Source organism: Rhizobium sp. BK399 (assembly GCF_014194695.1).
GTDB lineage: Bacteria > Pseudomonadota > Alphaproteobacteria > Rhizobiales > Rhizobiaceae > Rhizobium.
Genome location: NZ_JACIAH010000002.1, coordinates 55,911 through 285,336, shown reverse-complemented (window position 1 = coordinate 285,336; position 229,426 = coordinate 55,911). Strand labels below are relative to the sequence as shown.

Genomic DNA, 229,426 nt, shown 5'->3' with positions numbered 1-229,426 from the left:
AAGCCAGGGTCACGTCCGACGATGTAGTCGGGCATGCACGCGACGCCCATGCCGAGCAGGCAGGCGCGCTTGATCGAGGTTTGGCTATTGATCTGCAGATGCGGGATTCGCTTGTTGTCCGACGAGCGCCCGGCGACTTCAAGCCAGTTGACGTCGAGCAGGTAGCTCGGTGCCGGCTCGCCGAATGTGATGATGCGATGGTTGTCGAGGTCTTCGACGGTCTGCGGCTCGCCATGGCGGTTAATATAGGAAGGCGCCGCGTAGACGTGCATGTGAACGGTGAACAGTTTACGCTGGATGAGGTCGGACTGCACCGGCTGACGCAGGCGGATGGCGCAATCCGCGTAGCGCATGTTGACGTCCACCTCCTCGTTGTCGAGGATCAGCTGGATCTGGACGTCGGGATAGAGCTGCATGAACTCCTGAATCTTGTCCGTCAGCCAGCCCTGTCCGAGGCCGACGGTCGTGGTGACGCGCAGCTTGCCTGTCGGCGTTTCCGTCGTTTCGGTCAGCTGCATCTTCACGGTTTCGAGCTTCAGCAGCACGTCGTGGGCCGTGCGATACAGCAGTTCGCCCTGTTCCGTCAGGATCAGGCCGCGCGCATGGCGGTGGAAGAGCTTGGTACCGACATCCTGCTCAAGCGCGCTTACCTGACGACTGATCGCGGACTGGGACAGATGCAGTTTATCCGCCGCATGCGTGAACGAACCCGCTTCGGCAGCTGCGTGAAAGATACGCAGCTTGTCCCAATCCAATGGCATTCCCCCACCCCTCATAGCCGATCCTACTCCGCGGCCACGGCAACGGGCATGTGGCCCGTCAGATATCGTTCGGCTTCAAGAGCAGCCATGCATCCCAGGCCCGCGGCTGTGATCGCCTGGCGGAAGGTGTCGTCGGTCACGTCACCGGCGGCATAAACGCCTTCCAGGCTGGTCGCGGTCGAATCCGGGGCGGTCCACAGATAGCCATTGTCCTTCAGCTTCAGCTTGCCCTTGAAGAGTTCGGTCGCCGGGGCATGGCCGATCGCCACAAAGACGCCGTCGACTGCAACCTCGGTGATCGCACCCGTGCGCGTGTCGCGCAGGCGAGCGCCCGTAACCGACGGCGGCATCGGCGGCTTGGCCGGCGTGCCGGTGATCTCGGCGACCTCGGTGTTCCAGAGCACCTTGATGTTTTCCTTCGAGAACAGGCGTTCCTGCAGGATTTTCTCCGAACGGAAGCTGTCGCGGCGGTGAACGACCGTCACGGACTTCGCGATGTTGGAGAGGTACAGCGCTTCCTCGACAGCACTGTTGCCGCCGCCGACAACAATCACGTTCTTGTTGCGGTAGAAGAAGCCGTCGCAGGTCGCGCAGGCGGAAACGCCGAAGCCCTGGAAATGCTGTTCGCTTTCGATGCCGAGCCACTTTGCCTTGGCGCCGGTTGCGATGATCAGCGTATCAGCCGTCCAGACCTGACCACTATCGGTGCGCGCCACGAACGGGCGCTGGTTCAGCTCGACTTCGGTGACGATGTCATTGACGATCTCGGCGCCGACATGCTTTGCCTGCTGCAGCATCTGATCCATCAGCCACGGTCCCTGGATCGGATCGGCAAAGCCCGGATAATTTTCCACGTCGGTGGTGATCATCAGCTGTCCGCCTTGATCGAGGCCGGCGATCAGAACGGGCTTCAGCATTGCACGGGCTGCATAGACGGCAGCCGTGTAGCCGGCAGGGCCGGAGCCGATAATGAGCACCTTGGTGTGGCGGGCGGACATGGGTATTTCCTTTCGACTGTCAGGAGGGCGGCGGCTAAGTGGCGAATGCGGCCGTTTCGCGATCCATTCGCCATTTATGAACGTCCAGTGCTTTTATTCAAGGGCAGCCCTGCGTTACCAACAAGGCTTTCTCGGCTGCCGGTGCAACAATCCGTCGCCGAGCTGAAACTTTCTTGCGAATTCCGCCGCTTTATATAGAAGCTGGCAATCATGAATTAAAGGAAGGGCAGGATTGTGCTTCGCGCCGAACTTGATGCCATCGATATAAAGATACTGCGGGAGTTGCAGGCAGACGGGCGGATGACCAATGTCGATCTCGCCGACCGTGTCGGCATTTCGGCGCCGCCTTGCCTGCGGCGCGTGCGAAAGCTTGAAGAGACCGGCGTCATCGAAGGCTATCACGCGATGCTGAACAGCCCGAAGCTGGGCTTCGATCTTGTCGCCTTCTGCATGGTAGGGCTCAAGCATCAGTCCGAAGCCAACCTGAAGGCGTTTGCGGCAGCGACGGCGCAATGGCCGCTGGTGCGTCAGGCCTGGATGGTTTCGGGCGACAGCGACTTCCTGTTGCATTGCGTTGCCGAGAACCTGACGCGTTTCCAGGACTTCGTTATCGAGGTGCTGACGGCAAACGAGCACGTGGACACGGTGCGAACGATGCTGACGATCCGACAGGTGAAGCGGGTGGGCCTAGTCGAAGTCTGAGCGCAGCTAAGCTCTATGAATTGAGCGGCTTATGCCTTATTGAAGGCGCTTTGTGAGCCGTTTGCTGCGGAAGAAGACACGAAGATCGTTCAATGACCAAGTTGCCTATTTCCGCGTTCATCATTTGCTTGAACGAAGAAGCGTATCTCGGCAATTGCATCGAGAGCTTGGACAAGTGCGCGGAGATTGTGGTCGTTGACTCCGGCTCGACGGATGGCACCGTTGCCTTGCTGCAATCCTATATCGACAAGGGATGGCCGATCCGGTTGTTTCACGAGGCGTGGCGCGGCTACGCCGGGCAGAAGCAATTTGCGCTCGATCAGTGCACGCAGCCCTGGCGCTTGAATATTGATTCCGATGAACGGCTCGATGCGCCACTGAGAAGGCTTTTGCCGGAACTGATCGCCGCGCCAGACGATGTTGTTGGCTGGCGTGTTGCGCGTCGCCCCTATCTGATCGGCTACGGCTACACGCCTGAGCATGTCCACGAGCGGAAGAATCTGCGGCTTGTTCGCAAAGGCAGAGGCGCTTATGACCTCACGCAAACCGTGCACGAAGGTATCGTGCCGACCGGCCGGGTTCAGGATGCCTCGTCCGGGAGTCTGCTTCACTACCGGCCACTCGTCATCGATGAACAGATCCTCAAAGAGAACAAGTACTCGACGTTGAAGGCCGATCAACACTTCGCCTTGGGCGAGGGCACAACCTTCGCCAGACTGATTTTCAGCCCGCTGCTGTATTTCTGGCGTCTCTATTTTCACAACGGTTTGTGGCGCTGCGGACAGTCGGGCTTTGTCGAGGCGATGACCGGTGCAGTCTACGCATTTCTCACGCAGGCAAAGTTGTATCAGCGCAAGGCTGCCGAGAAGCATCCGAGCTTTGACGACGCAGGAAAGCACTAAGGTCCAATCGCGATGAAGGTGATGCATATCCATTTCGGCAAGGAGGGCGGAGCTGAACGTTTCTTTGTCAACCTCGTCAATGCGCTCCACGATCGTGGCGTGGAGCAACGCGCGCTCATTCGTCCCGATCGCAGCTGGCGCAAGGACATTGAAAAATGTGGTGAGGTTTATGAGGGGACGTTCCGGCGCATTTCGCTCTCGCGCTTCATCTTGTCGGCGCGCATGCGCGCTATCCTGAACGATTTTCAGCCTGACGTGATCATGTCGTGGCAATTGCGCGCAAGCCGCTTCATGCCGCGGTACAAGAACGCTCGACGCATTTCGCGGCTCGGTGATTATCCAGAGCACCTCGGCTACTATCGCAATTCCGAAACGCTCGTCTGTATCACACCCGATATAGGCAAGCGCGTGCGCGAACTCGGCTGGACGCGCGGCGTGGAAGTCATTGCAAACTTTACCCGCTCGACCCCAAGCGAGCCGATTGCCCGGGAAGCACTGCAAACACCCGCCGAAGCTTTCGTCGTCATCGGCATGGGTCGCTTCGTTAAGCGGAAGGGCTTCGATGTGCTGATCAAGGCCATCGCAAAGACGCAAGGCGCATTTCTGTGGCTGCTGGGGGATGGGCCGGAGCGCGAAAACCTTGAAAAGCTAACCGACGAACTCGGCCTGCGGGAGCGTGTCCGCTTTGCGGGATGGCAGACCAATGCCTACGCCTACCTTGCGTCCGCCGATGTATTCACCGTGACGTCGCTGCACGAGCCACTCGGCAATGTATGCCTTGAAGGGTGGGGCGCTGGCAAGCCGACGATTGGTTCTCGCGCCGAAGGCCCGAGCTGGGTGATGACAGACGGCAAGGATGCCCTGATGGTTGATTGCGGCGATGTCGACGGTCTCGCGAACGCGATCGCACGCGTTCGTGATGAGCCCGACCTGCGCACCGCATTGATCGATGGCGGTCAGGAGACGCTTAAGAACCGGTTTTCCGAAGAAGCGATCACGCAGGCCTACATCCGTTTGTTCGAGACGGGGACAAGTGCGCCGTGAAGGTGATGCATTTCCACTTTGGCAAGGATGGCGGGGCCGAGCGGTTCTTCGTGCACCTCGTCAACGCCCTGGCTCGGCGCGGTGTCGAGCAGAGCGCAGTCATTCGACCGAACCGGATCTGGCGCAAGGACATGCCGGCTTCGGTCGCGATCGTGGAAAGCAATTTTCGGAATGTGTCGCTGGATCGGATCCTGTTGCCGCTGAAAGTCGCCTTTGGTGCGCGACGGCTTCGGCCGGATGCAATCATGGCCTGGGCGCCACGCGCGAGCGAATTGATGCCGAACTACAAGGGATGCATCAAGATCTCCAGGTTGGGAGATTATCCGACCGATCTGAAGTATTTCAAGAACTCCGACATTCTCGTCTGCAACACACCCGGCATTGCCGACCATGTGCGCGAAATCGGTTGGACGCGTAGAGTTGAGGTGATCTCGAACTTCACGAGAACCGAGCAAGTGGCCCCGGTCGATCGTGCCGCGTTCGACACGCCACGAGACGCGCCCGTCGTCATGTCCATGGGGCGTTTCGTGCCGCGGAAAGAGTTCGCGTTGTTGACGGCAGCGGTGGCGAAGCTGCCGGGCGTCTATCTCTGGCTCGCCGGCGAGGGCGAGGAACTGGAAAACGTCAAAAAAGTCGCATCAGATCTCGGTGTAACGGACCGGGTGCGGTTTCTCGGATGGCAGAAAGACACGCGGCCGTTTGTGGCGGCTGCCGACATCTTCGTCATGCCCTCGAACCATGAGCCGCTTGGCAACGTCATTCTGGAGGCTTGGGCGCAGGGCAAACCCGTCGTTTCCAGCCGTTCAGAGGGGCCGTCGTGGTTCATGAGGGACGGCGAGAACGGGCTTCTTGTTGAGATCGGCGACACCGACGGTTTTTCGAAGGCCATTGAGCGTTTGATCAATGATCCCTTGCTGGCGGCAAAGGTGACCGCCGGTGGGCGGGACACGTTGATGGGGCAGTTTTCTGAAGGCGCTGTTGCCGACGCCTATCTTGAACTCTTCAAGCGCAAGCCTTGACGGCCCCCGGTCATAGGGCCGTGTAGACCGCGCCAAGTCGCCGGGCCTCGCCTTCAATGCTGAAGGCGCTTATCGCGTGGTTCCTCGCGCGGAGTGAAGCCTCTTGGCGACGGGCGTCGTCATCCATGAAATGGGCAGCGGCCAGTACCATCTCATCGAGATCGTCACGCGGGATGATTATCCCGGTTTCCTGGTCACCGGTGAGCAGCAGTTCCGGAAAGGCTCCGACGTCCGTCGCGACAACGGGAACGGCGGTCGCCATCGCTTCGAGCGGCGTCAGGCCGAAGCCTTCCCAGCGTTGTGGCGCGACAAACATATCGAGTGCACGATACCAGTCGTTGATGTTGGTGTGCTCGCCTACGAATAGTAGGCGATCGGACAGGCCGGCAGAGGCAACCCGCGCCTTCAGTTCGTTTTCAAACTCGACGTGTTGTGCCGTGGCGCGTCCGGCAACGATTGCGACCCAGTCGGGCCGGGACGGGAGCAGACGGATCATGCTGTCGACGAAAAGGTCGGTGCCCTTCTGATGGCGAACGCGACCGAAGCAGCCGGCGATCTTCTTCGTCTCGTCGAGACCAAGCAGCCGTTTGGCCGCTACCCTATCATCTGCCGGCGAAAAGCGGGTTGTGTCTATCCCGTGGAGAACGACGGTGCTCGGCACTTCGAGATAATTCGCCGTCTTGCCGCTGGTTGCTATCACCGCGTCCATCTTCGAAATCAGCCATTTCGTCCAGCCGGAGTGGCGGCGCTGGGACGCCGAGGTGAAGACGATCTTCAGCGGCATGCGCAAGACATCGCGCATCAGGATGGCCGGCAGCATTTCGATGTTGCGACGGGCGTGCCATATGCGAAACCGCTTGCCGCGCGGCGCCCGCCATAGCTTCAGCAAGTCACGAAAACGGATGTGCGGCAAGGATGCCGGAAGACCCGGTCCAAGGGCTGCAATCTTCTCGCCGAGTGCGCGCTGGACCGGGATCAACTGGATGATGGTGGACGTGACGCCGGAGAGCCGCTTCTTGAAGTTAGGCGCAATAATCTCGACGTCACTGACCTTGGCGATAGCCGGCTGCCCTCGACCGTCCACGGATCAATCAGCCCCAGGAAATGGAAAGGACTTCGTAGGCCTTGGAGCCACCGGGCGCATTGACTTCGATGGAGTCGCCGACTTCCTTGCCAATCAGCGCACGCGCGATTGGGGAGGAGATGGAGATACGTCCCGCCTTAACGTCGGCTTCCTGATCGCCGACGATCTGATAGGTCTTTTCTTCTTCGGTATCCTCGTCGACGAGCTTCACCTTCGCGCCGAACTTGATCTTGTCGCCGGACATCTTCGACAGGTCGATGACCTCGGCACGCGCGGTCAGGTCCTCGAGCTCGCTGATACGGCCTTCGTTGTGGCTCTGAGCTTCCTTCGCAGCATGGTATTCGGCGTTTTCCGAGAGGTCACCATGCGCACGGGCTTCGGCGATTGCCTCGATGATCCGGGGACGCTCCTCCTGCTGACGCCAGCGCAGTTCTTCCTGCAGCTTGACGAAACCACCCTGCGTCATCGGTACCTTATCAACCATTTTTTTGTCCTTCACTCCCTGTATCCACATAGCCGCGGACACAAAAGAAAACAGGTCCCGAGGGGGAACCTCGGAACCGTGCAACAATCCTAACTTTTGCGGTTATAGCAGATCGCCACCGCTGATTTCCATAAAATTCGTATCGCTGGCCGGAGGCCGGTCGGAGTGGCTGGAAACCAACCTCGATTGACTTTTTGAGCAAGAACATATAGTGAACATGAAGATGAGGAAGTCTCTAAAAGAACGATTGGCAATTCTCTCGGATGCAGCAAAATATGACGCATCCTGCGCTTCCAGCGGAACACAAAAGCGCGATTCGGCGAAAAGTGGCGGCCTTGGCTCCACCGAGGGTTCCGGCATCTGCCACGCCTATGCGCCTGATGGACGCTGCATATCGCTATTGAAAGTCCTCCTGACGAACTTCTGCATTTACGATTGTGCGTATTGCATCAATCGGTCCTCCAGCAATGTAGAACGGGCGCGCTTCACACCGGAGGAAGTGGTTTGGCTGACGTTGGAATTCTATCGCCGCAACTATATCGAGGGGTTGTTTCTCTCGTCGGGCATCATCCGCTCCCCGGATCATACGATGGAGCAAATGGTCCGTGTCGTTCACGAACTACGCGTCTCCCATGACTTCCGCGGTTATATACACCTCAAGTCGATTCCGGAGGCATCGGCCCATCTCATTGAAGAGGCAGGGCTTTACGCGGATCGTCTGTCGTTGAACATCGAGCTTCCGACGGACAGCGGCATTGCGCGCCTTGCGCCGGAAAAAAGGCCCTCACACATCCGCCGTTCGATGGGGGACCTGCGATTGAAGATAGAGGCGGCCGACGAGCCGACGCTCCAATCGAAGACGCGCAAGCGTTTTGTTCCAGCCGGTCAGAGCACGCAAATGATTGTTGGTGCCGATGGGGCAAACGATGCGACGATCCTTGGGACGAGTGCGCAGCTCTATGGCAGCTATAGCCTGAAGCGGGTCTACTATTCCGCCTTCAGTCCCATTCCGGACTCCTCGAAGAACCTGCCTCTGATCAAGCCGCCACTGATGCGTGAACACCGACTTTACCAAGCAGACTGGCTGTATCGCTTCTACGGTTTCGGGATCGAGGAGATCACCGCGACGCGGCCCGGCGGAATGCTGGATCTCAATCTCGATCCCAAGCTTGCATGGGCGCTCGGCCATCGGGCCGACTTTCCAGTCGACGTCAACAAGGCGGAGCGAGAACGGCTGCTTCGCGTGCCGGGGCTCGGAACCAAAACGGTGAAGGCGATCCTTTCGGCCCGTCGCTTCCGGAGGCTGCGTTTGGACGACCTCTCCAGACTCGGTGTCTCGATCAAGAAAGTGCAGGCTTTTGTGACGGCAGAGGGCTGGACGCCACGTCAATTGGCGGATCGAGCGGATTTGCGGACGATGTTCGAGCCGCCGCCCGAGCAATTGACGCTGCTCTGATGCGCCGCGTGGTTCTGAAGGGCAGGGGCGAATTCGACGAATGGCGCAATGCCGCCCGCGCTCTGGCCTGTGCCGGCATTGCACCGGAGGACATAGAATGGCGTGAAGAAGGCGGTGAGAAGCAGCTCTTCTGGGAGCGCGACGTATTGCCTCCGCAACCCGTGTCCGGCAGTCGGTCGATGACAGTGCCTCCGGCGTTTATTGATCTTGCTTCAGCGGTGATTTGCCATTCCGATCCCGTCCGCTTCTTTCTTCTCTATCGGCTGCTGTGGCGGCTTCAGTCCGACAAGTCGCTTCTATCGGTGGCGTCCGACGAAGACGTTTCGGTTGCGCGGTTGATGGAAAAAAGCGTTCGCCGCGATGCCCACAAGATGACGGCTTTCCTTCGCTTCAAGGAAGTGGGATCCGGCATTTCCGTGAATGGCAGGCGGAAGTTTCTCGCCTGGTTCGAGCCGGATCATCACATCGTCACGCGCAAGGCGCCGTTCTTTCAGCGCCGGTTCAACGACATGGACTGGATGATCCTGACGCCAAAGGGTTCGGCGAGCTGGGATGGCGTGAGGTTATCACTCAGCGATGAGCCCTGCACCAAACCTGACCTTACCGATCCTGCCGATGAACTTTGGAAGACCTATTTTGCCAATATTTTCAATCCTGCGCGCCTGAAGGTGAAGGCGATGCAGGCGGAGATGCCGAAGAAATACTGGAAGAATATGCCCGAGGCGGAGTTGATTCCCGACCTCATCGCGAATGCCGAGCAGCGGGTGCTGGCGATGGCCAGGCGTGAGGCGACGATGCCTCCTGCCTTCCACGACAAGCTTCAGGCGGCATCCCGGAACCTGCCGACTGCGCCATCTGCTGCTGAAGGGACATGGGAGGCGCTTCGCGAACAGGCGGCGGCCTGCAGCCGCTGCCCATTGCATGCCAAGGCGACACAGGCGGTCTTCGGGGAGGGACCGCAGGACGCGGAAATCATGTTTGTTGGCGAGCAGCCTGGGGACCAGGAGGATCTTGCCGGGCGTCCGTTTGTCGGTCCGGCGGGGAGGGTTTTCGACGAGGCCTTGTTGGCAGCGGGCATGAATCGCGCGGAGCTTTATGTCACCAACGCAGTCAAGCACTTCAAATATGAACCGCGCGGCAAGCGGCGCATCCATCAAAAGCCGAACCGGGGAGAGGTAGAGCATTGCCGCTGGTGGCTCGACCGGGAATTGGAGCTGGTCAAGCCGAAGCTGGTGGTCGCAATGGGGGCGACGGCACTCTTTGCGCTCACGGGTTGGCAACAGAAGCTTGAGGATGCGCGAGGCGAGTTCATACCGCTTGAGGGCGGTCGGCAGTTGTTCGTCACCGTCCATCCCTCCTTTCTGCTGCGATTTCCGGATGAAGGCCTGCGGCAACAGGAAGTCGAACGGTTCCGTAGCGATATTGCCCGCATCGGTTCAGAATTGGCGTCTTCGAGTTGAATCTGTAAGCTGATATGATCGCCTAAGGCGATATGGGCTGGTTGGCGCAGGAGGGGAAGATGAGCGACAACTATATCATCAGTGCCAGAAAGCGTGCAGGCGATGCATTGATTGCCGAACCTGGACCGATAAAGTTTCTGAAGGTGCCTTCCACGCTCGACAGCTACGATGCGCGTCAGGCGGTATCGAGTGCCAAGGATTGGGTCGCGGAGGTGCAGGGGCTCGCGGATGGCGACGAGAACCCGAATTCGATCGGCCCGCGGGGCGATGTGCTGATCTTCGTGCATGGCTATAACAACGACATCCCGACTGTCTTGAAGCGCATCCGGCAGCTTCGCGCCGATCTGCGCGCGGAAGGCTGGCATGGCGAGATCGTGGCCTTCGACTGGCCGAGCGACAACCAGACACTCAACTATCTGGAAGACCGATCGGATGCCGCGGCTGTCGCGAGTGAGCTCGTGACGAAGGGCATCCGGCTCCTGAAGCAGAGCCAGCAGTCCGGCTGTGAAACCAATGTGCATCTGCTGGGTCATTCAACCGGCTGTTACGTGATCATGGATGCCTTTGCACAGTCGGACAAGCATGGCGATCTCTTCAAGGCGGACTGGCGCATCGGTCAGGTGGCCTTCATCGGCGGCGATGTCTCCACAAGCAGCCTGTCGCTTGCCAGCGACTGGAACCAGCCGATGTTCCGTCGGATCATGCGGCTCACCAACTACTCGAACCCATTCGATTCGGTCCTTGCCGTCTCAAACGCGAAAAGACTTGGCGTTGCCCCACGTGTCGGTCGCGTTGGGCTTCCTGCGGACGTCAATACCAAAGCGGTGGACGTCAACTGCGGTGAATATTTCAAGACGATTGACCCCGCCTCGCAGCCGCAGATCGGTTCTTGGACCCACTCGTGGCACATCGGCAATCGGGTCTTTGCCCGCGACCTTGCCATGACGCTGGAGGGTGCGATCGATCGCCTTGCCATTCCGACGCGCCGTGAAGAAGGAGGAAAGCTGATTTTGCAGGATCGGCCGCGACCGGCATTTCAGGATGCCTGGAACGTCAAGGCGGACGCACAGGATGCGCGAGCGCGAATCTAGCGGTTCTGGTTGTCCGAAAAAAGAAAGGCCGGCGCGATGGCCGGCCCTCCCTATCAGAAGTAGCTTTGCAGGGGGCGAACTTCGAGGTTGCCGGCCCGCAGCGCCTTGATGGCTTGGGCGGCTGCCTCGGCGCCGGCCATCGTGGTGTAGTAAGGGACCTTCTGCATCAGCGTCGCGCGACGAAGCGACTTGGAGTCCGAGATCGCCTTGTTGCCGTCGGTCGTGTTGATCACGAGCTGAACCTGGCGGTTACGGATCGCGTCCTCGATATGCGGACGACCTTCCAGGACCTTATTGATCTTCGTTGCCGTGATACCGTTTTCGGCGAGGAAGCGCTGCGTGCCGCCGGTTGCCAAAACCTTGAAGCCTTCGCCGACGAGAACGCGGATGGCCGGCAGGACGCGCGGTTTGTCGGCATCACGGACCGAAACGAAGACCGTTCCGTCTCGCGGCAGTTCGACACCGGCACCGAGCTGCGACTTGGCGAAGGCCAGCGCGAAGTCGGTGTCGAGGCCGATGACTTCGCCGGTCGAGCGCATTTCCGGGCCGAGCAGCGTGTCGACGCCGGGGAAGCGGGCGAACGGGAAGACGGCTTCCTTGACGGCGATGTGCTTCAGGTTGCGCGGATCGGGCTTCTCACCATAGGCGGCGAAGAGCGGATCGAGCTTCTCGCCGGCCATGGCGCGGGCGGCGATCTTGGCGATCGGGGCGCCGATGGTCTTGGCGACGAAGGGAACGGTACGCGAGGCGCGCGGGTTCACTTCCAGTACGTAGACGGTGCCGTCCTTGATGGCGAACTGGACGTTCATCAGCCCGACGACGTTGAGCGCCTTGGCCATCGACTTCGCCTGGCGCTCGAGTTCGTCGATCATTTCGGACGAGAGCGTGCGCGGAGGCAGCGAGCAGGCACTATCACCGGAGTGAATGCCGGCTTCCTCGATGTGCTCCATGATGCCAGCAATGAAGGCGTCGTTGCCGTCGGAGAGGCAGTCGACGTCGACTTCGATGGCGTTCGACAGGTAGCTGTCGAAGAGCAGCGGGTTCTTGCCGAGCAGGGTGTTGATCTGGCCGGTCTTGTCGTTCGGGTAGCGCTGCTTGATGTCCTCAGGCACCAGTTCCGGAACGGTGTCGAGCAGGTAGGTCTGCAGCTGGCTCTCGGCGTGGATGATCTGCATGGCGCGGCCGCCGAGGACGTAGGACGGACGCACGACCAACGGGAAGCCGATTTCGGTGGCGACCAGGCGGGCCTGCTCGACGGAGTAGGCGATGCCGTTGTTCGGCTGCGTCAGGTCGAGCTTGATCAGAAGCTTCTGGAAGCGGTCGCGGTCTTCGGCAAGGTCGATCATATCAGGCGCAGTGCCGAGGATCGGGATGCCGTTCTTCTCGAGCGCTTCGGCGAGCTTCAGCGGGGTCTGGCCGCCGAACTGCACGATGACGCCGACGACTTCGCCCTTTTCCTGCTCCGCGCGCAGGATTTCGATCACGTCTTCGGCCGTCAGCGGCTCAAAGTAGAGGCGATCTGACGTGTCGTAGTCCGTCGAGACCGTTTCCGGGTTGCAGTTGATCATGATCGCTTCATAGCCGGCGTCGCGGAGAGCGAAAGCGGCATGGCAGCAGCAATAGTCGAACTCGATGCCCTGGCCGATACGGTTCGGGCCACCGCCGAGGATGACGACCTTCTTGGCGGCGGAGACTTCGGCTTCAGAGCGAAGCTCCCCGACGAAAGGCGTTTCGTAGGTCGAGTACATGTAGGCAGTCGGCGAGGCGAACTCGGCAGCGCAGGTATCGATGCGCTTGAAGACCGGGCGGACGTTCAGGCTGTTGCGCAGTTCGGCGACTTCCTTCGGGCGCTTGCCCGTCAGCGTGGCGAGGCGGGCGTCGGAGAAGCCCATGGCCTTCAGCGTGCGCAGGTTCGTGGCATCTGCAGGCAGGCCATGCTCGCGGATGCGGGCTTCCATGTCGACGATCGCCTTGAACTGGGCGATGAACCACGGGTCGATCTTGCAGCCTTCGTGGACTTCTTCCGGGCTCATGCCCTGACGCAGCGCCTGGGCAACCATGCGCAGGCGATCCGGGGTCGGCGTGCCGATTGCAGCGCGGATGGCGTTCTGGCTGGATTCGCCTTCCTCGACACCGGGGATTTCGATTTCGTCGAGGCCGGTGAGGCCGGTTTCGAGGCCACGCAGCGCCTTCTGCAGCGATTCCGCGAAGGTGCGGCCGATCGCCATGACTTCACCGACCGACTTCATGGCGGTGGTCAGGACCGGCGAGGCGCCCGGGAACTTCTCGAATGCGAAGCGCGGGATCTTGGTGACGACGTAGTCGATCGACGGTTCGAACGAAGCAGGCGTTGCGCCGCCGGTGATGTCGTTGTCGAGTTCGTCGAGCGTGTAACCGACGGCGAGCTTGGCGGCGACCTTGGCGATCGGGAAGCCGGTGGCCTTCGATGCCAGCGCCGACGAGCGCGAGACGCGCGGGTTCATCTCGATGACGACGAGGCGGCCGTCCTTCGGGTTGACGGCGAACTGAACGTTCGAGCCGCCGGTCTCGACGCCGATCTCGCGCAGAACCGCGATCGAGGCGTTACGCATCATCTGGTATTCCTTGTCGGTCAGCGTCAGTGCCGGCGCGACAGTGATGGAATCGCCCGTGTGGACGCCCATCGGATCGATGTTTTCGATCGAGCAGATGATGATGCAGTTGTCCGCCTTGTCGCGGACGACTTCCATTTCATATTCCTTCCAGCCGAGAACCGATTCCTCGATCAGGACTTCGGTCGTCGGCGAGGCGTCGAGGCCGCCGCCGATGATCTCGAAGAACTCCGAGCGGTTATAGGCAATGCCGCCGCCGGTGCCGCCCATGGTGAAGGAGGGGCGGATGATGGCGGGCAGGCCGACGACGTCGATCGCCTGGGCGGCAATCGCCATGGCGTGGCTGATATAGCGCTGCTTGCGGTCGGTCTCGCCGAGGTTCCACTGGTTTTCCAGTTCGTCGAGCGCCTTGTCGAGCTCCTTTGCCTGATCTGGGCCGGAGAGGCTTTCCTTCAGCTTGTTGCGCTCGGCTTCATGCGTCTTGCGGTCGGCATCCTTGATGTCGGTGGCGTTGGCGAGCATCGAGCGCGGGGTTTCGAGGCCGATCTTTTCCATCGCCTCGCGGAAGAGGGCGCGGTCCTCGGCCTTGTCGATGGCGGCGGGCTTGGCGCCGATCATCTCGACATTGTAGCGATCGAGCACACCCATGCGCTTCAGGGAGAGCGCGGTGTTCAGTGCCGTCTGACCGCCCATGGTCGGCAGCAGCGCGTCGGGGCGTTCCTTGGCGATGATCTTGGCGACGACTTCGGGGGTGATCGGCTCGACGTAGGTCGCGTCGGCCAGACCCGGGTCGGTCATGATCGTGGCCGGGTTGGAGTTGACGAGGATGACGCGGTAGCCTTCCTCCTTCAGCGCCTTGCAGGCCTGGGTGCCGGAGTAGTCGAATTCGCAAGCCTGGCCAATGACGATCGGTCCTGCGCCGATGATGAGGATCGATTTGAGGTCTTGGCGCTTCGGCATGGGCGTTTTCCGTTTCCTAGCTGCGCAGAAAGCCGGCCAGGGTGGGAGGCACCGGCCGGGTCGCGCATATGATGGTCTTTTCAGGCTAGAAGCGGCTTATAGGCAAATGTATTTGTAAACGGAACCCCATAAATTACGGAATCGACAGGAATTGGCGGCTCTTGCCGGAGCCTAGCGGATGCCCGGCACCACGAGCGCCCTGATCTCGCCTTTTCGAGCAGGGTTGGAGATGACTTCGACGGCCTCCTCGAGGCCGATTTGACGGGAGATCAGCGGTTCGACCTTGATGGTGCCTGACGCAATGAGATCGGCGGCCCGCCGGTGCGTGAAGGGATTGATAAACGAGCTTGTGAGCTTGATCTCGCGAAAGAGGAGATCGAACGGCTCGATCGCGACCTTCACACCCTGCGGCATGACGCCGAGGATCACAACCGTGCCGCCGCGACGTGCGAGGCTTGCTGCCTGCTCGATCGTCTCGGCAACGCCGGCGCATTCGATCACGACGTCTGCGCCGCCGGGCAGCACGCCGTCCGTCGCCGTCAGGTGCGCGACGACCTCACGCGTCGAAGGGTCTACGCTGGCGGTCGCTCCAAGCTCCTCGGCGAGCCGACGCTTCTCCTCGCTGCGGGCCACGAGGACGACATTGGTTGCTCCCGCCAGCCGGGCCAACTGAACGACCAGCAATCCGATCACACCGCCGCCAAGCACGACGACGGAAGAGCCGGTGCGGATTTCGGCGAGGTCGACTCCGTGGATGCAGCATGCAAGCGGCTCGCAAAAGGCGCCGTGGAGGGGAGGCAGTGCATCGGGCAACTCGAAGGCCTGCTGCTGCGGTATGCAAACATACTCCGCAAAACCGCCGTCGCGATGGATGCCGATCGCCTGCAATTTGCGGCACAGATTGACGCGGCCGCGCTGGCATTCGGGGCAGCGGCCGCAGGCAATGTTGGGATCGCCGGTGACGCGCATGCCTTCGCGAAAGCCGCTGACACTGCCGCCTATTTTTTCGATGATCCCGGTGAACTCGTGGCCGAGCGTGACTGGTGGATTGGAAGGAAACTCTCCCTTGAACAGATGGCGATCGGTCCCGCAGATGCCGCAGGCCTCCACGCGGACAAGCAATTCGCCTTGAGCCGGTTCTGGCAGGTCCATCTCGCACAGAACCAGCTTCCCGGGCGCTTCGAGCCGCACCGCCTTCATCGCCTGTCTCCTCCTCAGCCTTCGTTGTGCAAGGAGGCCCGATTGTCGGTGTGTCGTCAAGGAGCGATGTCCTGGAAGTGCTCCTTGGCTTCCATGCAAAAATGTTCGTCCGGTCGACGTTTTTAATAGTACTGGTTCGTGAAAATTAATACTTAGTGTGCTTTCTATTTGGCATTGCAGACCAAAAGGCGGTTTGCTTGCGGGCATCCAGAATCACAATGGCTGATCGTGACAAAGCACTTGCAAATCTGAGAGCTTGGACCTTCGAGTTGCTGCCGCATGTCCGCCACCGACTAATGGCGGACGGTTGGCTCTATCTGGTGGTTCTGTTCTACTTCGTACTTGGTGTCCTGTTGCTGGTCGCTTACGGTCACGTCGAGATGATGTCCTTCGGGCTGTATTTCGACCAATGGACCTACCTGTTTCTGTTTTTAATGCCGCTCATAGCCGGCATTTTTGACTACGCACGGATCTTGCTTCGCTTTGGGGCGAAAAGATCGCTGGCGACACGAAGAGTGTTCTCACCCCATCGGTTAGCTCATCTTCTTTCAGGCATGGCGTTGCTGATGGCGCTGATGGTCTTTCAGGGCACGTTCACAACAATCAAGAATTTGTTGCCGGTTATTCGAGGCGGCTTTCTCTACGACCAATGGCTTGCAAAGACGGATGCACTGCTATCCTTTGGCCCAGACCCCTGGAAGATCCTACTGTCGATTGCCGGGCACGATGCGATCGTCAAACTCGTGGATTGGAATTACAGCGTATTGTGGTTCGCGGTTTGCTTCGGAACGCTGTTCTACGTAGCAACCTCGCCGCGAGCGGCTCCGGTACGCGTCCGCTATATTGGCATGTTCATGCTGGTCTGGGTGGTCTGCGGAAACATTCTCGCGGGTCTTTTCATGTCCGCCGGGCCAGTGTTCTACGGGGCAGTGACCGGCGACACCCAGCGCTTTGCGGAACTATTGAGCTTCCTGGCATCGCCTGACGGCCCCACGACCACCAGCATGGTTCAAAGCTACCTTTGGTCTCTTCATACGCACCATACACCGGGGCTCGGCTCCGGCATCTCAGCGTTTCCCAGCGTGCACGTGGGATTGGTTGCGCTGAATGCATTTTTCGCGGCGGAGATTTCGCGCCGTCTGGGTATCATCGCCTTCTGTTACACCGCGTTCGTCATGGCCAGCTCCGTCTATCTGGGCTGGCACTACGCGGTGGATGGCTATGCGTCACTACTCGTCGTGGGCACCAGCCACTTTGCGCTTAAACGGATGTTGGAACGCGACCGCGGACCAGTCGCGGACGCCCCTGAGGCAGCGGTCGCAATCGCCTGACTACGCGCAGACACAAAATCTAGCAAACGATTGACCTGCCGTTTTCGGCAAGGCTGCCGCCCCGAGATAGCTGGAATTTCCTGATCGCCGAGATATATAGATAACGACCGAAGGTTTAGTCCGGGAGAACCATTATGGAATGGAAAGGCCGGCGCCAGTCCGACAATATCGAAGATCGCCGTGGCGATCCTTCCATGGGCGGATTGGGCAGAGGAGGGGGCTTCAGTTTTCCGTCGGGCGGCGGCATGGGCCGGCGCGGCGGCGGCTTGAGCATCGGCACCATCATATTCCTGGTCGTCATCTATCTTGTCCTGAAGGCCATGGGTATCGACCTGCTACAGATCATGGACGGCGGCACGACGACGGGCGGCCCAGGCTATGAGCAGAGCGAGTCCGGCGGTCAGACGCCCGCCAACGATGAAATGACCGCCTTCGTTCGCACCGTCCTTGCCGAGACCGAGGACACTTGGAACGGGATCTTCCAGTCTCAGGGCCGTCAGTACGAGGAGCCTCGGCTCGTCCTCTTTTCCGGGCAGACGCAGTCAGCGTGCGGTTTTGCCTCGGCAGCGACCGGGCCGTTCTATTGCCCGAGCGATCACAAGGTCTATCTCGACACTGCCTTCTTCAACCAACTGAGCCGCCAATTCGGCGCCTCCGGCGATTTTGCAGAGGCCTACGTGGTTGCCCACGAGGTCGGCCATCATGTTCAGAATCTGCTCGGCATCCTGCCTAAGTTCAATGAGGCACGCCAGCGGATGAGCGAGACGGAAGCGAACAAGTTGTCGGTCCGTGTAGAGCTGCAGGCAGATTGCTTCGCTGGCATATGGGGCAAGTTCACCGAGCAGAAGGGTATCCTCGAAGCCGGCGACCTCGAGGAGGCGTTGAACGCCGCGCAGAAGATCGGCGACGACACGCTGCAGAAGCGCAGCCAGGGCTACGTGGTGCCGGAGAGTTTCAACCACGGCACGTCCGAGCAGCGGGCGCGGTGGTTCAAACGCGGCTTCGACAGTGGGCAGTTGTCCGCCTGCGATACGTTCTCAGGGCCCGTATGAGGTTCGGCAGCCTCTCCCGCGGGGCGAGGCTGGACCAGATCACTTTTCACTGTCCATGTGCTTGAGTTGGGCTTCGGGATAGCGGGCGCCGGCTGCAGCATCCTTGGGGACGGCTCGTTCGATGGTAGCCATGTCTTCTGCGGACAATTGCACAGCGCGTGAGCCGAGTGCCTCCGTCAGCCGGTCGCGTCGCCGTGCACCTATCAGAGCCACGATGTCCTGCCCTTGAGCGGACACCCAGGCGATGGCGATCTGCGCCACCGATACCTGCTTCGCCTGCGCGATCTTGCGCAACTCCTCCACGAGCGCGAGGTTCTGATCGATATTGCCGTCCTGGAAGCGCGGGCTCATGCCGCGGAAATCGCCGGTGCCGCTTCCCTGTCCCTTCTGCCAATGGCCGCTGATCAGGCCGCGTGAGAGAACGCCGTAGGATGGCAATGCCGAGTTCGCGGCAGGTCGGCAGTATTTGGTCCTCTATGCCGCGTGAGATCAACGAATACTCGATCTGCAGGTCGCAGATCGAATGGGTGCTCGCCGCCCGGCGAATGCTGTCCGCGCCGACTTCGGACAGGCCGACATGCCTTATATAACCAGCCTTGATCATGTCGCCGATCGTGCCGACCGTCTCCTCGATCGGAACATTGGGATCCAGGCGCGCAGGGCGGTAAACATCGATGTAGTCGACGCCGAGGCGTTTCAGCGTATAGGCAAGGAAGTTCTTGATCGCCGCCGGGCGGGAGTCGTAACCGCTCCAGTTGCCGACCGGATCGCGTAGCGCTCCGAATTTGACGCTGATGACGACCTCATCCCGCTTACGGTCGTTCAGCGCTTCGCCTATCAACATTTCGTTATGGCCCATGCCATAGAAATCGCCGGTATCAAGCAGATTGATGCCGACGTCGAGAGCCGCGTGGATCGTTGCGATGCTTTCGCTGCGGTCGGATGGCCCGTACATGCCGGACATGCCCATGCAGCCGAGTCCGATCGCCGACACCATGGGACCGGTTTTTCCCAATCGATGCATCTCCATTTCTGTCTCCATGCATGTGTTGATGTTCGGACGAGTTTTAGCGCGCCGGCCTTCGTGCGATAATCCATGCAAATGTGAACGGGCTGTACGGGAAAATGCACGATGGAAGACCTTCCCCTCAATGATGTGGATGCCTTCACAGCCATTGCAAGGGAGCGCAGCTTTCGCGCGGCGGCGCGCAAGCGTGGCGTTTCGGCTTCGTCGCTCAGCGACTCGCTGCGCCGCCTCGAGGAGCGCGTCGGCGTTCGCCTGCTCAATCGAACGACGCGCAGTGTCACACCGACGGAGGCGGGAGAACGGTTGCTCGAGCGGCTTGCACCCGCTCTAGGGGAAGTTTCCCAGGCACTCCAGCAGCTCGACACATTTCGCGACAACCCGAGCGGGACGTTGCGGCTCAACGTGCCGATGATCGCCGTACGGCTGTTTCTGCCCGATCTCGCCAATCGCTTTTTGAGGCGTTATCCGCAGATCTCGCTTGAGATCGTCGGCGAAGACTCTTTCGTCGATGTGCTTGCCGCCGGCTATGACGCCGGCATTCGCTATGACGAGCGTCTCGAGCGGGACATGATTGCTGTGCCAATTGGGCCGCGCAGGCAGAGATATGTCACGGCCGCCGCGCCGGATTATCTGGCGCGGCGTGGTGTACCCAAGCACCCGCGCGATCTGCTTGAGCACGATTGCGTCCGGCACCGCTTCCTCAGCGGAACCGCTTTGCCATGGGAGTTCGAGCGCGGCGAAGAAACCTTGATGATTACGCCGAAGGGGCCGATTGTCGCCAATGCAATCGATATGGAAGTTTCTGCCGCCGTTGCGGGGCTTGGGATCATACGCACATTCGAGGAGGTCGTCTCCCCGGCCGTCGAAACGGGTGCGCTCGTGCCTGTTCTCGAAGAATGGGTGAGTGAATTTTCCGGGCCATTTCTCTACTATGCCGGTCGTAAGCATTTGCCACCCTCGCTTCGCGCTTTTGTCGACTTCGTCAAAGGCGAACGGGTCAAAGGCGGCTAGAATCTGCCTTTGTTCCGCTTCTCCATCAACAGAAGTCGTGCGCCTATCAAAAGATTTGAAATGTTCACGGATTGTTTCGCTAATATGCGTGAGCTATGTAACATGATCGGCGACGAGTTCGTCTTTCCAGAAAACAACCTACTGTAGAGATCTCTGATGCTCGATCCGAAATTCGTTCGTCGTGGCCTCTTCCTCGTCTTCATGATCCTGTTTCTCGACGTGATCGGGATCGCGATCATCATGCCGGTACTGCCGGCGTATTTGGAGCAATTGACGGGTGGCTCGGTAAGCGACGCAGCCCTCGACGGCGGGTGGCTGCTCGTCGTTTATGCGGGCATGCAATTCCTGTTTGCGCCATTTCTCGGCAATCTCAGCGATCGTTTCGGGCGACGTCCGATCCTGCTGCTGTCGGTGCTGACTTTTGCTATCGACAATTTCATCTGTGCGGTGGCAACCAGCTTCTGGATGCTGTTCGTGGGCCGGGCGCTGGCCGGCCTTAGCGGCGGCAGTTTTGCGACCTGTTCCGCCTACATTGCCGATATCAGCAACGATGAAAATCGCGCCAAGAATTTCGGGCTGATCGGTATTGCCTTCGGCGTCGGTTTCACGATCGGACCGGTCATTGGCGGCGTCCTCGGCGAATTCGGACCCCGGGTGCCGTTCCTCGGAGCCGCGGCGCTCTCATTCGCAAATTTCGTTGCGGCCTACTTCCTGTTGCCCGAGACCTTGGACGCTAGGCACCGTCGGGCCTTCGAATGGAAACGCGCCAATCCACTCGGCACGCTGAAGCAGATGCGGAGCTATCCGGGCATCGGCCCGATCTGTGCCGTCATGTTCCTCTTCTGGCTGGCGCATGCCGTCTATCCGGCCGTCTGGTCCTTCGTATCGACCTATCGCTACGGTTGGAGCGAGGGGCAGATCGGCCTATCACTCGGCATCTATGGGATCGGTGCGGCCTTCGTCATGGCTGTCATTTTGCCGAGGATTGTGCCGGTACTTGGCGAGTGGAAGACGGCTGTGCTTGGCTTATCCTTTTCCGTTGTCGGCCTGACCGGCTACGCCTTCGCGTGGGAGGGCTGGATGGTCTATACTGTTATCGTGCTGACCGTGATGGAGAACGTCGCCGATCCGCCGCTCAGAAGTATTGCTGCAGCCAAGGTGCCGCCGTCGGCTCAGGGAGAGTTGCAGGGGGCGCTGACCAGCCTCAGCAGCATCACGACAATTGTCGGGCCACTGATCTTTACCCAGCTGTTCGGCTACTTCACGCGGCCAGAGGCCCCGGTGCGCTTCGCCGGAGCTCCATATCTGCTCGCGGCCGTCATCATCCTGATTGCAGCCCTCGTGTTTCTAGCGAGGGTGCGCACGATCAAAGCCGCCGAGGTCGTGGAACAGCCAGCGGAGTGAGCCATCAGAATTCGTGATGCGATGATGAATTTTTCATCATTTGCACAGTTTTGCGTAGTTCTTTGCCGGGCTTTGAACTAAGCCCTGTTGATTACTTTGCCGCAAGTTGCGGCCATCACCAATTCAATCACAGGAACAGTGTCATGGACACGCCGATCGACGCGCGCAAGCTTGCGCCGAAAACCGATAACCATTGGGCTGCGCATTTCCGCGCGACGCTGGCGCTCGGCATCCCGCTGATCGGCGCGCAGCTTGCCCAGCTTGGCATCAACACGACCGATGTGATGATCGTCGGCCGTCTCGGTGCGGAGAATCTGGCTGCGATGGTATTGTCGGCACAGTTCCTTTTCACGATCCTCGTCTTTGGGTCGGGCTTTGCCATTGCTGTCATACCGATGGTCGCACAAGCCTACGGCAAGGGCGACGTCGTCAGCGTGCGCCGCTCGCTGCGCATGGGTCTATGGGTCGTGCTGGCCTATTGGGTGATCATGCTGCCGGCATTCTTCAACTCTGAGCGGATATTGCTCGCCGCCGGGCAGAAGCCGGACGTGGCGGCACTGGCGCATGGCTACATCCTGATCGGCCAGTTCGGCGTGCTGCCTGGCCTGCTCTATAACGTCATGCGGGCGCTGGTGAGCGCGATCGGGCGTGCGGCCGTCATTCTGAACGTGACGATCGCAATGCTCGTGCTGAACGCCTTCTTTGCCTATGCGCTGGTGCTCGGCCATTTCGGCTTTCCGGCGATGGGCCTGGAGGGCGCGGCGATCGTGTCAGTGGTCGTGCAGATTGCCGGCTTCCTGTTCATCGTTGGCTATGTCCAGAGCAGGGCGGAGACGCGACGCTACGAAATTTTCGTGCGCTTCTGGCGTCCGGACTGGAAGGCATTCTGGGAGGTTGTCCGTCTCGGTCTGCCGATCAGCGTGACGATCCTGGCCGAGGTGAGCCTCTTTACCGTGGCGTCGCTGCTGATGGGGCATATCGGAACGATCGAGCTTGCCGCTCACGGCATCGCGCTGCAATGGGCCTCGATCGCCTTCATGATCCCGCTCGGCTTGTCGCAGGCGGCAACCGTTCGGGTTGGTGTAGCGCATGGGCAGGGTGATTACACTGCAGTCGTGCGGGCCTCGATCGCTGTCGTCGTCATCGCCTGTGTGATTGCTGTCGCCGGTAGCATTGTGTTTGCTGCCGTTCCTGAATTCCTGGGAAGCTGGTTCCTCGATACCAAATTACCGGAGGCGCCGCAGGTGCTTGCCTATGCCGGGCCGCTGATCGTCGTGGCGGGTCTGTTTCAGTTGGTCGATGGCCTGCAGGCAATCGCCAATGGATTGTTGCGTGGTCTGAAGGATGCGCGCGTGCCGATGATTCTGGCGCTGATTGCCTATTGGCCGATCGGGTTCTTCCTCGCCTGGGCCTTTGCGTTCCCGCTTGGCTTTGGTGGTATCGGCATCTGGTTCGGCTTCCTGGTCGGGCTTGCGGCGGCAGCCGTGATGCTTTGCGGACGCTTCTACCTGCTTCTCCGTCGCGAGAAGGATATGGCCGGCGTCTAGCCGGCCAATTCGGAATCAAGCCGCCACCGGCTTGTAGTTGGCAATGTCGGCGCGAATGCCGAGCCGCTGAAACAGCGCCTGCGGATCGAAGTTTCGGGCGCGATGGGCGGCTTGCACCGCAGCCTTCACCCGTTCGATCACCTCGGCGCTTTCCCATTGGGCAATCGTCACGAAATTGAATTCGCCCGGGCCGGAAACCTGTTCCAGCACCTGATGGCTGATAAAACCGTCCTGCGCCCGCAAAACCTCGTGCGTCTTCAGCACGTTCATCAGAAACTCCTCGCGCGCAGCCTCCGGAACCGCAAACTTGTCGATCCGGTAAAACTCTCCATTCATCCTCATCTCCTTTGCTTTGGATGTCACCAACGCGGGTGTAATTCCTCAAGTTAAGTTGAGGTCAATAGGCCGAAACAACAATGTCCACTGGCGAGCATGGGCGAATGGACGACATCGGGGCTGACGCTGCGGTTAGGCGGTGAACCCGTAAGCCCGAAATGATCATGGGCGGTCGTGAGGACCCGATCCGCTTGTGCGTGCAGGCCGGAGAGCGGTGCCTTCGGAGTGATCTGGTCAACGAAGCGGCATCGGATTGTAGCCAACCTCATTTCTGCGTAGCATCGGCCAAGCCGTATTTCAGCAACTTGGGGGAGAGCTGCAGCATGGCGAAGCTCGTATTTGCTTTGAACCAGTCCCTTGATGGTTACGTCGACCATACGGAATTTTCGCCTGATCCCGCGCTCTTTCGTCATTTCATTGATGACGTTCGCGGCCTTGCCGGCAGTGTGTACGGTCGTCGCATGTATGAGGTGATGCGGTACTGGGACGACGACCGTTCCGAGTGGGACGACGCGAAGCGCGACTATGCAGCGGCATGGCGGCGCCAACCGAAATGGGTCGTGTCGCGCTCGTTGCAATCAGTAGGGCCGAACGCCACCGTTGTCGTGGATAACGTCGAGACGACGATACGCGGGCTGAAAACGCGACTGGATGGGGACATTGAAGTTTCCGGGCCTGAGTTGGCGCGAAGTCTGACCGATCTCGGTCTGGTCGATGAGTATCGGCTGTACCTCCATCCCGTCGTGCTTGGTCGCGGCAAACCGCTTTTTGCAGGCCCGCGGCCGCCGCTGCGCCTGGTCGCGAGCGATCGAATCGGCGCAGACGTGATCAGGTTGACATATGTTCCAGCATAGGCGCGCCACCAACCCGACGGCCTGCTCGCCTCGAGCCCCCAGTGGCCTACAGCCTAGTAGTTATACATCGACATCGGATCATTGACGCAGGCGTAGTCCAGCAGACACTGTTTCCCGCTGCCGTCACGCAAACTTGCCGTACTCAGCTTGTCGCCAGGCCCACACTGCGCCGGCGGATAGCGAAAGTTGCGGCCGCCGAAGCCGAGACGGACATAGACCTTTTTGGACTGGCGTATGATCTGCGCGAGCTGCGCGCAGCTGTAATCTTTTGCATCGACCTTCACAGGCCCGGCGGCAAGAGATACCGTCGGGAGCAAGCACGCAACTGCTAGTATCAAGCACCTCATGGCTGCCTCCCTCACTGAAATGCAGTAAATCAGCAGTTGCGGCACCTTTCAAACGGATATCGCGTGGCTGCGGTCGCAGCTGCGCGTAATAGCTGCAAAAAATAAAAAAGCCCGCCGGAGCGGGCTTTAGAATTGCAGGAATGCGTCTCAGCGCTCTGCGAGGGCTTCCTCGCCCTTCTTCGCGCGCACCAGATTGATAAAGCGACGGAAGAGGTAGTGGCTGTCCTGCGGGCCGGGGGAAGCCTCCGGGTGGTGCTGAACCGAGAAGATCGCCTTGCCGGCGACGCGCAGGCCGCAGTTGGTGCCGTCGAAGAGGGAAACGTGAGTCTCTTCAACGCCATCGGGCAGAGACTTCGTGTCGACCGCGAAGCCGTGGTTCATCGAGACGATCTCGACCTTGCCCGTGGTGTGGTCCTTGACCGGATGGTTGGCGCCGTGGTGGCCCTGGTGCATCTTTTCGGTCTTGGCGCCGAGCGCGAGTCCCAGCATCTGATGGCCGAGGCAGATGCCGAAAACCGGAATGTCGGTCTTGATCAGTTTCTGGATGACGGGAACGGCGTATTCGCCCGTTGCGGCCGGGTCGCCCGGGCCGTTCGACAGGAAGATGCCGTCGGGCTGCATGGCGAGAACTTCCTCGGCGCTCGTAGTCGCCGGCATGACGGTGACCTTGCAGTCAAGGCCGGCAAAGAGGCGCAGGATGTTGCGCTTTACGCCGTAGTCGAGGCAGACGACGTGGTACTTGGCGTCTTCGGCCCTCAGCTCTCCGTAGCCTTCGTTCCAGATCCACGGGGTCTGCGCCCACTGCGACGACTGGCCCGACGAAGCGATCTTGGCGAGGTCGAGGCCTTCGAGGCCGCTCCAGGCCTTGGCTTCCGCCTTCAGCGTCTCGACGTCGAAGACGCCGTTCGGATCATGGGCGATGACCGCGTTCGGGGAACCATTTTCACGGATCCAGGCGGTCAGCGCACGCGTGTCGATGCCGCAGAGGCCGATGATGCCGCGAGCCTTCAACCAGGCGTCGAGGTGCTTGACGGCGCGGTAGTTGGACGGATCGGTGATGTCGGCCTTGAAGATGACGCCGACCGCGCCGTGGCGTGCCGCCGGCGTCAGGTCTTCGATGTCTTCGTCGTTGGTGCCGATGTTGCCGATGTGCGGGAAGGTGAAGGTGACAATCTGGCCGAGATAGGAAGGGTCGGTCAGGATCTCCTCGTAGCCGGTCAGCGCCGTGTTGAAGACCACCTCGGCCTGGACCTTGCCGGTCGCGCCGATGCCCTTGCCTTCAATGACGGTTCCGTCTGCGAGAACGAGCAGGGCGGTCGGCTTTTCGGTTGTCCAGGGTGCTGTCGCGGTCATCTTCATCCCGTTTCCGGCGGCCACACGTCCTTGGGCAACGTTGGCCGGCCATTTGGTTCGCAAGCATACGCACGCGGCAAGGCGCGCGCTCTCAGGCCTGATCACGAATTTTGGTGCAGGTGGCGGTAAATAGCCACGCTATTGCGCGAGGTCAATCTTTGTACCGCACATTCTGCCGGTTTTCTCGCGCTTTCTGCCGTCGTTTTCCGCAATTTATTTGATCCCATGCATTCGCGTGGTTTATGAAGCGGCAACCAAACAGGAGTGATTATGATGTTGCGCGATCAACTCGCCGCCGCCCTCAAGGATGCCATGAAGTCCAAGAACGCCGAGCGTCTCTCGACGGTTCGCCTGATTCAGGCCGGGATCAAGGACCGTGACATCGCCAATCGCGGCGCAGGCAAGGAAGAGGCCAGCGACGACGAGATTCTGCAGATCCTTGCCAAGATGGTGAAGCAGCGCGACGAATCGGCGAAGATCTACGAAGAGAACGCCCGGCCGGAGCTGGCTGCCAAGGAGCGCGCCGAGATCACCGTGCTGCAGGACTTCCTGCCGAAACAGCTCTCCGACGCGGAAGTCCGCAGCAATATTGCGGCGATCATCGCCGAGACCGGTGCTGCCGGGCCGAAGGACATGGGCAAGGTGATGGCGGTGCTCAAGGAGCGCTATGCCGGCCAGATGGATTTCTCCAAGGCCTCCGGCGCGGTCAAGGAGCAGCTGAACTGATCAGCGCAGGCTCGCCGTCTTCCCGGCGGCGGGCCCAAGCACCGCCTCCGCGGCAGCGTCGACAACGGCGAACTTGGCTGCTTGGTAGCTCCAATATTCCATGACAAAACCCTGCGAGAGCCAGGTATCGCCTTTGTAGGGCGGCTGAGTCCAGCCGACGCTTCCCATTTCCGAGGCCTGCGTCAGCAGGCGCTTCAGATGCGTGTTGGAGATCATGAACTGGTCACGGATGTCCTTTAGCGACAATCGCCCGATGTCGACCCGATCCGACCTGCGATCGAAGGTGTCGATGCGGCTCATGAGGTAGTCCATGATCAGGCCACCGGAATTGGCCCAGTTGAACAAATTGTATGTTGCGCCGGGATCGCGCACGGCGTCGCTATCGATGATCGCCTTGGAAATCAGCGGCTGCATCTTGGCGAAGGCAGACGGATCGGCGTTGATCCGGTCCAGCCGATTGCCGCCGTCCAGACTATCAAGAATGAAAAGGTGGGTGGCGAGCCATCGGAAGAAGTGTTCGTGGGCGGTCTCGGTCGGCTCCAACAGGCGCGTGCGCTTGTCGCTTGCGCTCTCGACAGGGCGAAGAAACCGGTAGGCGAGCATTTCCTGGATGAAAGCAGCGGCGGTATTGCGGCTTGCAATCCTGTTCGCCACAACGAAGGCGATGAAACGGCCCGAATAGAGGCCTAGCTTCGGTTCGCCGGGATAGCCGAAATGAAGGGCGAAACCGGCATGGGCCATCAGCCAGCGCTGTTGAGCGGCGAAGATCGAAGCGATACGCGGGCTTTCGCGATAGATCGCCAGCATTTCGCGGGCGCAATGCAATACGGCCACAAAGAAGGCATCGCTTTCTAAAAAATCTTCAACTCTATGTGGCATTCGACCATCCCGCTATCTCGCTTCATTGGGCATCGTGCGATAACTGTCAATGCCTTCTGCGGCCGCTGGTGGCGACGAAAATATCAAAAAATGAAACCTAGGGGCGAAATTAAAGAAGGCAGGAGCTGGGGGTGCTCCTGCCTTCTTGCTCTTTGCTTCCGGTGGCGACGCAGGACCGAGATCCAAGCCAGCGGGTACTCGCAAAGGCACCCTCGCGAGGCGGCGCCGGGGGTAGGGATGGTGCCTCGCTTGGGGATCGCTTTGTTGACCCTGAGGTTATTGCGGCGCGGCAAGTGATTCAAATTACAAAAAAATAATGATTGGCGCCGGAGCCTGCCTCAGGTGTGGCATTTGCGCTAAGGATTGTGACTTCGGTGCAGGAAAACACCGTTCACAGCGGTCCAGAAGCCGTTGTTCTGCCATCGATTTTTGACGATCGGCAAGAAATTCGTCGCTCCCGATGCTGACGTTGCATACACGTAAAAGGCGGGCTCGGCCTGTCAGTGTCGCACCCCATGTCGCAGGGGTGGTAACGCATTTTTGAACGCGCTGATGGGACAATTTCCGATGGCGCGACGATCCTGTGAATAGCGCGTCGTTTGGGCAAATGCCGTGGCATGTGCTGACGAACCTGCTTATATGGACCCCAATCAAGAGGTTCCAATGCGCTTTTCCAACTCCTTTCTCGACGAGATACGCGATCGCGTGCCGATTTCGGACGTGATCGGTCGTCGCGTGAGCTGGGACAAACGCAAGACCAATGTCTCTCGCGGGGACTATTGGGCCTGCTGCCCGTTTCACGGGGAGAAGTCACCGAGCTTTCACTGCGAGGACCGCAAGGGACGCTACCACTGCTTCGGCTGTGGCGTCACCGGCGACCACTTCCGCTTCCTGACCGACCTTGAGGGATTGAGTTTTCCGGAAGCCGTGCAGCAGATCGCTGACATGGCGGGCGTTGCCATGCCGATTGCCGATCCGGTCATGGAGAAGCGCGAGAAGGAGCGTACCTCGCTTCTCGACGTGATGGAACTAGCGACCACGTTCTTCCAGGATCAGTTGCAGACGGCGAATGGCGCGCGGGCGCGCGCCTACCTCCGTGATCGCGGGCTGACGGGACGGACGATCGAGACCTTCCGGCTTGGCTTCGCGCCTGATAGCCGCAATGCCCTGAAGGAGTTTCTGGCAGGAAAGGGTGTTGGCAAGGAGCAGATCGAGGCGTGCGGTCTGGTTGTCCATGGTCCCGATATTCCGGTTTCCTATGATCGCTTCCGCGACCGCATCATGTTTCCGATCCTGTCATCCCGCGAGAAGGTCATCGCCTTCGGCGGACGTGCGATGTCACCGGATGCTCCCGCGAAGTACCTCAATTCCAATGAGACTGAGCTCTTCCACAAGGGCAATGTGCTTTACAATTTCGCGCGCGCCCGCCGTGCGACGCAGGGTGCAAGCGGTGAGGGCACGATCATCGCCGTCGAAGGCTATATGGACGTGATCGCGCTGCATCAGGCCGGTGTGGAGAATGCCGTGGCGCCGCTCGGCACGGCTCTGACCGAGAACCAGCTCGAACTCCTCTGGAAGATGACGCCACAGCCGGTACTTTGCTTCGACGGAGACGGCGCCGGCATTCGCGCCGCCAATCGTGCCGCCGATCTTGCGCTCCCGCACATCAAGCCGGGGCGTACCGTGCGCTTTGCTCTCCTCCCCGACGGCAAGGATCCGGACGATCTCGTCCGCGACGAGGGCCGCGCACCTTTCGATAAGGTCATGAGCCAAGCGAAGCCTCTGGCAGAAATGATCTGGAGCCGTGAGATCAATACCGGGCAGTTCGAGACGCCCGAAGGGAAAGCGGAGCTCGAAGCGCGGTTGAAGCAGCTGGTTGCCGTCATTGCCGATGAAAATGTGCGCCGGCACTACCAACAGGATATGCGCGACCGCCTGAACAGCTTCTTTCAGCCGCAATTCCAGAATCGCGGCAATGAGCGGCGAAGCTTTGATCGCGGCTCCGGCCAATCGCGTGGCCGAGGCAACGAAGGCCCACGTGGTCCGCGGCTTTCCGGAGGCGGCATTTCAGATCGGCTGGCGCGCTCGGGACTGGTGAAGGGCCATCAGGAAACACCGGCGTTGCGCGAGAGCGTGTTGGCTCTGACCGTCATCAATCATCCTGCCTTGATGCAGGACGAATATGATGAGATCGCTTCCATCGATTACGACAACCGCGAACTGCAGCGGCTTTGGTCGGTGATGCTCGGCGCTGCCGCTGCCGTCGCCGGGCCGCACCTGACGCGCGAATACCTGCTGGAGCGTATGGAGGAGCAGGGGTTTGGCGCGCTGCTGCAGGGTCTTGAGCAGCAAATCCGCAACGCCCGGCTTTGGATCGCCACGTCAGAGGCGGCGATGGAGGATGCACGCGAAGGCTACCGGCAGGCGCTCGCCTTCCACAAACGCGCCAAGGCTTTGCGCTTCCAGAAGATCGAACTTGAGCGTGAGATCGCCGCAGCGACCGAGGCCGGCAACGGGGACGTGATCGACCAGCTGATGCGCGCGCTCCAGGAGGTCCATTTCGAAGGGCTTCGCCTCGAGAATCAGGAAGCAATCATTGACGGCTTCGGCGTGCTCTCCGGTCGCGTCAAGGGAGCGGCGAGCCATTGAGGGATCCGAAGGACCGAGAATTTTCCGCTGGCGATGCGTTGTTCGGCGCCGAGCGGTCGCCACTTGCGATTCTCAACCGCGTCTACGGCTATCCCGCCTTTCGTGGCAAGCAGCAGCAAGTGGTCGATCATGTCGTCTCGGGGGGAGATGCCGTCGTTCTTTTCCCGACCGGGGCGGGCAAGTCGCTCTGCTTCCAGATTCCGGCGCTCTGCCGCGAGGGTCTCGGCATTGTCGTTTCGCCGCTAATTGCGCTGATGCGCGATCAAGTGGAAGCGATGAAGCAGATCGGCATCAGGGCGGCGGCGCTGAATTCCACGCTGTCGCGCGAGGAGTTCATCGACGTTCGCCGCGCGATTTCCACGGGCAAGCTCGATCTCCTCTACGTCACACCCGAGCGCATTCTTCTGGATGGATTTCGCGATACGATTGGTAATGCGAGAATTTCGCTTTTCGCTATCGACGAGGCGCACTGTGTTTCCCAATGGGGACATGATTTCCGCCCCGAATATCGCGAGCTCGGCAAGCTTGCGGAACAGTTCCCGGGTGTGCCGCGCATCGCGTTGACGGCCACGGCAGACCCGCATACCCGCGAGGATATCATCGAGCGCCTGGCGCTGAACAATGCCAAGGTCTTCACGACCAGCTTTGACCGGCCGAACATTTCCTATGAGATCGTCGAGCGGGACCAGCCGCGCCAGCAGTTGCTGCGGTTTCTCGCCGGCCACAAGGGCAACAGCGGCATCGTCTATTGCCTGTCGCGCGCCAAGGTCGAGGATACGGCCGAGTGGTTGAACGGCCACGGCATCCGAGCGCTGCCCTACCACGCCGGCATGGACCGGGCACTTCGGGACGCCAACCAGGACGCCTTTCTGAAAGAGGAAGAGCTTTGTCTCGTTGCAACTGTCGCCTTCGGCATGGGGATCGATAAGCCGAACGTTCGCTACGTCGCGCATCTCGACCTGCCGGGCTCGGTCGAGGCCTATTATCAGGAGACCGGTCGCGCCGGGCGTGACGGTCTGCCGTCCGAGGTCTGGATGGCGTACGGCATGGCCGATGTCATCCAGCGGCGGCGGATGATCGACGAGGGTGGAGCGGCCGACGATATCAAACGTGTAGAGCGTTCCAAGCTCAATGCGCTGCTGGCAATTTGCGAGACTGCTTCGTGTCGGCGTCAGGCGATCCTCGCGCATTTCGGCGAGGCGTATGCCGGCAAGTGCAGCGGCTGCGATACCTGCCTGAAGCCGGTTGAAACCTGGGACGGTACCGAGGCCGCGATCAAGGCGCTCGCGGCGATCTATCGCACAGGCGAGCGCTTCGGCACCGGGCATGTGGTCGATGTCCTGCTCGGCAACGTCAACGAGAAGACGGAGCGCTTCGGCCACACGACGATGCCGGTCTTCGGCGCGGGCAACGATCTGCCGGCGCGCACCTGGCAATCGGTCTTCCGGCAATTGCTCGCCATGGGGTTGGTCAGGGTCGATCAGCAGGCCTTCGGGGCCTTGAAGCTGGAGCCGGAGGCCCGCGCCGTGTTCAAGCATGAACGGGTGGTCTTTTTCCGCAAGGATCGCCCGGTTGCCGAACGCCGCTCGAAGCGCGTGGCGCAGGCCGAGCGTCGGTCGGTGCTGGCCGGTGACGACAACGTGCTTTTCGAAGCGCTGCGTGCCGAGCGGACAGCCATTGCCCGTTCGCTCGGCGTTCCGCCTTATGTCGTCTTCCCGGATACGACGCTGATCGCCTTCGCGACGGAGCGACCGCGCACGCATAAGGAAATGCTCAGTGTTTCCGGCGTCGGCCAGTCGAAGCTTGAGCGCTACGGAGACGCGTTTCTGGACGTGATCCTCAGCCACGACAGCTAGGCATTTGACCTCGTGGCGCAACGGTGCCATCTTTCGCAACGGAAATAATGGGATAGCCGCCCAGTTAGTGTGCTCGGTGCGGCTGTTCGGCTTACGTGAACTGACCTCCCAGCATTGCAGAGAACAGCCCACAGTACCCCGACTGACAAAACGGAGAGTGTTGGATGCCAGGCCCGTCGCCATCGCAGCAGCGTTCAGCGCTAGGATCTTTGGTGTTAATTGCTGCCGTGGTCGCCTTTGGCGCCGGCGCTTTTGCGTACACAGCCGGGTGGCTTTCCCCGGGTCGCCTTACCTCCACAAAGCTTGTCAGTGCCTTGGCGCCTCCCGGCGGACCCGCTCTTGGCCATCGGCGAAATCACGCGAAGGGTGTCTGCTTCACTGGCGTATTCGAAGCGAACGGCAATGGTGTCGCGCTGTCGCGGGCGACCGTATTCGCGGCGGGACAATATCCGGTCGTGGGGCGCTTCAACCTGGCGACACCCGACCCGAACGCGGCCGATCCCACCGTTAGGGTGCGCGGGCTCGGCGTGCAGATTTCGACACCAGACGGGGAGGTCTGGCGGATGGCGATGATCGATCCGCCGGTCTTTGCCGTGTCCACGCCGCAGGGATTCTATGAGCTGCTGCAGGCGGCCGGGAGCAAGGATCCCGCGGCAATGAAAACGTTCGTGGGGGCTCATCCGGAGTTCGCCGCGTTCGGCGAATGGGCAACGAAGGCTCCCTGGACTGCCAGCTACGCGGAAGTAACCTTCAACGGCCTCAATGCATTCATTTTCACGGATGGCGCGGGCAATGAGCACGCCGTTCGCTGGTCATTGCGGGCAGACGCGCAAGCGATGCCGATCACGAGCGAGGATTTTGCCAAGCTCGGTCCCAATCACTTGGAGGACGAGATTGCCGAACGCGTCGCGACGTCGCCGCAACGCTGGACGCTCGTGCTGACGGTCGCCGAGCCATCCGATCCGACGTCCGATCCGACAAAGGCCTGGCCGCCGGAGCGACGGACCGTTGAACCCGGTACGCTGGTCGTGCAGAAAATCGAGCCGGAGGCCGACGGCCCATGTCGAGACATCAATTTCGATCCGACCATTCTGCCTGATGGCATCAAGGTTTCCGACGATCCGTTCCCGGCAGCCCGCTCCGCTGCCTATGCCAAATCCTTCGATCTGCGCACCTCGGAAGCAAGCCATTATCCCCGAACAGCAGCGAGCGTAAAGCCATGACGGGCACGAACACGCACTTCAGCACCCTCCAGCGTCTGTTGCATTGGGTGATGGCGATCGGCATCCTGACAATGCTCTTCATCGGTGTCGGGATGGTGTCCACCATCGGGCGGCAATACGTGCCGTTGCTGGTGACACACAAGACGCTGGGCATTGCCATTCTCGTTCTTGCGTTGGTTCGCCTTGTGGTTCGCTTCATATCGGGGGCTCCGGCTTTGCCTGCCGATCTACCGGAGCCGATGAAGCTTGCGGCGTATCTATCTCATGTCGCGTTGTATGCGCTGATGATCGGTATGCCTTTGATCGGCTGGGCCATGATGTCGGCGGCCGGCTACCCCATCGTGCTGTACGGCGGGTTGCGGCTTCCGGCGATCGTGCCGCAGAGCGACAGCCTTCATGCGCTTCTTTGGGGCGCGCATTTCTATCTGGCCTTTGCCTTCTTCGCTCTCGTCTTGATGCACCTTGCGGCGGCGCTCTTTCACGGGCTCGTGCGTCGCGATGGCGTCCTTCAGACGATGCTGCCGGGCAAATAACGGCGGCGTGCGCCAGGAGTCGCCGCGATGTGAGGCTATCAATGAAACATTGAGATCGGGCGAGGTGTGTCTATATGGGCGGGCTGAAAGGATACGGCCATGGCCCAAAATATGTACGACAAGCCTGAATTCTTTGAAGGATACAGCCAGCTTTCGCGCTCGCTCCACGGGCTCGATGGCGCGGCGGAGTGGGAGTCCATCCAGACGGTGCTGCCGGCTTTGTCAGGCAAGCGCGTCGTCGATCTCGGTTGCGGCTTCGGCTGGTTTGCCCGCTACGCTGCGGGGCAGGGTGCAAGAAGCGTCCTCGGCTTTGACATCTCGGAGCGAATGATCGATCGGGCCAAACGGGAGACCGTCGACTCCACCGTTCGTTACGAGATCGCCGACCTCGAAACGCTCGAATTGCCACCGGCATCATTCGATCTCGCTTACAGTTCCTTGGCATTTCACTACATCGAGGATTTCAGCCGCTTGGCCGCCACCATCCACAGCGCGCTTGTGTCGGGTGGCGATTTCGTCTTCACGATCGAGCATCCGATCTATATGGCGCCGGCCAATCCCGGCTGGACGGCGGATCGCGAGGGGCGGCGGATCTGGCCGCTTGATGGCTATTCACGCGAAGGCAAGCGCACAACGGACTGGCTCGCAAAGGGCGTCGTGAAGTATCACCGTACGCTTGGAACCACCCTCAACACCCTGATCGCAAATGGCTTTTCGATCCGCCACGTCGAGGAATGGCGGCCGGGCGACGAGCAGCTTCGCGATCATCCCGAGTGGGCTGAAGAGATGGATAGGCCGATGTTCCTGCTGATCGCTGTGCAACGTTGAGGACGGCAAGACAGGCGCTTGGCTATGTGCTAGTGCAGGGCATCGGGAAACATCACAAGAAGGGCATTCAATGACCTCGCAATTCCTCTCCCACCTCCGCACCGAACTCGCCGCACTGAAGGATGCCGGGCTTTACAAGTCCGAGCGTGTCATCACGTCAAAGCAGGCGGGCGAGATCGCCGTTGCGTCCGGCGAGCGGGTGCTGAACTTCTGCGCCAACAACTATCTCGGGCTCGCCGACAACGAGGAACTTGCCGACGCCGGGAAGAAGGCGCTCGACCGCTATGGCTATGGCATGGCCTCGGTACGCTTCATCTGCGGTACGCAGGAGGAGCACAAGCAGCTCGAGGCGCGTATTTCCTCCTTCCTCGGCATGGAGGACACGATCCTCTATTCCTCCTGTTTCGACGCCAATGGCGGTCTCTTCGAGACACTGCTCGGCGAGGAGGATGCGATCATCTCCGACGCGTTGAACCACGCCTCGATCATCGATGGCGTGCGACTCTCCAAAGCCAAGCGCTTCCGTTATGCCAACAATGACATGAAGGCGTTGGAAGAAGAGCTGAAGAAGGCCGAGGGCAGTCGCTTCAAGCTGATTGCCACCGATGGCGTCTTCTCGATGGACGGCATCATCGCCAACCTGCAGGGCGTCTGCGACCTCGCCGAGAAGTATGGCGCGATGGTCATGGTCGATGATAGCCACGCCGTTGGCTTCGTCGGCAAGCATGGACGTGGCTCTCCAGAGCATTGCGGTGTCGAGGGGCGGATCGACATCATCACCGGCACGCTCGGGAAGGCGCTTGGGGGGGCTTCCGGCGGCTATACCTCGGCAAAGGCCGAAACCATCGACTGGTTGAGGCAGCGGTCGCGACCCTATCTGTTCTCGAACACGCTGGCGCCGGTCATTGCTGCTGCGTCACTGAAGGTCTTCGATCTCATCGAGAACGGCGATGCGCTGCGCGAAAGGTTGGCGGCCAATGCGGCACTGTTCCGCTCCGAAATGACGAAGCTTGGCTTTACGCTGGCTGGTGAGGGGCATCCGATCATTCCTGTCATGCTTGGCGACGCCAAGCTGGCTCAGGATATGGCGGCACTGATGTTGAAGAAGGGCGTCTATGTGATCGGCTTCTCCTTCCCTGTCGTGCCGAAGGGACAGGCGCGCATCCGCACGCAGATGTCGGCCGCACATTCACGCGCGGATGTCGAGCGGACGATCGCGGCATTTGCCGAGGCCGGTCGTGAACTTGGAGTCATTTGAAGGGTTTCGGAGAGTAAGATCATGTCGAATATGATGAAGGCGCTGGTGAAGGCGAAGCCGGAGGTCGGGCTTTGGATGGAGCATGTCCCGGTTCCCGAAGTCGGGCCGAACGACGTGCTGATCAAGGTGAAAAAGTCAGCGATCTGCGGCACGGATGTCCATATCTGGAACTGGGATCAGTGGGCGCAGAAGACCATTCCGGTGCCGATGGTCGTCGGCCACGAATTCTGCGGCGAGATCGCTCAGATCGGCTCTGCGGTAACGAAATATCGTGTGGGCGAGCGCGTCTCCGGCGAGGGACATATCGTCTGCGGCAAGTGCCGCAACTGCCGCGCAGGCAGGGGACATCTCTGCCGCAACACCCTCGGAGTCGGCGTCAACCGTCCCGGTTCCTTCGGAGAGTTCGTCTGTATTCCGGAAGCGAACGTCGTGCCGATCCCGGACGACATTCCGGATGAGATCGCCGCGATCTTCGATCCGTTCGGGAATGCCGTCCACACGGCCCTTTCCTTCGACCTCGTCGGTGAGGATGTCCTGGTTACCGGGGCGGGGCCGATCGGCATCATGGGCGCGCTGGTCGCCAAGCGTTCGGGCGCCCGCAAGGTGGTCATTACAGACATCAATCCGCATCGGCTGGATCTCGCCCGCAAGCTCGGCATCGACTATGTCGTCGACGCATCAAAGGAGAACCTCACCGACGTGATGAAGTCGATCGGAATGACCGAGGGCTTCGATGTCGGCTTGGAGATGTCGGGAGCCGCACCGGCCTTCCGCGACATGATCGACAAGATGAACAATGGTGGCAAGATCGCCATCCTCGGCATTGCGCCCGCCGGCTTCGAGATCGACTGGAACAAAGTCATCTTCAAGATGCTTAACCTGAAGGGCATCTACGGCCGCGAGATGTTCGAGACCTGGTACAAGATGATCGCTTTCGTGCAGGGCGGGCTGGATTTGTCGCCCGTCATCACGCACCGGATCGGAATTGATGACTTCCGGGAGGGGTTCGAGGCGATGCGCTCCGGCAACTCCGGCAAGGTGGTTATGGATTGGAATTGAGGAGGTTCGATGCTCTACGAAGGAAGCTGCCATTGCGGTAAGATCGAATTTGAAGTGGAGGGGGAGTTGACCTCCGCCCTCGACTGCAATTGTTCGCTTTGCCGACGGCGTGGGGGACTGTTGGCCTTCGTGCCGCGCGACAAGTTCACGCTGAAAACGCCGCGCGAGGACCTGTCGACCTATACGTTCAACACGCATACGATCCAACACCGCTTCTGCGGCACGTGCGGCATCGCTCCCTTCGCGGAAGCGCAAATGCCGAATGGCGCCGAGATGGCCTGCATCAACGTCCGCTGCATTCCCGTGGTCGATCTGGCAAGTCTTGAGATTCAACATTGGGATGGGCAGTCTCACTAAGCTTTGGCGTGGCGCAAACAACTAGCGGCGGGCATGACGAATCTTGGGGCAACTTTGCCGTTCAAGAAGAATGTTGGCTGCTCTTGTCTTCTTGCGGTGACATCCTATCTATGCTTGGCAATCGCTTGAGCGGTTCCGGGCCTGTGGATAAGGCTTTTTCCGGGTTTTCTGAGGCTTTTTTTCTGGAAAAGCTTGACGAGAACAAAAAATATGGGAATCACCGTTCGACTTGGAAAGCGGTGAACTGGGTCAAGGGCGGATCGCACAACCATGGCCGGACATTCGATGACTTTTAAGCTCTGTCGTCCGGCGCCGGCAATCGTGGTTAATCAGGCATTAAATCTCATCCCGTTAGGTGAGAGTTGGTGATTCGAGACGGTCGTTTGCGGCGTATCGGCTGCGTGCGGCCGTTCACTGCGGCGAGTTTGAATAGCGTCAGGAAGGCGACGACATAAATGGCAACCAAGGTCAAAGAGAACGAAGAAGCGGAAGTCGAACGCGACGGCGGCACCGACGGCCCTCTTCTTGATCTTTCCGATGACGCGGTCAAGAAGATGATCAAGGCCGCGAAGAAGCGCGGCTATGTGACGATGGACGAGCTTAACGCCGTCCTGCCGTCCGAAGAGGTAACCTCCGAGCAGATCGAAGACACGATGTCGATGCTGTCGGATATGGGCATCAACGTCATTGAGGACGAAGAAGCCGAGGAAGCCACTGCCAGCAGCGACGACGATGATTCCGGCTCCGACGATGAGAGCGAAGGCGGCGAACTCGCGCCTTCCGGCGGCACCGCCCTTGCTACCGCCAAGAAGAAGGAACCGACCGATCGCACCGACGATCCGGTTCGTATGTATCTGCGCGAAATGGGCTCGGTGGAGCTTCTGTCGCGTGAAGGCGAAATTGCGATCGCCAAGCGTATCGAGGCCGGCCGCGAAACGATGATCGGTGGTCTCTGTGAGAGCCCGCTAACATTCCAGGCGCTGATCATCTGGCGCGACGAACTCAACGAAGGCACGACGCTGCTTCGCGAGATCATCGACCTCGAAACGACCTATTCCGGTCCGGAAGCGAAGGCTGCACCGCAGTTCCAGAGCCCCGAGAAGATTGAGGCCGACCGCAAGGCGGCCGAAGAGAAGGAAAAGACGCGCCGCGTCCGTTCCGGCGACGACGACATCACCAATGTCGGCGGCGAGGGCCTGCCTCCGGAAGAGGAAGAAGAAGACGAAGACGAGTCCAACCTGTCGCTGGCCGCCATGGAAGCGGAACTGCGCCCGCAGGTCATGGAAACGCTCGACATCATCGCCGAGACTTACAAGAAGCTGCGCAAGCTTCAGGACCAGCAGGTCGAGCAGCGGCTTGCCGCCACCGGCACGCTGTCTTCCGCCCAGGAGCGTCGCTACAAGGAGCTCAAGGATGAGCTCATCAAGGCCGTCAAGTCTCTGTCGCTGAACCAGAACCGCATCGACGCGCTCGTCGAGCAGCTCTACGACATCAACAAGCGCCTCGTTCAGAACGAAGGTCGCCTGCTGCGTCTGGCTGAATCCTACGGCGTCAAGCGCGACTCGTTCCTCGAACAGTACCAGGGCGCCGAGCTCGATCCGAACTGGATGAAGTCGATCGGCAATCTGGCGGCGCGCGGCTGGAAGGAATTCGCCAAGGGCGAAAACACCACGATCCGCGACATCCGCCAGGAGATCCAGAACCTCGCAACGGAAACCGGTATCTCGATTTCGGAATTCCGCCGCATCGTGCACATGGTGCAGAAGGGCGAGCGCGAGGCGCGCATCGCCAAGAAGGAAATGGTCGAGGCGAACCTTCGTCTCGTTATCTCCATTGCCAAGAAGTACACGAACCGCGGTCTGCAGTTCCTCGACCTCATTCAGGAAGGCAACATCGGCCTGATGAAGGCGGTCGACAAGTTCGAATACCGTCGCGGCTACAAGTTCTCGACCTACGCGACGTGGTGGATTCGTCAGGCGATTACCCGCTCGATCGCCGACCAGGCCCGCACTATCCGTATTCCGGTGCACATGATCGAAACGATCAACAAGATCGTCCGTACATCGCGCCAGATGCTGCACGAGATCGGTCGCGAGCCGACCCCGGAAGAGCTGGCTGAAAAGCTTGCCATGCCGCTCGAAAAGGTCCGCAAGGTCCTGAAGATCGCCAAGGAGCCGATCTCGCTCGAAACGCCTGTCGGTGACGAAGAAGATTCGCACCTCGGCGATTTCATCGAGGACAAGAACGCGCTGCTGCCGATCGACGCCGCCATCCAGGCGAACCTGCGCGAGACGACCACCCGAGTTCTGGCATCGCTGACGCCGCGCGAAGAACGCGTCCTGCGCATGCGCTTCGGCATCGGCATGAATACCGACCATACGCTTGAGGAAGTCGGCCAGCAGTTCTCGGTGACCCGCGAACGCATCCGTCAGATCGAGGCGAAGGCGCTGCGCAAGCTGAAGCATCCGAGCCGCTCCAGAAAGCTCCGCAGCTTCCTGGACAGCTAAGCTTCCACCTTCGATAAGAAACATCCGAGAGCCGGGCCTTGTGCCCGGCTTTTGCTTTTCGCTGGCTGCGGTGTTCCTTGTTGTCGAATGGGGACAGGAGTAAGGTATCGGCCACGGGGGAAGGGACCGACCACAGCGCATGAGCGAGGGTCGCCATAGCCTGTTGCGAGACCAAGACCCTCCGTCGGGAGGTGCGCAATGACCACTTACATCGTGCTTATCAACTGGACGGATCAAGGCATTCGCAATGTTCGCGACTCGGCAAAGCGCCTGGACGCGGCCAAGAGGCTGCTCGGTGATATGGGTGGCTCGTTCCAGCAGTTCTTCCTGACCTTGGGCGATCACGACATGGTTGCCGTCTGCGATGCGCCTGACGATGCCGTGATGGCGCGCTTCGGTCTGTCGCTCGGGATGGCGGGCAATGTGCGCACCAAGACGTTGAAGGCATTTCCGGAGGCTGCCTATCGCGAGATCATAGGCTCGCTCGGATAGTTCTGCGGTTCCTCTTGGAGAGGGCGATTGCTGGCAATCATGTGGACGATGTGCCGTGCGCGCACGGTTGTGCTCGTGTACGTGAGGCTTTTTTGTTTTACGGCTTGATGATGCCTTCTTAAAAGGTCACATCGGTAGCGTGGCGCAGGGCATCGTTCGCAGGCATGCAGCAGGTTTCGACAAAGAAATGGGGAGCATTCGGCTGGGGCATTTTCGCCTCGGTGCTTTTGCACGTTGCCGTCGTCGCCTTCTTCCTCGTGAAGTTGCCTTTGCCTGCTCCTCAGCCGGAAGAAGAAACAGTCAGCGTCGACCTCGTGCCTCCACCGGAGGAAAAGAAACCCGAGGAGAAACCTCCCGAACTGAAGGTACCGGAACAGCCAAAGCCCGAGGAGAAAAAGCCGGAGGAGAAAAAGGCAGAGGAAAAACCGACCGAGAAGCCCGCGGAACCGCCGAAGGAAGAAAAGGCCGAACAACCGCCTCCGCCACCACCACCGCCGCCTCCGCCTGAACAGGCAAAGGCGCCGGAAAAGAAGCCGCCGGAAGAGAAACCGCCCGAAGCAGCTGCAAAGGATGCCGAGTCCGAGGAACCGGCCGGCAAGGGGCAGCCTATGCCGGTGCTGCGCCCGGTAACGGAATTTGGCGACAAGGATACCGGACCGAAAAAATCGACCGAGGGAGACGCATCCGTCACGGGTCTGAAATCGGATACGGCGAAGCTTTCACCGGAGCCCAAACCGGCACCCCCGGAGGATCAGGCGAGGCCGGAGGAAACGGCAGATGCGGCCAAGGCCCCCGAAAGCAAGGAGCCTCCTGCCACTCCGGTTCCGCAGGATGTCGAACTGCCCCAGATCGACTTGGCGGATAGTCATGCCGAGAAGAACGGCCCTGCATCAGGAGCCGAGAACGAAGCCAAAACGAGTTTCGAGCTTGCAAAGCCGCCCAAGGCAACAAAGCCCGATGCGACCGCAACCGCCCAGGCGGACAAGCCCGTCGAATTGACGGAGGCGAAGACGCTGTTTTCGCAGAGTATGACGAACGATCCGGTGGCAAGAACCGCCATGGGAGATATGCCACGCGGTGCCCGCGTGGCGGAACTGTGCAGCACGGAGCTTAAGCAGCAGTTGATACACGGATCTCCAGCATATCGACCGGAAATCCTGCCATCCTACAGTCTTAAGAAGGGTACGATCCTTCAAGCCAGCAATGCGTTTCGGGCATCTGGTCGGTGGTATGATGTCAGCTTCCGTTGCGAGGTGGACGACGGGGCGACAAAGGTTAAATCCTTCAGCTTTGCTGTGGGAAATCCCGTTCCGAAGAGCGAGTGGAAGAGTCGTGGGCTTCCAAGCTTCTAGCTGCCGGAAAGGCCGCTACAGAACTGGCACCAGTTCGGCACAAGACAACCGGAATAGCCTCGTCTCATCGCCACATGTCGGTGGCGCGGGAAAGGACAATGAGATGTCGAACGAAATCGAGCGCTTCTTTGAACTGCAGGACGAGGCGACGAAGGCCGCCTTTGTCGAGAACCGTGGCGACGAGCTCACCGACATCCTGGTCGCAGCGCTTGAGGATGTATTTGTGATTCTCGGCGGCGGCGATTCTCTCGACACAATCCATTGATCCGCCAAGCCGATCAATCGCTGCCGTAACACCCTGAACCCAGCGAATTTTCTTTGCATTGTTTTGAGCAACCTGGGCTGGCATTATGCGGCATCACGTCCGGAGCGAATGCATGGCCCGCAGTCAGTTTCGCATGTTCAAGTCAGCAATTTCCGGTGTCGAGGCCGTGGCTGCTGATAGCAGCCAGAGTTTTGCACGGCACACGCACGAGCAGTTTGGCATCGGGCTGGTCTCGTCGGGCGCACAGAAATCTCTGAGCGGACGGGGGATGGTCGAGGCGGGTGCCGGCGATATCATCACCGTCAATCCGAACGAAGTGCATGATGGCATGCCGATCGGCGAGGGGAGATCCTGGCGAATCCTCTACTTCGATCCTGAGATAGTCGCGACCAACGTGTCCGATATCACGGAGGGACGGCGATCTGCTGTCGAGATAGAACACCCTGTACTGCACGACAAAACGATCGCCGCGCAGTTCGAGGCGGCGTTTGCACTCGTGGTAAGTACAGGCGAGCATCGGCTACAGCGGGAGGAAGCTCTTCTCGTACTCATCGCACATGTGATGTCGGAGGCCGTCGCAAATGATGCGCAGGCGGCGCCGCGGGCCATCCGGATCGCGCAGGAGATAATTGACTGCGATCCGACTGCGGCTATCTCTCTGTCCGACTTGGCCCGCGCCAGCCAGCTCAGCCGGTTCCAGGTGCTGCGTGGTTTTGCCAAGGCGACCGGCATGACGCCACATGCCTATCTCGTCCAGCGCCGCATCCATCTTGCCCGGCGTCTGATCGCCGGCGGTGTAGCGTTGGCGGAGGCGGCCCTTGCCAGTGGCTTTGCCGACCAAAGCCACATGACTCGCGTTTTCGTCCGGAAGTACGGGGTCTCTCCGCGCACCTATGCCAACGCCGTCGCCTGACTGCACTGCAATTTCATACAAGATCGCCCGGCGGTTTTCGTCTTTCCTCTGCGCAAACAGGAGAGGGCGATGCAGCGACACTTGCAGGGTTATGTCTATCTGACGTTGGCGATGATGACGGTTGGCAGCACCGTCGTTGCAAGCCGCGTCATTGCGTCAGGCATGCCGCCGTTCACAGCGACGGCCCTTCGCTTCGCCGTTGCTTTCCCGTTCTTTTTGCTGTTGATGCGCCTGACCGGAATGCGCCTCCCAAGCCTACCGTCTCGCGATTGGATCATCCTCCTCGTTCAGGCTGGTGCGGGCAGCGTTGGCTACACGACCCTGCTGATTTCGGGCCTGAGGTTGACTGCTGCCGCCGACGCCGGCGTCATCATCGGAACGCTGCCTGTGGTCGCCGGGGCGCTTTCCATTGTCGTCCTGCGTGAGAGGCCACATTCGTCGATGGTGCTGGCGATTGCGTTGGCGACGGCAGGAGTTCTCTTTATCGCCATTTCGCCCGATGCTGGAGAGGGATCGCTGTTTGGCAATATGTTGGTATTCGGTGCCGTCATCTGCGAAAGCCTATTCATTCTCCTCAACAAGAAGCTCAGCACAAAGGTTCCGGCGCTGACACAGTCGGCGGTGATGACGGGACTTGGATTTATTGTGGCGATGGTCGCGGCCTTGGTGACGGAGGGCGTTCCGGGCGAATTTCCCGCGGGCGCAATGTGGGCGGTGATCTATTACGCGCTTGTGCCGACCGTTGCCGGCTTTGTTCTCTGGTACGCGGGAGCGGAGCGTGTCAGCGGAATTGAAGCTTCGCTTTTCACGGCAGTCGCACCGGTCTCCGCGCTCTTGATGGCATTCGTCCTGCTCGGTGAGCCTTTGCATTTCCGTCAGATCGCCGGCGTTGTCTGCGTGCTCGCGGCAGTCCTGGGCCTTGGCTTGTTTCGGCGGCGCGAGATGAAGGCAGAATAGCAATGCGGTGCTACGGCATTATCAATGCTGGAAGAGAGCGCGATAATCCCGTGGGGTCATGCCTTTCAGCGCTCGGAACTGCCTGTTGAAGTTCGCGAGCGAGCCATAGCCGGCCGCGTCGGCGACAACAGCGATGGGCTGCGTCGTGCCCGACAGGCGAGCGCAAGCATCGCCAATCCTGATATGGATGAGGTAGTCGGAAATCGTCTTGCCCGTGTGTTTGAGGAAGAGCCGATGGAGCCCGGAAAGGCTGAGGGCCGCGATATCGGCGAGTTCGGCAAGAGCGATGGGCCTGCCATAATTCATGTGAATGTGGTTCAGCAGCCGATCGATCCGCTCGCGATTCTCGCCGGCTGTTTCGCGCGGCGGCGATGTCGTTGCCAACGGCTGCGATGATGTATCCCCGGATAGTTGGTGCAGAATAGCGAGCAGGGTGAAGAGGCGTTCGGTCGGCGCAGCAACGAACAGGCTTTCGTACAGCGGACGAATCGCGATTGCGGCGCCGTGGCTGAACTGGAGCCCCCGATCGGCGCGGGCAAGCATGGCCTCGATGGCGCGGAGCTCGACAGAGGTCTGCGCCAGCCGTTGCGTCCAATCGGGATGAAACCACGTAACCAGTGCTACATGCGGCGCGGATGGAGCGATCTTCTCCCGCGAGGACCATGTGTGTGGCAGGTTCGGACCAACCAGCACGAGGTCACCATCGTCATACTCCCCGACATGATCGCCAATGAAGCGCTGGCCTCGCGAGTTCAGCGTCAGGGTCAATTCGAACTCGGGATGATGATGCCACTGGAAGGGAATGGAATCGTCCAGACGCCTATTCAGGCGGCTAAGAGAGCTCTCCGGTTCTTGTATCAGTTTTTCGAGATATGGCCTCATCCGGCGCCCGCATTTTTCATGACGCCAGAATAGTATCAGTATTTGCCAAGCCGCGACAACATCCGACTATCTGGCTTGGTATTCTTCGTCATCACCTGTGGAACAGGGATTGGCTCGATGGAGGATAAATATGCAGCAGTCACTCAAGCGGGACGCGCACCCGACAACGTCAACGACGACGACGCAACTCAAGGATATCAAGAAGATGTTGCCGCTTCGCGTGCTATCGGAGGCGGACTGGCAACATTGGATTACGAAAGGTTATGTCATCGTTCGCCAGGCCGTCCCTGCGGCGAATGTCGAGCGGCTTGTCGAAGTGCTCTGGCGTTTTGACGAGAAGGACCCGAACGACGCATCCACCTGGTATGCGCCGCAGCGCCGTGAGCACAAGATGAAAGAGCTCAACAACACCGGCATGCTGGAAATCTATAATCACCAGGCGCTGTGGGATAACCGTATGGAGCCGCGCGTCTACGGCGCCTTCGTCGATATCTGGGACCGGGAAGATCTGTGGGTGACCATCGATCGCGCCAATCTCAATCCGCCAAAGCAAGTCAAAGGCAATCCGAACGGCTTCATTCATTGGGACGTCGACACCTCGATCCGGCCGTTGCCGATCGGCGTGCAGGGCGTGCTCAGCCTGAAGAAGCAGGATGGCGATGTCGGTGGGTTCCAGTGTGTTCCAGAGCTCTTTCAGCATTTCGAGGAATGGGAGAAGACGCAGCCGGCAGACCGCGACCCCATGCACCCTGATATGACCGGACTGTCGATCGTCAATATCGACATGGAGCCGGGAGATTTGATGATCTTCAATTCGCTGCTCGCGCATGGCGTGCGACCGAACCACTCGGCCGATCGAGTCCGGATGGCCCAATATATCTCAATGCATCCCGCAGAGCACGACGACGTCGGCGAGCGGGACGAGCGCATCCGCCTGTGGCGCGAACGTGACCACCCTAAGCGTGACGCCTTTCCCGGTGATCCGCGCGAATGGGAGAGATACAATACGGCGACGGCAGAGCTTTCGCCGCTTGGACGCAAGCTGCTTGGGCTAGAACGCTGGTAGTTCCGAAATACGCGGAAGCTGAGCACGGCTCCTGCAATCTGATACAGCGGCTCCTATATCTGGTTTCTGGCCGAAAGGAGCTGCTGATGTCCGCACACCCCATGAAAGTCCCAGGTCCCGATCACCCGATTACCGTCAGGCCTAATCCAGCCCGCGTCGTCGTGAAGCTGCGTGGGCAGGTTATTGCCGATAGCCGCAAAGCCTTAACACTGAAGGAAGCCTCTTATCCTGCCGTGCTGTACGTACCGCGTGCCGATGTCGACATGGCGCTTCTCACTCGAAGTGATCACCACACCTATTGCCCCTACAAGGGGGAAGCATCGTATTTCAACATCATGATGGGTGAAGAAGATTTCGCGAATGCGATCTGGACCTATGAAAGTCCGTACGCGGCGGTCAGCGAGATCAAGGATCATCTCGCCTTCTATCCCGATCGGGTCGATTCAATCGAGGAGTTGCCGGGCTGATGCCGCGGAAGTGCGGTGGCATGCTTGGGAGGAGAAAAACAAGGACGGTCCGGCAGGGAAACCGGACCAGTCCCCGTAACTGATCGGAGGTCAATCGGATCAGAAAACGCGATACACACGGCGCCCAAGGTTGATCCAGGGCGCCGGGATTTTTTGGATTAGAACGCGCGCTGCAGGCGGAAGAAGCCCTTCGTCACTTCGTCAGCGTCATCCGGGTCGGTATAGTCGACAGTCGCCTTGGCATAGAGGTTGTCTACGATCTGGTAGTCGACGGTGATGCCGACCTTCCATGCGTCGCCCAGGCCGTCGAACGAGTGCGGGATAGCGCCGTTATCCGTGTCCGTAGCGTAGTTGCCGAAGTACTGAGCCATCGGGGTAACCGTCCACTTGTCGGTTGCCTTTATCGCGTATTCTGCAGCAACGGTCCATTCCGACTGAGCGTAGTAAGAGTTCGGACCAGACGCGTAGACAGCCGCCAAGCCGAGCGTGCCGGGGCCGATATCAGCGAAGATCATGCCGCGGACAGCACCTTCTTCGTTGTCAGTGTCATAGCCGCCAATAACCTGGTAGCTGACGACGCCAGCCTTGCCGCCGATGCCGAACGCAACGCCGACGTTGTTCGGGTTCTCACCGTCCTTGTAGTAGCCGTCCTCCAGCTCGTCTACGCTGATGCCGGCGTAGAAGTCGCCGTTTTCATACTGGTAGCGGATGGAGTTGTGCAGGGTTTCGAAGCTCGACAGAACGTCAGGCTCGCCCGAAAGATCGTCATCCCACCAGCTGTAGAACAGACCAGCGCGGAAGCCGGCGATGTCGATGTAGGCCGAGTCCAGGGTCGAGTTGGTCGACGTGTTGTCGCCGTTGTTGCGGAGAACGATTACGCCGGTGAGCGGACCGTATTCCGTGTCGCTCTTGGCGGTGAACTGAACCTGAGCGCGCGTACGGGCGTTCCAGTCCGAGGTACCCTTCTGATCCGGGCCGCCGTAAACTTCAAAACGCAGGTAACCGCTGACCTTGAGGCAGGTTTCGGTGCCCGGGATGTAGAAGTAACCTGTGCCGTACGCGTCGCAGACGCGGACGTATTCAACCGGCTCGGGTTCAGCTGCGACGATTGCATCAGCAGCGAAGACCGGCGTGGACCCAGCAGCAAACGCTGCGGCGGAGGTCAACAAAGCCATCCGTATGTTCATTTGAAATCCATTTCCTTTTCGACTGAACAGCCGCCATGGGAGATGGGGCCGTTCCGATAGTTTGCCTTTCGGCTGGCGGATCAGCGAACCGCTGAAGCCTTAATTTCATCCTTGATTAAATCTATCAATTCTCCCGGTATCAAAATGCCTCCTTGTGACGGTTCTTTGGTATTCTTTGTGGTTTTTATGTAACAATATCAAATACATAGGCGAAAAATCACACTGCACCGCAGTGCTGCGGGCATTGGGACGGCTAAGACTGTTTTCGGAGGCTCATAAGGAGCGCGTCTGGCGCCACCATTGCAATGGCGCCAAAGAAAATCTCCCCGCAGATAATCCCGCCATTCTCCCAATTGAAGGGCAGGGATTGGAACGCAGTGTTCCAAATTTGGAACGAAAACTTCTGTAGGGCGGTTGGCATTACCCGCCGCGAGCGGTAATCGGTAGCGATCGCAGGCCTATCGCTTTATGGAAAGAGGTTCCCCGATGCTCAACGCAGAGGGTGTTTTTCAGGATCTGAACGATTTCGTCTATTTTGCCGCAGTTGTTCGCCACAACGGTTTCTCCGCCGCGGGGCGGGTACTCAGCATGCCGAAATCCAAGCTCAGCCGGCACATCACTGCGCTCGAGACGCGGCTTGGAGTCAGGCTGCTGGAGCGGACTGTCAATCGGTTCCGGGTGACGGAAGTCGGGCGTGCTTTTTACAATCACTGTGAAAATATGCTGCGTGAAGCGGATCGAGCGGCGAAGGCGATCAACGATGCCACGGGAGAGCCGCAGGGACAGATCCGCATAAGTGTGCCACACGGATTGCTGGATGGTTCGCTTGGCACCATGATCCCGGAGTTTCTCAATCGATACCCCAAAGTTCAGCTGCAGATATTCACAACGGATCGACGGGTCGATATCATTGACGAGCGCCTCGACCTTGCTGTTCGCGCACAATTGACCGAGGAGACCGATTCTGAGCTGACGATGCGTGTGCTTAGCAAGGTGGATCTGATCCTTGTTGCTAACCAGAAGGTTGCAAGCTCGCTGCCGTCGATCGAAGGCATCGACTGTCTCGTCGATGCGCCAACGGTATCGTTTGCCGGACCGCTCACGGAATGGCAGGACTTGGATATATGGGAATTCACTGGACCCGACGGCACCCGGTACCGGCACCAGCACAAACCGCGCATGAGCTGCCGCAGCGTCTCCGCAGTGCTTGAGGCTATCTATGCCGGCGTAGGGGTCGGGCTCTTGCCAGACCACATTTGCGCCGAAGGAATACGCGACGGCCGGCTGGTTCGCCTTCTGCCAGATCATCAGATGTCCCAGGCGACGATCTATCTCGTCTTCACTGCATCGCGAGGACTGCCGACGGCTGTTCGGGCGCTCGTGGACTTTCTCGTGGAACAATTTCGCACGCTGCGCGTCACCACGCAGTGCCAGGAAGCCGAGATGCAAGCGCAATTGAAGGATCGGATACCGCTTTTCGCGCTTTCCGGAGGTCAGCCCGCATAGGCCTCGTCGAGCGTCGCGACATCGATCTTCACCATCTGCATCATCGCGGCCTGCACGCGCATGGCTTTTTCGCTGTCCGCATCGTTGAGATAGCGCATCAGCGCATCGGGGATGATCTGCCAGGAGAGGCCGAAGCGGTCCTTCAGCCAGCCGCACTGCTGCGGCTTGCCGCCATCGAGGAGCCTTTCCCAGTAATAGTCGACCTCGGCTTGGTCCTTGCAGCGGACGAAGAATGAGATGGCTTCGGTGAACTTGAACTGAGGGCCGCCGTTCAGTCCCATGAACTGCTGGCCCTCCAGGTCGAACGTGGCGGCGAATGCCCTACCGTCCGGGCCTCGCTTCACCTGCGGATCCACGGTGCTCTTGAATACCGCGCTATAGAAGCTGATGGCTTCATCGAGCTGGTTGTCGAACCAAAGGAAAGGCGTGATCTTCTGCATCGGTTGTCCTCCTGGGCGTTTAATCTGTGGCAAGGACGCCAAAAGAGGAGAGTTGCCGACAATCGAAGGCGAATTATTCCCGATGGGAAGTTGGCCGCACATCCTTGCCTGTCGTCGATCCCGCCTAGTTTTCTTTCGAAGAGGGATGTCGGTCCAAGCCAACTCCGTTCGTCCTTGGACGTGCAACAACGCAAAGGGAGTAAAACATGTCCTATGTCGATGGGTTCGTCGTGGCCGTGCCGCAGAAGAACATCGAGGCCTACAAAGCCTTTTCAGCCACAACCGGCGCTGTCTGGAAGGCCCATGGTGCCAAGGAATATGTGGAATGCATCGCCGACGATGTCCCCTACGGTGAACTGACCTCGTTTCCCCGGGCGGTTCAGGCGGCCGACGATGAGGTCGTGGTCTTTTCCTGGATCGTTTACGGCTCACGCCAGGAGCGAGATGAAATCATGACGAAGGTGATGGCAGACCCCCGTCTGCAAGGCGACGAGTGGAAGTCGATCTTCGACGGCAAGCGCATGATCTTCGGCGGGTTTGTTCCCTTCCTGCAGCTTTGAGCGGCGCGGGAAACCTGCATTGACATGAGGGCAGCGCGACGCCACGTCTCATAAGAGAGACGCAAGCGGAATCGTGGCTATGGCTCAGAAGATCATCAGCATTTCCACCAGAGGCCAGGGCCTTTACGAGTTTACTGCGGAAGCGGCGTCCTTCGTTCGCGCTAACGGCGCGGCCGAAGGGCTGCTGACCGTTTTCGTGCGCCACACGTCTTGCTCTTTGCTCATCCAGGAAAATGCGGATCCAGATGTTCGGACAGACCTCGATGCGTTCTTCCGCCGATTGGTGCCGCCGAGCAGCGACCCGTCGATGCGTTGGATCGTTCATACGACCGAGGGACCCGACGATATGCCCGCGCATATCAAGGCCGCCTTGACGCAGGTTTCCATCGGTATTCCCATGATCGGCGGTCGGTTGGCACTCGGCACCTGGCAGGGGATTTACCTGTTCGAACATCGCGACAGACCGCACCGACGCGAGATCGTGCTGCATCTGAGCGCCTGAACCGGAACTGAACGGAAGGTTCGAAGATCATTCATTTTCAGATAGTTATGGTCTGCACAATCCCAAACGGGAGATGCAAAAAAGAGCGTTTAGAGAGTAGTATGATGACCCATTTTCTCGCCAAGGCTTCGTTTGCGGCCCTTATCGCATTGGCTTCAATTCCTTTCACGGCACCGAACGCCTCGGCTTCCGAATGGGGACGTCCGCCGGTCGCCAGTGTCCAATATCGTCCCGTCTACGCCTGCTCGTCCGTGCAGGCCGTTCAGAAGGCGCGCTGGGCAGGGGTGCGCTATGCGCGCGTCACCAATGTCACTCCGCGCCGGGTTGTCGTCTCCGGCCGGAATTACCGGGGCTGGGACCAGATGGTGTTCGCCAACGTTCGTGGTTGCCCGCTGATCCGCCGCTAAATCGCTTCGTCCACAATGGTGGCCCCCGCTTGCCTTGGCGACGCCATTTTCAGCCTGCTTTGTGCGAATCGCATATGACTGCGAAAATCCGGAAAGGTTGGACCTGAGCTTTTCCGGCAAGAGTGTATCGAATGGGACGGTCGTTTCCGTGCCCTGATGGAGAATTTTCGATGATGCAATTTCTGGCCAAGGCCGGCCTCGCGACTCTGCTCGCTGCCGGCACGGTTGCCGGAGCGGTTGCGCCGGCTTCCGCCCAGGTAGATGTCTACATTGGCAGCGGTCGTCCGCCACCGCCTCCCGGCTACTACCGCCCGCCACCGCCTGACTACAATCGCCCGCCGCCACGTCCGCGCGGCTGCGACCCGCGGCTTGCTGAAGATATCGCACGCGACTACGGCTTCCGCCGTGCCCGTGTGGTCGACGTGACGCCACGCCGTGTGATCGTGACAGGCTGGACGCGTCGCGGTGCTGACGAAATCAGCTTCGGCAACGTCCGTGGCTGCCCGGTCCTGCGTTAACGGTTGCCGTCGCCAAACTCTGACGAAATAGAACCGCCTTTGCCAACGGTCTTTCCGACCTAGGCAAGGGCGGTTTTTTTAGGCGTGGGAGACCGCGTGGGAGCCGCTCTGTGCCGGCCGTTCTGCGTGGTCAGTCTCTTCCGCCGAGGTTGCAAGCGGCGCCTGGCTGTCAGCCGAAACGACGGCCCGTGGCAGCGGAGTGCCGCGCTTCTTTTCACGTGCCAGCGTCAACAAGCCGGAACAGACGATGAGAACGATACCGGCAGCCATCGGCAGGTCGATGCTGTCGTCGAAGATCAGATATCCGAACGCGATTGCCCACAGCATCTGACTGTACTGAGGTGGGGCAACGAGGTTGGCCGGCGCCAGCCGGGCGGCGGTCATCAGCATCACGTTGCCAGCCGCGCCGAGAAGGCCGTAGCTTGCAATGAACAGCCATTGGCGTGGTGTCGGCACGACCATCTCGGACAGCATCAGGATGCCGCTGACGGCGATCGTACCGAGCAGTGCCGCACCGTATAGCGACAGGCGCTTTTCGGCTGGCCCCATCTTACGCATCACGACAATCGAGATTGCAGCAACGAGACCGCCGATCGCCGCGGCCAGGTGACCGGCGGACAGTTCGCGGAAGCCCGGTCGCAGCACGACCAGAACGCCGAAGAAGCCGACGATGACAGCAGCCCAGCGCTGCCAGCGGACATCTTCCCTGAGGAAGATTACCGACAGGATGGTCACGAACGACGGCAGGAGAAACAGCAAGCAGAAGGCCTCGGCCATCGGCAGCTTCGTAAACGTGATGATCGACGCGATCGCACCTATCGCGCCGCAGGCGAACCTCAGTAGCCATAGAGGGCGGTTCGTGCTTCTGACAATATCGAACCAGGAGTCGCCCCTTCCTTTGATAAACGGCAGGGCAGCACCGCCGAAGAGCGCGCCGATAAAAGCGATCTGGTAAGCTGGCACGCCGCCATGCAGGAGCTTGATCGATGCATCGCTGAAGGCAAACACGGCATATGCACCAAACGCGACGAGAACACCGCGCAGTGCAGAGGAGGGGGCTGTCATGAGTCAGATTCGTCCGGAAGAGGGTCTTGCAATCTTTACGGATTGCTGACGGCAAAGCGACAGCCGATTGCGAATAGCTGCCATGCACAATCGCTGGCCAGCGTTCGCCGGACCTTAGGTTACATATATCTCTAATGGGCTCTGCGATCGCCTCCGGAGGAAATCCGCGAGCAGCGGCTGTTGGCCTTTCAGAATCTTTCGCTCGGCATCCGACAATGTGAACCATTCGGCCCGGTCGACTTCCGGAAACTCCGCCATCACCCCAGAGCGCGGCGGCCACTCCATCCGAAAGTTATTGCTGGCCACCGCTTCCAGGTCGATGTCGGCCTCAACGGCCCAGGCAGCAACAATCTTGCCACCGGGTTGCTTGTAGTCACCGAGATGATGAAAGCTGCCTTCGACTTCAATCCCGAGTTCTTCGCGGGCTTCACGCCTTGCTGCGTCCAGTTCATCTTCGTCTTCGTTGACGAGGCCCTTGGGGATCGACCAGGCGCCTATATCCTTCTTGGCCCAATAGGGTCCCCCCGGGTGGACCAGGAGGACCTCGTAGTCATCATCATGGAGGCGGTAGATCAACAGACCTGCACTTCGCTTCGCCATATCGACTGCATCCTTCGCTTATCGGGAGGAGCGCTGGGCGGGGAGCCCAGCGCGCTGTCTCAATTCGGAGTCTGGCGAAGCGCCGCGCCGTAGTCGCGGTAAACGCTCAGGCAATCGGTATAGCTAAGCGAGCCGTTGTCGCCGTAAATGACATGGGCGCTGGATGCGCTGGTCGCCGCTTCTTCCGATACGAAGAGGATCGCCTCGCCAAGCGATTTTCCCATGATCGGCTCCTCGGTGCCGTCTTCCTGCATGATGCCTTCAATAATTGCGGCGATCTGGCGGTGGCTAAAGACCGCCCGTCTGTCTTCCGGTGTCATCGTTCTTACCTCTGCGTGAAATCAATGCATCTATCTGCCCAGCCGAAGCGGTTCATGACTTCCTGCGCAGCCGTGGTCGAGTTGGCTGCTCCGCTTGTCGGAATGCCCTAACAATGAGGGGCGGCAGGCGCTTTACCTAACCGTCCGTATCGCCGTGCGCGCAAACCGCAGCTGCCGGCCGACTTAAGTCGCGATCCGCAATAGGTCGCGATAGGAACTAGATAGAGTCTTATTGTCGACCGGCAAGATGGCCGCTGACAACTATCACCATCTGGTGACGTGACGGTTCATGTCGCCCTTCACGATTGCGTTTGGCAAGTGGGATGCGTGCGACTATATCGTCGCTGATGAGACAAACAGGGCGATAACGGACATGTTTCAAGCCGCGACGATAAATTCTGCCAACAAGGCCGATTTCTACAAAGAGCTTTGCCAGCAATTGCAGGGGCTTCTGCATGGCGAGAGCGATGCGATCGCCAATGCTGCGAATACCTCGGCGCTCATGTTCGAAATGATGCCGGATCTGAACTGGGCGGGCTTCTATTTCCTCAAGTCGGATAGCGAGCTGGTTCTCGGACCATTCCAGGGCAGACCGGCCTGTGTCCGCATCGCGGTTGGCCGCGGGGTCTGCGGAACCGCTGTCGAAAAAGGGGCATCGATCCTCGTCGAGGACGTGCATGCGTTTCCGGGACACATCGCCTGTGACGCAGCTTCGCGTTCGGAACTCGTCGTGCCGCTTCATCACGACGGCAAGATCCTCGGCGTTATCGATCTCGACAGCCCGACGGCGGCGAGATTCGACACCGAGGACCAAGCTGGCGTTGAGGCGCTGGCTCGGATCTTCGTCGCCGCAAGCTACTGAAGTCTGCCAGGGTTAAGGAATACGGCAGCGGAAGCGCTGCTATCCCGCTAAAGAAAAGGGACGGTCCCTCGAAGGACCGTCCCTTTGTCGTTCTCAAATCGAGGCCGGAGCGCGTTACTGCTTTCGCTTCTTCGCCTCGTCATCCATCAGTTCGTACCACATCGCGTTGAGGACTGCGAAGGCGGCGGCCAAGGGCAGGCCAAGTATCCATGCGAAATACCACATTGTTGTTCTCCTTCAGTAGGCGTGGCCGCTCTTGTCGGTGACCGTCTTCTCGTCGACCTTTCCCCAGAGCACTTTGTAGACCCAGGCGGTGTAGGCGAAGATGATCGGCAGGAAGATCACCGAGACGACGAGCATGGTGAACAGGGTGGAATGGCTCGACGATGCATCCCATACCGTCAGGCTCGAGTTGGGCTCTAGCGACGAGGGCAGGATGAACGGGAACATCGAAAGGCCGACGGTGGAAATGATGCCAAAGATCGACAGCTTGCTGAAGAGCAGAGCCGCGACCTCCCACCTTGCCCGCAGCGCGAGGAAGGCAGCGGCGGCCCCCGCGAAGCCGAGGATCGGGGCGATCAGCATCCACGGATGAGTGCCGTAGTTGGCGAGCCACGAGCCGTCATGAGTGGCCGTCTTGAAGAGCGGGTTCGACGGGCCGCCAGGGTTGATCTCACTGGTAATGCTATAGCCGTTCACCCCAATCGCCAGGAAGATTCCGCCAAGCGCAAAGAGAACGATCACGGCGAGCGAGGCAAGGCTGCCATAGGTTCTTGCCCGCTCGGCAACCGGGCCTGTGGTTTTAAGGACCAGCCAGGAGGCTCCGTGCAAGACCAACATGGAGACCGAGAGCAGTCCGCAAAGCAGGGCGTAGGGGTTCAACAGTCCAAAGAACGAACCCTCATAGAAGATCCTCATATCAGCTGGATCGAAGCGGAACGGCACGCCTTGCAGCACATTACCGACCGCGACGCCGAAGATCAGTGACGGGACGAAGCCGCCAATGAACAGCGCCCAATCCCAGTTGCTGCGCCAACGCGCGCTCTCTCGCTTCGAGCGGTATTTAAACCCAACCGGACGCAGGATGAGCGCCAGCAGAATCGCGAACATCGCGAGATAAAAGCCTGAGAACGACACTGCATAAAGCGGCGGCCAAGCCGCGAAGATGGCGCCGCCGCCGAGGATCAGCCACACCTGGTTTCCTTCCCAGACCGGGCCGATCGTGTTGATGGCGACGCGCCTCTCCGTGTCCGTCTTTGCGACGAAGGGAAGCAGCGTGCCGACGCCAAGGTCGAAGCCGTCCGTGGCGGCGAAGGCGATCAGCAGCACCCCGAGGAGCAGCCACCAGATCATGCGCAGGATTTCGTAGTCTATGAGTTCGTGCAGGATCATGATGGATCACTCCGCTGCGGGGACGAGAGTTTCGGAGATGAGTTCGGCTTCCGGCTCGTTGTCAGGGTCCGGTCCCTTCTGGATGGCCCGGATCATGAGCGTCATCTCGACGACGATGAGGGCGGTATAGAGGGCAGCAAAGCCACAGATCGTCAGCAGAACCGTGCTTGCGCCGAGGCTCGACACGGCCATTGCCGTCGGCAGCACGCCTTCGATGACCCAGGGCTGGCGTCCGATCTCTGCGACGATCCAGCCGGCTTCGATGGCAATCCAGGGAAGCGGGATGGCGAAGACGGCGATCTTCAGCAGCAATGGGTACTTGTCCAAGTGACGTCGCGCCGACAGCCAGAAGAAGGTTGCCGTCAGGACGATGAAGAACATGCCGAGCCCGACCATGATGCGGAACGACCAGAAGAGCGTCGGCACATGCGGAACGGTATCGCGTGCGGCCTGGGTGATCTGCGCGTCGGTCGCCTGGCGTGGATCATCGACATAGCGCTTCAGAAGGAGAGCATAGCCAAGCTCGTGCCCGATTTCCTCGAAGGAACTGCGCAGCTGAGGTGCGATCGCATCCGGCGTTGCGGCCGCGCGGATCTGCATCAGCGCGTCGTAAGCCTTGATACCGTCGCGGATACGAGCCTCAGCCTTCTGTTCCAGTTGGTCGATGCCGGGGATTTCCGTTGTCAGGGAGCGGGTACCGATCAGGCCCATTACCCAGGGAATATGAACGGCGAAATGCGTTTCGCGAGCTTCCTGATCCGGGAAGCCGAAGGCGGTGAAGGCAGCCGGTGCCGGTTCCGTCTTCCACATGGCCTCGATGGCGGCAAGCTTCATCTTCTGGTTTTCAGTTGCGAGGTAGCCGCTTTCATCGCCGAGGACGACGACCGAAAGCGCCGATGCCAGGCCGAAAGATGCGGCAACCGTCATCGAGCGCTTGGCCATTTGCAGATGGCGACCCTTCAGCATGTACCAGGCAGAAACGCCGAGCACGAAGATCGAGGCGCAGACGTAACCAGCCGAGACGGTGTGGACAAATTTCGCCTGGGCGACGGGGTTGAAGACCACGTCGAAGAAGCTGGTGACCTCCATCCGCATCGTTTGCGGATTGAGCGCCGAACCGACCGGGTTCTGCATCCAGCCGTTGGCGATGAGAATCCAGAGCGCCGAGAAGTTGGAGCCAAGCGCCACGCACCATGTCGCCACCAGGTGACCCACCTTTGACAGCTTGTCCCATCCGAAGAAGAACAGGCCGACGAAGGTCGCCTCGAGGAAGAAGGCCATCAGCCCCTCGATCGCGAGCGGAGCGCCGAAGATATCGCCGACATAGTAGCTGTAGTAGCTCCAATTCATGCCGAACTGGAATTCCATGACGATGCCGGTGGCGACACCGATCGCAAAGTTGATACCGAAGAGTATGCCCCAGAACTTCGTCATCTGCCGCCAGATCTGGCGGCCGGTCATGACGTAGACCGTCTCCATGATAGCGAGCAATACGGAGAGCCCTAGCGTCAAAGGTACGAATAAAAAGTGGTAAAGCGCAGTCAGCGCAAATTGGAAGCGCGATAGCGCAACTATGTCCAGTTCCATTGTCTTTCTCCCACGGTCCCACGGGATATGAAGAGTCTCCGCCAAGCCGGATTGCCGGGCGGCCATGCGGTGTGGCTCAGTCCGGTCTCAGCCGGTTCAAAGCCTTTTCGAACGCCGCCTCTCCGCGACGTGAAACTTCTGTGATGCGCCCATCCTCCATGACGGCGATGACATCCGCGATTGCTGCTTCGCGACGGATATGCGTGGCGATGACAAGCGAGCGCCCCACGGCTTGCTCGGCCAGACGTTGCATGACGTCCCGCGCGGTTGCGCCGTCGAGGCCCTCCGTTGGTTCGTCCAGCAGCCAGAGTGGCGTGTCGCGGAGGAACAGGCGGGCAAGAGCAAGGCGGCGCGACTGACCACCCGAGAGCCCCATGCCGCCTTCGCCAAGTTGAGTGTCGAGGCCACGCGGTAGGGCTGCGACATCCTGCAGGAGGCCTGCAGCGATAAGTGCGTCGCGCAACGCGGCATCCGCTGCGTCGGGGCTCGCGAGTTGGAGATTGCCGCGAACGCTATCTTGGAAGAGCTCCGTCCGTTGCGTCAGAAGCGTGGCGTCGAGTCCTTCGGCGGCTCCTTCGGTTGGGAACATTTCGGCTGCGAGGAGCGACAGAAGTGTCGACTTACCTGCACCGCTGGCGCCGACCAGCGCCAGCTTCGCGCCTGCCGGTAGGTCGAGGTCGACCTCGTGAAGCACAGGCGTTTCCGCGTCGTATCCTGCGCTGACGCGATCCAGGCGAAACGCAAATCCGGGACGCGGAGTCGCGTTGCTGTGCGGGTCTTCGTTTGCCGACAGGCGAGGCGCGATGCGGCGGGCAGAAAGAAGCGTGCGGCCAAGTTCCATCGCTCCGCGACGCAGCGCACCGAAGGGTTCGACCGCGGCGAATGCGATCAGGATACCCAGCGTGGCAACCGCTGGGCTGATTGCTTGCGCTCCGGCCAATGCCGCAACGGCAAGTAGCGAACCGGCCAGAAGAGCGGTCGTCGCTAAGCCGAAACCGAAGGTAACGCCGGTTTCGATGCGGTTCAGGCGATCATCGGCAGAGGCTGCGTAGCGGTCAGCGTCGGCAATCGCAGCCCGTTGGGCGTCGAGGCGTCCGGCCATCAACAAGTCGGTTTGCCCAGCGACGAGATCGATGGTGCGGGCGCGAATGGCTTCGATGCCGTAGGTGCGGCGGCGGGCATGCTTTGTTGCCCGGCGTCCGGCCAATAGTGGAATGCCGAGCCCCGTGCCGAGGAGGGTGGCACCGACGGCCAGCCCGAAGAGCGGGTTCATTGGACCGAGGGCGATGCTTGCGGAAAGTGCCGCAATGATTGCCACGCCGGTCGGAACCAGCACACGTAGATAAAGGGAATCCAGCGCGTCGATGTCGCCGGTCAGACGGAAAAGCAGCCGGGCGGGCCGGCGTGCGAGTTCGCGTGCGGCGCCGGGTGCCGCCCATCCACGAAATAGGCGCTCGCGCAGGGCGGCGAGTACGCTCAGCGTTGCGTCGTGAGTGGTTAGCCGCTCGCCGTAACGCGAGGCGGTCCGGCCGAGTGCAAGCAGGCGGATGCCGGCCGACGGCATGAACACGTCGAACGTAGCGACCGCCGCTGCGGAAAGTCCGGCAATGCCGGTGGCAGTGATGAACCACCCGGAGAGACCAAGCAGGGCAATTCCTGCCGATACCGTGGTCGCCGAAAGCGCAGCTCCGAGGAGCAGGCCGCGGCGGCGTTCGGCAAGGAAAAGCTTGGCGATCGGCCTGAGGGTGGAAAGCGATGCGCTCATTCGGCGGCCTCCCGTACAGTTTCGCGATCGAGGAGGATCGTCTGCTCCATGCGGGCAGCAAGCTGCGGATCGTGAGTCGCGACAACGAGCGTGCGTCCCTTGGCAAGGGCAAGGAGGCTCTCGGTGATCTCGCTTGCGGTTTCGGCATCAAGGTGCGCGGTCGGCTCGTCCGCAAGTACGATACACGCTTCCGCATTGCAGGCGGCACGGGCGATGGCGAGGCGCAACGCTTCGCCGCCTGATACTCCCACACCACCATCGCCAAGCGGACGGCGAGCGTGGCTGCGGGCGAAACGGTTGAGCTTTGCGAGATTGAGTGCTTCTGCCACAGATTGCATGGAAACGTTCGGTCGGCCGAGCGAAATGTTGCCCGCGATGGTGCCGGCAAATATGTGCGGCTTCTGGCCGACCCAGGCGATCTTATCATGAAGGGCGGGGCTGACCGGCTGTCCGTCGATCGTGACGCTGCCGGTGTCGCCGGTCACGTGACCAGCGATCAGCGCGAGCAGGGTCGATTTACCAGAGCCGCTGGGGCCGAGAAGCGCAACATGCTCGCCAGCACGGACGCTCAAATCAAATCCATCGATGGCGGCGTTGCTGTCCTTGCCGTAACGGAAGCCGACATTGGCCAGGCGGATGGCGCCGGCCGGTGCCACGGCGGGTGCGTCGGTTGCGGTGGGCAGTTGAAGGCCTTCCACATTTAAAGCATCGATTGCCTTCATGGCGGCCTCGCCGGCGGCGCGATCATGCCAGACGGCAGAGAGCTCCCGCAGCGGCTCAAAGAACGCAGGTGCAAGCAGCAGCACGAAGAGGCCGCTCGTCAGATCGAGGCCTCCGGCCCAGGCGCCGAAACGGATTTCGCCGAGCAGCGAGAAGCCGACGTAGACGGCGACCAGAGCGACGCCCAGCGCTGCGAAAAGCTCCAGAACAGCCGACGACAGGAAGGCGATCTTCAGGACGGCCATCGTTCGGGTTTTCAGCGACTCAGAGTCTGCCCTGAGTCTTGTTGCGGTAACATCGACGGCACCCAGCGAACGGATCGTCGCCATGCCACGCAGGCGATCGAGGAGGAAGCCGTTGAGGCCTCCGGTCGCGGCCAGCTGCTTCTCGCTGGCCGCCTGCGCACGCCAGCCGATCAGCGCCATGAAGACCGGGATCAGTGGCATGGCAAACAGGAGAATGAGGGCGGCAATCCACGAAATCGGGACAACGCAGGCTAGGATGACCGATGGTACGGCACTCGCCTTGAAACGGGCCGGCTGAAAGCGCGAGAGATAGGGAACGATCATTTCGGCCTGCTCGCCGATGACGCTTGCGGCTTCGCCGGAACTCGGTCTTGTGCTGTCGATCGGCGAGCGTCTGGCGAGGGCTGCTGTGGCAAGTTCGCGCCGGGCCGTCAGTTCGGTTCGGGCGGCACGAAATGCCATGCGACCGCCCGCCGCTTCGAGACAGCTTTTCGTTATCCCAAGCAGGGCGATATAAACGGCGAGCCCGAAGACCTCGTTGAAGCCGCCGCCATCTGCGATCCTGCCGACTGCGGTGGCGAGAATGGCCGCCTGCGGTATCCAGATCAGCGATGCGAGCGTCTGGACGGCTGCTGCCATTCGAAGCCCGCGATGTCTGGGCACAGGTTTTTCCGGCTTGCCGAAAGCCTGCTTTCCACTTGCGTCTAAGTAAGCACTCCCCATAGCGCTAACTCTTGTTCGCAGGATTGGGCCGGCGGCTGCGGCCGAGCGAAACAACTCGATCCTTGGCCTCCAACAGCTTCGTCACTTTCGCACCTAAAGAGAGTAGCGTTGCAAGGCGCTCGGTTTCAAGTTGTTTTACGTCTTCATACCAATGCGTTAGCTGCTCGATCAGCGCGTGCATCTCGCTCATGCGCTCTTGCGCATGGCGCTCGGCTTCACTTGCCGGCCGCTGCATCAGGATTTCGCGAAGGACCGAGAGCGTCGGGTCTACCTCTCGCTTCTTGCGCTCTTCGGCCAGAGTGCGCAGAATCTGCCAGACATCGTCGGGCGTGGTGAAGAAGTCGCGCCGGTCATCCGGCTTGTGCTTCAGCAGCACCAGGTTCCAGGTCTGAAGTTCGCGCAGGCTCATCGAGACATTCGAGCGCGAGATGCTGAGGGCATCGGCGATTTCCTCGGCGCATAGCGGCGAAGGAGACACGTAGAGCAGCGCATAGATCTGGCCGACCGTGCGGTTGATGCCCCAGCGCGAGCCCATTTCACCGAAGTGGAGAACGAAGGATTGAACAAGCGGCGGAAGGTTCATCGGGGTTTCCGTTATGTCTGTGATTTCAGAAATTTCTGAAATTACTATAACTGGCTTGGCTCTATGGGCAATCGGGGAACAAAGGCTGCGGCAATTTGGTGTCGCGGCGAGTCATAGGAAGATTCGCCGCGACAGAACTTGATCTGGATCAAACGGCGATCGAATGTTTCGCCCGCCCCTGATCGAGATAACGATCGAATTTCGCAGCGATCGCCCGCACGAAGGGCCGGCCTTTCGGTGTGATCGCGAAGGTGTTGCCGTCGAATGTCGTCAGTTCATCCTCGTTGAATAGATGCGCCCGCATCGCATCGGTGACGACAGCGTCGGCGGCGCGTCCAAAGCGTGATCGGAGATCGGAGACAGAGAAGGCGTAGCTGCACATCAGATCCTCGATGGCGGACGCAGCTGCGCGGTCGCCGTCAGAGAGGGAAAAGCCGCGAGCAACAGGTAGACGACCGTCCAGGATTGCCCGGCAGTATTGCCCCGTCGCCGTGATGTTCTGGACATAGCCCTGCGGCAGCCGCCCGATCGAGGACGCGCCGAAACCGATCAATGCGTCCGCCTCGTCGGTGGTGTAGCCTTGGAAATTGCGTCGAAGCGTGCCGTGGGAAAGCTTCTGTGCCATGCAGTCACCTGGCTTTGCAAAATGATCGATCCCGACAGCCACATATTCGGCGGCAAGAATGGCCTCGGCACCGGCAGCCACCATCTCGAAGCGTTCCACCGGACCGGCCAACGTCGCTGCATCAATCTGCGACTGATGCTTCTTCATCCAGGGGACATGGGCATAGCCGAACATGGCGATCCGATCGGGCGCCATGGAGAGACATTGTTCGATCGTTCTCAACAGCATCGTTTTGTTTTGGTGCGGCAGGCCATAGACGATATCGAGATTGATCGAGGAGACACCGAGATCTCTTAGCGTGGTCACGACGTCAGCCGTCTCCTCGAAGCTTTGTGGGCGGTTGATCGCGGTCTGTACGATCGGCTCGAAATCCTGCACGCCGACACTTGCCCGCGTTATGCCCAGGGATCTCCATGCCTGCAGGCGCTCGGCGTCGACATGAGTCGGGTCGATCTCGACGCTGATCTCGGCGTTCGATGCAATATCGAAATGCCGATCCAGTGTGTCGCGCAATCTCTGCAGGTCTATTGGGTTCACGATCGTCGGCGAACCGCCGCCGAAATGGATCGCACTGACCTTGCGCCGCTCGGGCAGGCACCCGGCAACAAGCTCGATCTCCCTGTTGAGAACATCGAGATAGGCGGCGATCGGGTCGTAGCGGCGCACCTGCTTGGTATGGCAGCCGCAATAGGAGCAGAGCCGATCGCAAAACGGGATATGCAGATATAGCGACAGCGATCCATCCGCCTCCTGGCCGAGCCATTCCCGATAGACCGCTTCGTCGACGCCGTCATGGAAGTGCGGAGCCGTTGGGTAGCTGGTGTAGCGTGGCACGCGAGCGGCGTAGCGGGCGATGAGTTCGGCGTTCATGGCGTGTCCTTTTGGGGAAGCCATAACCGGCCCCGAACGGCGACACTTTGATCTCGATCAAGAAAACGCTGTTCTCCCGCTGCAGCTGTAGTCTATGCTTTTGCGCGGAGCTGATTTGATGCGCAAAGACATACATAATTCAAACATACCAGTGCGTTGCATGAGCTGCGAGGTTCGCCACAAGGGCATTTGCGGTGCGCTCAGCGCCGATGAATTGCTGGCGCTTTCCGCGCATACGCGCCTGGTCAACCACGAATCCGGCGATGAGCTTGCCGGCGAGAAGATGCCGGCCGAGTCCTACGCGACCGTCATCCGCGGCGTCGTGAAGCTCACCAAGACGCTGGAGGACGGACGCCAGCAGATTGTCGGCCTGCAGTTCGCGCCCGATCTTCTCGGCAGGCTGAACGCGAATGAGAATGCAGTGTCGGTGGAGGCGGCTTCCGACGTCAACCTCTGTCGCATTCCGAAGGCGGCGCTGGAGCGCATGGTCAAAAGCAATCCTGCGCTTGCCGAACGCCTGATGTCGCAGACGCTGCGCGAGCTCGACGAAGCCCGCGACTGGATGGTGACGCTTGGGCGCAAGACGGCGGCGGAGAAGGTTGCGAGCTTCCTGCTTTTGATCGCAACGCATCTCGATCCCGAGGCCGTCGGCGAAAAGCGCAAGTTCGATCTGCCGCTATCGCGGGCTGACATTGCTGACTTCCTTGGGCTGACGATCGAGACGGTCTCTCGCCAGATGTCGAAGCTGAAGGCCGATGGGGTGATCTCGATCGTTGCCAACAGGCATATCGAGGTGCCGAAGCTCTCGAAGCTCAAGGCCTGCTGCGGCTCCTGACGATCTCTGTGCGACACCCTTCAATGCCGGTTGCCGAGGAAGCTCATTCCGTGCAGGAGTGACAGTTCACCTCGTTTGAGAAGAGAGCTGCATGTCTGCCTTCGCCAATCCGCTTGTCTCCCGTCTGTCTCCGCCTCCCATTCCCTCGGTGCTCGCCTGGGCTCGCGAATACAAGGGCGACAAGGGGCCGTTGGTCGATCTTTCGCAGGCGGTGCCCGGCTATCCGGCCCATCCTGAAATGCTGCGGCTGCTTGGCGAAGCGGCATCGTCGCCGAAGACGACGGGCTATGGTCCGATCGAGGGCGAGGGCGTGCTGAGAGAGGCTTATGCCGGGCATATGTCCAAGGTCTATGGGGCGTCCGTTTCGGCAGCCAACATCCATATCACCGCGGGCTGCAACCAGGCCTTCATGTCGGCGGCAATCGCGCTTGCCGGTTCCGGCGATACGGTGGGACTGACCAATCCGTTCTACTTCAATCAGGAGACGACTTTGTCGATGCTCGGCATCAAGCGCGTTCTGGTCGAGTGCGACCCCGAGAACGGCTTTTTGCCGGAGATTCACTCGGCGGAGAAGGCCCTGGCTGATGGCGCCAAGGTACTGGCGGTCGTGACACCGAACAATCCGACAGGCGCGATCTATCCGCCTGAGTTGCTGCTGGAGCTGTTCAACCTCTGCCGCAAGCATGGGGCGTGGCTGATCGTCGACGAGACCTACCGCGACTTCCTTCCCGACGGCTACGGCGCTCCGCATCCGCTGCTTGCGATCCCCGGTTGGGAAGACACGCTGATCCTGCTCTACAGCTTCTCGAAGTCCTTCTGCATTCCCGGCCATCGCCTCGGGGCGATCACGGCAGGCGTCGACGTCGTTGCCGAGATCGCCAAGGTCATGGACAATATGCAGATCTGCGCGCCACGCGCGGCCCAGGTTGCGGTTGCCGCGGCGATGCCGATCCTTGCCGACTGGCAGGCAGAAAACCGCCTGGAGATCGCACGTCGCGCTGATGCGTTGCGGGCCGTGATATCAGGGTTGCCCGGCTGGGAGATCGGGGCGCTTGGCGCCTATTTCGCGTTCATCCGCCATCCGTTCGCGGAGCTCAGCTCAGCCGCTGTCGCGGAGCGCCTGGCGAAGGAGGCCGGTGTCGTCTGCCTGCCGGGAAGCTATTTCGGGGAAGGTCAGGAGCACTATCTCAGGCTTGCCTTCGCCAATGCCGACGCTGCTTCGATCAGCCTGCTCGCGGATCGTCTGCGGTAGTTTGAAATGATAAAGGCCCGCATCGGCGGGCCTTTATTCCTCTTGGCGAATTCTCGTATCAGACGACGACCGTTAGCGGCGGTATCCGCTTGTTTGCCGGGTTAGCCTGCTCGGAGGCCTCCAGCAGATTGAGCTCCCGCCGCTCCTTCTCCGACACGATCGCAAGGTCGAGGACCTTCTGCAGGTTTGCGGCGTGGCGGAAGGTCGGGTCGTCCTGCTTTCCGGTTCTGACGGCTTCGGCAAAGCGTTGGTAGTTCGTCAGAACGGCGGGCACTTCGATGTCGCGCCAGGTGGCGGTCTCGATGTCCTCGCCGAAGCAGCCGCGCAGTTCGGAACCATCCGGGCGATGGATGACCTCGAGGCTGCCCTTTTCGCCATAGATGCGAAGCTTCAGCTCGTTGAGGTGGCCGGTTGCCCAACGGGTCGCATGGATGACGCCAAGCGCACCGTTGGTGAAATCGACCGACATCGTGAAGCTGTCGTTGGCATCCAGCAGATATTCGCCGATCTGGCCGCCGGGAGCCTTGTTGAAGGTCTTCAGGCGGGCAAAGACGTGGTCGATATCGGTCGCTGCGCCATAGGCGGCGAAGTCGAGGATGTGGATGCCGACATCGCCAAGCACGCCGTTCGAGCCGTGGCCGGTCGACAGGCGCCACAGCCAGCGCGATTCCGTGCGCCAGTCACCCCAGGCGCGCGAGACCAGCCAGCTTTGCAGGTAGGAGGCCTCAACGTGTCTGATTGTGCCGAGCTCACCAGCCAGCACCATTTCGCGGGCGCGCTGCAGGGGCGCGACGTTGCGATAGGTGAGGTTGACCATGTTGATGACGCCGGCAGCTTCAGCGGCTTCCGTCATCTCGAGTGCATCGGCATAGTGCTCCGCCAGCGGCTTTTCGCAGAATACATGCTTGCCTGCTGCGATCAGCGCCAGGCTGGTCGCATGGTGGATGCGATCCGGCGTGACGTTGGTCGCCGCGTCGAATTCACCCCATGCGATCGCTTCTTCGAGGGAGAGGAAGCGATTCTGGATATGGAAGTGATCGGCAAATTCGGCAAGGCGTGCCGGATCGGTATCGACGGCGCCGACAACCTCCACGCCATCGATGGCGAGGAAGTTGGCAACCTGGTTTCTGGCCATCGAGCCGGTACCAAGAACGAGTAGACGCATATGTGTGCTCCTCAGCGGTAACCGGCTTCGCCGGCCTGATGCAGACGCGGGCCGCGCTCGACGATCGGCTCAAGAGCCCTTTCGACGGGGACATTCGGGGCATCGGTGATGCTCTTCAGATCGCCTTGCGGGTTATAGGCCCATTTCACGCCGTTGATGAGTACCTTCTGGACGTTGGCATCATGATAGGTCGGATAGGTTTCATGGCCAGGGCGGAAGTAGAAGATGTTGCCGGCGCCGCGGCGCCAGGTGAGGCCCGAACGGAAGACTTCGCCACCCTGGAACCAGGAGATGAAGACCGTCTCCAGCGGCTCCGGCACGGAGAACTGCTCGCCGTACATTTCCTCGTTTTCGAGGACGAAGTTTTCATCGAGGCCAGCGGCGATCGGGTGGCGCGGGTTGATCGTCCACAGACGCTCGCGCTCGCCGGCTTCGCGCCACTTCAGCGCGCAGGGGGTGCCCATCAGGCGCTTGAAGATCTTCGAGAAGTGGCCGGAGTGCAGGACCAGCAGGCCCATGCCTTCCCAGACGCGCTTGGCAACGCGCTCGACGACGACGTCGGAGACCGCGCCGTGATCCTTGTGACCCCACCAGGTGAGGACATCGGTTTCGGCAAGGCGGGCTTCCGTCAGGCCGTGCTCGGGCTCCTGCAGCGTGGCCGTCGTCGCCTGGATCGCCGGATCGGTGTTCAGGGCATTGGCGATGGTGGTGTGCATGCCTTCGGGATAGATGCCCCGAACGATGGCATTGGTGGTTTCGTGGATGTTTTCACCCCAGACAATGGTGCGAATAGCCAAGTGATTGCTCCTTCATGCGGATGGTCGATCGACCTCGATGGGAAGCGAGGCGGATCCTGTGGTTTCGGGTAGGTGTCAGGCCGCGCCCTTGAGGGGTACTCTTTCGAGCGCGCGTCCGGATTGGTCGAAGCGGTGAACACGGCCAGCCATCGGGGAAACCCCGAGTTTCTGGCCGGGCTGGTGGCCGGAGACGCCCGTCTCGCGCACGACCAGCGGCTCCGATGTGCCGATGTCGAGATAGACGAAGCTGTCCGAGCCGAGAATTTCGGAATGAATGACGGTGCCGCTCCAGGCGGCGTCCTGCTGAACGATCTCCATATGCTCGGCGCGAACACCGATGGTGTGGGCACTGTAGGGTGCCGCGAATTCACCGGTCAGGAAGTTCATTTTCGGCGAACCGATGAAGCCGGCGACGAAGACGGAATTCGGTGTCTCGTAGAGTTCGAGCGGCGTGCCGACCTGCTCGACGACGCCATCCCGCAGGACGCAGATGCGGTCGGCCAGCGTCATCGCCTCGACCTGGTCGTGGGTGACGTAGATCATCGTCGTGCCGTGCATGCTGCGGTGAAGCTTGGCGATCTCCAGACGCGTTGCGACGCGCAGCGCCGCATCGAGGTTCGACAGCGGCTCGTCGAACAGGAACACCTTGGGATCGCGGACGATGGCGCGGCCGATCGCGACACGCTGGCGCTGGCCGCCGGAGAGTTGGCGGGGCAGGCGTTCGAGATAAGGCGAGAGCTGCAGCATGCCGGCGGCCTGCTCGACGCGGGCCCTGCATTCTTCCCTGGTGCGTCCTGACAGTTTCATCCCGAAGGCCATGTTCTCGAATACGGTCATATGCGGATAGAGCGCATAGGATTGGAAGACCATGGCGATGCCGCGCTTCGACGGTGCGTAGCGGTTGACGGCCTCGCCATCGAAGGAAAGCGTACCCGAGCTGATGTCTTCCAGTCCGGAGATCAGCCGCAGCAGCGTGGACTTGCCGCAGCCGGACGGGCCGACGAAGACCATGAACTCGCCTTTGCGGATATCGAGCGAGACGCCCTTGATGACTTCAAGCGCACCGAAGCTCTTACGGATATTGTCGAGTCGAATCTGTGCCATATCGTGCTTTCTTCAACCTTTGACGCCACCGGCAGTCAGGCCGGAAATGATGCGCCGCTGGAATATCAGGACCAGGACAACGACAGGGACCGTGACGATGACGGATGCTGCCATGATGTTGCCCCACGGGATTTCGAACTGGCTGCCGCCTGAAAGCAGGGCGATGGCAACCGGCACCGTTCGCTGAGCGTCCGATGAAGTGAATGTTAGGGCGAAGAGGAATTCGTTCCAGGCCGTAATGAAGGCAAGCAGGCCGGTCGTGACCAGAGCAGGCCACATCAGCGGCATGAAAACCTGGGTGATGATCACCCACGGCGAGGCGCCATCGACGATCGCCGCTTCCTCGATTTCAATCGGCAGATCGCGCATGAAGGTGGTCAGAACCCAGACCGTGAAGGGCAGGGTGAAGATCATGTAGGAGAAGATCAGCGCGAAAGGCGTGTTGAAGATGCCGATCCACCGGATGAGCTCGAACAGGCCGGCGAGCACGGCGATCTGTGGGAACATCGACACCGACAGGATCGTCAGCATCAGCAGCGCGCGACCGCGGAAATTGACGCGGGCAAGCGCGTAAGATGCGGTGACGGCGAGCAACAGCGAAGCCGCGACAACCAGGATGGCGACAAGCAGCGAGTTACCGAGGCTGCGGATGAAGCTGCCCGTGGTCAGGACCGTCGTGTAGTTGGTGAGCGAGATCGAGGTCGGCCAGTAATTGACCTCGAAGAGGGCCGTGCCGGCTTTGAAGCTCGTCAGGATCGCATAGTAGAACGGGAATACCGCGATGACGACGATGACGGCGACGAGCAGGTAGAAGAGGGTGTTCTTGGTAGCGGTCAGCAGCATCAGCGTTCGCTCCCGCCGAGTTTGACGCGACCGAGCCACATGTAGAGCACGGTGATCGTCGCGATGATCAGGAAGAGTACCGTCGAGGCGGTTGCGCCATAGGCGAACTTGTCGAAGTCGAAGAGGTTTTCGCGGGCCATAACCGACATGGTCTTGGTCTGAGCATTGTTCGGCGTCAGCACGTAGATCAGGTCGAAGATGCGCAAGGCGTCGAGCATGCGGAAGATCACGGCGACCATGATGGCTGGGCGGACCAGCGGCAGGGTCAGGCGCCAGAAGACCTTGATCGGGTTGATGCCATCGATCTTGGCGGCTTCGTAGATATCGGCGGGAACCATCTGCAGGCCGGCGAGGATGAGCAGCGCCATGAAGGGCGTTGTCTTCCAGACGTCGACGATCAGAACGGCAATCATGGCCGTGTCGGGATTTGCGGTCCAGGCAATCTTCTGGGTGATCAGGCCCATGCCGAGGAGGATGTCGTTCAGGATGCCGAACTGGTCGTTGAGCATCCAGGCCCACATCTTGGCGGAAACGATTGTCGGGATTGCCCAGGGAACGAGGATGGCGGCGCGCACGATGCCGCGGCCGGGGAAATTGGCGTTCAACACCAGGGCGACGACGAGGCCGAGAATGGTTTCGATGGTTACCGACAGGAACGCGAACTTCATCGTGTTCCAGACGGCGCGCCACCAGTTCGGGTCCGCAAGCAGGCCGCTATAGACGGTGCGCCCGCTCTTAAGCGTGATCCATGAGAGATAATTTTTGAAGCCGACGAACTGGGCGTCACCGAGGCTCGTGAGGGATGCGTTCGTGAAGCTGAAATAGATCGTTCTGAAAAGCGGCCATCCGGCAACAACGGCCAGAATGAACAGGGTGGGGGCCAGGAATATCCAGGCGGAACGGATGCGCTCGGAGCGCAGGTCCGACGAGGTATTGACGGCGCGCGCTCGCGATCCGACGCTTGAGGAAACTGCGGCTTCAGTCATGAGGTACCCGCTTCTTGAGGCGATTTGACGATGGCGGCTTCGGGGAAGGGCAGCGGCGGACGCCCGCCGCTGCCGATGCCGTCGGTTACCAGTTCTCGCCCTTCAGCGTCGTCAGGTCGGCCTCGAGAAGCTCGAGGTTTTCTGCGGAGGTGCCGTTACCCGAAAGCGAGTTATGAACGGCGGTCCAGAACTTCGAGGAGACCTCGTTGTACTTGACCTTGGCGGATGCCGATGGACGCGGAACGGCGTTCTGGAAGATCGGCTTCCAGTTCGGCATGAACGGTGCTGCGGCCGCGATGTCCTTGTCGTCGTAGAGCGCAGACAGTGTCGGCAGGTTGGAGAGCTCGATGGCGCGCTGCTTCTGGCGTTCCTTGGAGGTCAGGAACTTGACGAGCGCAATTGCGACGTCCGGGTTCTCAGAGTACTTGGAGACGGCGAGGTTCCAGCCGCCGAGCGTCGAGGATGGCGTGTCGCCTTCCTTGGCAACCGGAAGTGTCGTTACGTCGAACTTGCCCTTGACGGCGCTGTCCCCGCCATTGCCGAGAGCGTAGGCATAGGGCCAGTTGCGCATGAAAACGGCATTGCCGGTCTGCCAGACGCCGCGGGACTCTTCTTCCTGGTAGGCGAGCACGCCGCCTGGCGAAATCGTTCCGACCCAACCCTTGGCGCGGTCGATCGCCGCTGCTGCCTTCTCGTTGTTGATGGAGATGGTGCCGTCCGGCTCGATGATCTGGCCGCCGCCTGAGGACTTGACCCACTCCAGCGCATTGCAGGTCAGGCCTTCATAAGCGTTGCCCTGGAACACATAGCCCCAGAGATCCTTCTGGCCGGCTGCGCGTTCCTTGTCCTGGATTTCCTTGGCGGTCGCCGCCATTTCGTCCCAGGTCTTCGGCGGCTGTTTGCCGTACTTGTCGAGCAGGTCCTTGCGGTAGAAGAGCGCCGGCGCATCGGTGTAGAGCGGCATGGCGACGAGGCGACCGTTCACGGTCTGCGAGGCGATGATCGACGGGAAGAAATCGCCGACGACATCCTTTGCGGCATCCTTGAGGTCGACGAACTGGTCGGCGAGCTGCGGCGCCCAGATGACGTCGGTCTGATAAACGTCGACGTCCTTGTTGCCGGCGGCGAGCCACAGGCGATACTGCGAGAACTGCTCCGTCGAAGACGACGGCATGGTCACGATGCTGACCTTGTTGCCGGTTGCCTTCTCGAACTCGTCGAGCTGCTTGCGGAACAGGTCGAGGTTCTTGCCGGTCGAGCTTGCGGAAATACTGATGTTGGCGGCGAACGAGGGCTGTGCGACACCGAGCAGCGCGGCCGCGATGGCGACCGCTGTGAAATGAAATTTCATATCTTCCTCCCAAAAGAACCAAACATTGGAAAAATTGAAAACGGTTTGGCTGGAAAAAATTGTCAGAAGGTCGATATTGAGTCAAGCGGGCACACGTGTCAAAGTCGCACAACCGCGATCACATATTGATAACAAAGAAAAATCATAGGGATGGCGGTAGTTTCGGTTGTGGGAAAAAGAGACAAACCTCACTCGAAGGAATATCTAAAATTGAAAACGGTTTGGTTATTTGCGAACTGATACGCTTAGGCCATAAGGGAGACAGCACCTGCTGGCGTCCAGCCAGCCAGGTCAGGACGAAAGACGCACTGTCGGATGAAGCTTAAAGAGTTCGCGAAGCAGGTAGGATTGTCCCCGACCACGGTCAGTCGGGCGCTGAGCGGCTACCCCGAGGTGAGCGAGACCACGCGCGCCCGTGTGGCGGAAGCTGCTGCGCGGCTGGGCTATAGCCCGAACGTCAATGCCGTGCGGCTGAAAACCGGTCGAGCAGGGGCTATCGGCGTGGTAATGGGGCGCGCCGGCGAATTTCACTTCGCGGAGTTCATGGCCGGCATGGCGGAGCGGCTGGTGGCGGAGGAGACCGACATTCTCGTCATCCCGATGGCGGATCCCAACCATGAGGATGAGATGCAGCTCTACCGTCGACTCGTGGAGAGCCGGCGTGTCGACGCGATCATCGTGCACTCGCCCAAACCCAATGACGAGCGCATTGCGCTGCTCCACGAACTCGGCATGCCGTTCCTCGTGCACGGGCGGTCGGCCATCGATGTGCCGCATGCCTGGCTCGACATCGACAACGAAGCTGCGATCAAGCGCGCCACGTCGCACCTGATCGATCTTGGCCACCGGCGCATTGCAATGATCAATGGTCGGTCGGGCGCGACCTACGCTCTTCACCGGGACAGTGGCTTCCGCAAGGCACTTCAAAGTCACGGCATCGAGCCTGATCCGCAGCTGATGGCGAGCGGCAACTTCACGGACGAGCTCGGTTTTCGGTTTGCGCGGTCCTTCCTGGAGCAACCGAACCCACCAACAGCCTTTGTGGCGGGATCCATGATGACGGCGCTCGGTGTCTATCGCGCGGTCCGATCGCTTGGGATGCAGATCGGGCGCGACGTCTCGGTCATCGCCCATGACGACGTCTTTCCGTATCTCACCGCCGACAACATGGTGCCGTCGCTGTCGGCGACGCGGTCCTCGATGCGGGCGGCCGGAACGCGATGTGCGGATCTTGTCCTGCAACTGCTGTCGGGTCGGTCTCCATTGGAAATCCACGAGCTCTGGCCCGTCGAACTCATTCTGCGCGAATCGACGGGGCCGGCGAGACCGTCCAGGTCCTAGTCTTCCTCGTCCGGCGCGCCGCGAGCGAGCCGTTTCAGGGCTGCCTGCGAGTAGAATATCGCGCGGTTCCCCTGGAATCTGGAAAGTTGATTGCCTCAAGCAAAGGATTTCGGTGCCTCGTTGATTGAGCCGGCGGCGCCAACGCGGCATATTGCCGGCAGTTGCTGACGCATGTCGGCCATCCTCCCGGTCGATGAAGCAACTGTTCCCTCTGGAGGTTCTTGACCTCACACCTTAGCCACCGCGGGAGCGGTGGCTTTTCTTTTTGTGCGCCGCTCCCTTTCCAGCAACTTGGAACCTTCGGTTGTCGCTTCCGTTCCTTCAAAGAAGAGATGTTTAAGGAGAGCGTCATGCAGGTCGTCGGTACGCAGGTCATTCCCGAAATGGGCGGCAAACGGGGCTTTACCATCGAATTCGTTGGCGATGGTGGAGAGGTGGTTTCCGTGCTGCTACGGAACGACGAGGCGCAATCGGTCAACCCAAGAAACGCGGTCGAACGCGCCAAGGCGCTGATGCTGGAGATCGCCGCCGCGACCGACGAGGGTACTTCCGATCCCGTGACAGCGCGGCCCAGCGCTCGTGCGTCGGGTGATCAAAGTACAATGGAAGAACAGCTCGACGAGGGACTGGAAGGCACATTCCCGGCGAGCGACCCGGTTTCGGCAACCGGCTCCACGGTCCCGAGGGGGCCGGCAAAACATTGAGCGGAGCAAGGAGAAGATCGGTTTTTCCGTTCGCCGGGTGACTTTTAGCAAAAAAAGCGAGCGGAGGGCCCGGATTCCCGGAACTTTTTCGCCTTTGATCTGTTGAATCCCTTCGTTGCAAACGCGGGCGGGTGACACGGTGCCTCACATCCCAAAAATCGATCGCAAGAACGGTCGGGTGGATGCGCGAGACAGGCTGATTATCGCGCTGTACGCGCAGCTCAAAGCCGAGCGCCAGACACGCGAAACCCTTGAATGGGTGATCCGCAACGGCGGACTGTCGACCGACGTGCTTGAAGCGATCGCCGCAGATCCCGTTCCTGTCGTGACGAGCGACGACGTCGCGGCCGTCGAGAAGATCGTAGCATTGGACGAAAGACGGCGGCGCAAACTGCAAAACGACAACTGAGGGAACGTCATGGCGGCTCGGGCAAGCTGGAAGGGTCATCTGAAAGTCGGGGATCTCGTTTGCGCGGTCGGATTGTACACCGCCGTCTCCACCTCGGATCGCATTTCGTTCAACATCATCAGTCGAAAGACCGGCCATCGCGTCGAGCGGCAGTTCGTCGACAGCGAGACTGGCAAGGCCGTCGAACGTGATGATCAGGTCAAGGGATACCAACTGGACAACGGCGAATACATTGTGATCGAAGGCGACGAGATTGCGGGCGTCATGCCTGAGAGCGACAAGGTGCTGAACGTCCAGAACTTCGTGCCCTACAACGAAATCAACAAGCTCTATTTCGACAAGCCGTACTACTTGGCGCCCGTCAGCGGGGATGACGGGGAGGCGCTCGGGCTGATCGCTCGTGCGATGCGCGATCAGAAGGTGGCGGCGATTGCCGAGGCGGTGCTGTTCCGCCGTAACCGCACAGTTCTGATCCGGCCGCAGGACGACTATATCGTCGCCACCACGCTGAGCTTCGACTACGAGGTCCGCAAGCCCGATACGGTCTTCAAGGACATTCCGGAGATGAAGTTCGACGAGGAAATGCTTGAGTTGGCCGGCCACATCATCGGTACCAAAAAGGGTACGTTCAATCCGCAGGAATATGAGGATCGATACGAGACGGCGCTCTCGGAGCTTGTAAAGGCGAAGATCGAGGGCCGGGAGCTGCCCAAAGCAAAACCAAAGCCGCAGGGCAAGGTCATCGACCTCATGGATGCCCTTCGCCAGAGTGCCAAGCTGAGCGCCAAGCCACGGGCGGCGAAGCGCGCCTCTAGCGAAACGAAAGCGAGCTGAGCATGGCTTTGGAGGCCTATCAGGCGAAGCGCAATTTCAAGGTGACGCCGGAGCCAAGAGGAAGCCGGCGTTCCACCAAATCCACATCACCATCACCAGCCACGCTCAGTTTCGTGATTCAGAAACACGACGCGTCACGCCTTCACTATGACTTCCGCTTGGAACTCGATGGTGTGCTGAAGAGCTGGGCCGTCACCCGCGGGCCGAGCCTCAATCCCGATGAAAAGCGGCTTGCAGTGCATGTCGAGGATCATCCGCTAGACTACGGAGACTTCGAAGGCACCATCCCGAAGGGTCAATATGGCGGCGGCACAGTGCTTCTCTGGGATCGTGGAACGTGGACGCCGAATGGTGATCCGCACAAGGGTTACAAGAAGGGTCACCTGGAATTTGACCTCGAGGGCGAGAAACTCAGCGGTCGGTGGCACCTGGTTCGCATGCATGGCAAGCCGGGCGAAAAGCAGGAGAACTGGCTGCTGATCAAGGCGGAGGACGAGGATGCGCGCCGCAAAGGCGATATCCTGAAACAGCGGCCGGAGTCGGTGAAAAGCGGCCGCAAGATTGAAGAGGTGACAAAGCACCCCGACGCCACCTGGGACTCCCGTCGCAAGGGTGCATCGAAGCCCGCTGCAAGGGCTGTGGCGACTCGAGCGAAGCCGCAACGCCACGATTGGCCGAAGGGCGCCGAAAAGGCAGCGATGCCTGACTTCGTCGAGCCTGAGCTTGCCAAGCTGAAGGCGAAAGCACCATCAGGCAAAGGCTGGATTCACGAGATCAAGTTCGACGGATACCGGCTTCAGGTTCGGCTTGAAAATGGCAAGGCAGTGCTGCTGACGCGCAGCGGGCTCGACTGGACCGAGAAGTTCGGCCGGGAGATTGCCGATGCGTTCGCCGCGCTGCCGGCGAGGTCGGCGATCCTTGATGGAGAAATCGTCGTCGAGCGGGAAAACGGAGCCTCGGATTTTTCGGCGCTGCAAAGCGATCTCAGCGAAAGGCGGCATGATCGGTTCGTCTTTTATGCGTTCGACCTCTTGTATCTCGACGGCTATGATTTGCGGCAGGCAAAGGTGACTGAGCGGAAGCGGCTGCTGGAGGCGCTACTCGCGGGCGACTCCGGAATGATCCGCTACAGCCAGCATTTTACCGAAAGCGGCACAGTGGTTCTGGAGCATGCCCGTCAGCTTGGTCTTGAAGGCATTGTGTCGAAATTGGCTGACAGCGAATACGTTTCGGGACGTACCGGCGACTGGGTGAAATCGAAATGCCTGGAGAGACAGGAATTTGTTATCGGCGGCTATGTGCCCTCGACCGCGATGAAGAATGCAATCGGCTCGCTGGCCATGGGCGTTTACCGCAAGGGCAAGCTCGCGCATGTCGGCAGGGTAGGGACGGGCTTCAGCGTTAATGTTGCCCAAGGACTCTATGAGACGCTGTCGACAATGGAGCAAAAAGACAACTCCTTCGACGATGATCTCACCACCGAAGAGCGCCGTGGGCTGGTCTATGTCACGCCAAAGCTCGTCGCCGAGGTTGAATTTCAGGCATGGTCGGCTGACGGCAACTTGCGGCATGCTGCATTTCGTGGACTGAGGGAAGACAAGGCGCCAGAGGACGTGATGCCGGAACTAAGAAACGCACCCGCTCGAGAACTGCCTCAGTCCAGCGTGACGCTCACGCATCCAGATCGCATCTATTGGCCCGAGGAGGGCGTCACCAAAGAGGGGCTGGCCAGCTACTATGCACGGGTATGGCGCTTTATCGAACCCTATGTGACGAAGCGGCCACTTGCTCTGTTGCGCTGCCCCGATGGCATCGCCGGCCACCAGCGGTTTTTCCAGAAGCACGCTTGGAAAGGCATGAATCCAAACATCGAACAGATCACCGATCCGAAGGACAAGGGCGGCGAGAAATTGCTGCGCATCATGGACTTCGACGGGATGGTGGCGCTCGTCCAGTCCGCCGTGCTGGAAATCCACCCCTGGGGTGCCACGACTGACAGCTGGGAGAAACCGGACATGATCACCATGGATCTTGATCCGGCCGATGGCGTCAGCTGGTCGGATATCATCGCTGCCGCCAACGAGTTGAAGGAGCGTCTCGAAGCGGCGGGTTTGGCGGCCTTCGTCAAGACCTCCGGCGGCAAGGGGCTGCATGTCGTCACACCCCTAAAACCGAAGGCCAGCTGGATACAGGTCAAGGCCTTCGCCAAAGCGCTCGCCGATGGGATGTCAAAAGATCAGCCGGATAAGTATCTTGCGACCGCTACGAAAGCGAAACGGACCGGCAAGATCTTCATCGACTATCTGCGCAATGGGCGTGGCAACACGGCCGTCGCCGCCTACTCCACCCGCGCCCGGCCAGGTGCGGCTGTCTCCATGCCGCTTGAGTGGACCGAGCTGACCGAGGAAATCGGTCCGGCCTATTTCACCGTCGACAACGCTCCGGCGCGTCTCGATGGCCTGCGGAGCGATCCGTGGGCGGACTTCTTTGCCGCCGCCGTTCCGCTGGAGAAGCGAAAGTAAGGGACGGTCGCTTGCGATCTGTCAGTGGGATTTCGGACGTCCCGTTTCCTTGGCGAGGCTTTTCTTCAGGGCGTCCATGATGTTGACGACGTTGCCTGTCGGTTTTGTCGTCGGCCGCTTGGAGGATGGCGGTGTGGCTTTGACCAGGCTCTTTTGCTTCGCGCGGATCATCGCTTTCAGGCGTTTCTGGATAGGATCCTGCACCATGGTCGGTTGCCATTCCTCGGTCCGGTCCTTAACGAGTTTCGTCATCAAGGAAAGCACGGTGGCATCGACCTTACCATCGCCGTCGAGCGTGGCTGCCGGCGGACGAACTTCGTCGCCGAAATGCAGCGTCCAAAGGATGATACCCTTGCCCTGAGGCTCCAGCAGGACGGCGCGCTCGCGCCGGTAAAGGACGAGCCGGGCGATGCCGACCACATCGTTTGCCTTCATCGATTCGCGGATCACACAGAATGCCTCCGTACCGACCTTGTCCTCCGGTGTAAGGAAGTGTGGTTTGTCGTACCAGATCCAGTCGATCGAGCCGCGTGGCACGAATGTATCGATGTCGATGGTCTTGGTGCTCTCCAGTCCGACCTCTTCGAGCTCCTTGTCCTCGAGAATGACATAGTCGTCTTCGCCGCGGGGATATCCCCGGGCTTGATCCTTGTCGGCAATCGGCTTGTGGGTGACGCTGTCGACGTAGCGGCTTTCGACGCGGTTCTTTGTCTTTCGGTTCAAGACGTGAAATCGAAGTTGGTTGCTGTCCGTGGTAGCCGGGGTGAGCGACACCGCGGCGGTGACGAGTGACAGCTTGAGATAGCCCTTCCAATAGGTCTGACGTGCCATTTGCGCCCTGGCGCCCTGGCGCCATCTCCCGTGGCCGCATTCGCGGCGATTTCCCATAACGGCCTGGGGCGTGGTTTGGTTCCATCGCGATCGTAGCTAAGCGGCGGATGTATGAAACGGCTGCCCTTAGCGCCCGTTCAGGCCTTTCAGCCAGCGCAGCACAGCGATTTCACCCTGGTCCATCCAGCGCAGTAATCTGGCGCTTCGGCTCGGCCGGCCGGCAGCGAGCTTGGCAAGCTCACCTGCTTCGAAGCTCTCGAATACCTTCGGATGGATGTAGGACGACCTGCAGACGGCGCGCGTGTTGACCAAGCGTGCGGCAATTGCATCGACGACCTCGTTCATTTGTCGCGCTCGCCCGCGCTGGCTTTGCTCCGGCTCAAGCGCGGCGAGCGCGATTGCTGCAATTTGTGTTGCGCCCCATGTGCGGAATTGCCGGGACGTGAAGTCGGTTCCGGACGCCTCCCGTATGTAGGCGTTGACGTCCTGCGACTGGATCGGATGAGAGGCGCCGCTGTCATCGATATACCGGAACAGCTGTTGGCCGGGCAATTCCTGGAGCATGCGCACGGCGCGGGTGATGCGACGGTCGCTGTGGCTGAGGCGCCATTCCTTCCCGGACTTGCCCTTGAAGCGGAAGTGGATGCTCGAGCCTGAGATTTTCACATGCCGGTTTCGCAGCGTTGTCAGGCCGTAGGAGGCGTTGTCTGCGGCGTAACTCGCATTACCGACGCGGATATAGAGATTGTCCAGAAGCCAGACGATGGTCGCCAGCGCCTTGTCAATATTGGGCGTCCGGCGCCGCAGGTCGGAGTCTACTTTCTTGCGGATCGCAGGAAGCGCCGAGCCGAAATCGGCTAGCCGCTCGAACTTGCTTTTTTCTCGTTCAGCCGTCCATTTGGAGTGGTAGCGGTACTGCTTGCGGCCGCGCGCATCACGGCCGGTAGCCTGCAGATGAGAATTCGGGTCGGCGGAGATGAGAACCTCCGTGTAGGCGGGCGGAATGGCCAGCGCCGAGATTCGCTCGAGCTCCGCCTGGTCGGCGATGCGTGTGCCCTGGGCGTCGTGGTAGACAAATCCGTTCTTGACGGCTCGCCTTGTTATGCCCGTCACCAGGTTCGCAATAAAGACGATACCGCCGGCCGCCGGTGGCTCGGTGAGCGCAGCCGCCAGTTTCTCGTCAAGTTGCTGTTTATAGGTCGCTCTCTGGTCCACAGTGAGCATGAAACGCCGTTACCGTCGGTAGGTTCCGATTCAGCCCGGCAGCCTACCAACAGCCACTCAAAAGCTCCGCAATCCTGCTATTCGATGACCACCTGAACGTAGGTAGCGCCGGTCTTGGCGTAGTAGAGCGATCCACACCGGTAGTAGTAGCCCCCGTAGTACGGCCCGTAGACGCAGCCTGCCGGCAGCGTGTTCACGTAGACGGTCGTTCTGCGCACGACGCGGCGTGTCGTTCGACGTGCGGCGCCCGCATAGGACAGCGGTGTCAGGGGGCGGCCGATTTCGGCTTGTGCCGGGGTGGATGCGCTGATGGTTACCGTGGCTAGGTCGTTCCCCTCCATGCTGACGTCGAGGGAGGCGAACGCAACCGCGAGCGCAATAGCGAAAATCCGTACGGAGGTTTTCATTGTGCATCTCCCATCTCTGTCGGCGCCGGCAGTTCATCGATCTGACCAAGTTCGCTGAGATCAACCTTCTTGGCATCGCCGGGTATTTCGATGGCAAAGTTTGCCACCTTCACATCTTCTCCTGTGCGGAAGTTCCGGACCTCGAGCATGTATTCCGGCGCCTGCACCACGTGCTTGCTGGTCACCACATAGCGCTTCGGAACAGGCTTCGCCCCCGCTTCTATCCATATCTGCCAGTCGACATCATTCTTCCGGAATGTCAGGTATTCGCATTCCACACCGTCGACGACAGCGCTTGAAATGTGCTTGGACTCCGTGACGCCGTCCATCAGCGTAGCGAAGCTGTTCGAGAGCAACAGATCGGAGCCCGGGATTTCTGCACCGGCGTTCTGAAGCCGGTCGAAAAGCTCGTCGAGGCTGCCCTTTGCGTCGATCTGGGCGTAGGCGTCGAGGTTCTTTCCGTGAACCGTGAACTTCGTGCCGTCAAAGCTGACGTCAAGGTCGGCAAAACCTCCGGTGCGCGTCACCCGGATTTTGTCCGGCCGGCCGACCGTTGCTGTGCCGGAGCTGACGAATTGCAGCTTCTCGAAGGTCGGAGTCACAGCTTCCACGGAAGAGACATAGTCGAAGGAGAATGTCTTTTGAGCCGCCATATAGTCGGACATTGCCTTCAGCAATTCCTTCGAGTCGTCCGCCCACGCCGGGCAGTTCGAGCCTGCGGTTATTGCGCACAAGGTCACCAATACCTTGAAGCGTGTCGCCAACATTAATTTCGCCATGTCACGGCCCTCACTTTCGCAACGGTTGATTGGGTACGCGTCGAATGCTGGGTACGTTAAGGTCGCCGGCGGCATTGCCAGCAAGGCCACGCTTTCGAGTGCCTTCGGGGCATCAAAAACCGCGGAGACCGTCGGATTGGACGGAAGCCCGGCTACTGTACGTTTCTTTTTCTTGCGGCCGAAATGTAACTGCAAGTTCATCTTTTGTCACATGTTTCATCCCGTACCGCCAACTATTTATCGCGCGTGCCTCTATTGCTTTTCGCGGAAATGCGGAAATATTGGTTCATACTATACTCTGCCCAGGCGCATGGACTGTTGGGATACGCCAGGGGCGCACATGAAATCCGAAGCTCGTGCATGCATCGGGGCAGAAAAATGCGCGAAAGTTCGTATCGAGGGCTGCATCTTATCGGTATTTTGACGGTGGTCGCTGCGTTATCGGCATGCGACAGCGGGAACAATGCGTATGTGCCGCCGCCGCCGCCGAAGGTGAACGTGGCGCAGCCATTGCAGCAGCCGGTGGTTGAATATTTTGAGCTGACCGGCAACACGGATGCGATAAACGCGGTCGACATCGAGGCCCGCGTGCAAGGCTTTCTTGAAACGATAGACTACAAAGACGGTACCCCGGTAAAGAAGGGCGACAAGCTCTTCAGCATCCAGCGCGACACCTATAAGGCACAGGTTGACCAAGCCCAGGCGCAACTGGCTTCGCAGCAGGCGTCGCAAGTCGGCGCGAAGCAGGAATACGACCGGCAGCTCAATCTGATGAAGCAGGAAGTGACGACACAGACAGCCGTCGACAGCGCCAAGGCGACACTGGATGAAGCAAACGCCTCCATCCTGAACGCGCAGGCGAGCCTCGATCTTGCAAACATCAACCTCGGATATACGGAGGTGGTCGCGCCCTTCGATGGCACCGTAACGAACCACCTCGTGGATGTCGGCGCGCTGGTCGGCGTGTCAGGCCCGACGAAGCTTGCCGCAATCGTTCAGACCGACCCGCTCTACGTCTATTTCAACGTCAGTGAGGCTCAGGTGCTGATGATCAAGCAGAGCCTCGCCAAGGCCGGGCGCAAGCTGACCCAAGCCGACCTTCCCAATATCCCGGTGGAAATCGGGCTCGGCGACGAGGAGGGCTATCCACACAAGGGGCACCTCGACTACGTCTCACCGCAGATCGATGCCTCGACAGGCACGCTTTCGGTTCGGGGCATCATCGACAACAAGGACCACGCACTTTTGCCGGGTCTTTTTGTCCGCGTTCGTGTTCCTGTCGCCCACCAGGACAAGGCGCTCGTCATTCGTGATGATGCGATCGGTACCAATCAGCAGGGAAATTACGTGCTGGTGCTCGGCAAGGACGACGTGATCGAGCAGAAAGTCGTCAAAATAGGCCAGCGCAATGGCCAGATGAGAGTCATCGAATCCGGTCTCGATCCCGCGGATTGGGTCGTCATGGCCGGGATCCAACGGGCCGTACCCGATATGAAAGTCACGCCTGAGAAAATCACGATAGAGGCCGCGGCAACGGGGGATCCGAGCGGATCGAAGGTCCCATGAGCCGGCAGCGGATCAGCTCCAGGAGGCGAAACGGATGATCTCGCGCTTCTTCATCGAGCGGCCGGTACTCTCGAATGTTCTCGCGCTGGTTTTCGTCCTGATCGGCGCCGTCGCATTGTTCCAGCTGCCGGTCGCCCAGTACCCCAACGTAGTTCCGCCGACCGTTCAGGTGACGACGCGTTATCCCGGCGCGAGTGCCAAGACTCTGGTCGATACCGTGGCATTGCCAATCGAATTGCAGGTCAACGGCGTCGAAAACATGCTCTACATGCAGTCGACCAGTGCCAGCGACGGCACCTATTCGTTGACGGTCACCTTTGCAATCGGCACCGATCCGGATCAGGCGCAAGTCCTGGTCCAGAACCGCGTCGCCATTGCGATGCCATCGCTGCCGCAAGCCGTTCAGGTTCAAGGCGTGACGACGCAGAAGAAGTCGACGTCGATCCTGGGGTTCGTCACTCTCACTTCGCCTGACAGCCGCTTCGACAGCCTCTTCTTGTCGAATTACGCGGTCATCAACCTTCAGAACGAACTGGCTCGGCTTCCCGGCGTCGGCAATGTCAGCGTTTTCGGCGCGGGCCAGTATGCGATGCGGATCTGGATGGATCCGGATCTGTTGCAGGCCCGCGGACTGACGCCGCAGGACGTTATCAATACGGTGCAGCAGCAGAGTCAGGAGGTCACGGCGGGGCAAGTCGGATTGCCTCCAGTGCCTAGCGGACAGGATTTCCAATATACGCTCAATGTCAGCGGTCGTCTCAACGACGCTCCCGACTTCGAAGACATCATCGTGAAGGTCGATTCTGCCGATGGCGGTCGGATAACGCGTATACGCGATATCGGTCGCGTCGAACTCGGCGCGCAGACCTATAGCCAGTCCTTCTTGCAGAACCGGCGACCGGCGACCGGTATCGGCATTTTCCAGCTGCCGGAGGCGAATGCCATTGCGGTTGCTCAATCCGTTCGGGCGAAGATGGCGGATCTGTCGAAAAGCTTCCCACCCGGCCTCCAATACACCATGCCGTTCGATACGACGAAGTTCGTCGAGGCGTCGATCAAGGAAGTCTACAAGACGCTGATCGAGGCAGGCGTTCTGGTCCTGATCGTGATCCTGCTGTTCCTGCAGGATTGGCGGGCGATGCTGGTTCCGGCGACGACTGTGCCTGTCACGATCATCGGTGCGTTTGCGGCGATGGCGGCGCTTGGTTTCACGGTCAATCTGTCGACGCTGTTTGCGATCGTCCTTGCGATCGGCATCGTCGTCGATGACGCGATTGTCATCGTCGAGGGGGTTTCGCGCCATGTCGAGGAGGGGATGCCAGGTCGGCAGGCGGCAGAGAAGGCAATGGACGAGCTTCTCGGTCCGGTCATCGGCATTACGCTCGTTCTCATGGCGGTCTTCATTCCGGCCGCCTTCCTGCCAGGCTTGACCGGCCAGCTCTACCGGCAGTTCGCGCTTGTCATCGCCGCGACGGCGCTGATCAGCGCAATCAACGCGATCACCCTGAAGCCGACGCAATGCGCCCTCTGGCTGAGGCCGCCTGTGCCGCCCGAACGGCGCAACTTCTTCTATCGCGGCTTCAACCGAGTTTACGATGCGGCCGAGAATGGCTATTCGCGGCTTGTCGGTGGCCTTGTGCGGAATAGTACGATCTCAGTCCTCGTGGGCTTGGCACTGATCGGTGTTGCCTTCTGGGGCCTAACCCGTCTTCCGACTGCGTTTCTCCCGACCGAGGATCAAGGCTATGTGCTGATCAGCGCGCAATTGCCGGACGGCGCCTCGAAGCAGCGCACGGATGCGGTGATGCAGCAGGTCAGCGAGATCGCCGAGGCGACGCCCGGCGTCGATCAGGTGCTGACGATCAGCGGGATTTCGGTGCTGGACAACAGCGCAAGCCTGCCGAACGCCGGTGTCGCCTATGTCATTCTCAAGGACTGGGACGTGCGTGGAAAGGAAAAAGGCCAGGACCTGCTGTCGATATACCAGCACCTGAACGGCGCGCTGGATAGTATCATGACGGCAAAGACGCTTGTCCTGGTTCCTCCTGCAATCCAGGGTATCGGCAACGCCAGTGGGTTCACCATGCAGGTGCTCCTCAAGGACGGCAGCTTCGATTTCGCGCTGCTGCAAACACTGGCCAATACGATCGTCGAGCGCGGCAACGCGCAGTCCTCGCTGCAGCGGCTGCAGACCTCGTTCCGAGCGGACGCTCCGCAGCTCGAGGTTTCTGTCGATCGCATCAAGGCCGAGACACTCGGCGTCACCGTCGGGCAGGTGTTCTCTGCGCTTTCGGGCTATGTCGGATCGAGCTATGTGACACAGTTCAACAAGTTCGGCCGCACCTTCCAGGTCTATGTGCAGGCGTCGCCGGAATTCCGCGTGCGGCCGGATGACATCCGCAATCTGAAAGTCAAGGCGGGCGATGGCACCATGGTGCCGCTGGGTACAGTAATCGACGTGACCAGCGTGCCGGGACCGTCGCTGATCAGCCTCTACAATCTCTATCCTACCGCCACGATCGTTGGCGGCGCCGCGACCGGCTTCAGTTCGGGGCAGGCGCTGAATGTCATGGAGCAGATCGCGGATCAGACATTACCAACCGGGGCCGGCTTTGAATGGACCGCCTTGTCCTACCAGGAGAAGGCAGTCGGCACGCAGATCTACTACGTCTTCGGGCTCGCCATTCTGCTGGTCTATTTCGTTCTGGCCGGCCAGTACGAAAGCTGGATATTACCTTTCGCGGTCATTCTCGCGGTTCCTCTCGCGCTCCTCGGCACGGTCGGCGCCCTGACGGCGCTCGGCGTCGCCAACAATCTCTATACGCAGATCGGCCTCATTCTGCTTATCGCGCTGTCCTCGAAGAATGCCATTCTGATCGTTGAATACGCACGTGAAAAGCGAATGCAGGGAATGGAAATCGCTGCCGCGGCAGTGCTTGCGGCACGATTGCGTTTCCGGCCGATCCTGATGACGTCGTTCGCCTTCATTCTCGGCGTTTTGCCCCTCGTGCTGGCGACCGGCGCCGGGGCCAATGCGCGCCGGTCGATCGGTATCTCAGTCTTCAGCGGCATGATCGCGTCGACTTGCCTAGCGGTTTTGCTGGTGCCGTCCTTCTATGTGATCCTGCAACGCTTCGAGGAATATCGAAAGCGCCGCACTGCGGCAGTACCGGATACACAGACATAAATGCCGTGGCGTCAGAGACGCGACTGTCAGGTCATTGAGCAACACTGACGCCCACAATTGAGGATTTGTTGTCCCAGACAGAGGCGAGCCCATCGTGGCCCATCCTCTGTGCCGTGGATAGCAAGGGCGCGCCCTCCCGAAGAGGGCCCCCAGAAGCAGCCTCACGATGCCGACGTGGTCGACACTGTGATTTCCGCAGGGAGAGGAACTATGAAGGATTTCTCGTCGTCATCATTGGATGTCTCATCCGCGAAACGCGCCACTTGGAGAACGAGACTTGGCCTGCCGCTGCTTTGCGCAGTCACGCTGTTTGCGGGCACGACAGTTGCGCAACAGCCGACGGATGCGCAGCGCAACGCCATCAAGTCCGCCTGCCGCAGCGATTTCCTATCGAATTGCTCCGGCGTCACGCCGGGCGGCAAGGAAGCGCTCGCCTGCCTGCAGCAGCATGAGGCGTCACTGTCGTCCGGATGCAAGCAGGCGATCAGCGCGCTCGGCGGAAGCGGCAAGGCCGCTACTCCGAAATCATCGTCCGACGCATCGACAGCCCCGGCAACGCCGGATAGCGGCACGCCCAAGGCCGCCGCGCCTGCTGCCGCAGCCGCACCGGAACTTTCGCCGCGCGAGGAGATGGTCATTGCCCGCGAGGCGTGCGGGCCGGACTTCCGATCTTACTGCCGTGCTGTTCCGCTCGGTGGCGGCCGCGGCATCGCCTGCCTGAGGGAGAACATGTCTCGCCTGTCGCCAGGCTGCCAGAAGGTCTTGGCGCACGGGCTCTAATTCGTCGCGTGTCCCATTTCCGAAACCGGTGCGCAGATGCGCCCGATTCGCAGCTTGGTCACAAAGTCGTCAGACCTAAGTCCGACTAGCCAAGCGGACTGTCGGCACTAACTGACCCTTGTCCTTCTGCCCCGAAGGATGAGGGAGGCTTTAGGATGTCGCGGACCAACCCTCCTTCAGCCTCCCTCTTTTCGATCGGACCTTTGTCCAACTTCCCAAGTAGCTTCACTCAGCCTAAGTTATTGTTGTCCTTCCGCCAAAAAGGACGCACAGGGGTACCTTCGGGTCCCTGAGGGCTCGAGAGGATCACCGCGGGTAGGCTGACCTCTCGGCTCTCCCGCTGTCGCATGCAAACGTGAAGTTTCGAACTCGCCCAAGCTCAGCTATTTGCCGGTCGTTATGACCATCCGGAACCGCGCCGCCCCACTCATCATTCGCTCATAAGCCTCTGCGGCCCGCTCCAGCGGCATGGTTTCGATCATCGGACGAACGTTGGCGAAAGCGCTGAATGCGAGCGTGTCTTCCGAGTCGCTCGATGTCCCAGAGGGCCATCCCTGAATTCCGCGACGACCGCCAATCAAGAGGAATGGCGAGACTTCAATCGGCTCGGATGAAGCGCCAAGCACTATCATCTTGCCATTGACTGCCAATCCACCAAGCACCGCGCTCATCGCCTGTGAATTGGTGACGGTCGACAGGATCACGCGGGCTCCGCCGAGCTTGCTCAATTCGGCGGCGACATCCTGCGTGGTGCTGTCAAGATAGCGATGAGCTCCGAGCTCACGCGCCAACGGCTCCTTGTCGGCACCCCGCGCAATGGCGATCGTGCGACAGCCCATTTTCGCGGCGAATTGCACGCCAAGGTGGCCGAGCCCGCCGACACCAAGCACGGCAACCGTATCGCCCGCCCGAACGCCGCTGTTGCGCAATGCGTTGTAAGTGGTGATCCCGGCGCACAGAAGGGGCGCGGCCTCGGCGGCATTGAGTTCATCGGGGATTACGGCCAAGGCTTCAAACGGTGCGACCATATACTCCGCATAACCACCGTCATAACTGATCCCCGGAATTTGTGCCGTCTCACAGGTCACGAAATCGCCCCGGCGACAGGAGGAGCAGTGCCCACAATGACCGCCGTGCCAGCCAACTCCGACGCGTTGGCCCGCCTTCCAACGCGGCACGCGTTCGCCGACTTGGTCGATAACGCCGACGACCTCGTGGCCCGGTATGCGCGGGTAGGCGATGCCGGGAAAGGCTCCCAATACAGTGAAGGCATCGCTATGGCAGACTCCGCACGCTTGAACCTTGATCAAGACCTGGCCGGCAGCGGGGGTCGGAATCTCGCGTTCGACCAGTTGCAAAGGCGCATTGGCATTTCTTACTTCGACAGCGCGCATGCTCGGCATGGAATCCTCCTCAGATTTCGTTACCTCACGTTCAGCAGGCATTGCCAATCGTATCACCGCGGCAGGCTTTCGCATGCGTGGCCGCATCTAGTGCGGTGGAGGTGTTCTTCAATCCGCTCACCCAACCGAGCATAGGGCAGGGTTTCGGCTGGCGTGGGTCAACCAAATCCAGCGTGCCGCCCTGTCGGAGGTCAATGGTACATTCCCACCAACTGCGTGGTGGTTTTCTCTCACAAGATCACGGGATCGTTGCGATAGTTGCTTTTTCTCAGGTCGTCTAGAATTGCCCGGCCTACTGGAGTCGTGTCGTGACCGAGACAATTGTGCAGCAACTGATCTTTACATTGGGCGTCGCCCGCGAAATGGCATCCTGGGAAAGTCCTGACTACGATTTTGTCATACTGCTTATCCAGCAGGCTTTGCGAGCAGCCGAGGAAGAGGCGTTGCGTCACGGTATCGTCACCGATTTTGATGCTGCATCGGAGCACCAACAGTAATCGGCAGCGTACGGTCGGAACCAATTCGCCAAAGGCGCCAACCGTACGCTCGTCGATCCGGGAGAGGCTGGGGTCGGCTCCAGGATCGACCCAACGAAAACTAGGGGAGCGCAGGCGGACTGGTATTTGCGTCTTTGCTGATGTTTCGATTTTTGTTCTTGCGCCAATTGGATGTCTTCTGATCGTAAGCGAGAATGAGGCAATGCCGGAGAGCGAACTCATCGAGCTGATTTTTGCACTTTGCTTTGCGCGCGAAATCGCCTCGCGCCGAAGAACGGCGGTCTATGAGCTCGTCATCTATCGTATCGACCAGGCCCTACGGCTCGGATGCCCTCAGCCGTGGCATTGCGATCGACGTTGATCGCACCGACGTGACCTAGGTTTAGAACTCTTAATAGCTAATACGGTCCTTAAGCTTTGAATGCCTCGCCGAGATCCATCTGAAGGCTCTGTTTCTCACCCAGAAAGGGGACCGATCACAACAAACGCGTGTAGATCGATAAGTTTCCCCTCATATACGGCAAGCGAAGAAAAAGCCCCGCAGTCGCGGGTGCGGGGGCAGAGGCGCGAGTTGCACTTTGAGGGGTTTCACTTCCCAAAGCATAGCCAAAACACAGCGGGTCGGATTTTGTTCCTGGCGTGTCCACAAAAAAGAGGCCCGCATTTTTGCCGTTCAGGCAGTTGATCGATTGGCGGAAGCGCAGCTGGTCGCCAATTCTTACCGGTGACGAAGCTTGGACCTGGTCTCAATGGGAGGCTTTCCGCCCGAGATGGCGGTCCTTCGTTCCTTCGAACTCTTGTGTATGAGCGACGCACGTACGTCATTTCGGCTTCGCACATGCGGTAATTGTCATATGATTCGAAATGCTAAAAAATCACAAAAATCAGTTGCTTGCCTTGGTTTTCTCGAATACGTTCACTTCACAGGGCAGTTCCCACTAACAGTACTTCCGGCAGCACTCCGCGGCGCTTTGACCTCACTCGAGGAGGGTGATGACGTTGTTTCTACGACTTGGTTTCTTCGCAACGGCTCAACGAGTGCGTGATCTCGTGTCGATCCGATACCGACCGACGACGACAAGCTGACTCCGTCGTCAATCCTTGATCCAATTGCTCGATGGTGCGTGCGCCCACGCCCGAGGTTTGTCTATGCGAAAGCAAGCTGTCGTATTCAACGGTCAGGAAGTCGGGATTGCGGTTCCCGTCGAAAACCGCCTCAAGTTCATCGCTGTCCGGTTCAGTGTCATTGACCTCGACAACAAGCTTTTCGATACGGTCACGGAAATCCGGCGCGCGATCACTGAACATCTCGCGTCCAGCGGTCGTCGCGCCGTCGCTTCACACTGAATGCCAAGCCGGAATCTTCGGCATCGGCTCAACAGAGATTGCAGGCTTACAAATGAGGGGCTGTAAAGCGGTCGCCTCAATCTGGGGGAGATCAGGAATGCTAGTCACGAGTATCCTTGAAACCGAATTGGCCGTGCTCTCGCTGTCCGTTCAGTCTTGGTACAGGCATTACAAGGCCAAACCGGACGACAAGAGATCGGAGATGATCTGCAGCGCGGCGCTCGACCTCTTCAATCGCGGTCATCGCACCCAGGAGGAACTCACTGGTATGCTGATCGCGCGGTTTCCTCTGGCAACCGTGGATGTTTTCATCGCTCCGGCATCCCCGGTTGTCCACTAGTCCCAACGGCCGACTCAGCATTGCTATGGTGCCGTTTACACAGGGGGCCGCCCAAACGAGAGGCGCCGAAACGATGAAGCTGCTCAAACTTTTCCGGGTGCTCGACATCGCCGATCTATGCGCACGACGCGGTAGCGGACAGGCCGTCGAGGCTGTGCAAAGGCAGACGCGAGTTCAGCTCTTTGCAAAGTCCGCCGCTGTGAGGGGAACAGGTCGGTAGCCGTCGATGTCAGCTATGTCGTATTGCCGGCCCAGCTCTGCTGCGACCAAGGCGTGCCCGGATTTCGACATCAGCGCAGGGTCTCGCCAAAGTCCGGCAATGACGTGCCCGATAAACCTGGGGGACTCGGAGTTGGACAAGTCGAAATAATCTGCGTTCCGCATGACCGCTTCAGTGCGGACCAGACCGGGATAGAGTGCGACGGCGGCGACGTTGTGGGGACGCAGCTCGTGCGCGAAATCTGCGGCCATCTTGTCGGCAGCAGCTTTGGCGATTCCATAGATCGCATTCCCCTCGTAGAGTTGAGCTGCCCAGAATGAAATATTGACGATTAGACCGCGATGGGTTGAGATCATCATCGGCGCCACTTCCCGCGACATCATGAAAGCAGCCTTCAGTGCAGTGCCGATCATGGCGTCCCATCGCCGGCTTGGTTGCTCCCAGAACGGTCGAGGCCAGGTGAATTCGCCATCCTCGACCATACCTTCATAGCCGGGCCACGCATTGTTCACCAGAATATGCAGCCCGCCGCCGGTTCGGATCCCCGCGGCCACACGCTCGGTTTCGGCGTCGTTGCTGTGGTCACAGTGATGAATGACAACTCGTCCGGGTAGGTTCGCGGCCTCAAGCTCCAGCCCTTGGAGCGATCCGGCGCGGTTACCCTCGGGACCCGCCTCTACCTCGGAAAACGTCCTGCCAGTAACGTGTACCGTGGCTCCCTCGGCGAGCAAAGCAAGCGCAATCCCGCGGCCGACGCCACGGCTTCCGCCCGTCACCAATGCGACGACATCTTTCATGTCGGATAGCCTCCCTCTTGCTCGGGAGCTTTTGTGCGCGAGCGCGTTTGAACAGTCAACGACAGCGCGTGAAGGCCACTCCATCCTGGCCGACCTGGACGTTCCTATTAAGGCCGCGCATGAGTTTCGATCCGTCGCCCAAAATGGCACAGGCGAAGCGCGCAGAAAACTCTGAAGAGAGTGGTGGGCCCGGAGGGTCCACCCTTTTAATATGATTTCAATGGCTTACGAGGCCGAGTCACTTATCGAAACCCCGCATTTGCGCGCTTGAGTCATTTATTCCCGTTCCGCTTTGTTCCCTATGTTGTGCCACTTTGCTGGGGACGCGCGAAAGTGATTTGGTTTTTCTCGTCGACGTGGGAATATGGCCGGGTGGGCTAGGGCACAGCAATCTTTCACGGCATGGCACCGGTTCCACGACACGGCAGGCGTTGCTCGGCGCGGTACTTCCCACTTTCTCACTGATAAGGAGGAAATACCGTGAGGAATAATGATGTCGAATGGGAGTTCACGGCTCCCGAAATGAGTGTTCGTCGCCGTGCCGAAGAGGCTGGGTTCTTGCTCGTCAGGAATCCCAACACTGAGGCCGGTGGATACTTACTGGCAAATGACGAAAATTGTGTCGTCTTCGGCTCGGACTATTCCGTGGATCTTGATGAGATTCTGGTCTGGTTAACCAGCTGAGACATGATGGGGGGAGGGCGTAAGCCCTCCCCTTTTTGCCTTGGTGGAGGCGCGGGTTTATAATTCCGGCATGGACGACACGGCCTCCGCGAAATTTGCCAGCATGGCGCAAGCGCTGAACGCCTCGATGCCGCTACGGCAAGTGGCGAGGGAAAGCGGGCTATCGCCAGCGACGATCTTCCGGGCAGTGAGCGGCCTTTGCCGCCAGCCCTCGCATTCTAGCTATGTTCGCCTCGAATCCGTCTGGCGGTCGCGCGGATCGCCACAGGCACCGAAATAGCCGGTCGGGCATATGGAAGCGGCGGCAGGGGAGTCACCCAACCTGCCGCCGCCCATGACCTAGCCATTGGCAAGCACGCCGGGCTTGGCCATTACATGAGCGACGGGCGGCGCGAATAGGCCCGGAACTTCAGGCTGACGCCATCCGCCCTCATGTCCAATTCTACCGAGAGGTCGGCGACATTTTGCATCGCCCCGGCCAGCTTTGTCAGTTCGAACGACAGGGCCGGGAGAACGGTCGAGGCCGGGGCGTTCTGAAAATCCAGCCTCTCGGCCAGCGATACCGGCACCGGCAGCGGCGTCTCCGCTACGGCTATCTCATTGCGCTTTACCATGATACGTCCTCGACATAGGCGATGCGGCCCGCCCGGCGCATGGCCCAGCTTGCCGTTTCCAGAACGCGAACTCCGATGCAATCCAATTGCCATAGCGACACATGCTGGGCGGTATCCGCGCCCGCGCCGGACGCGCCTTGGCTTACCGGGACGGGATCATCGCGCGGCACGAATGTCGAGCCGTCCGCGACAGAAATCTCGCCGTCGTCGGCGGCGCTGACAAAATCGGCGGCGTCGAGGCAAATGATCTCCTTGGCCGGGATCACGTCGCTGGTCAGGACATCGACGACGTTGCCGATACCTGGAACAAGCAGGCCAGCAGAGACGGCTTGCGCGCCATTCATCAGAAATACCGGTTGGACCGGGCTTGGCTGGATCGCTGCGGCCAGCGCCGAAAGATCAGCCGCCGCCGCCTCGGCCCCGGTCGCCGTAGACGCGGTAATCGGCGTTACGCCATTCAATAGCCCGGCTGGCTGGTAGAACGTCGCCGCCGCATTGCTGATCAGGTAGGAGTCGATGCTCAATCCGATATCGTCGCTCAAGCCCTGCCGGACGATTGCCTCGATGCTTGGGGTGCTGGACCGCGACATTTCCTTGGTAAACCAGCTGATCGCGCCCGCCTTATGGCCGACCAGCAAGCCGCCGCCGTTCAACGAAAGCGCGCGAACCGGCACCGGCTGGCCCTCGCCAACGAAAGGCGACGGCAATGATCCGGGCGCGGTTCTTGCCGGAAAGCGTAGGGAGCCGACGCCCGCAAGGCTGGCGGTAATCCCGCGTCGGCCAAGGCTTGCATAGATGCTCAAAGGCGACAACGACGCCAGCAAGCCCGCATAGACGCCCGGATTGACCAATTCAGCGGCCCACCCGGCGACGGTCGTCTGCGCCGGATTGGTAACGGCCTTTGTCCGCATGAAGCTGTTGGCGTCCCTGATGCAATTCATCAGGTTCGGCGCGCTCGGCCCATACAGGCTGTCGCTGACTTCCTCGATATCGGGACTGCCATAGGCGACGGCGCACAGGCGGACGACAATCGATCGGATCAGCGTCTTCGTCGGCGGCGTCTGCGCCTTGCTGGCCTGCGCCTTGGCGGCTGTAAGCGCCCGCATGCCGTCCAGCGAGCGCTGGTTGCCGACGAGAACGGACTTGATACCCTTTAACTGGCTTTCGAAGCCGCGCGCCTGCTTTAGCGCGATCTCGTCAAATATCTCCCTAAGCTCCGATAGCGCGACGGTATTGTCGTCCTTCATGGCTTGCCCTCCAATAGCTGGACGCGGCGCTCAAGCGCCTCGATCGCCGCCCGCGTCTCGGCCTGATCGGCGGCTAGGATTTCCTCGAATATGCGGGCACCACGCCGGGCTGTCATATCGACGGCCTCATGGATGACGTCACGGATCGCCGCCTCGGCAATCCCGGTCAATGTCCGCCTGAATGTCTCGATGTATTGGTCGCCCATGAAAATGCCTCCCGCGCAATTGGAGGAGCGCCAAGAGGCCGACGACTGCGATATATGCCGGTTGGGACCGACGCGCGCCTCAAGCGCTCCACCAATGACAGGTATCATAATACCACATGTCACCGAGCGGGGACAGCAAGGAGGAAGCCATGCTCAGCAATGCCTATCTGATCCGCTGGCGACTCCGCTATTGGCAAAACCTTGGCCTCGATCGGCAAGGCGCGCTGCTGGCGTTGGCCGACGATCACCATGTCCCGGATCTCATGGACGCCTACGAGGTCGCCACCATGGCCGGGCTATCGATCCATGCCATTCGCAAGCGCCGCAAGCGCGGAAAGCCGCCTGCGGGCATGCGGATGGGTTCCTCGGTCGTGTATGACAAGGGCGCGGTCGTTGGCTGGCTGGTCGGGCCGGGAAATGATTCCCGTCGCGGGAAACATCAGCCTTTCCCGGCGATGAAAGCCGCTCAATGGGCGGTTAGGTCGCGTTTCAGCGGGCCGAAAATGTACCCATGATGGGAACAAACCCCAAAATCGGGAAATGCGGATTCTAAAATTCGATTACCCGCGCCGGTCAACGGGGCGGGGGATTAAACTAGTGGGCAGCCCCCCTTGATCCTCGCCGTGGAATTATTTCTCCGCAGGCAATACAACGCGGGTTAACGCTCACTTCGCTTCCAGGCATTGAGGAAGGTCTGTACGTCATTCTTGTCGTGGTCGCTTAAATCCGCGTCTGCCAGGGCACGTTCTAACGCATTCCGAAATGCTTCAGCATTTACTATGGGGCTGTCATCGGTGATCCGAGCTGTCACGGACGGCGTGGAAACCCGGTCGCCGAGCGCACCAAATCCGCCCATGCCTGTCGTCCACGATTTCCCGGTCATCGCGCGCGCTAGTATTGCTATAGATTTGCCATCGCTCATTAGGTCGTCGGTCCATGCACGAACCTCGGTCGCATCGTTCTCCATGAAATCCATCCAACGCCAAAGGATGCTCAATAGGTCGGGATGAGACAACAAGGATCCATCGTCACGTGCGCTCCGGATAGCCGCAAGCGCACGATCAGTTAATATTCCATTGGCCGCTTCTTCGCTCGTTAGGCAATCCTCTTCTCGAGTTGGGGAATGGCCATCGCGCGTTTGATAGTCACGGCGAGCAGAAGATACGAAGTCAACCAACCAACCCAAAGAAGCCTTTTCCGTCGCCTTAGTGTAGAGGGTCGTTCTTTCGCCTAGGCTGAGCCGATGTCTCGTTAAGCCCCGAATGAGCCAATGATACCGCAGAGTAGTATTCGCCATTGCCATAAAGCCTTCATCCGCGTCGACACGCAGATCAATGTCGTCATGAATTGCGAACAGTACCGCCAAAAGGGCCGCGATCTTACTAGTATCGACTTGCTTAGCGTGCGTTGTAAGTTCGTCGAGATAGACCGGAACCATTGATTGCCCGGTTCGGCGTCGAGTTTTGGCCGCGTTTTGGAAGACGTCTCTAATGAAAACGTCTTCATTCGCACGATCCGACAATTCGGATATCTGTCTTGCTGACAGTATGTCATCACTCAATGAAAGCCTAAAATACGTGTCGAAATGGCTTTCTACGCACACACGGCGCTCAGAACTCCATTCGCTAACCCATTCGCTACCGTAGCCCATGGATTCCAGCCTTGGAAAAAGTCTCTGCAACGCTCCCTCGGCGAGGTCGTGCTTTTCCTCTGCGACCCCCTGCAGGAAAATGGAAAAGCGATCTTCATCCCGGCTACCCCTGTCGCTCTCTTGCCGGTGCCCACACACTCTCGGTTTATTGGCTTTGACAGCATTATAAAGGCTGGGTTCATACAAACGGAGAGTTTCAAGCGCTATAAAGTCGGCCAAATTCACCTCCCCGGCGATCGGTGGCCACGTTACGCTGATGGCGTTCCTGAATCGCGTCACATGACGGGGTGTCGACATGTAAGGGGCAACGACATCATAGAACACGTTCATAAACCGGACGAGCTGGTGTTCTGTCGGTTCCCCGCAAATAGAGGATATTGAGCTAAGGACGGCATTATGAAGATCAGTGGGAGTTGGTGCTGGGAGATCAAATCCGGCTTGCACGATCTTTTCCAGAAAGTGCGGCCCTTCAGATGGAAATATCTCTTTCACGGCTCGCTCAGCGAGATCTCGGTCGAACACGAGTAGATAAATGACGTTTGGGAGCCGCCCGACAGATTTCACCAATCGAAAAATTGCAAGGGCCTCCGGCGGACTCAGCCTGTCAATGTCATCGATAATAACTAGAAGGCGACGGTCTTGATTTCTAAGGAGATCGCTCAATTTGCGAAATGAGCTCTCTAACGTCTCACCGTCTGGGAAGAACCGTTTAGTGAAGTCAAACAGACCACCCACGAGCGGTGCAAATATTCCTGCTGAGGTAAGGGCCATCGCACTTCCAACAATCGGACCAGCTTGAAGGAGCCCTCGGCCAATTCTCGGGATAAGGTCTTTTGCGCCGTTTCCAAGCGTATCCCGCAGAGAGGTGTTAAGAGTCTGGAGAAAAGCTAGTGCTAGTGCCTCCTCGCCACGATACCACCAACACGTAAACTCAGTTACGGCTATTTTATTTTGTGCGCCGTCTTTGGCTAATGCCGACCTGATGAGATTCACGGCACTACTCTTGCCGGATCCCCACGGGCCGTGGAGCGCAATCGTTGTGCCTACCGGCCGTTTTATTTTGAGGATGCTATCAGCCAACGCGTCTGCGAACGGTGCAACGCCGTATTGATCATCATATGCACTCTCAATAGGACTGTCGTTGAAGTAGCTATTTGTCTCGCTCAATTTTCCCCCACGGCCCGATGACGGCCTGCTATTTTTCGCTGCAGATTTAGCAAGCGCAACCTCTCAGGGTCTACTCGTAAAACAGCATGGCGAGCGCGTAAACCAACTGGTATTGAGCAGAACCCACAACTCATGCACGCTACTGGGGGCGTTAAGCTGCAATGTCCATTTTCAAACCAATTCTTGAAGAAGTTGTCGAAGCCGATATCACGCAACTGATTGCCGACGGCCAAGCCGAGGGGCTGACAGTCGAGTTTAAACGGGACATGTATGGAAACAGTGATGCTGACAAAAAGGAGTTCCTCAAGGACTTGTCAGCGTTTGCCAACTCTACGGGCGGGCAACTGATCATTGGTGTCGACGAAGCGCAGGGTGCTGCGGTAGGGATCGTACCGATTGCAGGCAATTCAGATGTTGCGCTACAGCGGTTGGAACAGATCGCCCGGTCTGGCATCGAGCCCCGGATTGTGGGGATACAAATGCGGGCCGTTCCCTTGGCAGGGGGCGCGTTTGCTTACGTTATCCGGGTGCCTCGCAGCTGGAATCCGCCTCATCGGGTCAGCTATCAGAATACTAATCGCTTCTATCTGCGGTCGACCGCGGGGGCCCACGAGGCGAGCGTTGAAGAGCTCAGAGCGGTCTTTGCGAATGGAGCAGACATGCGGGAAAAAATTACGTCGTTTGTAAGCCACCGCAACACTAAGATCACCAACAATCAAGGCGTAGTACCACTAGCTCAAGGGCCCGGTGCCGAAGGTCGTCTCGTCCTGCATCTTCTGCCATTCGCCGCATTTTCAGGTCGGGCTGAGATTGACGTTTCGGAAGCTGAAGAACTATGGCAGCAATTTCAACTAATTGGCCTCACAGGCAACCGTCGTATCAATTTCGACGGTCTTCTCCTTCTTCCCAACGGCGTTCCGCATGGCTACACGCAAGTCTTTCGGAATGGGATAGTCGAAGCAACCAAGGTTCGGCTCGTTTCCACGACGGAGCAAGGCATCACGCGAATCCCCATGCGCTCGTTTCTGGAGCCAGTCTATCAGCGATTGCCTACTTACCTGCGAGCCTTGCGCGACCTCGGTGTTGCTCCCCCGTTCATTGTGTCTCTTTCATTGATTGGCGTCGAAGGTGTTTACTTGGGTGTCGCCAACCAAGGACTACACTCCATCGATGAGCAACACCCCATTGACCGTGCGAACCTTGTATTGCCTATGCAAGTAATCTCTGACTTCGGTAGTGACGCAAGCTATCGTGCGGCTATCACACCCGCTTTAGATGCGCTCTTCAACGCTGTTGGGTTAGCAAGTTCTGAGATCTTTCTCGCTAACTATGATGAGAATGGAATCTGGACTGGAGGGATGTAGTCCGAGGGCCACCTGTGCCAGATCAACACGCTGGAGGCATCGAGATCATTTGGATGTTGCGACGTCGACTTGTGCCACGTCGCCGCGCCGAATGGCGTGCTACGTTTCCTCAATCCAGTTCCTCGGCCAGCCGCTCCAACGCCTCCGCCGTCCGGGGCGGCACCCGGCGCAAGAGATCCCGGATATCTGCCATGGCGTCCAGTAGCTGGCCGACCTCCCGCCGCATGCGGAGCCGCGCCTCGTCAAGATATTCCTCGGTGTCCTCCTCAAGCTCCCGGATCAGTTTCCGGGTGGCTGCGTCGTCCTGCTGTATCGGCGTCGGCGCGGCCTGCCTGGCAGACATTGACGGCGGCGTTCTAGGCTTAGCTTTCGGCATGGCGGTTTCCTCCTCATGGGTTGGCTTGGCGCTCGGCTTTCAGGTGGGCCTTGATGGATTGCATCTTGGCGCAATGCCAAAGCTGATCGCAGCAGGAAACCGCGTCCAATTCGTCGTCGAAAAGCTGGATCAGACGACCCGGCTTTATGACCATCGCTAGAAACGCGGCCTGCATCTTTTCGTCATGCTCGCGCCCGATATGAACGGACACGGACCAGAACCCCTCGGCCCGGTCACAGCCTGAAACCATGAAGTAGTAGGCCCGCCCGCCGTCATCGATCGGCTGCCAGACTATCGGCCCGACCACCAGCGTATAGTCCTTGAGGCCCCGCAAGAGGCGCCTGATCTCCTTCGGAAGCTTTGCAACCGGACGCTTTCTCGTCGCCATTTTTTCAATCCCTTCCTACCAAGTACCGATTGGATCGATTGGATCGAATTGGATTCCGGCAAAATCCAATCGATCCAATCGGACCACCCCTAAAATCGATGGATCTTATCTATCTGTTTTCATTGCCTATTTTCCTCCTATTGATACAAATCCAATCGATCAAATACCCTTGTGTGTGCGAGACATAATTCGAAGACAGCTTAAGCCTCTGAAATCATTGGTATACTGACCATCTGCCGTTTTCGTAGGAATTTGTTCCTCGATTGGATTCCCGATTGGATCGTCCGTATTTTCCGGCCTCGTCCTTCTCGATCTCGCCTTTTTTCACCATGTTCGCCAATAGCGTGTAGACATTCGCGGCTTTCAGGCTGGTGGCCTTTGCGATGTCTGCCGGGCGCATCGGGCCGTGTTCGTCAAGCGCCTTCAGGATCGCCCGCCGCTGTTCGGATCGGCGCGCCTCGTCGGCGTCACCAAGGCTGGCGAACTGGCCGTGGCTGGCGTCGAAAGACAGCGCGATATGGAATTCCTCGACGTCGCGGCCCCGCCCGTAGAGCGTCGTCCCTTGCGTGTCGCGGGCGAGGATCGCGACGGTATCGCAAGCTCCGGTCAAGCCGGTCGAGCCAGATACGCAATCGAACGGATCGGCGGCGTCCTGACGTTTTGAAACATGGTGGCAGACGACAATTCCGAGGTTGGCGTAATCGTCGGCAATCTTCTTGATCGGCTCGATTGCCAAGTAGTCCGCCAGATAGAGGTCTTTCGGCGCGCGAAGCGGGCGGAGCTTGCCGATCACGTCGATGATGACAAGGCGGGGGTTTTCTATCTCGGTCAGCTTGCGGCGGATCAGATCGGCCCCGCCCTGATCGGATCGCGGCCATTCGCAGGCGAAATGCAGATTTGCCGGGATTTCCTGACCGGGCGCGATCTGCTTGAGCCGTGCTTGCAGGCGACGGCGATTGTCCTCAAGGCCCAAATACAGGACGCCACCTTGCGTGACCTTGATATTGCCGAGGGCGAAGCCGCCGTTGGCGACGGCCAGTCCCCAATCCATGGTCAGCCATGACTTCCCGATTTTCGGTCGCCCGGCCAGCATTGTGACACCCGGTGCGACGATGCCCGGAACGACGAAATCGATCTCCGGGAATGTAGCGGCCATCAGATCGGCACCGGAAATGGTGTCTGGCATTGGCGGTCCTGCCGCCGCCGTCTTCTTCTTCGCCTGCTGTGGTCGGGCCGCGAAATCCTCGAAATGCTCAGAGCGGGACTGGTCATCCATCGGCATAGTCCCCGCTGGAACGATACCTGATCCGCGCTGGCGTTCCGGCCTCGGCCCAACGCCTGGCGGCGCACCTGGCGGCATTCAATCCGGTTTCGTCATTGTCGGCGAAGACGACGAGCTTGCTCGGATACGGCAGGGGCGGCAGCGAGGCGATTGCGCCCGCGCTACCCATGGCCCAGATCGGAAAGACGCCCTTCGCGACAAGGGCGATCATGTCTTCGACACCTTCGCAGACGGACAAGACCGCCCGGCTTGCCGTTTCCCAGCTGCCGTATTGCACCGCCTTTCCGGCGACCGGGCCAAGCATGGCCTTGTTGTCATGGCCGCGCCCGCGAATGCGATGGATCGCCTCGACTTCCGGATCCTCATAAGGATCGCGCGGGATTGTCAGCGGATACGTCGTGAACGCGCCCAGCAATGCCGGGCCGGGCGGATCGTCGCGGAATGGGCAGGCGGGATGGTATCTGAGCGTCCGCTTTCGCCAATAGGTATCGGCGGGCAATCTCAGGCCGCGCCCACCAAGGTAGCTTTCGACCCACGCGCTGTCGGCGCTATCCCGGCTTTCGCCCCATAGCTTGCGGACGAACTCCCGCTTGCTTTCCGCCTTGGCCTCGGCCCTTCGCTGCGCCTCCCGCCTATGCCTTGCAATCGCCTGCCTTTGCTCGGCGGTAAGGGCGGGGGCATGGCCGTCGCGGACATAGCCGGATTGCTCAACGGGGCAACGGCAGCAATGGTAGCCAATGATGCCATCGGCAATGGGCCAGAGGCGGAGAACCTTTCGGACGCGATTGGCTGGCGACTTGCAGCCGGGGCCGCATTCCGGGCAGGCGCAATCGAATTCGTCGCGGTCGGCCAAGAGGGTTCGGGCTGTCGTGAAATCAATCATGGCCCGCCTCCTGATCGGGAGAGGCGGCGTTGCCAAAAAGGGAATGCCCGAGTCCGGGGCGGGCCTTGGTGATCGGCTGGTGGGGTGAAACCAGCCGGGCGGACATATCAGGCCTGCACTTCGAATAACGTTGACATTGCGCGTTGCCTTTATGGCAATGGCGCGGCTTGCGGGAGGGAGGCGGAGGACTTATACTTTAGCGGCTTCTAATGGTATCCATGTCCTTCCGCCGCTCGGCTCTCGCAAGCCGGGCGGTTTCATTTCATGCGGAGGCCATTAGCTCCGCGATCTCCTGTTTCAGTTCGTTGATGCGCCGGTCCCAATGATCACAGATGGCGAGATCATATTCGGCTGGATCGCTTTGATGAGGGCCGCGCTTGGCAGGCCGAGGATAACCGGCGTGCTTTTGCAGCACGGACAACTCCGGGCGTTTGATCTTGTATCTTGCCTCGATCTCTTTGAAGCGGATTCGATCATCCATTTTCGGACGCCTTGCTTGAATATTAGATAGCGCTTAAATTACATGCGAGCGCTTGACGTCGCAAGCGTTTTCCAAGCCGAAACGTCGCGGCTAATCAATAAGTTATGTCAAAAGCGAGGGCGCTTTTGGCCGACGGTATCGCATGCCAAAATTTCCCTTTCGGAAATGCAAGGACTGACTTCCAACTGCGCATAGCGCGCATTAACGTCAACCCGCAAGCAACCGACAGGAAGGATTCGCGCAATGGAAATGACACTAGGCGAGAAGCTCAAGCAATGGCGCAAGCCGCATTCGGTAGCCGTCGCGGCGGCGTACCTGGACATGAGCCCAAGGACGTTGAACGGGATCGAGCAGGGCCGGGCTTTCAGCTACGAAGGCCTTCTCAGGCTGGTCATGGAGAACACCAAGATCGAGGGAGGCGAGCATGGCGCGTAAGCAGCGATTCGAGCAATGGGCGAACGTCCACCAGCTGAAGGGCGGCAAGCTTGTCTATCGCCACCCGCTGGTCGGCCAGAAAACCCTGCCGCCAGATATCGACTCGGTAGAATTCGCCGAGGTCTACGAACGATTGAGGCTGCTGGTCGACGCACCCGCCGAGAAGAAGGTCGAAAAGAAGCCCCCGACATTCAGCGACGCCTTTGTCGCATGGAAGCGGAGCGACGAATGGAAGGCTTTTGATCCGCAAACGACGCTGGGACATCGGCGCTTTACGGAGATTTTCCTGAATGCTCGCATGGTGCCGAATTCGACCGCGACATTCAGCGGTGCCGCTGTCACCACGTCAGAGGCCGAACTGTTGCCTTTGCTCCGCGCGCATTTGAAAAGCCTTGGCCCGCACAAGGCCAAGCGCGTCGGAATCGCGATCCGCAAATTGTTCAAGGCGGCGATCAACGCCTTTCCTGAGTGCGCGGCAATCCGCAATTTGGGCCTCGATTTGGAACGGCCACGGTTGCCGAAGGCCACGCCGCAAAAGCGCTGGCCTGATCATGTTTGTCAGGCTTACGAGAAACGCCATGCGCTCGGCAGCCCGGCGCGGACGGCCTATGCGCTGGCAAGGTATGGCTGCGGGCGGCGCGGCGACATTGCGCGGATCGCATGGGATCAGGTGCGGACGAAAAGGTACATCGACGAAAACGACGAGATACAGGTCGCCACGCTGATCGAATTCGAGACGCAAAAGAACAAGGGCAATGGCGGCAACGTCAAGATAGTGCTAGTCGTCCGGCCTGAACTGGAGGAAGCCTTGAACGCGCTTGATCGAAGCCGAGGCGGCTCGATCCTGAAGACGACATTCGGCACGGCTTTCAGCGAGAAATCCTTGACGAACCAGATGGCAATCTGGACCGCACAGGCCGGATTTGAAGGCGAGGGCTTTTCGCTGCACGGCTTGCGCCGGACTTTCGCGAGCGAGATCGCCGAGGGCGCAAGCAATGGCCAGACTGACGTATTCGCCCTGCAAAAGGCATTGGGCCACAAAAATCTGACGACGACGACGATCTACTTGAACGAATTGGAAGCCGAGCCGATGGCTTTCCGCGCCGCCGAGGCCGGGACTCGCCGTTCGGCGCAGGTGCGGCGGCTTCGGGCCGTTGAATGAGTCACTTAAAATAAGTGAATCTTAGGTGACTCGCCCATGTAAGGCATTGATATTAAAGGAAATTGGTGGGCCCGGAGGGACTCGAACCCCCAACCAAGCGGTTATGAGCCGCCGGCTCTAACCATTGAGCTACAGGCCCGGCGGCAACGTCGCTGCCGTGTCCGGCGCAATGGTTCCCCGGAACGGGTTTCGCTCTAACGCAATTCTGCAGCGGTCACAAGGGACTGCCGCAATAGCTTCACAATCAATCGGCAAGACGACAAACGAGACTTCACAATCACGGAGTGAAATATCGTGTTGCCTAACACCAGAACAATCGCCTTCAGCCTTCTGCTGAGCCTTCCGACCGCTGCTGCCACGGCACTGCCGACGCTGGCTGCCGATTCCCAGTCTCGCGAGCCCGTGATTTCCGTTAGCGGCGAGGGCCAGGCCAGCGTAGCGCCCGACATGGCGGTGCTCAACCTTTCCGTTGTGAAGCAGGCAAAAACCGCACGTGAAGCGCTCGACGAGAACAATAAGGCGATGAGCGAGGTGCTGGCTGCGCTGAAAAAGGCAGGTATTGCCGAGCGGGATCTCCAGACCTCCGGCTTTTCCGTGCAACCGCAATTCAATTATCCGCAATCCAACGATGGCCAGCCCAAGCCCCCGGAGTTGATCGCATACCAGGTGTCCAATTCGCTGAGCGTGCGTGTCCGCGACCTGTCCAAGCTCGGCGCCATCCTCGACGAGGCGGTTACGCTCGGCGTCAACCAGGGCGGCGACATCCAGTTCACCAACGACAAGCCGGAGAAAGCGATGGAGGAGGCACGCAAGAATGCCGTTGCCAATGCCATCGCGAAGGCGAAGACGCTTGCCGAAGCCGCCGATGTCAAGCTCGGCCGCGTGGTCGAGATCACCGAGACCCTGCCGCGCCCGCAGCCGGTGCCGGTTTTTCGGGCAGCAATGATGAAGGAGGGGGCCGACTCAGCCGTTCCCATCCAGGGCGGTGAGACGAGCTACAACATTACCGTCAACGTGACGTTTTCGATCGCGCAATGATCGTCGGGTGGCTCGGCCGCCTTCCATTTGAGATTAAACGGCCATTGATATTCGCTGCAATATCAATGGCCTATTTCTTTTCTACGGTGCGCGGGAACCGTGAGGCCGATAAAAGGCTTTCTCACGCATATATTACACTATAACATAGATCGTGTTATTCGGTCCCGCAGGGGAAACCTGAGTTCTGCTTCCCACGTAGCTGCCCGGCCGAAAAGGAGGAATGGCACTAGCCCTAAAGAGGAGACAGACATGACGAATGCCTTGCCGCCGCTTCACAATGGACACGCCCCGTTCACCCTTCAGGAACTCTTCCGCGAAGCACTCTATGCCTTCGAAGAGTGGGATACGGAACTCACGGAACCAATCGTCACCTTCGAAGGACGCGTCGTTCCCATCAGCCAGGTCTTTGAAGCGATGCGCCAATGCGACGATATCGTTCCGATGAATATCGTCGGGGCCGTCACCGAACGGCTGACAAAGCCTTGGGAAGGCGAGGGACCGCTCGACCAAATGAGTTTCTCGACCGCCGCCCGCGTCATGGGCGTCCTGGTTCGCAAGCGCCTTCTGGCCAACGGCGTGCCTGAAATCGCCGCCGTTGCGGAACAGACGGCTGAACGCCACGCCGACAGTTGAGTGGCGGACTGCGGTGATCCGTCGCGCTTCCGGCATGAAAATCACAGGGGCATGAAGGACTGCTTGAGGCCGGCGCAATTGTCTGCGCCGGCCCCCGCCGCGTTATGTGGTGCGTCAATCCATTTTGTGGCCGGTGCCGATACGACTGCGCTAGACCGCGATGCCGACAATCCGCGATCATTCACAATGCTCTCCTGTAGCTCTAGGGTATCGCCACGATTCTGCTTTACTTTTCCCTTCCGCTTGCATTTGTTCAGAAAAAAGCATTGCAGGAGAGGGAACAAACATGACCATGCCCGATGAAGACCTCGGACGGATCGCCGACCAGGAGAGGCTGCTAAGCTTCGACACCTTCGATCTCACGACGGCATGGCAGCTCGGCAGGCTCCTGCAGGAACTCGCGAGCGAACGCGGTCTCGGCGTCGCGATCGATGTCACGCTGCATGCAATGCCGGTTTTCTATGCCGCGCTCCCGGGCGTTACGCCGGATAACGTTCAATGGGTACGGCGCAAGCGCAACCTGGTGCTACGCTATTTCAGAAGCAGCTATGCAATCGGCCTCGACCTCAAGCAGAAGGGCAAGACGGTTGCCGACAACGGCCTGTTGGATGCCGACTATGCGCCACACGGCGGCAGCTTTCCGATCAATGTAAAGGGCACCGGCTGCATTGGAGCAGTCACCGTCTCCGGCTTGCCACAGCGCGACGACCACAACCTTGTGGTCGAGGCGCTCGCCCTGATGCTGGCGAAGGATCTCGACGCGTTGCGCCTGGCATGATTGCCATTCCAGCTGGCGTAGTTTGAAGCGCGAGCTCTGTGCTGCCAGCGATCCCTTCCGGAGAAAGTTGCAGTTCGATCAGGTCGAGCCAAACCTCGTTCGCGGCCAGCGCTTAGCCTTCACCTGAGCCGAATACGACGGTTTCCAACCACGGGTTGGAGAACGTCCGCTCCGGATCCATCCGGTCTCGGAGGCGGGCAAATTCGGCAAGCTTTTCATATTTGCCGCCGACGTGGTGGCCCGTGAAAACCTTGCCCCAGTGTGGCAGGGGCGCGAAGGGCGACAGCGCCTGCTCAATGTGCCTCGCAGCCGCGTTCACCGCGTCTTGATCCCGAGTCCAGGTGAAGTGGATCGAGAGCGTGTCGCGGCGATATTGCGGGCTGAGCCATAGTTCATCTGCCGCAACTGTCCGGAACTCGGCCGCCTGCACCAGATGGGCAAACTTCTCACGGATCGACAGCAGAGCGTCGATGGAAGCCGCTCCGTATTCCCGTGGGATGTGGAACTCGGACTGTATCTCCTCGCCGTTGCTCGGCGTGAAGCCCATCTTGAAGTGCGGTAGCCTGTCGGACCAGCGCCCATACTGCCCGAGTTGTTCGGTGGAGTTTTGTGCATCCAATCCGCTTATCGGATGCCGGTTGACCGTTGCGCGCGTTGCACCGTGGATGTCCGCAGGCCATTTATCGTCTGATGCGGTTCTCTTGACCCAGATCGACCCCACTTGCTGGCCCCATTGGGTGAACACACTGACGCTGTAACCCAAAGCCATGATTTCATCGAGGTTAGCCAAGAGCTTGTCCCAAGCCAATCCGTCGTAGACGCACTGCGCGACCTGAAACTCCGGCTGAACGTCAAGCGTCACACGTGTAACGACACCAAGGGCGCCGAGGTGCACGACCATGCCGGCGAAATCGGCATCGCCGCGAGCAACTTTCATCAGGCGGCCGTCGCCAGCGACAATTTCGAGTCCTGAGACCGCCGTCGCCAGATTGCCGTTCCGATTGCCCGAGCCGTGCGTCGCTGTTGCGATCGCTCCGGCGATGGAGATGTGGGGTAGGGAGGCCAGGTTGTGAACGGCCAGACGATGGCGATGGAGGAAAAGCGCAAGCTCGCCATAGGTGCAATGACCGGCAACGGAAACTTGCGTTCCGTCACTCTCGACGAGAGGGTTGATTGGCAGATCGGCGAGCGACAGGGCAACTTCGCCATCCGCGATCGCATTGAACGAGTGGCCGGATCCCAGCGTCTTTATCTTTGGCGATCGCGCCACGATTTCGCAAACCGCGTCCAGGGAAGACGGGTATAGGCAGTCTCGGAATCCATAGTGAAAGCTGGCCGCCCAATTGGCCGTTGGGATAAGCGTCATACAAAACCTCGCACCGATCTGTTTTTCAGCGCACAATCATTCCGGCTGCTTGTCGTCGCTTGGCGACAGTGGGCCAGCGTCGTGGCCTGCGCTCGAAAATAATGGTCAAGCGCCACGGAGGTGGCGCTTGCTCAAATCAGATTTTGCCGCCCGCTTCCGCGATGACCTTGGTCAGGCTGCCGGTCGCCGGGAAGAGGGGGATCAGGCATGCCTGCAGGGCGTGGTAGATGTCGCCCTTGCCGGGGAAGAGGCTGTGCGAGGGAACGAGATCCTCCGTCAATTCCTCATGCCAGCCGCCGTTCTTGTGGTCGATGAACGAGCGCTCGATCACGTTCCAGATCCTGCGGTAGTGTTCCTCGTGGTAGTCGCTCGGCAGGTGATCATTGAGGAAGTGCGCGGCAGCGGCGCCTTCGCAGGCCGGCCACCACAGCTTGTTGCGCTTGGCCGGCTTGTCGTCCCAGTCGAGCGTATAGAAGAAGCCACCCTTTTCGTCGTCCCAACCGAGCGCGATCGACTGCGAGAAAAGGCTCCTGGCCGCATCCGGCATCCACTCCTGCTTCTTGCCGCCGAGCACCCAGAGCTGGAGGAGGAGGCGTGCCCATTCCAGCCAGTGGCCGGGCGTTGTGCCTGCCGGCCGGAACATCTCGTTTGGATGATAGTAGTCCTTGTCGAGGCTCCAAGCCGTGGTGAAATGCTCGCCGACGCGCCAGCCGACGGAACCGGCAGCGCGACGGATGACGAGGTCGGCGATGCTTTCGGCCTTGGCGAGATAATCGCGATCACCCGTCGCCTCGAAGGCGGCCATCAGCGCTTCGGTGAGATGCATGTTGGAGTTCTGGCCGCGGTAGTTGCCGCCGTCGAGTGGCTGCCATTCGGCGGTGAACTCCTCGGCAATTGCGCCGTGCTTGGCTTCCCAGAACTTGGTGTTCAGGACCTCGGTAATATCGGCAAGCATGCCGTCGGCCAGCGGATGGCCGACTGTCTTCGCCGCGGATGCCGCAAGCAGGACGAAAGCGTGGCCGTAGCCCTGCTTGTTTGTGTCGACGGGGCCGTTGTCATCGAGCGACCAGAAATAGCCACCGTTCTTGGTGTCGCGGTGATGGTTCCAGATGTAGTGCATGCCGTGGTCGACGACGTCGGAGGCGCCGGGGCGACCGAGCAGCGCGCCGATCGCAAAGCAGTGGACGGCGCGAGACGCGATATGGATCGGACGAACCTGGGCGGCGGCATTGAGTGGATTGCCGGTGTCGTCGAGATCGAAGAAGCCGCCCTTCGGGTTGACGGAGTTGTGCTGGAAGAAATCGAAGAGCCCGTTTGCCTGCGCAAGCAGCCAGTTGCGGTGGTAGCTGCGGGTGGTCCAGTTTCCGAGCGCGGCGTCGCCGTTTGCAGGTGCCATGATACTCCTCCGATTTCGTGCACAAAGCCTTCGCAACCGCCTATATAGGGGCCGCCCGAGTCTGTCATCTGCCAAGCGCCGCAAAGCCGCCACATGACGGGCATATATTGACATAAAGATATCTTTATGTGATTGGACCATCTGGTCTGCAACGACGTCAAGGAGTCCGCCCGTGTTTGATACTCTGTTTGGTTCCGAAGGGGCGAAGCGCGACGGTAGTGAAGTGTTTGCTGCGCTCAAGAAAGCCGCGAGCGAACGCATCCTCGTCCTTGATGGTGCCATGGGCACGCAGATCCAGGGTCTGGGCTTCGATGAAGACCATTTCCGCGGCGATCGTTTCATCGGCTGTGCCTGCCATCAGAAGGGCAACAACGACCTTCTGATCCTGTCGCAGCCGGATGCGATCGAGGAAATCCATTACAAATACGCCAAGGCCGGCGCCGATATTCTCGAGACCAACACCTTCTCGTCGACGCGGATCGCCCAGGCCGATTACGCGATGGAAGGCGAGGTTTACGCGCTGAACAAGGAAGGCGCGGAGATCGTGCGCCGCGCTTGCATCCGCGCCGAGCGCGAGGACGGCAAGCGTCGCTTCGTCGCCGGCGCGATCGGCCCGACGAACCGCACCGCCTCAATCTCCCCCGACGTCAATAATCCCGGCTTCCGTGCCGTCACCTTCGATGACCTGCGGGCAGCTTATGCGGAGCAGATCGACGGCCTGATCGATGGCGGCGCCGATATTATCCTGATCGAGACGATCTTTGACACGCTGAATGCGAAGGCCGCCATCTTTGCCTGCGAGGAGCGCTTCGAGGCGAAGGGCATTCGCCTGCCGGTCATGATCTCGGGCACGATCACCGACCTTTCCGGCCGCACGCTCTCCGGCCAGACGCCGACCGCCTTCTGGAACTCGGTGCGTCACGCCAACCCGTTCACGATCGGCCTGAACTGCGCGCTCGGCGCCAACGCCATGCGTCCGCACCTGCAGGAGCTGTCGGGCGTTGCTGACACCTTCATCTGCGCCTATCCGAATGCCGGCCTGCCGAACGAGTTTGGCCAGTATGACGAGACGCCGGAGCTGATGGCGGCGCAGATCGACGAGTTCGCCCGCGAGGGTCTCGTCAACATCGTTGGCGGCTGCTGCGGCTCGACGCCTGAACACATCAAGGCGATCGCCGAGGTGGTGGCGAAGTACAAGCCGCGCCCGATCCCCGAGCATCGGCCGTTCATGTCGCTGTCGGGCCTCGAGCCGTTCGAGCTGACCAAGGATATTCCTTTCGTCAACGTCGGTGAGCGCACCAACGTCACTGGCTCCGCCAAATTCCGCAAGCTGATCACCAATGCCGATTACACGGCGGCGCTCGACGTGGCGCGCGATCAGGTCGAAAACGGCGCGCAGATCATCGACATCAACATGGACGAGGGCCTGATCGATTCCGAAAAGGCGATGGTCGAGTTCCTGAACCTGATCGCCGCCGAGCCGGATATCGCCCGCGTGCCTGTGATGATCGACAGTTCGAAGTTCTCGATCATCGAATCCGGCCTGAAGCGGGTGCAGGGCAAGCCGATCGTCAACTCGATCTCGCTCAAGGAAGGCGAAGAGAACTTCCTGGCGCAGGCGAAGCTGCTGCATGCCTATGGTGCGGCTGTCGTCGTCATGGCCTTCGATGAGACCGGGCAGGCAGACAGCTACGAACGCAAGGTCGAGATCTGCGCCCGCGCCTACAAGCTGCTCACCGAGAAGGCGGGCTTCCCGCCTGAAGACATCATCTTCGATCCGAACGTCTTCGCGGTCGCGACCGGCATCGAGGAGCACAACAACTACGGCGTTGACTTCATCGAGGCGACCCGAACGATCCGCAAGACGATGCCACTGGTGCATATTTCGGGCGGCGTGTCGAACCTGTCCTTCTCGTTCCGCGGCAATGAGCCGGTGCGCGAGGCGATGCATGCCGTGTTCCTCTACCACGCCATCCAGGCGGGCATGGACATGGGTATCGTCAATGCCGGCCAGCTTGCCGTCTATGACCAGATCGACGCGGAATTGCGCGAGGCCTGCGAGGACGTGGTGCTGAACCGCCGCAGTGACGCGACTGAGCGGCTGCTCGAAGTGGCCGAGAAATTCCGTGGCGGGGCTGCGCGCGAAGGACGCGTGCAGGATCTCTCCTGGCGCGAATGGTCGGTCGAGAAGCGTCTCGAGCATGCGCTGGTCAACGGCATTACCGAATATATCGACGCCGATACCGAAGAGGCGCGCCGGAAGGCCGAGCGTCCGCTTCACGTCATCGAAGGCCCGCTGATGGCCGGCATGAACGTGGTCGGCGACCTGTTCGGCTCCGGCAAGATGTTCCTGCCGCAGGTCGTCAAGTCGGCGCGCGTGATGAAGCAGGCTGTGGCCGTGCTCCTCCCTTACATGGAAGAGGAGAAGCGCCAGAACGGCGGCGACGACCGCAAGGCTGCCGGCAAGATCCTGATGGCGACCGTCAAGGGCGACGTCCACGATATCGGCAAGAACATCGTCGGCGTCGTGCTCGCCTGCAACAACTACGAGATCATCGACCTCGGCGTCATGGTGCCGGCGACGAAGATCCTCGAGACCGCCGTTGCCGAGAAGGTTGACGTCATCGGCCTGTCGGGCCTGATTACGCCGTCGCTCGACGAGATGGTGCATGTCGCCGCCGAGATGGAGCGTCAGGGTCTGGACCTGCCGTTGCTGATTGGTGGCGCGACGACGAGCCGTGTCCACACGGCCGTCAAGATCCATCCGGGCTACAACAAGGGTCAGGCTGTCTACGTCACGGATGCGAGCCGTGCCGTCGGTGTGGTCTCGACGCTGCTGTCGCCTGACAATCGCGACGGCTACGTGGCCGACATCCGCGCCGAATACGCCAAGGTGGCGGCGGCACATGCGCGCAGCGAGGCCGAGAAAGTGCGTCTGCCGCTTGCCCGCGCCCGCGAAAATGCGCAACAGGTCGATTGGGCGGTCTATAAGCCGACCAAACCGAGCTTCCTCGGCACCAAGGTGTTCGACGGCTACGATCTCGCTGATATCGCCAAGTACATCGACTGGACGCCGTTCTTCCAGACCTGGGAGTTGCGTGGTCGGTTCCCGGCTATTCTCGAGGATGAGAAGCAGGGCGAGGCCGCTCGTGCGCTATGGGCCGATGCGCAGGCGATGCTGAAGCAGATCATCGACGAGAAGTGGTTCCACCCGCGTGCCGTCATCGGCTTCTGGCCGGCGAACGCGGTTGGCGACGATATCCGCCTGTTCAAGGACGAGAGCCGCAAGGACGAGCTTGCAACCTTCTTCACGCTGCGCCAGCAGCTGTCGAAGCGTGACGGCCGGCCGAACGTCGCGCTGTCGGACTTCGTTGCGCCGGTCGAACGCGGCGTTCAGGACTATATCGGCGGCTTCGTCGTCACGGCCGGTATCGAGGAGGTCGCGATCGCGGAACGCTTCGAACGCGCCAACGACGACTATTCGTCGATCCTCGTGAAGGCGCTGGCCGATCGCTTCGCCGAAGCCTTCGCCGAGCGCATGCACTTACAGGTACGTCGCGAATACTGGGGCTACGCCAAGGACGAGCATCTCAGCAATGAGCAGCTCATCACCGAGGAATATGCCGGTATCCGCCCGGCACCGGGTTACCCGGCACAGCCTGACCATACCGAAAAGAAGACGCTGTTCGGCCTGCTCGATGCGGAGAAGGCGGCTGGGGTGACGCTCACCGAGAGCTATGCGATGTGGCCGGGCTCTTCCGTTTCCGGCATCTACATCGGCCACCCCGATTCCTACTACTTCGGCGTCGCCAAGGTGGAGCGGGATCAGGTCGAGGATTACGCGAACCGCAAGGGCATGAATGTTGCGGAGGTCGAGCGCTGGCTTGGGCCGGTTCTTAACTACGTGCCGCGCAAGCGCGACGAGGAGATCGAGGACGCGGCCTGAGTGGCTGCGTCTTCAGTATTTGATTCAACGGCTGCATTGATTGATTCAGGTTTTCGGCGCAAAGCACTGATTCTGAATCGAAAGTTGTCTCAGGCGTCAGGCGTCAATTCGACAAGCAGGGCGGTGGTATCGTCACTCTGCTTGTAGCGCGGGTAGCGGAGGCCTTCGGGATCGATCTCGCGTTCGAAGTGCCTGAGTTCATCAAGCATTGGCCGCAAGCCCTTGTCGCGTGCGGTGCGTACGAGGCCCGCTGAATCATAGGCTGCGTAAAGGACCGCGAGATCCGAAAGGCCGTCGCTGCAGACAATTGCGTGCGCCTTGCGCCCGACATCCAGCCGTTCAGAAATCAGGTGGTCGGCTGCCTCCGGTACGAGGCCTAGGGTCCAGACCCCGCTCTCCGGCGTATTCTGCCGTTCGCGGTGCTGGCGCAACGAGGCGAGGGTCTCGGTATTGCCGAGCGCGCCACCTTCCTTCGTGATGCCGCCTGTGCGCGCAATGTGTTTTCGGGCTTGGTTCTGCTCATATTGATAGGCACCCGGGATTGCCATGTGCATGGTGGCGGAGCCGTCTTCCTGTAGCAGGAAGACGCTGGAGTCGCCGAGGCCGATGAAGTAGAAGCCATCGCGTGTCTGATGCAGCATCGCGAATGCTGTCAATGGCCAGGCATAACGCGGCACGTTCTCGTTGTGTCGGAGAAAAGCTGCCCGGGCTGCGACCGAGAGGCCGCGCGCAACCTCCGAGATGCTGGACTCACGAGTGATCTGATCCTCAAAGCCGCGAGCGAAATGCTGGGCGATCCAGGCGGCGTCACTGCCCGCCACATCCATATATTGGCGGTCGCCGAGCCCCGTGGCACCGTCGATGACGAAGGCGCAGGACTCGTTGCAGCCGAAGCTGTCGTCATTCGGCTTTGCGGGATTTCCGGGATCGGAGATGCTGTCGAGGAGTGTGATGCGAGCTGTCATGGTACATGGAATAGACGCCATTCGCCGTCTCTTCAATGCGACCAGGCATCACGGCACGCCGATCGTCAGTTCGGCGACAAAATCATAGGCATCGCCGCGATAGAGCGAGCGCGTAAATTCAACCGCTCGCCCCGAGCCGAGATAGGAGATACGCTCGATCGACAGCCCTGCAGCGCCGACGGGTACGCCGAGCAGATGGGCGTCGGCTTCCTTCATGTTGGTAGCGGAAATCCGCTGCACGGCGCGGACCGGGCGGACCTGACGGCGCTCGAGTTCGGCATAAAGCGACGTTGTCACGACAAAGGGATCGGGCAGGAATTCTCCAGAGACGCTGGCGTTTTCGATAGCCAGCGGCTGGTCATCAGCGATGCGCAATCGGCTGAGGCGTGAGACCCTGACATCCGTCGCGAGGCCGAGAATCATCATTTCATCCGGCGAGGGCGTATGAATGCCCTTGTGCAGCCATTCAGAGCGCGAGGTCATGCCCCGACGGGCCATATCCTCGGTAAAGGACGTGAGCTGCGAAAGGCGCTGCTCGACCTTCGAAACGGGCTTGGTCACGAAGGTGCCGGAGCCATGGCGGCGAACCAACAGTCCGTCGGCAACCAGTTCATCAATTGCCTTGCGCACAGTCACCCGGCTGACTGTTGCAAATTCCGCGATGTCACGCTCGGGTGGCAGAGCGTCGCCATGGCCAAGCGTGCCTGTTCGAATGGCATCTTCCAACGTGCGGCGCAGTTTGACGTAAAGCGGGCCGGTGCCGCCGGCCTGAAGGCGTTCGGGGGAGAGAAGGTTTGCAAAATCGTCGGTCATACCGCGCCGGCTCCTTCCTCGTGCAGAAACTTCACAGCGAGATCGATGGCGCCCTGCAGGACGTCGCCGCGCGGCTCGCGCAGCAGAGCAACGTGACGTTCTGCGAGCCACGGGCGATAGGCGTTCGCCAGCCCGCCCAACAGGCAGATCGCCTCGCATTCCGGCCAGAGCAGTGCATCAAGGCTCTCTCCGATCGAGGCTGCTGCGTTCCGAACGATCGCCGTCGCAACCGGGTCGCCCTTGGCTGCAGCCTCGAAAACGACGGGTGCATAGCGGGCAAAGTCATTGGGACGGGATACATGGGCGAACTCGACGACGCGCTCGGGATTGTCGCCATACTCGGCCATGACGGTCTGGGTCACAGGCGAGGACGGGCGCACCCCGTCATGCGCAAGCAGGGACTGCTCCAAGAGGTCGCGGCCGAGGCGAGCGCCGCTTGCCTGATCACCGACAACGAACCCCCAGCCTCCAATGCCGTAGAGCTTGCCGTTGCGGCGCGCATTGTAAACGGACCCTGTGCCGAATGCGCCGATCACGCCGTCGTAATCGCCGAGAGCTCCCTGCAGGGCTGTCGTTGCGTCAGTGACAACCCGGCGTCTGGCAAAGGGCAGGGCGCGCTCGATCCGTTCGGCATAATCGCCGACGTTCGCGCCGGCAACGCCAACCACGGCAGCGACGGTGGAAACGGTTTCAGGCGATAGGCCGGCGTCGCGCAATGCGTTTCTGGCCGACGCCACGATGTTGAGCAGCGAATTGTCGAGGTCGGAGAGGATGTTCGACGGACCGGCTGTGCCACGGCCGAGGATATGCCCCGCCGCATTCGTGACCGCGGCGCGGCAACTGGAGCCGCCGCCATCAATGCCGATCGCAAGTTCTGTCATTGAACCACCGAAAATCCGCTCGTTTCCCTCGTTTTTATTACAATACCAAAAAAATACCATTTACCAAGTGCAAAGCGTAGCAAAAATTCATCTTTTTATATTATTGATTTTGAACGATAAAATTTTCAATGCAGCATTTCTGTCGTTCAGATGTTAAAATTGGCTGGACAATTGGTATTTTTTTGGCCTTAATTCAACTCAAAGGGAACAGCGCATCGGGCAGCGATAAACCGGCAGGACTGAGATAAGCCGGGCCACTCGATGAAATGCGGAATCGGTCGTGGCGGCTTTGTCGCCCTCAAGCCGTTCTTGCCGTCAGTTTTCCCTTTCATGGCTGTGCCGGATCGGTTTCTTGTTCGGGTACGCTGTCTGGTCGACGGGTGTTTGCCTGTCGTGCCGATCGAGCTTTCGGGCCGGCAGTTGTTGACGGCCCTCAATGGGGCGCTGCGTGTCACCTCGTGCATGCAGTCGCTCGTTTCAGGTCAAGAACGGCGCCTTATCGGCGCTCAAAACAGGAGAGGGAAATGAGACACACTGCACTGAAAGGCTTCCTGCTGGCTTCGAGCCTGCTGACATCCGTCGGCTTCGCTCATGCCGCCGACGTCACGCTGACGGTCGAAAGCTGGCGTAACGACGACCTGCAGATCTGGCAGGAAAAGATCATCCCGGCGTTCGAAGCCAAGAACCCGGGCATCAAGATCGTCTTCTCGCCGACCGCGCCGACGGAATACAACGCTTCGCTGAATGCCAAGCTCGATGCGGGCTCCGCTGGCGATATCATCACCTGCCGTCCGTTCGATACGTCTCTTGAACTCTTCAAGAAGCAGCAGCTCGCCGATCTCACGAGCCTGTCTGGCATGGAGAATTTCACGCCGGTTGCCAAGGCTGCCTGGTCGACCGATGACGGCAAATCCACCTTCTGCGTGCCGATGGCTTCGGTCATCCACGGCTTCATCTACAACAAGGACGCCTTCGACAAGCTCGGCATCTCCGTTCCGAAGACGGAAGACGAGTTCTTCGCAGCTCTGGAGAAGATCAAGGCGGACGGCACCTATATCCCGCTCGCCATGGGCACGAAGGACCTCTGGGAAGCCGCAACCATGGGCTACCAGAACATCGGCCCAAACTACTGGAAGGGTGAAGACGGTCGTTTGGCGCTGATCGAAGGCAAGCAGAAGCTGACGGATGCCGACTGGGTCAAGCCGTATGAAGAGCTCGCCAAGTGGAAGCCGTACCTTGGCGATGGCTTCGAAGCTCAGACCTATTCGGATAGCCAGAACCTCTTCACGCTCGGTCGTGCGGCGATCTACCCGGCCGGTTCCTGGGAAATCGCGCTGTTCAACAGCCAGGCGCAGTTCAAGATGGGCGCCTTCCCGCCGCCGGTTCCGAAGGCTGGCGACCAGGGCTACATCTCCGACCATCCGGATATTGGCGTCGCGCTGAATGCCAAGAGCACGCATGCCGAAGAAGCCAAGAAGTTCCTGTCGTGGGTTGCGTCCGGCGAATTCGCCGACATCTACGCGAACTCGCTGCCGGGCTTCTTCAGCCTGAACTCCAACCCGGTGAAGATGAGCGATCCGCTGGCTCAGGAATTCGTTTCCTGGCGCGGCCCGTACAAGTCGACGATCCGTTCGACCTATCAGATCCTCGGGCGCGGCACGCCAAACCTCGAAAACGAGACCTGGATTGAGTCGGCGAACGTCATCAACGGCACCGACACGCCGCAGGCAGCCGCCGACAAGCTCCAGAAGGGCCTCGACGGCTGGTACAAGCCAGGCAAGTAATGAAAGCCGAGGGGCGGCGTCAGCCGTCCCTCACGCCGGCTCAAAGCCAATTTCGTATCCGCTTTTCCTCTCCCCGCCGCCTTCGAAACCCGAGCGGACGGGGAGACGATTAGAGGAAAGGGCGTTCTGCCCGCCGTGTCAGATGCGCTGCGCCAGAGGCGCCGCCAAGAAGAACAGGCAAAAGCCATGAGCGAAGCCCTATCCGCTGTCGATGTCGTTCCCATCAAGCGCCCCGTGCGCTGGCACATCGGCGTCTTTCTTTTCCCGGCATTCGTCGTCTACTCGGCGATCATGATCCTGCCGCTGATCGAAACGCTGAGGCTTTCGTTCTACAACACGGTCGATGGCGCGCCTGCCTTCGTCGGTCTCGCGAATTACAAGGTGCTGTTCGGCGATGCCCGCTGGGCCCGTGACTTCTGGAACGCGCTGGTCAACAACTTCATCTTCTTCCTCATTCACATGTGCGTGCAGAATCCGATCGGCATCGCGCTGGCCGCGCTGCTGTCGACGCCGCGGCTGCGCTTCGTGGCGTTCTACCGCACCGCGATGTTCCTGCCGACACTGCTTTCCTTCGTGATCGTCGGCTTCATCTGGAAGCTTATCCTGTCGCCGATCTGGGGCGTTGCGCCGTGGCTGATGAGCCTTGTTGGCATGAAGTCGCTCTTCGCTCCATGGCTCGGACAATCCGGACCGGCGCTGATCGCCGTGTCGCTGATCTCGAACTGGCAGTACATCGGCATTCCGATGATGCTGATCTACGCAGCGCTTCTCAGCATCCCGGAAGAGGTGATCGAAGCCGCCGAGTGCGACGGCATCACCGGCTGGGCACAATTCTGGAAGATTAAGCTGCCGCTTATCCTGCCGGCGATCGGCATCATCTCGATCTTGACATTCGTCGGAAATTTCAACGCCTTCGACCTGGTTTATACAGTGCAAGGTGCGCTTGCCGGGCCCGATATGTCGACGGACATCCTTGGTACGCTGCTCTATCGCACGTTCTTCGGTTTCCAGCTGCAGCTCGGTGACCGCTCAATGGGGGCGACGATCGCGACAGTGATGTTCCTGATCATCCTCGCCGGCGTGTCTTTCTATCTCTTTGCCATCCAGCGGCGCATGCGCCGGTACCAGTTCTGAGGAGGGTGTCATGTCCAACAGAGCACGCACATCCCCAATCCGCACCGGTCTCGTTCACCTGGCACTTATCGGCTATACGCTGGTTGCCATCTTCCCGGTGTTCCTAACGATCATCAACTCGTTCAAGGACCGCAACGCGATCTTCCGTTCGCCGATGCAGGTGCCGACGCCCTCCACATTCAGCCTTGTCGGGTACCAGACCGTGCTGGGGCAGGGTGACTTTGCCACCTATTTCCAGAACAGCTTCATCGTCACGGTCGTTTCGATCTTCTTCGTGCTGTTGTTCGGCGCGATGGCCGCCTTCGCTCTCTCCGAATACAAGTTCAAGGGCAACACGCTGACGGGTCTTTACATGGCGATCGGCATCATGATCCCGATCCGCCTCGGCACGGTCGCCATCCTGCAGGGGATGGTGGCAGCCGGCCTCGTCAACACGCTGACGGCGCTGATCCTCGTTTATACGGCGCAGGGTATTCCGCTGGCGATCTTCATCCTGTCGGAATTCATGCGGACCGTCTCCGACGATCTGAAGAATGCCGGTCGCATCGATGGGCTGTCGGAATATTCGATCTTCTTCCGGTTGGTGCTGCCGCTGGTGCGCCCGGCCATGGCCACCGTTGCCGTCTTCACGATGATCCCGATCTGGAACGATCTCTGGTTCCCCTTGATCCTGGCGCCGTCGGAAGCAACGAAGACGGTCACCCTCGGATCGCAGATCTTCATCGGTCAGTTCGTGACCAATTGGAACGCAGTGCTTGCGGCACTTTCGTTGGCGATCCTGCCGATCCTCGTTCTCTACGTCATCTTCTCGCGGCAGCTGATCCGCGGCATTACTTCGGGAGCGGTCAAGTGAGTGCGTCCGACAAGTCAATCCGCGTTCTCGTCGCCGGCCTCGGCAATATGGGACGCAGCCATGCGTTGGCCTACCACAACAATCCCGGTTTCGAGATTGTCGGGCTGGTCAACCGCTCCAAGCCAAAGCTGCCTGAGGAGTTGCGGGGCTACGAGATCTATTCGGATTTCCTGGCAGCACTTGTCGAGTTAAAGCCGGATCTCTGCGCAGTCTGCACCTATTCTGACACCCACGCCGACTACGCGGTCGCTGCCTTCGAGGCAGGTTGCGATGTCTTCGTCGAAAAGCCGCTGGCGACAACTGTCGCCGATGCTGAGCGCGTCGTCGCGGCGGCAAAGAAGGCTGGCCGGAAGCTGGTGATCGGCTACATCCTTCGCCACCACCCATCCTGGATGCGATTGATAGAAGAGGCGCGCAAGCTCGGTGGCCCTTATGTCTTCCGTATGAATCTCAACCAGCAGTCCAGTGGTCCGACGTGGGAGACGCACAAATCGCTGATGCAGACGACGTCGCCGATCGTCGATTGCGGCGTGCACTATGTCGATGTCATGTGCCAGATCACCGATGCCAAGCCGGTGGAGGTGCGAGGGATGGGATTGCGGCTCTCCGACGAAATTGCACCCGACATGTATAACTACGGCCAACTTCAGGTGCTGTTCGAGGATGGTTCCGTCGGCTGGTACGAGGCCGGCTGGGGGCCGATGATCTCGGAAACGGCGTTCTTCGTGAAAGACATCATGTCGCCGAAGGGATCGGTCTCGATCGTCATGGACCCGAACGCCAAGTCTGACGATATCGACGCTCACACAAAGACCTCGGTTATCCGCCTGCACACCGCGGAGACGGGACCTGACGGAAAGTTCATCCGACCGGACCAGGACATGACGATGGAGGGCGAGCCCGGCCATCAGGAACTCTGCGACCGCGAGCAGGCTTTCATGCTGAAGGCCATTCGCGAGGACATCGACCTCAACCGCCACATGGCAGACGCCGTCGCTTCGCTGCGCATCTGCCTCGCCGCCGACGAAAGCGTGCGTATCGGCCAGGCCGTCAGGCTCCAAGAGCCGGTCAAACTGTAAGGAATACGACTAGTGGGATCGCTTCAACTCAAATCCATCCGCAAGACCTACGGCACGCATGAGGTGCTCAAGGGCATCGACCTGGAGGTCAAGGACGGCGAGTTCGTCATTTTTGTCGGACCTTCGGGTTGCGGCAAATCAACCCTGTTGCGCAGCATTGCCGGACTGGAAGACGTCACCTCGGGTGCCGTTCTCATCAATGGCAAGGACGAGACGCTGACGCCTCCCGCCAAGCGCGGCATCGCGATGGTGTTCCAGTCCTACGCGCTCTATCCGCACCTGACGGTCAAGGACAACATGGGCCTTGGCCTCAAGCAGGCCGGCACGCCGAAGGACGAGATCGAGACGCTCGTCAAGAAGGCCTCCTCGATGCTGTCGCTTGAACCGTATCTCGCGCGGCGCCCGGCGGAGCTTTCTGGTGGCCAGCGCCAGCGCGTCGCCATTGGCCGTGCGATCGTGCGCGAGCCGGCGCTCTTCCTTTTCGACGAACCGTTGTCGAACCTCGACGCAGCCTTGCGTGTTCAGACGCGCCTCGAAATCGCCCGGCTGCACCGCAGCCTCAAGGCGACGATGATCTACGTCACCCACGACCAGGTCGAGGCGATGACGCTCGCCGACAAGATCGTGGTCCTGAATGCCGGCGCGATCGAGCAGGTCGGTTCACCGATGGAGCTGTACAACCGTCCCGCAAACACCTTCGTTGCGGGTTTCATCGGTTCGCCGATGATGAACTTCATTCCGGGTGACAAGGTTGGAGATGCGGGCGCAAAGACTGTCGGCGTGCGCCCGGAGCATCTCACCCTTTCGCGCGAGCAGGGAACATGGCGGGCGAAGGTCGTCCACGTCGAACATCTCGGCGCGGACACGATCATCTATCTCGAATCCGAGCAGTGCGGCCTGATCACGGCGCGGCTATTCGGGGAGCATAAGTACGAGCCGGATGAGATCGTCTATGCGACGCCGGACACGGGCCACATGCATCGGTTCGATGCCAATGACCAGGCAATCCGCTAGAGCCCGACTTCAAACTGAAAGCCCCGCCATAGAGCGGGGCTTTCCATTTCTATCGATCAGCCAAGGACAGGGCGCATGAAACTGCGCTCGTAGCTGATGATGCTGCGATTTCGTTTGTCCAGATCGAATGCGGCCTGGCATTCGGGATCGCTTGCCATGCGCGTGCGATAGTCTTCGTAGGCCGCGAGGCTCGGGAACGAAAACAGCGCAATGGCAATGTTGTTCGCGCCCTCGGACGGCAGGAAATAGCCGTGATGCGTGCCTCCCATTCGATTGACGATCGGAATCCAGAGGCGCGCATACTCCTCGAATTCGGCAACCTTGTATGGGTCGATCGTGTAACGCAGATAGCAAGTAATCATTGAAGCATTCCTTTGAAGCAAAGCCGGACGGTGGCCACACGCCTCCGACAGCTAGGCGGCGAGGCGCTCGGTGAGTTCCTCGATGCCGACGTCTGCCTCGACGCTGTCTCCCTTGGCGATCAGATAGAGCCCTAGCACGAAGGCGAGGGCGGCGATGAAGAGCAGGTAGTAGGCATGAGCCATCGGATTGATTGGCAGCAGCGATGCGACTGCAAGAGGCGTCAGGCCGCCGAAAATCGCATAGGAGACGTTGTAGGAGAAGGAGAGGCCGCTGAAACGAACGCGGGCCGGAAAGGCGCGGACCATGACGTAGGGTACTGCTCCAACCATGCCGACTGAAAGCCCCATGATAGCGTAGAGCGTGAAGAGGACGGTCAGCGAAACGCCCGCGTAGGTATAGAAGGCGAAGGTTGCTGCACCAAAGAAGATGCTGGAGACAACAAAGAAGCGTCCTGAGCCAACCCGATCGACGATTGCGCCGGCAGCAGCGGTTCCGAAGATCAGGAAGAGCGTACCGAAGCTGGTGGCCGCAAGCGACTGCAGAGCGGTGTAGCCATAGAGCTTCTGCAGGAAGGTCGCGGTCATCAGAGTCGTCACGACAATACCGGCCGACAGGATCCAGGTCAGCAGCATGGAGATGATGACGCCGCGCGGGTAGTCGCGCAGGACGGCTTTCAGCGGCAACTCCGGAACGAGTGAGAGGGCTTGCTTCATCTCCGCAAAGATCGGTGTCTCCTGCAACCAGCGGCGCAGATAGACGGCAACCAGGCCGAAGATGCCGCCCAGGAAGAAAGGGATGCGCCATGCATAGGCGGCGACATCATCTGGTGTGAAGACTGAGTTAATGATCGTTGCGACGAAGGATCCGAGCAGGATGCCAAGCGTCAGGCCGGAGCAGAGAAAGCCACAGGCGAAACCGACCCGGCGGAAAGGAACGTGTTCGGCCACGAAGGTCCAAGCGCCGGGCACTTCACCGCCGATCGCCGCACCTTGCAGGATGCGCATGAGCACAAGGAGGATCGGAGCGGCAATGCCGATGGTCGCATAGGTCGGCATCGCCGCCATGCCGAGCGTAGAGAGCGCCATCAGCAGGATCGAGAAGGCAAAAACGCGCTTGCGGCCAAAGAGGTCGCCGAAATGGGCGAGGATGATGCCGCCGAGCGGACGAACCAGATAGCCGGCGGCGAAGATCCCGAACGTCTGGATCGTTATCAGCCATTCCGGCATGTCGGCTGGAAAGAACAGCTTGCCAATCACCGCCGCGAAGAAGACGAAGATGATGAAGTCGTAGAACTCAAGCGCACCCCCGAGAGCAGAAAGACCGAGTGTGCGAAAATCCTGCGAAGTGAGGCGGCGAGGCGCGGAGGCTGTCGTCGTGGGAGACATCATGCTGACTTTGCTTAACGAAAACGTTTCAGCCGTCGTTGCGCATCGACGTCGCCATTTCAAGCAATTTCCGGCGCCTCAGCTATGGCGCCGGAAATGCGGGAACGAGTGTGGCAAAACCGCAAAGGTTAGGGCGCGCTCAGTCTCGGATGACGAGCAGGTCCGCTGCCATGAAACGGAGCGTTACGGTTTCTCCGGCTTGTGGCGGCGTTACGCCGGGGCTGTTGAACATGTCAAAGGAAATGACGTTGCCGCCGACGTTCATGCGGGTGCGGATAACCGAACCGAGGAAGTGCGCGGAGACGACCTGACCGGTCAGCTTCGTGTCGCATGGTGCGCTCTCGGCCAACGATCCGGCTTCCGGACGTAGCGCCAGAGACACCGTATCGCCCGCTTTGAAAGCCGCGACGGACTGCTTTAGCGTGACCCCCTGATCGCCGATCTGGATACGGTTGACGGCGGGATCGACGACCTTGGCCTCGATCATGTTGAGCGTGCCGACGAAGGAGGCGACGAAGCGCGTGGCCGGCGTGTTGTAGATCTCGAAGGGTGTTCCGATCTGGTCGGCGCGACCAGCGTTCATGACGACGATGCGGTCGGAGATCGACAGGGCTTCCTCCTGGTCGTGCGTCACGAAGACGGTGGTGATGCCGAGCTTCTGCTGGATCGCGCGGATTTCCTCGCGCAGTGATACGCGGATCTTGGCGTCGAGGGCAGACAGCGGCTCGTCGAGCAACAGCACCTGTGGGCGCACCGCCAGCGCACGTGCCAGCGCCACGCGCTGCTGCTGTCCACCTGAGAGCTGATAGGGATAGCGGTCGGCGAGGTGGTCGAGCTTAATCAGCCCGAGCATTTCCTTTACCCGCTGATCGATTTCGGTTGCCTGCTCACCGGCGACCTTCAAGCCGAAGGCTACGTTGTCGTGAACTGTCATGTTGGGAAACAGCGCGTAAGCCTGGAAAACCATGCCGATATTGCGCTTGTTCGGCTTCAGATTGTTTTGTTCCTTGCCGCCGATGGCTATGCGGCCGGCGGAGGGCGTTTCGAAGCCTGCGATCATGCGCAGGACGGTCGTCTTACCGCAGCCCGAGGGGCCGAGGAAGGAAATGAATTCACCCTTCTCGATCTGCATGTTGAAGTCATGCACGACCTGCGTTGCGCCGAAGGATTTCTTGAGGTTTGCGAGTTCGAGGAAAGCCATGAAAACCAGATACCTTACGACTTGGCCGGAGCGGCTCGGTGAAAGCGGGAGGCGAGATTGAGCAGGCCCATGCTGAGCCAGGTGATCGAGAAGGCGATGACCGCCAGCGCCGACGGCTCGTAAGCGCGGTTAGCGCCGACCAGCTGCAGGTAGGGGCCGAAGGCCGGACGATTGAGGAGAGCGGCCATGGTGAATTCGCCCATGACGATCGCGAGCGTGATGAAGGCGCCCGAGAGCACGCCGCTCATGACGTTCGGGAAGATGCACTTGAACATGATCGTCGTCCAGCTGGCGCCGAGGCTCTCGGCCGCCTCCGTCAAGGTGCGGACGTCGATTGCGCGCATCGCCGTGTCGACCGCACGGTACATGTAGGGTAGTGACAGCGTCATATAGGAAAGGACGAGCAGGACGTTGGTGCCTGAGGTCGAGCCCGTCAGCGGCAGGATCGAGGATGAGTTGTACATTCTCAGATAGCCGAAGACGATCACAATCGCCGGGATAACCAGTGGCAGCAGCGTGATGAATTCTACGACCGGGCGGATTTGCGGCAGGCGCAGACGCACCCAGTAGGCGGTCGGTACCACAAGCAGCATGCCGAAGATGATCGTCAACAGAGCCATCAGCATCGAATAGCCGAAGGTTTCGCGGAACTGCGCATCGGAAAAAACCGAGGCGTAGGCGTCGAAACTGTATGTGCCGCGGCGCATACGCAGCGAGAATTCGATCGTGGCGATGAGTGGCAGCAGGAAGTAAATCGAGCCGAACGCAATGGCGATCCAGGCTCCAAGGCGTGAAGTCTTCATTTTTGCCACCGTTCAGCGCGCATGCGCAGCAGGATGTAGAGGAGATTGGAGAGGCCGGTGATGACGATCATGCCTAGCGCCAGCGCATAGCCGAGGTTGGCATTGTGAAGAACGTCGCCGCGGATCTGCGCATAGAGCAGGATCGGCACGATGTTCAGCGAGCTACCGGTCAGCGCGTAGGCGGTCGCGATGGCACCGAAAGCATTTGCAAAGAGCAGCAGCGTCGTGCCCATCAGGCTCGGCCAGAGGATCGGGAAGGCGACCATCCGCCAATACTGACCGTTGGTGGCGCCGAGGATCAGCGCGGCTTCCTTCCACTCCTTTTTCATCCCGTCGAGAGCCGGCGTCAGGATCAGCACCATCAGCGGGATCTGGAAGTACATGTAGGTGAGGGTGAGCCCGAAGAAGCTCAGTAGGTTGAAGCCGGTGGAATAGAGATTGAAGCCGAACCAATCGCGCAGCAATACGGTGACGAGCCCGGTGCGCCCAAGCGTGGCGAGGAAGGCGAAAGCAAGCGGCACGCCGGCGAAGTTTGAAGCAACGCCGGAAAAAGTCAGAAGGCCCGAGCGGACCCAGTTTGGGAGGCCGCCGAGGACGATGGCCCAGGCGAGAAAGAAGCCGATCAGCGCACCGCCGAGGGCGGAGGCGACCGAAACCCGAATGCTGATCCAGTAGGCGCTCAGGATCGACGGCGTGAACAAGTCGGCAATGTTCTGGAGCGTCAGATTGCCTTCAGGCGTCAGGAAGGCGCCTGCCACGAGATAAAGCGTCGGCACGATAAGGAACAGCAACGCGAAGATCATGAACGGTGCGATGCCGAGCCAGTCTACGATCTTGTCGCGGTTTATCATGGACGTGGTCGTGACCACGGATGTTGAAACGGTGCTCATAGACGACAGCCTTATCGGGGCAATGAAAACGAAACCTCTCCGCCCAAGGGCGGAGAGGCCTTGTGTCAAAGATTACTTAACGTTCGCGCCGACAACGCTGTCCCACTTGCCGGTGATGGCAGCCTTGCCAGCAGCCTGCTCGTCGAGCGTCGGGAAGACAGCCTTTTCATAGGCAGCAGCCGGCGGCAGCTTGTCGAGAAGCTCCTGCGGGATCTTCTTGTTGGCTGCGAGGTCGTTGAAGCGGATCGGGTGGCAATAGCCCTTCAGCCAGCCAAGCTGACCTTCGTCCGAATAGAGGTATTCCATCCAGAGCTTTGCAGCGTTCGGATGCGGAGCGAAGGCGGAGATCGCCTGGACGTAGACGCCAGCGTTAACGCCCGATGCCGGAACGACGACTTCAACCGGCGGGTTGCCCTTCAGCGTATCGCGCCAGGACAGGCCGTTGTAGTCCCAGGCGACGACGATCGGGGTCGAGCCCTGAGCGAGCGAGGCAGACTTGCCGATGACAGGCACAAGGTTGCCGGCCTTGTTGAGTTCGGCGAAGTAGGCGAGACCGGCTTCACCAGCCTTGGTCGCATCCTTTTCACCGGCTGCGATACCTGCGGCGTAAACTGCCTGGACAGCTTGGTTCGACGCGCGCGGATCACCAGCGAGGGCGATGCTGTTGGCGTAGTCCGACTTCTTCAGGTCGGCCCAGTCCTTCGGGACTTCCTTGACGATGTCGGTGTTCACGACAAACGAGAGGACGCCGTAGTAGTCGCCGTACCAGAAGCCGTCAGCATCCTTGGCGCTATCCGGGATCGAATCCCAGGTGGAGACCTTGTAGGGCTGGATCAGGCCGTCGGCCTTTGCTGACGGACCGAAGGAGAGGCCGACGTCGATCACGTCTGGAGCCTGCGGGCCGGTGTTGCCCTTGTTGGCCTTGATGGCTTCGATTTCATCGCCCGAACCGGCGTCCGGGTTCAGCTCGTTGACTTCGAGACCGTACTTGGCCTTGAAGCCGGCGATGACGTCGCCGTAGCCGCACCAGTCGTGCGGAAGCGCGATGGTGGTCAGCGTACCTTCCTTCTTGGCGGCAGCGATGAGTTCAGCGCTCGGTTCAGCGGCTGCGATTGCAGTCGAAGCAACAACAATTGCAGTAGAAAGTGAAAGAATTCTAGAAATATTAGAGATCACTGTTGTTCTCCTTCGTGGTTCAGTGTCTGACGATGCTGTTACTGACGTTACGTGAAGCTTTCGTGACAGTTTGATGACCTTATTTTTTCTTTGTATAGCAGGCATTTGGCGGCGGTGTTTCATTTACGACACGTTGTTCACTCAAGCGCGGCCTGTCATCTCGCTGTCGTATTTTCCCTCCTAACTGAGTTTGCGGAAGAGCCTGGTTTGTTCGAACAGACCCTCCAGCGTTTTCATGCGTTCTTTCGTTTCGTCCCATGTCGAACTCTGAACGGCTTCGATCAGCGCTTCGACAATAAAGAGAGTGACGACTGATGAATCCCAGGCCGATGGGGCCTCGATCTGCACACGAAACGTGTGGCGCGCGAGCTTGGCGGCAGGCGATCCCCATTGATCCGTAAACACGACAATCTCGGCTCCGCGCTTGCGGGCCGCGGTCGCGAGACTGACCATCTCCTGCTCGTAGCGGCGGATATCGAAGATGACCAACAAGTCGCCGGGATTCAAATTGAGGACGTATTGCGGCCAGCTGCTCGAATTAGATGAGAGCAGAGCGGTGTTCGGGCGAATGACCTGCATATGCGTGAAGAAGTATTCGGCGAGCGCGCCGGTGATGCGTCCGCCGACAAAATAGAGGCCGCGCTTGCGGTCGGAGAGGAGGGAGGCGACGCTGTCAAACGTCGCTGTATCGAGCGCGCTCAGCGTCTGGCGCAGATTGCCCATGATCGCGTCGGCAAAGCGGTTCAGAATATGCGTGCCCGGCGCATTGGAGGCCCAGCGGTCGTGCTTGGCGATAGGGTTTGAAATCGTTGCTTCGACTTCCTGATGGAGGTGCGACTGAAAGTCGGGATAGCCCTTGAACCCAAGCTTCTGGACCATGCGCACGACCGTTGGCGTTGACACACCGGCGTTCTCAGCAATCGTCGTTATGCTTCCCAGTCCGGAGACAGGGTAGTTGTCCAAAAGGCTCTCAGCCAATTGCTTTTCAGCCCGCGTCAGCGTGCCAAAATGCGAATGGATTACGTCCGAAACTGTCTTCGACGCAGCGGTCACGCGATCATGCTCCCCGGGATTGGTCTTGTGCCACTTTCCCACTGAAAGTTAACAACGCTGTCACAATCCATGTCAACTACTGTCATGAAAAGAAATTTTCAGAGTGCGCTTGACAGTCGTCGAAACGTGAAGAATTCTTTTCTTATACATACTTTATTAATGATCGGGATGCGCCTGTGGTGGCTGCTCAGTTCAAGGTCCTAAGCGAAGCGGAAGGCGAATGCGTTTCGGTCGAGCGACCGAACGGCAGGAGCTCGTTGCTGGTGATCTGCGAGCATGCTTCCCGATTGCTGCCTGAGCGGTACGGAACACTCGGTCTCTCCGATGAAGCGCTGGAAAGTCATATTGCCTGGGATCCGGGCGCTTTGGCCGTGGCCCGCGGGATTTCGGAGGCTCTCGATGCCACACTCATCTACCAGCGATTTTCTCGGCTGATCTACGATTGCAACAGGCCACCGGAGTCAGCCGGAGCCATGCCTGAGAAGAGCGAAGTCTATGAGATACCGGGCAATGCCCATCTCAGCGGGGAAGAACGCCTCGCGCGGACAGAAGCGTTGTATATTCCTTTCCATGACGCCATTCGCGCACTGATTCGCGATCGTAAGGCGAGGGGGCGGGAGACGGTGATTGCAACGGTCCACAGCTTCACTCCGGTGTACCACGGCAAGACGCGCGCTGTGGAAATTGGTATACTGCACGACGAAGACAGCCGCTTTGCAGACAGCGTTTTGAACGCCGCATCGTCCGGCTCGCCTCTCTACAAAATCGAACGCAACGAGCCCTATGGCCCTGCGGATGGCGTGACCCACACGCTGATCCTGCATGGGCTGTCCAATGGGCTCCGCAATGTAATGATCGAGGTCCGCAACGACCTCATCTCAGACGAAGACGGTCAAGGGGTCGTGGCCGACTATCTGACAGGGCTTCTCCAGCAAAGCCTGGACGCCTGACAATGAAAAAAAAGACCCCAGGGAGCAGTCTAACTGCGATCCGCCCGTAGGCGAAAACGTCACGGGCACTTTGGCACTGGATGATCATCCGCAATCCCGCGGATGATCGCTAAACAGGGGGAAGTCATGTCCGATTACACGGATCACGACAAGAAGCAGGATATGCATATCCTGCACTCCATGGGCTACGCCCAGGAGCTGGAACGGCGGATGAGCTCGTTCTCGAACTTTGCCGTTTCGTTTTCCATTATTTGCATCCTCTCCGGCGGTATCAACTCACTGGCGCAAGCCACGGCGGGTGCCGGCGGTGCGGCGATCGGCATCGGTTGGCCGGTCGGTTGCTTCGTCTCGCTGGTGTTCGCTGTCGCGATGGCGCAGATCAGTTCGGCCTATCCGACCGCGGGCGGCCTCTACCATTGGGGCTCGATTCTCGGCAACCGCTTCACCGGCTGGGTAACCGCATGGTTCAACCTGCTCGGTCTCGTCACCGTTCTGGGCGCGATCAACGTCGGCACCTACTACTTCTTCATGGGCGCCTTCGGGACAAGCTACTTCGGCCTGACAGACACCACGATGGTCCGCATCGTCTTCCTGGTTATCATTACCGGTGCGCAGGCGCTCGTGAACCACATGGGGATTGGGTTGACGGCGAAGCTGACGGACTTCTCCGGTTATCTGATCTTTGCGACGGCGATCGTACTGGCCGCTGTCTGCCTGTTGGCAGCACCGTCCTATGACATTGGTCGGCTTTTTACCTTCGCCAATTACTCCGGCGAAGCGGGTGGCAATGTCTGGCCGTCGACTTCGGGCGCGTGGGTCTTCCTGCTCGGTCTCTTGCTGCCAATCTACACGATCACCGGCTACGATGCTTCGGCGCATACCTCGGAAGAAACGGTCAAAGCCGCGCATTCCGTGCCACGCGGCATGGTTTCCTCGGTCCTGTGGTCGGCGCTCTTCGGTTACATCATGCTGTGCGCTTTCGTGCTGATGCTGCCGAACATGGACGATGCAGCCAAGCAGGGCTGGAATGTATTTTTCTGGGCGATGGACAGCCAGGTGAACCCTGTTGTCAAGGATCTGCTCTACCTCGCCATCTTCGTCAGCCAGTGGCTGTGCGGCTTGGCAACGGTGACCTCGGTCTCGCGTATGATCTTCGCCTTCTCGCGTGACGGCGGTCTGCCTGCATCGAAGGCGCTGTCGAAGGTCAGCCCGAAGTACCGTACTCCGGTCGCGGCCATCTGGACCGGATCGATCCTCGCTGTCCTTTTCGTCTGGGGCTCGTCGCTCGTTTCGATCGGTGAGACGCCGGTTTACACGATCGTCGTATCGTGCACGGTCATCTTCCTGTTCTTCTCCTTCGCGATCCCGATCACCCTCGGCCTCTTTGCCTGGGGCACGTCGAAGTGGGACAAGATGGGGCCGTGGAACCTCGGCGAGGGCATGTTCAAGCTGTTCGCGATCCTGTCGATCCTCGCGATGGTGCTGATCTTCGTTCTTGGCATCCAGCCTCCGAACGATTGGGCTCTCTACATCACCGTCGGCTTCCTCGTGCTGACCGCGATCGTATGGTTCGGCTTCGAAAACCGCCGCTTCAAGGGACCGCCGATCGGCGACGAGGTTGCGCGCCGTCAGGCGGAGATCGCAGCAGCCGAAAAGGCAGTCGGCGAAGCCTGAGGTTCTCGACTTCCCTCTCCGACTCCGGGGCCGCGATAGCGGCCCCGTTCTCCGGATCAACGAAAACGCATCACGGCGGCTCACTCGTTTCACTGCATGCTCTTTCGTTGCACCGATTTCAGTTCCAAGTTCAGGCGGATTCACCATGAGCATCTATACCCTCGACGATCTCAAGCAGGATGTAGCCGATGGGCGCATCGATACGGTTCTGGCGTGCCAGGTGGACATGCAGGGCCGCCTGATGGGCAAGCGGTTTCAGGCCGAATACTTCCTGGAAAGCGCGTGGAAGGAAACGCATAGCTGCAACTATCTCGTTGCCACCGACATGGAGATGGAAACCGTGTCCGGCTACAAGGCGACAAGCTGGGAAAAAGGCTATGGCGACTACACGATGAAGCCCGATCTTTCGACGCTGCGCCGCATTCCATGGCTCGAAGGCACCGCGCTCGTGCTCTGCGACCTCCTTGACCACCACACGCATGAAGAAGTACCGCATTCGCCGCGCGCGATCCTGAAAAAGCAGGTCAAGCGACTGGAAGACATGGGCATGAAGGCGTTCATGGCCTCGGAACTCGAATTCTTCCTATTCGACCAGACCTACGAATCTGCACACGCATCCGGTTATCGCAACCTCAAGCTCGCCAGCGCCTACAACGAAGACTACCACATCTTCCAGACGACCAAGGAAGAGGAGGTCATGCGGGCAATCCGAACCGGATTGCAAGGCGCCGGTATTCCGGTCGAGAACTCGAAGGGTGAGGCGTCGGCGGGCCAGGAGGAAATCAACGTGCGGTATGCCGACGCGCTTACCATGGCCGACCGCCACTCCATCATAAAGAACGGCTGCAAGGAGATCGCCTGGTCGAAGGGCAGGGCGATCACCTTCCTCGCGAAGTGGCACTACAATGCCGCTGGTAGCTCGTCGCACATCCATCAGTCCCTCTGGAGCGCCGACGGTAAGACACCGCTTTTCTACGACGAAGGCGGCAAGTACGGCATGTCACCGCTGATGAACAACTATGTGGCCGGTCTTCTCGCACACGCCAGCGAGATCACCTATTTCCTTGCGCCTTACATCAACTCGTACAAGCGCTTCATGGCTGGCACGTTCGCGCCGACGAAGGCGATCTGGAGCAAGGACAACCGCACGGCCGGCTATCGGCTCTGCGGCGACGATACCCGCGCGATCCGCATCGAGTGCCGTGTCGGCGGCTCGGACCTCAACCCTTATCTCGCGTTTGCGGCACTGCTCGCCGCCGGCATCGAGGGTATCGAGAAGAAGATGGAGCTGGAGTCGCCGTTTGTCGGCGACGCCTACGGCGCTCGCAGCGTCCGCGAGATCCCGCGCACCCTGCGTGCAGCAACCGCTGCCATGACGGAATCGAAGATGCTGCGTAGCGCCTTCGGCGATGACGTTATCGACCACTATACCCGTGCTGCCGAGTGGGAGCAGGAAGAATACGATCGTCGCGTTACCGACTGGGAAGTGGCGCGCGGTTTCGAAAGAGCATAAAGCGTAGCCAAGGCCGGACGGCGTCCTGTCACACGATTTCCATATCTCGGGAGATTGTTTGGGGCGTCCGCCGGTTTCGGCATGCCAAAACATAGGATGAAGATCATGGGAATGATCCAATGCATTTCACCGATCGACGGATCGGTTTACGCCGAACGCCCGGCGCTTTCGCTGGAGGCGGCGAAAGACGCGGTGGCGCGTGCGCGCAAGGCGCAGAAGGCCTGGGCAAAGCGGCCGCTGGAACAGCGCGTTCAGCTGGTGTTGAAGGGCGTCGCGCGGCTCAATGAAATGTCCGACGTCGTCGTGCCGGAGCTTGCCTGGCAGATGGGCCGACCGATCCGCTACGGCGGTGAGTACAAGGGTTTCAACGAGCGCTCCAACTACGTCGCCTCGATCGCCGCCGATGCGCTGGCGCCGCTTGTCGTCGAAGAAAGCGACAAGTTCGAGCGCCGCATCGAGCGCGAAGCGCATGGCGTCGTCTTCGTCGTGGCGCCTTGGAACTATCCCTACATGACAGCGATCAACACGATCGCGCCGGCGCTGATGGCGGGCAACACCGTTGTTCTGAAGCATGCGTCGCAGACGCTTGTTGTCGGGGAGCGGCTGGTGCAGGCGTTCGTCGAGGCCGGCGTTCCCGAGGACGTCTTCCAGAACGTATTCCTCGACCACGAGAGGACGTCGGCGCTAATTGCCGCCGGCAGCTTCAACTTCGTGAACTTCACCGGCTCGGTCGAAGGCGGGCGCTCGATGGAGCGTGCGGCGGCCGGCACGTTTACCGGTCTTGGCCTCGAGCTCGGCGGCAAGGATCCGGGCTACGTCATGGAAGACGCCGACCTCGATGCAGCGGTCGATACGCTGATGGACGGCGCGACCTATAATTCCGGTCAGTGCTGCTGCGGTATCGAGCGCATTTATGTGCATGAATCGCTGTACGACAGCTTCGTCGAGAAGTCGGTCGCTTGGGTGTCGAACTACAAGCTCGGCAATCCACTTGATCCGGAGACGTCGCTCGGCCCGATGGCAAACAAACGTTTCGCCAAGGTGGTGCGCGAGCAGGTCGCCGATGCTGTCTCCAGGGGTGCCAAGGCCCTGGTCGATCCGAAGCTCTTTCCGCAGGATGATGGTGGCGCTTATCTTGCGCCGCAGATCCTCGTCAACGTCGATCACTCGATGGCCTTCATGCGCGAAGAAACTTTCGGCCCTGCCGTCGGCATCATGAAGGTCAAAAGCGATGACGAGGCAATCGCCCTGATGAACGACAGCCAGTATGGCCTGACGGCTTCGCTCTGGACGAAGGATCCGGAGCGGGCAGGGCGGCTTGGTCGCGAGATCGAAACCGGCACGGTGTTCATGAACCGCGCAGACTATCTCGATCCGGCGCTCTGCTGGACCGGCGTCAAGGAAACCGGCCGTGGCGGCTCGTTGTCGATCATCGGCTTCCAGAACCTGACGCGTCCGAAATCCTATCATCTGAAGAAAGTCACAGCATGAACATCACAGCCAACTGGAGCTACCCGACAGCCTTCAAGCTCGGTCGGGGGCGCATCAAGGAACTGGCGGACGCCTGCAAGAGCCTCGGCATGAAGAAGCCGCTGCTGATCACCGACCGCGGTCTGGCGTCGATGGCGATCACCCAGACGGGGCTCGACATTCTCGAAGAAGCTGGTCTCGGCCGCGCGATCTTCGCGGATGTTGACCCGAACCCGAATGACAAGAACCTTGAAGCTGGTGTCAAGGCGTTCAAGGATGGTGGCCATGACGGCGTCGTCGCCTTCGGCGGCGGTTCGGGGCTCGACCTCGGCAAGTGCGTCGCCTTCATGGCCGGCCAGACGCGGCCCGTCTGGGACTTCGAGGATATCGGCGACTGGTGGACGCGTGCCAGCCTCGACGGCATTGCGCCGATTGTCGCGGTGCCGACCACAGCAGGCACCGGCTCGGAAGTCGGTCGCGCCAGCGTCATCACCAATTCCGAAACGCATGTGAAGAAGATCATCTTCCATCCGAAGTTCCTGCCGGGCGTTGTCATCGCTGATCCGGAACTGACGGTCGGAATGCCGAAAATCATCACCGCCGGCACCGGCATGGATGCTTTCGCGCATTGCCTGGAAGCCTATTCTTCGCCGTTCTACCACCCGATGTCGGCAGGCATCGCGCTTGAGGGTATGCGTCTCGTCAAGGAATACCTGCCGCGCGCCTACAAGGAAGGCACCGATCTCGAAGCCCGCGCCAACATGATGTCGGCCGCAGCCATGGGTGCGGTCGCGTTCCAGAAGGGGCTTGGCGCCATCCACGCGCTGTCGCATCCGATCGGGGCGGTCTACAACACGCATCACGGCATGACGAATGCCGTCGTGATGCCGGCGGTGCTTCGCTTCAATCGTTCGGCGATCGAGGAGAAGATCGCGCGCGCTGCTGCCTATCTCGGCATTTCCGGCGGTTTCGACGGTTTTTACGACTACGTGCTGCAGCTTCGCTCTGAACTTGGCGTTCCCGACAGCCTTTCTGCGATGGGAATCAAGCCCGACCGAATCGATGAGCTTTCGGCCATGGCGATCGAAGATCCGAGCGCTGGCGGCAATCCGGTCAAGATGACGCTCGAAAATACCAAGGCACTCTTTAAGGATTGCTTCTGAACTTAGAGAAGAAGGCGGACCTGAACTGGCCCGGAAAGCCTAGGCTTTCCGGGCCTTTTTTGTTCATGGCGTCGTGATTGTGCCTAAGTGCAAGAAATGCTGGCCGCAATTTCAGGTGTCGCGTTTAGAAGTTGTTAACCATGATTAGAAAGGATGCATTAACCGCACGATGCTTCCGAGAGTGCGCGACAGAGCCATAGAGAGGCTCACATTTTCCCTTCGAGGACCGACCATGCCAGTCATCACTTTCGCAAACACCAAGGGCGGCGCCGGCAAGACGACAGCCGTACTTCTCCTCGCCACTGAGCTTGCCCAAAAGGGCTATCGGGTGACCATCCTTGATGCCGATCCGCAGCACTGGATCACGCGATGGCATGAGGTGTCCGGCCACGTGCCCAACATCTCGGTGATCGACTTCGTCACATCGGCGTCCCTGCCGCTGCACATTTCGGAAAACAAGCACAATACGGATTACTTCATCATCGATCTCCCAGGCGCGCGCAATCCGCTGTTGGCGACGGCCATCGGGCTTTCAGACCGCGTGCTGATCCCGATCCAGGGGTGCGCGATGGACGCGCGCGGCGGTGCGCAGGTGCTCGAGCTGCTGCAATATCTCGATGAGAAGGCGGGTATCCGCATTGGGCACTCGGTTGTCCTCACGCGCGTCAACTCGATGGTAACGACGCGGGCACTCTCGATCGTCAAGTCGCTGCTGAGCGAGCGTCAGGTGCCGGTGCTCGATACTGCGATCATCGAACGCTCAGCCTTCCGCGATCTCTTCGACTGCGGCGGTACGCTGCATTCCCTCGATCCAGCCCGTGTCAGCAACCTCGACAAGGCGCGCGAGAACGCTCGCTGCTTTGCTGAAGAGATCATGGCGAAGGTACCAGTCAAACTGCCGGAGCCGGCGCGCAGTACTGGCCCCCTGATCCGCTCTGCCGCTTGAATAACCTGATCGACAAATGAAAAATGCGCCCGTAGAGGCGCATTTTTTCTGGTTGGTGCCGCCTGGGATCAATCGACGAATTCGACCGTGACGCCGGGCTTGACCATCTTCGCCAGTTCGGTGGCATCCCAGTTCGTGAGACGGATGCAGCCGTGGCTCTGCGTGCGGCCGATCTTCGACGGCTCCGGCGTTCCGTGGATGCCGTAGGTCGGCTTCGAGAGCGCCATCCAGACCGTGCCGACAGGTCCGTTGGGACCCGGTGGGATATTCAAGATCTTGTCGTTGGCGCCCTGCTGAAAGTTGATCTTCGGATTGTAGGTGTAGCCCGGGTTCAAGGCGACGCGCTCGACCGTCACGGTGCCGGAGGGCGAGGGCGTGTCCGTCGATCCGATCGAGGCCGGGTAAGCGGCGATCAAGTTGCCACTGTTGTCATAGGCGAAGACCTGCTTGCGGCCCTTGTCTGCCACGATGCGCGCAACTGCTCCACCCTTTGCGTCGCCCGGATTAACGACCTTGATGATTGTGCCGGGGACGGTGAAATCCACGCCTGGGTTGATTTCCTTCAGGAAACCTTCGTCCATGTGAAAGCGCTCGGCGAGCATCTCGGTTGTCGAAGTGTAGCCGAGAGACGACATGGCGGCCTTGTGGGCGTAGTCCTCCGGGATTTCCGCTACGTAAGGGCCGGCGGCGTCCGCCGGCGTGATCGTGTAGCTGACGAGCGGTAGACCGCCCGTCATCCGCAACTGCTCGAGAATGGCATCGGTGTTGTTGGGGTCAAGCGTCTCGCCGGCCATCTGCTGGTAGGCATAGATTGCCTTGGTGACGTTCGCGCCCATGCGGCCATCGATGGCGCCGGGAGACACGCCAGCGCGATCAAGGAAAACCTGCAGCGCAACAATTTCGGACTTCGATTTGTTCTTGAGCGTGATCACCGGCTCCTGGGGCGGCTTCGGCTCCAACATCTCGGGTGTCTGCTGATCCTGCTCGATGGACGCATAGTTATCGCCGCCCGGCGGGTAAGGCTGATCGTCAAGCGGCTGTCGGTCGATCGCAGCGTCGCGTGGGATCGAGCCGGTGACTGCACCGCGTTCGGAGTAACGGGCATCGCCGTACGGATCGTTTCCGTAGTAGCCATCGCCATTGTAGGCGTCGCGCACCGGCGGGCGCGGGTAGTAGCCACGCGCACGCATCTCGGTTGCGATCACATTGCCGTAGGGATCGATGAGGACACGGTTGCCGCGCCGGTCGCGTGCGTAGGCTGCGCCCGAAGGGATGTAGTCGAGGATATCGCCGTTTGGCGCCACGAAGACGACGTCACGTTGGCGACCATTATAAAACTGCTGCGCCTCGGCAGAGGGTGCCGCGACAGCGATGGCCAGCAGGGCTGCTGCGGCAGACAATCCCGATATTACAAAGCGATTCACGTCTTTAGACCCTTCAGTGACTTGGCCGACACACACCTGCGAATTTTGACGCTAGTGTGGAATTTATGAAATCGTGCTGAACAAAAGATAAAAACTCCGTGATTTTTCCTTTGGTCATAAACATTTGGGGGCATGGGTCGGTTCCGGTGCGCTCAGCGTGTGGTCGCGATTGACGAATTCGGCGGCACGACATAACCGTGCAAAGGTGGTCAGAACGGGAGGAAGTTGGACGATGATCGAGTTTGCCGCCGCTAAGGGGCCGAAACTGATGCTTGACGAGACGTCGCTGATGGATGTCGGCGGATGTGTTGTCAACGGCGTCGATGTTGCTCCCAAGGAGGCGGTTCCGGATGACGGCGATGCGCGCATTTCGCATTCCGTGCAGGGCTTCCTCTTTACCTGCGGACCGGATCATATCCGTCATCGTGAGCCCATACCCGGCCGCGCCGACGGGAAGGTATATCCCTTGCATGGATCAGGCCCCGGCCATGCAGCCAAAGTTCTCTGGACGAAGTTCGAGAATGGCAATGCCGAGTGCAGGGCGGACATCGATATCGTAACCGTCGAAGGCTTGCCGGCGCGCATCGAGCGCCATTGGTTCATCCACGGCGGGACAGGCGAAGTCAGCCTCAGAGACAAGGTCGTCAACACGAGCGACAAGGTCGTTCCGACCTTCCTGATGTACCATATGAACATCGGTGGGAAGTGGTTCGACGCGGGCACCCGACTCGAAGGCAAGATGCTCGATGGCGGTGGCTTCCCTTGGAATTTCGGCGAGGAACCGGGCGGCATCTTCTGCGTGGAGGCGCCGGCAACGGAAGGCGGCTTCGCCGAGGTGCGGCTTGGCCCGATTGCTGCCACTGGTGGCAGGGTTCTCAGAGTGCGAATTCTTGCCGAGACGCTGCCGCACCTGCAGGTCTGGCGCAATCAAAAGACGCCTGTCGATGTTCTCGGCATCGAGCCGGTGTCGCATCGATGGGTATCACGCTCCGAGTTGGAAGCGGCGGGCGAATTCGTCATGCTGAAGCCCGGCGAGAGCCGCGATTATGCGCTCAGCTTCGCCTTCGTTTGAGTGATCTGCGGTTGACGCTGCGCATGGGGCGGCGTAGTCATTCACCCCACGATTTCAGGAGGATTAGCGATGGACATTCGCCAGATCGACGACGAGTACTCCGTTTCCGGGCAGATTTCGGTCGAGGATCTCGACCAGATCAAGGCTTTGGGTTTCAAATCGATCGTCTGCCATCGTCCGGACGATGAAAGCCCCGACCAGACGCCTTTTGCGCTGGTAGCAGCGCGCGCCAAGGAACTCGGTCTCGATATCGCGCATGTGCCGGTCGGCCCTATGGGCGTCAATGAGGAGGCTATTGCGGGCATGGTCGATGCCTTGGACGAGTTTCCGCGTCCGATGCTCGGCTATTGCCGTTCCGGTGCGCGTTCGACCGCGATCTATCAGAAGACGCACCACATCCGCGCATAGTACTGATCACTGATCCAGGTTCGACGCCGCTTCAATCCAGCGGCGTCTTTCATTTCGTCAATAGGAGACAATCATGACAATCAAGCGCATCGACGTCGGCGCCCGCATGAGCGGCGCAGTCATCCACGGCAACACCGTCTACCTCGCTGGCCAGGTGGGCGAAGGCGAAAGCGTCACGGAACAGTGCAAGTCGGCGCTCGCCGAAGTCGATCGTCTGCTTGCTGCAGCCGGCTCGAACAAGTCGAAGATCCTGCAGACGCTGATCTATCTTTCCGACATGTCCTACTTCGCAGAAATGAACGCTGCCTGGGAAGCCTGGGTCGATCCGGCGAACACGCCGGCTCGCGCAACCAGCGAAGCCAAGCTTGCTGCGCCGAAGTACAAGGTCGAGTTCACAGTTACGGCCGCCCTCGACTAAGTCGACGGCACCGCGATTTGTAAGGCCGGTGAGTTTCGCTCACCGGCTTTTTGTTTGGGCGATTTCGGACAGCGTGCGCGTCGGCGTAATGGCTTCCGGGTCGAGCTTTACCTCGATGATCGAGGGTTTGCCGCTCGCCCTTGCACGCTCGAAAGCGGCTGCGAAGCTTTCCGTCGTCTCGACCGTCTCCCCATGGCCACCATAAGCGCGTGCAAGGGCGGCAAAGTCCGGGTTGGTCAGATCGGTGCCGCTGACGCGCCCTGGGTACTCGCGCTCCTGATGCATCCGGATGGTGCCGTAAATGCCGTTGTTGATGACAATGGCGATGATCGGCAGGTCATAGCGCACGGCGGTCGCAAATTCCTGGCCGTGCATCAGGAAGCAGCCGTCTCCGGCGAAACAGATGACCTCGCGTTCGGGAAAGAGCTGCTTGGCGGCGACTGCGGCGGGCAGGCCGTAACCCATGGAGCCGGACGCCGGTGCCGCTTGGGTGTTGAATTGACGAAAGCGATGGAAGCGGTGCAGCCAGGTGGCATAGTTGCCGGCACCGTTGGTGAAGATCGTGTCTGGCCGCGTGTTTGCCTCGATCCACTCCATGATCGGTCCCATATGGACCGGGCCGGGACCGGTTTGCGGTGGCGTCGACCATGCCATGTAGGTCTGATGCATCCGTTCGGTTCGTTCCGCCCATCTGAGTTCGCTGGGCGCCTCCAGATCAGCAAGATCCGCAACGAAGTCGCTCGGGCTCGCGCTGATTGCGAGGTCGGGTCGGTAGACACGGCCAAGCTCTGACGGATCCGGATGAACGTGGACGAGTGATTGCTGCGGGTAAGGGATGTCGATCAGCGTATAGCCGGAGGAGGGCATTTCCGACATCCGTCCGCCGAGCAGGATCAGCAGATCGCTCTCCTTGATCTCCTTAGCCAGCGCGGGGTTGATGCCGATGCCGACATCCCCGGCGTAGTTTGGGTGCAGGTGGTCGAACAGCATTTGTCGACGGAACGAGCAACCGACAGGGAGCGCGAAGCGTTCTGAGAACGCTTTCAGGTCGGCCACCGCATCCGCATCCCAGCGCGTGCCGCCGACGATGACCATCGGTCGCTCGGCCTTCAGTAGCCGCAAGTAAAAGTCGTCAATCTGGCGGCGGCCGGGATGAGCTTCGACGCGCGAGTAACGCTTGGCGCGGGGCGCCTCTACCTCGTCTCGGAGCATGTCTTCGGGCAGTGACAGGACGACGGGGCCGGGGCGGCCGGATGTTGCAATTGCAAAGGCACGGGTGACGAATTCCGGGATGCGCGCTGCGTCGTCGATCTCGCCTACCCACTTGCTGAACTCCGTCAGCGCACGGCGGAACTCGACCTCCTGAAAGGCTTCGCGTTCCCTTGCATCGCGTTGGACTTGCCCGATGAACAGGATCATCGGGATAGAATCCTGCCTGGCGATATGCAGCCCTGCGGTGGCATTCGTAGCGCCCGGACCGCGGGTTACCATGCAGATGCCGGGCTCGCCGGCGAGCCTGCCCCATGCGTCTGCCATCATGGCCGCGCCGCCTTCCTGGCGGCAAACCATCACGTCGATGTCGCTATCGTAGAGCGCGTCGAGTACGGCAAGGAAACTCTCGCCGGGCACGCAGGAGAGGCGTTTCACCCCATTTGCTTTCAAGGCCTCGACGATCAGTTCTCCGCCAGTCTTTTTCATGATGGTCTTTTCCCCTCCAGTTCGGCGAGTTCCGCCAGAACCTCCTCCTGATGTTCTCCCAGCCGCGGGCTCGGCCGCTCGTAACGCAACGGCGTCTGCGACAGCACGACCGGCGTCCTGACGCCGGGAATGACCGTACCCTTTGCGTCGGCGAGATCTACCCGCAATCCACGCGCCTCAATTTGTGGATCCGCAAACATTTCTTCGATGGTGTTGATCGCACCGGCCGGAACGGCGTTGGCCTCACAGGCTTTAAGAAGGTCGGCTTTCTGCCATTTCAACGTTTCGGTGGAAACGAGCCTGCGGACCTCGTCACGGTTCGCGACGCGCGCCTTGTTCGTCGAAAAACGTAGATCGTCAGCAGTACCCTCGAGACCGAGGATCGCACATAGGCGGCGGAACTGGCCATCGTTGCCGACCGCGAGAATCAGATAGCCATCGGCGGCGGGGACGACTTCATAGGGCGAGATATTCGGATGTGCGTTTCCAAGCCGTGTCGGGGCGCGGCCGGAGACCAGGTAGTTCATGTTCTGGTTGGCCAGTACGGCTGACTGGACATCGAGCAGCGCCATATCGACCAACTGCCCTTCGCCGGTCTTCTGTGCGTGAATCAGCGCTGCCTCGATGGCTGCGACCGCATAGATGCCGGTAAATATGTCGGCGATCGCAACGCCCGCCTTCATCGGCTGCCCGTCGGGCTCACCGGTGATCGACATGAAACCCGACATGCCCTGAACGATATAGTCGTAGCCTGCCAGGCTGGCATAGGGACCGTTCTGGCCGAAACCCGTGATCGAGCAATAAACAAGCTTCGGGTTGATCTTCTTCAGGCTCTCGTAGTCGAGGCCGTATTTCACGAGCCCGCCGAGCTTGAAGTTCTCGATGACCACATCGGCCGTGGCGATGAGGCGGCGAACCAGTGCCTGGTCTTCCTCGCGCTTCAGATCGGCAGTGATCGAGCGCTTCCCGCGGTTGGCAGAGTGATAGTAGGCAGCGGAAAGGTTTTCTCCGTTGGCACCCTCGACAAAGGGTGGGCCCCAGTGCCGGGTGTCATCGCCTCCATCCGGGTTTTCGACCTTGATCACATCGGCGCCGAGATCGGCCAGCATCTGGCCGGCCCATGGGCCGGCGAGCACGCGGGCGAGCTCGATGACGCGGATGCCGGACAGCGGCGGCTTTTGGGGCTGATTGTCCGTCATGTTCCTCCCACGAGCAGATCAGGGCGCCAGGGCCGATTGAGGTGTATCGGATACGGGCTTCGATGCAAAGCGCCGCTCGCGCCATATAATGTACAGCCCCGAGGCGATGATGATGAAGATGCCGAGCCACTTGAGCGCATCCGGGAAGTCGCCGAAGACGAGCCAGGCAAAAATGGTTGCCGACACGATCTCGAAATACTGAAGGGGCGCCAATGTGGAGGCGGGCGCGGCGCGGTAGGCATAGACACCGAAGATGCCGGCAATGGCCGCCGTGACGCCGACGCCGAGCAGGTAGAGGTAGCCACGGCCATCCGGCATCACCGAGTCAAAGACGTCGGAACCCGTGCCGCTGCCGAGCGCGAGCAGAATGGCGCAGAACAATAGACCCCAGATGCCCATCTGAAACTGCATCGCCCACGGGTCTTCCCGGTGTGAAAGCACGCGTGTCATCAAGGCGAAGATGGCAATGCAAAAGGCGCTGACGACGGGCAGAAGCGCCACGTACCCTACCTCTTGAAAGCTTGGCTGAATGATCAGCATTGCTCCGAAGAAGCCGACGCCGCAAGCGGTGTAGCGGCGCCAACCGATCGTCTCCTTGAGGAAGATGCTGCTCAGGATCGTCAATATGATCGGCTCGACGAAGAAGATCGCGATAGCGTCGGCAACCGGCATGTACTTCAGCGTCGTGACAAAGGAGACCATCGAGATCGTTATGATGGCGCCGCGGATGGCATGAAAGATGTTGGCGCGCCACGAGAAGCCCTTCCAGCTTCCGCGCCAGACAACGATCGGCAGCATGCAGAGGGCCTGGACAACAAACCGAGCGCCTGTGATTTCCGCCGCGGGAATCGTCGCGATCGCAAGCTTGGAGAAGATGTCGATGATCGGCGATACGAGCACCGATAGGAACATCAGCAGAATGCCGGTCGAAACCTCTGAAGCAGAAACGGGACGGGAAGAAATACCATGGCTCATCGCGAAATCCTTCGGTTCAGGATCTCGCGATCGCTTCGTCGCACCAGTCGGCGAATGCGGCGATGGCCGCGTCCGCTCCAATTTCATTCAGCGTTTCGTGGCGCATGTCCTGATATATCTGTGTCGTGATACGGGAGAAGCCATGCGCTTTCAAATGGTTTGAAAGCCAGATCACCGCTTTTCCGCCATCCGTCGCCGGATCCTGCCCGCCACCAACAAGATGGATCGGTGTCTGCTTCGGCAGACGGTCCAGATGCGGCGTTTGCGGCGCGCGAAACGTCAGTTCGAAAATATCGAGCCAGAGGGAAACGGAGGCATCGAAGCCGCACAGCGGGTCGGCGATATACTTGTCGACCTCGACAGGGTCGCGGCTTAACCAGTCGAACTCCGTTCGACGATTGGCAATGGACTTTCCCCAAGTGCCGAAGGTGAGCTTCGGCAAAATGCCGCTTGGCACATCGGAGCCCTTCAAGGCCCGTTCGGCCAGCAGGATCGCTTGTGCTGCCCGCCCTGCGACGCCTGGGCTAAAATTGGAGTTCCAGACGGCGACGGCGTCATATTTCTCGGGATGGGTCACAGCAGCGTTCAGCGCGATGAGACCTCCCATCGAATGCCCGAAAACGATGACTGGCAGGCCGGGATACTGTGCCACAGCGCGGTCGCGTACGGCAGAGACGTCATCGATCACCTGCCTGACACCATCGCGGCGGGCAAAGCGTCCGATCGGAGCATCCGCAGCAGTCGTCTCGCCATGTCCACGGTGATCGAAGGCAAAGACATGATAACCACGCGTCGCCATCGCCGCCGCAAAACCGGCGTAGCGCTTGGAATGCTCGGCCAACCCATGGGAGACAACGATAATTCCGCGTGCCTCGGATTGTGCCGCTTCATGATGAAAGCCGAGCGAGGCGTTCGCCGTTTCAAGGCGTTGCGTATCTGCAAACATCAAATCCTCCCGTCTGCGCGAGAAGATCAGATCGTCCGCGAAATGCAACACATCCCAATATTTATGCGACTGGATTTTAGCACCCTAGGGATTGAGGGTTGTGAAAACAGACCCACCATGATTTCTTGTTCATGAATTGTTCCTGGGAGGGATGAAGATGAGCAATCCATTTCTGCGCACGGCTTTATTCCTGATTGCGATCACGACTGCTGGCACCGCTGGAGCCCAGGATGCGGGTGGAAGGACGCGCTTCATTTTGGCAGCCAGCTGGCAACCGGCCTTCTGTGAAACCAACCAGCGCAAGCCGGAATGCAGCAGTCAGACCAAGGACAGGTTTGATGCGACCAATTTCTCGCTGCACGGGCTTTGGCCGATGCGCAAGGACTATTGTGATGTCTCGGGCACGCTGCGGACCGCGGACAAGGAAGGTAACTGGAAGAAACTGCCTGAGGTAGAGCTTTCGGCGGAGACCAAAGCCGCGCTTGAGAAGGCGATGCCTGGAACGCAATCCGGGCTGGAGCGCCATGAGTGGATCAAACACGGTACTTGCACAAAGATGAGTGCCGACGACTATTTTGCGACGTCGGTTCGCCTCATCGATCAGCTGAACGCCTCTGCTGTCCGCGATCTTTTCGCTGCCAACATCGGCAAGCCGCTGACGGCGGAGGCGATCAAGGCTGCGTTCGACAAGAGCTTCGGCCCGGGCGCCGGCGATCGGGTCAAGATGAGTTGTCGGCGCGCCGGCGGCGGAGGCCGTGTCATTGACGAGCTCACGATCGGCCTGTCGGAGGACGCCACCTCGAATGACGGAGCGAGCCTGCGCGACCTCATTCAAGGGGCAGGGCGAACCTCGTTCGGCTGCGATCAGGGCGTCGTGGACGCTGCTGGGTTTTAGTGTTTTTGCTCATGTAGCCGAATATTAATCGGATTGGATTAATGTCTGGCCGCTGTTTGCTGGGGCGAGTGCGGAATGGATGCAGTTCTATCGCGAGCCGACTTGAAGGTCTTGCCTGACAGCAGGCCATTTCTGCGCACCTTTCTCACAGTCTACATCACAGGGCTTGCCATTGTTCTGTTCGATCTCGCCGACGGGGTGTTGTTCCTCGGTGATCTCGATGACCAGATGCGTGAGTTGCAGATCCGGTATCTGATGTCGCCGGATGGTCGGTGGTTCGATCTTACGCTGCCGTTCATTTCAATGCCCGAAGCTTACGTTTCGCCCTGGTCGAGATTGATCGATCTACCTTACGCGGCAATAGCGACGTTGCTGCGGCCGTTCATGCCCATCGATCAGGCTATCTCCTTCTCTTTCCGCATCTGGCCGCCGTTGATGCTCGCCCTTTTCTGCCTGCCGGTTGCGTCCACCGTGAAACGGTTGATGGCCGATCAGCCGACGTCGCGCTTGTCGTCGTTGCTGATGTTGATGCTGATGACAATTCTCATGGCGGTTGCCGTGTTCGAATTCTCGCCGGGCCGCATTGACCACCACGATGGCCAACTGGTCGCGATGATGCTTATGGTGTCCGGTCTTGTTCGCTGGGATCAGTTGGGCGGCGCGCTCGTGGGGGGCGCTGCGGCGCTCTCCATCGTCATCGGACTGGAATGCCTGCCGCTGGTCGTTGTTGCCTACGCCGGGCTGGTCCTCTGCTACATTGCCGGCGTCAGGGATGCGCGGGCGATGATTATTGCCAGCGGTCCCGCAATGAGTGCCGTCGCCGGTGCTGCCGCGCTTGCCTTCATTGGCCCGGACGGCATCGTTTCGACGCAATGCGATGCCTTTTCCGCACCCTATCTGTTTCTGTTGATCGGAATGTCCGCCACCCTGTCCTGCGTAGTTTGGGTGGTGCCGGATCGCTCATCGATCTTCGCAAAAATCCTATGGCTGGGCCTGTCAAGCGCATTCGTCCTTGGCCTGGCTGCGTGGTATTTTCCACGCTGTCTCGGCGGCCCCTATCAGATGATCGATCCGGTATCGCGCGCGTTTTGGTTCTCTCGCATTTGGCAGGAGAACAGCTTCCTCTACCTTTACGAGAGTGCGCAATACTCCACCGTTGCGCTGCTGGCGCTTTCCACTTGCGGTGCCCTTCTGGCTGCACCTTACGTCGCCGCGCAGATACGACAGCAAAAGTTCGGCGTGGGGGTTGCATTCGCCGTGGGTCTTGCCTCCCTGCTTCTGACGTTTGACGTCTTGCGGAACATCCGCTTTCCGATTGCGCTCATACCGCCGTTTCTGCCAGCGGCGATTGCCTATTATCTAAATGCCCGATCGCCAACGCGAGGAGTGCGAGTGGCTGTCGGATTTGCCCTTGCATCCGTTCTTGCGCCAGCGGTTCTTTGCCTTGTCATCCGACCGCCGATGCACGTATTCGATGCGGTCGATTACATGACGGCCAGCGACTGCGACGGCGAGGATTTCGGTGTTCTGAATTCGGTCGCCGCGGGACGAATTGCGCTTCCTCAGGGCATCGCGTTGCGCGTGTTATTCGCACGTCCTGCAGGATTTTCTGTCGGCGCAGTGCCATTCCACCGTGCGTCGCCCGGTATGAGACGCATGTTCGAGGCCTTCACCTCGTCTGACGCGGCGGTCCGCCGCGCGGCGTTGGAGCCCTTCGACTATGTGGCTGTATGCCGATTTCCGCTGGCGGCCGATCTACAGCAGGCTCCGCTCTATGCGGCTTTGGCGGCTGGGAAAAGTTGGCCGGGTCTCGAGAGGGTTCCTTATGCGAAGCCGAGCGATTTCCAACTCTTTCGCATCGATCACGCGAAGCTTTGGTAGTGACGCCGTCCCTCTGCAAAATGTCCGCAAGGCCACAAAAGCCTCTGGTTTTTAGCCTTCGCGCGTTGCTCCTTGAGCCCAATTCGCCTACATAGCGGCAAACTTAAATCCCGCCGCGGAGCGAACAATCAATGGCACGTCAGTTCATCTATCATATGGCCGGCCTCAACAAGGCGTACGGCAACAAGAAGGTGCTGGAAAACATCCACCTTTCTTTTTATCCTGATGCCAAGATCGGTATCCTCGGACCAAACGGCGCCGGTAAGTCGACGGTACTACGCATCATGGCCGGCCTCGATAAGGAATACACCGGCGAGGCCTGGCTTGCTGAAGGTGCCACACTCGGCTACCTCGCGCAGGAACCGCAGCTCGATGCCGCCAAAACCCTGCTCGAAAACGTCATGGAAGGTGTTGCTCCGAAGAAGGCGATCCTCGATCGCTATAACGAGCTGATGATGAATTATTCCGACGAGACGGCGGAAGAGGGCGCCAAGCTCCAGGACGTCATTGACAGCCAGAACCTCTGGGACCTCGAAAGCCAGGTCGAAATGGCCATGGACGCGCTGCGCTGCCCGCCAGGCGACTCTTCGGTCGAGAAGCTCTCCGGCGGCGAAAAGCGCCGTGTAGCGCTCTGCCGCCTGTTGTTGGCGCAGCCCGACCTGCTGCTGCTCGACGAACCAACCAACCACCTCGACGCCGAGACGATTGCCTGGCTTGAAAAACATTTGCGCCAGTACCCCGGCTCCGTCCTGATGATCACCCACGATCGCTACTTCCTCGACAATGTCACGGGCTGGATCCTCGAACTCGACCGTGGTCGCGGTATCCCCTACGAGGGCAACTACTCCGCCTATCTGCAATCGAAGGCCAAGCGCATGCAGCAGGAGGGGCGCGAAGAGGCCTCCCGCCAGAAGGCAATCAGCCGCGAGCAGGAATGGATGGCCGCCAGCCCGAAGGCCCGCCAGGCGAAGTCCAAGGCGCGTATCCGTGCCTATGACGAGTTGGTCGCAGCGGCAGAGGCCCGTCGCCCCGGCGATGCGCAGATCGTCATCCCGGTCGGCGAGCGTCTTGGCCAGGTCGTCATCGAAGCCGAGAACCTCACCAAGGGCTATGGCGATACGATGCTCATCGAAAACCTCACCTTCAAGCTGCCGCCCGGCGGCATTGTCGGTGTCATCGGTCCGAACGGCGCCGGCAAGACGACGTTGTTCCGCATGATCACCGGCCAAGAGAAGCCCGATAGCGGCGACATCCGGATCGGCGAGACTGTCGATCTCGGCTATGTCGACCAGAGCCGCGATGCGCTCGACGGCAACAAGACGGTCTGGGAGGAAATCTCCGGCGGCAACGACATCATCAAGCTCGGCAAGCACGAAGTGAACTCGCGCGCCTATTGCGGGGCTTTCAACTTCAAGGGCGGCGACCAGCAGCAGAAGGTCGGCACGCTTTCCGGCGGTCAGCGCAACCGTGTCCACCTGGCCAAGATGTTGAAGGCCGGTGGCAACGTCATCCTGCTCGACGAACCGACCAACGACCTGGATACGGAAACGCTCGCAGCCCTCGAGGACGCGCTCGAAAGCTTCGCCGGCTGCGCTGTCATCATCAGCCACGATCGCATGTTCCTCGACCGCCTGGCGACGCATATCCTCGCCTTTGAGGGCGACAGCCATGTCGAATGGTTCGAGGGCAACTTCGAGGACTACGAGAAGGACAAGATGCGCCGTCTCGGCGTCGACTCGATCAATCCGCACCGCGTGACCTATAAGCGCCTGACGCGCTGATCGCCAAAGAGCGACTCCAGCTATATGAAAGCCCCGGTTCGCCGGGGCTTTTTTTTGCGCGCACCTATGTCGTGATCCGAGCAGCTAATTTCGTGAATGGATGGAATTCCAGCTTGCCACACCTATTCAAATCACATAAAGATATCTTTATATGTTGATTGGATCGGGTATGGGTGAGCCTATCAGACTTGGATTGGATGCTTTGGTGGACGTCCTCAGGGCGGCCGGCGAGCCGACGCGTCTGCGTCTTCTGGCTCTGCTGGCGGCGGGCGACCTGACCGTGACCGATCTTACGGAAATCCTTGGCCAGTCCCAACCGCGTATTTCTCGTCACCTCAAGCTGCTGGGCGAAGCGGATCTGATCGACCGCTACCAGGAAGGCGCCTGGGCCTATTTCCGCCTTCGGCAGGATGGCAAAGCGGCCGCTTTCGTGCGCAGCCTGCTGGCGCATGCCTCCGAGAACGACCCCGTCGTCCTTCGCGACAGCGAACGGCTGGCGACGGTCAAACGTCAGCGGGCCGAGCGCGCGCAGGCCTATTTCAGCCGCAACGCGGCGGAATGGGACGAGCTTCGCCGCCTGCACGCCGCCGATGAAGAGGTCGATGCCGCCGTCATACGGTTGCTCGGCAGCCAGCCGATCGACTCGCTTCTCGATCTGGGCACCGGGACAGGACGCATCCTCGAGCTTCTATCTGGCCTCTATCGCCGGGCGATCGGCGTCGACGCCAGCCGCGACATGCTGAGCGTGGCGCGCGCCAACCTCGACAAGTCAGGGATCACCAAGGCATCCGTTCGTCACGCCGATATCCTGAATTTGCCGTTCGAGGCGCAGGATTTCGACGTGGTGACGATCCATCAGGTGCTGCATTTCTTCGATCAGCCGGAGATCGCAATCGGCGAGGCCGCGCGCATGCTGCGGCCAGGCGGACGGCTTCTTATCATCGATCTTGCCCCACACGGGCTGGAATACCTTCGCGACGAGCACGCGCATGTTCGCCTCGGCTTCTCGCATCAGTCGATGTCCGACTGGCTGCGCAAGGCCGGGCTGGATGTCGAGCAGGTCGTCGATCTTCACCCGGGTCATCAAAGCGGGCAGGGGCTCACCGTCACTGTTTGGCTTGCGCGCGACCCTCGGCGCCTCACGGCCTCAGCCGTGAGTGAAGGCGCCGAACCCATACTTGCCGGGAGATAATGAAATGGCTTTGAACAGCGACGCGCGCCGCAAGATCGGCATTTCCTTCGAGTTCTTTCCGCCGAAGTCGGAAGAGATGGAAGGACAACTGTGGAACGCGGTCAACGAGCTGCAGGACTGGAACCCGGACTTTGTGTCGGTGACCTATGGCGCCGGTGGGACTACCAAGGCACCAACGTTGGCGACCGTGTCGCGCTTCCTCGCCGAAACCCCGCTTGCCACGGCGTCGCATCTCACCTGCGTCGGCGCGACGAAGGACGAAACGCACAGCGTGATCGACAGCTTCCGCAAAGTTGGCGTCAAGCACTTCGTTGCGCTTCGAGGCGATGCCCCTGGCGGCGTCGGCGCACCCTACCAGCCGCATCCCGGCGGCTATGCGAATGCAGCAGCACTGGTTGCCGGACTGCGTGAAATCGGCGACTTCGAGATTTCGGTCTCGGCCTACCCCGAAAAGCATCCGGAGAGCCGTGATACCGCCGCCGATATCGATATGCTGAAGCAAAAGGCGGACAACGGCGCGACCCGCGCGCTGACGCAGTTCTTCTTCGACAACGACAATTTCGAGCGCTATCTGGAAAAGGTGCGGGCTGCCGGCGTCAATATTCCTATTGTGCCGGGTATCATGCCAATCCAAAACCTGACGCAGCTGAAGCGGTTTGCCGGCGCTTGCGGCACCGTGATACCGGCGTTTCTGGATGAGCGCTTTGCGGGCTTCGACGACAAGCCCGAAGAGAGAGCAAAGGTTGCCGCCGAGGTTGCGGCCGAGCAGATCGAAGACCTCGCTCGTCGCGGGCTCACCGATTTCCATCTGTACACGATGAATCGCTCGCCTCTCGTGTCGGCAGTGCTGACCAATCTCGGCTTTACCCGGGAAGGGGCCAGAAAGGCCGGCGCTGCCGCCTAGGCTGGCCCAGATTAGAGGACAAAAAGAAAAGCGCATCTCCGTGGGATGCGCTTTTCCGATTCATTGAACTGTTTCGCTACTCAGGAGTCTCGGCACTGTTCAATCGGCACGACGTTTAGATGAAAAGCATTGTCAATACGAATGCAAACGCCGCGCTGACCAAAAGGACATTCAAGGATTGTGTAAGTCCCATGTCTGTCTCCTTGCGTTAACGCCGCGATAATATGTCGCGAATGTGTCGCTTGGAAAGCAGATTTTATACTGCACTGCGGCGAAAATGTCACATCGACAATGCTGGCTTGCGGGCAACGTGATGAAATCACTGGCAAAATTGCGACGGAAAAATATTCACAGATTTTAACTTGGCGTTAAAGTCAGCGATCCCGCCTTCACACATGCGGCAAGATGAAGGCTAGGCGAAGTCTCTGAAACCATGGAACAAATGAAAAAGCCGGGTCTGAGACCCGGCTTTAAGCGTGCTGAATCAGTAATCACAGCGAATTCAGAAGTGTCGGCGTTGCCCAGCCGTCGGCCGGCATGCCGAGACGCTGCTGCTCCTTCTGGATGGCTACGCGCGTGCCCGAACCCAGGATGCCGTCGACCTTGCCGACGTCGTGGCCGAGGGTTCCGAGCTTGGTCTGCAGTTCCTTCATCTGGTCGTTGGAAAGACCCTGCTCCGGCGTGCCCTTGAGGTAGGTCTCCGCACCAGCAAGACGGGTCGCGAAGTAGGCTGCCGACGTCGTGTAGATGAACGACTTGTTCCATTCGAGATAGATCTGGAAATTCGGGTAGGCGATGAAGGTCGCTCCGAGGCGGCCCTGCGGCAGGATCAAGTCGGCGTGCAGGTTACCGAAGTTGGTGTTCCCATCCCGCGGCTTGACGCCGAGGGCAAACCATTCGCCGGCCGTCAGGGGACCGCCGATGCCCGACTTCTCCCAGGGCAGGCCTTCGGGAAGGGTGACTTCCTGGATCCACGGCTGGCCCTTCTGGAAGCCGAGATGCTGGATGAACTTTGCTGCCGTCAGAATCGCATCAGGAGCGCTCTGCTTGAGGCGCACGTGGCCATCGCCGTCGCCGTCCATGCCATAGGCAACGATATCGCGCGGCAGCATCTGGACCTGACCGATCTCTCCCGCCCAGGCGCCGGTGTTGGTTGCCGGGTCGAGGTCACCATGCTGAACCATTTCGATGAGGGCGATCAGCTGCGGGCGGAACAACTCCGGCCGCCGGCAATCATGGGCGAGGGTCACGAGGGCGTTGCGGGTGTTGAAGTCGCCCTGCACGGCGCCGAAATCCGTTTCCATGGCCCAGAAGGCGGTGATGACGCCAGCGGGCACCCCAAACTCTTGCTCGGCGCGGGCGAAGACATCCGCATATTGCTTCATCTTCTGGCGGCCGATATCGAGGCGAGCCTGGCTGACGGTGCGCTGCGAGAACTCCAGGAAGGTCTGCTTGAACACGCCTTGAGCGCGGTCGCGGCTCAAGACCTTCTGGTCGATCTGCGCGCCTTCCAGCGCCTTGTCTGCGGCCTCGGCCGATGCACCGGCGGCAATTGCGTCGGCCTTCACGCCGGCGAGAAAGTCCGTGAGGTCGCCGTCACATGCCGGGGCTGCTGCCTGCGAAGCCGGTGCACTCGATGCCGGCGTTTCTGCGGCGGCGCCGGTGGCGAGACCAGCGGCAAAAAGGAGTGCAAGTGCCGTGCGGCTTGCGGGCGAGCGGTACATAGTTTCGATCCTCGTCATCAAATGGAATTTCAGTCGATTTCCCAAATGATTGTGACGGAAGCAAGAAAGACCGCCGGACGTTGCTAAGAATTTGTGTCCCTCGATACCGCTGCCACCCAGTTGTGCCAGTTCTGCGTCGATCCGGCGAAAACATTGATATCCGTCGGTCCCTTGATGCCAGGGATGACGCCCGTCGACGTGTACTGCCAGAAGGCCCAACGGCGGTCGGCATACGTGACCTCGGGATGCTTGGCAGTGGAGCGAACCCAGAAGTGATAATCCTGGAAATAGCCGACGAGATTGTCGCGGTGGAAGTCGACCGAGGTATAGATGATCGGCCGCTTGCCGTAATAGGCCTCGAGGCGATCCATGAAGCGCTGAAGCTGGGCGCGAACCGTCGCCGGATCCGGGCGAAGGCGGCAAGTCTTCGATTCCGCATTCCATTCGGCGTCGAGGACCGGCGGCAAGCGCATCGATTCCTTTGGCACGTTACGGATGAACCAGTCAGCCTGCTCGTCGGGCGTCGAGCAGAAATAGTAGAAGTGATAGGGCGCGTGAGGAATGCCGACGGCGCGGGCGCGTTGCCAGTACTCGTTGAAGCGCGGATCGATGCGGTCCTTGCCTTCGGTCGCCTTGATGAACGCAAAGGCAACGCCAGAGCCCTTGACCGTCTGCCAGTCGATATTGCCCTGCCACTTGGAAACGTCGATGCCGTGGATCGGCTGCTGCTCCGGATGCTTTGCGCCGAAGTCCTGGGGATCGGTGTCCTTGAAGCGCGTTTTCGGCTTTACGGACGCTGTTTCGAGATAGTCATAGCCCGATGACGTGCATCCGGCGAGCATGATAGCCAACGGCAAAACGCAAAACAGAAGCCGGCGCATAGGTGTTCCGTCGCGAAACGAATGGATTTTTTGCCCCACAGCTCGACCTTCGTGAAAGACGTGTCCAGCGAGGAATGTCCCCTCTATTTCCCATATCAACGTAAAAATTCGGTTAGTTTCAAGCGAAATGTCAAGCTTTGGTCACAATGACAGCCCGCCAGGCATACCCGCCGCCCATGGTTTCGAATATTAGTCGTGCTTGATTTTCAGAGGCTTGGGACTCGAGAACCTGTCGCAAATCAGCGCGCGGCGAGACATGAAATTTTCGCAGCCATGCCTTGAGAAAGCGCGCGAACCACCCTGGCAGCCGCTCCTGCTGGCCAAAATCGACTATGTGCAACTCGCCGCCGGGGGCAAGAGCGGCAAGGGCTGAGTCGACGGCGCACTCCCAGTCGGGGATCATGGAGAGCGCATAGGAGATCAGGATCCGGTCGAATCCGCTGACGCCAAATTCGCGAGGCGTGAATGCCGTTGCGTCGGCGACGCGGAAGTCCGGGATCGTGGCCTTGCTCTCGAATGTCTTGCGCGCGGAGATCAGCATCTCCTGTGAGATGTCGAGGCCGTAGAGCCGAGCTTGCGGATAATGCTTATGGGCCAGCGCCATGTTGCGACCGGTGCCGCAACCGACTTCCAGCAAGGTGCCGCCCGCCGGCACATTCAGATCGCGGATCGTCTGATCACGGCCAAGCAGGTAGTATTTGCGCGTCAGATCATAGATGTGGCGCTGGTAGCGGTACATACCATCCATCAGGGCGGCATGGCCGTCGTCTTTGGCCACCGGGTTCGTGTCGACCCCGCTCACGCCGTCTTCCTGTAAATATGGAAGCCGCCGTAGATTGCCGAGCGATCGAGCGCCGTCAGCTCGAGGGAACGTTCCTCCATGTAGGTCCACTGATCACGGATGGCAGGCGACAGACGCCCTTCGATGATGCTCTTTTCCGCGGCGGTGCGGAAAATCACCCGAGCACCTTCACGCGCCGTCCGGCTAATTTCTGCCCAGAGATCATTGAGTTGCTCGTCCGTCATCCAATCCTGCGCATCCAGGAGGATGTAGCGATCGCGCGAGGCAGCCGGCTCTCCTGAAAGGAGCTCGGTGAAGCTGGCGTGATGAACGTTGACGCGATCGACGTTCGCGCGGATCACCTCGTAGTTTACAGGCTCGAGATAGGTCGGAAGCGGTCCTTCGCCTTCGGGGGCGTAGCGGCGCCCGAAGGCCTGCCAGGCAAAATAGTTCTCCTGCATCGGGAAGTGGCAGGCCAGCTTCTCAAGCCGATGCCGCAGAACCGGGGCGATCGACTGATCTGCCGCGAGGCTTGCCAGTTCGTCGTACTGCTGCGGCGGGATGCCGAGGCCGAATAGCGAGCTTTTGCGTCCGGCAATCCAGCGCACGACGGGTTTGTCGAACAGCGGTGCGATCCTCTCATCGAAGAACTGGCGCTGCTCGCGCAGCGAACGCGCCTTTGTCATCTCCGTGAGGTCGACGCCGTGCAGGCGGGCAAGAAGGTGAGCCGCGCCGATAAACCGTCCGAGCAGACCGGTTTCGTAGATATTGCGGTCGAAGACGGTGACGCGCCGGCGACCGAACTTGCGGCTGTTCCAGTAGTTCCGGGTTGCGTCGTCGAGGTTTGCCGCGAGGAACTGGTCGAACGCGTGGCTGTTCGACGTTTCACGCGGCTTTGCGAGGAAGCGAACGAGGTCGGTGTGTCCGGGAAGGTGACGGAATGCCGCAAGCTTCAGCCGATTGAGGGCGATATGATGCGGATTGAGGTCGACCACATCGATCGATGCTGGACCCTTAGAGAGATAGGCGAGCATATTGCAGCCGCCGGAGCCGATTGTCACGACGCGATGATGGGGCTGAAGCTCCATCGCCAGCATGTCGAGATCGGGATCTTCCCAGATTTGCGGATAAACCAAACCGGAAAACAAAAGGCCAAAGAGCCGTTCCGAAAAGCCCGCCTTGGAGAAGGCGTTGTGGCGGAGAAGGGCTGCCTTGAGTTTCCGGTTCTTGCGGAAGCCGGCATCCGGTGCAAATTCCGTCATATGAGTCTTTCACCCTTTTAGCGTTCAGGGCGTTTAGCGCGTCGTGACTACAGTTTGATGACGCGGGCTGTGGGCAGGGCGGCCGACGACAGGAAATGCAGGGCCAGCCGCACCCTGGGGTCTTTCGCTGTACGGGCTTTCCTGCTTCTCTTGCACGCAGGGAGGACCGTAGATGCGATTTGTGCTGCGTGTCGTAAAATCACTTGCTCTTCTGCTGGTAGTGATTGTCGCCATGGGCGCCGCCTGGCTCTATGTCAGCCCGCCGGAACTGCTGCGCGTGGGGGATGGCTATGCGGCCAAGATCGTTTGCTCGAACGTCTTTCTCGCGGGAAGGGATCCTGAACAGGTGCTCCATGAGGACGTGCAGGCGCCGGGAAACCCGCTGCTGCGGCTGGTGCGTGTGGCTGTCGACCGGCAGGAAAAGCGGGTTACTGCCCGTATCCTTGGGCTTTTCGCACCGGGTTATGCAATCTATCGCGGCGCGCTCGGCTGTAGCAGCGTGCCAGACGGGGACTTTGAAACGGCAGCGCGCGCGGTGCCAGACGGGCCGGGAGCTCAAAGCTCTCCAAATGAGGCGATATGGCCAGAGGGTAACACCGTCGCTGATGTCCATGATAGCGGTGTCGACGCGCTGCTTGCGAACAAAGATTTGCTCGGTCCGGCCATGCGCGCCGTCGTCGTCGTTCACAATGGCCGCATCATCGCCGAGCGCTATGGCGACGGCTTCGGTCCAACGACGCCGCTGACAGGCTGGTCCATGACAAAGACCGTCAACGCTGCGATTGTCGGGCGGCTGATGCTCGACAACAGAATAACATTTGATGACATAGCGCTCCTGCCGCAGTGGCAGGGTGGTGATCACTCGACAATCAAGCTCAGCGACCTCATGGGCATGCAGAGCGGCCTAGCCTTCAACGAAAGCTATGGCACGGTCGCTGACGTCACTCGGATGCTTTATCTCGATGCGGATATGACGGTACTGCCAGCGAGCCTCCCATTGGAGGCCAGTCCTGGCGAGCGCTTCAACTACTCCAGCGGCACATCGGTTCTCATCTCGAAGATATGGATGGATCGCATCGGCAACATGCAGACAGCGCTTGCCTATCCCAAGATGGCCCTGTTCGATCCGATCGGCATGTCGAGCGCGGTTCTGGAGGTCGACGCACGCGGCACATTCGCCGGCAGCTCCTATCTCTACGCCACCGCGCGGGACTGGGCCCGTTTCGGGCAGTTCCTTCTTCAGGACGGCGTCTGGAATGGGGAGCGGCTGCTGCCGGAACGCTTCATGACGGCGATGAGGACGCCGACGGCATCCTCAGGCGGCAAATATACGCAGGCGCAAGCCTGGCTTGCCGCGCCGGGTGGCGATAGCAGTGCATTAGCCGGTCTTCCCGACGATACATTCTGGATGGAAGGACATGACGGGCAGAGCGTGGCGATCGTGCCGTCGGCGAAACTCGTCGTCGTCAGACTTGGGTTAACGCCAAGCTGGCTTCGCTACAAGCCGCAGATGCTGGTGAAGGAGCTACTCGCTACGCTGGACCATAATGGTCAATAATTGCCCTGGGCGACGTCGTCCATACCTTTGCGCTTGGCCTCGTAATAATAGCCACGGGCGTAAAGGCGGACGGCATTGTCTTCGCTGCTGTCGGACACGAGCCAGGCGCCGCGCAGATACTTGGCGGCGTATTTGATGTTGGTCTCGGCGTCGAACAGACCGGCGGGCTCGCCTTCGTAGCCCATCGACTTCGCCGTGTTGTACTTGATCTGCATCAGGCCGAAGTAGCCACGCTTGTTGTAAGCCTTGGCATTGTAGCGGCTTTCGCGGTGGACGACGCGGTGAAGCAGCGAGGCGGGCACCTCATACATCTTCGAATACTTGTCGATGATCTTGGTGATCGCGCTTTTTTCCACGGTCGGCGCGCCGTCGTCGTCGCTGTCGCTGAACATCGGCGGGGCAGCAGGCGGGTCGGATGGACCCGAAGTGTCGAAGCCGTAGTCCATCATCGGGTGCGGCGTGGTGTCGATTGCGGAAAGGGCGGCGATGGCGCCGCTGCCGGCCTGGGGCGTTGCGGCAAAGGCGAGCTGCGTTGACGGGGAGGGGGTGCCAGGACGCGGAATGGGTATGACGGACTGTATTGCCGTCATCTCGGGAGTAAGGGGAATCTGCGCATAACCCGTTGCGGCGGTAGGCTCGATCTGACCGCCTGGTTGTGAAGGCGCCGCGGTCGGCATGGCTGGGGCTGCGAGAGCAGCCGCTGTCGGGTCCGTGGCAGGGACCATCGCCGTTTCAGTGCTGCCTTCGCCGGCAGGCACGGCGGCAAGTGTGGCATCTTCGCCCGGCTTCGGTGTCGGTACAACTGTCTGGAGAGCGGTCAATTCTGCCTGCGAGGTGTATTCGACGCTCGTGCATCCGGCAACAACGCCGCAGAGCATCGTCGAAACGACGAGACTGCGTTTCAGGCCGGAAAAACCGATCGCTACCATACTCTCACTTTCGTGAACGCGCCGCCCCGGCAGCGTTAGAAGTTACCAAAAACCTTAAGCCCGGATTCCGCCATTAACGTATTCGTTGCTTTGCTGCAACCCGCCGAAAATATTTACGCGGCGATGCGGCGATAGCCGGCCGTTACGGCGCCCGCGGCAATGAGCAGAGTGCCGCCGGTACGGTTGACTGCGCGTTGAACGCTCGCCTTACGGATGAGCCCGCGCGCCGCGTTTGCTGCCAGCGCATAAGTCGAGGCATTGATGGTGGCGAGCACCAGGAAGGTGGCTTCCATGATGAGCATCTGGCCGAAGAACGGCTGAGACGGATTCAAGAACTGCGGAACGAATGCGACGAAGAAGACGATGCTCTTCGGGTTGAGAGCCGTGACGACATAGGCGTGGAGGAAAACCTTGAGGGATTTCTTTTCGGGCAGGTTGTCATTGTCTGCCATCGGTTCGGAAATCACCGGCGCCCGCCAGAGCTTGATCCCGAGCCAGATCAGATAGGCGCCGCCGATCCACTTCAGCACCGTGAACAGGGTTGCGGAGGCCGCGAGCACGGCCCCCAATCCGAACAATGATGCGGTCATCGCGGTGAAGTCGCCGAGCGCCACGCCGGTTACCGTCGCAAGCGCCGTCTTGCGTCCGTGCCCGAGCGCATAGGAAACAACGAGGAGAATCGTCGGGCCAGGGATGGCCAGCATGATTGCAGACGCAGCGGCAAAAGCGAACCAGGCTTCGAGCGACATGGAATCTCCTCCTATTCCCTAGGACAAAAGCAAAGACACCATATCAACCCTCAGTCAATCATGCTGCCCGGTATTTCTGGCCAATCGTGTCCATGACTTCGCCGAACCACTTGGTGGAGGTGTCGAAGGCCTTGCCGCCCTTGATGCGCGGGAACTCGATCGTCCTGAGCTTGCCGTTTTGTGCTTCATCGTGGCCAGTCACACCGGACACCTTGTTGAGGGCGCTTTCAACGGCGAGGTCGGTCATGCTCTGAATCAGGCGAAGGTCATCGCCGTTAGCGGGAGCCGAGCGCGCAAAATAGCCGGACTTCTGCACGAGCGAGCGTTCGGCGTTGATGAGGCCAGCGAACTGCTTCTGGAACCAGCCGCCGACATTGATCGTGTCAATCTTGACGTGTCCGAAAGCGTCGCGCTTGACGGTCTCGCCGGCGGCTTCGCGTTCCGCGACGATTGCATCGAGGCAGGCGCCTTCCGAGACGAACACGGTCGCATGGCCAGTACGGTCGATGATTTCCTTCAGGCGTGCCGCTTCCGCATCGAGGTCGAAAGCCATTTCGGGCAGGTAGACCGCGTCGATGCTCTTCATCTTGGCGTTCGTCATGAAGCCGCCAACGTACTCGTAGTTCTTCGTCCGTTGCAGATAGGCACGCGCCGTCGCGGCCGTCAGCCATCCGCAGTGGCGCCCCATGACTTCATGGATGATCAAGGTGCGCGGTGCTGCCGTCTGCTCGTTGCTGACGTTGTCGAAGAAATGCGCTCCGACTTCGGCCGCCGTCCACGCGCCGAGTGACTGGCGGATAGGAACGACGTCGTTGTCGACCGTCTTCGGGAGGCCGACGACCGTCAGATTGTAGCCGTTGGCAGCCAGATATGCCGCGAGATCGGCGGCGGTGGTGTTTGTGTCGTCGCCACCGATGGTGTGAAGGATGGTTACGCCATCGTTGGCGAGGCGCTCGGCGGCAACGCGCAGCGGATTCTCGCCTTCCTTGACCAGGCCGCGCTTCACGCAATCGGCTGCGTTGGTGAGCTTGACGCGGCTATTGCCGATCGGCGAACCGCCGTAGCGATGCAGAAGCGGCGCCTTCTGGCGCATGTCTGCGTTGATCTTGATGCTGTCGCCGAGAAGCACGCCCTGATAGCCGGAGCGATAGGCGACGAGTTCGATGTCGGGCGCGACGTCGCTATAGCGTTCGATCAGCCCGCCAACCGCCGACGACAGACAGGGCGCCAGGCCTCCAGCCGTGAGCATTGCGACTTTCTGTTTGGCCATGATCCCTCCATCGTGTCTCTTATCAGAGCACCTGCGTGCTGCCTACCTAACGCATGGATGCGACAGGGAAAGGGGCATGTAAAGTGTAGTTATTGTGAAAATCCTGCACCAAAACGGCGAAGATAGGCTGAACGACGATATAATCGTTTCAAGCTTCGGATAGCCGTTGAGATCGATTGTGGAAATCTCCGAGCGCGCGCGGAGCAGCGGTGCGCCGGGCGCCGTGCCGTCGTCACCGCAGCCTATCCTTTGGTGTCATATGAGGCAATGCGAATGCGGCGTATGCTTCAGCATCGGGGCGACAATTACCGAAATGTGAAAGCTGTATTCGCTCCTACGACCAATCGCCGCCTTGCAAACGCAGGCTTTATTTGGTCAAGGTGTCTAACCTATTTGCGCTGCGAGAGACTTTTATGTCCTTCTGGGAAAAACTGCTGAATGCCATTGGCAACACCGCGGGCAACGTCCTTTCGGCGGTGGTCGAGGCTATCCGGACAGTTTTCGAGGGCGATCCCGAGACGCGCCGCAAGGTGGCCTTCTCGGTCGCCATCATCGCTCTGTCCGCAAAAATGGCCAAGGCCGATGGAATCGTGAGCGAGCGGGAGGTGGATGCCTTTGGCGAGATATTCGAGTTCCCGCCGGAGCAGGCAAAGAATGTCGCACGCCTCTACAATCTGGCGCGTCAGGACGTTGCCGGCTATGAAGCCTATGCGGAGCGCCTGTCATCCTTGTGCGTGACATGCGCAGCCAATTGCCCGGTCCTGGAAGAGGTGCTGGACGGTCTTTTCCATATCGCCAAAGCGGATGGGCTCATCCATGAGAAGGAATTGGCGTTCCTGCGGCACGTGAGCGAGATCTTCCATATGAATGAAGATCATTTCGAACGAATTGCAGCGCGGCATGTTTCCATGGGCCGCGATCCCTACAAGGTGCTCGGCGTTTCGCCCTCCGACGACTTCACGACGATCCGTCGCCGCTATCATGGACTTGTCAGCGAACATCATCCTGATCGCCTGATTTCGCGGGGCGTGCCGGCCGAGTTCCATGCGATTGCCAATGAGCGCATGGCTGCGCTGAATGCAGCCTACGAGGCAATCGAGAAGGAACGCCGCGCAGCATGACCTCGTTCGAGGCCGACTACCGGAAAGCAACCGTTCGCCCATCGCCAAATCACGGCGAACGTGCTGATGGGCGCAGGCCAGACATGATCCTTCTTCACTATACAGGCATGCCGACGCCTGACGGAGCCTTGGAGTGGCTCTGTCGGGACGAAAGTCAGGTCTCGAGCCACTACTTCGTTGGTGAAGATGGCGAGGTTCTGCAGCTCGTCCCCGAGGAGCGCCGTGCCTGGCACGCCGGCAAAAGTTACTGGCGGGGGGAGACCGATATCAACTCTTTGTCGATCGGGATCGAGATCGCCAATGCGGGTCATCCCGGAGGGCTCCCTGAGTATCCGCAAGAACAAATTCAAGCGGTCATTGAATTGTGTCGCGATTGCGGCCAACGTTGGTCCATTACCCCCGAAAGGGTGCTTGGGCACTCCGATGTAGCACCGATTCGGAAGGTTGATCCGGGAGAAAAATTTCCTTGGTCAGGCCTGCACAAGGCCGGTGTGGGGCATTGGGTTGAGCCTGCTGCGATCTCCGGTGGAAGATTTTTCCAACGCGGCGACAGCGGCCAGCCGGTCGAGGCTCTGCAGTCGATGCTCTCGCTTTACGGTTATGCGACTGAGATCACAGGCCAATTCTCCGACAAGATGGCGGGCGACATCGAGGCTTTCCAGCGCCATTTTCGGCCCGCTCGAATCGACGGGATCGCGGATTTTTCGACGATCGACACGCTGCACCGTTTGCTGGCGTCGCTGCCGCGATACGCCGCATAAGTAGTACTTTAGGGTGGCGCGGATTCTCAGGATTTTGAGAGTCTGCTGCGTCGCCACATCATTTCCCTATTATCTCCTCATTGCGATGGTCTAACGCCAACCGTCGAACGGCGCCGCTTGTGTTGTTTGGGGTTTCGAGCGGCCGTCAATTGAAACAAAAAGAATTGCTGCAGAATATCTAATATGTATCTGCTGCATACGACCGGATTGTTATTTCAACTGCGATCCGGAAATTCTTTGGGTCGGAGTAATTAGACTAAATGAAGAAGATCATTTCTGCTGCAGTGTGCGCCAGCGCACTGTTGATGGGTATCAACTGCGCCTTCGCAGGCGAATGGGGCGCAAGATCTCAGACAATCCCCTTGAAGACCGTTGACCGCACCAGCGGTTATGCAATGCCGGATTTCACAGCCAACAAATATTCCGCGATCATCGTCAAGTATGCCAACCAGTACAACGTCCCCGTCGAGCTTGCTCGTGCGGTCGTGCGCGTCGAGAGCAATTTCAATCCGAATGCACGCGGCAGCGCGGGCGAAATCGGCCTCATGCAGATCAAGCCGGCGACGGCACGCATGATGGGCTACTCGGGCCCTGCGAAGGGCTTGTTCGACCCTGAGACGAACATCAAGTTCGGCATGAAGTATCTGGCTGCAGCACATCAGCTAGGCGGTGGCGAAACTTGCGGTACGATCCTGAAGTACAATGCCGGCCATGGCGCAACCCGCATGAACCCGGTTTCCAAGGCTTACTGCGGCAAGGTCCTGGCGATGCTTTGATCGCTTGAAAGTGCTTGTTCGAGAATCGCTTCGAGCTGGCACTTAACAATATGATTCAACGTGGCGCCTGTGTTATCCGACCTCGGAAAATGAGGTGACATATGGCAGTTGATTTCAAGGTGATGATCGTCGGACGCGGAATGATGGGCGCGGCTGCTGCCCGCCATCTTTCGGGTATGATCGAAGGCGTAGCGCTTATCGGCCCCAGCGAGCCGGCCGAGCGCAAGAGCCATCACGGCGTCTTTGCCAGCCACTATGACGAGGCTCGCATTACGCGGTCCTTCGATGACAATAGGGTCTGGGCGACCCTCGCTGCACGTTCGCTCGATCGCTACGGGGAGATGGAAGCGAAAAGCGGAATCTCCTTTTTCTCGGAAGCGGGTTGTCTGTTTACCGGGCCGCCCGCGCGACCGGGCGAGGGATTTCTCGGGCGGGCGCTGCAGGTCAGCGAAACCCTCGGTCTTGACGTTGAAGCGCTTACGCCGGCAGCGTTGCGTGAGCGCTTTCCTCAGTTCTCCCTCGATCCGTCCCACCACGGCTATTTCGAAGAGCGGCGGGCGGGGCACATCAATCCGCGCGCTTTGGTTCGGGCACAAACCATGCTTGCCGAGCAGGCAGGCGTAACGGTCGTAGATGCAACTGTTACCTCGGTTCGCGACCGGGGCTCATCTGTCGAAGTTGAAGCTGGTGGCAGGAGCTATACCGCGGAGCGTGTGCTGGTTGCCGCTGGCGGTTTCAGCAATTTCAACGATCTCCTGCCAACTCAGATCGACATCAGAATTGCCGCCCGCACCGTTGCCTTCTTTGAGCTTGGCGAACGGGAGATGGCGACTTTCTCCGATATGCCTTCGACGATTGTCTTCGGTGATCGCGATGAGGACCACGTCTATATCCTGCCACCGGTGCGATACCCCGATGGTCGGACCTACCTGAAGCTCGGCGGCGATCTAGAGGCGCGGTCATTCGAGACGCTCGGGGATATCGGAACGTGGTTTCGCTCTGACGGCGATCCACTGGAGCGCGACAATCTGGTCTCAACGGCACTGCGGCTGATGCCGGCCTTGGCTGGCTGCCCAACAACCTCCGCGCCGTGTGTGTCAACCTTCACGACGACCGCGTATCCTTATGTCGGCTATACGGATTCACCGCGGATCGCTGTCCTGGCGGGCGGCAATTTCGTTGCCGCGAAATCGTCCGACGAACTCGGCCGGCTAGGGGCCGTCGTCATGACGCAGGGCTGGCTCGGGGCAGAGGACTTCGGCCGGGAACTGACACCGGTTTTCCGCTAGGCCCAGAGTCTTGTCACTAGACAGAGCTTTGTCGTCGCGAAGCCGGTAATATTTCGGTGGCATTCGCTCCGTGTCTCCGCTAAGGGAGCCTTGCCAGTTGGCCGGGCAGCCGCGCTTTACCAATGCCGAAAGGCGGTAGGGTGAGGAAAGTCCGGGCTCCACGGAAACACGGTGCCGGATAACGTCCGGCGAGGGCGACCTCAGGGAAAGTGCCACAGAAAGCAAACCGCCTGCCTCGGCAGGTAAGGGTGAAAGGGTGGGGTAAGAGCCCACCGCATCTCCGGTAACGGCGATGGCAAGGTAAACCCCACCGGGAGCAAGACCGAATAGGGATGACGTGGGAGGCGAAAGCCTTCCGGCCGGTTTCCAGGTCAGTCATCCGGGTGGGTTGCGTGAGGCAGCGTGCGAACGCTGTCCCAGAGGAATGGCTGCCACGTTCCGGCTTCGGCCGGGGCCATACAGAACCCGGCTTACAGGCCAGCTGGCGAACTACCCTTGCGGAAGCATGTCTTTGTGATTGCCGTCGATTGCTAGTGGGCGGTCGGCGCCTTCGCCAGACATTCCTCGCAGGTCGTGCTGCTGCGGGCGAGAATGGACCAGCGCTTGAATATCTTGCCGCAGGAATCGCATTGGATGTCAGTCGTCATTCCCGACTGCGACAGCGGAATACGCTTTTCCGGCTCAAAGCGTCCGTAAAGAAGTCCCTTTAATGTGAAGTTTGTCATAATGTTACTCCACGGTTACTTATTTAGCTTCAAGTAATATGCGGCAGCAGTGAACTAATTCAATTCTCCCGCCGTTCATTATTTTGCACGTGGCAGCAGCCGAATGGCTCGGCCTATTACTTCAAAGGAGATAGCGGCTGCATACCTCTTCGTGCGAGCGCTCGAGACGGGTGCTCCCACTCTTGAAGAGGATGCATTAAGCCTCTGTTTAAAAGCGCATATTTTGCTGTGCCAATTTGAACCATATGTGGCCTTTGAGGGCGCTTCGGCGGTTGGGCTGTCCGGTGTCCGCAAGCTCGATCCTAACCCTTTGTTAAACTTAACAGCTTATAAATTTCGGATACTTCGCTCATCGTGAGACGGGCGTTTCCCATTGACGCCCATATGGTCCCATGTTATCCCATTCATGCACTGCGCAAGGGCAAGTAGGTGCCCAACAATCGCAAAGCCAAGGTGTCTTCCGCTCCGGAAGCGCCGGATGGGATTTCGCCCATTCGGCTCGCGAAGCTGTGCCTGAATTTCGAGGTTCCGGGCTTTTGAGTTCAGTCCGGGCTCTTTCGGGAACGGATGTTTCGTGTCATGAGCCGCTTCCTTTCAAATGCGACCAACAGAATCGATTCCAAGGGCAGGGTTTCCGTGCCGGCGGCGTTTCGATCCGTGCTGGCGCAGCGCAATGTTCAGGAGCTCTATTGCTTCCAGGACTTTGTGTTTCCGGCGATCAGTGTCGGCGGTCCGGATCTCCTGGAGAGGTTCGAGCGTCAGATTTCTGCGGAGGATCCGTTTTCGCCGGACGCGAACGAGATGTCGCTTCTCATCCACGGGGGCGGTATCTTCATGAAGCTCGATGCGGAAGGTCGGCTGATGGTCACGGATTTCATCCGCGACTTCACCGATATCTCGGACGAGGTGGCCTTCGTCGGTCGGGCGGATCATTTTCAGCTGTGGCAGCCGCAGGCATTTCAGGCCGCCCAGATGCAGGCACGAGGAGGGCGTCGGCTGGCGGGCAGGCGTTCCTAACGGTACGAGGGAACGGAATGGCGGCGAATCCTGGCGAAGATTCAACTGATGCCGGTGGCGGACCGGTTCGCCACATTCCGGTTCTTCTCAATGAGGTCCTCGCCGCGCTCGAGCCGTTGCCCGGCAAGATCATTCTCGACGGCACCTTCGGTGCGGGTGGCTACACCTCTGCCATTCTGGGCACCGGCGCCAACGTCGTCGCCCTGGATCGCGACCCGACCGCTATCGAAGCTGGTCAGGCTCTTGTCGCCGAGAGCCAAGGTCGTTTGAGGCTCGTTCATTCGCAGTTCTCTCGACTGGCCGATGCTGCTCCATCCGGCGGACTGGATGGAGTTGTGCTCGATATCGGCGTGTCCTCGATGCAGATCGATGAGGCCGATCGTGGCTTCTCGTTCCTGAAGAATGGTCCGCTGGACATGCGCATGTCGGCGGCAGGTGTTTCTGCGGCTGATGTGATCAATCGCGCCAAAGTGGCTGATCTTATCCGCATCTTTCATTTTCTCGGAGAGGAAAGCCAGTCGCCGCGCATCGCGCACGCGATTGAAAAGCGGCGGGCGGAAAAGCCGTTCGAGACGACGCGCGATCTGGCCGGCCTGATCGAACTCGTCACGCCGCGCAAGATGAAGGACAAGATCCATCCGGCGACCCGTGTCTTCCAGGCGTTGCGAATCTTTGTCAACGATGAGCTTGGCGAATTGGCGCAGGCGCTGTTTGTCGCCGAGCGTGTGCTGAAGCCCGGCGGTCGTCTCGTTGTTGTTACCTTCCATTCGCTCGAGGACCGGATCGTCAAGGCCTTCTTCGCCGATCGTGCCGGCAAGGCTTCGGGCTCGCGTCATCTGCCTGTCGCGCACGAGCGTGCTGCAACGTTCGAGCGGATCGGCAAGCCGATGGTTGCTGCGACGGAGGCGGAAGCGCAAGCAAACCCGCGGGCGCGATCTGCCAAGCTGCGGGCAGGGCTGCGCACTGCCGCGCCTGCCGAAGCGGCAGATATTTCCATCTTCGGATTGCCGAATCTGGCGAGTCTCGGAAAGCTCGGAGCCTGATATGCTGAGAACCTTGGACCTCATCCTCGTCGGTGTCATGACAGCCGCTGCTGCTGTCACCTACACCATCAAGCACCATGCCGAGCTCAAGCTCGAGGAGGTTCATCGCCTCGAAGCGGAGATCAAGCTCGAGAGGGACACAATCGACCTGTTGAAGGCGGATTGGGCTCTGCTCTCCCAGCCGAACAGGCTCGAGCGCCTCGTCAACAACTACAATGGTGAGCTTCAGCTGCAGCCGACGGCGTCCACATCGCTGGTTCACGCCAAGGAACTGCCGATGCTGAAATCGCAGGTTCCTGTTCCCGAGATTACAGAAGCGAAAGCCGGTTCGGGCAAGGCAAAGCCAAAGCCAGCGACGCCTGAACCCGAAGAAGAAGACATGATGGCAACCGGATCGGTGGAGTAGAGATGTCGTTTCTTTCACGCATCATGGTCTTGAAGAGCCAGGCGCATTTCTCCGCCGGCACCAATAACCGCCTCGGCGGCAATAGGCCGATCGAGGGATCGCGAAAGAAGAAGGCGGGACAGGCGAAGAGCCGCGTCGGGCTCCTGATCGTCGGCTTTCTCGGCGTTTATTGCGTGATCGGCGGGCGCCTCGTGGAATACGCAGTCCGCGATCCTGATGTCGTGTCCAGCATCCTGCCACCGGATCGTCTGATGGCCTCGCGTCCGGATATCCTGGACCGAAACGGCGAGGTGCTGGCGACCGATATTCGCACGGTCTCGCTTTTTGCCGAGCCGAACAAGGTGGTTGACCCAGACGAAGCGGTCGAGAAGCTCGCGACGGTTCTGCCCGACCTCGACATGAAGGGCACCTACAAGAAGCTCGCGAACCGCACATCTCACTTCGCCTGGCTGCGACGCCAGTTGACGCCGAAGCAGCAGAGCCAGATTCTCGCACTCGGCATTCCCGGCATCGGCTTCCGCCCTGAGAAACGCCGCTTCTATCCGGGCGGCGCGACCGCGGCGCATATCCTCGGTTACGTCAACATCGACAACCGCGGCGTTGCCGGCATGGAGAAATACATTGACGATCAGGGCCTTGCCGACCTCGCTTCAGTCGGCATGACAAGCGACCAGCCGCTTGAGCCCGTTCGCCTGTCGATCGACGTTCGCGTTCAGAACATCGTGCGCGATGTCGTCGTCAACGCCGTCAAGAACTACGAGGCAAAGGGCGCTGGCGCCGTCATCCTCGATATTCATACCGGCGAAGTGCTCGGAATGGCATCGGCCCCTGACTTCGATCCGAACAACCCGCTGGAAGGCGCCAAGGAAGGCTGGCTGAACCGCATGTCGAACGGCACGTTCGAGATGGGGTCGACCTTCAAGACCTTTTCGCTCGCCATGGCGCTCGATACGGGCAAGGTCAGCCTCAACGACAGCTTCGACGCGACGCAGCCGATCCGCATCGGCGGCTTCACCATTCACGACTTCCACGGCCAGCGCCGTTGGCTGACGCTGCCGGAGGTGTTCCAGTATTCGTCCAACGTCGGTACCGCCCGCATCATCGACATCGTCGGCATCGATGCGCAGAAGGACTACCTGACGAAGCTCGGTCTGCTCACCAAGATGCAGACGGAACTCCCCGAGGTGAAGATGCCGAGCCAGCCGAAGGTCTGGAAGAAGATCAACTCGGTGACGATCTCCTTTGGCCACGGTGTTTCCACGACGCCGCTGCAGACGGCGGTTGCGGGCGCGGCGCTCGTCAACGGCGGCAAGCTCATCGAACCGACCTTCCTGCCGCGCAACCGCGAACAGGCAGACGAAGTTGCGGAAGTGGTCGTCAAGAAGACCACCAGCGATGACGTTCGCTATCTCTTCAAGCTGAACGGCATCAAGGGCTCCGGGCGCAATGCTGACGTGCCCGGCTTCAATGTCGGCGGCAAGACCGGCACGGCTGACAAGGTGGTCAATGGCCGCTACGCGACGAACCTCAATTTCAATGCGTTCCTCGCGGCTTTTCCGATCGACGATCCGAAGTATGTCGTGCTGACGTTCTGCGATGAGCCGCACAATGGCGAGAAGGGCCAGAACATTGCAGCGTACACGGCAGCGCCGATGGTCAAGAACATCATCGCCCGCGCGGCCCCAATTCTCGGTGTGGAACCCAAGTTCGGTGACGACGGATCGGCCATGTTGGTGTCTTATTGAGTCTGAATGAATGTCGGAGCCGATTCGCCACGGGGGCGCGGCGGCTTGAGAGAGAAAAGTACATTCGATGAACTTGCGAGACATCGCCGGAGATGCATTTCCGGAACTTGAAGATCAATTGGCCGGGTCTGTCGGGGCGCTGGCGGTTTCGGGTATCTCGTCCGACAGCCGCAAGATCGAACCCGGCATGGTGTTTGTGGCTGTCGCCGGGACGAAGGCCCATGGAGCAGGCTTTATCGCCGACGCGGCGGCGCGCGGTGCTGTCGCGGCCATTGCGTCCCATGGCGTTGATGCTTCCATACCTGTTCTCGTGGTGAACGATCCGCGCCGCTTCCTGTCGATCGCGGCCTCTTATTTCTATGGCAAGCAGCCGGAAACGATGGTTGCCGTGACCGGTACCGCCGGCAAGACGTCGGTTGCTTCCTTCACCCGGCAGATCTGGGCCTATGCAGGCCATCCAGCGGCGATGATCGGCACGACTGGCGTCGTCTCGCCGACACGCAATGAGTATGGCTCGCTGACGACCCCGGATCCGGTTTCGCTTCACAAATTGCTCGCGGAGCTTTCCGAGGAGGGAGTTACCCATGCCTCGATGGAGGCCTCCAGCCATGGCCTCGATCAGGGCCGTCTCGATGGCGTCAAGCTAGCAGCGGCTGCCTTTACCAATCTCGGCCGCGATCACATGGACTACCATCCCACGATCGAAAGCTACATGGCCGCGAAGATGCGGCTGTTCGATACGCTGCTGCCGAAGGGCGCACCGGCCGTGATCTTCGCCGACGATGCGTGGTCGGGGCAAGCCGTCAAAGCGGCGCGCGACGCGGGTCACGACGTTCGCACCGTCGGTCGCAAGGGCGACTACCTCACGCTGAAGCGCGTCGAGCATTTCCGGCACAAGCAGGTGGCTGAAATCCACGCCGAGGGAGAGATCTTCGAGGTCGATATTCCGCTTGCAGGGGACTTCCAGGTGGCCAACGCGCTCGTGGCGGCAGGTCTCGCCATATCGACGGGCGTGCCGGCGAAGGTCGCCATGGCGGCCCTCGAAAAGCTGCAGGGCGCATCCGGTCGTCTCGAATTGGTGGGCCATACCAAGGACGGTGCGCTTGCTTATGTCGACTATGCCCACAAGCCCGACGCGCTTGCCAACGTTTTGGAGTCCGTTCGGCCGTTTACCACGGGCCGCGTCATCGTCGTGTTTGGCTGCGGCGGCGACCGCGATCGTGGCAAGCGCCCGATCATGGGCGAGATCGCCTGCCGTCTGGCCGATGTGGTGATTGTCACCGACGACAATCCACGCTCGGAAGAGCCGGCGACCATTCGCGCCGAGATCATGGCGGCCGCGGGCTGCGCGAGCGAAATCGGCGACCGTGCCGAGGCGATCCGAACGGCCGTAGGAATGCTGACGTCGGGCGACACGCTGATTGTCGCCGGCAAGGGACACGAGGAAGGGCAGACGATCGGGAGCGTCACCCTACCGTTTTCGGATCATGCCGAATTGCGTAAGGCTTTGGAGGAGCTGAAACCGTGAACTGGCTTTGGACGACGGAAGACATGGTTGCCGCCATGGCAGGGCGGCCGTTCGGAACTTTGCCTGAGGGCATTACCGGTATTTCCATCGACAGCCGCTCCATTGCGCCCGGCGAAGCTTTCTTCGCCATCAAGGGCGACCGCGTTGACGGCCACGACTTTGCGTCGATGGCGATGGCAAACGGGGCTGCTCTGCTCGTTGTTAACGAAGCGCGCCTTCCAGCCATGGGGCGGCTTACCGTTCCTGTCATCGTCGTCGAAGATGTGCTGGCGGCACTCGGCAAGCTCGGTCAGGCTTCTCGTGCCCGTTCGCGTGCTCAGATCATTGCCGTGACCGGTTCGGTCGGAAAGACCACAACCAAGGAGATGTTGCGGCGCGTCTTGTCCCCATCGGGCAAGGTGCATGCATCCGTTGCCTCGTTCAACAATCACTGGGGCGTACCCTTGACGCTCGCCCGGATGCCGCTCGACACCTATTTCGGCGTTTTCGAAGTGGGGATGAATCATCCGGACGAAATCCGCCCACTGGTCAAGATGATCAGGCCGCATGTTGCCGTGGTGACAACGATTGCGCCGGCTCACCTCGGCAATTTCAAGAGCATACGAGAGATCGCAACGGCGAAGGCCGAGATTTTCGAAGGTGTGGTTCCCGGCGGTCAGGTCGTGCTCAACAGGGACAACGACCAGTTCAACTTCCTCGAGCGCACGGCGCAGGCCTGCGGCATCCAGCACATTCATTCGTTCGGTCAGCATGCGAAGGCCGATTTCCGCCTCGCGGAGTTCAATGGCTCCGACCAGAGTTCGACGTTGTGGATCACCATCGATGGCGACACCAAGGAGGTCGCGATCGGCGCGCCGGGCCGGCACATTGCCGAGAATGCACTGGCCGCCCTTGGCGTCGTCAAGCTTGTCGGTGCGGACATGCATCAGGCAATCACCTCCCTTTCGACGCTGCAGCCGGAAAAGGGCAGGGGACGGCGTCACCGCCTGGCAATCGACCGCAGCGCCTTCACGGTCATCGACGAAAGCTACAACGCCAATCCCGCTTCGATGCGTGCCGCGATATCCGTGCTTGCGAGTTCCGTTCCGGCAGGTGCTGGGCGGCGCATCGCCGTGCTTGGCGATATGCTGGAGATGGGTGACTACGCGGAGAAAGTCCATTCGGATCTGGCGGGGCCTTTGCTCGCTGCTGGTATAGAGCATGTCTGGCTCGCGGGGCCTGAAATGGTTGCGCTGAAAGAATCGCTCCCCGAGGGCGTGCAGGTCGTCCACTATGAGAAGACCGAAGAACTATCAGAATATGTATTGAACGCTGTCGCGGCTGGCGACGTGCTGATGGTAAAATCGTCACTGGGCATAGGTTTCGGCAAGATCGTTGCCGCGCTCCTTGACAAGTTCCCGCCATTTGCCGACACGCAACGCGATTTTTGAGCGGGTAAACAAGGGGCCCTGAATGCTGATTTGGCTTGTCGAACTGTCGGAACACCTGAAATTCTTGAATCTGTTCAGGTACATTACCTTCCGCACGGGCGCCTCCCTGTTTACGTCCGCCTTCATCGTCTTCCTGTTCGGACCGATGATCATCAGATCCTTGCGCATCCGCCAGGGTAAGGGGCAGCCGATCCGCGCCGACGGTCCGCAGACGCACTTCAAGAAGGCCGGTACGCCGACCATGGGCGGTCTGATGATTCTCGCCGGTATCGTCGGGTCGTCGCTGCTCTGGGCCGATCTTTCGAATGTCTACGTGGTTGCCACGCTGCTCGTCACTCTCGGCTTCGGGGCGATCGGCTTCTATGACGACTACCTCAAGGTCACCAAGCAGAGCCACAAGGGCTTCTCCGGCAAGGCTCGCCTTGGCATTGAATTCGTCATTGCCGGCATCGCCGTCTACTTCATGATGCGCACGGCGCTGGCGTCCGGAACCGCGGGTTCGACCTTCGGGTCCTCGGTCGCGTTTCCGTTCTTCAAGGACTTCATGATCAATCTCGGCATCATGTTCGTCGTTTTCGGCGGCTTCGTGATCGTTGGCGCCGGCAATGCCGTGAACCTGACCGATGGCCTTGATGGCCTTGCCATCGTTCCGGTCATGATTGCTGCGGCGTCGTTTGGTGTGATTGCCTACCTCGCGGGTAATGCAGTCTTTGCAAACTATCTGCAGATCAACTTCGTCCCGGGCACGGGCGAGCTTTCAGTCGTTCTCGGCGCGGTTATCGGCGCTGGTCTCGGCTTCCTTTGGTTCAATGCGCCGCCTGCCGCTATCTTCATGGGTGACACCGGCTCGTTGGCGCTCGGCGGCACGATCGGCACTGTTGCCGTGGCCACCAAGCATGAGATCGTCATGGCGATCATCGGTGGCTTGTTCGTGATGGAGACGTTGTCGGTCATCATTCAGGTCGGCTACTTCAAGATGACGGGCCGACGTGTCTTCCTGATGGCGCCGATCCATCACCATTTCGAGAAAAAGGGCTGGACTGAAAGCCAGGTGGTGATCCGCTTCTGGATCATTGCGGGCGGTCTCGCCCTGCTTGGTCTCTCGACCCTGAAGCTGCGGTAAGCGGCGATGATTCCCGTCACAACCCTCTCGGGAAAGAAGGTCGCGCTCTTCGGGCTCGGTGGTTCCGGTTTTGCTACTGCGCGAGCTCTGAAACTGGGCGGAGCCGAGGTGACGGCATGGGATGACAATCCGGATAGTGTCACCAAAGCCGCCGCCGAGGGAATCCATACGGCTGATCTGCGTTCCCTCGACTGGAGCGCACAATCTCTCTTCGTGCTTTCGCCGGGCGTTCCCCTGACGCATCCGAAACCGCACTGGACCGTCGATCTCGCTCGCGCCGCCGGCGTTGATATCGTTGGCGACGTCGAGCTCTTCGTGCGTGAGCGCCGCGCGCATGCGCCCGATTGCCCGTTTATTGCCATCACCGGCACCAATGGCAAATCAACGACAACGGCGCTAATCGCGCATATCCTGAAGTCGAGCGGGCGCGACACGCAGCTCGGCGGCAATATCGGGACGGCTGTCCTGACGCTCGATCCGCCGAAGGATGGACGCTTCTATGTTGTCGAGTGCTCATCCTATCAGATCGACCTCGCGCCGACGCTTAATCCGTCGGCGGGCATTCTGCTCAACCTGACGCCGGATCATCTCGATCGTCACGGCACGATGCAGCACTATGCCGACATCAAGGAGCGTCTGGTTGCCGGCAGTGGTGTGGCAGTGGTCGGCGTGGACGACAGCCACTGCGAGATGATCGCGGATCGCATCGAGCGAGCCGGCGGCAAGGTCACGCGAATTTCCCGCCGCCATGCGCTGCCTTATGGTATTTATGCGGAAGGAACGAAGCTCGTCCAGGCTTCGGGAGGCGCAACGAAGCCGATCGCCGATCTTGACGGCATCCAGACATTACGTGGCGGCCACAACGCACAGAATGCCGCCGCGGCGGTTGCCGCATGCCTTGCGGTCGGCGTCTCCGAGGAGGAGATACGCGCCGGACTTGCGTCCTTCCCTGGCCTCAAGCACCGGATGCAACCGGTCGGTCGTCGCGGCAATGTCGTTTTCGTCAACGACTCGAAGGCCACGAACGCGGATGCGGCCGCGCCGGCTCTGTCGAGCTACGATCGCATCTACTGGATTGCCGGTGGGTTGCCGAAGGCTGGTGGCATAACCTCGCTGACCGGGCTCTTCCCTCGTATTGCCAAGGCCTACCTGATCGGCGAGGCGGCGACGGAATTTGCTGCAACACTCGGCGAGGCCGTCCCCTACGAGATATCAGGGACATTGGAGCGTGCCGTGGCGCACGCGGCCGCGGACGCCGAAAAAGATGAAAGCGGCCCGTTGGCCGTGATGTTGTCTCCGGCTTGCGCAAGCTTCGACCAGTATAAGAACTTCGAAGTCAGGGGCGATGCATTTGTCAGCCATGTGGCAGCGCTCGACGGAATCACCATGCTGATCGGTTCGGCAACAGGAGATAAGTGACATGGTAAGCCGCGCGGAACGTGGGCCTCTGGCCGATTGGTTTTGGACCATCGACCGCTTCTTCCTGGCGATGTTCATCTTCCTGATGGGCATCGGCTTCATGCTGTCGTTCGCGGCATCACCCGCAGTCGCCGAGCGCATCGGGCTGGAGCCGTTCCACTTCGTCAAGCGCCACGCGGCGTTCATGATCCCGTCGCTCGCCGTCATGTTCGGTCTGTCGTTCCTGACGCCCCGCCAGGTGCGGCGAACGGCGATCATCCTGTTGATCGTCGCGCTTGGCATGATGCTGCTGGCGCTGTTCTTTGGCGTCGAGGTCAAGGGCTCCCGCCGCTGGGTCACCTTGGCCGGCATCTCGATCCAGCCCTCGGAGTTCATGAAGCCCGCTTTTGTCGTTGTCTGTGCCTGGCTCTTTGCCGAGCACGCAAGGCAGCCGGAGATACCGGGTAACCTGTTTGCCATCATCCTCTTCGGCATTGTCGCTGCACTTCTGGTCGCGCAGCCCGACCTTGGGCAAACGATCCTGACGACGGCCGTGTGGGGCGGCATGTTCTTCATGGCCGGCATGCCGTGGATCTGGATCATCCTGCTCGGTGCAGGCGGTGTCGGCGGTCTTGTCAGCGCCTATTACATCTTCCCGCACGTGGCGCTGCGCATCGACAAGTTCCTGACCGGCGAAGGCGATACCTTTCAGATCGACACGGCACGCGAAGCCATCATTCGCGGCGATTGGTTCGGCCAGGGACCGGGCGAGGGCATCGTCAAGCGGATCATCCCCGACGCGCATACCGACTTCATCTTCTCGGTCGCGGCCGAAGAGTTCGGCATCGTCTTCTGCATGGCGCTCGTCGCGCTGTTTTCCGTCCTCGTGCTGCGCGGTCTCTCGCATGCCTATAAGGAGCGGAACGACTTCAACCGCTTTGCCGTCGCTGGCCTCGTGCTGCAGATCGGCATACAGTCCATCATCAACGTGGGCGTCAACCTCGAACTGCTGCCGGCGAAGGGCATGACCCTGCCGCTGATTTCCTACGGCGGTTCGTCCATGGTCGCGATCTGCGTCACCGCCGGGTTTATTCTCGCGCTGACGCGCCATAGGCCGGAAAAACGTGCGCAGGACCGGAGCCTCTTCCGCGTCGCGCATGGAATGCCGGCGGAGTAAGAGTTCATGAGCAAAGGCATCGTCCTGCTTGCCGCCGGGGGGACCGGCGGCCATGTGTTTCCGGCGGAGGCTCTGGCCTACAAGCTGAAGGAACGCGGCTATTCTGTGCATCTCGTGACTGATAGCCGTGCCGAGCGCTATGCCGGCAAATTTCCGGCCGACGAGATCCATGTCGTCCCATCGGCGACAATCGGCTCGAAAAACCCGGTTGCCGTTACGCGCTCGTTGTGGATGCTTTGGAGCGGCATGCGCGCGGCCAAGAAGCTCATTTCACGGCTGAAGCCTGTTGTCGTCGTTGGTTTTGGCGGCTATCCGACCGTACCACCACTGCTGGCGGCGACGCGCCTTGGCGTGCCCGCCATGATCCACGAACAGAATGCGGTGATGGGACGCGCAAACAAGGCGCTGGCGAGCCGGGTGCAGGCGATTGCCGGCGGCTTCCTGCCTGAAGGCGGCGGTCAGTTTCCTGACAAGACGGTGACGACAGGCAATCCAGTGCGCCCGGCGATCATCGATGCGGCGAAGGTGCCGTACTCTCCGTCCAAGTCAGGCGAGCCTTTCAATCTTGTCGTTTTTGGCGGCAGTCAGGGCGCGCAATATTTTTCCAAGGCGATGCCGACCGCCATCAGTTTGCTCGATGACGAGCTTCGCGACCGCCTGCGCATTACCCAGCAGGTGCGACCGGAAGACACTGAGATGATGAGCGTATGCGTCGCTCGCCTGAAGATGGCGGCTGACACGGCACCGTTCTTTACTGACATGGCCGAGCGGCTTGCCGCCGCCCATCTTGTCATCTGCCGTTCCGGAGCCTCGACCGTTTCGGAGATCTCGGTGATCGGACGTCCGGCAATCCTCGTGCCTTATCCGCATGCGTTGGATCACGACCAGGCGGCCAACGCGGCAGCGCTGGCTGCGACCGGCGGCGCCAAGGTGATCACCCAGGCGGAACTCTCGCCCGAGAAGATCGCAACGATCCTGACCCATGTGATGAACGATCCGGAAAAGCTTGCCCGGATGGCGGCTGCCGCCAAGCAAGCGGGCAAACCCGACGCTGCGAACTTGCTTGCTGACATGGTAGAGGCTATTGCGGCACGACGTACAATTGCAGAGTTCAAGGGGAAACGCGCATGAAAATGCCGAAGGCCATCGGCCTCGTTCATTTCATCGGCATCGGCGGCATCGGCATGAGCGGCATTGCCGAGGTGCTCCACAACCTCGGTCATCGCGTGCAGGGGTCGGACCAAGCCGACAGCGCCAACGTGCAACGCCTGCGCGACAAGGGCATCGAAGTCTTCGTCGGCCACAAGGCGGAGAACCTTGGTGACGCCGAAGTCGTGGTCGTCTCGACGGCGATCAAGAAGAACAATCCGGAGCTTGTTGCGGCGCGCGAAAAGCTGCTGCCGGTCGTGCGCCGGGCGGAGATGCTTGCCGAGTTGATGCGGTTCCGGAATGCGATCGCGATCGGTGGAACGCATGGCAAGACGACGACCACGTCGCTGGTGGCAACGCTGCTGGAAGCAGGCGGCCTCGACCCCACCGTAATCAATGGCGGCATCATCAACGCCTACGGCACCAATGCCCGTATGGGCGAGGGTGAGTGGATGGTGGTTGAGGCCGACGAATCCGACGGCACCTTCCTGAAGCTGCCTGCCGATGTTGCGGTCATTACCAATATCGACCCGGAACACCTGGACCACTACGGCAACTTCGATGCCGTGCGCGCCGCGTTCCGCCAGTTCGTCGAGAACGTGCCGTTTTACGGTTTCGGCGTGCTGTGCCTCGACCATCCGGAAGTCCAGGCGCTCGTCGGTCGTATCGAGGACCGCAAGATCGTGACCTACGGCGAGAACCCTCAGGCGGACGTGCGCTTCATGAATGTCCGCATTGATGGTCCGCGTTCGATTTTCGACGTAGAGATCCGCCGCCGGCGGACCGGGCAGGTGATCAGGCTCGACAACCTGGTCATGCCGATGCCCGGCCGTCACAATATTTCCAATGCAACCGCAGCGATTGCCGTCGCCAACCGTCTCGGTATGTCGAGTGAGGACATCGCCAAGGGGCTGGCCTCTTTCGGCGGCGTCAAGCGTCGCTTCACGCTGACCGGCGAATGGAACGGTGTGCAGATCTTCGACGACTACGGACACCATCCGGTCGAGATCAAGGCTGTGCTGCGGGCCGCGCGCGAAGCCTGCAAGGGGCGCGTGATTGCGGTTCACCAGCCGCATCGCTATTCGCGGCTGTCCAGCCTCTTCGAGGAGTTCGCCTCCTGCTTCAATGATGCGGATAGCATTTTCCTTGCTCCCGTCTATGCCGCGGGTGAAGATCCGATCGAAGGAGCGAACTCGGAAGAGCTGGTGTCGCGGATCAAATCCGGCGGTCACCGCGATGCCCGCTTCCTGTCATCCCCAGAGCTTTTGCCTGAAATGGTCGCAGAGATTGCAAAGCCGGGGGATTTTGTGGTTCTGTTGGGGGCTGGGAGCATCACGTACTGGGCGGCGGCGCTGCCCAAGCAATTGCAAAGCCTTTCGGGAATATCTGCATGAAACAGGTGAATGGGGAAAAGCTTCTTGCGTCGCTTGGCGACGGCGTAAAGGACATCCGTGGAAGGATCACGCCGGATGCGCCGATGGACCGTGTCACCTGGTTCCACGCCGGCGGTCTGGCCGAGCTGATGTTTCAGCCGCATGACGAGGAAGACCTCGTTGCCTTCCTCAAGCTTCTGCCGGAAGAGGTGCCGATCACTGTTGTCGGTGTTGGATCCAACATTCTCGTACGTGATGGCGGCATTCCCGGCGTTGTCCTGCGCCTTTCGGCGAAGGGCTTCGGTGCGGTCGAACTTGCCGGCGAGAATCGCATCCGTGCCGGCGCAATCTGCCCCGACAAGCATGTCGCGGCGATGGCAATGGACAACGGCATCGGCGGCTTCCATTTCTACTACGGCATTCCCGGTAGCATCGGCGGCGCCGCGCGCATGAACGCGGGGGCCAATGGCGGAGAGACACGCGAACGCCTCGTCGAGGTGAATGCGGTTGATCGCAAGGGCACCAAGCACGTTCTGTCGAACGCGGATATGGGCTATTCCTACCGTCATTCGTCGGTACCAAGCGATCTGATTTTTACGTCGGTGCTTTTCGAAGGGTACAGCGAAGATCGCGCCAAGATCCGCGCCGAGATGGATGCCGTTCGCAGCCATCGCGAAACGGTCCAGCCGATTCGCGAAAAGACCGGCGGCTCTACCTTCAAGAACCCCGAGGGGCATTCGGCATGGAAGCTCATCGATGAGGCCGGATGCCGCGGATTGGTCATCGGCGGCGCGCAGATGTCTTCGCTTCACTGCAACTTCATGATCAACATGGGGCAGGCAACTGGTTACGATCTCGAATATCTCGGCGAACAGGTCCGCCGTGAAGTCTTCGAAAACTCCGACATCAAGCTTGAGTGGGAGATCAAGCGTCTCGGCGTCTTCATGCCCGGCCGCGAAGTGCGCCCCTTCCAGGGTGTCACCAGCGAATAGCGGGCGGTGACATTCCTGGCTTAGGTGACAGGAACAGTCTTCTTAATTTCTCTAAGAACTAAAAAGGCCGCGAAACATGTGTTTCGCGGCCTTTCTGTTTCAGTCGCGGTAAACCTCAGACTTCGTCGCGGCCGGAGGCCAGGATGCAGATCAGGGTAATGACTGCAGAGAGGCCGAGATAGTAACCGACATACTGCATGCCGTAGTTCGCCTGTAGCCAGGTGGCGATGTATGGCGCCAGCGAGGCGCCGAAGATGCCGGCAAGGTTGAAGGTGATCGACGATCCGGTGTAGCGCACCGCCGTCGGGAAGGGGGCGGCAAGCGCCGTGCCGATCAGACCATAGGTCATCCCCATCAGCGCCATGGCAACGATCGCGAAGACCACGATGCTACCTTCGCCGCCCGTCATCAGGCCGGGCAGGAAGAACGAGAAGATGCCAATCAGGACGGTGGTCAGGATCAGCACTTCGCGACGGCCGAAGCGCTCGGCGAGCTTGCCCACGATCGGGATGAAGACGCCGAAAGCGATCGAGCCGACGATCTGGATTTCAAGCGCGTCGAGGAACGGGATCTTCAGGACCTTGACGTTGTAGGACAGCAGGTAAGCTGAGCCGATATAGAACAGCACGAAGGTCGCCAGCGCCACGAAAGTGCCGAGGAACAGGCTGCGCTTGTGCTTGCGGAAGAGTTCGGCAACCGGAACGGCCACGCGCTCCTGCTTGTCAATTGCCTTTTGGAAGGCCGGCGTTTCGGTGATCGAAAGGCGGACCCAGAGGCCGATGACGATCAGCAGGATCGACGAGATGAACGGCACGCGCCAGCCCCAGCTCAGAAGCGCATCCTGCGACATGACCTGAAGCAGCAGCCAGAAGATGCCAGAAGAAAGGAACAGGCCGACGGGCGCCCCCAGCTGCGGGAACATGCCGTACCAGCTGCGCTTGCCCTCCGGCGCATTCTCTGTGGCGAGCAGAACGGCGCCGCCCCATTCCCCGCCGAGGCCGAAGCCCTGGCCGAAGCGGCAAAGGGCGAGGAGCAGCGGCGCGAGGACACCGATCGATTCGTACGAGGGCAGAAGGCCGATCACCACCGTCGAAATGCCCATGGTGAGCAGGGCGGCGACGAGCGTCGTCTTGCGGCCGATTCTGTCACCGAAATGGCCGAAGACCACGGCACCGAGCGGACGGGCGAAGAAGGCGATCGAGAAGGTTGCAAAGGAAGCAAGCAGCGCGGTCGTCGGGTCGCTGTTCGGGAAGAATAGCGTCGGGAAAACCAGCACGGCGGCGGTTGCATAGACGTAGAAGTCGAAGAATTCGATCGTGGTGCCGACGAGGCTCGCGATCAGAACGCGCGCCGGCGAGTTGACTTGCGCACTGTTCGATGAAGCGGGGGTCGGCGATACTCTGGATATCGCGTCAGACATTTTCATTCCAATCGGGATTATAGCTGCGCCTTGGGAAGGCAGGCGGCTCTTAACGCAATTTTAATTCGGCGCAAATGGTCATCGCGTAAGAAACGGAAAAAAGATTAGCGTGCTTCGCATTTTTTTGCCGCCCGTCGGTTTGCTCGACCAGAATCACCAATACCTCGAACGCGGACTTGGATCATTGATCTCGCCGATCTCGGCGGCGCCTCGTCGGAAAGTTAACGTTCCAAGAAACCCCGAGCTGGCTCAACTTCTTGATGAAACCTCGTGCGCTATGCCCTGGCGCTGCTGGTTTCTTTGCGTCTGGCGCGGTTCCGAGGAGATGGTCGCGAGAGGCGAAAATTAACGAAAGTAAACACTTCATTAACCATAATCGGGCTCTAATACATCTGCATCACCGAGCGAGATTCGGACGAGAAACAAGCTTGGTGCAAGCGTCGGAACTCAGAGTGCAGGTTATTTTTGGGGGTGTTGATGAGTCGCAAGCATGTCGCTGTCCTGATGGGCGGGTTTTCCTCGGAGAGGCCGGTAAGCCTTTCTTCCGGGACGGCGTGCGCGGATGCTCTCGAGGCTGAGGGTTTCCAAGTGACGCGGATTGACGTCGACCGCGATGTGTCCGCAAAGCTTGCCGCGTTGCGACCGGACGTCGTCTTCAATGCGCTGCATGGCCCGTTCGGCGAGGATGGCACCATCCAGGGTGTCCTCGAGTATCTCGAGATCCCCTATACGCATTCCGGCGTGTTGGCGTCGGCGCTTGCCATGGATAAGGAAAAGGCAAAGGGGGTTGCTGCCGCTGCGGGCATTCCTGTTGCTCAGTCCGAGGTGATCAATCGATTCGCCTTTCCGGCGGAGCACCCCATGAAACCGCCCTACGTCGTGAAGCCTGTCCGTGAAGGTTCGAGCTTCGGCGTAGTGATCGTTCAGGAAGATCAATCCCACCCGCCGCAGATCATCAGCTCCCCGGAATGGCGCTACGGCGAACAGGTTCTCGTCGAGCGCTACATCTATGGTCGGGAACTGACCTGCGGCGTTATGGGGGATCAAGTGCTCGGCGTGACCGAGGTGGTGCCGATGGGGCACGGCTTCTACGATTATGATGCCAAGTACGTCGCCGGTGGATCGAAACACGTCATCCCGGCGGAAATTTCACCGAATATTTACCAAAAAATACAATCATTGGCGTTAAGGGCGCATCAAGCAATTGGTTGCCGTGGCGTCAGTCGCTCCGACTTTCGTTACGACGATCGCTTCTCCGAAGATGGCGAAATCATCTGGCTGGAAATCAATACTCAGCCGGGCATGACGCCAACCTCCCTGGTGCCCGAAATGGCCGGTCATGCCGGCTACTCGTTTGGGGAATTTCTCCGTTGGATGGTGGAGGACGCTTCTTGTTCTCGGTGACGGTCAAAAGGATAGGGCGCCCAAGTCATCAGGCTGAGCCTTCGTATCCCGAGGGTGATGGTCGGCTGATTCTGCCGCGGCCGCTGCGTCGCGTGGTGCGCTTTCTTGTCAGCCTCGGAAGCGGTCGCATCCATATTCCGGCTCATGTCGGAACGGTCTCCGCCCTGGCTTTCTTTGCTGCGACCGGCCTCTATGGCATGTCGCTCGGTGGTCACACCGAAGCGGTTGCTCAGGCGACGACGACTGCTGCCGGCTTTGCTATCGACGATGTGAAGGTTTCCGGCAACGCCGAGACTTCCGAGATCGAGATTTTGCAGTTGCTGGGGCTTGACGGTACGACCTCGCTGGTCGCTCTCGACGTCGATGCTGCGCGCCAGAAGATTGCCAAGCTCCCCTGGGTCGAGAACGTAGAGGTCCGCAAGATCTATCCGAAGACGATCGAGGTTAAGCTAAAGGAGCGCCAAGCCTATGCCATCTGGCAGCATGGCCAGGATCTCTCTCTCGTGGAGAAGGGCGGCTCGGTCATCGCGCCCCTGCGCGACAACAAATTTTCGCAGTTGCCTCTGGTTGTTGGTCGCGGTGCGGAAGTTGCGGCAACTTCGCTGGAAACCGAGTTTGCAAAGTGGCCGGACATCAAGGCGCGCGTGAGGGCTTACGTCTGGGTTTCGGGCCGTCGCTGGGACCTGCATATGGATAACGGCGTTGCGGTGAAGTTGCCGGAAGACGAAGTGGATCTGGCTTTGGCGCGGCTGGCGAAGTTCATGAAGGAGCAGGATCTTCTGGATCGCGATATCGCAGCCGTCGATCTGAGGCTGGTCGACCGCACGGCAATTCAGTTGACACCGGAAGCGATGGCGCGCCGGCAGCTTGTGCTCGATCAGCGGGCTAAGGATTTGAAGAAGGCGGGGCAAAATATATGAGCTTTTTCGGTTCGTCCCATTTCGGATTGCCGCGCCTGAAGCCGCTTTCGTCGAAGCGGTCCCACGTCGTTTCGGTGCTCGACATCGGATCGACGAAGGTCGTCTGCATGATCGGCCGCCTGACGCCTCGCGAGGAAAGCCAGGTGCTGCCCGGTCGCACGCACAACATTGAAATCATCGGGATTGGCCATCAGCGCTCGCGTGGCATCAAGACCGGCGCGATTTCCGACCTCGATGCGCTGGAAAGCGTGATCCGCCTTGCCGTCGACGCGGCCGAGCGTATGGCGGGCCTGACCGTTGAGAGCCTGATTGTCAATGTCACGGCGGGCCGCCTGACGAGCGATATCTACACTGCAACCATCGATCTCGGTGGACAGGAAGTTGAGCTGAACGACCTGAAGAAGGTTCTGTCGGCAGCCTGCCAACAGTCGCTGCGACAGGATCGCGCCGTGCTGCATTCGCTGGCGACCGGCTTCTCGCTCGACGGCGAACGAGGCATTCGCGATCCGCTGTCGATGTACGGCGACGTTCTCGGTGTCGACATGCATGTCGTGACCGCTGAGCGCACCGCGCTGAAGAATCTCGAGTTGAGCGTCAATCGTGCGCACCTCTCTGTTGAGGGAATCGTTGCAACACCGTACGCTTCGGGTCTGGCCGCGCTTGTCGATGACGAAGTCGAGCTTGGCTGTGCGGCGATCGACATGGGGGGCGGAACGACGACGATTTCGGTCTTTGCAGAGGGTAAGCTGGTGCACACGGACGCCGTCAGTCTCGGTGGCCATCACGTCACGACCGACCTGGCACGCGGTCTTTCGACCCGGATCGAAGACGCCGAGCGCCTCAAGGTCGTTCACGCTTCCGCAATGCCGAACTCCTCAGACGAACGCGAGTTGATTTCGATCCCGCCGATCGGCGAAGACGAACGCGATCTGCCGACGCAGGTGCCGCGCGCTTTGGTGTCGCGCATCGTTAGCGCCCGTATCGAGGAAACAATGGAATTGATCCGTGACCGCATCCAGCGTTCGGGCTTCAGCCCGATCGTCGGCAAGCGTGTCGTGCTGACGGGTGGTGCGAGCCAGCTGACCGGCCTTGCCGAAGTTGCGCGCCGCATTCTTGCCCGCAACGTCAGAATCGGTCGTCCGATGGGCGTCTCGGGCCTGCCGACTGCAGCGAAAGGCCCCGCCTTTTCGACGGCCGTCGGCCTGATGATCTATCCGCAGGTCGCGGACCAGGAAACACATGCGTCACAGAGCGGTCTGCTCATGTCGCTTGGGGGAAATACCAGCCGCTTTGCCCGCATGGGGCAGTGGTTGAAAGAAAGCTTCTGACAATTGAGTGAATTGGCCGGCGTGGCGATGCGGCCATAAAGAGAAGGAACGGTAACATGACTATCAAGCTGCAAAAGCCGGATATCACTGAGCTTAAGCCGCGTATCACCGTGTTCGGTGTTGGCGGTGGCGGTGGCAACGCTGTCAACAACATGATCTCCGCTGGCCTCCAAGGCGTCGACTTCGTCGTTGCCAACACGGATGCCCAGGCCCTGACAATGACCAAGGCAGAGCGCATCATCCAGCTCGGTGCCAACGTCACGGAAGGTCTCGGTGCTGGTTCGCAGCCGGAAGTCGGTCGTGCGGCCGCCGAAGAATGCATCGATGAAATCATCGATCATCTGAACGGAACGCATATGTGCTTCGTTACCGCCGGCATGGGCGGCGGCACGGGTACGGGCGCTGCTCCGGTTGTTGCCCAGGCAGCCCGGAACAAGGGCATCCTGACGGTGGGCGTCGTTACCAAGCCGTTCCACTTTGAAGGCGGTCGCCGTATGCGGCTTGCCGAGCAGGGCATCGAGGAGCTGCAGAAGTCGGTCGATACGCTGATCGTTATCCCGAACCAGAACCTCTTCCGCATCGCCAACGACAAGACGACCTTTGCCGACGCTTTCGCGATGGCTGACCAGGTTCTTTATTCTGGTGTCGCTTGCATCACCGACCTGATGGTGAAGGAAGGTCTCATCAACCTCGATTTCGCCGACGTCCGTTCGGTCATGCGCGAAATGGGTCGTGCGATGATGGGCACCGGCGAAGCATCCGGTCAGGGCCGCGCGATGCAGGCTGCCGAAGCTGCCATCGCCAACCCGCTGCTCGACGAAACCTCGATGAAGGGTGCACAGGGCCTGCTGATCTCGATCACGGGCGGTCGCGACCTGACCCTCTTCGAAGTCGACGAAGCGGCGACCCGTATCCGCGAGGAAGTCGATCCGGATGCGAACATCATCCTCGGCGCGACGTTCGACGAATCGCTCGAAGGCATCATCCGCGTTTCCGTCGTTGCGACCGGCATCGACCGCGCGATCAACGCGGCAGCCGGCAAGACCTTCCAGCCGGCGGCAAAGCCGATCGTCCGTCCTTCCGCGGCCGTTGCTCCGGCGCCGGCCGCAGTTCAGCCTGCACCTGTCATGCAGCAGGCACCCAAGCCCGTCGACACGGTCGCGCAGGCAATTCGCACGGCCGAAGCCGAAATGGAACGCGAACTTGAAATCCATGCTCCGCGTGCTGCAGCTCCGGTCCAGCAGCCCGTAGCTCAGGAAACCTTCCGTCCGCAGAGCAAGATCTTCGCTGCTCCTGAGGCCGCTCCGATCATCCGTCCGGCGCCGGTCCAGCAGGCTCCCGTTCACGCACCTGTCATGAGCCAGCCGGTTCAGCAGCCGGTCATCAGCCAGCCGGCTCCGGTCATGCAGCAGCCGATGGTCGCCCAGCAGGCCGTTCGCATGCCAAAGGTGGAAGACTTCCCGCCGGTGGTTCAGGCTGAGATCGACCATCGCTCGCAGCCGGCTGCTCCGTCGCATGCCCATGAAGAGCGTGGTCCGATGGGCCTCCTGAAGCGGATTACCAGCTCGCTTGGTCGCCGCGAAGAGGAAGTCGCTCCGGAGATGACCTCGGCCCCGGCGGCTGCATCGCAGCAGCGTCGTCCGCTTTCTCCCGAAGCAAGCCTCTATGCGCCGCGCCGCGGGAACCTGGACGATCAGGGCCGCAGCGTTCCTCAGGCTCGCATGATGCAGGAAGACGATCAGCTTGAAATTCCTGCGTTCCTTCGCCGCCAGTCGAACTGACGCAAGGACGGAATCGCCACAACGATGCCCGGGAGTACGCTCCCGGGCATCGTTGTTTTTGGTCGCAAAAATTGGTGCGAATTATGCAGTTATTTCAATGGCATGCTTTCGTAACAAAGCGAAAGAAACAGTGATTTGGAATGGAACCCCGGCGCACGTATGTATGTGCTCGAAGAAACCGTCTTCGTGCGCTTTATGGTGCGAGTTTGACGGAGTGAAATGAACCCTGGCGGATGGCCGGCATGTTAGCCGCGACGGATTACCAGGGGATAATAAAGGCAAAATTTATGGTTATTGGCATGTTGGGTTTTCAGACGACGGTATCACGTCCGATCACGCTCTCGGGCATCGGCGTCCATTCCGGTGCTGACGTTTCGATTACCTTCAACCCGGCGGAAGCCGACACTGGCGTCGTCTTCAATCGCATGCACGAGAACGGTGAGGTTTCCGAATACCGCGCTGTGTCGTCGCAGGTTGGCAATACGGATCTGTGCACGGTTCTCGGCTTTTCTCCGGCGCGCTCGGTCGCGACGATCGAACATGTCATGGCCGCTGTCTATGCGCTTGGTCTCGACAACGTTGTCATCGAGGTCGATGGAGCGGAAATGCCGATCATGGACGGCAGCTCGATGCCGTTCATCGAAGCGATCGAGCAGGTTGGCCTGGTGTCGCTCGGCGTGAAGCGCCGCTATATCCGCATCACCAAGCCGGTTCGCATCGAGCATGGCGGCTCGTGGAGCGAGTTCCGTCCCTATGACGGTATGCGCTTCGAAGTCGAGATCGATTTCGACTGCCCGTTGATCGGCCGTCAGAAGTGGGAAGGCGATATGACTTCCGCGACGTTCAAGTCGGAGCTGTCGCGCGCTCGTACCTTCGGCTTCATGCGGGATGTCGAGCGTCTCTGGGCCTCCGGTCATGCGCTTGGTTCGTCGCTCGAAAATTCGGTCGTCATCTCGGACGACAACACCGTCATCAACGTCGAAGGTCTGCGTTACGCCAAGGACGAGTTCGTACGCCACAAGGCGCTCGATGCCGTCGGCGACCTCGCGCTTGCTGGCGCTCCGTTTATCGGCTGCTATCGCTCCTATCGTGGCGGCCACAAGATGAATGCCAATGCTCTCAAGGCGTTGCTCAGCGATCCGACCGCCTATGAAGTGGTCGAGACGTCTGCGCCGCGCCAGCGTGTTGCTCCCCGGGACTTCATCCGGGTCAACGCACCGGAATTTGCTCCCTGGTCGGCATGACCTCCATCGCAGTTTTTAGGCCAGGGCCGCCTCCTTCGGGAGGCGGTTTCTTTATGGGCTGTGAGCTGTCGGCGAATCCTGGATAGGTGTTTTGCCGCAGATGTTTAGAGGCAACAGTTGCAGCTTTCCCGGTGCAAAACTGGCGATTATGGCCCGCCTCGCCACAAAAATGCGTTAATGCATCATCATTGCGTTGCTCTGGCTCCACATTTGTGGCTAGAAACGCCAGCAGGGCGTGGCTGCCGTTGAGGGATGGCGGCGTTGGGATTGTTCCGATGGGTTATGCAGGGTCTGAAAGTATGATGAAGACAGCGCGCGCTTTGTTCGCATCGCTCTTGGTGCTGAGCGCAGGTGCCTTAATTTCCGGATGCCAGTCTGACCCCGATATCGACATCACCAAGCTCGGCCTCGAGAATGATCCGCCGGATGTTCTCTATACGCAGGGTCTCGCCAACATGAAGGCCGGCAACATGGCCGAAGCGGCGCGCAAGTTCGACGCGATCGACCGCGAGAACCCGTTCTCGGAATGGGCGCGCAAGGCCCTCGTGATGAGCACCTTCGTCAAGTACCGCCAGGGCCGTCTCGATGACGCGCTTGCTTCGGGTAACCGCTACATGGCGCAGTATCCGAAGTCCAAGGATGCGCCTTACGTCCAGTATTTGATCGGCCTGACCTATTCGAAGCAGATCGTTGACGTCACGCAGGATCAGCGCGCATCGGCCAAGACCGTCGAGGCCATGCAGGCGGTCATCGACAACTATCCGGATTCCGAATACGTCGACGACGCACAGGCGAAAATCCGCTTCGCACGCGACCAGATGGCCGGCAAGGAAATGCAGGTCGGCCGCTACTATATGGAGCGTAAGGAATATCTCGCCGCGATCTCGCGCTTCCGCACGGTGGTCGAGAAGTATCCGAATACCAACCAGATCGAAGAAGCCCTCGCGCGCCTCGTTGAGGCTTACTATGCAATGGGGATCGTCGACGAGGCGCAAACAGCTGCGGCGGTTCTCGGCCACAACTACCCTGACAGCCAGTGGTACGCGGATTCCTTCAAGCTTCTGAAGAGCGGTGGCACCGAGCCGCGTGAAAACCCGGGCTCCTGGATCGCTGCCGCAGGCAAGAAACTCCTGCTCGGTACCTGAGGCCAATGCTGATCCAGCTTTCGATCCGCGATATCGTTTTGATCGAGCGGCTGGATCTTGCCTTCGAGACCGGCCTCTCGGTGCTGACCGGTGAGACCGGCGCTGGCAAATCCATCCTCCTCGACAGCCTTTCGCTTGCCCTTGGGGGTCGCGGCGACGGCGGCCTGGTTCGCCATGGCGAAGACAAGGGCCAGGTTACGGCCGTCTTCGACGTCGGCCCGGATCACGGTGCCCGCAACCTGCTGCGTGAGAACGGCATCGATGATGACGGCGATCTGATCTTCCGCCGTGTTCAGAACTCCGACGGGCGCACCAAGGCCTATGTCAACGACCAGCCGCTCAGCGTTCAGCTGATGCGTCAGGCCGGACAAATGCTCGTCGAGATCCACGGCCAGCACGATGATCGCGCACTCGTCGACGCGCATGCGCACAGGATCCTGCTTGATGCCTTCGCGGGCGCGAACGAAGACGCTGCCGCCGTTTCCAACCTCTACCGTATCTGGCGCGATACTGAGCGAACGCTGAAGAAACAGCGCGAGAAGGTGGAGAACGCCGCCCGCGAGGCAGACTATCTGCGCTCCTCCGTAGAGGAACTGGAGAAGCTTTCGCCCCACGACGGCGAAGAGGACGAACTTGCCGACCGTCGCCAGAAGATGATGAAGGCAGAGCGCATCGCGGGCGATATAGCCGAAGCGTCCGAGTTCCTCAATGGCAACGCTTCTCCCGTGCCGCACATCGCCTCGCTGGTGCGCCGGCTAGAGCGCAAGAGCCACGAAGCCCCAGGCTTGCTGGAAGACACTGTGGCGCTTCTGGATGCTGCGCTCGATCAACTTTCCAATGCGCAAATGGAAGTCGAGGCTGCGCTGAGGAAGACGGAATACGATCCCAAGGAATTGGAGCGTGTCGAAGAGCGCCTGTTTGCGCTTCGCGCCGCTTCGCGCAAATACTCTGTTCCGGTGACCGAACTGCCGGCGCTCGCCGTTCGCATGATCAGCGATCTTGCGGATCTCGACGCCGGCGAGGAAAGGCTCGCCAAGCTTGAGGCCGAAGTTGGTGTCAGCAAGGCGAACTACCACGCCGCGGCTCGCTCGCTTTCCGACAAGCGCCATCATGCCGGCGACGCCCTGGCTGCTGCCGTGATGGCGGAATTGCCGGCACTGAAGCTCGAGCGGGCGCGGTTCATGGTGGAGATCACCACCAATCCCGAGGATGCGACATCCGAGGGCATCGACATCGTCGAGTTCCATGTTCAGACCAATCCGGGTACGCGTCCGGGCTCCATCATGAAGGTCGCCTCCGGCGGTGAACTCTCGCGCTTCCTGCTCGCCCTAAAGGTGGCGCTCGCCGATCGCGGTTCGGCACCAACGCTCGTCTTCGACGAAATCGATACCGGCGTCGGCGGAGCGGTTGCGGATGCGATCGGTCAGCGACTCAAACGCCTTTCCGACCGCGTGCAGGTCCTTTCCGTCACGCATGCGCCGCAGGTTGCAGCGCGAGCGGCTACGCACCTGCTGATCTCCAAGGGGCCTACTTCCGACGGCTCCGAGAAGATCGCGACGCGCGTCGCGACGATGGCGCCCGACGATCGCACCGAAGAAATTGCCCGCATGCTGGCCGGGGCTTCGGTGACCGAGGAGGCGAGGGCGGCTGCTGCCCGGTTGCTGGCTGGCAGCGGCTGATTCCACAGCTCTTCGAAATGGGGAGCAGGCACGGTTAACGATCTCTCCCGCTCTTTCAATCCATACGTTTTGCTCTAAAACCGACTCCAGATTCGTGGAGCGAGAGCCGTATGTCGACTGAAGCCATAGCCGTTGATGCCCTGACGATCGAAGATGCCGCAGCCGAGCTTGAGCGGCTTGCCAGAGAGATCGCCCGCAACGACGAGCTCTATCACGGCGAGGACCGTCCGGCGATCTCGGACGCCGAGTATGATGCGCTGAAGCGACGCAACGACGCGATCGAGGCGCGTTTCCCTGAGCTCATCCGCGAGGACAGTCCGTCGCGGCGCGTCGGCGCGGCACCCTCGGTGACCTTCGCGCCTGTTGTGCACGCACGGCCGATGCTGTCGCTAGACAACACCTTCTCGCAGGAGGATGTGCAGGACTTCGTTGCAAGCGTCTATCGTTTCCTCGGCCGCTTGCCGGACCAGTCGATCGCGTTTACGGCAGAGCCGAAGATCGATGGCCTCTCCATGTCGATCCGTTACGAGAACCGCAGGATGGTAAGCGCTGCAACCCGCGGCGACGGTACGACCGGCGAAAACGTCACCGCCAACATCCGGACGATCAAGGAAATTCCTCAAACCCTTCCTGCGAGCGCGCCAGCAGTCGTCGAGGTGCGCGGCGAAGTCTATATGGCCAAGAGCGATTTTCTAGCGTTGAACAAGCAGATGGAAGCCGAGGGGAAGCAGACCTACGTCAATCCGCGCAACACGGCCGCGGGTTCGCTACGTCAGCTTGACGCCAAGGTGACGGCAAGCCGCAAGCTGAAGTTCTTCGCCTATGCCTGGGGCGAGATATCCGACATGCCTTCCGACACTCAGTTTGGCATGGTCGAGGTATTCAAGAGTTGGGGCTTCCCGATCAATCCGCTGATGAAGCGGCTGAATTCGGTCGCCGAGATTCTGGCCCATTACGATGAGATCGGCCTGAAGCGGCCGGATCTGGACTATGACATCGACGGTGTCGTCTACAAGGTCGACAGTCTTGAGCTGCAGGCCCGCCTTGGCTTCCGCTCACGCAGTCCACGTTGGGCGACAGCCCACAAGTTCCCGGCCGAGCAGGCGTTCACGACGGTCGAAAATATCGATATCCAGGTCGGCCGCACCGGTGCGCTCACTCCGGTAGCGCGGCTGACGCCGATTACGGTCGGCGGCGTCGTTGTGACCAATGCGACACTACACAACGCCGATTATATCGAAGGCATCGGCAATTCGGGCGAACGTATCCGTGAAGTCGGGCATGACATCAGGATCGGTGATACCGTTATCGTACAGCGGGCAGGCGACGTCATCCCGCAGGTGCTTGATGTTGTCATGGAGAAGCGGCCCACAGACGCCGTCCGCTACGATTTCCCGCAAAAATGCCCGGTCTGCGGCAGTCATGCTGTGCGGGAAAAGAACGAGAAAACGGGAAAGCTCGATTCAGTTACCCGATGCACCGGCGGTTTCATCTGCCGTGCACAGGCAACCGAGCATCTGAAGCACTTCGTCTCCCGCAATGCCTTCGATATCGAGGGCCTGGGGTCGAAGCAGGTCGACTTCTTCTTTGAGAGCGACGATCCTGCCCTGCAGATCCGCACTGCACCCGATATTTTCACTCTGGAGAAGCGGCAGGCGAACTCGCTGACCAAGCTTGAAAACATCGAAGGCTTCGGCAGGGTCAGCGTCGGAAAGCTCTATGCGGCAATCAACGAGCGACGCAGCATTGCGCTGCATCGGTTCATCTATGCCCTCGGTATCCGCCACATCGGAGAGACCACGGCGAAGCTTCTGGCGCGCTCCTACGGCACCTACGCCGATTTCGAGGCAGCGATGAAGGATGCTGCGCCCCTGTCCGGCGATGCCTGGAACGACCTCAACGCGATTGAAGGCATCGGGGAGATCGTGGCGCGCGCCATCGTCGAATTCTACAAGGAGCCGCGCAATGTCGAGGTCATCTCGCGGCTGCTTGCCGAACTGAACGACGGCACACCCCTGGCGGCCGAAAAGGTCGCGGCTTCCAACAGCCCTGTTGCCGGCAAGACCGTCGTCTTCACCGGTTCGCTGGAGAAGTTTACGCGTGACGAGGCCAAGGCGCGGGCAGAGAGCCTTGGAGCCAAGGTTGCCGGTTCGGTGTCGACGAAGACCGATATCGTCGTCGCAGGACCCGGAGCCGGCTCGAAGCTCGACAAGGCACGTGAGCTTGGCGTCCAAACGATGGACGAGGACGAGTGGCTGGCACTGATCAGTGGGTGAGGACGCCAGCCTTCGCCTTTCTACAGCCTGACTCGCGCCATCGTGTACGCGTCGACATAGGCGCCGTCTCGGAAGCCGAAGGACTTTAACAGGCCTTCCGTCTCGAAACCGAACTTCTTGTAGAGTGCAAGGGCGGCAGCGTTATCCGTGTAGACCGTGAGTTCCAGCCGCTTGATATCAAGCCAATTGTCCGCCGTATCGACAAGCGCCTGCATCAACGCGCTGCCGACGCCCTTTCCGGTGAAATTATCGTGCACGCCCATGCCGATGCTCGCCGCGTGGCTGCGCCGCCCCAGAAGGCGCATGAGATGCGCGTCGCCGATCGGCACCCCGTCGACCTCCGCGACAATGCTCACGTTGCCCTGTGGCATCGACTCGAAACGCTTCCGTGTTTCCTCGACGCTCTGATAAGGAAGACGGAGCGTGCCGTGGCGAAAGCCTGGCAGGTTGAGCATGGCCGTTACCGCCTCGATGTCGCTTGCGCGCATCGCGCGGATCGTCACGCCCGTCACGGGCGGTTTGAGGGGTTTTTCTTCCGGATTATCCAAGACGCTCTCCTTGAGTTGTTGGAGGAGAGCAAGCTTCGAAAACCCTGCTCACCTCGGCAGGGTCTTCGGGATCGATCGGTCGATTAACGCGCCAATGCTCCCCCGAGCCCTGCATGGGTCGTGGTGTGGTGCATGGTCGTAAGAATTGCGCGTGATCCGATCATGCGACGAAAGTCGTTGATGGCGACGCTTGAGTCAAGCCGGGGTGTTTACCTCCGGCTCCCTACAACGCTAAATCGGTGAAAAGATATCGACTCGGAAGCCTCGGTTGAAGACCATCGCCATTGACTTCGAAACAGCCAACGAACAGCGCGGCAGCGCCTGTTCGGTCGGTCTGGCATGGATCGAGGACGGTAAAGTGACCCGCGTAGAGGAGCGTTTGATCCGACCGAGGGAAATGCGGTTTTCCGGCATGAACATCGCCATTCACGGCATTCGGCCGGAGCATGTCGAGGACGCACCCGAGTTTCCCGAGGTTATGGACGAGTTCCACCACGATTTCCGGGGGGCGACCATGATCGCGCACAATGCTGCTTTCGATTTCAGCGTCTGGCGCGCAAGCCTCGATCTCTATCGGCAATCCTATCCGGAACTGACCTATCTCTGCAGCCTGAAGATGGCTCAGCGGATCTGGCCGCATTTCCTGTCGCATCGGCTCAACATCGTCGCCGAGCACCTTGGCCTGCGCTTTGCGCATCACAACGCTGCCGAAGACGCAGCCGTCTGCGCGCACGCGGCGCTCGCGATGGCAAAGGCCGTCGGTGCCGCTGCCGTCAATGCCATTCCCGCTCTGATCGGGATGAAGCCGGGAAAGTTGACACCGGAAGGATATGAAGCCTGCACCTGCCGGAAGGCGTGAAGGTTCCTTGTAAAGGCATCCGTCGGACTTACCTTAGAATCGGATGTAACCAGGGAAACACCATGTCTGGAAAAAGCTGCATCATTCTCGCTGCCTCGCTCATCGGTCTCTGCGCCGGCACGGCATCGGCTGACCAAGTCGGCAAGGTTGGTGTCGACTGGATCGGTAACGACATCATCATCGACGCAGTGGCAGACCCTCAGGTGAAGGGCGTAACCTGTCACGTCACCTATTTCGACCGCAGCGTCATCGACCGCGTGAAGAACGGCAACTGGTTTGAGGATCCCTCGAACAATTCCATTTCCTGCCGCCAGACCGGGCCGATCGAGATCGACGACATCAACCTCTCGAAAGGCGGCGACGAAGTCTTCAAGACGGGCATGTCGCTGATCTGGAAGAAGCTGGTCGTCAACCGGATCTACGACAAGGAAAACGACACGCTGATCTACCTCGCGCATTCCCGCGAATTGACCGATGGCTCGGCCAAAATGGCGATCTCGACGATCCCGCTTTATGGCCAGAACGTCACCTGGAAAAACGGTAAGCCGCAATAACGCCTGCACGCCGGTTCGGATGGAATCGGCGGCAGGCCCAGATATGGTCCGATGGCGGACCAAACCGAAGGGAACGCTCATGCCAAGCCACGCGCGGATCGGCAACCAATATCTGACGGTCGATGTTTCCTCACTAGGAGCCGAGATGCAGTCGCTTGTGACAAGCGACGGCCGGTCGTGGTTGTGGAACGGAGATGCGGCTTTCTGGGGCGGACGTTCGCCGGTGCTTTTTCCGATTGTCGGCAAGGCGCCCGAGGACATGTTGGCGATCGACGGCGAGACCTATCCGATGGGGCAGCACGGTTTCGCGCGCCGGACGGAATTTGCCCTTGCCTCCGCGGACGCAACGACATGCCGGTATGAACTCGCCTCATCGCCGACGACGCGGGCGGTCTATCCTTTCGACTTCCTGTTGGCGGTAGAACACACGCTGGAGGGACGGGCACTGACCGTCGCAGCCGAGGTCACAAATCGCGATAGCCGGCCGTTGCCCTTCGGCCTCGGCTTTCATCCCGCCTTCGTCTGGCCATTGCCTGGATTTGCCGGGCGCGATCACGTCATCACCCTCGACAATCAGGGAGAGCCAGGTTTGGTGCGATTGCAGGGTGGGTTGATCTCGCCCGCGAAGCTGGCGTCGCCATTCAAGGCCGGACGGCTTGTGCTGGACCGCGGCATGTTCGAGCAGGATGCCATGATCTTTCCCGAGGGGGCGGGGAAGGGATTAAGCTACGGTGTCGATGGTGGGCCGACGATGCATTTCCGTTTTGAAAATCTGCCCAATCTGGCGCTCTGGCAGAAACCGGGCGCACCGTTCATCTGTATCGAACCCTGGCATGGAACGGCCGCTGAGAAGGACGGCTCGAACGAGATTGCAAAGCGCCCGTACAGCCTGACATTGCCTCCCGGCGAAACCAGCCGCTTTGCATTCACGGTCGAGATCGTGGAGTAGTTAAAGCTGGCATCTTTCCACGCGCGAAAGACGAAAACCGCCTGCAAGTAGTCTTGCAGGCGGCGAGTTTGCTTATGGGACGTGACCGCGCAAGACGGGCTATTACGCAGCTTCGCGCGTCAATTCGTCGGCGATGACGGTGTCGAGGTTCAGGAAGCAGACCATGGTCTTTTCGAGGGCGACGATGCCGCGGCAGAAGGCGCGCTGCGCTTCCGGGATGATTTCCGGGGCCGGCTGCAGGTCTTCGCTCTTGATGGTCATCATGTCGGAGACCTGTTCGACCAGCAGGCCGACGAGCTTGCCAGCAATGTCGGTGACGATGATGGCAGAGCGCTCTGACGGCTCGGTCATCTTCATGCCGAGACGGCAGGCCATGTCGATGACAGGGATCACAGCGCCACGCAGGTTGATGAGGCCGAGGACGTAAGGCGGCGTGTGCGGCATCGGCGTCACCGGCGCCCAGCCGCGAATTTCGCGGATCGCCATGATGTCGATGCAGAATTCCTGCTCGCCGAGATGGAAGGAGACGATCTCGAGATGCGAGCCGGTCTGGTTGATGACGGTGTTGTTCATGATCAGAATTCTTCCCAGTTGTCTCCGGCCGGTGCGGCCATGGCTCTGGCGGTTGCGCCGCCGCTGAATGCGCCCGCGACCTTGCCGATCAGGCTTCGTGCGGGAGATGGTTTCGGATGCGAGACTGCGGTGGCTTCCCGCGGCGTGGAACGGGCATTCATGCCCTCGCCGATCTTGAACGTCCGGATCAGGTGGATCAGGCTGTCGGCATCGGTGGCGAGCGCATGGCTTGCTGCGTTCGTCTCTTCCACCATGGCCGCGTTCTTCTGCGTGACCTGGTCCATCTGGCTGATGGCCGTGTTGATTTCGTTCAGTCCGGTGGATTGTTCGCGTGCAGAGGTTACGATTGATTTAACATGCTCGTCGATGCGCAAAACATCTTCGCCGATCTGGCGCAACGCTTCGCCTGCAGCGGTCACGAGTTCGCCGCCGGCCTTTACCTCAGCCCCGGATTTTCCGATCAAGGCCTTGATATCCTTGGCAGCCCCTGCTGCCCGACCGGCGAGTTCGCGCACCTCCTGCGCGACGACCGCGAAGCCCTTGCCAGCTTCGCCGGCACGCGCTGCTTCGACGCCGGCATTGAGGGCGAGCAAGTTGGTCTGGAAAGCGATCTCATCGATGACGTTGATGATCGTTCCGATCTCACGAGAGGCCGTAGCGATTCGCTCCATGGCGGCCATGGCGTCGGTGACGACCGCATCTGATTTCGTCGTGTTCTGTCGGGTATGGGCAACCATGTGGCCGACTTCTTCGGCGCGGTTGGTGGCGTTACGGACCGTTGCCGTGATCTGATCGAGTGCCGCGGATGTTTCCTCAAGCGATGCGGCTTGCTGCTCCGTGCGCTTGGCGAGATCGTCGGCGGCGGCACGCATCTGCTGGCTGCTTGCCTGGATGGACGTACCGTTCTGAGAAATGCCGGCCATCGTCTGGCGGAGTGTTGCCGTGGTCAAATTGAAGTCGCTGCGCAGGCGCTCCAGTTCAGGCTTGAATGGCTGGTCGATGGTGACCGTTACGTCGCCGCCAGCGAGCCGGTTGAGGCCCTGGCCCAATGCCTTGACAGCATTGTCGAGCGCCTCGGCATCGGCCAGCTTTGCTGCTTCGCGGCTGCGACGCTCTGCGTCGCTTTGCTGACGCTCGCTGTCAGTCCGCGCCTGGAGTTCCAACTTGTCGATTGCGGCAAGCCGGAAGCTTTCCGCCGCGCGTGCCATGTCGCCGATCTCGTCGCCACGCTCGGTGGCGGGGACGTGGCTGGCGAGATCGCCCCGCATGATCGCGTGCATGCTCTTGCGGACGGCCTCGATGCCGCGGCTGATGGAGCCGCCATGAATGTACTGCAGGATCGCCATTGCGAGGATGGCAACGATACCGAGTGCAAGCTGGATGTGGATTGCCCGCTGCGAGATCGCGTTTGCCTCGTCGATTCGAGCCTTGGCGAGTTCGCCGCCATCGCGCGCGAGCTTGTCCAATGTCGCGCCTACTTTGTCGCCACCTCCGTCGATAGCGTCGTCGAGCCTGTCGAACTCACTGTCTGGCGCGCCGGCTTCGACAGCCGCCTTCAGGTCGCCGACGATATTCTTCCCGAGCGTCGCGACGTCTGCGTCATACGTGGATAGCAGGCTTCCAGCGTTCAACTCTTCGGCCAGACGGTGCAATTCCTTGGAGCTGTTTTGTAGCCCCGCAATTGCGTCATTCATCAGCTTCAGGCGTTCGGGCATCACTGTGCGATCGCCACGATCGACGATGGTGTCCATGGCGGCAAGAATCAGAGTGAGGTTTGCGGCTCGCATCTCGTTGATGTGGTCGACGCTGACCTGGATTTCGTTGGCGTGTCTTAGACCGGCATCAGCGCTTGAATTCTGGTACCAGCCAACCGCGATCATCGAGCCGAACCCGATGAACGCAGCGCCCGCAAGGGTGCCGAGCCTCTGGCCAACAGAGAGGCTGCTGCGCACTTTCATATCAGTCATGTGATGATTATCCCCCTCCGCGATGAGACGCGGTATCCATTTTGCGCTCACGCGGATAGCCGGGATCGAAATGCCAGGCAGACGTCATGTCACGGGAGCGGCGGACGCTCCATCCAGTGCTAAATATAGATGTGTATTTTTAAGTATTTACTAACCCTCAAAGATTGTAGGCTGCCTCCTCTCGTACCAGCATGTGTTGGTAACTATCTGGGCTTTTTAGTTCGATTACGCTTTTTCCGTGTGCCTGTGGGGCAATCGGTCGCCGGCGGGAAACGTCTTGTTGAATTGCGCCGTCGAGAATGAGGCGATATCACCCGTGAACGGGAATGGTCCCGACATCAGAGGTTTGATCGATGAAGACTGTCCGCGTTGCGGTGTGGGTTGCGGTGCTGTTGATGGCCGGGATTCTCGGCTGGCTGACCCTCAATGTCACCAAGACGAAAGACGCGGTGTCCGAGGGACCGTTCGGCGTGCCGTTCACGCTGGTCGCCCAGGACGGCCAACCGATCACCGAGCAGGCCTTCCGCGGCAAACCGACGGCGCTGTTCTTTGGGTTCACTCATTGCCCGGAAGTCTGCCCGACAACGCTGTTCGAAATGAATGGTTGGCTGGAGAAGGTCGACCCAGAGGGCAAGAAGCTTCAAGCGTATTTTGTGACCGTCGATCCGGAGCGCGACACGCCTGACGTGATGAACCAGTACGTCTCCAATGTGTCCAAGCGCATCGTCGGTATTTCAGGCGCGCCCGACAAGGTCGCCGATGTCATCAAGGGCTACCGGGTCTACGCCAAGAAAGTTCCTGTCGACGAGAGCAAGCCGGACGGCGACTACACAATGGACCACACGGCTTCCGTCTTCCTGCTCGACTCGGCGGGGCGCTTCGCCGGCACCATCGCCTATGGCGAAAACCCCGATACGGCGGTAAAGAAATTGGAGAACCTCGTCAGCAAGGGATGACGGCATGGCGTCAGGGCATCGCAGCATCTTGATCGCCGGCGCCGGCACGACCGGCCTGACTGCCGCCCTCGAACTTGCCCGGCGCGGGCACGTTCCGCGTATCATCGACGGTGACGCCGGCCCTGTGCCGTTGGCGGAAAGCCGGGCTCTCGGCATCAATGCCAGAACACTGACGCTGCTTTCGCCTTCACGTGTAAGCGACGCCATCCTGCAGGAAGCACAGCGGATTGCGCATTTCCGCATCGTCTCCGGGAACAGACTGCTTGCCGACGTCGACACGACAACCGTGCCCGGTCCCTACAGCGCTATCCAGATGCTGGCGCAGGGACATACCGAGCGGCTCCTGTTGGGCAAGCTTTCCGATTTTGAGGTTGCTCCCGAATGGCAGACCGTGGTGGAGACGGTTTCGCGGGATACCTCGAAGCCGCGAGTAACTCTGCGGAAGCCCGATGGATCTGTAGAAACGGCGGATTTCGATATTGTCATTGGCGCCGACGGCGCTCATTCGACGGTGCGCAAGGCTGTCGGCATCGATTTCCCCGGGCAGGCGCTGGAGAGCAGCTTTTATCTCGCGGATTTCCGCTACGACGAACCGGTCGATACCGGCTTTGTCGAGATCAATCTGCTCGACCCGGGGATGATCGGACGTCTGCCTGTTACGCATGATGTCCTGCGCTATATCTCGACGCTCCCCGATTTCGAGAGCCGCATCCGGCATCCTGCACGGGTCACCGAGCGCGTCTGGGCCTCCGATTTTCGCATTCACTTCCGTCGTGCTTCGGAGATGGCAAGGGGTAACGTGTTTCTCGCAGGTGACGCGGCGCATATTCACTCGCCGGCCGGTGCGCGCGGGATGAACCTTGGCATAGAAGACGCGTGCTGGCTCGCCTGGCTCATTTCTGAGGGGCGGGAACGCGAATATGCGGCTCTGAGGATGCCGGCGGTGACGACGGTGCTGAAACAGACCCACCAATTGACGTCGCTGATCACCATGGAGAATCCGATGGCGATCGCGGTCCGAAACCTTGCCGTCCCCTTCCTTTTGCGAATACCTGCCTTCCGACAAAAATTGCTTCGCGGCGTGTCGGGATATGATACGCAGTCGCCTCCCTGGATCGCTGGCGCGCTATAGAAGAAAGACCGATTGTGGAAATACGCCTTTATGTGACGACAACCGAAGTACTGGCCGGCGAGATCCTGGATCTGTTGTCCGATGTCTTTGGCGAAGAAGACTTCGCAATCGCGACGACTGAGATCGACGAGAAAAAGGACATTTGGGAAGCGTCTGTCTACATGATGCGTGAGGACGAGGCGGAGGTCAGAGCGCGTGTCGAGGAAGCGCTGAAGACGAGTTTTCCCGACGCAAAGGTAGAGCGTGAGGTTATCCCCGATGTCGATTGGGTTGCGAAATCACTCGAGGGGCTGAAGCCGGTGCGGGCGGGGCGGTTTCTCGTCCACGGCTCGCACGACCGCGATAAGGTGCGTCCGGGCGACATCGCTATTGAGATCGATGCGGGCCAGGCGTTTGGTACCGGTCATCATGGCACAACGGCCGGCTGCCTGGAGACGATCGATCGCGTTCTTCGTTCCCGCCCAGTGCGCAATGCGCTTGACCTCGGAACCGGCAGCGGCGTTCTGGCGATTGCCGTGCGGAAGCTCCGGAACATTCCTGTTCTCGCGACCGATATCGATCCGATCGCAACGAAGGTTGCGGCCGAGAATGTCAGAAGCAACGGCATTGCGTCAGGCATTTCGACGGCAACGGCCCCGGGCTTTCACTCGACCGCATTTTCCGCCCACGGCCCCTTCGATCTGATCATTGCCAATATCCTGGCGCGGCCACTGATCAAGATGGCGCCGCAACTCGTTAATCATCTGGCGCCCGGTGGTTCGGTCATCCTCTCCGGAATTCTTGCCGCGCAACGCTGGAAGGTGCTGGCCGCCTACAATGGCGCGCATCTGCGGCATGTCCGCACCATCTGGCGCAACGGCTGGGTGACGATCCATCTCGACCGCCCCTGAAATGAAGGCAAAAAGAAAAGGCGGTGCCAATGGCACCGCCTTCGGACCAGTTTCCCGGTCATGCCCGCGAGCTCGAAGGAGGAGGAGCGCTCGAGCGGGCTTCTACTGGTTCTGATCGCCGATCCCGTGAGGGAGGAGGAGAAGGGAGCGGCGAGTTGCTCAGAACGCGTAGCTGGTTGCGACCTGATGGCGCGTAACCCTTTGGCCGGCGCCGAGCATCTTGAGGGTGTCCTCATGCAGCGGACGGCGCGAGCCGATGATGTGACGCACAGTCTGGCGCTCGCCAGCCTGTACCGGGCTGCTGTAAGCGAAGCGCGACAGAGGGGCAGTCATATCTGAATTCCTTTTGTTTCGTTTCAGGTTCGTCTCGAACCTGTTTGATGGCGCCTATATAGCGATTTAGAAAAGCGGAGGGAGAGGGTTTCGTTCATGGGAGCCATGCGCTGAATGCATAAAGCGTGCCAGTTTGTGAATCGATGCCTCATTTCCGCCGAATTATTGGGCGGCTTTTGCTCAGGCATCACTTTGCAGATTTCTCGTATTCGCCTGAAATTCCGATAACATAGCCGAATCCCGTCGCTGAGGGATTCGCACAAAACCGGGTTATTGAGCATGTTCCAGTCTTTTGAAGTCACTTCGACGCCACAATTCGGCCGCGATCGCGTCTCCGCTTTGCGGGCAAGTTTTGATGCGCTTGGCATCGACGCCTTTCTGGTGCCGCGCGCCGACGAGTTCAACGGCGAATATGTCCCGGCTTGTTCGGAGCGTTTGTCCTGGTTGACGGGCTTCACCGGATCGGCGGGCATCGCGCTGGTGACGCGTGCGGCGGCGATTGTCTTCGTGGATGGGCGCTACGTGACGCAGCTTGCCGAGCAAGTGGATAATTCCGTCTTCACCGGCGGAGACCTTGTGAACGAACCGCCCCACGCTTGGCTTGCGAAGAATGGTTCGAAGGGCCTGCGTCTCGGTATCGATCCGTGGCTGCATTCCGGCGCGGAGGTGCGGCGATTAGAGAAGGCGCTCGCCGAAATTGGTGGTTCGCTTGTCGTCCTTCCCCACAATCCCCTTGATGAGCTCTGGAGCGACCGCCCGCAGGAACCGCTGGGGCAGGTGGCAATCCAGAACGTCGTGCAGGCGGGCATACTCGCGACCGAGAAGATCGCGACGATTGCAGCCGATCTCGCAAAGAAGAACTTGAAGGCGGCCCTGATCGCGGATCCGTCTTCGGTGGCCTGGACCTTCAATATCCGCGGTGCCGATGTGCCGCATACGCCGCACCCGCTGGCGCGCGCGATCATCCATGCCGACGGCAAGGCCGATCTCTTCCTCGACAAGCGCAAAACCGGCATCGAGGCGGAAGCCTATCTTGCACAGATGTGCGTTCAGCTTCCACCGTCGGAACTCGAAAAGAAACTGTCGACCGTTGCAAGGGATGGTGGCCGCGTCCTGGTCGATCCGGATCTCACCTCGTATGCCCTGGCGGAGATCATTCGCAAGGCGGGTGGCGAGGTCGTGGAAGGCAATGATCCCGCGAAGCTGCCACGGGCCGTCAAGAACGGCGTGGAGATCGATGGTTCTGCTGCCGCGCATCTCCAGGACGGCGCGGCCATGGTCGAGTTTCTCTACTGGCTGTCGCAGACCAAGCCGGGAACGGTGACCGAAATCGAGGTGGCGGAGAAGCTGGAAGCGGCACGCGCTCGCGTCGGCCAGAGCATGCAGAACCCGTTGAAGGACATCTCCTTCGACACGATCTCCGGTGCCGGTGAGCATGCGGCGATCATGCACTACCGCGTGACGACGGAAACGAACCGCAAGCTTCAAGCCGGGGAACTCTTCCTGATCGATTCCGGTGCCCAGTACATCAACGGTACGACCGACATTACCCGCACCGTCGGTATCGGCTCGGTCACCGAGGAACATAAGCGCTTCTTCACGCTGGTGCTGAAGGGGATGATCCAGATCAGCACCGCGCGCTTTCCCAAGGGCACCCGCGGCTGTGACCTCGATCCGCTGGCCCGCATCGCGCTTTGGCGAGCAGGGGCTGATTTCGCCCATGGCACCGGCCACGGGGTCGGGTCCTATCTTTCAGTGCATGAAGGGCCGCAGCGCATCGCCAGGCTTTCAACGCAGGAGCTGCTGCCAGGGATGATTCTCTCGAACGAGCCTGGCTACTACAGGCCAGGCGCTTTCGGGATTCGCATCGAGAATTTGATCTATGTCCGAGAGGCGGAGGCGATCGACGGCGGTGACTTGCCGATGCTTGGCTTCGAGACGCTGACCTTCTGCCCGATTGACCGGAGCCTGGTCATTCCGGAACTTCTGACGCACGACGAACTGCATTGGTTCAATGGCTATCACGAACGCACGCGTGAGGCGCTGATGCCGCTGATCCACGACCACGACGTCAAGGCGTGGCTGGAGAATGCCACCCTGCCGCTCGAATATTGACTAGCGCCGGCGGCGTCACATGCCGATGGTGTGACGCCAGGCCATCACGACGAGCCATGCGACAATCAGCATCCAGGTGTGCGAGGCCCTCAGGCCGACGACGAGCGCGGCGAGTAGGGCGAGCTTCGACTCCCAGCCACCGGTGAAGAAGGCCGGCGCGACAAGCGTCGTCAACACAGCGGCCGGAACTGCGGCAAGTGCTGCCTCCATGCGCGGCGGGATGCGCTTCATAGTCGTGATGAGGATATAGCCACCGATGCGCGTCGCGTAGGTCGCAGCCGCTGCCGCCAGGATCACGAGCGCCATGTGAAGATCGAAGGCCATCATCATACCTCGTGCAGATCGGATTCGAGTTCCTGTTCATGCGGCGGCGGCGGGAACAGGGCGGCAAGCACGATGCCGGCAGCGGCGCCAAGGCTTACGTGCCAAGGCGAGCCGACATAATGGTAGGCGACAACAGAGGCGACCGCGCTAACGGCAGCGACCGGTAGAAAGTTGTCGCGATGGCGGAAATCGAGGACGATGCCGAGGAAATAGGCTGGCAACAGGATGTCCAGTCCGATCGATTTCGGGTCGCCGATGTAACTTCCGAGCGTGCCGCCCAGCAGACTGACCAAAACCCAGGGCACGTAGATGATGATCCCAAAGCCGAGGTACCAGATGAACGTGACCGGCTTGCCGCTTTCGCCACGTTTGACCGTTTCCGCAAACTGCGGATCGACCAGAAGGAAAAAGGTGAAGAACTTCTGGAGCGGCGAAAAATGCTTGATGTAAGGCGCGATCGCCGCGGAATAGAGGACGTGGCGGAAATTGACTGCAAGGATCGAGGCAACGATCAGCCACGCCTGCACATTGTGGCCGAAGAGCTCGATGCCGACCATCTGGCTCGCGCCGGCGTAAACGGTGGCACTCATGAAGGTCACTTCCGCAAGTGACATGCCGTTATCAACCGCGAGCGCTCCAAACAAGGCCCCGAACGGGGCCGAGGCCAGCGCGATGGCCGAGCCACCGCGCAAACCGTCGAAAAAATCAGCGCGACTCATCGGCGACAATCCTTCTGGAATTTTGCCTTCCGTGTAAGGAGGGGTAGTACCTGCCGCAAGCAAATTTCCTTGATTGAACGATCGATTTCGCTGAACGATGCGGTCGCGACTGATTGCCGTTCGGGGAGAAAAGATGAACCAGATCGAATTTTCGAAGGAAGAGAAGGCCGAACTTCTTGCGCGGATTCAGCACTATTTCAGCAGCGAGCTGGACCAGCCGATCGGTCTCCTGAAAGCGGAGTTCGTGCTCGAGTTCTTTGCGAAGGAAGTCGGCGCCGCCTACTACAAGAAGGGGCTGGAAGATGCGCAAATCGCGCTCGCCAGACGGATGGACGACTTTTCCGAGGACGTCTACCAATTGCAACGGAATGCGACGGCGTAGCTAGGTCCTGCCGCTAGCCGTCGAGAACCTGCCGGCTGGTGATGATATCGATGCCATGCTCGCGCATCTCCTCGATCGCCGCCGCAACGCCCTCAGGCGAGATGCCGCGGCTGGCGTCTTCGATGAAGCGAACGCGGACGCCGGGCATCATCTCGGTCGCATCCAATGCCGAGAACTTCACGCAGTAGTCGGTTGCGAGACCGCAGACGTCCAGATCGGTCACCTCCTGGCCCTCAAGGAAATGGGCAAGACCCGTCAGCGCGTCCTGATCGTTGTCGCGAAAGGCGGAGTAGCTGTCGACACTGTGATTCTCGCCCTTTTGCAGGATGAGATCGATCTTGCCCATCTTGAGGTCCGGATGCAGTTCTGCGTCCGTCGTGCCCTGAACGCAGTGGTCCGGCCACATCATCTGCGGCTTGCCTGACAATGTGCCAAGTTCGAACGGTTGCTTTCCCGGGTGAGAGGAAGCGAAGCTGCCATGACCGGACGGATGCCAGTCCTGCGAGGCAACGATCAGGTCGTATTTGCCGCTGTCGATCAGACGATTCGCGATGGGGACCACCTCGTGGCCATCCAGCACTGGAAGGTTGCCGCCTGGGCAGAAGCCATTTTGAATATCGACCAGCAACAAGGCTTTCATCGGTGCGATTCCCTCGAGTTGTGCGCTGCACCATGCCAAGGGTGGAGGGATGGCGCAAGCGCCAAGACACTTCGCCGCAGATCAGCGAAGTGCGCCTTGAAAGGGTCAGCTCGGCCGGTGCCCTTTCAGCCCGTAAAAGGCGATGTAAGCATAGCACAGAACCGGCATGAGGAAGGCGAGGTGAATGCCGATCGTGTCCGCCAGCGCGCCTTGAACAAGCGGAAGCAACGCGCCGCCGACGATTGCAAGGCAGAGGATTCCCGAGCCTTGGCTCGTATGTTTTCCGAGACCGTACAGTGCCAGGCTGAAGATCGTTGGGAACATGATCGAGTTGAAGAGACCGATCGCCAGCACGGACCACATGGCGACATGACCACCCGAGAAGACGGTCAGCAATAGGAGCGCGATTACTACGACTGCATTGAAGGCCAATGCCTTGCCGTCGTCAACGTAACGCATGACGACAGCGCCAACGAAACGACCAATCATCGCCCCGCCCCAGAAATAGGACACGTGATGCGCGGCCTCGGCTTCCGAAAAGCCGGCGATATCAGGCTGACCCAGGAAGTTGACGAGGAAGCTGCCGATGCTGACTTCGGCACCGACGTAGACGAAGATGCCGACGGCGCCGAGGATCAGATGGCGGTACTGCCAGGCAGAGCCGCCGCCGGTGATCGGCTCGATCTCTTCGGCGCTGTCAACATGCGGCAGTTTCAGGGCTGCAAAAAGTGCTGCCAATACCAGGAAGGCGATGGCCAGGAGCATGTAGGGAAACTTCACGGCGCCCGCTTCGGCGAGCCTCATGGCATCGAGTTGTTCGGGTGTGGCGCCGACAACGGCGGCGGTCGTAGCGGACAGGATCAGGAACGCACCGAACATGGGTGCAAGCGTGGTGCCAAGAGAGTTGAATGCCTGCGTCAGGGTCAGGCGGCTTGCGGCCGTGTCGGGTGGACCGAGCACGGTGACATAGGGATTGGCCGCGACTTGAAGCAGAGTGATCCCGGTTGCCAGTACGAAAAAGGCTCCGAGGAAGAGCGCGTAGACGCGGTAGCTCGCTGCAGGAATGAACAGCGCGCAACCGACCGCAGCGATGAGGAGGCCGGTTACGATACCCCACTTGTAGCTGATGCGCTTGACGAGCGCGCCGGCGGGCAAGGAGATGATGAAGTACGCGCCGAAAAAGCAGAACTGAATCAGCATGGACTGCGTGTAATTCAGATGGAAGACGTTCTTCAGATGCGGAATGAGAATGTCGTTCAGGCAGGTGATGAAGCCCCACATGAAAAACAGCGACGTCAGCGCCACGAGCGCAAATCGATAGTTCGCTGCCGGGGAAGTCGTAGCCGGGCGTGTCGTCGCGGCGTTGTTGGTGATGATACCAGCCACTGTCTTGTACCTCTTGTTCTTGTTGCGCCGGAAACTTCCCTCGGAGCTATCAAGGCGATGGGCCGGCGGTGGCTCGGCAGAGCGCTTGGGAGGAGGCGTGCAGCAAGCCACAAGGCTTCATATATTCATTTGGAGTCGAATTGGTAGTATTCAAACTATTTTATTGTGCGGTTGGTGGGAGGTTCTCGACCGCGAATTGGACGGGCCTTAGGCCGCGCAGGCGGACTTCGCGCCTGCCTGTTCTTCTGCCGTGCGACTGGCGTGATAGGCGCGCTTCTGTGCGTACATGGCAATGTCGGCACGCCGCACCATCGACTCCATCGTTTCCCCGGGCTCGCTTGTCGCGACACCCAGAGAAATGCTGAGCGGTGCATTGGAATAGAACTGGTTGTTGATCTTCAGAAGTTCGCCGATCGTCTCGACCATCGTGGCGACGGCCTGCTTGTCGGCGCCAGGCATGAGAACTGCAAACTCGTCGCCGCCGATTCGGGCCGCATGGTTGGGTTGTGCGACAGCGCCGCCCAGAACTTCGCCCAGTCGACGCAGCAGCGCGTCGCCTGCGTCATGCCCGAGCTGGTCATTTGCTTCCTTCAGGCCATTGAGATCGATGATGACGGCCGACACTGGACGCAGCGACTTGCGCTCCAGCCTGTTCAGTTCGTCGACGTAGAAGGCACGATTGTGGAGCTTGGTCAGCACGTCGTGCTTGCCGAGATATTCGAGATAAGCCTCGGCCTTCTTGCGCGCGGTGATGTCGGTGAGCGCCACCTGCACCAGTGCCCAGTCCGCCTCGTGGCCGGGCAAAACGGAGAACTGAAGGAGGACATAGCGCTCGGAGCCGTCAAGCGCGTAGTTCACGACTTCACGCTGATGGAATAGACGGCCATGCCACAACTCGATCAGCTGTTCGCGGAAATGCTTTTCCATGTCATCGCGAAAGACATCGCCGATACGGTGCATCAACGTGCGACGGTCCGGCGCGCAGAACAGGTCGAGTGTGGCCTGGTTGACGTCGATGACACGAATCTCGCTCATGCACTGGCGCACAAATTCCGGGTGGACGTCGGTGAACACCCTGAAATCGTCGATGCCGCGATCGCGAACACTCTGCAGCAGCAGCTTGATCCGGCTGAAATCCTCGACCCAAAGCGAAACCGGCGAATGCTCGAAGATGCCTTCGGCGTAGCGCCGATTCTCGCGTTCCTTGCGGCGTGCTTCCTCACGAGCAGTGACATCTTCGGTCGTGAGCATCACCTGTGCAAGCGATTGCTCGTGCCCTGGCAGCACCGAGCCGCGCAGTTGGATATCAAGCCGGCGTCCGGACAGTGTGTAGTTGACGGCGCTGCTCGTGAACTCCGTCTTGCCGTCCCAGAGTTCGGCCAGTTCGTTGACGTGGCTTTCGAGCATCTCATCGCGAAAGACCGAACCGAGATTTGCTACCAAGTGGTCGAGGTCGTTGGCTTCGAAGAGTTCAAGTGTCTTGCGGTTGACGCGTAGTACGCGGATCAGTTGCGAGCAGGAGGCGACGCGACCCGTGTCCTCCCTGAGATAGGCTCTGATATCTTCGACGCCTTCGGCGCGCCAGCGATCGAATTGTGTCTTAACACCGCTGAAATCCTCGATCCACATCGCGATAGGTGAGAGGTCAAAGATATCGGAATCGCTCATGACAGGGCTTTCGGTTGTTGAGTGCGCGGCGTTACCTCACGGATCTTTAAGGATGATTCGTAAACCTTCGCTTGACGCGGCGATAACAGGTTGCGCTGTTTTGACGCCGTGGTTTCTCTTCCGCGCCATTGACGCGCGCGTCGTCAGGCCAATCTAGGGTAATGGGATCTCGCGGCTACAAACACGCGAGAGTGTGACAATGGTGAGTGGCGTTCAGAGTATCGGGCGGCAAGCGACGGTGGCGACTGTGAAGTTTTGCCTCGTCATGCTGGTGATAACCTTCCTTATCGCGGGTTCCCTGTCTTATTGGCAAGGATGGCTGTTTCTTGCGAATTTCTGCGGATGGTCCGCGGCCCTTACGGTATATTTCGTCAATCACGATCCGAAACTGGTTGAGCAGCGTCTCCACGTCGGGCCGACGGCGGAACGTGAGCCATCGCAGAAGCGCATACAATCCTTCAACAGCGTTGCAATTATCGCGCTCTTCGTCGTCTCGACGCTCGACTACCGGTATGGTTGGTCGGGCTCCGTTCCCGTCGCTGTCGTCGTTCTCGGCAACCTGCTGATCGCTGCCGGCTACATCGGGTTCTTCTTTGTGTTCCGGCAGAACTCGTTTGCGGCGGCGACCGTCGGCGTGACCGCTGAGCAGCGAGTGATCTCGACGGGTCTCTATAGCCTTGTGCGTCATCCGATGTATGCGTCAGCCTTGCCGATGTTTCTCGGCGTACCCTTGGCGCTCGGCTCTTACTGGGGCGTGCTCGTGGTGCTGCCGATCCTGGGCGGCCTTATCGCGCGGCTGCTCGACGAGGAAAAACACCTCGTGCGGGATCTGCCGGGTTATGGCGCCTACCGCAAACAGGTCAGGTGGCGCCTTTTCCCGGGTCTCTGGTGAGAGCGCGGCGTTTGCTGTAGATATCGCGGCGGGTCGATGGAGAGGCTGCAGTGGCTATTAGTGTCGTGCAATTGGGGTCACCGAGGGGAGAAGGTGAAGGCGTGCGGATCGGCACTGTTCGCCGGCCGCCGCGGGCCGTGCCGAAAGAAGAGTTTGCCAGCCGCAACTATTATGACGTGTGGCTGCCAATCCTTTCGCCGAGCCAGGTGCTTGTCACCGAAGCGAAGGCGGCAACCACCGACGCCGAGTGGACGGCCTTCGTGCGCAGCTTCACCAAGGAAATGAAAGTGCCGGAGGCGAGCCATGTGCTCGACCTGCTGGCGACGCTTTCCCATGCCAGTAATTTTTCGATCGGCTGCTACTGTGAGAGCGAAAGCAGATGCCATCGAAGCGTCTTGCGACGCCTGCTTGAAGAGCGGGGCGCAAGGTTTGCGGCTGAAGCCTGCGCCTAGTGTCCATATGATCTGCGGCGAGCCGTGGTCTTGCCGATTCCGGGAATCTCTGCCTTTCTTTGCCGAAGGATAACCCGGAGCCCAAGCCATGACCGAGCCCGGTCCAGAAGAGAAGATCGACGCGACGTTCCGCAACGGCTCGCTGACGGCAGCCGGCATCATCCTCGGCTTTTCCCTGAGCTTCGTCAGCCGCTGGGTCTCGAATCCAAACGATTGGAGCCGGATCGACATTCTGCCGATGCTGCTGCTGACAGTGGGTATTGCGTTGCAGGTCAAGGTTTTCGCCGATCTGCTCGCCCGGGATTCGCTGATTGCTGCCAAGTATGACCGGGCCAGACGGTTGTTTCTGATCGGGATCGCGGTCGTCGCCGCCGGGATCGGGCTGGCATTGCTCAACGACATATTGGGGCTGGGTTCGATGCCGATCCTGGGGTGAGCGGGCGTCATGCCCGCTCTGCGAATTCGGACTTCCTCGCTGCCGCGGCAAGTGCCGCGTTCATGCACCCTCGATGTCAGGTCCCGAGAATGATGTGGTTGCAGGCAAAGGCGATGGTTGGACTGCTCAAGACGGCAATCATGAGCGAGGCTGCGATCAGAGATAGCGAATAACGTTTCATCTGCGTCCTCTTACTCTCCCGCGATCAGTGCGCGCGGGAGCGCAGTATGCGGGACGCGCCGCCGCAAACGAAGTCACGAATGGGTGAGGCCCGGATTCCGGAGAGAGCAAGGCTTTACGAAACGCACAATCCTCGCTTTACGAAACCCGTTCGACAAACCCATCCAAGACCCGCTTCTGCCCGGCACGGTCGAACTCGATCGTCAGCTTGTTGCCCTCGATCTCGACGATGTTGCCGTTGCCGAATTTCAAGTGGAAGACGCGGTCGCCGGTCTTGAATTTCGACGGTTCCGTGGCGGTCGATTTCGCCACCAGTTCGCCATCGATGGTGCGACCTCGCGGGCCGCTTTCGCCGTAACCGATGCGTTCGACGGCGTGGCCCGAGCGTGTGCCCCAGTTGTCGCGGGTGGCGTCCGTCTTGTTCTGCTGGGCACGCTTCCACCCGGGCGTCGAATAAGAGGAACTAGCGAAGGGATCAGCTTTGTCGAAGCGCGACTGGCCGTAACCGCCGCCGCCGCGACCGTAGCCACCATAGCTCTGTTCGGTTTCCGCAACCTCGACATGCGTTTCCGGCAATTCATCGAGGAATCGCGACGGTATGGTCGATTGCCAGAGGCCGTGGATGCGCCTGTTGGAGACAAACCAGATGTGGCAACGGTGCTTGGCGCGGGTGATGCCGACATAGGCAAGGCGGCGCTCCTCCTCGAGACCGGCGCGGCCGCTTTCGTCGAGCGAACGCTGGTGCGGGAACAAGCCTTCCTCCCAACCTGGCAGGAAGACGGTGTCGAATTCCAAACCTTTGGCGGAGTGCAGCGTCATGATCGAGACGGCGTCGAGGTTTTCGTTCTGCTCTGCGTCCATCACCAGCGCGACGTGCTCGAGGAAGCCGCGCATCGACTCGAAGCTTTCCATCGAGCGGATGAGTTCCTTGAGGTTTTCGAGACGGGTCGGCGCATCGGCCGACTTGTCGTTCTTCCACATGTCGGTGTAGCCCGACTCTTCGAGGATCTGCTCGGCAAGCTCGGTATGCGGCGTGCTCTCGAGCATCTCCTGCCAACGGCGGAATGATTGAACGACGTCGAAGAGGGCTTTGCGCGCTTTCGGCTTCAGTTCGTCAGTCTCGATCATATCGGCTGCGGCTGCCAGCATCGGAATGTCGCGGGCCCGGGCATAATCGTGAAGCGCGCGCACGGTCGTATCGCCGAGGCCGCGCTTCGGGGTGTTGATGATGCGTTCGAAGGCAAGGTCGTCGGCAGGTTGGGCGACGAGGCGGAAATAGGCCATCGCATCGCGGATTTCCAGGCGCTCGTAGAACCGAGGGCCGCCGATGACGCGGTAGTTGAGGCCAAGCGTGACGAAGCGGTCTTCGAATTCGCGCATCTGGAACGAGGCGCGAACCAGGATTGCCATGTCGTTCAGCAGATGCCGCTTGCCGGTAGCGGCGCCACGCTGAAGCTGCTCGATCTCCTCGCCGATGGCGCGGGCCTCTTCCTCGGAATCCCACGAGGCGTGCACCTGCACCTTGATGTCCTCTGGATCTCTACGGTCGGTAAAAAGCGTCTTGCCGAGGCGGCCTTCGTTGTGGGCGATCAGGTGACCGGCGGCACCGAGAATATGCGCCGTCGAGCGATAGTTGCGCTCGAGCTTGATGACCTTGGCGCCCGGAAAATCCTTCTCGAAGCGCAGGATGTTATCCACTTCGGCGCCGCGCCAGCCGTAGATCGACTGGTCATCATCACCGACACAGCAGACATTCTGAAGTTCGCCCTTCGGACGTTGCGCAAGCAGCCGCAGCCACATGTACTGGGCGGTGTTGGTATCCTGATACTCGTCGACCAGGATGTAGCGGAAGCGGCCGTGATATTCCTTGAGAAGATCCGGGTTCTTCCGGAAGATCGCAATCGGATGCATCAGGAGGTCGCCGAAGTCGCAGGCGTTCAGCGTCGACAGCCGCTGCTGGTAGGCAAAGTAGAGTTCGCGGCCCTTGCCATTGGCGAAGGCGCGGGCGTCGCCTTCCGGAATGTCCCCCGGTCCTAGGCCCTTGTTCTTCCAAGTATCGATCATGCCGGCGAACTGCTTGGCAGGCCAGCGCTTGTCATCCAGGCCTTCTGCCTGGATCAGCTGCTTGATCAGGCGCACGACATCGTCGGTGTCGAGAATGGTAAAATCGGAGCGAAGTCCGACGAGTTCGGCATGGCGGCGCAGGAGCTTGACGCCGATCGAATGGAACGTGCCGAGCCAAGGCATGCCCTCGACCGCGCCGCCGACGAGAACGGCAATGCGCTCCTTCATCTCGCGTGCAGCCTTGTTGGTGAAGGTGACGGCAAGAATCTGCGAGGGAAATGCGCGGCCGGTGTTGAGGATATGGGCGATGCGCGTCGTCAGAACGCGCGTCTTGCCGGTACCCGCGCCCGCAAGCACGAGAACGGGGCCTTCCAGCGTTTCGACGGCTTCGGTTTGCTCAGGGTTCAAGCCAGAAAGATAATCGGGACGCTTGCCGCCACCGCGCGCAGCCATGGCGCGGGCGGCGAGCCCTCCAGCGGCCGGAGCGGCAGGAGCCGGCTGCTTGCGCGGCGCCTCATCCGGCTCTTCATCGAAGAAGGGGATATCGTCGAAACTATTGCTCATGGCGCGTAATGTAGTGATTCGGGATGGAAAGGCCAGAAAAGATGTTCTGCTTTCATTCCCCTCGATGCCAGCTTTCCTCAGCTTACGCCGGGCATTCGAGAAAGCCGGCTCCGGGAACTGCCCGCATATGCGGCAAGAGACAGCTGCGGTTGCGCGTAAGCATCGTCAATAAACGTTAGGAAACAAAACCGTCATTTGACGTTGAGAACGAAATTCTACAACACGGTCCAGAGGGTTGAGAGTTGCCACAACAGTAACTCAGTCTTGATATTACAATTCAGTAATGCGGGACCAATTCGCTTGCCGGTGGTCAGCAAAGGGACAATATTGTCGCAGACGCGCGGCAATTTGTCCTGCGAACGCCTCTTTCGATAGACCCTGGACTAGCCTCGAGTCCCTCTGGAGACGTGAATGCCATTTTGGAAGCAGTTTGTAGTTTGCGTTGTCGTAATTGCGGCCGGCTTTGCCGGATGGGTTTACTTTGTGCCTGGGGCCGGCGAGACGCTGCGTAAGGCCGGTTTTTCAGAGGTTTCAAAATTGGCGCCCAGCGAGGCTAGTTCGCAACCGGCCGCCGGCGGAGAGGGACAACGGCGGCGTGGCGGTGGCGGCGCCAATGCTCCGGTTCTCGTCGCCACTCAAGCTGTCGTCCGTGGTGTCGTCAATGATCGCTTGAGCGCCATCGGGACGGGAGATGCCATTCGTTCTGTGGTGGTCATGCCGCAGGCGAGCGGCACGATCCGCGAGATTCTGATCAAGTCGGGCGATAGGATCACCAAAGGGCAGGTTCTGGCAAAGCTGGACAGCGAAGAGCAAGTCATCGCTCGCGGCCAGGCTGATGTCGCGTTGAAGAGCGCTGTCGAGAAATCCAGCCTCTACCACAACATCAAATCCAGCGTGTCGCGCATGGATGTCTTCGATGCCGAGATCGCGGAGCAGGGTGCACGCTTGCAGTTGCAGGCAGCCGAACTCAATCTTGAGCGCCGCAGCATCGTTGCGCCGATCGACGGCATTGTCGGCATCATCCCGGTCAACATCGGCGACAACGTTTCGACGACGACACCGGTCGCGACGCTCGACGATCGGACCGAAATCCTCGTCGACTACTGGGTGCCTGAACGCTTCGCCAACACGATAACAGTCGGCCAGCCGGTCGAGGCGACGTCGGTCGCCCGACCGGGACGCGTTTTTTCAGGTGTGGTCGAAGCAATCGACAACCGTATAGACGCCGCAAGTCGGACGATGCGCGTGCGGGCCCGGATCGACAACGCCTCCGACGAGTTGCGCGCGGGCATGTCCTTCAATGTCGGAATGAAATTCGGCGGCGACCGATATCCGGCGGTCGATCCGCTTTCAGTCCAATGGGACTCGCAAGGGGCATTTGTTTGGCAGGTCGTCGATGGCAAGTCCGGCAAAGTGCGGGTCAGTATCGTGCAGCGCAATCCAGACTACATTCTCGTCAAGGCTGATCTGAAGGATGGCGACGCCATCGTTACCGAGGGCCTGCAGCGCGTCCGTGAGGGCGGCGCGGTGCGGGTTGCCGGCGAAGTCGCGTCGAATTCGGAGCCCGTCACGCAATGAACGTGATTGAAATGCAGGACAAGCCGGCTTCCGGCAAACAGACATTTACGGCGCTGTTCGTCCGGCGCCCGATCCTTGCGCTGGTTTTCAATGCCCTGATGATTGTCGCCGGCCTTGCAGCCTATGCCGGGATCGAAGTGCGCGAACTGCCTGATGTCGATCGGCCCGTCGTCACCGTTCGCACCACGTTCGACGGTGCCTCGCCGCAGACGATCGATCAGGAACTGACGAAGGTGATCGAGGGGGCGGCCGCGCGCGTCAGCGGCCTCAAGTCGATTTCCTCCAGCTCGCAGTTCGGCCAGAGCCGGGTGACGCTGGAATTCTCCGATTCCGTCGATCTCGCGGTTGCCGCAAACGATGTGCGCGATGCCATCGGTCGCATCGCCGATCGCCTGCCCGAAGAGGCGGATGCGCCACAGATCGTCAAGGCGGATTCGGATTCCCAGCCGATCATGCGCCTCGCAGTCACCTCGTCCAAACTCAACATGGACGATCTGACCCTTCTCGTCGAAAACCAGGTCATCGATCGCCTTGCCTCGGTCGACGGCGTGGCCGATGTCGAAACCTATGGCGACCAGGAGAAGGTTTTCCGCGTCGACGTCAACCAGAGCGAGCTCGCGAGTCGAGGGCTGACCGTCGGGGATCTCACGAAGGCGCTGTCGAGCGCGGCTCTTGACGTGCCCGCAGGATCGCTCAAGAGCCCGACGCAGACGATCGTCGTGCGTGCGATGGCAAGCCTGCAGACGCCGGAAGACTTCTCCAACGTCATCCTGCAGAACCACGTTCGCCTCGGCGATGTGGCGAACGTGACACTTGGGCCGCGCGACGGGCAGACGGCGCTGCGCTCGAACGGCGTCCCTGGCATCGGTCTCGGCATCATTCGCCAGGCGCAATCAAACACTCTGAACATCTCGAACGGCATCAAGGATGCTGTCGCCGAGCTCTCCAAGACGCTGCCTGAGGGCACGCGGATCGCCATCACCAGCGATGATGCCGTGTTCATCCAGGGCGCGATTCATGAGGTCGTGCTGGCGCTCATTCTCGCTGCCGTCATCGTCACCATTGTTATCTATCTCTTCCTCAGAGATTGGCGAGCAACGATCATTCCGGCGGTCAGTATGCCGGTGGCTTTGATCGGAACGCTGGCGGCTGTCTATCTCGTTGGCTTCTCGATCAACATCCTGACGCTGCTTGCGATCGTGCTGGCAACCGGTCTCGTCGTCGACGACGCCATTGTCGTTCTCGAAAACATCGTGCGTCGACGCTCGGAAGGCATGGGGCCAAGGGCGGCTGCCGTGCTTGGCACGCGCGAGGTATTCTTCGCCGTCATCGCGACGACGGCAACGCTTGCCGCGGTCTTCATTCCCTTGTCCTTCCTGCCGGGGCAGGTGGGTGGGCTGTTCCGAGAATTCGGTTTCGTGCTCGCTTTCTCCGTCGGCCTTTCGTCGATCGTCGCCTTGACGTTGTGCCCAATGCTGGCCTCGCGGATATTGACCAAGGAGATGCTCGAAGATCACGGCCTTCTCGGACGTTTCGGCACATGGTTCGCCGATGCCTACCGTTGGTCGCTGCATGCCTGCCTGAATGCCCCGCTGATCGTCATCGTCGCTTGCCTGATTTTCGCGGGTGCGGCGGTCCTCGCGTTCCAGACGGTCCGCAGTGAGCTGACGCCGAATGAAGACCGAGCGCTGGTGATGATGCGCCTGACGACCCCCCAGGGTTCCAGTCTAGAATACACGCGCGACAAGATGCAGCTGGTCGAAGAGTATCTTAAGCCGCTCGTCGACAGCGGTGATATCAGCAACATCTTTTCCATCTCCGGGCAGGGCGGACAGGTCAATAGCGGCTTCATGGTGCTGACATTGGCGCCTTGGGGCGAGCGTCAACGTACGCAGGCAGAGATCGTGACAGACATCAATCGCACGGCTGCGAGGGTCCCGGCGCTCCGTGGCAACGCCATCCAGTCGAACAGCCTGCGCATTCGCGGCGCCGGCAACGGCCTGCAGATGGCTCTTGTTGGCAACGATCACGAGGCGCTGACGGCCGCGGCCGCCCAATTGGTCCATGCACTGGACGCGACCGGGCATTACGATACGCCGAGATTGACCAACGAACCGACCCAGGCTCAGGTGTCTGTGACGATCGACCGCGAGCGCGCCTCGGATCTTGGGATCGACATCACCGGCCTTTCGACGGCCATGCAGTCGCTGCTTGAGGGGCGCTCGGTCGTCGACGTCTTCGTCAAGGGCGAAGCCTACCCGGTACTGCTCACCTCGAACACACGGCCGCTCGACGACCCGACGGATCTCGAGAATGTGTTCCTCAAGACCGGTGATGGCAAGATTGTCCCGATGTCGGTGATTGCATCGCTGACGGAAAGCTCGGTCGCACCGCAGCTGAATCGCGAACAGCAACTTGCTTCGGTTGCGATCACTGCGGGCCTGAGGGGTGGCCTCTCCCTCGGAGACGCGGTCAAGGAGGCAACTGAAATCTCCAAGTCGATCCTGCCCGCCGGCGCTCGCCTTGTGCCCCTCGCGGAGGCCGCAACGCTTGAGGAAAACTCGAGTGGCATGGCGCTGACCTTCGGCTTTGCCATCGTCATTATTTTCCTGGTTCTGGCCGCGCAGTTCGAGAGCGTGTTGTCGTCCGTCATCATCATGTCAACCGTGCCGCTCGGGCTTGCCTGCGCCGTGTTCGCGCTTGTTATCACCGGCTCCAGCCTCAACATCTACAGCCAGATTGGCCTTGTGTTGCTCGTCGGCGTAATGGCGAAGAACGGCATTCTCATCGTTGAGTTCGCGAACCAGCTGCGGGATCGCGGCGAGGAGGTGCGTGCGGCGATCGAAAAGGCATGTGCGTTGCGGCTGCGACCTGTGATGATGACCATGATCGCAACGATCCTTGGCGGTGTACCACTGGTCTTCGCGCATGGCGCCGGCGCGGAAGCGCGCATTGCCCTCGGCTGGGTGATTGTCGGCGGCCTCGGTTTTGCGACGCTGGTGACGCTGTACATTACCCCGGTGGCTTACTTGCTCATCGCGCGCTTTGCGAAGCCGCATGCTCACGAAGAGGAGCGGCTACACGAAGAAATGGCGCACGCCTCTCGTCCGCGCCCTGCCGCCAAGGCTGGACGGCTTCAGGCGGCCGAGTAAGCGAAGCGCGCCTTGAGCGGGTAAAATCCTGCGAGTTATAGCTTATAAAAAGTTGTAGAATTGGATGAATTTCCTCTCAATTTTAGATATTTTTTAAGCATGAGCGGTAATCATTCCCACAGAAGCCGATAGGTCCTCCAGCGTTTTGAGAGGATCACCCTGGCGCCTCGTTCAGGCGCTCCCGGACATGATCGTTCGCGGTACGGTTTGTTTGTATCAGTGTATTGTTGTGTTCGGAGTACAGTACCTTGAGCATTTATCGGCGCACTTCGGTGGATGCCGCGCTGTATGTATTGCGCGACATTGGTCGTGATATGACAAAGACCCAGAGGCAGGTGTCCACCGGCCTCAGAGTGGAAAAGGCGTCCGACAACGGTGCCTATTGGGCGATCAGTTCAACGCTGAAAACTGATCAGAAAGCCCAGTCAGCCATTCGCGACGCTCTCGGTCTTGCGGCTGCCACCATGGGCACAGCCTACAACGCCGTCGACAACGCGATCGATCTCGTGAGCGAGATCAAGGCAAAGTTGGTGGCGGCGACCGAGTCCGGCGTCGACAAGGACAAGATCAACACGGACATCGCACACCTGAAGGATCAGCTGCGGTCGGTTGCGCAGTCTGCCGAGTTTAACGGTGATAACTGGGTTGCGATCGACGATTCGGCTGATCCCTCCAAACCAAGGGAGATCCCATCTTCCTTCATCCGCTATTCCGACGGGACGGTGAAGGTCGACATGCTGAGCTACGAGGTCGATCTTGCCCCAGTTGGGGCGACGACATCGAAGGATGCCCGCTACCTGATCGACGATCGGACAACGGGCTCCGGTGAATATGGCGCTCTTACCTCCCAGTATTTCGCGACCGAGGCGGGAGCCTCACAAAACTACGTGATGTTGAAGGGCGCGGGGAATACGGCCGGGCAGGTCGAAATTGGTGTTTCGAGCAGCACGACGCAGGCGCAGGTGAAAGAGATGATCACCGTCGTCGACATGATGCTGAACCAGATGACGACAGTGGGTTCGGCCTTCGGCGCGCTCGAGAAGCGCATCAGCATCCAGAGCGACTTCGCGCAGTCGTTGGACGATTCATACGCCCGCGGTATCAGTCGCCTGATCGATGCCGACATGGAGGAGCAGTCGAGCCGGCTGCGTGCATTACAAACGCAAGAGCAGCTTGGCCTACAGTCGCTGAACATCGCCAACGCCAGCTATGACACGGTTCGCCAGCTCTTCCAGAACTTCTGACGGGTCGCCTTGCGATACAACCGTCGCCCGGATTCCGACGGGCGACGTGGGCACTTGGCTCATCGCTGTTGCTTGCGATCCGCAGTAGTTGTGCAATTTGCCCAATTTCCAGTGTCTGAAAGCGTCGGTTTCATCTTGTTGCCGCAATCCTTAATACTGGTCGCATCAACACCGAACTGGAGATCCGCCTGTCCATGATCAAGAAATTCATACTTTTGGCTGTTGCTGCAACTTACCTTAGCGCCTGCACCACGACCGACCCCTATACGGGCGAACAGAAGATGTCGAACACGTCGGGCGGCGCGCTGCTCGGTGCCGGCGTTGGCGCGCTTGCCGGCCTGGCAGTCGGCGGCTCGCCGGTAGGACGTCGCAATGCCGCGCTGATCGGCGCCGGCGTAGGCGCGCTCGCAGGTGGCGCGATCGGCAACTATATGGACCAGCAGGAATCGGAACTGCGCGCCCAGCTTCAGGGAACCGGAATCTCGGTGACCCGCCGCGGCGACAACATCATCCTCAACATGCCGTCCAACATCACGTTCGATGTCGACCAGGATGCCGTAAAGTCTGGCTTCTATCCGACGCTGAATTCTGTGGCGATCGTCCTGCGCAAGTTCAACCGCACGCTGATCGATGTGAACGGCCACACCGATTCCACCGGCAGCCTGCAGCACAATCAGGACCTGTCGCAGCGCCGCGCGATGTCGGTTGCCGATTATCTCGGCACGCAGGGCATCGATCCGCGCCGCGTTTCGGCCGTCGGCTTCGGTCCGTCGCAACCGGTCGCTTCCAACGCGACGGAAGCCGGTCGTGCTCAGAACCGCCGCGTCGAAATACAGATCGCGCCTGTCACCCAGAGCTGATCCAGCCTGCAGTCAACAGAAACGGCCGGGCCAACGCCCGGCCGTTTTCGTTATTGATGCATCGTCGCGCCCTTGGTGATCTTGTCGACGATCTTCTTCTCCGCCCGGATGGCGATGCCGACAACCTTGGCATCGTCAGGTGCGTATTCTGCAAAGACGGCCCTGTTGGCAACGTCGTGGCCGGTTGCAAACATCTCTTCGATGAACAGCGATGAGGTTACGCCGCGCTCCAGGGAGCGGCGATGGATCGCCGACATCGTCTCGTCCTCGGCCGATAGGACGATGATCGGCTGGATGGAAAGTGGATTGTAGAGATTGCCGGCGCGGTCCTTGTAGGCTTCGCCGATCATCTCGGGGTGCTGTCCGGCGATGCCGCTCATTAGAAAGGCAGTGACGTTCAGCTTCTGCCAGGATGCAAGATTGTTTCGCAGGACGATCGCAATTTTGGTATCAAACATTCCAGTCTCTTTCATACGGGTTCGAAAGTCGCGTTGGACCAGGATGTAAACAGTCACGCCTTCGAGGGTCTTGAACGTTTGTGCACCGAGCCCGGCGCAGACGGGATCGTGATTGCGCCGGCCTTTCCCGGAATCGAGCGGATGGAAGCGCAGTTTTCCGGCAAGGCGTTCGAGCCTCATCGCCACGATACCTACGCTCTCGGTGTGACGATGAAGGGCGTGCAGACGTTTTCGTATCGTGGCCAGCGGCGCTTCAGTATGCCGGGACAGGTGCTCGTACTCCACCCAGATGAGGAGCACGACGGTGGGGCTGGTACTGACGACGGGCTGCAGTATCGCATGCTTTATCTTGAGCCGGCGCTACTGCTCGAATGCCTTGGAGCGCAGAAGATCGGGCTTCCCTTCGTTGACGATCCTGTCATCCGGGATCCGATTCTTGCAGGTACGCTGCTCGGAGCCCTTACAGAGCTCGATCGCGAGCTCGACGAGTTGTTCGTCGACGATTTCGTTTCGCGTGTTGCGGGCGGACTTGCAAAACATGCGAAGGCTCCACAACGGCCGCTCGGCAGCGTGGCGTGGCAGCGCGCAAGATTGGCGCGCGACTATCTCGAAGCGCATGCCACGGAAGCCGTGCGATCCGGCGAGCTTGAGACTGTCACCGGTCTCGACCGCTTTTCTCTCTCCCGGCACTTTAGGGCGGCTTTTGCAACAAGCCCGCATCGTTATCTGCTCATGCGGCGGCTGCAGCAGGCGCGTGCGATGATCGGCGCAGGCGACGGGCTGTCTGATGTTGCGGCGGCGACCGGCTTTGCCGACCAGAGCCATCTCACCCGCCATTTCAAAAATGCCTATGGAATGACACCCGGCCAATGGGCGAGCCTTAGACGGACTTTTCCGCAAGGCCGGAGCGGCGTGCGATGAAGCGTGCCAGCATCGGGCCGGTGAACAGGATCACCAGGAACCGAGCGGTTTGCATCGCCATGACGAAGGGCACGTCGACATCGCTCGAAGCTGCGATGATTGCCACAGAATCGGCGCCGCCGGGGCTTGTCGCCAGATAGGCTGTGAGCGGATCGACACCTGCGAATTTGTGCAAGGCAAACGCCATGCAGCCACAGATCGACATCAACAGCAGGATAGAGGCAGCGACGCGCGGCAGTGCGCGAGCGGCGTGCATGACGATCCCGCGGGTGAAACGAAGCCCGATGTTCCAGCCTATCAGGGCATAACTGATCGCCAGCAGCCAGAGCGGAAGTTCGATCTTGAGTAGACCGAGGCCTTGAAGCAGGGCGCCAAGGACCAGAGGCACCGTGATCGTGCCGCCCTGAATGCGAAAACGCACCGCAAGGTAGGCGGACAGGCAGGTGAGTGCGATGGTCGCAGCCAGCGCCTGCCAGTCGACCGGTGGGAAGAGGATGAACGGCGGCGGTTCGCCACCATCGGCGGCGACCCAGAGGCGCGAGACGACCGAGGCCGCCACAGCGACGAAGACCACCCGGAGATATTGCATGAACGCGACGAGACGGGCGTCGGCACCATAGGCTTCGGACATGATCACCATCGCGGAGGCTGCGCCCGGCGAAGAGCCCCAGACCGCCGTCGTTCCGGGTAGAACCTGCCAGCGCGTCAGCAACCAGCCAAGACCGGCTGCGGCAGCGATGACGGAGAGGATCATCGCGAGAAAGAGTGGCGCGTCAGTGGCCATGGTCTTGAGGATGTCAACGGTGATGGCGCGCGCCATCAGAAAGCCGACGAGCGCCTGCCCGAAGAGGAGGGGCCAGCGCGGGACCTTGAGCGATCCCTGACCGATGGATAAGGCAAGGACAATCGCCGCCACCATGGGGCCGATCAGGAGCGAGGCCGGCAGCCCGAGCAATTCGAGCCCGACTACAAGCACGGTGGAGACGCTGAGCAGGAGGATCCACCGCGGCAGGCTGGCGTATTGAAAGAAGCGGCTGGCGTCGTGCAACGGCATGATTCCCATGCATGTCTTGCCAATGCTGGAACCGCGATCGAGCGAAACAGGGGAGCAGCACTGGCTGGCAAAAGAGGCCGGCCGAGGAGGCCGAAGGATATGTGCCGATATAGGCGCCGGCCGGTGAAGGGGTCAATTGCGAAATTCTGCAGACGCGATGTCAGAGGCTGACGCGCTCCGCGAGGAAGTCGAGAAGCGCTCGGACGCGCGCCGGCAGTGGGCCGCCCTGGCCAACATAGACGGCGTAGAATTCTTCTATGTCGCCGGGATTGATGTCCTCGAGAACCGCGACCAGCCGGCCGGCCTCGATATCGGCGCGAACGGTGAAGGTGGCGAGGCGAACAAGGCCAGCACCTGACAGCGCCATATATCGCATCGCTTCGCCGTCGCCTACCTGGACGCCTGGCGTAATCGGCAGCGCAATGGTCTCGCCGCCATCGAGTAACGGCCAGCCCCGAACGCTGCGCGCGTAGGAGAAGCCAACGCGGCGATGGTGCGTCAGGTCGGTAATGGTCTTCGGCTCGCCTTCGCGCTTCAGGTAGTCCGGCGATGCCACGATGACGTTGCGGGTGAAGCCGAGCTTGCGCGCAATGAGGCTGGAGCTCTTCAACGGTCCGGCGCGGATCGCGACATCGGCGCGATCCTCGACGAGATCGACGATGGCGTCTGTGTGCGAGACGTCGAGTGTGACGGCGGGATTAAGCGCCAGAAATTCGGAAACCAGCGGCGCAAGGATATGATGGCCGAAGGAGGCGCTGGTGTTGATGCGTATAGGCCCCGTGGCCTGTTCACCTGATGATGCGTAGCGTTCCGCCTCTGCGATATCAGCAAGGATGGAAACGCTGCGATCGTAAAAGGCGGATCCTTCAGGCGTCAGATGCAACTTGCGGGTCGAACGGTTGACGAGGCGAGCACCAAGGCGTGCCTCAAGGCGTGCTATGAGCTTGCTTACTGCAGACGGAGTCATTCGGCAGGCACGCGCCGCGGCCGTGAAGCCGCCGAGTTCGACGGCGCGCACGAAGACTTCCATTTCGCCGGAGCGATTGATGTCTTGCCTGCTCATGATGACTTCAATTCACGGATAGTTTTCCTTCCGGCAATCTATATCACGGTAGATTCAGTGTCTATCTCTTCTGAAGTCCACACAGGAGACCGATCATGGAATACAGAAATCTCGGTGCATCAGGCCTCAGGGTGCCGGTTTTGAGCTTCGGCGCGGGAACATTCGGAGGCTCAGGCCCGCTCTTCGGCGCATGGGGAAATACCGACGCAGCCGAAGCCCGACGCTTGGTCGACATTTTGTTGGAAGCGGGCGTCAACCTTTTCGATACGGCCGACGTCTATTCGGCCGGTGCCTCCGAAGAGGTCCTTGGCCAGGCGATCGCTGGTCGGCGCGACGCTGTACTGATCTCAACCAAGATCGCATTGCCGATGGGCGATGGACCGGCGGATTGGGGAACGTCGCGCTCGCGACTCATACGTTCCACGGACGAGGCGTTGAAGCGCCTCGGCACGGACTACATCGACCTGCTGCAACTCCATGCATTCGATGCTTCGACACCCATCGAAGAGGTACTCGCAACGCTGGACGGGCTGATTGCTGCAGGGAAAATCCGCTATGTCGGCGTCTCGAATTTCGCGGGATGGCAGTTGATGAAGTCGCTCGGGATTGCCGAGCAGCATGGCTATCCGCGCTATGTTGCACATCAGGTCTATTATTCGCTGGCGGGTCGTGACTACGAATGGGAACTGATGCCGCTCGCCGCCGATCAGGGCGTCGGCGCATTGGTCTGGAGCCCGCTTGCCTGGGGCCGTCTCACCGGCAAGATCAGGCGCGGTCAGCCGTTGCCGGAGGGCAGTCGGCTGCACCAGACGGCAGAATACGGGCCGCCGGTCGATGACGAGAAGCTCTACGATATCGTCGATGCATTGTTCGAGGTTTCCGAAGAGACGGGCAAGACTGTCCCGCAGATCGCCCTCAATTGGCTTATCGGCCGCCCAACCGTTTCCAGTGTCATCATCGGCGCGCGCAACGAGGAGCAGCTGCGGCAGAATCTCGGAGCTGTCGGGTGGTCATTGTCGAAGGAGCAGGTTGAAAAGCTCGATAACGCGAGTGAAGTTACCGCGCCTTATCCCCACTTTCCATACCGCAGGCAGGAAGCTTTTGCGCGGCTCAACCCGCCGTTGGTCTAAGGGCGCACGATAGGGGACGGTTCTACCCGATCATGCACTAGACAGGCGCCATCTCTTGTCTCATACCAACCTGCCTCCGGGTGTGAAGGTGAAGGAGATCAAAGAGATGGCGCTCAAGGATGCAAAATCCGGAACACGCAACGAGGCAGGCATCGCCGCCGCTCTTGGTATTCTGAAACAGAGCTTTGGTGAGCGCTTCCAGACCGGCGAGGCGTTCCGTGCACAGCACGCGCATACCACTACCTACATCCCGGCTCAGCTGCCAGACGGCGTGCTTTTTGCAGAGAGTGCCGACGATGTGAAGGCTGCAGTCAAGATTTGCGCCGAGCATAAGGTACCGGTCATTGGCTTCGGCACCGGCTCGTCGCTGGAAGGGCAGGTCAATGCGCCGAATGGCGGTATATCGATCGATTTCAGCCGAATGAATCGGATTCTTGAAGTCAATGCTGAGGATCTTGACTGCACCGTCGAGCCCGGTGTGACGCGTGAGGAATTGAACACTTATCTCCGTGATACCGGTCTGTTCTTTCCGATCGATCCCGGAGCAAATGCTTCGATCGGTGGCATGACCTCCACGCGGGCCTCCGGAACGAATGCCGTGCGTTACGGCACGATGAAGGACAATGTGCTCGCGGTCACGGCGGTGACAGCAAATGGCGAGGAAATCCGCACTGCGCGACGCGCACGCAAGTCGTCCGCCGGCTACGACATGACCCGGCTGTTCGTCGGAGCTGAAGGCACGCTTGGCATGTTGACGTCCGTGACGCTGAGGCTGCAGGGCATCCCGCAGAAGATCGGCGGTGGCGTTTGTGCCTTTCCGACCATTCGAGCCGCCTGCGACGCCGTGATCATGACCATCCAGATGGGTATTCCCGTCGCCCGCATCGAACTTTTGGATGCGCTGCAAATTCGCGCCTGCAATGCCTATTCGAAGCTGAACTACGAGGAGAAGCCGACGCTCTTCCTCGAGTTTCATGGTACGGATGAGACCGTTGCTCTGCAATCGGAACAGTTTGCCGAGATCGCCTCCGAATGCGGGGGTGGCGCGTTTTCGTGGACCGTTAACGCCGAGGAACGCAGCAAGCTCTGGAAGGCAAGGCACGATGCGTATTGGGCATCGCGTGCGCTGGCGCCGGAAATGGCTGCGCTCTCGACGGATGTCTGCGTGCCGATTTCCCGTCTTGCCGATTGCATCGGCGAGACGCAGGCCGATATAGAGGAACATGGCCTGTTGGCGATGATCGTCGGACATGCCGGCGATGGGAATTTCCATGTGCTCCTGTTGTTCGACGACAAGACCGACGAAGGTATTGCTGTCGCTGAGACCTTTGTCGGCAGGCTCAATGCCCGCGCTTTGGCGATGGACGGCACGTGCACCGGCGAACACGGCATCGGCCAAGGCAAGATGGCGTTCCTCGAAGAGGAGCTTGGCGGCACGGTCGATCTCATGCGGCAGGTCAAGAAAGCGCTCGATCCGGACGATATCTTCAATCCCGGAAAGATATTCCATATTGCCTGAAAACGAACACTCTGTTGCGCTTGTCTACCAGGCGAGACCGACCGAGAGGGAAATAACCGGGCATGAGGAGAATTCATCTCGGAATCAAGTAAATAGAGCACGATGTTGCCGGAAAGCGGCTTCACAGCTTTCGGTATGATGCTCTAGTGTCCGCGATGGATTCCCAAATGGAGAATTGTTGAGTTGGTAGGCCGGTTCCTCGTCTTTTTGGGCGGAGTGATTGTCGTAGCGCTGTTCGTGGCGCTGCTGGCGCCGTTGTTTATCGACTGGACGGACTTCCGAAAGAATTTCGAGGATCAAGCAAGCCGGATCATAGGCAAGAAAGTCGTCGTGCACGGTGCGGTGGATGCGCGCCTTCTGCCGTTTCCATCGGTGACACTGCATGACGTGCGCGTCGGGCAGGAACTCGACGGGTCGCCCCTCGTGCAGGTCGAGCAGTTTTCGATGGATGCCGAACTCGCGCCGTTCCTCTCCGGCGAGGCGTTGATCTTCGACATGCGCGTGGTCAACCCGAAGGTAAAGCTGAGGCTGTTGAAGGACGGCACGCTCGACTGGACACGCGGCAGCCAGCCTGAAATTCCGGCCAGGACGGTTGTTCTTGAGAACGTCCATGTCAGCGGCGGCGATGTTCAATTCATCGACGACCAGTCGGGGCGCTCGCGGCACGTTACCGGCCTGAATGCCGAAATGTCGGCCAAGTCGCTTGCCGGTCCATGGCGGATCGAAGGTGATGCGGCGCTTGATGGCGCGCACGGCAACTTCACGATCGCCAGCAATCAGCCGGACGAGAACGGAATCCTGCGGATGCGTACGCAGTTGCAGCCCGACAAGCAGCCGGTGACGGTCGATCTCGACGGAGAACTGAAGCTCGTCGATCGCCGGCCGAACTATCAGGGAACGGTGTCGGCTTCGATTGAGAACCGGGATGGCAAGAAGACCGCCAAGGGCGATCTGCCTCCACGCCTGAAAGGGAAGTTCGAGCTTACCAACGAGAGCGTTCGGATACCGGAATATCGGCTGGAGGTTGGGGCGGCAGACGATCCCTATGTCGTCACCGGCGAGGCGACGCTCGATACGGGAAGCAAGCCGCAATTCCTGCTGATCGCAAACGGCCAGCAGATCGATGTCAATCGCATCGGTAATCAGGGCGCGAACGGCAAGACGACCCGCGATGCCGGCCTCTCGGCTCGACAGCGATTGAACGCGCTGATCCAGATAGTTTCACAGGTGCCGGTACCGCAGGTGCCAGGGAAGGCGAGCGTTCGCTTGCCGGCCATCGTTGCGGGCGACACGACGATCCGCGACATTCAGCTCGATGTCCAACCCGCTGGCAGCGGCTGGACGATCGACAATGCGGTCGGCACGCTTCCCGGTCGCACACAGGTCGAAGGCCAAGGCAAGCTCAATCTGCAGGGGCAGGCGTCCTTCGTGGGGCAGATGACAGTGGCGTCCAATCAGCCCACCGGTCTTGCGGCCTGGCTCGCCGGTTCCGTGGATCCGGCGATCCGACAGCTGAGGCAAGCGGGTTTTTCCGCCGATGTCAGCCTCACCCACGACCGCCAGACATTCGACAACCTGGAGATTGCCGTCGGGCAGGCGACGCTCAAGGGCAGGCTGGATCGCCAGGCTGCGGCCAATCAGACGCCGACGCTGGATGTCGCGCTTGCCGGCGACGCGCTCGATCTGGATGCGCTGCGTGCGCTGACAGGATTGCTTACCGGTCAGGACGCGGGCGACAATGTGCTTGATCACAAGATCGCTGCGCAGCTGAAGGCCGACAAATTCACGGCCTTCGGCGTCGAAGCGGCCGATGTCGAGACAAGCTTTACAATTGCCGATGGCGCCTTGGCGGTCGAGAAGCTTTCGGTCAAGAATCTGGCGGGCGCCGAGGTGACTGCGACCGGTCGCGCCGAGGGATCGCTGCTCGATTACAAAGGCTCGGGGGAAATCACCTTCAAATCAGCCGATCCGGGCTCCTTCTTCACCATGCTCAAGCAACACCTGCCGCAGCATCCCGTCATGGATAGGCTCGTGCGCAATGCCGCCTGGTACACGAATACTGCTTTGCGTGGTGCCCTGACGCTTGGCGGGGACGAGGGCGATGGCCTGACCCTGACATTGGCCGGCGTGAGCAACGGGAGCCGCGTCAATCTCGACTACCGAATGTCGGACCTTCTGGCTCTGACAGGCAAGGGCACCACGAGCCTTGAGGCGACGCTCGAGAACAGCGTCACCTCCATCCTGTTCGGGCAGGCCGGCCTTGATCCGCTGCCGGTTGAAGCCGACGCCAACGGGCGTATGACCCTCAAGGTGCAAGCCGAGGGAACAGAGCCTGCAGACGCGCAGCTGACGTTTGCCACCGACCGCACCTCGTTTACCGCCGGCGGCAAGGTCGACGTCCGGCCGCAAACCTTCATGAACGGGCAGCTTGCGGTTTCGCTGGAGAGCGCGGACCTTGATCCGTACCTTGTCATGAACGGCATCGCTGTCCCGCAAATGGGTACGGGCCTGCCGTTCAAGTTGACGACAAACGCGACGATCGACGGCGACAAGATTGCCCTTGCTGACGTTGTCGGCCATGCCGCCGACAATGAGTTCAGCGGCGCGCTGACCCTAGACCGCAAGGCCGAGACGACGACGGCAACTGGCGAATTGGCGCTTTCAAAGGCTGATGCCGCCTGGCTCGGAGAAGCCATCTACGGGCCAATGACGGATGCGGCGACCGGCAACCTGTCAGCGGGGGGGCTCGGCTTGCCCGTCTTCAAGGACATGGACGTCAGCCTCAAGCTCTCCGCCAAGCAATTCTGGCCAGGCTGGTCGGGCGCGATTTCGGATTTCACATCCGATGTGGCGTACAGGGGCGACGAACTACAATTGAACAACATCAAGGGAGGCTGGGACGGCGGCAGCCTCGACGGCAGTCTCCTCTTTACCAATGCCAATGGGACGGGCTTCTTCCAGACGAAGCTGGCGCTGGCGAATGCGGACCTTGCCGCTGTGGTGTGGCCGCGCGACGGCGCGCCCGTGGCCAGCGGCAAGTTCGGACTGGGGCTCTCCATGGAAGCGTCCGGCAAATCCATGAAGGATATCGCCGGTTCGCTGAACGGCTCCGGGGAGCTTCGGCTCGGTGAAACGAGCGTTCGCGGGCTCAATCTTGGGATGCTGGCGCCATTGCTGGCAGCCACCGATCCGATGCAGGATCAGCTGAATGCCGGCAAGGTTCATCCGATCGTCGAGACCTTGCTCAACAACGGCGAAGCGAAGCTGCCGCCGACTGCCATCCCGTTCAACGTTACAGATGGTGTGCTGCGCTTTCAGAACGTCAGCGTGACGACCGATCAGGCGAAGGTGGTTGGCAACGGCCAGATCGACCTGCCGCAAGAGCGTATCAACGCATCACTCAATATTGCGCTCAATCCAGGCAGTGAGGTGCTTCCAGGTGCCGAACCTGCGATCCGCCTGGACTTTTCGGGGCTGCTCGCGTCGCCTGGCCGAACCATGGACGTCACCGATATCACCGGCTTCCTGTCCTTGCGTGCCTTCGAGCGTGAACGCCGGCGTGTCGAGCGCTTGCAGTCGAACGTGCTGGAAAAGCAGCGACTGCGCCGCGAAGTTGCTCTCTACAAGTTCAATGATCTGGAACGCCAGAAGGCCGCGGCCTTCGAGGCGCAGCGGCAGGCCGAGGAGCAGCGTTTGAGAGACCTAGCCGCCGCCCAGGCAGAGCGTGAGAGGCAAGCTGCCGAAGCGAAAGCAAAGGCGGAGGCCGAGGCAAAGGCGAAAGCGGACGCAGCGGCGCGCGCGAAGGCGGCGGAGGAAAAGGCTGCCGCAGATGCTGCGCGACGTGCACAGGAGCAGCTTTCCGTTCCCCCAGAGAACTCGCTCAATTTCGGAACCGTACCGGGGCTGCCCGGTGTGCAGATGCCGCAGTAGTAGCGGCGGCCACATCGAGGAAGATCACCGCAGGTGTTGCCACGTGCTATCTAACGGCACCCTCAGCTTTCAGCCAGTGCAGCACATAGACACGTAGCGCAGATGATAGGTTGCTCTCGGGCTGACGCTGATCGTCAATGTCAGAGATCAAGGCTGCGAGCGGAATGGCACGCGCCTTGGCGATCATGTTCAGTTCGGCCCAGAATTCGTCTTCCAACGAGAAGCTGGTGCGATGTCCGTGTAGCGTGGCCGAGTGCTTGCGGATCATCGCAAGGCTTCGTAATTCGATTCAAGCGGGTGATGTCCTGAATCCGGACGGCCGTTCAAGCGATTGATCCAGGAATCTTTTTTACTTTCCTGGATACTCATTTGTCGTCGTCGGATTTCTCGATGTGGCCCTGCTGATGCGAGCGTTCGGCCTTCTCGTTGAGCGCCTTGGTGAGCTGCTTCTCAACCTTGGTACGGCCGAAGGAAATACGGTTTTGCTCGGCCTGCTTTTCCTTGTTGGCGCGGGCCTGCTTCTTTTTGAACTGACGGAGATTGACGACTTCGGCGGTCACGGCTGGCCTCGATCGGAATTGAAAAAGGGAAGCAGTTGCTTCCCTCGGTTTTACTGCTTCTTTCGGAAGGCGTCGAGCGAGACGACCGAACCGGGCTTCTTTTCCTCGCCGTCGGCTTTGGCGGCGGGTGTTTCCTCCGACTTCTCGGATGCCACCGGATAAGCGGTAATCTCTGCGGCGGGAAGCTCGTCGCTGTCGGCGAGAGGCACGTCGAATTCGAGCTCGAAGTTCACCGAGGGATCGTAGAAGCCGCGAATCGCATTGAATGGAATGAAGAGCTTTTCCGGAACATCAGAGAAGGAAAGGCCGATCTCGAACGTCGTCTCCGTGATCTTCAGTTCCCAGAACTGGTGCTGGATGACGATGGTCATCTGTTCCGGATATTTCGCCTTCAGGTGTTGCGAGATGCGAACACCGGGCGCGCCGGTAAGGAAGGTGATGAAGAAATGATGCTCGCCTGGCAGGCGGCCCGTCGCGGCAACTTCGGACAATACCTTGCGGATGACGCCACGCAGTGCGTCCTGTGCCAGAATGTCGTAACGGATGTGATCCTGCCCCATGCTTTCCTGTCTTTCGTTAGGTTCGGACTCGTTTCCCAAGGCTGTATGGCATGCCAAGACGCCCTGGAAAAGGCCTGAGCCGAGTCATGCTTGACCAAACCATACATGATTTGCGCGCAAGGGAGAAGG

Annotated in this window: 207 protein-coding genes, 1 tRNA gene, 2 other RNA genes and 2 pseudogenes (2 of these 212 only partly in view); 123 read left to right on the top strand and 89 right to left on the bottom strand. The window is 60.0% G+C overall.

Going from position 1 to position 229,426, the window contains the following annotated elements; all coding sequences use genetic code 11:
• Window positions 1-761, bottom strand: partial view of a LysR family transcriptional regulator VtlR gene (locus tag FHT97_RS07870; RefSeq protein ID WP_018857199.1) — the 5' portion only. 136 nt of this gene lie to the left of the window's left edge; the window shows 761 of its 897 coding nt (coding positions 1-761); it begins with the start codon at window positions 759-761; its stop codon lies beyond the left edge, outside the window.
• A gap of 23 nt (window positions 762-784) precedes the next feature.
• Window positions 785-1,759, bottom strand: coding sequence for a thioredoxin-disulfide reductase (gene trxB / locus FHT97_RS07865; protein WP_183754254.1), 975 nt, complete (start codon window positions 1,757-1,759; stop codon window positions 785-787).
• Window positions 1,760-1,993: 234 nt separating this feature from the next.
• Here trxB and FHT97_RS07860 point away from each other — a divergent pair, with 234 nt between their 5' ends.
• From FHT97_RS07860 to FHT97_RS07845, 4 genes are all read left to right on the top strand, one after another.
• Window positions 1,994-2,461, top strand: coding sequence for an Lrp/AsnC family transcriptional regulator (locus FHT97_RS07860; protein WP_183861137.1), 468 nt, complete (start codon window positions 1,994-1,996; stop codon window positions 2,459-2,461).
• A 92-nt stretch (window positions 2,462-2,553) separates the two neighbouring features.
• Window positions 2,554-3,363: a glycosyltransferase family 2 protein gene (locus FHT97_RS07855; RefSeq protein ID WP_183754256.1), complete on the top strand. Its 810-nt coding sequence runs from the start codon at window positions 2,554-2,556 to the stop codon at window positions 3,361-3,363.
• Between the two features lie 12 nt (window positions 3,364-3,375).
• The gene (locus FHT97_RS07850) at window positions 3,376-4,407 is read left to right on the top strand and encodes a glycosyltransferase (RefSeq protein ID WP_183861136.1); all 1,032 of its coding nucleotides are present in this window, start codon (window positions 3,376-3,378) and stop codon (window positions 4,405-4,407) included.
• Window positions 4,404-5,426: a glycosyltransferase gene (locus tag FHT97_RS07845; RefSeq protein WP_183861134.1), complete on the top strand. Its 1,023-nt coding sequence runs from the start codon at window positions 4,404-4,406 to the stop codon at window positions 5,424-5,426. Before FHT97_RS07850 ends, FHT97_RS07845 begins: the two co-directional genes overlap by 4 nt.
• Window positions 5,427-5,436: 10 nt before the next feature.
• On the opposite strand, the gene FHT97_RS07840 is transcribed toward FHT97_RS07845, so the two are convergent.
• Both FHT97_RS07840 and greA read right to left on the bottom strand, forming a co-directional pair.
• Window positions 5,437-6,486 carry a glycosyltransferase family 4 protein gene (locus tag FHT97_RS07840; protein ID WP_183861420.1) on the bottom strand — a complete coding sequence of 350 codons (1,050 nt, stop codon included), beginning with the start codon at window positions 6,484-6,486 and terminating at the stop codon, window positions 5,437-5,439.
• Between the two features lie 31 nt (window positions 6,487-6,517).
• Complete coding sequence (gene greA, locus FHT97_RS07835; RefSeq protein WP_018857193.1) at window positions 6,518-6,994, bottom strand: transcription elongation factor GreA; 477 nt, start codon at window positions 6,992-6,994, stop codon at window positions 6,518-6,520.
• A gap of 223 nt (window positions 6,995-7,217) precedes the next feature.
• On the opposite strand from greA, the gene FHT97_RS07830 reads away from it, so the two are divergent.
• The 3 genes from FHT97_RS07830 to FHT97_RS07820 are packed head-to-tail and all read left to right on the top strand — an operon-like array spanning window position 7,218 to window position 11,001.
• The gene (locus tag FHT97_RS07830) at window positions 7,218-8,450 is read left to right on the top strand and encodes a putative DNA modification/repair radical SAM protein (RefSeq protein WP_183861132.1); all 1,233 of its coding nucleotides are present in this window, start codon (window positions 7,218-7,220) and stop codon (window positions 8,448-8,450) included.
• Entirely contained in the window at window positions 8,450-9,910 is a 1,461-nt protein-coding gene (locus FHT97_RS07825; protein WP_183861130.1) for a UdgX family uracil-DNA binding protein, read from the top strand. The genes FHT97_RS07830 and FHT97_RS07825 overlap by 1 nt, the downstream gene beginning before the upstream one ends.
• Before the next feature lie 59 nt (window positions 9,911-9,969).
• Window positions 9,970-11,001, top strand: coding sequence for an alpha/beta fold hydrolase (locus FHT97_RS07820; protein ID WP_183861128.1), 1,032 nt, complete (start codon window positions 9,970-9,972; stop codon window positions 10,999-11,001).
• 53 nt (window positions 11,002-11,054) lie between these two features.
• On the opposite strand, the gene carB is transcribed toward FHT97_RS07820, so the two are convergent.
• Entirely contained in the window at window positions 11,055-14,552 is a 3,498-nt protein-coding gene (gene carB / locus FHT97_RS07815) for a carbamoyl-phosphate synthase large subunit (protein ID WP_183861126.1), read from the bottom strand.
• A gap of 171 nt (window positions 14,553-14,723) precedes the next feature.
• The gene (locus tag FHT97_RS07810; protein WP_183861117.1) at window positions 14,724-15,752 is read right to left on the bottom strand and encodes a zinc-dependent alcohol dehydrogenase family protein; all 1,029 of its coding nucleotides are present in this window, start codon (window positions 15,750-15,752) and stop codon (window positions 14,724-14,726) included.
• Window positions 15,753-15,970: 218 nt separating this feature from the next.
• Here FHT97_RS07810 and FHT97_RS07805 point away from each other — a divergent pair, with 218 nt between their 5' ends.
• The gene (locus tag FHT97_RS07805; protein WP_183861115.1) at window positions 15,971-17,083 is read left to right on the top strand and encodes a phosphatase PAP2 family protein; all 1,113 of its coding nucleotides are present in this window, start codon (window positions 15,971-15,973) and stop codon (window positions 17,081-17,083) included.
• Window positions 17,084-17,217: 134 nt separating this feature from the next.
• Window positions 17,218-18,135, top strand: a complete 918-nt coding sequence (locus FHT97_RS07800; protein WP_183754280.1) for a neutral zinc metallopeptidase — start codon at window positions 17,218-17,220, stop codon at window positions 18,133-18,135.
• 39 nt (window positions 18,136-18,174) lie between these two features.
• Here FHT97_RS07800 and FHT97_RS07795 read toward each other — a convergent pair.
• Window positions 18,175-19,090, bottom strand: a pseudogene (locus FHT97_RS07795) (aldo/keto reductase).
• Between the two features lie 177 nt (window positions 19,091-19,267).
• Here FHT97_RS07795 and FHT97_RS07790 point away from each other — a divergent pair.
• From FHT97_RS07790 to FHT97_RS07780, 3 genes are all read left to right on the top strand, one after another.
• Window positions 19,268-20,173: a LysR family transcriptional regulator gene (locus FHT97_RS07790; RefSeq protein WP_183861113.1), complete on the top strand. Its 906-nt coding sequence runs from the start codon at window positions 19,268-19,270 to the stop codon at window positions 20,171-20,173.
• 156 nt (window positions 20,174-20,329) lie between these two features.
• Window positions 20,330-21,577, top strand: coding sequence for a TCR/Tet family MFS transporter (locus tag FHT97_RS07785; RefSeq protein ID WP_183861111.1), 1,248 nt, complete (start codon window positions 20,330-20,332; stop codon window positions 21,575-21,577).
• Between the two features lie 143 nt (window positions 21,578-21,720).
• The gene (locus FHT97_RS07780) at window positions 21,721-23,124 is read left to right on the top strand and encodes an MATE family efflux transporter (protein WP_183861109.1); all 1,404 of its coding nucleotides are present in this window, start codon (window positions 21,721-21,723) and stop codon (window positions 23,122-23,124) included.
• 15 nt (window positions 23,125-23,139) lie between these two features.
• Here the strand turns inward: FHT97_RS07780 and FHT97_RS07775 are convergent, their stop codons facing one another.
• Window positions 23,140-23,460: an antibiotic biosynthesis monooxygenase family protein gene (locus tag FHT97_RS07775; RefSeq protein WP_183861107.1), complete on the bottom strand. Its 321-nt coding sequence runs from the start codon at window positions 23,458-23,460 to the stop codon at window positions 23,140-23,142.
• Between the two features lie 323 nt (window positions 23,461-23,783).
• Here FHT97_RS07775 and FHT97_RS07770 point away from each other — a divergent pair, with 323 nt between their 5' ends.
• A complete protein-coding gene (locus FHT97_RS07770) occupies window positions 23,784-24,314 on the top strand; it encodes a dihydrofolate reductase family protein (RefSeq protein WP_183861105.1) in 531 nt (176 codons plus the stop codon).
• Between the two features lie 53 nt (window positions 24,315-24,367).
• Here FHT97_RS07770 and FHT97_RS07765 read toward each other — a convergent pair whose 3' ends face one another.
• Window positions 24,368-24,661, bottom strand: a complete 294-nt coding sequence (locus FHT97_RS07765; RefSeq protein WP_183861103.1) for a hypothetical protein — start codon at window positions 24,659-24,661, stop codon at window positions 24,368-24,370.
• Window positions 24,662-24,808: 147 nt separating this feature from the next.
• On the bottom strand, window positions 24,809-26,014 hold the full coding sequence (gene carA, locus FHT97_RS07760; RefSeq protein ID WP_183754298.1) for a glutamine-hydrolyzing carbamoyl-phosphate synthase small subunit: 1,206 nt from the start codon (window positions 26,012-26,014) through the stop codon (window positions 24,809-24,811).
• A 273-nt stretch (window positions 26,015-26,287) separates the two neighbouring features.
• Here carA and FHT97_RS07755 point away from each other — a divergent pair, with 273 nt between their 5' ends.
• On the top strand, window positions 26,288-26,740 hold the full coding sequence (locus FHT97_RS07755) for a GatB/YqeY domain-containing protein (protein WP_183754780.1): 453 nt from the start codon (window positions 26,288-26,290) through the stop codon (window positions 26,738-26,740).
• Here FHT97_RS07755 and FHT97_RS07750 read toward each other — a convergent pair whose 3' ends face one another.
• Window positions 26,741-27,619: a hypothetical protein gene (locus FHT97_RS07750; protein ID WP_183861101.1), complete on the bottom strand. Its 879-nt coding sequence runs from the start codon at window positions 27,617-27,619 to the stop codon at window positions 26,741-26,743.
• Between the two features lie 663 nt (window positions 27,620-28,282).
• Here FHT97_RS07750 and dnaG point away from each other — a divergent pair.
• From dnaG to FHT97_RS07675, 15 genes are all read left to right on the top strand, one after another.
• Window positions 28,283-30,268 (top strand): DNA primase, encoded by a 1,986-nt coding sequence (dnaG, locus tag FHT97_RS07745; protein WP_183861099.1) that lies wholly within the window; start codon window positions 28,283-28,285, stop codon window positions 30,266-30,268.
• Entirely contained in the window at window positions 30,265-32,124 is a 1,860-nt protein-coding gene (gene recQ / locus FHT97_RS07740; RefSeq protein WP_183861097.1) for a DNA helicase RecQ, read from the top strand. The genes dnaG and recQ overlap by 4 nt, the downstream gene beginning before the upstream one ends.
• A gap of 164 nt (window positions 32,125-32,288) precedes the next feature.
• Window positions 32,289-33,347: a catalase family peroxidase gene (locus tag FHT97_RS07735; protein ID WP_183861094.1), complete on the top strand. Its 1,059-nt coding sequence runs from the start codon at window positions 32,289-32,291 to the stop codon at window positions 33,345-33,347.
• Complete coding sequence (locus tag FHT97_RS07730) at window positions 33,344-33,880, top strand: cytochrome b (protein ID WP_183861092.1); 537 nt, start codon at window positions 33,344-33,346, stop codon at window positions 33,878-33,880. Before FHT97_RS07735 ends, FHT97_RS07730 begins: the two co-directional genes overlap by 4 nt.
• Before the next feature lie 99 nt (window positions 33,881-33,979).
• Window positions 33,980-34,708, top strand: coding sequence for a class I SAM-dependent methyltransferase (locus FHT97_RS07725; RefSeq protein ID WP_183861090.1), 729 nt, complete (start codon window positions 33,980-33,982; stop codon window positions 34,706-34,708).
• A gap of 70 nt (window positions 34,709-34,778) precedes the next feature.
• On the top strand, window positions 34,779-35,966 hold the full coding sequence (locus FHT97_RS07720; protein ID WP_183754385.1) for a glycine C-acetyltransferase: 1,188 nt from the start codon (window positions 34,779-34,781) through the stop codon (window positions 35,964-35,966).
• A 21-nt stretch (window positions 35,967-35,987) separates the two neighbouring features.
• Window positions 35,988-37,025: an L-threonine 3-dehydrogenase gene (gene tdh / locus FHT97_RS07715; protein ID WP_019279927.1), complete on the top strand. Its 1,038-nt coding sequence runs from the start codon at window positions 35,988-35,990 to the stop codon at window positions 37,023-37,025.
• A gap of 9 nt (window positions 37,026-37,034) precedes the next feature.
• Window positions 37,035-37,382 (top strand): GFA family protein, encoded by a 348-nt coding sequence (locus FHT97_RS07710; protein ID WP_183861088.1) that lies wholly within the window; start codon window positions 37,035-37,037, stop codon window positions 37,380-37,382.
• On the top strand, window positions 37,361-37,678 hold the full coding sequence (locus FHT97_RS07705) for a hypothetical protein (protein WP_183861086.1): 318 nt from the start codon (window positions 37,361-37,363) through the stop codon (window positions 37,676-37,678). The genes FHT97_RS07710 and FHT97_RS07705 overlap by 22 nt, the downstream gene beginning before the upstream one ends.
• 159 nt (window positions 37,679-37,837) lie before the next feature.
• Window positions 37,838-39,889 carry an RNA polymerase sigma factor RpoD gene (gene rpoD / locus FHT97_RS07700; protein WP_016554629.1) on the top strand — a complete coding sequence of 684 codons (2,052 nt, stop codon included), beginning with the start codon at window positions 37,838-37,840 and terminating at the stop codon, window positions 39,887-39,889.
• Window positions 39,890-40,087: 198 nt separating this feature from the next.
• Window positions 40,088-40,381 (top strand): GYD domain-containing protein, encoded by a 294-nt coding sequence (locus FHT97_RS07695; protein WP_183861084.1) that lies wholly within the window; start codon window positions 40,088-40,090, stop codon window positions 40,379-40,381.
• 164 nt (window positions 40,382-40,545) lie between these two features.
• Complete coding sequence (locus FHT97_RS07690) at window positions 40,546-41,733, top strand: DUF930 domain-containing protein (RefSeq protein WP_183861082.1); 1,188 nt, start codon at window positions 40,546-40,548, stop codon at window positions 41,731-41,733.
• A gap of 103 nt (window positions 41,734-41,836) precedes the next feature.
• Window positions 41,837-41,998, top strand: coding sequence for a hypothetical protein (locus FHT97_RS07685; RefSeq protein ID WP_183861080.1), 162 nt, complete (start codon window positions 41,837-41,839; stop codon window positions 41,996-41,998).
• A gap of 112 nt (window positions 41,999-42,110) precedes the next feature.
• Complete coding sequence (locus tag FHT97_RS07680; protein WP_183754391.1) at window positions 42,111-42,911, top strand: AraC family transcriptional regulator; 801 nt, start codon at window positions 42,111-42,113, stop codon at window positions 42,909-42,911.
• A gap of 69 nt (window positions 42,912-42,980) precedes the next feature.
• Window positions 42,981-43,868 (top strand): DMT family transporter, encoded by an 888-nt coding sequence (locus tag FHT97_RS07675; protein WP_183861078.1) that lies wholly within the window; start codon window positions 42,981-42,983, stop codon window positions 43,866-43,868.
• A gap of 21 nt (window positions 43,869-43,889) precedes the next feature.
• On the opposite strand, the gene FHT97_RS07670 is transcribed toward FHT97_RS07675, so the two are convergent.
• Window positions 43,890-44,750 carry an AraC family transcriptional regulator gene (locus tag FHT97_RS07670; RefSeq protein ID WP_183861076.1) on the bottom strand — a complete coding sequence of 287 codons (861 nt, stop codon included), beginning with the start codon at window positions 44,748-44,750 and terminating at the stop codon, window positions 43,890-43,892.
• Between the two features lie 130 nt (window positions 44,751-44,880).
• On the opposite strand from FHT97_RS07670, the gene FHT97_RS07665 reads away from it, so the two are divergent.
• Together FHT97_RS07665 and FHT97_RS07660 are read left to right on the top strand one after the other, a co-directional pair.
• Window positions 44,881-45,816 carry a phytanoyl-CoA dioxygenase family protein gene (locus FHT97_RS07665; protein ID WP_183861074.1) on the top strand — a complete coding sequence of 312 codons (936 nt, stop codon included), beginning with the start codon at window positions 44,881-44,883 and terminating at the stop codon, window positions 45,814-45,816.
• An 86-nt stretch (window positions 45,817-45,902) separates the two neighbouring features.
• Window positions 45,903-46,283, top strand: a complete 381-nt coding sequence (locus FHT97_RS07660; RefSeq protein ID WP_183754399.1) for a DUF427 domain-containing protein — start codon at window positions 45,903-45,905, stop codon at window positions 46,281-46,283.
• A 158-nt stretch (window positions 46,284-46,441) separates the two neighbouring features.
• On the opposite strand, the gene FHT97_RS07655 is transcribed toward FHT97_RS07660, so the two are convergent.
• Window positions 46,442-47,470, bottom strand: a complete 1,029-nt coding sequence (locus FHT97_RS07655) for a porin (RefSeq protein WP_183861072.1) — start codon at window positions 47,468-47,470, stop codon at window positions 46,442-46,444.
• Window positions 47,471-47,956: 486 nt separating this feature from the next.
• Here FHT97_RS07655 and FHT97_RS07650 point away from each other — a divergent pair, with 486 nt between their 5' ends.
• Complete coding sequence (locus FHT97_RS07650; RefSeq protein ID WP_183861070.1) at window positions 47,957-48,976, top strand: LysR substrate-binding domain-containing protein; 1,020 nt, start codon at window positions 47,957-47,959, stop codon at window positions 48,974-48,976.
• Here the strand turns inward: FHT97_RS07650 and FHT97_RS07645 are convergent.
• A complete protein-coding gene (locus tag FHT97_RS07645) occupies window positions 48,964-49,416 on the bottom strand; it encodes a VOC family protein (RefSeq protein WP_183861062.1) in 453 nt (150 codons plus the stop codon). The genes FHT97_RS07650 and FHT97_RS07645 overlap by 13 nt on opposite strands.
• 206 nt (window positions 49,417-49,622) lie before the next feature.
• Here FHT97_RS07645 and FHT97_RS07640 point away from each other — a divergent pair, with 206 nt between their 5' ends.
• From FHT97_RS07640 to FHT97_RS07625, 4 genes are all read left to right on the top strand, one after another.
• Window positions 49,623-49,976, top strand: a complete 354-nt coding sequence (locus FHT97_RS07640) for a DUF1428 family protein (protein ID WP_016554617.1) — start codon at window positions 49,623-49,625, stop codon at window positions 49,974-49,976.
• A 79-nt stretch (window positions 49,977-50,055) separates the two neighbouring features.
• Complete coding sequence (locus FHT97_RS07635) at window positions 50,056-50,478, top strand: secondary thiamine-phosphate synthase enzyme YjbQ (RefSeq protein WP_183861060.1); 423 nt, start codon at window positions 50,056-50,058, stop codon at window positions 50,476-50,478.
• Window positions 50,479-50,582: 104 nt separating this feature from the next.
• Window positions 50,583-50,885: a hypothetical protein gene (locus tag FHT97_RS07630; RefSeq protein WP_183861418.1), complete on the top strand. Its 303-nt coding sequence runs from the start codon at window positions 50,583-50,585 to the stop codon at window positions 50,883-50,885.
• Window positions 50,886-51,055: 170 nt separating this feature from the next.
• A complete protein-coding gene (locus FHT97_RS07625) occupies window positions 51,056-51,403 on the top strand; it encodes a hypothetical protein (RefSeq protein WP_183754408.1) in 348 nt (115 codons plus the stop codon).
• A 78-nt stretch (window positions 51,404-51,481) separates the two neighbouring features.
• On the opposite strand, the gene FHT97_RS07620 is transcribed toward FHT97_RS07625, so the two are convergent.
• The 3 genes from FHT97_RS07620 to FHT97_RS07610 all read right to left on the bottom strand — a co-directional run bounded on the left by FHT97_RS07620 (window position 51,482) and on the right by FHT97_RS07610 (window position 53,388).
• The gene (locus FHT97_RS07620; protein WP_183861058.1) at window positions 51,482-52,468 is read right to left on the bottom strand and encodes a DMT family transporter; all 987 of its coding nucleotides are present in this window, start codon (window positions 52,466-52,468) and stop codon (window positions 51,482-51,484) included.
• Between the two features lie 114 nt (window positions 52,469-52,582).
• Window positions 52,583-53,068 carry an NUDIX domain-containing protein gene (locus tag FHT97_RS07615; protein WP_183861056.1) on the bottom strand — a complete coding sequence of 162 codons (486 nt, stop codon included), beginning with the start codon at window positions 53,066-53,068 and terminating at the stop codon, window positions 52,583-52,585.
• 59 nt (window positions 53,069-53,127) lie between these two features.
• On the bottom strand, window positions 53,128-53,388 hold the full coding sequence (locus FHT97_RS07610) for a hypothetical protein (protein WP_016554611.1): 261 nt from the start codon (window positions 53,386-53,388) through the stop codon (window positions 53,128-53,130).
• Between the two features lie 373 nt (window positions 53,389-53,761).
• Here FHT97_RS07610 and FHT97_RS07605 point away from each other — a divergent pair, with 373 nt between their 5' ends.
• Window positions 53,762-54,250 carry a GAF domain-containing protein gene (locus FHT97_RS07605; protein ID WP_183861416.1) on the top strand — a complete coding sequence of 163 codons (489 nt, stop codon included), beginning with the start codon at window positions 53,762-53,764 and terminating at the stop codon, window positions 54,248-54,250.
• Between the two features lie 114 nt (window positions 54,251-54,364).
• Here FHT97_RS07605 and cydX read toward each other — a convergent pair whose 3' ends face one another.
• The 7 genes from cydX to hemN all read right to left on the bottom strand — a co-directional run bounded on the left by cydX (window position 54,365) and on the right by hemN (window position 62,760).
• Entirely contained in the window at window positions 54,365-54,475 is a 111-nt protein-coding gene (cydX, locus tag FHT97_RS07600) for a cytochrome bd-I oxidase subunit CydX (RefSeq protein WP_007790147.1), read from the bottom strand.
• Between the two features lie 12 nt (window positions 54,476-54,487).
• The gene (gene cydB, locus FHT97_RS07595; protein WP_183861054.1) at window positions 54,488-55,642 is read right to left on the bottom strand and encodes a cytochrome d ubiquinol oxidase subunit II; all 1,155 of its coding nucleotides are present in this window, start codon (window positions 55,640-55,642) and stop codon (window positions 54,488-54,490) included.
• Between the two features lie 6 nt (window positions 55,643-55,648).
• Window positions 55,649-57,229 (bottom strand): cytochrome ubiquinol oxidase subunit I, encoded by a 1,581-nt coding sequence (locus tag FHT97_RS07590; RefSeq protein WP_183861052.1) that lies wholly within the window; start codon window positions 57,227-57,229, stop codon window positions 55,649-55,651.
• Between the two features lie 76 nt (window positions 57,230-57,305).
• Complete coding sequence (locus tag FHT97_RS07585) at window positions 57,306-58,994, bottom strand: amino acid ABC transporter ATP-binding/permease protein (RefSeq protein ID WP_183861050.1); 1,689 nt, start codon at window positions 58,992-58,994, stop codon at window positions 57,306-57,308.
• The gene (gene cydD, locus FHT97_RS07580; protein WP_183861048.1) at window positions 58,991-60,682 is read right to left on the bottom strand and encodes a thiol reductant ABC exporter subunit CydD; all 1,692 of its coding nucleotides are present in this window, start codon (window positions 60,680-60,682) and stop codon (window positions 58,991-58,993) included. Before cydD ends, FHT97_RS07585 begins: the two co-directional genes overlap by 4 nt.
• Before the next feature lie 4 nt (window positions 60,683-60,686).
• A complete protein-coding gene (locus FHT97_RS07575) occupies window positions 60,687-61,265 on the bottom strand; it encodes a GbsR/MarR family transcriptional regulator (RefSeq protein ID WP_016554605.1) in 579 nt (192 codons plus the stop codon).
• A 148-nt stretch (window positions 61,266-61,413) separates the two neighbouring features.
• Entirely contained in the window at window positions 61,414-62,760 is a 1,347-nt protein-coding gene (gene hemN, locus FHT97_RS07570) for an oxygen-independent coproporphyrinogen III oxidase (RefSeq protein ID WP_183861046.1), read from the bottom strand.
• Window positions 62,761-62,878: 118 nt separating this feature from the next.
• Between hemN and FHT97_RS07565 the strand changes: the two genes are divergently transcribed.
• A complete protein-coding gene (locus tag FHT97_RS07565; protein WP_246712578.1) occupies window positions 62,879-63,595 on the top strand; it encodes a helix-turn-helix domain-containing protein in 717 nt (238 codons plus the stop codon).
• Window positions 63,596-63,686: 91 nt separating this feature from the next.
• Entirely contained in the window at window positions 63,687-64,847 is a 1,161-nt protein-coding gene (locus FHT97_RS07560; protein WP_183861044.1) for an aminotransferase, read from the top strand.
• A 58-nt stretch (window positions 64,848-64,905) separates the two neighbouring features.
• Here the strand turns inward: FHT97_RS07560 and FHT97_RS07555 are convergent, their stop codons facing one another.
• From FHT97_RS07555 to FHT97_RS07530, 6 genes are all read right to left on the bottom strand, one after another.
• A complete protein-coding gene (locus FHT97_RS07555) occupies window positions 64,906-66,012 on the bottom strand; it encodes a Gfo/Idh/MocA family oxidoreductase (RefSeq protein WP_183861042.1) in 1,107 nt (368 codons plus the stop codon).
• Window positions 66,013-66,023: 11 nt separating this feature from the next.
• Window positions 66,024-66,809, bottom strand: a complete 786-nt coding sequence (locus FHT97_RS07550; protein ID WP_183861040.1) for a ThuA domain-containing protein — start codon at window positions 66,807-66,809, stop codon at window positions 66,024-66,026.
• 75 nt (window positions 66,810-66,884) lie between these two features.
• Window positions 66,885-67,913, bottom strand: coding sequence for an ABC transporter ATP-binding protein (locus FHT97_RS07545; protein ID WP_183861038.1), 1,029 nt, complete (start codon window positions 67,911-67,913; stop codon window positions 66,885-66,887).
• A 12-nt stretch (window positions 67,914-67,925) separates the two neighbouring features.
• Window positions 67,926-68,756, bottom strand: coding sequence for a carbohydrate ABC transporter permease (locus FHT97_RS07540; RefSeq protein ID WP_153270916.1), 831 nt, complete (start codon window positions 68,754-68,756; stop codon window positions 67,926-67,928).
• Window positions 68,756-69,742: a sugar ABC transporter permease gene (locus FHT97_RS07535; protein WP_183861036.1), complete on the bottom strand. Its 987-nt coding sequence runs from the start codon at window positions 69,740-69,742 to the stop codon at window positions 68,756-68,758. The genes FHT97_RS07540 and FHT97_RS07535 overlap by 1 nt, the downstream gene beginning before the upstream one ends.
• An 85-nt stretch (window positions 69,743-69,827) precedes the next feature.
• Window positions 69,828-71,093 carry an ABC transporter substrate-binding protein gene (locus FHT97_RS07530; protein WP_183861034.1) on the bottom strand — a complete coding sequence of 422 codons (1,266 nt, stop codon included), beginning with the start codon at window positions 71,091-71,093 and terminating at the stop codon, window positions 69,828-69,830.
• 315 nt (window positions 71,094-71,408) lie between these two features.
• On the opposite strand from FHT97_RS07530, the gene FHT97_RS07525 reads away from it, so the two are divergent.
• The 5 genes from FHT97_RS07525 (at window position 71,409) to ligD (ending at window position 76,903) form a co-directional block, all read left to right on the top strand.
• Complete coding sequence (locus FHT97_RS07525) at window positions 71,409-72,434, top strand: substrate-binding domain-containing protein (RefSeq protein ID WP_183861032.1); 1,026 nt, start codon at window positions 71,409-71,411, stop codon at window positions 72,432-72,434.
• A 350-nt stretch (window positions 72,435-72,784) separates the two neighbouring features.
• Window positions 72,785-73,138 (top strand): hypothetical protein, encoded by a 354-nt coding sequence (locus FHT97_RS07520; RefSeq protein ID WP_183861030.1) that lies wholly within the window; start codon window positions 72,785-72,787, stop codon window positions 73,136-73,138.
• 139 nt (window positions 73,139-73,277) lie between these two features.
• Window positions 73,278-73,547, top strand: a complete 270-nt coding sequence (locus tag FHT97_RS07515) for a hypothetical protein (protein WP_183861028.1) — start codon at window positions 73,278-73,280, stop codon at window positions 73,545-73,547.
• Between the two features lie 9 nt (window positions 73,548-73,556).
• Window positions 73,557-74,381, top strand: a complete 825-nt coding sequence (locus FHT97_RS07510; RefSeq protein WP_183861027.1) for a Ku protein — start codon at window positions 73,557-73,559, stop codon at window positions 74,379-74,381.
• Between the two features lie 2 nt (window positions 74,382-74,383).
• Window positions 74,384-76,903, top strand: a complete 2,520-nt coding sequence (gene ligD / locus FHT97_RS07505) for a DNA ligase D (RefSeq protein WP_183861025.1) — start codon at window positions 74,384-74,386, stop codon at window positions 76,901-76,903.
• A gap of 21 nt (window positions 76,904-76,924) precedes the next feature.
• Here the strand turns inward: ligD and FHT97_RS07500 are convergent, their stop codons facing one another.
• The 4 genes from FHT97_RS07500 to FHT97_RS07485 all read right to left on the bottom strand — a co-directional run bounded on the left by FHT97_RS07500 (window position 76,925) and on the right by FHT97_RS07485 (window position 80,144).
• The gene (locus FHT97_RS07500) at window positions 76,925-77,734 is read right to left on the bottom strand and encodes a Ku protein (protein WP_183861023.1); all 810 of its coding nucleotides are present in this window, start codon (window positions 77,732-77,734) and stop codon (window positions 76,925-76,927) included.
• Window positions 77,735-77,860: 126 nt separating this feature from the next.
• Complete coding sequence (locus tag FHT97_RS07495) at window positions 77,861-78,958, bottom strand: DNA topoisomerase IB (RefSeq protein ID WP_210296633.1); 1,098 nt, start codon at window positions 78,956-78,958, stop codon at window positions 77,861-77,863.
• A gap of 77 nt (window positions 78,959-79,035) precedes the next feature.
• The gene (locus tag FHT97_RS07490) at window positions 79,036-79,365 is read right to left on the bottom strand and encodes a hypothetical protein (RefSeq protein WP_183861021.1); all 330 of its coding nucleotides are present in this window, start codon (window positions 79,363-79,365) and stop codon (window positions 79,036-79,038) included.
• A complete protein-coding gene (locus FHT97_RS07485; RefSeq protein WP_183861019.1) occupies window positions 79,362-80,144 on the bottom strand; it encodes a DUF2092 domain-containing protein in 783 nt (260 codons plus the stop codon). The genes FHT97_RS07490 and FHT97_RS07485 overlap by 4 nt, the downstream gene beginning before the upstream one ends.
• Before the next feature lie 378 nt (window positions 80,145-80,522).
• Between FHT97_RS07485 and FHT97_RS07480 the strand changes: the two genes are divergently transcribed.
• The 3 genes and pseudogenes from FHT97_RS07480 to FHT97_RS07470 all read left to right on the top strand — a co-directional run.
• On the top strand, window positions 80,523-81,710 hold the full coding sequence (locus tag FHT97_RS07480; protein WP_183861018.1) for an efflux RND transporter periplasmic adaptor subunit: 1,188 nt from the start codon (window positions 80,523-80,525) through the stop codon (window positions 81,708-81,710).
• A 34-nt stretch (window positions 81,711-81,744) separates the two neighbouring features.
• On the top strand, window positions 81,745-84,897 hold the full coding sequence (locus FHT97_RS07475; RefSeq protein WP_183861016.1) for a multidrug efflux RND transporter permease subunit: 3,153 nt from the start codon (window positions 81,745-81,747) through the stop codon (window positions 84,895-84,897).
• A 327-nt stretch (window positions 84,898-85,224) separates the two neighbouring features.
• Window positions 85,225-85,677 (top strand): annotated as a pseudogene (locus tag FHT97_RS07470) (hypothetical protein); the annotation flags it as partial.
• 383 nt (window positions 85,678-86,060) lie between these two features.
• Here the strand turns inward: FHT97_RS07470 and FHT97_RS07465 are convergent.
• Window positions 86,061-87,080, bottom strand: a complete 1,020-nt coding sequence (locus FHT97_RS07465; RefSeq protein ID WP_183861012.1) for an alcohol dehydrogenase — start codon at window positions 87,078-87,080, stop codon at window positions 86,061-86,063.
• Window positions 87,081-87,388: 308 nt separating this feature from the next.
• Between FHT97_RS07465 and FHT97_RS07460 the strand changes: the two genes are divergently transcribed.
• From FHT97_RS07460 to FHT97_RS07450, 3 genes are all read left to right on the top strand, one after another.
• On the top strand, window positions 87,389-87,577 hold the full coding sequence (locus FHT97_RS07460) for a hypothetical protein (protein ID WP_016554582.1): 189 nt from the start codon (window positions 87,389-87,391) through the stop codon (window positions 87,575-87,577).
• Window positions 87,578-88,726: 1,149 nt separating this feature from the next.
• Window positions 88,727-88,924: a hypothetical protein gene (locus FHT97_RS07455; RefSeq protein ID WP_183754461.1), complete on the top strand. Its 198-nt coding sequence runs from the start codon at window positions 88,727-88,729 to the stop codon at window positions 88,922-88,924.
• Between the two features lie 97 nt (window positions 88,925-89,021).
• Window positions 89,022-89,264 carry a hypothetical protein gene (locus FHT97_RS07450; protein WP_183754463.1) on the top strand — a complete coding sequence of 81 codons (243 nt, stop codon included), beginning with the start codon at window positions 89,022-89,024 and terminating at the stop codon, window positions 89,262-89,264.
• Window positions 89,265-89,438: 174 nt separating this feature from the next.
• Here the strand turns inward: FHT97_RS07450 and FHT97_RS07445 are convergent, their stop codons facing one another.
• Window positions 89,439-90,281, bottom strand: coding sequence for an SDR family NAD(P)-dependent oxidoreductase (locus FHT97_RS07445; protein WP_183861010.1), 843 nt, complete (start codon window positions 90,279-90,281; stop codon window positions 89,439-89,441).
• A gap of 480 nt (window positions 90,282-90,761) precedes the next feature.
• On the opposite strand from FHT97_RS07445, the gene FHT97_RS07440 reads away from it, so the two are divergent.
• The gene (locus tag FHT97_RS07440; RefSeq protein WP_183861008.1) at window positions 90,762-90,965 is read left to right on the top strand and encodes a hypothetical protein; all 204 of its coding nucleotides are present in this window, start codon (window positions 90,762-90,764) and stop codon (window positions 90,963-90,965) included.
• A gap of 371 nt (window positions 90,966-91,336) precedes the next feature.
• Here the strand turns inward: FHT97_RS07440 and FHT97_RS07435 are convergent, their stop codons facing one another.
• From FHT97_RS07435 to FHT97_RS07425, 3 genes are read right to left on the bottom strand one after another with little or no spacing between them, the layout of a single operon-like run.
• Entirely contained in the window at window positions 91,337-91,579 is a 243-nt protein-coding gene (locus FHT97_RS07435; RefSeq protein ID WP_183861007.1) for a hypothetical protein, read from the bottom strand.
• Window positions 91,573-92,826, bottom strand: coding sequence for a phage major capsid protein (locus FHT97_RS07430; RefSeq protein WP_183861005.1), 1,254 nt, complete (start codon window positions 92,824-92,826; stop codon window positions 91,573-91,575). The genes FHT97_RS07435 and FHT97_RS07430 overlap by 7 nt, the downstream gene beginning before the upstream one ends.
• On the bottom strand, window positions 92,823-93,032 hold the full coding sequence (locus FHT97_RS07425; protein ID WP_183861003.1) for a hypothetical protein: 210 nt from the start codon (window positions 93,030-93,032) through the stop codon (window positions 92,823-92,825). The genes FHT97_RS07430 and FHT97_RS07425 overlap by 4 nt, the downstream gene beginning before the upstream one ends.
• A 149-nt stretch (window positions 93,033-93,181) precedes the next feature.
• Between FHT97_RS07425 and FHT97_RS07420 the strand changes: the two genes are divergently transcribed.
• Window positions 93,182-93,547 (top strand): hypothetical protein, encoded by a 366-nt coding sequence (locus FHT97_RS07420; protein ID WP_183861001.1) that lies wholly within the window; start codon window positions 93,182-93,184, stop codon window positions 93,545-93,547.
• A 143-nt stretch (window positions 93,548-93,690) separates the two neighbouring features.
• Here FHT97_RS07420 and FHT97_RS07415 read toward each other — a convergent pair whose 3' ends face one another.
• Window positions 93,691-95,850 carry a P-loop NTPase fold protein gene (locus tag FHT97_RS07415; protein WP_183860999.1) on the bottom strand — a complete coding sequence of 720 codons (2,160 nt, stop codon included), beginning with the start codon at window positions 95,848-95,850 and terminating at the stop codon, window positions 93,691-93,693.
• 161 nt (window positions 95,851-96,011) lie between these two features.
• On the opposite strand from FHT97_RS07415, the gene FHT97_RS07410 reads away from it, so the two are divergent.
• A complete protein-coding gene (locus FHT97_RS07410; protein WP_183860997.1) occupies window positions 96,012-97,214 on the top strand; it encodes an ATP-binding protein in 1,203 nt (400 codons plus the stop codon).
• Between the two features lie 109 nt (window positions 97,215-97,323).
• Here the strand turns inward: FHT97_RS07410 and FHT97_RS07405 are convergent, their stop codons facing one another.
• The 5 genes from FHT97_RS07405 to FHT97_RS07385 form a co-directional block, all read right to left on the bottom strand.
• A complete protein-coding gene (locus tag FHT97_RS07405; protein WP_183860995.1) occupies window positions 97,324-97,590 on the bottom strand; it encodes a hypothetical protein in 267 nt (88 codons plus the stop codon).
• Between the two features lie 13 nt (window positions 97,591-97,603).
• Entirely contained in the window at window positions 97,604-97,978 is a 375-nt protein-coding gene (locus FHT97_RS07400) for a hypothetical protein (protein WP_183860993.1), read from the bottom strand.
• A gap of 214 nt (window positions 97,979-98,192) precedes the next feature.
• Complete coding sequence (locus FHT97_RS07395; RefSeq protein ID WP_183860992.1) at window positions 98,193-99,254, bottom strand: AAA family ATPase; 1,062 nt, start codon at window positions 99,252-99,254, stop codon at window positions 98,193-98,195.
• Window positions 99,247-100,143, bottom strand: a complete 897-nt coding sequence (locus tag FHT97_RS07390; RefSeq protein WP_183860990.1) for a toprim domain-containing protein — start codon at window positions 100,141-100,143, stop codon at window positions 99,247-99,249. Before FHT97_RS07390 ends, FHT97_RS07395 begins: the two co-directional genes overlap by 8 nt.
• A gap of 262 nt (window positions 100,144-100,405) precedes the next feature.
• Window positions 100,406-100,624 (bottom strand): hypothetical protein, encoded by a 219-nt coding sequence (locus FHT97_RS07385; protein WP_183860988.1) that lies wholly within the window; start codon window positions 100,622-100,624, stop codon window positions 100,406-100,408.
• 243 nt (window positions 100,625-100,867) lie between these two features.
• Between FHT97_RS07385 and FHT97_RS07380 the strand changes: the two genes are divergently transcribed.
• Window positions 100,868-101,059 carry an XRE family transcriptional regulator gene (locus FHT97_RS07380; protein WP_183860986.1) on the top strand — a complete coding sequence of 64 codons (192 nt, stop codon included), beginning with the start codon at window positions 100,868-100,870 and terminating at the stop codon, window positions 101,057-101,059.
• Window positions 101,049-102,221 (top strand): site-specific integrase, encoded by a 1,173-nt coding sequence (locus FHT97_RS07375; protein ID WP_183860984.1) that lies wholly within the window; start codon window positions 101,049-101,051, stop codon window positions 102,219-102,221. Before FHT97_RS07380 ends, FHT97_RS07375 begins: the two co-directional genes overlap by 11 nt.
• Window positions 102,222-102,284: 63 nt before the next feature.
• Here FHT97_RS07375 and FHT97_RS07370 read toward each other — a convergent pair.
• Window positions 102,285-102,360, bottom strand: a tRNA-Ile gene (locus FHT97_RS07370).
• Window positions 102,361-102,515: 155 nt separating this feature from the next.
• On the opposite strand from FHT97_RS07370, the gene FHT97_RS07365 reads away from it, so the two are divergent.
• The 3 genes from FHT97_RS07365 (at window position 102,516) to FHT97_RS07355 (ending at window position 104,670) form a co-directional block, all read left to right on the top strand.
• Window positions 102,516-103,259, top strand: a complete 744-nt coding sequence (locus FHT97_RS07365; protein WP_183860982.1) for an SIMPL domain-containing protein — start codon at window positions 102,516-102,518, stop codon at window positions 103,257-103,259.
• Window positions 103,260-103,508: 249 nt separating this feature from the next.
• On the top strand, window positions 103,509-103,892 hold the full coding sequence (locus tag FHT97_RS07360; RefSeq protein ID WP_183754473.1) for a hypothetical protein: 384 nt from the start codon (window positions 103,509-103,511) through the stop codon (window positions 103,890-103,892).
• A 286-nt stretch (window positions 103,893-104,178) separates the two neighbouring features.
• Complete coding sequence (locus tag FHT97_RS07355; RefSeq protein WP_183754475.1) at window positions 104,179-104,670, top strand: heme-degrading domain-containing protein; 492 nt, start codon at window positions 104,179-104,181, stop codon at window positions 104,668-104,670.
• Window positions 104,671-104,782: 112 nt separating this feature from the next.
• Here FHT97_RS07355 and FHT97_RS07350 read toward each other — a convergent pair whose 3' ends face one another.
• Together FHT97_RS07350 and FHT97_RS07345 are read right to left on the bottom strand one after the other, a co-directional pair.
• The gene (locus tag FHT97_RS07350; protein ID WP_183860980.1) at window positions 104,783-106,036 is read right to left on the bottom strand and encodes a D-arabinono-1,4-lactone oxidase; all 1,254 of its coding nucleotides are present in this window, start codon (window positions 106,034-106,036) and stop codon (window positions 104,783-104,785) included.
• A gap of 136 nt (window positions 106,037-106,172) precedes the next feature.
• Window positions 106,173-107,432: an AGE family epimerase/isomerase gene (locus tag FHT97_RS07345; protein WP_183860978.1), complete on the bottom strand. Its 1,260-nt coding sequence runs from the start codon at window positions 107,430-107,432 to the stop codon at window positions 106,173-106,175.
• 172 nt (window positions 107,433-107,604) lie between these two features.
• Here FHT97_RS07345 and metH point away from each other — a divergent pair, with 172 nt between their 5' ends.
• On the top strand, window positions 107,605-111,378 hold the full coding sequence (gene metH, locus FHT97_RS07340) for a methionine synthase (RefSeq protein ID WP_183860976.1): 3,774 nt from the start codon (window positions 107,605-107,607) through the stop codon (window positions 111,376-111,378).
• Between the two features lie 89 nt (window positions 111,379-111,467).
• Here metH and FHT97_RS07335 read toward each other — a convergent pair whose 3' ends face one another.
• Genes FHT97_RS07335 through FHT97_RS07325 form a run of 3 tightly spaced genes read right to left on the bottom strand, consistent with a single transcriptional unit; the run spans window position 111,468 to window position 114,037 of the window.
• On the bottom strand, window positions 111,468-112,343 hold the full coding sequence (locus tag FHT97_RS07335; RefSeq protein ID WP_183861412.1) for a protein phosphatase 2C domain-containing protein: 876 nt from the start codon (window positions 112,341-112,343) through the stop codon (window positions 111,468-111,470).
• A 48-nt stretch (window positions 112,344-112,391) separates the two neighbouring features.
• The gene (locus FHT97_RS07330) at window positions 112,392-113,156 is read right to left on the bottom strand and encodes a GntR family transcriptional regulator (protein ID WP_183860974.1); all 765 of its coding nucleotides are present in this window, start codon (window positions 113,154-113,156) and stop codon (window positions 112,392-112,394) included.
• Window positions 113,153-114,037, bottom strand: coding sequence for an N-acetylglucosamine kinase (locus FHT97_RS07325; protein WP_183860972.1), 885 nt, complete (start codon window positions 114,035-114,037; stop codon window positions 113,153-113,155). Before FHT97_RS07325 ends, FHT97_RS07330 begins: the two co-directional genes overlap by 4 nt.
• 524 nt (window positions 114,038-114,561) lie before the next feature.
• Here FHT97_RS07325 and FHT97_RS07320 point away from each other — a divergent pair.
• The 5 genes from FHT97_RS07320 to FHT97_RS07300 all read left to right on the top strand — a co-directional run bounded on the left by FHT97_RS07320 (window position 114,562) and on the right by FHT97_RS07300 (window position 119,901).
• Window positions 114,562-115,821 carry an ABC transporter substrate-binding protein gene (locus FHT97_RS07320; RefSeq protein ID WP_016554569.1) on the top strand — a complete coding sequence of 420 codons (1,260 nt, stop codon included), beginning with the start codon at window positions 114,562-114,564 and terminating at the stop codon, window positions 115,819-115,821.
• Window positions 115,822-116,007: 186 nt separating this feature from the next.
• A complete protein-coding gene (locus tag FHT97_RS07315) occupies window positions 116,008-116,955 on the top strand; it encodes a sugar ABC transporter permease (protein WP_016554568.1) in 948 nt (315 codons plus the stop codon).
• A gap of 10 nt (window positions 116,956-116,965) precedes the next feature.
• Window positions 116,966-117,808, top strand: coding sequence for a carbohydrate ABC transporter permease (locus FHT97_RS07310; RefSeq protein WP_016554567.1), 843 nt, complete (start codon window positions 116,966-116,968; stop codon window positions 117,806-117,808).
• Window positions 117,805-118,887 carry a Gfo/Idh/MocA family oxidoreductase gene (locus FHT97_RS07305; RefSeq protein ID WP_183860970.1) on the top strand — a complete coding sequence of 361 codons (1,083 nt, stop codon included), beginning with the start codon at window positions 117,805-117,807 and terminating at the stop codon, window positions 118,885-118,887. Before FHT97_RS07310 ends, FHT97_RS07305 begins: the two co-directional genes overlap by 4 nt.
• A 12-nt stretch (window positions 118,888-118,899) precedes the next feature.
• Window positions 118,900-119,901 carry an ATP-binding cassette domain-containing protein gene (locus FHT97_RS07300; RefSeq protein ID WP_183860968.1) on the top strand — a complete coding sequence of 334 codons (1,002 nt, stop codon included), beginning with the start codon at window positions 118,900-118,902 and terminating at the stop codon, window positions 119,899-119,901.
• 56 nt (window positions 119,902-119,957) lie between these two features.
• Here FHT97_RS07300 and FHT97_RS07295 read toward each other — a convergent pair whose 3' ends face one another.
• From FHT97_RS07295 to FHT97_RS07265, 7 genes are all read right to left on the bottom strand, one after another.
• Window positions 119,958-120,263, bottom strand: coding sequence for an NIPSNAP family protein (locus FHT97_RS07295; protein WP_183860966.1), 306 nt, complete (start codon window positions 120,261-120,263; stop codon window positions 119,958-119,960).
• 51 nt (window positions 120,264-120,314) lie between these two features.
• The gene (locus tag FHT97_RS07290) at window positions 120,315-121,649 is read right to left on the bottom strand and encodes an MFS transporter (RefSeq protein WP_183861411.1); all 1,335 of its coding nucleotides are present in this window, start codon (window positions 121,647-121,649) and stop codon (window positions 120,315-120,317) included.
• Between the two features lie 139 nt (window positions 121,650-121,788).
• Window positions 121,789-122,850, bottom strand: coding sequence for an ABC transporter ATP-binding protein (locus FHT97_RS07285; protein WP_016554562.1), 1,062 nt, complete (start codon window positions 122,848-122,850; stop codon window positions 121,789-121,791).
• A 14-nt stretch (window positions 122,851-122,864) separates the two neighbouring features.
• A complete protein-coding gene (locus FHT97_RS07280) occupies window positions 122,865-123,653 on the bottom strand; it encodes an ABC transporter permease (RefSeq protein ID WP_183754499.1) in 789 nt (262 codons plus the stop codon).
• The gene (locus FHT97_RS07275; RefSeq protein ID WP_183754501.1) at window positions 123,650-124,543 is read right to left on the bottom strand and encodes an ABC transporter permease subunit; all 894 of its coding nucleotides are present in this window, start codon (window positions 124,541-124,543) and stop codon (window positions 123,650-123,652) included. Before FHT97_RS07275 ends, FHT97_RS07280 begins: the two co-directional genes overlap by 4 nt.
• 72 nt (window positions 124,544-124,615) lie before the next feature.
• Window positions 124,616-125,719, bottom strand: coding sequence for an ABC transporter substrate-binding protein (locus tag FHT97_RS07270; RefSeq protein WP_183754503.1), 1,104 nt, complete (start codon window positions 125,717-125,719; stop codon window positions 124,616-124,618).
• A 180-nt stretch (window positions 125,720-125,899) separates the two neighbouring features.
• Window positions 125,900-126,772, bottom strand: a complete 873-nt coding sequence (locus tag FHT97_RS07265) for a MurR/RpiR family transcriptional regulator (RefSeq protein ID WP_183860965.1) — start codon at window positions 126,770-126,772, stop codon at window positions 125,900-125,902.
• A gap of 176 nt (window positions 126,773-126,948) precedes the next feature.
• Between FHT97_RS07265 and FHT97_RS07260 the strand changes: the two genes are divergently transcribed.
• The 6 genes from FHT97_RS07260 to FHT97_RS07235 all read left to right on the top strand — a co-directional run bounded on the left by FHT97_RS07260 (window position 126,949) and on the right by FHT97_RS07235 (window position 134,488).
• Window positions 126,949-127,722, top strand: a complete 774-nt coding sequence (locus FHT97_RS07260) for an N-formylglutamate amidohydrolase (RefSeq protein WP_183860963.1) — start codon at window positions 126,949-126,951, stop codon at window positions 127,720-127,722.
• Window positions 127,723-127,848: 126 nt separating this feature from the next.
• Window positions 127,849-129,396: an amino acid permease gene (locus FHT97_RS07255; RefSeq protein WP_183754509.1), complete on the top strand. Its 1,548-nt coding sequence runs from the start codon at window positions 127,849-127,851 to the stop codon at window positions 129,394-129,396.
• A gap of 145 nt (window positions 129,397-129,541) precedes the next feature.
• Entirely contained in the window at window positions 129,542-130,909 is a 1,368-nt protein-coding gene (locus tag FHT97_RS07250) for a glutamine synthetase family protein (protein ID WP_183860961.1), read from the top strand.
• Window positions 130,910-131,014: 105 nt separating this feature from the next.
• Entirely contained in the window at window positions 131,015-132,400 is a 1,386-nt protein-coding gene (locus tag FHT97_RS07245; RefSeq protein WP_183860960.1) for an aldehyde dehydrogenase family protein, read from the top strand.
• A complete protein-coding gene (locus FHT97_RS07240; protein WP_183860959.1) occupies window positions 132,397-133,542 on the top strand; it encodes an iron-containing alcohol dehydrogenase in 1,146 nt (381 codons plus the stop codon). Before FHT97_RS07245 ends, FHT97_RS07240 begins: the two co-directional genes overlap by 4 nt.
• A gap of 232 nt (window positions 133,543-133,774) precedes the next feature.
• Window positions 133,775-134,488, top strand: a complete 714-nt coding sequence (locus FHT97_RS07235) for a ParA family protein (RefSeq protein WP_183860957.1) — start codon at window positions 133,775-133,777, stop codon at window positions 134,486-134,488.
• Window positions 134,489-134,556: 68 nt separating this feature from the next.
• On the opposite strand, the gene FHT97_RS07230 is transcribed toward FHT97_RS07235, so the two are convergent.
• A complete protein-coding gene (locus FHT97_RS07230; RefSeq protein ID WP_183860955.1) occupies window positions 134,557-135,912 on the bottom strand; it encodes a L,D-transpeptidase in 1,356 nt (451 codons plus the stop codon).
• A 232-nt stretch (window positions 135,913-136,144) separates the two neighbouring features.
• Between FHT97_RS07230 and FHT97_RS07225 the strand changes: the two genes are divergently transcribed.
• The 3 genes from FHT97_RS07225 to FHT97_RS07215 all read left to right on the top strand — a co-directional run bounded on the left by FHT97_RS07225 (window position 136,145) and on the right by FHT97_RS07215 (window position 137,810).
• Complete coding sequence (locus FHT97_RS07225) at window positions 136,145-136,984, top strand: DUF4432 family protein (RefSeq protein WP_183860953.1); 840 nt, start codon at window positions 136,145-136,147, stop codon at window positions 136,982-136,984.
• Between the two features lie 69 nt (window positions 136,985-137,053).
• Window positions 137,054-137,392: a TIGR01244 family sulfur transferase gene (locus FHT97_RS07220; RefSeq protein ID WP_183860951.1), complete on the top strand. Its 339-nt coding sequence runs from the start codon at window positions 137,054-137,056 to the stop codon at window positions 137,390-137,392.
• A 73-nt stretch (window positions 137,393-137,465) separates the two neighbouring features.
• Entirely contained in the window at window positions 137,466-137,810 is a 345-nt protein-coding gene (locus FHT97_RS07215) for a RidA family protein (protein ID WP_183754531.1), read from the top strand.
• A 39-nt stretch (window positions 137,811-137,849) separates the two neighbouring features.
• Here FHT97_RS07215 and FHT97_RS07210 read toward each other — a convergent pair whose 3' ends face one another.
• The 4 genes from FHT97_RS07210 to FHT97_RS07195 are packed head-to-tail and all read right to left on the bottom strand — an operon-like array spanning window position 137,850 to window position 142,628.
• Window positions 137,850-139,508, bottom strand: coding sequence for a thiamine pyrophosphate-binding protein (locus tag FHT97_RS07210; protein WP_183860949.1), 1,659 nt, complete (start codon window positions 139,506-139,508; stop codon window positions 137,850-137,852).
• Complete coding sequence (locus FHT97_RS07205; protein WP_183860947.1) at window positions 139,505-140,707, bottom strand: CaiB/BaiF CoA-transferase family protein; 1,203 nt, start codon at window positions 140,705-140,707, stop codon at window positions 139,505-139,507. Before FHT97_RS07205 ends, FHT97_RS07210 begins: the two co-directional genes overlap by 4 nt.
• A gap of 18 nt (window positions 140,708-140,725) precedes the next feature.
• Entirely contained in the window at window positions 140,726-141,682 is a 957-nt protein-coding gene (locus tag FHT97_RS07200; protein WP_183860945.1) for a DMT family transporter, read from the bottom strand.
• Window positions 141,683-141,698: 16 nt separating this feature from the next.
• Window positions 141,699-142,628, bottom strand: coding sequence for an alpha/beta hydrolase (locus FHT97_RS07195; RefSeq protein WP_183860943.1), 930 nt, complete (start codon window positions 142,626-142,628; stop codon window positions 141,699-141,701).
• Between the two features lie 157 nt (window positions 142,629-142,785).
• On the opposite strand from FHT97_RS07195, the gene FHT97_RS07190 reads away from it, so the two are divergent.
• From FHT97_RS07190 to metF, 5 genes are all read left to right on the top strand, one after another.
• The gene (locus FHT97_RS07190) at window positions 142,786-143,523 is read left to right on the top strand and encodes a ribonuclease (RefSeq protein ID WP_183860941.1); all 738 of its coding nucleotides are present in this window, start codon (window positions 142,786-142,788) and stop codon (window positions 143,521-143,523) included.
• Window positions 143,524-143,598: 75 nt separating this feature from the next.
• Window positions 143,599-145,404 (top strand): hypothetical protein, encoded by a 1,806-nt coding sequence (locus tag FHT97_RS07185; RefSeq protein WP_183860939.1) that lies wholly within the window; start codon window positions 143,599-143,601, stop codon window positions 145,402-145,404.
• 131 nt (window positions 145,405-145,535) lie between these two features.
• Complete coding sequence (gene ettA, locus FHT97_RS07180; protein WP_183860938.1) at window positions 145,536-147,185, top strand: energy-dependent translational throttle protein EttA; 1,650 nt, start codon at window positions 145,536-145,538, stop codon at window positions 147,183-147,185.
• 169 nt (window positions 147,186-147,354) lie between these two features.
• Window positions 147,355-148,377 carry a metalloregulator ArsR/SmtB family transcription factor gene (locus tag FHT97_RS07175; RefSeq protein ID WP_183860936.1) on the top strand — a complete coding sequence of 341 codons (1,023 nt, stop codon included), beginning with the start codon at window positions 147,355-147,357 and terminating at the stop codon, window positions 148,375-148,377.
• A gap of 4 nt (window positions 148,378-148,381) precedes the next feature.
• Window positions 148,382-149,281, top strand: a complete 900-nt coding sequence (gene metF / locus FHT97_RS07170; RefSeq protein WP_016554539.1) for a methylenetetrahydrofolate reductase [NAD(P)H] — start codon at window positions 148,382-148,384, stop codon at window positions 149,279-149,281.
• A gap of 491 nt (window positions 149,282-149,772) precedes the next feature.
• Here metF and FHT97_RS07165 read toward each other — a convergent pair whose 3' ends face one another.
• From FHT97_RS07165 to FHT97_RS07150, 4 genes are all read right to left on the bottom strand, one after another.
• Window positions 149,773-151,005 carry a lytic murein transglycosylase gene (locus FHT97_RS07165; RefSeq protein ID WP_183860934.1) on the bottom strand — a complete coding sequence of 411 codons (1,233 nt, stop codon included), beginning with the start codon at window positions 151,003-151,005 and terminating at the stop codon, window positions 149,773-149,775.
• Between the two features lie 83 nt (window positions 151,006-151,088).
• Window positions 151,089-151,886 (bottom strand): GH25 family lysozyme, encoded by a 798-nt coding sequence (locus FHT97_RS07160; protein WP_183860932.1) that lies wholly within the window; start codon window positions 151,884-151,886, stop codon window positions 151,089-151,091.
• A 130-nt stretch (window positions 151,887-152,016) separates the two neighbouring features.
• A complete protein-coding gene (locus tag FHT97_RS07155) occupies window positions 152,017-152,634 on the bottom strand; it encodes a class I SAM-dependent methyltransferase (RefSeq protein WP_183861409.1) in 618 nt (205 codons plus the stop codon).
• A gap of 50 nt (window positions 152,635-152,684) precedes the next feature.
• A complete protein-coding gene (locus FHT97_RS07150) occupies window positions 152,685-153,929 on the bottom strand; it encodes a DUF3419 family protein (RefSeq protein ID WP_183860930.1) in 1,245 nt (414 codons plus the stop codon).
• A gap of 172 nt (window positions 153,930-154,101) precedes the next feature.
• Here FHT97_RS07150 and FHT97_RS07145 point away from each other — a divergent pair, with 172 nt between their 5' ends.
• Window positions 154,102-155,487 carry a serine hydrolase gene (locus tag FHT97_RS07145; RefSeq protein WP_183860928.1) on the top strand — a complete coding sequence of 462 codons (1,386 nt, stop codon included), beginning with the start codon at window positions 154,102-154,104 and terminating at the stop codon, window positions 155,485-155,487.
• Here the strand turns inward: FHT97_RS07145 and FHT97_RS07140 are convergent.
• From FHT97_RS07140 to FHT97_RS07130, 3 genes are all read right to left on the bottom strand, one after another.
• The gene (locus tag FHT97_RS07140) at window positions 155,481-156,416 is read right to left on the bottom strand and encodes a lytic transglycosylase domain-containing protein (protein WP_183860926.1); all 936 of its coding nucleotides are present in this window, start codon (window positions 156,414-156,416) and stop codon (window positions 155,481-155,483) included. The two genes, FHT97_RS07145 and FHT97_RS07140, sit on opposite strands and share 7 nt — an antisense overlap.
• 113 nt (window positions 156,417-156,529) lie before the next feature.
• Window positions 156,530-157,165, bottom strand: coding sequence for a LysE family translocator (locus FHT97_RS07135; protein WP_016554532.1), 636 nt, complete (start codon window positions 157,163-157,165; stop codon window positions 156,530-156,532).
• A gap of 58 nt (window positions 157,166-157,223) precedes the next feature.
• Window positions 157,224-158,435 carry a pyrophosphate--fructose-6-phosphate 1-phosphotransferase gene (locus FHT97_RS07130; protein WP_114713193.1) on the bottom strand — a complete coding sequence of 404 codons (1,212 nt, stop codon included), beginning with the start codon at window positions 158,433-158,435 and terminating at the stop codon, window positions 157,224-157,226.
• A 413-nt stretch (window positions 158,436-158,848) separates the two neighbouring features.
• Between FHT97_RS07130 and FHT97_RS07125 the strand changes: the two genes are divergently transcribed.
• From FHT97_RS07125 to rnpB, 5 genes are all read left to right on the top strand, one after another.
• Entirely contained in the window at window positions 158,849-159,556 is a 708-nt protein-coding gene (locus FHT97_RS07125; RefSeq protein WP_183860924.1) for a DnaJ family molecular chaperone, read from the top strand.
• Window positions 159,553-160,317 carry an N-acetylmuramoyl-L-alanine amidase gene (locus FHT97_RS07120; protein ID WP_183860922.1) on the top strand — a complete coding sequence of 255 codons (765 nt, stop codon included), beginning with the start codon at window positions 159,553-159,555 and terminating at the stop codon, window positions 160,315-160,317. Before FHT97_RS07125 ends, FHT97_RS07120 begins: the two co-directional genes overlap by 4 nt.
• A gap of 260 nt (window positions 160,318-160,577) precedes the next feature.
• Window positions 160,578-161,093 (top strand): lytic transglycosylase domain-containing protein, encoded by a 516-nt coding sequence (locus FHT97_RS07115; protein WP_016554528.1) that lies wholly within the window; start codon window positions 160,578-160,580, stop codon window positions 161,091-161,093.
• Window positions 161,094-161,194: 101 nt separating this feature from the next.
• On the top strand, window positions 161,195-162,382 hold the full coding sequence (locus FHT97_RS07110) for an FAD-dependent oxidoreductase (protein WP_183860920.1): 1,188 nt from the start codon (window positions 161,195-161,197) through the stop codon (window positions 162,380-162,382).
• Window positions 162,383-162,475: 93 nt separating this feature from the next.
• An RNA gene (gene rnpB / locus FHT97_RS07105) (RNase P RNA component class A) lies at window positions 162,476-162,871 on the top strand.
• 41 nt (window positions 162,872-162,912) lie between these two features.
• Here rnpB and FHT97_RS07100 read toward each other — a convergent pair.
• Entirely contained in the window at window positions 162,913-163,107 is a 195-nt protein-coding gene (locus FHT97_RS07100) for a hypothetical protein (RefSeq protein WP_016554526.1), read from the bottom strand.
• Window positions 163,108-163,686: 579 nt separating this feature from the next.
• Between FHT97_RS07100 and mraZ the strand changes: the two genes are divergently transcribed.
• The 12 genes from mraZ to murB all read left to right on the top strand — a co-directional run bounded on the left by mraZ (window position 163,687) and on the right by murB (window position 177,488).
• Window positions 163,687-164,124, top strand: coding sequence for a division/cell wall cluster transcriptional repressor MraZ (gene mraZ / locus FHT97_RS07095; RefSeq protein WP_246712577.1), 438 nt, complete (start codon window positions 163,687-163,689; stop codon window positions 164,122-164,124).
• Between the two features lie 17 nt (window positions 164,125-164,141).
• Window positions 164,142-165,167, top strand: a complete 1,026-nt coding sequence (gene rsmH / locus FHT97_RS07090; protein ID WP_183860916.1) for a 16S rRNA (cytosine(1402)-N(4))-methyltransferase RsmH — start codon at window positions 164,142-164,144, stop codon at window positions 165,165-165,167.
• A gap of 1 nt (window position 165,168) precedes the next feature.
• Window positions 165,169-165,573 (top strand): hypothetical protein, encoded by a 405-nt coding sequence (locus tag FHT97_RS07085; protein WP_183860914.1) that lies wholly within the window; start codon window positions 165,169-165,171, stop codon window positions 165,571-165,573.
• A gap of 2 nt (window positions 165,574-165,575) precedes the next feature.
• Window positions 165,576-167,318: a penicillin-binding protein 2 gene (locus FHT97_RS07080; RefSeq protein ID WP_183754573.1), complete on the top strand. Its 1,743-nt coding sequence runs from the start codon at window positions 165,576-165,578 to the stop codon at window positions 167,316-167,318.
• Between the two features lie 67 nt (window positions 167,319-167,385).
• Window positions 167,386-168,846: a UDP-N-acetylmuramoyl-L-alanyl-D-glutamate--2,6-diaminopimelate ligase gene (locus tag FHT97_RS07075; RefSeq protein ID WP_183860912.1), complete on the top strand. Its 1,461-nt coding sequence runs from the start codon at window positions 167,386-167,388 to the stop codon at window positions 168,844-168,846.
• The gene (locus tag FHT97_RS07070; RefSeq protein ID WP_183860910.1) at window positions 168,843-170,276 is read left to right on the top strand and encodes a UDP-N-acetylmuramoylalanyl-D-glutamyl-2,6-diaminopimelate--D-alanyl-D-alanine ligase; all 1,434 of its coding nucleotides are present in this window, start codon (window positions 168,843-168,845) and stop codon (window positions 170,274-170,276) included. The genes FHT97_RS07075 and FHT97_RS07070 overlap by 4 nt, the downstream gene beginning before the upstream one ends.
• A 22-nt stretch (window positions 170,277-170,298) precedes the next feature.
• A complete protein-coding gene (gene mraY / locus FHT97_RS07065; protein WP_016554518.1) occupies window positions 170,299-171,399 on the top strand; it encodes a phospho-N-acetylmuramoyl-pentapeptide-transferase in 1,101 nt (366 codons plus the stop codon).
• 6 nt (window positions 171,400-171,405) lie between these two features.
• Window positions 171,406-172,818, top strand: a complete 1,413-nt coding sequence (murD, locus tag FHT97_RS07060) for a UDP-N-acetylmuramoyl-L-alanine--D-glutamate ligase (RefSeq protein ID WP_183860908.1) — start codon at window positions 171,406-171,408, stop codon at window positions 172,816-172,818.
• 1 nt (window position 172,819) lies between these two features.
• The gene (gene ftsW / locus FHT97_RS07055) at window positions 172,820-173,974 is read left to right on the top strand and encodes a putative lipid II flippase FtsW (protein ID WP_183754580.1); all 1,155 of its coding nucleotides are present in this window, start codon (window positions 172,820-172,822) and stop codon (window positions 173,972-173,974) included.
• 6 nt (window positions 173,975-173,980) lie between these two features.
• Window positions 173,981-175,105, top strand: a complete 1,125-nt coding sequence (gene murG / locus FHT97_RS07050) for an undecaprenyldiphospho-muramoylpentapeptide beta-N-acetylglucosaminyltransferase (protein WP_183860906.1) — start codon at window positions 173,981-173,983, stop codon at window positions 175,103-175,105.
• Entirely contained in the window at window positions 175,102-176,517 is a 1,416-nt protein-coding gene (murC, locus tag FHT97_RS07045; RefSeq protein ID WP_183860904.1) for a UDP-N-acetylmuramate--L-alanine ligase, read from the top strand. The genes murG and murC overlap by 4 nt, the downstream gene beginning before the upstream one ends.
• Entirely contained in the window at window positions 176,514-177,488 is a 975-nt protein-coding gene (murB, locus tag FHT97_RS07040; protein WP_183860902.1) for a UDP-N-acetylmuramate dehydrogenase, read from the top strand. Before murC ends, murB begins: the two co-directional genes overlap by 4 nt.
• Before the next feature lie 115 nt (window positions 177,489-177,603).
• Here the strand turns inward: murB and FHT97_RS07035 are convergent, their stop codons facing one another.
• Window positions 177,604-178,908: an MFS transporter gene (locus tag FHT97_RS07035; RefSeq protein WP_114713180.1), complete on the bottom strand. Its 1,305-nt coding sequence runs from the start codon at window positions 178,906-178,908 to the stop codon at window positions 177,604-177,606.
• Window positions 178,909-179,385: 477 nt separating this feature from the next.
• Here FHT97_RS07035 and FHT97_RS07030 point away from each other — a divergent pair, with 477 nt between their 5' ends.
• The 8 genes from FHT97_RS07030 (at window position 179,386) to ligA (ending at window position 190,685) form a co-directional block, all read left to right on the top strand.
• Entirely contained in the window at window positions 179,386-180,312 is a 927-nt protein-coding gene (locus FHT97_RS07030; RefSeq protein WP_114713179.1) for a D-alanine--D-alanine ligase, read from the top strand.
• Entirely contained in the window at window positions 180,300-181,232 is a 933-nt protein-coding gene (locus tag FHT97_RS07025) for a cell division protein FtsQ/DivIB (protein ID WP_183860900.1), read from the top strand. The genes FHT97_RS07030 and FHT97_RS07025 overlap by 13 nt, the downstream gene beginning before the upstream one ends.
• On the top strand, window positions 181,229-182,560 hold the full coding sequence (gene ftsA, locus FHT97_RS07020) for a cell division protein FtsA (RefSeq protein ID WP_016554509.1): 1,332 nt from the start codon (window positions 181,229-181,231) through the stop codon (window positions 182,558-182,560). The genes FHT97_RS07025 and ftsA overlap by 4 nt, the downstream gene beginning before the upstream one ends.
• Before the next feature lie 56 nt (window positions 182,561-182,616).
• Window positions 182,617-184,341 carry a cell division protein FtsZ gene (gene ftsZ, locus FHT97_RS07015; protein WP_183860898.1) on the top strand — a complete coding sequence of 575 codons (1,725 nt, stop codon included), beginning with the start codon at window positions 182,617-182,619 and terminating at the stop codon, window positions 184,339-184,341.
• A 287-nt stretch (window positions 184,342-184,628) separates the two neighbouring features.
• Window positions 184,629-185,585 carry a UDP-3-O-acyl-N-acetylglucosamine deacetylase gene (gene lpxC, locus FHT97_RS07010; RefSeq protein ID WP_183754594.1) on the top strand — a complete coding sequence of 319 codons (957 nt, stop codon included), beginning with the start codon at window positions 184,629-184,631 and terminating at the stop codon, window positions 185,583-185,585.
• Between the two features lie 275 nt (window positions 185,586-185,860).
• Window positions 185,861-186,730, top strand: coding sequence for an outer membrane protein assembly factor BamD (locus FHT97_RS07005; RefSeq protein WP_183754596.1), 870 nt, complete (start codon window positions 185,861-185,863; stop codon window positions 186,728-186,730).
• A 5-nt stretch (window positions 186,731-186,735) separates the two neighbouring features.
• Complete coding sequence (gene recN, locus FHT97_RS07000; RefSeq protein ID WP_183860896.1) at window positions 186,736-188,409, top strand: DNA repair protein RecN; 1,674 nt, start codon at window positions 186,736-186,738, stop codon at window positions 188,407-188,409.
• 110 nt (window positions 188,410-188,519) lie between these two features.
• On the top strand, window positions 188,520-190,685 hold the full coding sequence (ligA, locus tag FHT97_RS06995) for an NAD-dependent DNA ligase LigA (RefSeq protein WP_183860894.1): 2,166 nt from the start codon (window positions 188,520-188,522) through the stop codon (window positions 190,683-190,685).
• Between the two features lie 20 nt (window positions 190,686-190,705).
• Here ligA and FHT97_RS06990 read toward each other — a convergent pair whose 3' ends face one another.
• Window positions 190,706-191,233 carry a GNAT family N-acetyltransferase gene (locus tag FHT97_RS06990; RefSeq protein ID WP_183860892.1) on the bottom strand — a complete coding sequence of 176 codons (528 nt, stop codon included), beginning with the start codon at window positions 191,231-191,233 and terminating at the stop codon, window positions 190,706-190,708.
• Window positions 191,234-191,501: 268 nt separating this feature from the next.
• On the opposite strand from FHT97_RS06990, the gene FHT97_RS06985 reads away from it, so the two are divergent.
• From FHT97_RS06985 to FHT97_RS06975, 3 genes are all read left to right on the top strand, one after another.
• Complete coding sequence (locus tag FHT97_RS06985) at window positions 191,502-192,092, top strand: 3'-5' exonuclease (protein ID WP_183860890.1); 591 nt, start codon at window positions 191,502-191,504, stop codon at window positions 192,090-192,092.
• Between the two features lie 62 nt (window positions 192,093-192,154).
• Window positions 192,155-192,646, top strand: coding sequence for a CreA family protein (locus FHT97_RS06980; protein ID WP_183754605.1), 492 nt, complete (start codon window positions 192,155-192,157; stop codon window positions 192,644-192,646).
• 79 nt (window positions 192,647-192,725) lie between these two features.
• Window positions 192,726-193,595 (top strand): aldose 1-epimerase family protein, encoded by an 870-nt coding sequence (locus FHT97_RS06975; RefSeq protein ID WP_183860888.1) that lies wholly within the window; start codon window positions 192,726-192,728, stop codon window positions 193,593-193,595.
• A gap of 102 nt (window positions 193,596-193,697) precedes the next feature.
• Here FHT97_RS06975 and FHT97_RS06970 read toward each other — a convergent pair whose 3' ends face one another.
• On the bottom strand, window positions 193,698-194,168 hold the full coding sequence (locus tag FHT97_RS06970) for a chemotaxis protein CheW (RefSeq protein WP_056812703.1): 471 nt from the start codon (window positions 194,166-194,168) through the stop codon (window positions 193,698-193,700).
• 2 nt (window positions 194,169-194,170) lie between these two features.
• A complete protein-coding gene (locus FHT97_RS06965) occupies window positions 194,171-196,135 on the bottom strand; it encodes a methyl-accepting chemotaxis protein (protein ID WP_183860886.1) in 1,965 nt (654 codons plus the stop codon).
• A 353-nt stretch (window positions 196,136-196,488) separates the two neighbouring features.
• Here FHT97_RS06965 and FHT97_RS06960 point away from each other — a divergent pair, with 353 nt between their 5' ends.
• From FHT97_RS06960 to FHT97_RS06950, 3 genes are read left to right on the top strand one after another with little or no spacing between them, the layout of a single operon-like run.
• Window positions 196,489-197,091, top strand: a complete 603-nt coding sequence (locus tag FHT97_RS06960; RefSeq protein ID WP_183754611.1) for an SCO family protein — start codon at window positions 196,489-196,491, stop codon at window positions 197,089-197,091.
• A gap of 4 nt (window positions 197,092-197,095) precedes the next feature.
• Entirely contained in the window at window positions 197,096-198,223 is a 1,128-nt protein-coding gene (locus FHT97_RS06955) for an NAD(P)/FAD-dependent oxidoreductase (RefSeq protein WP_183860884.1), read from the top strand.
• 11 nt (window positions 198,224-198,234) lie between these two features.
• Window positions 198,235-199,113: a 50S ribosomal protein L11 methyltransferase gene (locus FHT97_RS06950; RefSeq protein WP_183861407.1), complete on the top strand. Its 879-nt coding sequence runs from the start codon at window positions 198,235-198,237 to the stop codon at window positions 199,111-199,113.
• A gap of 159 nt (window positions 199,114-199,272) precedes the next feature.
• On the opposite strand, the gene FHT97_RS06945 is transcribed toward FHT97_RS06950, so the two are convergent.
• Window positions 199,273-199,446, bottom strand: a complete 174-nt coding sequence (locus FHT97_RS06945) for a hypothetical protein (protein ID WP_183860882.1) — start codon at window positions 199,444-199,446, stop codon at window positions 199,273-199,275.
• Between the two features lie 279 nt (window positions 199,447-199,725).
• Here FHT97_RS06945 and FHT97_RS06940 point away from each other — a divergent pair, with 279 nt between their 5' ends.
• Entirely contained in the window at window positions 199,726-201,561 is a 1,836-nt protein-coding gene (locus FHT97_RS06940) for an aminopeptidase P family protein (protein WP_183860880.1), read from the top strand.
• Between the two features lie 15 nt (window positions 201,562-201,576).
• On the opposite strand, the gene FHT97_RS06935 is transcribed toward FHT97_RS06940, so the two are convergent.
• The gene (locus FHT97_RS06935) at window positions 201,577-201,885 is read right to left on the bottom strand and encodes an AzlD domain-containing protein (RefSeq protein WP_016554492.1); all 309 of its coding nucleotides are present in this window, start codon (window positions 201,883-201,885) and stop codon (window positions 201,577-201,579) included.
• Window positions 201,886-201,887: 2 nt separating this feature from the next.
• Complete coding sequence (locus FHT97_RS06930) at window positions 201,888-202,604, bottom strand: AzlC family ABC transporter permease (protein WP_183754618.1); 717 nt, start codon at window positions 202,602-202,604, stop codon at window positions 201,888-201,890.
• A gap of 133 nt (window positions 202,605-202,737) precedes the next feature.
• On the opposite strand from FHT97_RS06930, the gene FHT97_RS06925 reads away from it, so the two are divergent.
• Window positions 202,738-202,986, top strand: a complete 249-nt coding sequence (locus tag FHT97_RS06925; protein WP_183860878.1) for a DUF2164 domain-containing protein — start codon at window positions 202,738-202,740, stop codon at window positions 202,984-202,986.
• A gap of 13 nt (window positions 202,987-202,999) precedes the next feature.
• Here FHT97_RS06925 and pncA read toward each other — a convergent pair whose 3' ends face one another.
• The 3 genes from pncA to FHT97_RS06910 form a co-directional block, all read right to left on the bottom strand.
• On the bottom strand, window positions 203,000-203,626 hold the full coding sequence (gene pncA, locus FHT97_RS06920) for a bifunctional nicotinamidase/pyrazinamidase (protein WP_183860876.1): 627 nt from the start codon (window positions 203,624-203,626) through the stop codon (window positions 203,000-203,002).
• Between the two features lie 105 nt (window positions 203,627-203,731).
• The gene (locus tag FHT97_RS06915) at window positions 203,732-205,003 is read right to left on the bottom strand and encodes a sugar MFS transporter (RefSeq protein WP_259130396.1); all 1,272 of its coding nucleotides are present in this window, start codon (window positions 205,001-205,003) and stop codon (window positions 203,732-203,734) included.
• 216 nt (window positions 205,004-205,219) lie between these two features.
• Window positions 205,220-206,680 (bottom strand): sensor domain-containing diguanylate cyclase, encoded by a 1,461-nt coding sequence (locus tag FHT97_RS06910; protein ID WP_183860874.1) that lies wholly within the window; start codon window positions 206,678-206,680, stop codon window positions 205,220-205,222.
• 199 nt (window positions 206,681-206,879) lie between these two features.
• Between FHT97_RS06910 and FHT97_RS06905 the strand changes: the two genes are divergently transcribed.
• The 3 genes from FHT97_RS06905 to FHT97_RS06895 all read left to right on the top strand — a co-directional run bounded on the left by FHT97_RS06905 (window position 206,880) and on the right by FHT97_RS06895 (window position 208,460).
• Window positions 206,880-207,572: an isoprenylcysteine carboxylmethyltransferase family protein gene (locus FHT97_RS06905; protein ID WP_183860872.1), complete on the top strand. Its 693-nt coding sequence runs from the start codon at window positions 206,880-206,882 to the stop codon at window positions 207,570-207,572.
• A gap of 50 nt (window positions 207,573-207,622) precedes the next feature.
• Complete coding sequence (locus FHT97_RS06900; RefSeq protein ID WP_183860870.1) at window positions 207,623-208,024, top strand: DUF488 family protein; 402 nt, start codon at window positions 207,623-207,625, stop codon at window positions 208,022-208,024.
• An 88-nt stretch (window positions 208,025-208,112) separates the two neighbouring features.
• A complete protein-coding gene (locus FHT97_RS06895; RefSeq protein ID WP_183754630.1) occupies window positions 208,113-208,460 on the top strand; it encodes a hypothetical protein in 348 nt (115 codons plus the stop codon).
• A gap of 318 nt (window positions 208,461-208,778) precedes the next feature.
• Here FHT97_RS06895 and FHT97_RS06890 read toward each other — a convergent pair whose 3' ends face one another.
• A complete protein-coding gene (locus FHT97_RS06890; RefSeq protein WP_183860868.1) occupies window positions 208,779-211,268 on the bottom strand; it encodes a UvrD-helicase domain-containing protein in 2,490 nt (829 codons plus the stop codon).
• Window positions 211,269-211,679: 411 nt separating this feature from the next.
• Between FHT97_RS06890 and FHT97_RS06885 the strand changes: the two genes are divergently transcribed.
• The 4 genes from FHT97_RS06885 (at window position 211,680) to FHT97_RS06870 (ending at window position 218,102) form a co-directional block, all read left to right on the top strand.
• Window positions 211,680-212,846, top strand: coding sequence for an efflux RND transporter periplasmic adaptor subunit (locus FHT97_RS06885; RefSeq protein ID WP_183860866.1), 1,167 nt, complete (start codon window positions 211,680-211,682; stop codon window positions 212,844-212,846).
• Window positions 212,843-215,998 (top strand): efflux RND transporter permease subunit, encoded by a 3,156-nt coding sequence (locus tag FHT97_RS06880; protein WP_183860864.1) that lies wholly within the window; start codon window positions 212,843-212,845, stop codon window positions 215,996-215,998. The genes FHT97_RS06885 and FHT97_RS06880 overlap by 4 nt, the downstream gene beginning before the upstream one ends.
• Window positions 215,999-216,246: 248 nt before the next feature.
• Window positions 216,247-217,242 (top strand): flagellin, encoded by a 996-nt coding sequence (locus FHT97_RS06875; protein WP_016554481.1) that lies wholly within the window; start codon window positions 216,247-216,249, stop codon window positions 217,240-217,242.
• A 194-nt stretch (window positions 217,243-217,436) separates the two neighbouring features.
• Window positions 217,437-218,102 (top strand): OmpA family protein, encoded by a 666-nt coding sequence (locus FHT97_RS06870; RefSeq protein WP_183754638.1) that lies wholly within the window; start codon window positions 217,437-217,439, stop codon window positions 218,100-218,102.
• Window positions 218,103-218,152: 50 nt separating this feature from the next.
• On the opposite strand, the gene FHT97_RS06865 is transcribed toward FHT97_RS06870, so the two are convergent.
• The gene (locus FHT97_RS06865; protein WP_016554479.1) at window positions 218,153-218,560 is read right to left on the bottom strand and encodes a DUF2000 family protein; all 408 of its coding nucleotides are present in this window, start codon (window positions 218,558-218,560) and stop codon (window positions 218,153-218,155) included.
• A 33-nt stretch (window positions 218,561-218,593) separates the two neighbouring features.
• On the opposite strand from FHT97_RS06865, the gene FHT97_RS06860 reads away from it, so the two are divergent.
• The gene (locus FHT97_RS06860; RefSeq protein ID WP_183860863.1) at window positions 218,594-219,481 is read left to right on the top strand and encodes an AraC family transcriptional regulator; all 888 of its coding nucleotides are present in this window, start codon (window positions 218,594-218,596) and stop codon (window positions 219,479-219,481) included.
• Here FHT97_RS06860 and FHT97_RS06855 read toward each other — a convergent pair.
• Both FHT97_RS06855 and FHT97_RS06850 read right to left on the bottom strand, forming a co-directional pair.
• Entirely contained in the window at window positions 219,441-220,535 is a 1,095-nt protein-coding gene (locus FHT97_RS06855) for an AbrB family transcriptional regulator (protein ID WP_183861403.1), read from the bottom strand. The genes FHT97_RS06860 and FHT97_RS06855 overlap by 41 nt on opposite strands.
• 160 nt (window positions 220,536-220,695) lie before the next feature.
• Entirely contained in the window at window positions 220,696-221,598 is a 903-nt protein-coding gene (locus FHT97_RS06850) for a LysR family transcriptional regulator (RefSeq protein ID WP_183860861.1), read from the bottom strand.
• Between the two features lie 95 nt (window positions 221,599-221,693).
• On the opposite strand from FHT97_RS06850, the gene FHT97_RS06845 reads away from it, so the two are divergent.
• From FHT97_RS06845 to FHT97_RS06835, 3 genes are all read left to right on the top strand, one after another.
• Entirely contained in the window at window positions 221,694-222,728 is a 1,035-nt protein-coding gene (locus FHT97_RS06845; RefSeq protein WP_183860859.1) for an aldo/keto reductase, read from the top strand.
• A gap of 106 nt (window positions 222,729-222,834) precedes the next feature.
• Complete coding sequence (locus FHT97_RS06840) at window positions 222,835-224,247, top strand: FAD-linked oxidase C-terminal domain-containing protein (RefSeq protein WP_183861401.1); 1,413 nt, start codon at window positions 222,835-222,837, stop codon at window positions 224,245-224,247.
• 183 nt (window positions 224,248-224,430) lie between these two features.
• Window positions 224,431-228,177: an AsmA-like C-terminal region-containing protein gene (locus tag FHT97_RS06835; protein ID WP_183860857.1), complete on the top strand. Its 3,747-nt coding sequence runs from the start codon at window positions 224,431-224,433 to the stop codon at window positions 228,175-228,177.
• A gap of 46 nt (window positions 228,178-228,223) precedes the next feature.
• Here the strand turns inward: FHT97_RS06835 and FHT97_RS06830 are convergent, their stop codons facing one another.
• The 4 genes from FHT97_RS06830 to ssrA all read right to left on the bottom strand — a co-directional run.
• Window positions 228,224-228,445, bottom strand: coding sequence for a ribbon-helix-helix domain-containing protein (locus FHT97_RS06830; protein WP_183860855.1), 222 nt, complete (start codon window positions 228,443-228,445; stop codon window positions 228,224-228,226).
• 97 nt (window positions 228,446-228,542) lie between these two features.
• Window positions 228,543-228,737: a DUF4169 family protein gene (locus FHT97_RS06825; RefSeq protein ID WP_183754649.1), complete on the bottom strand. Its 195-nt coding sequence runs from the start codon at window positions 228,735-228,737 to the stop codon at window positions 228,543-228,545.
• Between the two features lie 50 nt (window positions 228,738-228,787).
• Window positions 228,788-229,297, bottom strand: coding sequence for an SspB family protein (locus FHT97_RS06820; RefSeq protein ID WP_016554469.1), 510 nt, complete (start codon window positions 229,295-229,297; stop codon window positions 228,788-228,790).
• A 127-nt stretch (window positions 229,298-229,424) separates the two neighbouring features.
• Window positions 229,425-229,426: a transfer-messenger RNA gene (gene ssrA, locus FHT97_RS06815) on the bottom strand (it continues 368 nt past the right edge of the window).

Coding starts and splice junctions, on each gene's coding strand:
- trxB (WP_183754254.1), bottom strand. CDS start 1,759: ATGTCCGCCCGCCACACCAAGGTGCTCATTATCGGCTCCGGCCCTGCC.
- FHT97_RS07855 (WP_183754256.1), top strand. CDS start 2,554: ATGACCAAGTTGCCTATTTCCGCGTTCATCATTTGCTTGAACGAAGAA.
- FHT97_RS07850 (WP_183861136.1), top strand. CDS start 3,376: ATGAAGGTGATGCATATCCATTTCGGCAAGGAGGGCGGAGCTGAACGT.
- greA (WP_018857193.1), bottom strand. CDS start 6,994: ATGGTTGATAAGGTACCGATGACGCAGGGTGGTTTCGTCAAGCTGCAG.
- FHT97_RS07830 (WP_183861132.1), top strand. CDS start 7,218: ATGAGGAAGTCTCTAAAAGAACGATTGGCAATTCTCTCGGATGCAGCA.
- FHT97_RS07825 (WP_183861130.1), top strand. CDS start 8,450: ATGCGCCGCGTGGTTCTGAAGGGCAGGGGCGAATTCGACGAATGGCGC.
- FHT97_RS07820 (WP_183861128.1), top strand. CDS start 9,970: ATGAGCGACAACTATATCATCAGTGCCAGAAAGCGTGCAGGCGATGCA.
- carB (WP_183861126.1), bottom strand. CDS start 14,552: ATGCCGAAGCGCCAAGACCTCAAATCGATCCTCATCATCGGCGCAGGA.
- FHT97_RS07810 (WP_183861117.1), bottom strand. CDS start 15,752: ATGAAGGCGGTGCGGCTCGAAGCGCCCGGGAAGCTGGTTCTGTGCGAG.
- FHT97_RS07805 (WP_183861115.1), top strand. CDS start 15,971: ATGGCTGATCGTGACAAAGCACTTGCAAATCTGAGAGCTTGGACCTTC.
- FHT97_RS07800 (WP_183754280.1), top strand. CDS start 17,218: ATGGAATGGAAAGGCCGGCGCCAGTCCGACAATATCGAAGATCGCCGT.
- FHT97_RS07790 (WP_183861113.1), top strand. CDS start 19,268: ATGGAAGACCTTCCCCTCAATGATGTGGATGCCTTCACAGCCATTGCA.
- FHT97_RS07785 (WP_183861111.1), top strand. CDS start 20,330: ATGCTCGATCCGAAATTCGTTCGTCGTGGCCTCTTCCTCGTCTTCATG.
- FHT97_RS07780 (WP_183861109.1), top strand. CDS start 21,721: ATGGACACGCCGATCGACGCGCGCAAGCTTGCGCCGAAAACCGATAAC.
- FHT97_RS07775 (WP_183861107.1), bottom strand. CDS start 23,460: ATGAATGGAGAGTTTTACCGGATCGACAAGTTTGCGGTTCCGGAGGCT.
- FHT97_RS07770 (WP_183861105.1), top strand. CDS start 23,784: ATGGCGAAGCTCGTATTTGCTTTGAACCAGTCCCTTGATGGTTACGTC.
- FHT97_RS07765 (WP_183861103.1), bottom strand. CDS start 24,661: ATGAGGTGCTTGATACTAGCAGTTGCGTGCTTGCTCCCGACGGTATCT.
- carA (WP_183754298.1), bottom strand. CDS start 26,014: ATGACCGCGACAGCACCCTGGACAACCGAAAAGCCGACCGCCCTGCTC.
- FHT97_RS07755 (WP_183754780.1), top strand. CDS start 26,288: ATGTTGCGCGATCAACTCGCCGCCGCCCTCAAGGATGCCATGAAGTCC.
- FHT97_RS07750 (WP_183861101.1), bottom strand. CDS start 27,619: ATGCCACATAGAGTTGAAGATTTTTTAGAAAGCGATGCCTTCTTTGTG.
- dnaG (WP_183861099.1), top strand. CDS start 28,283: ATGCGCTTTTCCAACTCCTTTCTCGACGAGATACGCGATCGCGTGCCG.
- FHT97_RS07735 (WP_183861094.1), top strand. CDS start 32,289: ATGCCAGGCCCGTCGCCATCGCAGCAGCGTTCAGCGCTAGGATCTTTG.
- FHT97_RS07730 (WP_183861092.1), top strand. CDS start 33,344: ATGACGGGCACGAACACGCACTTCAGCACCCTCCAGCGTCTGTTGCAT.
- FHT97_RS07725 (WP_183861090.1), top strand. CDS start 33,980: ATGGCCCAAAATATGTACGACAAGCCTGAATTCTTTGAAGGATACAGC.
- FHT97_RS07720 (WP_183754385.1), top strand. CDS start 34,779: ATGACCTCGCAATTCCTCTCCCACCTCCGCACCGAACTCGCCGCACTG.
- tdh (WP_019279927.1), top strand. CDS start 35,988: ATGTCGAATATGATGAAGGCGCTGGTGAAGGCGAAGCCGGAGGTCGGG.
- FHT97_RS07710 (WP_183861088.1), top strand. CDS start 37,035: ATGCTCTACGAAGGAAGCTGCCATTGCGGTAAGATCGAATTTGAAGTG.
- rpoD (WP_016554629.1), top strand. CDS start 37,838: ATGGCAACCAAGGTCAAAGAGAACGAAGAAGCGGAAGTCGAACGCGAC.
- FHT97_RS07695 (WP_183861084.1), top strand. CDS start 40,088: ATGACCACTTACATCGTGCTTATCAACTGGACGGATCAAGGCATTCGC.
- FHT97_RS07690 (WP_183861082.1), top strand. CDS start 40,546: ATGCAGCAGGTTTCGACAAAGAAATGGGGAGCATTCGGCTGGGGCATT.
- FHT97_RS07685 (WP_183861080.1), top strand. CDS start 41,837: ATGTCGAACGAAATCGAGCGCTTCTTTGAACTGCAGGACGAGGCGACG.
- FHT97_RS07680 (WP_183754391.1), top strand. CDS start 42,111: ATGGCCCGCAGTCAGTTTCGCATGTTCAAGTCAGCAATTTCCGGTGTC.
- FHT97_RS07675 (WP_183861078.1), top strand. CDS start 42,981: ATGCAGCGACACTTGCAGGGTTATGTCTATCTGACGTTGGCGATGATG.
- FHT97_RS07670 (WP_183861076.1), bottom strand. CDS start 44,750: ATGAGGCCATATCTCGAAAAACTGATACAAGAACCGGAGAGCTCTCTT.
- FHT97_RS07665 (WP_183861074.1), top strand. CDS start 44,881: ATGCAGCAGTCACTCAAGCGGGACGCGCACCCGACAACGTCAACGACG.
- FHT97_RS07660 (WP_183754399.1), top strand. CDS start 45,903: ATGTCCGCACACCCCATGAAAGTCCCAGGTCCCGATCACCCGATTACC.
- FHT97_RS07655 (WP_183861072.1), bottom strand. CDS start 47,470: ATGAACATACGGATGGCTTTGTTGACCTCCGCCGCAGCGTTTGCTGCT.
- FHT97_RS07650 (WP_183861070.1), top strand. CDS start 47,957: ATGCTCAACGCAGAGGGTGTTTTTCAGGATCTGAACGATTTCGTCTAT.
- FHT97_RS07645 (WP_183861062.1), bottom strand. CDS start 49,416: ATGCAGAAGATCACGCCTTTCCTTTGGTTCGACAACCAGCTCGATGAA.
- FHT97_RS07640 (WP_016554617.1), top strand. CDS start 49,623: ATGTCCTATGTCGATGGGTTCGTCGTGGCCGTGCCGCAGAAGAACATC.
- FHT97_RS07635 (WP_183861060.1), top strand. CDS start 50,056: ATGGCTCAGAAGATCATCAGCATTTCCACCAGAGGCCAGGGCCTTTAC.
- FHT97_RS07630 (WP_183861418.1), top strand. CDS start 50,583: ATGACCCATTTTCTCGCCAAGGCTTCGTTTGCGGCCCTTATCGCATTG.
- FHT97_RS07625 (WP_183754408.1), top strand. CDS start 51,056: ATGATGCAATTTCTGGCCAAGGCCGGCCTCGCGACTCTGCTCGCTGCC.
- FHT97_RS07620 (WP_183861058.1), bottom strand. CDS start 52,468: ATGACAGCCCCCTCCTCTGCACTGCGCGGTGTTCTCGTCGCGTTTGGT.
- FHT97_RS07615 (WP_183861056.1), bottom strand. CDS start 53,068: ATGGCGAAGCGAAGTGCAGGTCTGTTGATCTACCGCCTCCATGATGAT.
- FHT97_RS07610 (WP_016554611.1), bottom strand. CDS start 53,388: ATGACACCGGAAGACAGACGGGCGGTCTTTAGCCACCGCCAGATCGCC.
- FHT97_RS07605 (WP_183861416.1), top strand. CDS start 53,762: ATGTTTCAAGCCGCGACGATAAATTCTGCCAACAAGGCCGATTTCTAC.
- cydX (WP_007790147.1), bottom strand. CDS start 54,475: ATGTGGTATTTCGCATGGATACTTGGCCTGCCCTTGGCCGCCGCCTTC.
- cydB (WP_183861054.1), bottom strand. CDS start 55,642: ATGATCCTGCACGAACTCATAGACTACGAAATCCTGCGCATGATCTGG.
- FHT97_RS07590 (WP_183861052.1), bottom strand. CDS start 57,229: ATGGAACTGGACATAGTTGCGCTATCGCGCTTCCAATTTGCGCTGACT.
- FHT97_RS07585 (WP_183861050.1), bottom strand. CDS start 58,994: ATGAGCGCATCGCTTTCCACCCTCAGGCCGATCGCCAAGCTTTTCCTT.
- cydD (WP_183861048.1), bottom strand. CDS start 60,682: ATGGGGAGTGCTTACTTAGACGCAAGTGGAAAGCAGGCTTTCGGCAAG.
- FHT97_RS07575 (WP_016554605.1), bottom strand. CDS start 61,265: ATGAACCTTCCGCCGCTTGTTCAATCCTTCGTTCTCCACTTCGGTGAA.
- hemN (WP_183861046.1), bottom strand. CDS start 62,760: ATGAACGCCGAACTCATCGCCCGCTACGCCGCTCGCGTGCCACGCTAC.
- FHT97_RS07565 (WP_246712578.1), top strand. CDS start 62,879: ATGCGCAAAGACATACATAATTCAAACATACCAGTGCGTTGCATGAGC.
- FHT97_RS07560 (WP_183861044.1), top strand. CDS start 63,687: ATGTCTGCCTTCGCCAATCCGCTTGTCTCCCGTCTGTCTCCGCCTCCC.
- FHT97_RS07555 (WP_183861042.1), bottom strand. CDS start 66,012: ATGCGTCTACTCGTTCTTGGTACCGGCTCGATGGCCAGAAACCAGGTT.
- FHT97_RS07545 (WP_183861038.1), bottom strand. CDS start 67,913: ATGGCACAGATTCGACTCGACAATATCCGTAAGAGCTTCGGTGCGCTT.
- FHT97_RS07540 (WP_153270916.1), bottom strand. CDS start 68,756: ATGCTGCTGACCGCTACCAAGAACACCCTCTTCTACCTGCTCGTCGCC.
- FHT97_RS07535 (WP_183861036.1), bottom strand. CDS start 69,742: ATGACTGAAGCCGCAGTTTCCTCAAGCGTCGGATCGCGAGCGCGCGCC.
- FHT97_RS07530 (WP_183861034.1), bottom strand. CDS start 71,093: ATGAAATTTCATTTCACAGCGGTCGCCATCGCGGCCGCGCTGCTCGGT.
- FHT97_RS07525 (WP_183861032.1), top strand. CDS start 71,409: ATGAAGCTTAAAGAGTTCGCGAAGCAGGTAGGATTGTCCCCGACCACG.
- FHT97_RS07520 (WP_183861030.1), top strand. CDS start 72,785: ATGCAGGTCGTCGGTACGCAGGTCATTCCCGAAATGGGCGGCAAACGG.
- FHT97_RS07510 (WP_183861027.1), top strand. CDS start 73,557: ATGGCGGCTCGGGCAAGCTGGAAGGGTCATCTGAAAGTCGGGGATCTC.
- ligD (WP_183861025.1), top strand. CDS start 74,384: ATGGCTTTGGAGGCCTATCAGGCGAAGCGCAATTTCAAGGTGACGCCG.
- FHT97_RS07500 (WP_183861023.1), bottom strand. CDS start 77,734: ATGGCACGTCAGACCTATTGGAAGGGCTATCTCAAGCTGTCACTCGTC.
- FHT97_RS07495 (WP_210296633.1), bottom strand. CDS start 78,958: ATGCTCACTGTGGACCAGAGAGCGACCTATAAACAGCAACTTGACGAG.
- FHT97_RS07490 (WP_183861021.1), bottom strand. CDS start 79,365: ATGAAAACCTCCGTACGGATTTTCGCTATTGCGCTCGCGGTTGCGTTC.
- FHT97_RS07485 (WP_183861019.1), bottom strand. CDS start 80,144: ATGGCGAAATTAATGTTGGCGACACGCTTCAAGGTATTGGTGACCTTG.
- FHT97_RS07480 (WP_183861018.1), top strand. CDS start 80,523: ATGCGCGAAAGTTCGTATCGAGGGCTGCATCTTATCGGTATTTTGACG.
- FHT97_RS07475 (WP_183861016.1), top strand. CDS start 81,745: ATGATCTCGCGCTTCTTCATCGAGCGGCCGGTACTCTCGAATGTTCTC.
- FHT97_RS07465 (WP_183861012.1), bottom strand. CDS start 87,080: ATGCCGAGCATGCGCGCTGTCGAAGTAAGAAATGCCAATGCGCCTTTG.
- FHT97_RS07455 (WP_183754461.1), top strand. CDS start 88,727: ATGCGAAAGCAAGCTGTCGTATTCAACGGTCAGGAAGTCGGGATTGCG.
- FHT97_RS07450 (WP_183754463.1), top strand. CDS start 89,022: ATGCTAGTCACGAGTATCCTTGAAACCGAATTGGCCGTGCTCTCGCTG.
- FHT97_RS07445 (WP_183861010.1), bottom strand. CDS start 90,281: ATGAAAGATGTCGTCGCATTGGTGACGGGCGGAAGCCGTGGCGTCGGC.
- FHT97_RS07435 (WP_183861007.1), bottom strand. CDS start 91,579: ATGGTAAAGCGCAATGAGATAGCCGTAGCGGAGACGCCGCTGCCGGTG.
- FHT97_RS07430 (WP_183861005.1), bottom strand. CDS start 92,826: ATGAAGGACGACAATACCGTCGCGCTATCGGAGCTTAGGGAGATATTT.
- FHT97_RS07425 (WP_183861003.1), bottom strand. CDS start 93,032: ATGGGCGACCAATACATCGAGACATTCAGGCGGACATTGACCGGGATT.
- FHT97_RS07420 (WP_183861001.1), top strand. CDS start 93,182: ATGCTCAGCAATGCCTATCTGATCCGCTGGCGACTCCGCTATTGGCAA.
- FHT97_RS07410 (WP_183860997.1), top strand. CDS start 96,012: ATGTCCATTTTCAAACCAATTCTTGAAGAAGTTGTCGAAGCCGATATC.
- FHT97_RS07405 (WP_183860995.1), bottom strand. CDS start 97,590: ATGCCGAAAGCTAAGCCTAGAACGCCGCCGTCAATGTCTGCCAGGCAG.
- FHT97_RS07400 (WP_183860993.1), bottom strand. CDS start 97,978: ATGGCGACGAGAAAGCGTCCGGTTGCAAAGCTTCCGAAGGAGATCAGG.
- FHT97_RS07395 (WP_183860992.1), bottom strand. CDS start 99,254: ATGGATGACCAGTCCCGCTCTGAGCATTTCGAGGATTTCGCGGCCCGA.
- FHT97_RS07390 (WP_183860990.1), bottom strand. CDS start 100,143: ATGATTGATTTCACGACAGCCCGAACCCTCTTGGCCGACCGCGACGAA.
- FHT97_RS07385 (WP_183860988.1), bottom strand. CDS start 100,624: ATGGATGATCGAATCCGCTTCAAAGAGATCGAGGCAAGATACAAGATC.
- FHT97_RS07380 (WP_183860986.1), top strand. CDS start 100,868: ATGGAAATGACACTAGGCGAGAAGCTCAAGCAATGGCGCAAGCCGCAT.
- FHT97_RS07375 (WP_183860984.1), top strand. CDS start 101,049: ATGGCGCGTAAGCAGCGATTCGAGCAATGGGCGAACGTCCACCAGCTG.
- FHT97_RS07360 (WP_183754473.1), top strand. CDS start 103,509: ATGACGAATGCCTTGCCGCCGCTTCACAATGGACACGCCCCGTTCACC.
- FHT97_RS07355 (WP_183754475.1), top strand. CDS start 104,179: ATGACCATGCCCGATGAAGACCTCGGACGGATCGCCGACCAGGAGAGG.
- FHT97_RS07350 (WP_183860980.1), bottom strand. CDS start 106,036: ATGACGCTTATCCCAACGGCCAATTGGGCGGCCAGCTTTCACTATGGA.
- FHT97_RS07345 (WP_183860978.1), bottom strand. CDS start 107,432: ATGGCACCTGCAAACGGCGACGCCGCGCTCGGAAACTGGACCACCCGC.
- FHT97_RS07335 (WP_183861412.1), bottom strand. CDS start 112,343: ATGACAGCTCGCATCACACTCCTCGACAGCATCTCCGATCCCGGAAAT.
- FHT97_RS07330 (WP_183860974.1), bottom strand. CDS start 113,156: ATGACCGACGATTTTGCAAACCTTCTCTCCCCCGAACGCCTTCAGGCC.
- FHT97_RS07325 (WP_183860972.1), bottom strand. CDS start 114,037: ATGACAGAACTTGCGATCGGCATTGATGGCGGCGGCTCCAGTTGCCGC.
- FHT97_RS07320 (WP_016554569.1), top strand. CDS start 114,562: ATGAGACACACTGCACTGAAAGGCTTCCTGCTGGCTTCGAGCCTGCTG.
- FHT97_RS07315 (WP_016554568.1), top strand. CDS start 116,008: ATGAGCGAAGCCCTATCCGCTGTCGATGTCGTTCCCATCAAGCGCCCC.
- FHT97_RS07310 (WP_016554567.1), top strand. CDS start 116,966: ATGTCCAACAGAGCACGCACATCCCCAATCCGCACCGGTCTCGTTCAC.
- FHT97_RS07295 (WP_183860966.1), bottom strand. CDS start 120,263: ATGATTACTTGCTATCTGCGTTACACGATCGACCCATACAAGGTTGCC.
- FHT97_RS07290 (WP_183861411.1), bottom strand. CDS start 121,649: ATGTCTCCCACGACGACAGCCTCCGCGCCTCGCCGCCTCACTTCGCAG.
- FHT97_RS07285 (WP_016554562.1), bottom strand. CDS start 122,850: ATGGCTTTCCTCGAACTCGCAAACCTCAAGAAATCCTTCGGCGCAACG.
- FHT97_RS07280 (WP_183754499.1), bottom strand. CDS start 123,653: ATGAAGACTTCACGCCTTGGAGCCTGGATCGCCATTGCGTTCGGCTCG.
- FHT97_RS07275 (WP_183754501.1), bottom strand. CDS start 124,543: ATGAGCACCGTTTCAACATCCGTGGTCACGACCACGTCCATGATAAAC.
- FHT97_RS07255 (WP_183754509.1), top strand. CDS start 127,849: ATGTCCGATTACACGGATCACGACAAGAAGCAGGATATGCATATCCTG.
- FHT97_RS07250 (WP_183860961.1), top strand. CDS start 129,542: ATGAGCATCTATACCCTCGACGATCTCAAGCAGGATGTAGCCGATGGG.
- FHT97_RS07245 (WP_183860960.1), top strand. CDS start 131,015: ATGGGAATGATCCAATGCATTTCACCGATCGACGGATCGGTTTACGCC.
- FHT97_RS07240 (WP_183860959.1), top strand. CDS start 132,397: ATGAACATCACAGCCAACTGGAGCTACCCGACAGCCTTCAAGCTCGGT.
- FHT97_RS07235 (WP_183860957.1), top strand. CDS start 133,775: ATGCCAGTCATCACTTTCGCAAACACCAAGGGCGGCGCCGGCAAGACG.
- FHT97_RS07225 (WP_183860953.1), top strand. CDS start 136,145: ATGATCGAGTTTGCCGCCGCTAAGGGGCCGAAACTGATGCTTGACGAG.
- FHT97_RS07220 (WP_183860951.1), top strand. CDS start 137,054: ATGGACATTCGCCAGATCGACGACGAGTACTCCGTTTCCGGGCAGATT.
- FHT97_RS07215 (WP_183754531.1), top strand. CDS start 137,466: ATGACAATCAAGCGCATCGACGTCGGCGCCCGCATGAGCGGCGCAGTC.
- FHT97_RS07210 (WP_183860949.1), bottom strand. CDS start 139,508: ATGAAAAAGACTGGCGGAGAACTGATCGTCGAGGCCTTGAAAGCAAAT.
- FHT97_RS07205 (WP_183860947.1), bottom strand. CDS start 140,707: ATGACGGACAATCAGCCCCAAAAGCCGCCGCTGTCCGGCATCCGCGTC.
- FHT97_RS07200 (WP_183860945.1), bottom strand. CDS start 141,682: ATGAGCCATGGTATTTCTTCCCGTCCCGTTTCTGCTTCAGAGGTTTCG.
- FHT97_RS07195 (WP_183860943.1), bottom strand. CDS start 142,628: ATGTTTGCAGATACGCAACGCCTTGAAACGGCGAACGCCTCGCTCGGC.
- FHT97_RS07190 (WP_183860941.1), top strand. CDS start 142,786: ATGAGCAATCCATTTCTGCGCACGGCTTTATTCCTGATTGCGATCACG.
- FHT97_RS07185 (WP_183860939.1), top strand. CDS start 143,599: ATGGATGCAGTTCTATCGCGAGCCGACTTGAAGGTCTTGCCTGACAGC.
- ettA (WP_183860938.1), top strand. CDS start 145,536: ATGGCACGTCAGTTCATCTATCATATGGCCGGCCTCAACAAGGCGTAC.
- FHT97_RS07175 (WP_183860936.1), top strand. CDS start 147,355: ATGGGTGAGCCTATCAGACTTGGATTGGATGCTTTGGTGGACGTCCTC.
- metF (WP_016554539.1), top strand. CDS start 148,382: ATGGCTTTGAACAGCGACGCGCGCCGCAAGATCGGCATTTCCTTCGAG.
- FHT97_RS07165 (WP_183860934.1), bottom strand. CDS start 151,005: ATGTACCGCTCGCCCGCAAGCCGCACGGCACTTGCACTCCTTTTTGCC.
- FHT97_RS07160 (WP_183860932.1), bottom strand. CDS start 151,886: ATGCGCCGGCTTCTGTTTTGCGTTTTGCCGTTGGCTATCATGCTCGCC.
- FHT97_RS07155 (WP_183861409.1), bottom strand. CDS start 152,634: ATGGATGGTATGTACCGCTACCAGCGCCACATCTATGATCTGACGCGC.
- FHT97_RS07150 (WP_183860930.1), bottom strand. CDS start 153,929: ATGACGGAATTTGCACCGGATGCCGGCTTCCGCAAGAACCGGAAACTC.
- FHT97_RS07145 (WP_183860928.1), top strand. CDS start 154,102: ATGCGATTTGTGCTGCGTGTCGTAAAATCACTTGCTCTTCTGCTGGTA.
- FHT97_RS07140 (WP_183860926.1), bottom strand. CDS start 156,416: ATGGTAGCGATCGGTTTTTCCGGCCTGAAACGCAGTCTCGTCGTTTCG.
- FHT97_RS07135 (WP_016554532.1), bottom strand. CDS start 157,165: ATGTCGCTCGAAGCCTGGTTCGCTTTTGCCGCTGCGTCTGCAATCATG.
- FHT97_RS07130 (WP_114713193.1), bottom strand. CDS start 158,435: ATGGCCAAACAGAAAGTCGCAATGCTCACGGCTGGAGGCCTGGCGCCC.
- FHT97_RS07125 (WP_183860924.1), top strand. CDS start 158,849: ATGTCCTTCTGGGAAAAACTGCTGAATGCCATTGGCAACACCGCGGGC.
- FHT97_RS07120 (WP_183860922.1), top strand. CDS start 159,553: ATGACCTCGTTCGAGGCCGACTACCGGAAAGCAACCGTTCGCCCATCG.
- FHT97_RS07115 (WP_016554528.1), top strand. CDS start 160,578: ATGAAGAAGATCATTTCTGCTGCAGTGTGCGCCAGCGCACTGTTGATG.
- FHT97_RS07110 (WP_183860920.1), top strand. CDS start 161,195: ATGGCAGTTGATTTCAAGGTGATGATCGTCGGACGCGGAATGATGGGC.
- FHT97_RS07100 (WP_016554526.1), bottom strand. CDS start 163,107: ATGACAAACTTCACATTAAAGGGACTTCTTTACGGACGCTTTGAGCCG.
- mraZ (WP_246712577.1), top strand. CDS start 163,687: ATGAGCCGCTTCCTTTCAAATGCGACCAACAGAATCGATTCCAAGGGC.
- rsmH (WP_183860916.1), top strand. CDS start 164,142: ATGGCGGCGAATCCTGGCGAAGATTCAACTGATGCCGGTGGCGGACCG.
- FHT97_RS07085 (WP_183860914.1), top strand. CDS start 165,169: ATGCTGAGAACCTTGGACCTCATCCTCGTCGGTGTCATGACAGCCGCT.
- FHT97_RS07080 (WP_183754573.1), top strand. CDS start 165,576: ATGTCGTTTCTTTCACGCATCATGGTCTTGAAGAGCCAGGCGCATTTC.
- FHT97_RS07075 (WP_183860912.1), top strand. CDS start 167,386: ATGAACTTGCGAGACATCGCCGGAGATGCATTTCCGGAACTTGAAGAT.
- mraY (WP_016554518.1), top strand. CDS start 170,299: ATGCTGATTTGGCTTGTCGAACTGTCGGAACACCTGAAATTCTTGAAT.
- murD (WP_183860908.1), top strand. CDS start 171,406: ATGATTCCCGTCACAACCCTCTCGGGAAAGAAGGTCGCGCTCTTCGGG.
- ftsW (WP_183754580.1), top strand. CDS start 172,820: ATGGTAAGCCGCGCGGAACGTGGGCCTCTGGCCGATTGGTTTTGGACC.
- murG (WP_183860906.1), top strand. CDS start 173,981: ATGAGCAAAGGCATCGTCCTGCTTGCCGCCGGGGGGACCGGCGGCCAT.
- murC (WP_183860904.1), top strand. CDS start 175,102: ATGAAAATGCCGAAGGCCATCGGCCTCGTTCATTTCATCGGCATCGGC.
- murB (WP_183860902.1), top strand. CDS start 176,514: ATGAAACAGGTGAATGGGGAAAAGCTTCTTGCGTCGCTTGGCGACGGC.
- FHT97_RS07035 (WP_114713180.1), bottom strand. CDS start 178,908: ATGTCTGACGCGATATCCAGAGTATCGCCGACCCCCGCTTCATCGAAC.
- FHT97_RS07030 (WP_114713179.1), top strand. CDS start 179,386: ATGAGTCGCAAGCATGTCGCTGTCCTGATGGGCGGGTTTTCCTCGGAG.
- ftsA (WP_016554509.1), top strand. CDS start 181,229: ATGAGCTTTTTCGGTTCGTCCCATTTCGGATTGCCGCGCCTGAAGCCG.
- ftsZ (WP_183860898.1), top strand. CDS start 182,617: ATGACTATCAAGCTGCAAAAGCCGGATATCACTGAGCTTAAGCCGCGT.
- lpxC (WP_183754594.1), top strand. CDS start 184,629: ATGGTTATTGGCATGTTGGGTTTTCAGACGACGGTATCACGTCCGATC.
- FHT97_RS07005 (WP_183754596.1), top strand. CDS start 185,861: ATGGGTTATGCAGGGTCTGAAAGTATGATGAAGACAGCGCGCGCTTTG.
- recN (WP_183860896.1), top strand. CDS start 186,736: ATGCTGATCCAGCTTTCGATCCGCGATATCGTTTTGATCGAGCGGCTG.
- ligA (WP_183860894.1), top strand. CDS start 188,520: ATGTCGACTGAAGCCATAGCCGTTGATGCCCTGACGATCGAAGATGCC.
- FHT97_RS06980 (WP_183754605.1), top strand. CDS start 192,155: ATGTCTGGAAAAAGCTGCATCATTCTCGCTGCCTCGCTCATCGGTCTC.
- FHT97_RS06975 (WP_183860888.1), top strand. CDS start 192,726: ATGCCAAGCCACGCGCGGATCGGCAACCAATATCTGACGGTCGATGTT.
- FHT97_RS06970 (WP_056812703.1), bottom strand. CDS start 194,168: ATGAACAACACCGTCATCAACCAGACCGGCTCGCATCTCGAGATCGTC.
- FHT97_RS06965 (WP_183860886.1), bottom strand. CDS start 196,135: ATGACTGATATGAAAGTGCGCAGCAGCCTCTCTGTTGGCCAGAGGCTC.
- FHT97_RS06960 (WP_183754611.1), top strand. CDS start 196,489: ATGAAGACTGTCCGCGTTGCGGTGTGGGTTGCGGTGCTGTTGATGGCC.
- FHT97_RS06955 (WP_183860884.1), top strand. CDS start 197,096: ATGGCGTCAGGGCATCGCAGCATCTTGATCGCCGGCGCCGGCACGACC.
- FHT97_RS06945 (WP_183860882.1), bottom strand. CDS start 199,446: ATGACTGCCCCTCTGTCGCGCTTCGCTTACAGCAGCCCGGTACAGGCT.
- FHT97_RS06940 (WP_183860880.1), top strand. CDS start 199,726: ATGTTCCAGTCTTTTGAAGTCACTTCGACGCCACAATTCGGCCGCGAT.
- FHT97_RS06935 (WP_016554492.1), bottom strand. CDS start 201,885: ATGGCCTTCGATCTTCACATGGCGCTCGTGATCCTGGCGGCAGCGGCT.
- FHT97_RS06930 (WP_183754618.1), bottom strand. CDS start 202,604: ATGAGTCGCGCTGATTTTTTCGACGGTTTGCGCGGTGGCTCGGCCATC.
- FHT97_RS06925 (WP_183860878.1), top strand. CDS start 202,738: ATGAACCAGATCGAATTTTCGAAGGAAGAGAAGGCCGAACTTCTTGCG.
- pncA (WP_183860876.1), bottom strand. CDS start 203,626: ATGAAAGCCTTGTTGCTGGTCGATATTCAAAATGGCTTCTGCCCAGGC.
- FHT97_RS06910 (WP_183860874.1), bottom strand. CDS start 206,680: ATGAGCGATTCCGATATCTTTGACCTCTCACCTATCGCGATGTGGATC.
- FHT97_RS06905 (WP_183860872.1), top strand. CDS start 206,880: ATGGTGAGTGGCGTTCAGAGTATCGGGCGGCAAGCGACGGTGGCGACT.
- FHT97_RS06895 (WP_183754630.1), top strand. CDS start 208,113: ATGACCGAGCCCGGTCCAGAAGAGAAGATCGACGCGACGTTCCGCAAC.
- FHT97_RS06890 (WP_183860868.1), bottom strand. CDS start 211,268: ATGAGCAATAGTTTCGACGATATCCCCTTCTTCGATGAAGAGCCGGAT.
- FHT97_RS06885 (WP_183860866.1), top strand. CDS start 211,680: ATGCCATTTTGGAAGCAGTTTGTAGTTTGCGTTGTCGTAATTGCGGCC.
- FHT97_RS06880 (WP_183860864.1), top strand. CDS start 212,843: ATGAACGTGATTGAAATGCAGGACAAGCCGGCTTCCGGCAAACAGACA.
- FHT97_RS06870 (WP_183754638.1), top strand. CDS start 217,437: ATGATCAAGAAATTCATACTTTTGGCTGTTGCTGCAACTTACCTTAGC.
- FHT97_RS06865 (WP_016554479.1), bottom strand. CDS start 218,560: ATGTTTGATACCAAAATTGCGATCGTCCTGCGAAACAATCTTGCATCC.
- FHT97_RS06855 (WP_183861403.1), bottom strand. CDS start 220,535: ATGCCGTTGCACGACGCCAGCCGCTTCTTTCAATACGCCAGCCTGCCG.
- FHT97_RS06850 (WP_183860861.1), bottom strand. CDS start 221,598: ATGAGCAGGCAAGACATCAATCGCTCCGGCGAAATGGAAGTCTTCGTG.
- FHT97_RS06845 (WP_183860859.1), top strand. CDS start 221,694: ATGGAATACAGAAATCTCGGTGCATCAGGCCTCAGGGTGCCGGTTTTG.
- FHT97_RS06840 (WP_183861401.1), top strand. CDS start 222,835: ATGGCGCTCAAGGATGCAAAATCCGGAACACGCAACGAGGCAGGCATC.
- FHT97_RS06830 (WP_183860855.1), bottom strand. CDS start 228,445: ATGATCCGCAAGCACTCGGCCACGCTACACGGACATCGCACCAGCTTC.
- FHT97_RS06820 (WP_016554469.1), bottom strand. CDS start 229,297: ATGGGGCAGGATCACATCCGTTACGACATTCTGGCACAGGACGCACTG.